This window comes from Planctomycetota bacterium (genome assembly GCA_016125255.1).
Taxonomy (GTDB): Bacteria; Planctomycetota; Phycisphaerae; order Phycisphaerales; family Zrk34; genus RI-421.
In genome coordinates this window covers 1-229,596 of sequence record WGMD01000001.1, presented here as the reverse complement: position 1 = coordinate 229,596, position 229,596 = coordinate 1, and the positions used below count along the sequence as shown (strand labels likewise).

The window sequence follows — 229,596 nt, the reverse complement described above, 5'->3', positions numbered from 1 at the left end:
CCACCGGCGGCCCGACCACATCCCTGATCCATTCCCAACGCTGCTCCCGCGGATCAATCACCCCCGCCCCGCGCATCCCCTCCTCCCGCGCCCCGCGCATCGTCGGCAGCGCCACCGCACGACCCCCGCACAACTTGCAAGCCGCGTTCTCCCCCGCGTACATCCCCGTGTGATTGACGCATTCATCGCACTTGGGCGCCTTGCACAACGTGCAGAACCACGCCGCTGCCCGCTCCCGATGCGCATCGCAATGCGGCAAACCATCGTCATGTCCGCCCTGAACCATCAAACGCTATTATCGTGCAAAACCGAGAGTTATGAAAGAGTGCGGAACGCGGAGTGTGGAGTGCGGAGTTGGGAGTGCGGAGTGAAAGGCCGGCCCACGCCGACGCTGAGCCGGCTCCGCGGCGAAGCGTCTGGTACTGTTCCCCCACTCCCCACTCCGAACTTTTTTGTCTCAATCCCTCCCCCAAAGGATGAGAAGATATGGAGCCCCGAAATGTCCCCTGAGCCGACGCATGATTTCGTCGCACGTTTCGCCGCCTGCGAGCAGGAGGTCTATCGCTACGTCTGCACGCTGCTCGGCTCCGACGCCGACGCCGAGGACGTCATGCAGGAGACCGCCGCCGCGCTCTGGCGCAAGTTCGACGAGTATGACCCGGCTCAGCCGTTCGTCCCCTGGGCGGTGCGCTTCGCCTACATCGAAGTCCTCCGCCACCGCAAGCAGGCCCGCCAGCGGGGCAAGTATTTTTCCGAAACGCTCATCGAAACCCTCGCCGACGAACGTGACAAAGCGCAACCGCTTCTCGAAGCCCAGCGCCGCGCGCTGACCGATTGTTTGGAAAAACTTCCGGGGGCCCAGCGTGATCTACTGAATCATCGCTACGGGCGCGACTCGACGATTCACGACCTCGCCGCCGCATCGCATCAGCCCGTGGCGACGCTCTACAAGACGCTCCATCGCGTGCGCCGCCGCCTGCTCGACTGCGTCACGCTCAAGCTCAAGTCGGAGGGGTTCACGCCATGATGACCCCCGCCGCGAATTTCGATGAACTGCTCGACCTGATCGCCGTTGTTTGCGATGGGTCGATCACGGACGCGGACCTGTCGCGCCTCGAAGCGATGCTCCTGGCCGACCCCGCCGCCCGCCGGCTCTACATGCGCTACCTCGATCTGCACATGGAAGTCGCGAATCGGGGTTTGGGGTTTGGGGATCAGGGATCGGGGGCTGTGGATCGGGGATCAGCGGTCAGGTTTCAGACGTCAGGTTTCAGCTTCAAGGCAGGCGCGGCAATCGCCGCGCTGATCGCAATCGCCGCCGCGCTGTATTTCGTCTTCCTGCCTTCCCAATCCCCCGCCCCCAACCCCCAACCCCTCTCCCCCTCTCCCGCTTCGTTCGCCATCCTCAGCGACGTCTCCGACGATGCGCAATTCGCCGATGCCGAACACGCCCTCGGCGCTGACGTATCCGGTCCGATTCATCTGACCGCCGGCCGCGCTCAAGTCATGTTCAAATCCACCGCCGTGGTCGACCTGACCGGCCCGTGCGAATTTCAAATGACCGGGCCCAACCGCGGCCGCCTCACGTCTGGGAAGCTTGAGGCGAATGTGCCCGGACGCGCGCACGGGTTTACGGTCGACCTGCCCAATGGCGTGCACGTGGTCGATCTGGGCACGTCGTTCAAACTCCGCGTCGAGCCCGGCAAAGACCCCCATATCCGTGTCCTTCGCGGCCACGTGCGCGTCGATGTGGATCGTCTGGCGGATGCCTCCCCGCTCACCTACAACTTGCTTGCCGGTGAATCGATCAGTCTCAACGCGTCGGGACGGATCGTCTCGCGGGCAAGCGTGCTTTGCCTCGATACGTTCGATCGAACCGTCGACGACGAGCATCGCGCGACGCAAACCCATGTCGACCCGCAGTCCGGTTCGCCCGCGCCCATCGTCTGGCGGCAGGGTTATGGCTTGCTCCGGGCGAATCCGGCATTCGGCGGCGACATCGTCGATGCGAACGACCCCACTCAGAAAGTGCGCATCAACGATGCGAAATGGCCCGGCCGACTTCTGTTGATCTCGGGCAGGTCCAACGTATCGATCGTCAGCGCTTCGCCGGATCGCAACTTCAACGTCGATGCCGGCGGCGTCGACAACTACCTGTCCATCCGCTTCATGGTCGATCCCGTCCTCGACGCCGATGGAACCAGCGAAGATTGGGCGGGCATTCAGTTCGGCGCTTCGGATCGGTCGGACTGGGGCGGGACCGGTCAGGGCGCTCGCGGACAAGGGCCGACGATCGACGGCAACTGGGGCGTGCTCTTCCGCGACAACGGATACCTTCAGGCCTGGCGCGGCGCGGACGCGCTTGCGATCGACAAGCTCAACGGCGGCAAAGGACTCATCTACTGCGATAAGCCCGCCATGACGACGGTGCATGCGGTCGAGATCCGCATCTTCGGCTTGGTCGATGGCAACGCCTTCGACGGCCGAAATGATGCGCGCGTCGAAGTGTACGTCGATGACGCGGACCAGCCCGTTGTCCAGGACATTGTGCCCGGCGGATGGACCGACAACTTCATCACGCTCGTCGGATACGGCAACGCCACCGGCGATCGCTATCACACGTTTGCCGATTTCTCCGTTGCGCTCGTTCGTTCGGATGATTCACAAGAGCATGCCGGTGCAAACGCTTCGGCAAGCGCCCGCGCGGCGTTCAATGCACGCTCCAATCAGAAACTCACGCCGAGCGTCGTCGGCGAGATCGAACAACCTGTTCAAGAAAGGGAATGATATGAGAAATCAACGACCGCCTGTGGCTCGCGCGTTTTTACTTCTGACCGTTGCGTGCATGGTTCTGTGCGGGGTTCGCATCACCGAGGCGTCAGTCGTTCTGTTTTCCGACAATTTCAATGTCGCGGACAACGCCAACTTCGACAGCGCCTCGACCGCGGGCCGACTCGGCGGCACGCTCGCGTCCACGGTCGTGGTCCGATCCGAACACGCGCAGCAGTCGATCAGCGGCAATCAGTTGCGAATGATCAAGCCCGCATCGGGCAGCGGTCGTATCCGCTTCGAGAACGCGGGCGGCCCCTTCGGCGTCACCAATCAGTTCAATTGGGCCTCGGGCGCGACGGGCACGGCGATCCTCGCCGCCGGCGGATTCAGCGTTCAGTTCGATTGGACCGCGCCGACTTCGTCCAACACCAACTGGATTTCCTTCAGCGTCGGCCACGATACGTCGGATCCGGGGACCCGTGTGAACAGCTCGGACACCGACTACGGCATCCTGTTGCGCAACAACGGCCAGAGCCAGGCCTTTGACAATGCCGCTGACCTCGGTACGCAGGCGAGTTTCGCCACCACGTTCAACAGCCAGACAACAGTACGCATTGACGTGTCCACCCTTTCCTTCGCCGACGGCGCCGGCGCCAATGCAAAGACCTACGTCGGCAACACGCTCATCGATGACTACACCTTCACATGGAACAACAACTCCGGCGTGATTCGGATGCAGATCGGCGCCTTCGAGACGGGCGAACTGATTGACAACCTGACGGTGACGACATTGATCCCGACGCCGACGGCGCTTCCGGCTGGACTTTCGCTGCTGATGTTGACGGCGCTGTCGCGCCGGCGTTGACGGAACCGCGATGGTGCTGTTGCCGTCGCCTTGGAAGGGTCCGACCGTGCGAATGAAGCGACATGGCTTTACCTTGATCGAACTGCTGGTCGTCGTGGCGATCATCGCGCTTTTGATCGCCATTCTGTTGCCATCGCTGACCCAGGCGCGCGAGCAGGCCCGACGAACCGTCTGCGGGTCGGCCCAGCGACAGATGGGCATCCTGCTGTTGAACTACGCCAACGACGCCAAGCGCCAGTTGCCTCCGGGCAACGCGGCGCTTCCCGGTTTGTGGGGGATTGACTCGACCTATCAGGTCACCACCAACACGCCCCTGGGTCTCGCCTACCTGATGACCGCGGGCTATCTGACCGATGCGCGCCTCTTCTATTGCCCGACCTGGAAGCATCCGCTTTTGGCTTACGATGTGGTCAACACCGTGACGGAAACGGGCGGTTCGGGCTTTCCGCCCGGAACCTACGGCGGGTGGCCCGCGCCCGGCCACGCCGGACCGGCGAAATCCAGAGGCATCAGCTATCACTACCGCGCGACGTTCGGCAACAGCGTGCGGGAGTCGGCGAATTTGCTCATGACGCATCCCGCTGCGACGCCCATCGTCGCCGATCATTGGGTCCGCCGCGAGGCGCTTTACGGGGTCGACTACGGTCATGTCGACGGTTACGAGACGCTCTTTCTCGATGGTCACGTCAGTTGGATCGGAATCCCCGCCGCGGCGATGGAGCAACTCGAACCCGTCGGCTTTCAGACCAACGGCAACTGGGCGTTTCAGGAAATCATCTGGAAGGACTGGCTCAGCGGTCGTTGATTCACGCGACCGCCCCATTGGGTCATTTCACCCACTTCGCGCACAGGCGTTTCGCAATTCGCGCACCGGGATGGCAAATTTGCCTCCGGCGCGCGCACGTGTTTCCATAAGTCCTTATTCGATCGCGCACCGGGCGCGCTGGGGGCTTTGATGCTGTGCGCACCGGGCCGTCCGGTGCGCGCGGGATGCGAAAAATAGGCGAAAATGCATGGCTTTTGAGGTGAAAACGAAGGCGCATGGACAGGGCGAAAAATCGCGGGGTCGGCGCGCCGGTGCGAATGGGGCGTGGGCCCCAAATGAAAAGCCCGCCGCGCTTTCGCGGGGCGGGCTGGGGGATGCGATTGGGATCTTCGCCTTTTATTTGGCGGCGGCGATGACGGCGTCGTAGTCGGGTTCCTGGGCGACTTCCTTGACGAGCTGCTTGTAGGTCACCTTGCCGTTCTTGATGACGAAGATGCAGCGGGCGAGGATGCCCAGCTCTTTGATGCGGACGCCGTAGGCGGTGCCGAAGGCGTGGGTCTTGTAGTCGCTGAGCAGGACCACCTTGTCGACGCCGGCGGCGGCACACCAGCGCTTCATGGCGAAGGGCAGGTCGACGCTGGCGGTCAGGATCACCGTGTTGGGCGAAAGCGACGCGGCCTTCTCGTTGAACTTGCGGGTTTCGACATCGCAAATGCCCGTGTCAACAGAGGGGACGCAGGAGAGAATGACGGTTTTGCCGGCGTAATCGGCGAGTTTCTTCTCCGATAGATCAGTGGCGATCAGGGCGAAGTCGGGGGCCTTGTCGCCGACCTTCAGCTCCGCGCCGAGCAGGGTCATCGGGTTGCCTTTGAACGTAATCGCAGCGGGTTGTTCGGCCATGGGGGAGTCCTTTATGGTTGACTGGTTCAGTGGTGGACTGGTTAACGGGGAAGAGAAGACAGGTTAACCTTTCCATGTGATGAGTCAAACGGCGTGTGGAGTGCGGAGTTGGGAGTATGGAGTGGGTAGAATGTCTTGGCGTCTTTCACTCCCCACTCCCCACTCCTCATTCCGCACTCCGCCCATGCTTGCCGACGATCACGTATGCCTGTGTTTTCATGTTTCCAAGCGGAAGATCGTCAACTTCTGCAAGCGGGAGAAGCCGGTGCATGCGAGTTTGATCAGCGATTGTCTGGGTGCGGGGACGGGGTGCCAGTGGTGCGTGCCGTTCCTCAAGAAGCTGCACAAGCAGTGCATGGACGGCGTGGCGGACCCGGATTTGCCGGTTTCGCCCGAGGAGTATGCTCAGCGTCGGAGCAAGTACCGCAAGACCGGCGTGCGGCCCGGGGAGGGCGAAGAAAGTGTGCCGGACGATTTGCCGGGATGAGAAAGGGCGGCTATTATCTCGTCCTTGGCCAGTTGACAGGGCGGTCATAGCTCTTATACTTGGCGATCTTCGACCCGGATGGGCCCGCAGGCCACGCGAAGTGGAACCACGAGCCGCCGGGTGAATTAGCTTGATGGGGCCGTGGCATAGGGCCAGCGGTCCGGCAGACTTGGATCTTTGACAATCACGACAAAGGGCTTGCGATGGAAGGCAGCAAGATTCGCATTCGGATGGAGTCGTACGATCACCAGGCCTTGGATGCGTCGGCGAAGGAAATCGTCGATCACGCCAAGCGGACGAATGTGAAGGTTTCGGGACCGATCCCGCTGCCGACGCGGATCGAGCGGTACACGGTGCTCCGCTCCCCGCACATCGACAAGAAGAGCCGCGAGCAGTTTGAAATCCGCACGCACAAGCGGATCATCGACATTTTCGATCCGAACGCTCGCACGGTCGAAGCCCTCAATCGCCTGGTCGTCCCGGCCGGCGTGTTCGTGAAGATCAAGGCATAAGAGATAAGGACGCCGCTGAAGGCGTCATAAATCAAAAAGGGGTCGTGTTCCTCTGCCATGGACGGCAAGAACCCCGCCAAGCGGACCCCCGGAGGTTTGACTCATGTTGACGATTCTTGGACGCAAGCTCGGAATGACGCGGTACTACACGCCTGAAGGCGTGAGCGTGCCGGTGACGGTCGTGGCGGCCGGTCCGTGCTACGTGACGCAGATCAAGACGGTCGAAAACGACGGCTACGCGGCGGTTCAGGTGGCGTTCGACGAGATCAAGCCCCGCCGCTCGACGATGCCGCTCATCGGTCATGACGCCAAGGCCGGCGTCGCCCCGCAGCGGTTCCACAAGGAATTCCGCGTCAGCGCCGATGAGTTGGCGAATTACACGCTCGGTCAGGCCGTGACCGTCGAAAACTTCGAGAATATCAAGTACGTCGACGTGACGGCGACCAGCAAGGGCAAGGGTTTTGCCGGCACGATGAAGCGCTGGAACTTCAAGGGCCAGCCCGCCACGCACGGCACCGAACGCAAGCACCGCTCCCCCGGCGCCATCAGCAGCTACGGCAACGAGCGCGGCGGTACCGGCGGCCCCAAGCGCGGCAAGAAGATGTCCGGCCAGATGGGTAACGAAATCGTGACCCAGCGCAGCTTGGACATCGTCGCGATCGACAAGGAAAAGAACGTCATGCTCGTCAAGGGCCCGGTGCCCGGGGCGAACAATGCGATGGTGACGATCCGCGTCGCCACCCGGCTCTACAAGCCCAAGGCCCGCAAAGCTGCGGAAGCCGCCGGCTAAAGCCGCGTTTGACATAAGACTCAACCGCTCCCCGCATGAGGCGGAGAGCGGATCAATGGAAACCGAGTCGCACTAAAAGACGCTTCGTGTGTAATGAGGCGAGCTTCATGCGGCGAAATCGCTCCGATGAGGAGCCAGGTAAGCGATCATGCTCGAAATACCTGTCTATTCCCTGGCCGGCAAGCAGACCGGCACGATCAAGCTCGACGAGCAACTGCTCGGCGGCGAAATCCGTCCGACCCTGCTCAAGCAGGCGTACGTGATGTACCACGCCAACAAGCGTCAGGGCACCAGTGCGACCAAGAACCGCTCGCAGGTCGAGGGTTCGACCCGCAAGCTCTATCGCCAGAAGGGCACCGGCAACGCCCGCCGCGGCGCGGTTCGCACGAACATCATGAAGGGCGGCGGCGTGGCCTTCGGCAAACGCACCAAGGACTGGCGCCAGGACATGCCCGTGAAGATGCGCCGCCTCGCGACCCGCAACGCGATGCTCGCCAAGGCCGTCGACGGCGAGATCAAGGTCGTCGATTCCTTTGACTTCAAGGCCCCCAAAACCAAGCAGTTCGTCTCGGTGCTTTCGGCGCTGGGCATTGACCGCACCTGCCTGCTGGCGATCAATCCGCAAGACGCCAACACGCGCCTCTCGGCCCGCAATGTCGCCGACATCCAGATCATCCACATGGACCAGCTCAACGCCTACGACCTTCTGTCGAGGCGTTTTGTGTTGGTGGACAAGGCGACGCTCGAGGGATGGATCGACTCGCTCAAGTCCAGCGCCAATGTTGAGGAGGCCGCCTGATGCAGCCCACCCAGATCATCATCAAGCCGCTCATTACGGAAAAGAGCACCTGGGAGTCTCAGGCGCGCAATCGCGTGAGCTTCGAGGTGCATCCCGATGCGAACAAACAGCAGATCCGCGACGCGGTTCAGAAGCTCTACAAGGTGCGCGTGCTGAGCGTAGCGACGCAGAACCGCGACGGCAAGACCAAGCGGACGCGCTACGGCGTCGGCGTGAGCCCCAGTTGGAAGCGGGCGACCGTCCAGCTTCACGAAGAAGACCGCATCGACCTGTTCTAATGCAAAGCCGCGACCGTTGGTCGCGCCTACGGAAGACGACTCATGGCGATCAGAGTTTACAAACCCACCAGTGCCGGCCGGCGCAACAGCTCGGTGAACATGTTCACCGATGTCACCAAGAAGACGCCGGAGAAGACGCTGCTCAAGCCGCTCGTCAAGACCGGCGGACGCAACCACAAGGGCGTCATCACCGTCCGTCACCGCGGCGGCGGCCACAAGCGCCGTTACCGCGTCATCGATTTCAAGCGCAATCGCTTCGATGAACCGGCCACCGTCATCGGCATCGAATACGACCCCAATCGCTCCGCCAACATCGCGCTGCTTCAGTACGCCGACGGCACCAAGGCGTACATCCTCGCTCCGGTCGGCCTCACCGACGGGATGACCGTCGTCAGCGGGTCGGGCCCCGTCGAGCCGGATGTCGGCAACGCGATGCGGATCAAGGACATTCCCTCGGGTCTGAGTCTGCACAACATTGAGATGACCCCCGGCAAGGGCGGTCAGCTCTGCCGCTCGGCCGGTTCGTCGGCGCGGCTGATGAACAAGGAAGGCAAGTGGGCGACGCTGGTGTTGCCGTCGGGCGAAATCCGGCAGGTCTCCCTCAACTGCCGCGCGACCATCGGTCAGGTCGGCAATACGGATCATCAGAACGTCCGGCTGGGCAAGGCCGGCCGCAAGCGCTGGCTGGGCATCCGCCCGACGGTGCGCGGCATGGCGATGAGCCACCATGCCCACCCGCATGGCGGTGGTGAAGGGCGCAGCAAGGGCGGTCGTCCGCCGGTGTCGCCGACGGGCGTGTTCGCCAAGGGCGGCCCGACGCGCAACAAGCGCAAGGCGTCCAACAAGCGGATCATCCGCCGCCGCCGCTCCAAGCGCTACGGCATCATCAAGGTCAGCAAGTAATCGGATAAGGAACGCAACGCATGGCACGCAGCGTCAAAAAAGGACCGTTCGTGGACGAGAAGCTCTACCGCAAGGTCGAGATTCTGAACCAGCAGAGCCGCAAGGCGCCCATCCGCACCTGGGCCCGGCGATGCACGATCGTGCCCGAGTTCGTCGGTCACACCTTCGAAGTCCACAACGGCCGCATCTTCAACACCGTGTTCGTGACCGAAGACATGGTCGGGCACAAACTCGGCGAATTCAGCTTCACGCGGACCTTCAAAGGTCACCGCATCAAGGAAAAGGCCACGCCCTGATCGCTGGGCTTTGAGCACCGGAGCATTGAATCATGGCTTACAACGCCTCCCACAAATTCGCCCGCATCAGCCCGCGCAAAGCGCGGCTGGTCGCCGGTCTGATCCGAAACAAGCCGCTTGACAAGGCACTGACGCAGCTTGAGTTCTCCAAGAAGCGCGCCGCCGTCCTGGTCAAGAAGGTGCTCTTGTCGGCCAAGGCCAACGCTGACCAGGCCGAGGCCGATGTCCGCAAGCTGGTCGTCACGATCGCTCGCGTCGACGAAGGCCCGGTCATGAAGCGCCACCAGCCCAAGGACCGCGGCCGGGCGCACCCGATCATGAAGCGCACCAGCCACATTCATGTGAGTGTTGACGAAAGGTAAACATGGGACAGAAGACGCATCCATTTGGTTTCCGAGTCGGCATCACCGAAGCGCACCGCAGCCGCTGGTACGCTCCGAAGGTGCTCTACGGGCAGCTTCTGGTCGAAGACGAGAAGATTCGCAAGTACTGCGACGATGTGCTCAACCGCCGTCCGCCTTTCGCGGCCGTGTCGGACATCCACATCGAGCGCACCCGCGAAGAACTCAAGATCATCATCAAGACCGCTCGCCCCGGCCTGGTCATCGGACCCAAGGGCGCGGGCGTCGAGCAGCTTACCGGCGACCTGATGAAGCTGACCGGCCGCAAGGTCTCGATCGACATCGTCGAGATCAAGAACGCCGACCTCGACGCCAAGCTCGTTGCCGAAGGCGTGGCGGAGCAGCTTAAGAAGCGTGCGGGTTTCCGCCGCGTTCTGAAGATGCGTGCCGACGCGTGCATGGCGGCGGGGGCGCTGGGTGTGAAGATCCAGATCGCCGGTCGCTTGGGCGGCGCGGAAATCGCCCGCACCGAGAAGATTCGTCTGGGCTCGATTCCGCTTCAGACGCTTCAGGCCAACGTGGACTACGGGATTGCCGAGGCGTTCACGACCTACGGCGCGATCGGGTGCAAGGTTTGGATCTACAAGGGCATGTACGGTCAGGCGCTGCCTGAGGAATATGCCAGCCGCGCGGCCGGCGCCCGTCCGCGTGCTCGTGGCCGCCATTAACTGTTCAGCGACGCCGCTTAAGGCGTGTGATACGGAGTTCGAACCATGGCATTGATGCCCAAGAGAGTCAAGTACCGCAAGCAGCAGCGCGGCAAGATGAAGGGCAACGCGACGCGCGGCAACTACGTGGCGTTCGGCGAATTCGGATTGCAGTCGCTGGACACGGCGTGGGTGAGCGGGCGCGTGCTGGAAGCGGGCCGCGTGGCGGCGACGCACTTTTTGCGTCGTCAGGGCAAGATCTACATCCGCGTGTTCCCGGATAAGCCCATCTCCAAGAAGCCCTTGGAAACCCGAATGGGCAAGGGCAAGGCGGACACGGATTACTGGGCGGCGGTGGTCAAGCCCGGCACGGTGCTCTTCGAGATCGCCGGCGTGCCGGAGAACCTGGCCAAGGAAGCGATGGCGCGTATCGCCCACAAGATGCCGGTCAAGACCCGCTTGATCAGCCGCCGTCACACCGTCTGATGACCCAAAGAGTACGACCATGAAAGCTGAAGAAGCACACAAGATGTCGGCCGAGGAATTGCAGATCGAAACGGATCGCCTCCAGCGTCACCTTTTCGATCTCAAGAGTCAGGCCGTGACGGAAAAGCTCGAAGACCCGAGCCAGATTCGCAAAACCCGCCGCGACGTTGCCCGGCTCAAGACCGAGCAGCGGGCGCGCCAGATTCGGCAGTCGGAGGCCGCTAAGTCATGACTTCACCCGCAACCGCAACTCAGGCCCGTAAGCCCCTCAAGGGCGCCCGCGTCGGGCAAGTCGTCTCCGACAAGTGCTCGACGACGCGCAAGGTCGTCACGACCTTCAAGCAGCGCGACGCCAAGTACGGCAAGTACGTCAAGCGCCGCAGCGTGTTCCATGTGCACGACCCGGAGAACCTCTCGCACGCCGGGGATACGGTCGAGATCGTGCCCTGCCGTCCGATTTCCAAGACCAAATGCTGGCGGCTGGTCCGCATCGTGACCAAGGCCCCCGCCGGAGGTGAAGGTCAATGATTCAGGCAGAAGCCAGAGTCGATGTCGCTGACAACAGCGGCGCCAAGACGGCGATGATCATCCGCGTGCTCAAGGGTTCGACCGGCCGCGGACAGTTCACCCGCACGACCGCCGACATCGGCGACCGGTGCATCGTCGCGATCAAAAAGGCGCTGCCCAACGGCGAAGTCAAGGAGCACGAAGTGTGCACGGCCGTCGTCGTCCGCACCTCCTATCCGACCAAGCGCGCCGACGGCAGCTACGTCCGCTTCGATCGCAACGCCGTGGTCATCATCTCCAAGGAAGGCGAGCCGCGCGGCACGCGTATCTTCGGAGCGGTGGCCCGCGAGCTGCGTGAAAAGGGCTACATGAAGATTGTCTCGCTCGCCACGGAGGTGGTCTGATGCCTCAGCATGTCAAACAAGGCGACATCGTCATGATCACCGCGGGCAACGAACGCGGGAAGACCGGCAAGGTCCTCAAGGTCGATGTCAAGAACCAGAAAGTCGTCGTCGAGGGCCGCAATGTGCGTCAGAAGCACGTGCGCCCCAGCCAGGCCAATCCGCAGGGCGGGCGCGTCGACAAGGAGATGCCCATTCACATCTCCAACGTCTCGCCGATCAGCCCCTCGGCCAACAAGCCCACGCGCGTCCGTTTCGAGACGAAAGCCGACGGCTCCAAGGTCCGCCTCGCCGTCAAGGGCGGCGATGTGCTCAGTACCCTTAAGAAGGCCCGCTGAAAGAGGCCGACCGTTTAGCGCCGCCGCTCGCGGCGTGATTCAAAAAGGACACGATCATGCCTCCACGCATGAAGGAAAAGTTCAACAAGGAAGTGGCGCCGAAGGTGGCCGAGAAATTCGGCATCAAGAATCGCCTGGCCCTTCCGCGGCTCACGAAGATCGTGATCAACTGCGGCATGGGCAAGGAGCTCGACGGCACCAAGATCCGCCCGCAGGTCCGTGAGCAGGTGCTCAATGACCTTGCCGCCATCAGCGGTCAGAAGGCCGTGATGATCGCCAGCCGCAAGTCGGTGGCGAACTTCAAGGTCCGCGAGGGCTATGAGACGCACGCGATGGTGACGCTCCGCGGCGCCCGCATGTGGGAGTTCTTCGACCGGCTCTTTTCACTGGCGATCCCGCGCGTCAAGGACTTCCGCGGGCTCTCCGACAAGGGCATGGACAAGAGCGGCAACTGGTCGTTCGGCGTGACCGAACAGGGCATCTTCCCCGAAATCAACATGGCCGACGCCCAGTACAGCCATGGCATGAACTTCAACTTCGTGTTCGAGAACTCCGATGCGCAGAAGAGCAAGTTCCTGCTGGCCGAGATGGGCGTGCCCTTTGTCAAACCGGAAAACAACTGAGCTAACTGGAGCTTGATGCAATGTCCGTAAAGAGCTTGAAAACCCGTATGGATCGCGTGCAGAAGACGGTCGACAAGTACCGCGCTCTTCGCAAGCAGCTCAAGGAAGCGGGCGACTACGCCGGTCTGGCGCGCCTGCCCCGTGATGCGAGCCCGACCCGCCTGCACAACTACTGCGCCCTGACCGGCCGGACGCGCGGCGTGTACCGCAAGCTCAAGATCTCGCGCATCAAACTCCGCGAACTGGCCCTGGAAGGCAAGATCCCCGGCATGCGTAAGGCAAGCTGGTAAGACACGGGATCAGGGATCGGGGATCAGCCCCGATGCCAACCCCGATCCCCGACCCCTGACCCCCGACCCCGCATCTAAGGACGATACGAAATGTCATTGAGCGACCCCATCGCCGACATGCTCACCCGGATTCGCAACGCGGTCCGCAACAAGGCCGACCATGTGATGATCCGCCAGTCCAAGGTCTGCGCCGGCATCGCCAAGGTCCTCACCGAAGAGGGCTACATCGCCGGGTTCGACCCCATCGACGACGGCACCGGACAGGGCCTGCTCCGCGTGAACCTCAAGTACGGCTCGCGCGGCGAACAGGTCATCCACAAGGTCCAGCGCGTTTCGCGCCCCAGCGCCCGGGTCTACCGCGGCGTCGATGACCTGCCCCGCGTGCTCGACGGCCTGGGCATCGCCATCGTCTCGACCTCCTCGGGCATTCTCTCGGACCGCCAGGCACGCGAAAAACGCGTCGGCGGCGAACTGCTGGCCACCGTCGAATAACACACGGAAAGTCGAATCATGAGTCGCATCGGAAACAAACCCATCGATCTGCCCAGCGGCGCGACCGTCACGCTTGCCGGACGCATGATCACCGTCAAAGGTAAGGACGCGACGCTCACCTATGAGCATCGCCCCGAAGTCAAGGTGATCGTCGACGCCGACAAGAAGCAGGTCCGCGTCGAACGCGCCAATGACCTGAAGCAGACCAAGGCGTACCACGGCCTGACCCGCGCCCTGATCAATAACATGATCACCGGCGTCACCAAGGGCTTCAAGAAGGAGCTGGAGGTCAACGGCGTGGGCTGGACCGCCAAGCTTCAGGGCGGCAAGCTGGCCCTCGTCGTCGGCTATGCGGACACGCGCTACGTGGCCGTGCCCGCCGGCGTCAAGGTCGCCGTCGATGGCAACAAGATCACCGTCACCGGCGCTGATCGTCAGGCCGTCGGCCAGTTCGCCGCCGCCGCCCGCGCCCAGCGCAAGCCCGAACCCTACAACGGCAAGGGCATCAAGTACGTCGACGAAGTCATCGTCCGCAAGGAAGGCAAGGCGTTCGCCGGCGGCGGCGGTTAATCGGCCCCCTGTTAGAGCACGACAAAGGTTACGACCATGGACAAACACGCTCAGAAAACAATCCGTCGCACCCGCCGTCGTTACGGCATCCGCAAGCGCCTCTTCGGCACGACCGAGCGCCCGCGCCTGTGCGTCTTCCGCTCCAACCAGCACATCTACGCTCAGATCATCGACGACGTGCAGGGCAAGACCCTCGCCGCCGCCTCGAGCAAGGCGCTGGAGAAGGGCTCCAACACCGCCGCGGCGACCGAGGTCGGCAAGGCGCTGGCCGAGCGGGCCAAAGAGGCGGGCGTCCAAACCGTCGCCTTCGACCGCGGCGGCTACCGGTTCCACGGCCGCGTCAAGGCCCTGGCTGAAGCAGCCCGCGAAGGCGGCCTGAAGTTCTGATCGATCACGCTCTGATTCACTCGAACCTGGAAACGGCAACACCATGGCAGAGTTCTTAGAAGAATCCGGTGGACTAGAGTCCACAACCATCGGCATCTACCGCACCTCCTCGACCGTCAAGGGCGGCCGCCGATTCAGCTTCGGCGCCCTCGTCGTCGTCGGCGATCGCAACGGACGCGTCGGCCTCGGCTACGCCAAGGCCCCCGGCGTTCCCGCCGCCATCGAGAAGGCCCAGAAGGACGCCAAGAAAAATCTCCACCGCGTCATCCTCCAGGAAGGCACCGTGCCGCACGCCGTCACCGGACGCTTCCTGGCTTCGACCGTCAAGATCGTCCCCGCCTCCGCCGGTACGGGCGTCATCGCCGGCGGCACCGTCCGCGCGGTGCTCGAGATGGCCGGTCTGCATGACGTTCTGACCAAGGCGACGGGTTCGACGAACCAGCGCAACCTGGCCAAGGCCGTCATGGAAGGCCTGCTCCAGCTTCGCACCAAGGCGACGATCGAAGAGTTGCGCGGCGTCAAGCTCGGCACCTCGCGCGTCGAGGAAGTCATCGAAGCCGGTCGCCGCTACGTGACGGCCGTCAAGACCGACCCCAACAAGCCGCGCGGCCCGCAGGGCAAGAAGGCCGAGAAGGGCAAGGGTCGCGGCGGCAAGCAGGGCGGCGGTCGCGGCCGAGGCCGTGGTCGTGACGAAGCGCCCGCCGATGGCGCCGGCGCCGGCGAAGCACCGGCCGCCGAGTAACTGTTTAGCGGCGGGGCATCGCCCCGCGTGTCTCTGATCGAATTGCAAAAGAATCGACTGACTGAAAGACCACCGCCATGATGATTCACGACATCACCAAGCTCGTCGGCAAGCACAAGCGTCGCAAGCGCGTCGGCCGCGGCATCGGGTCCGGCCACGGCAAGACCTCCGGCCGCGGCGTCAAGGGCGCCGGGTCCCGCTCCGGTTTCTCCGGCTCCATCCGCGCGACCCGTGAAGGCGGCCAGATGGCCTACTTCCGCCGCATCCCCAAGCGCGGTTTCAACAACGCCAACTTCACCGTCCGCTTCAACGTCATCAACGTCTCGGACCTGGAGCAGTTCTTTGACGCCGGCGCCACCGTCGATCCCGCCGCCCTCATCAAGGCCGGCCTCGTCCCCGACAACGGCATGCCCCTGAAGGTCCTGGCCAACGGCGAGATCACCAAGAAACTGTCCGTGTCCGCCAACCAGTTCTCCGAAGCCGCCCGCGTCAAGATCGAAGCGGCCGGCGGTTCGGCGAACGTCGTGAGCATGAAGGCCAAAGCCCAACCCAGCGCATAAGTGAGCGGCGATGTTTCAGGCTTTTCTCAACATCTTCAAGATCCCCGACCTGCGGAACAAACTCCTGTTCACGCTCGGAATGCTCGTCATCTATCGCATCGGCTTCTGGATTCCCCTGCCCGCCGTCGATCAGAACGAGCTTAAGGCCCTCTTCGCCAAACAGCAGGGCACCGCGCTGGGCGATCTGGCCAACTTCATCAGCATCTTCACCGGTGGTGCGCTCGGTCAGTCGACGCTCTTCGGTCTGGGCATCCTGCCGTACATCTCCGCCGCCATTATCTTCCAGCTTCTGGCCACCGTGTATGAGCCGCTCAAGCAGATGCAGAAGGAAGGCCCCGCGGGCCGGCAGAAGATTCAGGAATACACGCGCTACGCCACCTTCGCCCTCTGCCTGATTCAGTCCATCTTCTATATGCAGTTTTTCCTCCGCTCGCACCTGGTTTACCCCGGGTTCGAGTACTCGTTCACCTTCTGGGGCTGCGGCATCCTGGGCATGACCACCGGGACGATGTTCCTGATGTGGCTCGGCGAGCAGATCGACAAGTACGGCATCGGCAACGGCGCCTCGCTGATCATCACAGCCGGCATCATCTCCAAAATGCCCGGCGCCCTGCACTGGGTCGCCGCCAACTTTGAGCTGGCCGCCACCGGCGACGCCACCAAGACCATGGACCCGATGAAGGTGATCTTCCTCATCGCCGCCTTCCTCTTCGTCGTCGCCGGCACCGTGCTCATCACGCAGGGCCAGCGCCGCATTCCGGTGCAGCAGGCCAAGCACACCCGCGGGCGGCGCGTCTACGGCGGACAGCGCAGCTATCTGCCCCTTCGCGTCAACCACGGCGGCGTGATGCCGATCATCTTCGCCAGTTCCCTGATGATGATCCCCGCCATGCTTCTGCCCTGGCTCACCAACGTCGGCAAGGCGCAGGAGTGGCACTGGTGGGAGAGCTTCTTCGGGTTCTTCGCCAACGAACTGTCCATGGGCCGGTACAACTATCTGTACGTGCTCCTGTATGTCGGGCTGATCTATTTCTTCTCGTACTTCTGGACGAGCGTGCAGTTCCAGCCGCATGAAATGGCCGAGCAGCTCCGTGATCACGGCAGCTTCATCCCCGGCCTGCGTCCGGGCCCGCGCACGGCCGACTATCTCGAAAAAGTCATGGAGCGGATCACCTACGTCGGCGGCGGGTTCCTGGCCGTCATCGCCGTGGTCCCGACGATCATCAGCGGGGCGTTCGGCATCCCGTTCTTCGTTTCGAGCTTCCTGGGCGGCACGGGCCTGCTGATCACGGTCAGCGTGGCGCTGGACTTCGTGCAGCGGATCGAGGCGAACCTGTTGATGCGCAATTACCGTGGTTTCCTCGGCGGCGAGACCGCCGGGAGCCGCATCCGCGGAGCACGCGGATCGTAAGAAGTCTCACGGAAAGGGACGCGCGTTCGGTGGAAGACGCCGCTGAACGTGGTTAAAATAGATGCTTCGCGCCGATCGGTGGGTCCGGTGGTGCGTGGTCGACGCGAGGACCAATGGCGTGGTTATGGCAATCAGCTTGAAATCGTCCCAAGAGATCGAGCAGATGCGCCGGGCCGGCCAATTGGTGCGACAGACGCTCGAGCGTTGCAGAGCGGCATGCGTGCCGGGTGTGACGACGGGCGAGCTGGACGCCATCGCGGGCAAGACAATCGCCGAGCACCCCGGCGCCGTGGGCCTCTTCAAGTGGTACCCCACGTATAACGAAGGCGAGGGCTTCCCGGCGTACACGTGCATCAGCGTCAATGACGAAGTGGTGCACGGGATACCCGGACCGCGCGTGATCAAGGAAGGCGATGTGGTGAGCATCGACTTCGGCGTGCGGGTCAATGGATGGTGCGGCGACTCTGCGACGACGATCATGGTCGGGCAGGTTTCGCCGGAGGCCAAGAAGCTATGTGCCGCGACGGAGCATGTGCTTCGGATCGCGGTCGAGAATATCAAGCCCGGGGCCAAGTGGTCTCACGTGGCGCGCAAGATGCAGCGTCACGCCGAGTCGCTGGGCCTGGGGGTGATCAAGGACTTCGTGGGTCACGGCATCGGCCGGGTGATGCACGAGGAGCCGAAGGTGCCGAACTTTGTCAGCCGCGAGCTGATCCGGCACGACATTGATCTGGTGCCGGGCATGGTGCTGGCGGTGGAGCCGATGTGCACACTGGGCAGCGAGCAGGTCCGGACGCTGGATGACGGTTGGACAGTGGTGACGGTCGACGGCAAGCCGGCGGCGCACTACGAGCACACGATCGCCGTGACGGAAGACGGCTGCGACGTGCTGACGCTTTAAGAAACTTGTACGGAACAGCATGGCCAAAGAAGACAAAATCCAGATTGAAGCCGAAGTGCTCGATGCACTGCCGAATGCGATGTTCAAGGTGAAACTTGAGAACGGGCACGAGGTGCTGGCTCATCTGGCGGGCAAAATGCGGATGCACTACATCAAGATCGTGCCCGGCGACAAGGTCACGGTGGAGATCAGCCCGTACGACCTGACCAAAGGCCGAATCACGTATCGGCATTGAATCGACATCGTTTAGCGGCGGGGCCACGCCCCGCGTTTGGAAGGTAAGTCATGAAAGTCCGATCCAGCGTCAAACGGATCTGTGAGCACTGCAAAGTCATCCGCCGCAAGGGCGTCGTGCGGGTCATCTGCACCAACCCCAAGCACAAGCAGCGGCAGGGCTGATTGTTTAGCGACGCCGCTTGCGGCGTGATTGCCCAAGGAGCAACAAATGCCTCGTATCTCAGGTGTCGACATCCCCGATAACAAGCCCGTCCGCATCTCCCTGCGGTACATCTATGGCATCGGGCCCAAGTTCGCTGATGACATCCTCAAGGAAGTCGGCATCGACGGACAGCTCCGCGCCAACAAGCTGACCGAAGACGAAATCGCCAAGCTCAACCACGTGCTTGAAAACAACTACGTGGTCGAAGGCGCTCTTCGCCGCCAGATCAGCCAGAACATCGCCCGCATGCGCGACATCCGCTGCTACCGCGGCGATCGTCACCGCCGCGGCCTGCCCGTCCGCGGTCAGCGCACCCAGACCAACGCCCGCACCCGCAAGGGCAAGAAGAAGACCGTCGCCGGCAAGAAGGGCGTCACGAAATAACATTTAGCGGCGGGGCTTGCCCCGCGCGTTCAAACGTACGAAACGAAACACCGAAGTGAGCTACCCCGGTGGTAGCGCCAGCAGCTTCGAGGGACCTCATGAGCAAGAAAGCCAAAATCCGTCGCAACGTCTCCCGCGGCATCGCCTACATCAAGGCGACCTTCAACAACACCCAGATCACCATCACCGACACCGCCGGCGAGGTGCTCGCCTGGGACTCGGCCGGCTCCGTCGGCTTCAAGGGCGCCCGCAAGTCGACCCCCTTCGCCGCCACGCGCGCCGCGGAAAACGTCGCCGCCAAAGTCAAGAAGATGGGCATGCAGGAGATCGAGGCGAAGATCAAGGGCCCCGGTCCCGGACGCGAATCCGCCGTCACCGCCCTTCAGGCCAACGGCCTGAAGGTCACGGCCATCGAAGACTGCACCCCGATCCCCCACAACGGCTGCCGCCCCCGCAAAAAGCGCCGCGTGTAAATAAACGTGGAATGTGGAGCGCGGAATGCGGAGTGAAAAGCACTCCACACGCCCAACTCCCCACTCCGCACAACGAATACATCGCCCGGACAGCAGGGACCTTGATCGTTGCAGCCGATCCTGCGTCACCGATACCCGGAGCGACACCGCCCCAAGGCATTGCTGCACTGAAGGAATACGACCATGCGAGTTCGCTGGAGAGGTCTCGAGCTTCCCACCCGTGTCATCCCCGACGCCAACAATTCCGGCACGTTCGGCAAGTTCACCATTGAACCGTTCGAACGCGGCCTGGGCACCACCGTCGGCAACAGTCTCCGCCGCATCCTCCTGTCCACCATCGAAGGCGCCGCCGTCACCAAGGTGAAAATCTCCGGTGCCGCGCACGAGTTCACCTCGATCACCGGCGTGCAGGAAGACGTCACCGACATCATCCTCAACATCAAGAACCTCGTCGTGTCCCTCGAAGGCGATGAGCCCAAGACCATGACCCTCGGCGCGACCGGCCCCGGCGAAGTCACCGCCGACCTCATCGAAGCCGACACGTCCATCACCGTCCTCAACAAGAGTCTGATCATCGCGACCCTGACGCAGGAAATCGATTTCGACATCGACTTCACCGTCGAGAAGGGCCGCGGCTACGTCCCCGCTTCCGAACTCGCCGAACGCGAGGAGGAGCGCCAGGTCGGAACCATTCACGTCGACGCCATCTTCTCCCCCGTCGTCCGCGTCCGCTACAAGGTCGAGGACACCCGCGTCGGCCAGAAGACCAACTACGACAAGCTGACCCTCGAAATCTGGACCAACGGCGCGATCACGCCCGAACTGGCCCTCGTCGAAGCGGCCAAGGTCATGCGCAAGCACCTCAATCCGTTCGTGCAGTACTTCGAGCTGGGCGAGCAGACCGTCAGCGAGTCCGCCGTCAGCGCCGTCGAAGCCGAGCAGGAGCAGGAGAGCAGGCTGAGCATGAGCGTCGCCGACCTGGACCTGTCCGTCCGCGCCAACAACTGCCTCGACTCCGCCGGCGTCAAGACCGTCGGCGAACTGACCCGACTCAGCGAGAGCGATCTGCTCAAGATCCGCTCCTTCGGCAAGACCAGTCTGCGCGAGATCAAGCGCAAGCTCGCCGACCTGGGCCTCGCCCTCGTCGACTCGACCGACGATTCGGAAATGGACTTCGACGAAGAGGTCGGCGTCGAGTAATTTACGCACTCATCGCGAAGCGACGCTTCGCACTGGAAGGGTAACGTCATGCGACACGCCATCGGTGGAATCAAACTCGGACGCGATTCGGAGCATCGCCTCGCCACGCTCCGCAATCTCGCCGCCGCGCTTATTCAGCACGGCCAGATCACCACGACCTATCCCCGAGCCAAGGCCGTCCGTCCGATGGTCGACAAGCTCATCACCCTCGCCCGCAAGGGCGACCTCGCCTCCCGCCGCCGCGCGATCTCGATCGTCGGCGACCGCGAGCTGATCTACGTCATCAAGGGCGGCCAGGAAGAGCGCATCGATGAGAAAACCCTCATCCAGAAGCTCTTTGACGAGCTCGGCCCCCGCTTCAAGGAACGACCCGGCGGATACACCCGCGTCATCAAGCTCGCCCGTCACCGCATCGGCGACGGCTCCGATCTGGTCGTCCTCCAGCTCGTCGGCGACGAGGAGCGTCACAACCACACCTCCAAGTCCAACCGCCGCGCCAAGCAGGACAACCGCACCGCCTTCGCCGCCAAGCTCCGCAAAGGCGCCGGCAAGTCCGAACCCGCCCCGGAAACCGCCCAAGCCCCGGCTGACGCGGACAAGCCCGCCGAGTAATCCGCGGCCCATTACTCCCAAAATCATCGGCCCGCCCCGTTTCAACGGGGCGGGCTTTCTTTTGGGGCCTATTCCCCATTCGCACCGGCGCACCCGCCCCCGATTTTTCACCTCGTTCATGCGCCTTCGTTTCTCTCTCAAAATCAAGCATTTTCCGCTCACATCCCTCATCCCGCGCGCACCGGACAGACCGGTGCGCACCGCCGCGGAAGCGCCTGCGCGCCCCGTGCGCGATCAATCAAGGACTTACGGAAACTCGTGCGCATCCACGGGGCGAATTTGCCTTCCCCGTGCGCGAATTGCGAAACACGGGTGCGCCAAGTGGGAAATATGACCCACCGCGCCGGCGCACCCGACTGCGGTGCCCCGCTCGACGCGCCGCCCGACGCGCCCTTCAACCTTCCGCCTTCGGTTGCACGCCCGCATCTGATCCGCGACAATCCCTACCGCACTTCCCTTTCCGGGTTCCCGCCATGCCCACATCCTCCGACGCGACCTTCCTGAAAATCCACCTCGCGTTTCTCCACTTTCTGTTTCTCTCGTGGGGCATCCACCTGGCCGCCGGCGACGCATCGGCGCCCATCGACCTGCTCTTTCGCTTGAGCATCTCGATCATCATCGTCCTCGCCTGCGCCGCCGATGCGCGCCGCCTGCACCTGCCCCTCCGCCGAATCGTCCGCATCATCATGCTCTTCACCTGGCCCCTGACCGTTCCGATCTACCTGATCTGGTCCCGCCGCTGGCGCGGCCTCCTCTGGCTCGCCCTCTGGTCCCTCTCCCTCACCGCCGCCGCCCTCGCCCCCTACCTCCTGCTCCTGCTCACCCGTCCCGACGCCTTCTGAATGCCGCGCGTTTTTCAGCATGCCAACGCATGAAGCGGCGGTCATGAACACCCGCCGCATGCAACAAGAAGCCCATGGCGTGAGGCCATGGGCTTCGGGGTGCGTCAGGTTGTGCGTCCGGCTCAGGCGAAGGGATTGTGCTGGCCGGGGACGGGGTAGGGGTATTTGCCGTCCTTGTCGGGGCGGGCGGTGGGGGGTGGGGCGGAGTCGAGGGTCCACGTGTCGATGCCCGGGCACAGGTCGGTGCCCTTGGCGAGCAGTTCGTCCCACTTGAGGACCTTGCCGGAGTAGCAGGCCTCGCGGCCGAGGATGGCGGTGAAGGTGGACTTGGCTCCGTATTCGCCTTCGTTGTAGATTTCGCCGCGCATCAGGGCGTCGATCAGGTCAAGCTGTTCCTGCTGGTGGCCGCCGGGGCTGTCGCCCTTGAAGGTCCAGTTGTTTTCGCCCTTGATCCAACCGCTGGGGTCGGAAGTGCCCTTGGAGCCGTGGGCGAATTCGCTCACATTCTGCCATCCGCCCTGAAGGTGGCGTCCCTGGCTGAACATCTTGGTGCCGTCGGGGAAGGTGTATTCGCAGAAGGTGTGGTCGAAGATCTGGCTCTTGGTGCGGTCGCCGCCCATGCGTTGTTCGCCGCCGCCCATGCCGTTGCACTCGACGGGGTAAGCGCCCTTGACCCAGCAGCCGACGTCGAGGTTGTGGATGTGCTGTTCGCAGATCTGGTCGCCGCAGGCCCAGTTGAAGTGGTACCAGTTGTTGCACTGGAAGGCCATCTCGGACTGTCCGGGCATCTTGTTGCGGTACCAGATGCCGTTGCCGTCCCAGTAGACGCGCAGGGCGATGATATCGCCGATCGCGCCGTCGTGAAGGCGCTTGACGGTTTCGATGTAGCGCGGTTCATGGTGGCGCTGAAGGCCGATGCCGACCATGAGGTTTTTCTTTTTGGATTCTTCGACGGCCGCCATGAACCGCCGCACGCCCGGGGCGTCGGTGGCGATGGGCTTTTCGCAGAAGATGTGCTTGCCCTGCTTGACCGCGTACTCGAACTGCGGGGTCTTGAAGCCGGGGGGCGTGGCGATCACGACCAGGTCCACGCCCGCATCGATCGCCTTCTTGTAGGCGTCGAGGCCGACGAACACGCGATCGTTCGGCACGTCGATCTTGTCCTTGTGCTTGCGCGAGAGATTCTTGATGGCGTCCTGGGCCTTGTTCTCGAAGGCGTCGGCGACGGCCATGAGCTTGACGTTGCCCTTGGAGTTCATGATCTGATCGGCGGCGCCGCTGCCGCGTCCGCCGCAGCCCACCAGGGCGAACTTGATCGTGTCGTTGCCGGCGGCGTAGGACGCGCGGCTGATGGAGGAAGCGATCGCGGCGCCTGCGACGAGCACGCCCGATTGCTTGATGAATGTCCGGCGGGAAGATGCATCTGACATGATCAGCTCCTGGTTATGGAATTGGCGGGTGAAAAGACCTCAAGCACGACCCATCAGTCTAAATCCATCCCCGCCTTCACGCCACCACCCCCGCCGGTTCCCGTTGCGCCGCCCCGTCCGCCCCATTGGCGGGCACGCCTGAATGTTCGTAAAATTGCTCACAATTCAAAGGACAAAGCGCGTCCCATGGGAGCTTCGCACATGACACGAATCGGAAAATGGATGCAACGGGCTATGTTCGCGGCGGTGCTGGCGGCGATGCCCGCCATGGCGCGGGCCCAGGTCGCCGTCGACGAGAATCTGCCGCACTACAAGCCGACGTCCGGCGTGGCGGGGCAGATCAAGAGCGTCGGCTCCGACACGATGAACAATCTCATGACCCTCTGGGCTGAGAAGTTCAAGCAGGTCTACCCCAACGTCTCCGTCGAGATCGAAGGCAAGGGCAGTTCGACCGCGCCGCCGGCGCTGATCGCGGGGGCGTCGAACTTCGGCCCGATGAGCCGGGCGATGAAGGACAGCGAGATCGACGCCTTCGAGCAGCGCTTCGGATACAAGCCCACCATGGTCCGCACCGCCATCGACATGCTCGCCGTCTACGTCAACAAGGACAACCCGATCGCGCAAAAGGGTCTGACCCTTCAGCAGATCGACGCCATCTTCTCCAAGACGCGCAAGGGCGGCATGGAAAAAGACCTCGTCACGTGGGGCGACGTCGGACTCACCGGCGAATGGGCGAGCAAGCCCATCAGTCTTTACGGCCGCAACAGCGCCTCGGGAACCTACGGGTTCTTCAAGGAGCATGCGCTGTTCAAGGGCGACTACAAGGACTCGGTCAAGGAGCAGCCCGGCTCATCGTCGGTCGTGCAGGCCGTCGCGTCCGACAAGTTCGGCATCGGCTACAGCGGCATCGGGTACCGGACCGCCGACGTGGCCGTCGTTCCGCTGGCGCTGGACGCATCGAGCGACGCGGTGCCGGCGGATCCGGCGAACGTGTCGGATTATCCGTTGGCGCGGTTCCTGTATCTGTATGTGAACGTCGCGCCCGCTCAGGCGCCGGACCCGCTCCGCCGCGAGTTCCTCAAGCTTGTCTTCTCGCAGGAAGGTCAGCAGGTCGTCATCAAGGACGGCTACCTGCCCGTCAGCTATGAACTGGCGGGACAGGACCTGACGAAAGTCGGCGTGAACATCAAAACCGATTACTGAACGGGGCGGAGAGGCGCATTGGGTTCACGCACCGGATGCGTTAGAGTCTTGCCATGAGTGAACCCACGCCCGCCGCCGCTCGCCGTCGCCGCCGCGCCACCCGGCCGGGCGTGCTTTTGGCCGACGGACTGGCGCGGTTGCTCATCTGCGCCGGCGGGGCGGGCACGATCATCGCCGTCATGGGCGTCTGCTTCTATCTGCTCTACGTCGTCGCGCCGCTCTTTCAATTCTCCACGATCGACGAGCCCCGCGACCTGCCGCACGACCAGCCCGCGGGGCTGATCCTGTCGGGCATGGACGATTATCACACGCTGGCGTGGAGCTTGAGCACGGGCGGGGAGCTGCGCGTCGTTCGCCTTGACGACGGAGCCGAGCGCTTCAAGCAGCAGGTCGCCGACGGCAAGACCATCACCGCCGCGACGCGTCTCATCGGCTCGCCGCGCGTCGCCCTCGGGTTCGCCGACGGGTCCGCCCAGCTTGTCGAGATCAAGTTCGTGAGCAAGTTCATCGAGGAGGACAAGCTCGATCCCGCGGTGCGCCAGACGCTCCGGCAGACGCCGGATGCGATCGTCGATTATGACCAGGGTGTGTTGCAGCGGGCGGGGGAGGGCCAGTTCCGCGTGCAGAGCGTCTCGTATCACGCCCTGACGACGGCGAAGATCGCCGATGCGCCGGTGCATCACATCGCGCTGGCGGACACGCCGACCGGCCTGCTCATCGGCGCGCTGAGCGGCGAAGGCGAGACGTTGTCGCTTCACGCCGTGCGCGGGCGGCAATCGCAGAACATGCTCACCGGCGAGAAGACGCTCAAATTCGCCAAGCCGCTCGCGATTCCGCTGCCGCCGGGCAAACATGATGCGGCGATGTTCCTCGGTGTCGCCGGCTCGGGCAGCGAGATGAGCGTCGCCTACCGCGATGGCACGCTCGCCCGCATCAATCTCGCCGACCCCGCTTCGCCGTACGTCGCCGAGACCGGCCGGCTGTTCGACGGCGACGCCGCGCTGACGTCGATCGGCTACATCCTCGGGTCCACGACGCTGCTGTGGGGCGATTCCACCGGCGCCGTCGCCGCCGGTTTCCCCATCCGTCTCGCCGACGCTGATGACGACGCCAAAGCGACCGGCCTCATCGGCGCGGAGCGCGATCCCCGCTCGCTGTCCATGTTCGCCATCACCAAACACCTGCGCCTCAGCGGCCCGGCCATGACGAGCTTCGCCCCTTCGCCGCGCCGCCGACTCGCCCTCGCCGGTTTCGCCGACGGGTCGATCCGCATGTTCAACATCACCACCGCCTCGACCCTCGCCGCCGCTCAGTTGCCGGTCAGTGAAGCGGTGACGTCGCTGACGATGAACGAGCGAGAGAACGAGCTTTTGGCGGCGACGCCGAACGGCGTGTACCGCGCCGCATTCGATCCGCGCTACGCCGAGGCGACCTTCGGCGCCCTGTTCACGCGCGTCTGGTACGAGGGCTACCCCGCGCCCGTGCATGCATGGCAATCGTCCTCCGGCACGAGCGATTTTGAACCCAAGCTCGGACTGATCCCGCTCGTCTTCGGCACGATCAAGGCGACGTTCTACGCCATGCTGTTCGGCGCGCCCATCGCGCTGCTCGCCGCGGTGTTCACCAGCGAGTTCCTGCACCCGCGCGCCAAGGCGATCATCAAGCCGTCGATCGAGCTGATGGCTTCGTTGCCGAGCGTCGTGCTCGGATTTCTGGCGGCGCTGGTGTTCGCGCCGTTCGTCGAGCACATCGTGCCGACGGCGATGACGCTCTTTGTCGCCATGCCGCTGTCGTTCCTTTTCTGTGCATACGTGTGGCAGATGCTGCCGGAGCATTGGACGCTGCGCCTGGCGTCGTGGCGTTTGCTGTTCATGCTCGTACCGGTCGCGATCGGGTCGCTGCTCGCGGTCGAGGCCGGGCCGACGGTGGAGCGCGTGCTTTTCGGCGGGGATTTGAAGGCGTGGTCCGCGTGGGGGCCGGAAGTGACGGACCCGGCTCAGGCGCGCTACGCCTCCGCGGTCGGCGGTTGGGCGATTCTGCTCTTGCCGGTGTGCGCTGTGGTTGTCGCGCTGGTCGTCAATCGCACGCTCAGCGCGGCCCTGCGGCGATCGCACTGGTCACGCCGCACGCTGGCGAGTCTGGACATGCTCAAGTTCCTCGGCTCCGTCGCCGCCGCCGGGGCGATGACGTGGGCGCTGGCGGCGGGGCTTGACGGCATGGGCCTGGACCCGCGCGGGCCGCTGATGATCTGGGGCATCAACCTTTCGCCCATCGACACGTACGTTCAGCGCAACGCCCTGATCGTCGGCTTCGTCATGGGCTTCGCCATCATTCCGCTCATCTACACCATCGCCGACGATGCGCTCAGCGCCGTGCCGGACCATCTCCGCTCCGCCTCGCTCGGCGCCGGCGCGACGCCCTGGCAGACCGCCATGCGCGTCATCGTGCCGACGGCGATGAGCGGGCTGTTCTCCGCATTGATGATCGGTCTCGGCCGCGCGGTCGGCGAGACCATGATCGTGCTCATGGCCGCCGGAAACACCGCGATTCTCGACATGAACATCTTCGCCGGCTTCCGCACGCTCACCGCCAACATCGCCGTCGAACTCCCCGAAGCGCCCAAGGACGGCACGCACTATCGCACGCTCTTCCTCGCCGCGCTTGTGCTCTTCGCCATGACCTTCCTCGTCAACACCGTCGCCGAAACCGTCCGTCAGCGGTTCCGCAAGAGGGCGTATCAGCTATGACCGTGCTGGATACATCCTCCCCCCCGCCGCCTTCGCCGCCGACGCGCTCGCCGCGCGCCCGCTCGCGCCGGCATCGATCGAGCTTCTTCGCCGCCGGAGAACCGATGATCTGGCTCACCGGCGGAGCGCTGATCGTCTGCGTGCTCATGGTGGTCGGCCTGCTCGGCCTGGTCGTCTATTTCGGGGCCTCCACCTTCTGGCCCATGCCCGTCGTCAAACTCACCACCGCCGGCGGCAAAGTCTACATGGGCGAGATCACCCGCCGCGAGACGTTCACGCCCGACGGCTCGTCAGCGCCCGCGCATCGCCGCCTTGTCCGAACGGGCAACTTCCGCATCACGCAAAGCCATTTTCAATGGGTCGACGACGCGGACGTGACCGAGCGGGAGGAGCCGGAGTGGGCGATCATCGCCGAGCGGCTCGAGTGGGGGCGCTACTACGGATTCCCGCAGGCGTTCGTGCACATGCAAATGTCACTTAAGGACACGCCCGCCGAGCAGGTCGCCGCGCGCGCCGCCGAGCTGCTCGCCGCGTTCAAACCGGAGTACGGCGGGCGCGGGCGATTGCTCGTCGAACAATTCGTGGACGGCCGCACGCAGTCGGCGCTGATCGAACCGTCGCAATTCGCGCCGCCGATGACGGCGGTCGGGTTTGTCGAGGCGTGCGAGGAGCCCGCGGCGGCATGGGCGGCGTTCGAGCGGAACCACGAAGCGGTCCGCGCCCGATGGCGCACCCGCCGGGCCATGGAAAAGGACGACATCGGCCAGGTCAATCACGCACAGGAAGAAGCCCGGCTCGCCAAACATGAAGCGGAGCTGGAACTGCACGATGTCCGCGCGGCCTCGGGGCCCGGCGGCGATGCGTATCGCCAGGCCGCGGCGCGACTCGAAAAAGCCGGCGAAAATTACGAGAAAACACGCGCATGGGCCGAAGCACGGTTCGCGCAGATCAGCCGGAAGATCAAGGCGATCAACGACGAGAACGATCGGTTCATGCTTTTGATGAAGACGGCGGGCGAAGGCGACAAGCCGGCGGTGTCCACGCTCGAACCGCTCGCCGACATCGTCCGCGCGTATCCGGCGAATCAGCTTTCATGGATGGGCAAATTTCAGGTCAATGCCGCGCGCTGGTGGGAGTTCCTGACCGACGAGCCGCGCGAGGCCAACAGCGAAGGCGGCGTGTTCCCGGCGATCTTCGGCACCGTGGTGATGACGCTGATCATGACGCTCGTCGTCCTGCCGCTGGGCGTGCTCGCGGCCTTGTACCTGCGCGAGTATGCGAAGGCGGGATGGGTCGTATCGACCGTGCGCATCGCCGTCAACAATCTCGCCGGCGTGCCGAGCATCGTGTTCGGCGTGTTCGGCCTCGGGTTCTTCTGCTACAGCGTCGGCGGGACCATCGACCAATGGTTCTTCCGCGCCGCCTTGCCCAACCCGACCTTCGGCGCCGGCGGCATTCTGTGGGCCTCGCTGACCTTGGCGCTGATGACGCTGCCGGTCGTGATCGTCGCCACCGAAGAGGCGCTCGCCGCCGTGCCCGGTTCGATGCGGCAGGGGTCCTACGCCTGCGGGGCGAGCAAGTGGCAGACGATTCGGCGCATCGTCCTGCCGCGCGCCGTGCCGGGCGTGATGACGGGCGCGATTCTGGCGATGGCGCGCGGGGCCGGCGAGGTCGCGCCGCTGATGCTCGTCGGGGCCGTCAAACTCGCGCCCGAACTGCCCATCGACGGAACTTTCCCCTTCATTCACGCCCAGCGCAGCTTCATGCATCTGGGATTCCACATTTACGATGTGGGCTTCCAAAGCCAGAACTCCGAGGCGGCCAAACCGATGGTGTTCACCACGACGCTCCTGCTCATCGCCATTATCGCGGCGCTGAATCTGGCGGCCGTGTGGCTTCGCGCCCGACTTCGGCGTAAATTTGTCGTCAGCCGTTTCTAGAGGATCGATCCGCATGCCCACGCCTTCGTCCGCCAACTCGACCAACCCCGCCGGACCCCCGGGATCCCCCGGATCTCCCGGATCCGCCAAGCCCGCGGCGCGACCGGCCCCGATCGATCCGCTCCTGGCCCGCAAGACCGAAACGCACGAGGCCGTCCGCGATGAGAAAGCCGCCGTCGATGTGCGCCATTTCAATCTCTGGTACGGACCCAAGCAGGCGCTGTTCGACATCAACATGGTCATCCCCCACGGCAAGGTCACGGCGCTGATCGGCCCGTCCGGCTGCGGCAAGAGCACGCTGCTCCGTTCCGTCAACCGCATCAACGACCTGATCGACAATCTGCGCATCGACGGCGACATGCTCCTTGCCGACGAATCCATCTACGCGCGGAGCGTCGATGTGATTCAACTCCGCAAGCGCATGGGCATGGTGTTTCAGAAGCCCAATCCGTTCCCGATGACCACGTTCGAAAACGTCGTCTATCCGCTGCGGATCGACGGCGAGCGCAACAAGAAGGTGCTCGCGGAAGTGTGCGAACGCTCGCTCAAAAGCGCCGCCTTGTGGAACGAAGTGAAGGATCGGCTTCACGAAAGCGCGCTGGCGATGTCCGGCGGGCAGCAGCAGCGGCTTTGCATCGCCCGGGCGATCGCCGCCGAGCCGGAGGTGCTGCTCATGGACGAGCCGTGCAGCGCCCTGGACCCCATCGCCACCGGCAAGATCGAGGACCTGATCGCCGAGCTGCGCGGCGAGTACACCGTGCTGATCGTGACGCACAACATGCAGCAGGCCGCGCGCGTCAGCGACTACTGCGCCTTCATGTACATGGGCCGACTCATCGAGTTCGGCCCGACGGTCGATCTGTTCGAGCGGCCGCACCTCAAGGAAACCGAAGACTACATCACCGGCCGCTTCGGCTGACACGAACGGCGCGCATCCTCTCTGAGCGCCGTTCGATTCGACAAGTGCCGATAATCACCATGATTTTACGCGGGGTTCAACGGTGAAAAAACCCGGTGGATTGTGTCGTTTCCGGGGGTATCCTTCGATTGATCGGCGCGCACTGTTGCACTGGTGGGTTCGTTCAATTGCAACGCCGGATCGGAGCTGTCATGGAAGACGTCGGATCACTGGTGGTCGCTGCGCGGGACGGAGCGCGGGACGCGTACGGGAAACTGGTCGAGCGCTTCGCGGACATGGCCTACGCGGCGGCGGTGGCGCGCGTGGGGGATGTCCATCTGGCGCACGACGTGACGCAGGAGGCGTTCATCGAGGCGCACCGGTGTCTGGACAAGCTCGAGCACCCGGAGGCGTTCGCCGGATGGTTCCGCGTCATCGTGTTCCGACAGGCGGCGCGATTGATGCAGCAGCGCGGGCGGGCGAGTTGGCAGCCGCTCGGTATCGATCAGCCGTCGCGCCAGCCCGGTCCGGCGGCGGCGCTGGCGAGCGATGAATTGCATCAGCAGTTGCACGCGGCGCTGTCGCAGCTCACCGAGCCGCAGCGCGTGGTGACGACGCTCTATTATCTTGATGCGTATACGACGACGGAGATCGCGTCGTTTTTGAACATCAGCGCCGCGGCGGTCAAGAAGCGGCTCCACGATGCGCGGCGGTCGCTGCACACCAAGCTTCACCCCGCCATGCAGGACGGCCTGCAGCGCCATCGCCCGTCCAACAAGCCGCAGTTCACCGGCGAAGTGCAGCGGCGTCTGGGCGATGCGGCGGAAAAGCCGGCGGGCGACGCACCGCCGCTGGAGCCCACGGTCGACCGCGCCTCGGAATTATGGCGAACCTACCGCCGAACGCCCGGCGATGCGTCGCGCAACGCGCTGCTGGAGCATTATCTGCCGGTCGTCCGCAAGCACGCTCAGCGGGTCGCTTCGCGGCTGCCGCGGCGGATCGAGTCGGACGACCTCATCACGGCCGGCTGCTTCGGGCTCGTCGATGCCATCGACGCGTTTGATCCGCAGCGCGGCGTGAAGTTCGAGACGTACTGCGCGACGCGCGTGCGCGGGGCGATCATGGACGAGCTGCGCGCGATGGACTGGGCCCCGCGCCTCGTGCGCCAGCGCACCGCCCGCTACCAGCAGGCGGCGACCAGTCTGCACGCCCGGCTGGGCGAACCGCCGACGGACGCACAGATCGCGGCGGAATTGGGCGTGGACGACAACGAATTCCGCAAGATTCGCCACGACGCCCGCCGCGTCAACGTCACGAGTCTGGAGCGTCTGCTCACCAGCGATCAGTCCGACGGCCGGGAGCTGCGCGAAATGGACTTTCTGGCGGACCCGTCGCAGGCGGACCCGCTCAACAATCTCAAGCGGTTGAGTCTGCGTCAGATGCTCACGCGCGGCATGTCGCGCAGCGAGCGGCTGATTCTGGTGCTCTACTACTACGAGCAGATGAACATGGCGGAGATCGGCCGCACGCTCGGGTTCAGCGAGTCGCGCGTCAGTCAGTTGCACAAGCATCTGCTCAATCGCCTCCGCGCCCAACTAAGTCTTCAGCGCGATGCGGACGAATTCGAAGTGGCATGATGCTTCGCCGCCTTCACCTGACCATTGACAAATGCCTGATGCCTGGAGCGATTTCAATAACTGTGTAGCCGCGCGTTTCCAACGAGCCGCGCGCGTCAGCAAGCGGTCGAGCCCGCATCCAATCACGCTCCTTGACCGCTCCCTGACGGTCGCGGCTCGTTGAGAACGCGATTTGATCGGTGAAACCGCCTAAAGACAAATGCATTGGTCATTAGGCATTAGGCATTTGTCAATGGTCATATCGGACTTGCAGGCGAGGATCTGTTGCAACTTTGTCGGCGCGCCGATGTAGGTTTTATCGCCTATGATGACAGGCGACATCGCCCCCCCGCCCGCCGGAGAATCCCCATTGCTGGAGCGCTGGTATTATCACCAAGGCGGCCATCGCCACGGCCCGGTCAGTACAAGACGGCTGCGTCAGCTCATCGAGAGCGGCGAGCTGTCGCCGATGGACCGTATCTGGGATGAGCCGACGCAGTCGTGGGTCCCGGTCATCAAATTCGAGCAGATGCGCGATCTGAAGCCGCGCAAGCAGCCCGCCGCGCCGGCGGAAGCGGAGCAGGCGAAGCCGGGTCATCGTGGGCGGCGGATGTCGCTGATGGCGCCGATGCTGGCGGTGATGGTGCTGGTGTGGGGGGTGTTGATCGTGGCGCTGTGGCCCAAGCATCGGGCGGGCGCGCCGGGGGCGGGCATGATCGAGCCGGTCAGCGCGGCCGCGGCGCCGGTGACGCCGACGGTGACGTTCGAGAAGGACGTTCAGCCGGTGCTCGAGAAGTTCTGCTACCAGTGCCACAACGATCAGAAGCACAAGGGCGATCTGAACCTCAAGCAGTTCATGGATGAAAAGAGCGTTCTGCGGAAGCGCAAGGACTGGCATCGTGTTTTCGAGCAGCTTTCATCGGGCGAGATGCCGCCGGACGACAAGCCCCAGCCGACGCTCGAAGAGCGCGGCCGCATCACCGACTGGATCGCCTCCGTCATCGACAAGTACGACTGCACCGGCCCGCAGGACCCCGGCCGGGTCACGATCCGCCGGCTCAACCGGGCTGAGTACAACAACACGATCCGCGATCTGATCGGCCTCGACCTCAAGCCCGCCGACAAATTCCCGACCGACGACGTCGGCGACGGATTCGACAACATCGGCGACGTGCTGTCGCTGTCGCCGATCCTGCTCGAAAAATACATGGGGGCGGCGGAGTCGGTACTCGATGAGGCGATCGTGACGAAGGTCGTCTCCGCCGAGGTGACGCAGCATCTGGAGGCGGAGCGCATGTCCTCCACGATCGGTGATCCGGACGGGCGGTTCGTCAATCTGTTTTCCAACGGCGAAGTCTTCGCCACCGTGGACATTCCCGCCGACGGGCGGTACCGCTTCGCCGCGCGTGCATGGGCGACGCAGGCGGGCGATGAGCTGGCGCGGATGGAGCTTCGCATCGACAACAAGACGGTCAAGGCGTCGGACATCAAGGGCACCGAAGACAAGATGCAGACGATCGCGGTCGAAACGACGATCGCCAAGGGGTCGCACAAGGTTTCGGCCGCGTTCGTCAATGATTTTTACGACCCGAAGAATCGCGATCCGAATCGGCGGGACCGGAATCTGATCATCGACTGGGTCGAGCTCAAGGGTCCGCTCGATGCGCCGCCGCCGACGATGCCCGCTTCGCATCAGCGCATCTTCATCGCGGCGCCGATGAAGGACCACCCGCCGCGCGACGCCGCCAAAACGATCATCGAACACTTCGCCACCCGCGCCTTCCGCCGCCCCGTCAAAGCGGACGAAGTCGAGCGTTACCTGAGTTTGTTCGACGTGGCGCAGCAGGGCGGGGAGAATTTCGAGGCGTCGGTGAAGCTGGCGCTTCAGGGCGTGCTGGTCTCGCCGCACTTTTTGTTCCGTGTCGAGACGGACAAGCCCACGCAAGACCCGATGGGCGCCTACGCGCTCAATGACTACGAATTGGCGTCGCGGCTCTCGTACTTTCTGTGGTCCTCGATGCCCGATGACGAGCTGTTCGATCTGGCCGGCAAGGGCGAACTGCACAAGCCCGAGGTGCTCGAAGCGCAGGCGATGCGCATGATTCACGATCCCAGGAGCCGGGCGATGATCGACAACTTCGCGGCCCAGTGGCTGGAGCTGCGGAACTTGGAGATCATGTCGCCCGACGCCAAGAAGTTCCCCGCGTTCACCCCCGAGCTTCGCAAATCCATGTACGAGGAAACCGAATGGTTCCTCGCGTCGGTCATGCTCGAAGATCGCCCGATCCTCGACCTGCTCGACGCCGACTACACGTTCGTCGATCAGCGCCTCGCCAAGTTCTACGGCATCGACGGCGTCGAAGGCGACAAGATGCGGCGCGTTTCGCTGACCGGCGATCGTCGCGGGGGCGTTCTGGCGATGGCGGCGGTGCTGACGATCACGTCCAATCCGACGCGGACGAGCCCGGTGCTGCGCGGCAAGTGGGTGCTCACGGAACTGCTCGGCTCCCCGCCGCCGCCGCCGCCGGCCAACGTCGCGCCGCTCGACGAGGTCGCGTCGCACAATCCAAACATGAGTCTGCGGGCGCAGATGGAGCTGCATCGCGAGAACCCCATGTGCGCATCGTGCCACAAGCGCATGGACCCGATCGGCTTCGCGCTGGAGAATTACGACGCCATCGGCCGCTGGCGCGATCAGGAACATGACCAGCCGATCGACACCCGCGGCGTCCTGCCGGACGGGACGAAATTCGACGGGCCGAACGGGCTCAAGACGATTCTGATGGCCCGAAAGGACGATTTCGCCCGTTGTCTGACGGAAAAAATGCTCACTTACGCCCTGGGCCGATCGCTGGAATATTATGATGCGTGTGCGACCAGGAAGATCGTCACGCGTCTAAAGGACAATGACTACCGCTTCTCCGCTTTGGTGAAGGGGATCGTCGAAAGCTATCCGTTCCGATATCGCCGCAACCTTCATGATGATGAGGTGACCGATGAGCAGTAAGCGCTGGCTGATTTCGCGACGCACCGTTTTGCGCGGGCTGGGGACGACGATGGCGATTCCGCTGCTCGACGCCATGACGCCCTCGAGCGCGCTGGCCGCGCCCGCCGCCGCCGCGCCGATCCGCACGGCGTTCGTGTACGTGCCCAACGGCATCATCATGAAGGATTGGACGCCCAGCGGCATGGGCACGAACTTCGAACTGCCTTCGATCCTCGCGCCGCTCAATCCCGTCAAGGACGAACTGCTTGTGCTCTCGGGTCTGGCCCATGTGCATGCCCGCGCCAACGGCGACGGCGGCGGGGACCACGCCCGATGCGCCGGCACGTTCCTGACCGGCGTGCAGGTCCGCAAGACGAGCGGCAAGGACATCCACGCCGGCGTGAGCGTGGACCAGATCATCGCGGACCACGTCGGCAAAAACACCTCGCTGCCGTCGCTGGAGATCGGCTGCGAGCCCGGCCGGCAGAACGGCAACTGCGACTCGGGATATAGCTGCGCGTATTCGTCGAATATTTCGTGGCGCACGCCGAGCATGCCCATGGCCAAGGAGATCGATCCGCGTCAGGCGTTTAATCGGCTCTTCGGCGACGCGTCCGCACAGGCGTCCAAGCGCGAGGCCGCCAAACAGGCCATGTACCGCCGCAGCGTGCTCGACCTCGTGCTCGGCGACGCCAAGAGTCTGTCCGGCCAGCTCGGCCGCAACGATCAGCACAAGCTCGATGAATATCTCGAATCCGTGCGAGCCGTCGAGAAGCGCGTGCAGGGCGCCGAGTCGGAGTCGAAGGACCGTCTGCCCGCCGATGCGCAGATTCCCGAGGGGATTCCCGCCGAATTCGCCGAGCACATCCGTCTCATGTACGACCTGATGCTCCTGTCGTTCCAGACCGACACGACGCGCATCGTCACTTTCATGCACGCCAACGCCGGCTCCAACCGCAGCTATCGCGAGATCGGCGTCAGCGATGGGCATCACTCGCTCAGCCATCATCAGGGCAACCCCGAGTGGATCGAGAAGCTTCGCAAGATCGACCTGTTCCACATGACCGAGCACGCCCGGTTCATTCAGAAAATGCGCGACACGCGCGACGGCGACCGCTCGCTGCTCGACAATTCCATGATCCTCTACGGCTGCGGCATCAGCGATGGCAATCACCACAGCCATGACAATCTCCCCGTCGTCCTCGCCGGCAAGGCGGGCGGCACCATCACGACCGGCCGCCACGTCAAGTACAAGTTCGAAACCCCGCTCAGCAACCTGTTCCTGTCCATGATGGACCGGGCCGGCGGAGCGGGCGAACGTGTCGCGTCCTTCGGCGACAGCACCGGCCGACTCGATCAGCTCACGGCGTAAAACAAGCGATAATGCGGTGATAACGTTAAGCGGCGATGTCTCTGACTTCGTCATATCGCCGTTTTCGCGCCTTGTTACAAATCTTTTACAAACGCGCTCCCCGCTCGCACGTCTAATCAGACGGAGCCCACACAAGGAGCCGCGTCATGACCCATCGACTCACCGCCGCGTTCTGCCTGTTCGTCTTCACGCTTGCCGCTTCCGCGCAGGTGTCCGTCGATGTGCGGGTGCGCCCGCTGGCGCCGATCGTGATCGTTCCGCAGCAGCGGGTGTTCGTCGTCAACGCGCCCGCCGCCGTGCAGATCACATCCGTCGACGCCGAGGTGAACATCCTCGAGCAGGTCGCCACGACCTCGATCGACATCCATCTTTTCAATCCCTCGCGCCAGCTTCTCGAAGCCGAGCTGGTCATGCCCGTCCCCGACGGCGCCGCGATCCGCACCTTCGGCATCGACGGCACGGGCGCCGAGCCCACCGCGCAGATTCTTCCCCGCGACGAAGCCCGCCGCATCTATGACGACATCGTCCGCCGCACGCGCGATCCGGGACTGCTCGAGTTCATCGGGTGCAACCTCGTGCGCTCCAGCGTCTTTCCCGTCCAGCCCGGCGGGCGGCAGACGATTCATCTGACCTACGAGCATGTGCTCCCCGCCGACGGCGATCGCGTCGATTATGTCCTGCCCCGCACCGAGTCGATCGATTATCACGTCCCCTGGCACATCCGCGTCAAGATCAGCGCCAAGCGTCCGATCACCGCCGTCTACTCGCCCAGCCACGCCATCGACACCATCCGCACCGATGCGAAGAACGTCGTCGCCACAGTCGCGCGCGACGGGTCCACCGAGCCCGGACCCTTCCGCCTGTCCTACCTCCTGGAACGCAACGGCGTGACCGCCTCGCTCTACGCCTATCCCGATCCGACGTTCGGCGGCGGATACTTCCTCCTGCTCGCCGGTCTTCCCCCCGCGCCGCCCCCGCAGAAAATCATCAAGCGCGAGATCACGCTCGTCCTCGACCGCTCCGGGTCCATGCAGGGCGAAAAGCTCGATCAGGTGCGCGAAGCGGCGCTTCAGATTCTCGCCGGTCTCGAAGACGGCGAAGCGTTCAACATCATCCTCTACAACGAAGCCGTCGACCTGTTCGCCGATCAACCCGTCGTCAAAACCAGCGAAACGCTCGCCGCCGCCCGCGCCTACCTGAAAACCGTCAAAGCCCGCGGCGGGACCAATATCCATGACGCCCTCCTCGAAGCCCTCCGCGCCAAACCCGTCGAGGGCACGCTTCCGCTTGTTCTCTTCCTCACCGACGGCCTGCCCACCATCGGTCAGACTTCCGAGAAGTCGATTCGCGCCCTGGCGGCTGAAGGCAATCCGTTCCACCGCCGCGTGTTCACCTTCGGCGTCGGCACGGATGTGAACTCGGCGCTTCTGGAGAACATCGCCTATCAGACCCGGGCCGTCACCACCTTCGTCCTCCCCGGAGAAGACGTCGAAGTGAAAGTCTCCGGCGTGTTCAAGCGCCTCGGCGCGCCCATCCTCGCCGACCCCGCGCTGCGCATCGTCGATGCCAATCATCAGCCCAACCCCGCGCGCGTCCGCGATGTGCTGCCCGCCAACATGCCCGACCTCTTCGAAGGCGATCAGCTTGTCGTGCTCGGTCAGTACGTCGGCGAAAAACCCGTGACGTTCGAATTGAGCGGCAACTACCTCGGCGCGGTGCGCACCTTCGACTTCACCTTCAACCTCGATTCCGCCACGACGCGCCATGCCTTCGTGCCCCGGCTTTGGGCCATGCGCAAGATCGGCGTCCTCATCGACGCCATCCGCTCCAGCGGGGCCGACCCGAACGTCATCGCCCGCGGCGGCGATCCGAAGATGAAGGAGCTTGTCGATGAGATCGTCCGACTCTCCACCGAGTTCGGCATCCTCACCGAATACACCGCGTTCCTGGCGCGCGACGGCGTGGACCTGACCCGGCGCGACGCGGTGCTCAACGAAGCGGCCGGCAACTTCCAGCAGCGCGCCCTCTCGCGCTCGCCCGGCCTGTCGTCGATCAATCAGGACGCCAATCAGCAGGAGCAGAAGGCCGCGGCTTCGCTCAAGTATTCCAACACCTATTACAACGACAAGATGGAAAAGGTCGCCGTGTCCAACGTGCAGCAGGTCAATGACAAGGCGTTCTACCTCAAGGGCAATCGCTGGATCGATGCGCAGCTTGTCAACGCCCCCGAGCAGGTCGACGAGGTCGTCGAGTTCGGGTCGGCCCGCTTCATGGAACTGGCTCAGAAACTCGCCGAGGAACACCGGGCCGGTTCAATCGCGCTCAAGGGCGACATCCTGATGCGCGTCGACGGCCGGACCGTGCTGATTCACACCCAACCCTGATTCGCGAAAGGACAGACTCATGGATCGCAAACTCGTGTCGCTGATCGTTGCGTGCGTGCTGCTGGTCGGATCGCTTGTGCATGCGGACGTGAAACCCGCCCCCGTGCAGCCGCGGATTCAGATCGCCATTCTGCTCGACACGTCCGGCTCGATGGACGGGCTCATCAACCAGGCCCGGTCGGAACTGTGGCGCATCGTCAACGAGTTCGTCACCACGAAACGCGACGGCGTCCGCCCGCTCTTTGAGGTCGCGCTTTACGAATACGGCAACGACGGGCTCAGTCAGGAGAGCAACTACATTCGGCAGATCGTGCCGCTGTCGGATGATCTGGACAAGGTGTCAAAGGAGCTGTTCGCGCTGACGACGAACGGCGGGTCGGAATACTGCGGCGCGGTGATCACCGATGCGGTCAATCATCTGAACTGGAGCGCGAGCGGCGATGACCTGAAGCTGATTTTCATTGCGGGCAACGAGCCGTTCACGCAGGGGCCGATCGATTACGCCGGGGCCTGCAAGGCGGCGATCGCGCGGGGCGTGATCGTCAATACGATCCACTGCGGGCCCGAGTCGCAGGGCGTCGAAGGCATGTGGAAACAGGGGGCGCTCCTGGCGGACGGGTCTTTCAGCAACATCGACCAGAATCAGGCGGTGGTGCATGTCGAGGCGCCGCAGGACAAGGAGATCGCCGAGTTGGGCGTGCAGCTCAACACGACGTACATCAACTACGGCGCGGCGGCGCCCGCGGCGGCGGCGAATCAGGCCGCGCAGGACGCCAACGCCGCCAAGCTTTCGGAGTCCAGCAGCGTGCAGCGCGCGGTGACGAAGGCCAACGCGTATTACGTCAACAGCAACTGGGACCTCGTCGATGCGCTGCGCGAGAAGAAGATCAAGCTCGAAGAGGTCAAGGACGCGGATTTGCCGGAGGCGATGAAGAAGATGTCCCTCGAAGAGCGCCGCGCCTATGTGACGGAGCAGCAGACCAAGCGGCAGCAGATTCAGGAAAAGATCAACACGCTTAATGACCAGCGCAAGGACTACGTCGCGGCCGAACTGAAGAAGCGCAGCGAAGCGGGCGGCGAAAAGACGCTCGATCAGGCGCTCATTGAATCGGTGCGGGCCCAGGCGACGAAAAAGCACTACACGTTCGACGAATAAGACGGGTATCATCAGGCGGGGCCACGTATGGGTTCATCACCGCGGATTCTGGTCATCGAGGACGACAGCGCGATTCGACGAGGCATCGTCGACGCGCTGTCGTTTGATGGCTACGCGGTGCTCGAATCGGGCGACGGCGAATCGGGTCTGCGCATGGCGATCGAGTCGGAGTGCGATCTGCTCTTGCTCGATCTGATCTTGCCGGGCAAGCGGGGGCTGGAGGTGCTGGGCGAGGTGCGGCGTGTGCGGCCGACGCTGCCGGTGATCATCATCACGGCGCTGGGGGAGGAGGCGGACCGGATTCGCGGGCTCAAGCTTGGGGCGGACGATTACGTGGTTAAGCCGTTCAGCGTGAAGGAGCTTTTGGCGCGGGTCGGCGCGGTGCTGCGCCGCTCGCCGGGGCGCTCGGCCGCGCTGACGCGCATCGGGCTGCGCGACGGGCACGTGAACCTGTCGCGCATGGAGATCTGCTTCGACGACGGGGGGAGATGCGAACTTTCGGAGCGCGAGATGGAGCTGTTACGCTATCTGGCTCAGAACGCGGGACGGGCGATCGCGCGGGAGGAAATTCTGGCGCATGTGTGGCGGATGGACCCCAAGGGCGTGACCACGCGGACGATCGATATGCACATTACGCGCCTGCGCGAGAAGCTGCGGGACGACTCGGCGGACCCGCATGTGATCCGCACGGTGCGCGGGCGGGGGTACATGTTCGGGGCGGAGAAGGTGGAGTCATGAGGCGGCCCTGGATCATCTGGTTGATCTTCGCGACGTGCGCGGCGGCGGTGTTCGCGGCGACGGGTTGGATCAGCATGCTCGTGATCGACCTGGACCGGCGCGACACGACGGCGCAGCGGCAGGCGGACCGCGAGGAGCAGATTCGGCTGGCGCTGTGGCGGGCGGATGCGGCGCTGATGCCGCTCATTGCACGTGAGAATGCGAGGCCGTATTTTCAGTACTCGGCGTTTTACCCGGCGCAGCAGGCGTATTCGAACAAGCAGACGACGCTCAATTATGGCGACGTGCTGATGCCATCGCCGCTATTGGCGGCGAAGACGCCTTATGTGAAGCTGTATTTTCAGATCGACGAGGACGGTCGCGTGACGAGCCCGCAGACGCCGACGGGCGAGTGGTTGAAGCTTGCGGCGTCGCGGTACGACATGACGGCGCAGCTCAACGAGGCGGCGAATACGCTTTCGAACTGGCGGGCGGACAATGATGTGAAGTCGCTTCGATCCGCAGCGGAGAAAAACGCGGAGGCGCCTGCGCCCGAAGCGCAGGCGACGGTGCAGGCGAACGAAGCGCCCGCCGCCAACGAGCCGTTGCAACAGGCGGCGGTGGCGCAGCTTGATGAACAGTCGCAGCAGTCATTCGCGCAGCAGAAGCAGACGTTGCTTAATGCGGCTGAGTACGCCAAGCGGCGCGATCTGGAGGCGCAGTCGCGCGGTCTCAGCAAGGCGGGCAATAGCGTGTACGAGTCGCTGCCGGGGTCGATTTCGCAGGGAGAGCAGAAGAGTTCGGCGCCCAATGCGTCGGCGGCGGATGCGGTGCAGATTGCCAAGCCGCAGGCGGCGGCGACGAGCGCGGTGGATGAAGGAGAGATGCGGGCGGCGTGGTTGAATGGCGAGTTGGTGCTGCTGCGGCAGGTGCGCGTCGATGGGCGGGAATTGGTGCAGGGATGCTGGCTGGACTGGCCGGCGATTCGGACGTGGCTTGTTTCGGAGATGAAGGATGTGCTGCCGGGCGTGACGCTGGAGGCGGTGACGGATGCGGGGGCGAGCGCGGGGGGGGATACGCGGATGCTGGCGGCGGCGCCGATTCGGATCGTGCCGGGGCCGATGGAATATGCGGCGCTGGGTTTGTCGGACCCGGTGCGTCGGGCGCTGATGCTGGCGTGGATCGGTGTGGTGACGGCGGTGGCGGCGGCGGGACTCCTGTTGCGCGGGGCGGTGGCGCTGAGCGAACGGCGGGGGGCGTTCGTGTCGGCGGTGACGCACGAGCTTCGCACACCTTTGACGACGTTCCGCATGTACACGCAGATGCTCGCGGACGGCATGGTGCGCGATGAGGAGAAGCGCGGGCAGTATCTGCGCACGCTGCGCACGGAATCGGATCGGCTCGGGCATCTGGTCGAGAACGTGCTGGCGTACGCACGCCTTGAGCGCGTCAAGCTCGACCGCCGGGCGGAGGACGTCACGCTCGGCGCGCTCATCGAGCGCGTGCACGACCGACTCGACCAGCGGGCGTTGCAGGCGGGCATGACGCTCGGTGTGGACATCGATGACGCGATGCGGGCGACGCTGCTGCGGACGGACATCGGGGCGGTGGATCAGATCCTGTTCAACCTCGTCGACAACGCGTGTAAGTATGCGCGGCAGGGGCGCATCGAGCTGACGGCGAAGCGCGGCGGGGCGATGATGGAACTGCGCGTGCGGGATCAGGGGCCGGGCGTCGGGGCGGATGTGAAGCGCCGGCTGTTTCGGCCGTTCAGCAAATCGGCGACGGCGGCGGCGGGGTCGGCGCCGGGCGTGGGGCTCGGATTGGCGCTGAGTCGGCGGTTGGCCCGGTCGCTGGGCGGCGCGCTGATGCTCGAGAGCAGCGGGGGGGCGGGGGCGTGTTTTGTGTTGGTGCTGCCTGTACGTGATGCGGGGGGACGGGGGGATTGAAGTCCCTCGCGCCTCAGGCGTGCGGCAGGTCGGGGAAGACTTGGGCGACGGCGGGGTTGGCGAGTTTGCCGCAGTGCATGTTCAGCGCGGCGGCGTGGCCCTCGCTTTTGGCGACGAACTTGTCGACGCCGAGCTTGGCGAGGTCGCGGACGTAGGGAAGCGTCGCATTGCAGAGGGCTTGCGTGCTGGTGCGGCCGACGGCTCCGGGCATGTTGGTCACGCAGTAGTGGACGACGCCCTGCTCGATGTAGGTCGGGTCATGGTGCGTGGTGGGGCGCGAGGTTTCGATGCAGCCGCCCTGGTCGATGCAGACGTCGACGATGACGGAGCCGGTGTGCATGTGCTGAAGTTGATCGGCCCGGATGAGCATGGGGGCGCGTCCGCCGGGGATGAGCACGGCTCCGATGACGAGGTCGGCGCGGCGGATGTACTGGTCGATGGCGTGCGGGTCGGAGTAGATCGTCGTGACGTTGGCGGGCATGAACGTGTCGAGCCAGCGGAGGCGATCGAGACTGATGTCCATGATGACGACGTTCGCCCCGAGCCCCGCCGCGACGCGGGCGGCGTTCGTGCCGACGATGCCCCCGCCGAGCACGAGCACATCGGCGGGCTCCACCCCCGGCACGCCGGCGAGCAGAATCCCGCGCCCCATCATCGGACGCTCCAGATACTTGGCCCCCTGCTGAATCGACATGCGCCCGGCGACTTCGCTCATGGGCGTCAGCAAGGGAAGCTGCCCGCTGCGGTCGCGCAGCGTTTCGTACGCCACCGCCGAGATGCCGCTCTTGAGGCATGCTTCCGTCAACTCGTGCGACGCGGCGAAGTGGAAGTAGGTGAACACCACCTGACCCGCCCGCAGCTTGGTGATCTCCTGGGGCTGGGGCTCTTTCACTTTGACGATCAGATCGGCTTTCGCCCAGACTTCGTCGGCGGTGGGCACGATTGTCGCGCCGGCGGCGGCGTATTCGTCATCGGTGAACCCGCTGCCGACGCCGGCGCCGGATTCGATCAGTACAGTGTGCCCATCATCGGTCAGAAGCTGCGCGCCGACGGGACGCAGGGCGACGCGGTATTCGTCGGCTTTGACTTCTTTGGGGATGCCGATGTGCATGATGGACTCGATGATTGGTTAACCCGTCAACGGACGACGCCCAGTTGCCGGGCCGCGGCTTCGGCGGTCTGGTCGATGAGCGTGGCGATGGTCATCGGGCCGACGCCGCCGGGGACGGGGGTGATGAGCGAAGCGCGGGGCAGGGCGGCTTCGAAGTCGACGTCGCCGATGTTGCCGGGGTTGTAGCCGGCGTCGATGACGATCGCGCCTTGCTTGATCCAGTCGCCTTTGACGAAGTTCGGCTTGCCGACCGCCGCCACAACCAGATCCGCCCGCCGCACGACCTCGGCGAGATCCTTCGTGCGCGAGTGGCAGATTGTCACGGTGGCGTTGGCGTTGCAGAGCATGGCGGCCATGGGCTTACCGAGAATCGGACTGCGGCCGATCACGACGGCTTCGACGCCGGCGAGGTTGACGTCATACGCCTTGAGCAGCGTCATGATCCCCGCGGGCGTGCACGAACCGAAGCCCGGCAGGTCGAGCCACATGTTGCCCAGCCCCGTCGCCGTCACGCCGTCGACATCCTTGATCGGCGGGATCGCCTCGAAGGCGGCGCGCTCGTCGATCTGCGGCGGAACGGGATGCTGAAGCAGGATGCCGTTGACCGCCGCATCGAGCGCGAGTTTGTTCATCGTTTCAAGAAGCTGTTCGGTCGTGGTGTCCGCCCCGAGCGTGACGCGCAGCGATTTCATGCCGACCGCTTCGCAGCGCTTGCCCTTCATCTTGACATATGTCGCCGACGCCGGGTCGTCGCCCACGAGCACGGTGGCGAGGCAGGGCGTGATGTTCGTGCGGGCGACGATCTGCTTGACCTTCGCCGCGCACGCCTGAAGCACGCGATCGGCGACGGCCTTGCCGTCCATGAGCTTGTTGGCGTCGGTGGTCATCGAAACAGTGTCGTCGGTTCGCTGCGAACTTTCAAGCGGGCGTCACGGGGCGGGGCGCGCCGGCGTCCAATCGCGCCAAGTCACCACGTAAAACAGCGTCACGTCGCCGTAGAACATGCCCGTCACCGCTTGCGGATCGTAGGGCAAGCCGCCGGGCAGCGTCGCCCGCCCGTTGTTCGGATCGACCGTGACGGACAGGGCGGTGAGCTTGGGCGTGTCGTGAGCCATGACCATCAATCGCATCGCCCGCGCATCGTCGTGCATGCTTCGCGCCGCCGCGATGCCCAGCGCCGACGCCGAGGCGCCGATGCCCATGACGATCGGCCCGCTGTCGACGTCCATGTCCCCCTTGCCCTCCGGCCACTCCGCGAAACCCGCGATCATCGGACGTTCGAGCCAGAAATGCCGCACATACAGATCGTAGAGTCGCCGGGCCTCGTCCGCATCGAGCGCCGCCAGCAGCGCCAACCGCCACGACAGATCACAACCGCGCGGCGCTCGCTTCGCATCGTCGTGCACCGTCCGAATCCGGCTGACCGGCAACCCCGTCGCGGCGTCCGTACCCTCCGCCTTGAGCCATGCGAGGTGTTGGCGAATCAACGCCTCCGCCTGATGCGCCCCGGCGATCTGATCGTGCAGCTTGATCGACAGCAAAGTCGGCGCGGTGTCGAAGGGCCAGGACTGATCGGGATACGAGTCGATGGGCTTGCCCTTTAGCGGCGTCATCGTGTCGACGAGCAATTTTGTCAGATGGTCATTGAGCGCCTCGTATCGACCGTCGCCCCCGGCGCATCGCCAGATCGATAGCGCCAGATTGAGCTGCCCGATCCATGTTCCCTGCTGGCGCATGTCGCGGAGCTGCATCAGATCATGGCGCGGCGCTTTGAGCTGCGCGGCGGTGTTGACGACGGCGAGATCGAGAAGCGACGCGGCATGCTCAAGATGCGCCGCCCGCCGATCCGGTTCGTCGGCGGCGAGGGCGCCATAGGCGATGGCGGGAAGCGTATAGGGAAACAGCCGGCCTTCTGGGAAAACGCGACAGTGTTTGTCGACATAGGTTGGATAGCCGGCGCCCGGTGCGGTCAGCGCATCGAAACGGGCGACGAGCTGACGCACGAGATTCGCCCGGACCACGCGGGCCGCATCGACAGTGAACTGCGCATCGTCATCAGCATGGGCGCGCGGACCCGCCGCGATCCACAACGTGATCAGCAGGGCGGCGACGCCGGCAGTTGGGGCGATTCGCATGCGGAATCCCGGGAGGTGATGCATTATAGAACCGCCGGACGCACTGCGCTTGAAACTTGCCCGCGGAACGGGGACACTATTTCGCATGTCCCCGATCGAACTCATTCGCAGCCGCACTTACAACGACATCGTCGCCACGGCCTTCAACACGCCGATGGTGCGGCTCAATCGCATCATTCCGCCCAGCGCAGCGGAGGTGTTCGTCAAGTGCGAGTTCTTCAATCCGCTCTCATCGGTGAAGGATCGCATCGGCATCGCGATGATCGAAGCGGGGGAGCGCGACGGGCACATCAAGCCGGGCACGCACATCGTCGAACCCACGAGCGGGAATACCGGCATCGCGCTGGCGTTCGTCTGCGCGGTGCGGGGCTACAAGCTGACGCTGACGATGCCGGAGACGATGAGCATGGAGCGGCGGGCGTTGCTTCGGGCGCTGGGCGCGAATCTGATTCTGACGCCGGACGATCAGGGCATGGGCGCCGCCATCGCCAAGGCCATCGAGATCACGCAGACGGACAAGAACGCATGGATGCCCATGCAGTTCGAGAACCCGGCTAACCCGGCGATTCACGAAAAGACGACCGGCCCGGAAATCTGGGCCGACTCGGGCCACGACATCGACGCCGTCGTCACGGGCGTCGGCACCGGCGGGACGATCACCGGCGTGACCCGCTTCATCCGCAAGCACAATCCCGATTTCATGTCGATCGCCGTCGAGCCCGTCGACTCGGCCGTGATCAGCGGGGGCCGGGCGGGATGGCACGACATTCAGGGCATCGGCGCGGGGTTCATCCCCAAGACCTGCGACACATCGCTGCTCGACGGCGTCGTGACGGTGAGCAATGACGAAGCGATGGAGTACGCCCGCCGTCTGCCGCGCGAAGAGGGCATCCTCGGCGGCATCTCGACCGGCGCGAACGTCTGTGCCGTCGCCAAGGCCATCGAGAAGTTCGACCTCAAAGGCAAACGCATCGTGACCTTCGCATGCAGTTGCGGCGAGCGATATCTGTCGACGGCGATGTTCGACGGACTTCGCGACTGAATAAATTACAACGTATGGACCGCCAGCGCCGGGACGCCGACGCCGGTGGTGATGCAATCGGCGAGTCGTCGGGCGTCGGGTGCGTCGGCGGCGATGACGAACATGGCGGCGCCGGAGCCGGTGACATGGACGGGCTGATGGATCAGCCCTTCGACGCGCTGTCGGAGGTGCGCGAGCTTGGGTTCGACGCGGCAGGCCGCCTCGGCCAGATCGTTGAACGGCACGCCGCCGATGACGACGTCGCGCAGCGCGGCGTCGGGGGAGATCATGTCGAATGTGCGATACACCGCGCCGGTGTTGCAGTGCAGCGGCGGAAGGATGAGCGTCAGGTGCATGGGCTTTTTGAGCGGCGCGGGCTGCACCTGCTGCCCGATGTCGCGCACGATGGCGGACCCGTCATGGAAGAAGAACGCCACGTCCGACCCGAGATGCGAGGCGATTTCGCACAGCGTATCGCGGCCGAGGCCGAGGTTGAACTCTTCGTTGAGCGCCCGCAGCATCGTCGCCCCGTCGCTCGATCCGCCGGCGAGGCCCGCCCCGACGGGGATGCGCTTACGGAGCTTGACCGCCACGGGCAGCGGCCGCTCGACATACTGCTGCATCAGGCAATGGGCCTTGGCGATCAGGTCCGATTCGACGGGCCAGTCGATCGCGCTGGGCTGAAGCGCATCGTTCGCCCAGTCGATGTCGAACTCGACGCCCCCGGCCGTCGGCGTGATGGTCAGATCGTCATGCAGCGAGACGGTGACCATCCACGAGCAGATCGGGTGCATCCCGTCTTCGCGCGGCCGACCGACGGACAGGGCCAGATTCACTTTTGCCGGGCAGCGGTACATCATGCCGTTATTCATACACGATTCGACTCATCAACGCACCGTCCGTGTCGCACTGCCAGATCAGTCGAACGGTGAGCTTGAGCCCTTTGACGACCGCACCGGGCGGCAGATTCGGCGCCGCGGGCTTTTCGAGTTCGAGCGTCGCGGCGCGCTGCTTCATGCCCGGCCGCGCCAGCGGATTGGGGTCCGGCTCCGGCGCCTCGAAGTTCTCCGCATCCGTCGCCGACTGCACGACGGTCATGCCATGACCCAGCGGCTCGACAATCCGGAACTTCGCGGCTTGAAGCGTCGACTTGATCTGGTCGAGCGACTCGATCGGCCGCCCCGCCTCCTGCATCGCGCGGATCCCGTACGCTAAAAACTCCAGCCGCTGCGCCGCTGTCTTCTCCGGGTTCGGCTCCAGCGCGACGATGAACTTCCTCCACGCCGCCTCGAAGTTCGTGTAGTCCTCCGTGCCGAACGCCTTGGACAGCGCTTCACGCGAGCTGGCGCCGTTGGCGACGAGCGTCAGGTATCGGTTGAACGCCGCCCGGTAGCGCGGATCGCCATGCACGAGGAAGTGCACGATCGACCACGACTCATCGTACTGGAACGACCCCTCGCCGTTCACCACATTGTTGTTCCATGCCGCCTGCGACATATTCAGTAATTCGCTGAAGGCGATATGGCGATTGGCCTTGATGAACTGGCGGATGCGGGCGAGCCGGTCGGGCGGCACCTGTCCGCTCATCAGATGATGATTGACCATGATCGCTTCGCCGAAGTACTCGGCGATGCCCTCATTGGTCCAGGCCGGCATCGACGCGCCGATGCGGGCGTAGGCGAACTGGTGAAAGCCCTCGTGTTGGAGCGTGTGGTACATGCGTTCAAAGCTCTGGCCCTCGACGAAGGTGCACAATCCCGAGCCGTCGGGCGCGACGAAGAACATCCCGCCGCTGCCGGTGGCGTCGATGCCGTGCGAAGCGAGAAAGCCCATGTACTGCTGCTGCGTCTGGAAGACGTACAGGTCATGCTTCTGCGCCGCCTTGGGGCTGAACTGCGAGAAGCGCCGGTCATACTCGGCGTACACCGCATCCATGTGCTCGCCGATTTCCTTGGACAGCGCGCGGTCGACATTGGTGATGATGTGATACGCCCGGCTGTCGAAGTTGTACTGCGGCCCGGCGCCGAGCGCCGCGCCGCTCAGCGCCGCCAGCATGCCGACGAAGAACATGAGACGATTAGCTTTCATCCGTATCGTCCTTGTGCAGCCCCGCCGGAATCGATCGCAAATCACGAGGCACCTCGATGATCGGTTCAAGCCCTTCGGGCAGTTTCTTGGATGAGTCGGCTTCCAACTCCTCAAACTTTCGAGCACAAGGCAGAACGTTCCTATCAATCGACCCAACAAAGTCATTGTAGGTCTCCACCGTTTTTTCGAGGCGCTTACCTAAGGTGGCAAGATGTTCGAGAGCGACCGCGAGCCGTTTGTGCAGCTCGCGGCCCAGATCCGCGATCTTTTTGGCGTTTTCCTCCAGCGACTTCTCCCGCCAGCCCATCGCCACCGTCTTGAGCAGCGGGACCATGATCGTCGGCGTGGCGAGCACGACGTTCTTGGCCATCGCCCATTCGATCAGCGTCGCGTCCTTCTGCACCGCCGCGTACAGCATCGCCTCGCCCGGCACGAACATCACCACAAACTCCGGCGAACCGTCGCACGCATCCCAGTACGACTTGCTCGCCAGCCGCTCCGCCTGCGCCTTCACCTGCCGCGCATGATCGATCATGCTCGTCTCGCGCAGTTCGTCGCTCCCGGCTTCGGTGGCGTTGAGATAGGCATCGATCGGCGTCTTGACGTCGATGACGATGATGCGCTCGTTGGGCAGGCGGATCGTGAAGTCCGGCCGCAGCTTCCCGCCTTCCGCCGCCTCCACCGATGCCTGCGCATCGTAGTCGACATGCTCCGTCATCCCCGCCAGTTCGAACAGGCGGTGCATCTGAAGCTCGCCCCATCGCCCGCGGACCTCCGGCCGGCGCAGCGCCTTGACGAGATTCGCCGTCTCCTCCCGGAGCCGCTGCTGATCTTCGGTCATCTTCGCCGCCTGTGCCGTGATCGACCCGTACGCCTTGGCGCGTTCGTGCTCCGCTTCCGCCAGCTTCTTCTGATATTCCGCCAGCGATTCGCGCACGGGTTTGAGCATCGACTCCATCGCCGTGCCGCTCTTTTTCTGCTCGTTTTCGAAGAGCTTCGACGCCTGCTTGTGAAAGTCCTCGACGGTCTGGCGCAGCGTATCGGAAGCGAGGGATTTGAACGTGTCGCGGGCCTGTTTCTGCGCCTCATCGAACTGCTGACGCGCCGCGGCCAGACGTTCGCGCTCCAACTGAATCTGCGTGTCGAGCTCGCCGATGCGCTTCTGTCGCACGTCCAGCTCGGCGAGGTGACGTTCGTTGGCCGCTTCGAGATTCGCCCGGTCCGACGCCAGTGCATCACGCTCGCGCATCAGGGCCTTGTTGGTCATCACCAGCGCGATGCACGCGCTGCACGCCGCCGCCGCCACAATCGCCGCAATGATCAGCCCCGTCAGCATGCGCGCTCCCGTTTACTTGCCGTCGCCCATGAGCTTCCTGACCGTCGGCTCGATCGCCTCCGCCCACAGCTTGTAGCCCTTTTCCCTCGGATGCAGCAGGTCGGGCATCATCTCCTTCGTCAGCGTCCCGTCGTCGGTCACAAACACATGGTTGATGTCCATGTAGTAAACATGCTCGTTATCCGCAAAACCCGCGATGATTTCGTTGACGCCCGCGTTGATCTTGCGAAGCTTGTCATCCGGCGTCGCGCCGCGCGGAAACACCGCCAGCAGAAGAATCTTCATGTTCGGCAGCTTCTGACGCAGATCGTCGACGATCGCCTTGATGCCCGCGGCCGTCTCGGCGGGCGGGTCCTGACGATGGCCGGTGTTGTTCGTGCCGATCATGATGACCGCCAGCTTCGGATGCACGCCGTCGATCTCGCCGTGCTCGAGTCGCCAGAGCACCTGTTCCGTCCGGTCGCCGGAGAATCCGAGGTTGATCGCGCCGCGTTTGGCGTAGTATTCGTCCCAGACTTTCTTGCCGCTGTTCTCCCATCCGTGCGTGATCGAGTCGCCGATCATCAGCAGCTTGATCTCGTCGCCGCGCTGCTTGATCTCCGCCAGCTTCTGCTCATGGCGCGGCATCCACCACTTGACCGCCCACTCGGCCGTCTGCACCTCCGGCGTCAGCGCCTTGGGCTTCTCGTCCGCGCGGACCAGCGTCGCGCACAGCACGAGCATCAGGAACATCCATTGACGCATCGAAGTTGGCAACATCATGGTGACCTCATGGAAAGGGGTGGCGGGAGCCCGGTGCGAACATGATAGCACAATCCGGCGCGCGCCCGGCGATATCCGGGGGCGATCCGGAGGCGATCCGCATACTCGCACTGTCGGCATGTGGTCAGTTCAACTCGCCCAGAAGCCGTTTGATCGTCGGCTCCATCGCCCCGGCCCAGATGGCGTAACCCTCCGGCGATGGATGCAGCAGGTCCGGCATGATCCGTTCCGTCAGCGTGCCGTCGTCGTGCAGAAACGACTTGTTGATGTTCAGAAAATACACGCTCCGATGATCCGCATACTTTTCGATCAGCGCATTGACCTGCTCGTTGACGCGGCGCTTGGGGTCGTCGCTCGTCGCCCCGCGCGGGAAGATCGCCAAGAGCAGAATCTTCATCTGCGGCAGTCGTGTGCGCAGCTCCTTGATGATCGCCTCGACGCCCATCGCCGTGTCCTTCGCCGGATCATCGTGGATGCCCGTGTTGTTCGTGCCGATCAGCAGCACCGCCAGATCCGGGTGAAGTCCGTCGACTTCCCCGTGCTGGAGCCGCCAAAGGACTTGCTCCGTGCAGTCGCCGCCGAACCCGAGGTTGAACGCCCCGCGGTCGGCGTAGTAGCTTTCCCAGAGGTGCTTGCCGCCGTTCTCCCAGCCGTGCGTGATCGAGTCGCCGATCATCAGCAGCTTGATCTTGTCGCCGCGCTCCTTCGCTTCCTCGACCTTCTTCTCATGCCGCGGTTTCCACCACGCCGCCGCCCACTCCGCCGTCTGAATCGCCGGCGTCACCGATCGGGGCATCTCCTCCGCGAGCGCCGCCGCCGCGCACAACGACACGATCAACAACAGGCGGCGCATCGAAGGATGGTTCCTCATCTTCATGACTCTGCGGCGTGGTGCGGTCAGCCCCGACATGATAGCGCGCTTCCGCCCGACCGCGCCCGCCGATCACCAGCCCAGCACGTAGGCGAACATCAGCGGCGCGACGATCGTCGCGTCCGACTCGATGACGAAACGCGGTGTGTCCACATCGAGCTTGCCCCATGTGATCTTCTCCGTCGGAATCGCGCCCGAGTACGAACCGTAGCTCGTCGTCGAATCGGAAATCTGGCAGAAATAGCCCCAGTACGGGCACGGGCAGCGCAGGTCCTGATGAATCATCGGGACGACGCAGATGGGGAAATCGCCCGCGATGCCGCCGGCGATCTGGAAGAAGCCGACCGTGGTCTTGGCCTCCTCCGGACGGACGGTGCACGTCTCGACGTCGCTGTCGTCTTCGGGCGAAAGGTCAGCGATGGTCTTGCCCATCGTGGTCTTGACATACCACTGCGCCAGTTCCTTCATGTACTCCGTGCCGGACTTGACGACATGGCAGCCGGAGATGTCGCCGGTGATGACGTGCGAGACGAAGATGTTGCCCAGCGTCGAGTCCTCCCAGCCGGGCACGAAGATCGGCAGATTCTTCTCCGACGCCGCCATGAGCCACGAATCCTTCGGGTCGATCTGGTACGACTCCTTGATCCATCCTTCGCGCAGCATCTGGTACATGAACTCGTGCGGGAAGAAGCGCTGATTGCTCTTATCCGCCCGCTGCCACAGCGCGAGGATCTGATGCTCGATCGCGCGGAACGCCTTCTCCTCCGGGATGCACGTATCGGTCACCCGGTTGAGCCCGCGATGCTCGAGCTCCTTCTCGAACTCCGGCGTGAGATTGCGCCAGTCGGGGATGCGGTGATAATGATTATGGGCCACGAGATTGAAGATGTCCTCTTCAAGATTCGCGCCGGTGCAGCAGATGGCGTGCACCTTGTCCTGCCGGATCATCTCCGCCAGCGACAGGCCCAGCTCGGCCGTGCTCATCGCCCCGGCGAGCGTCACCAGGAACTTGCCCCCGTTGTCCAGGTGGGCGCGATACGCCTTGGCGGCGTCGATGAGCGTCGCGGCGTTGAAGTGACGGTAATGATGCTCGATGTATTGGCTGATCTTCATAGGCGCAGAGCGTAGAACACACGCGGGCAATCCGCAAGCGGGTGGACAAGCGGTGGGTCCGCCGCAAGAATCAGAGTGCCACATCATCCGCCTGATGGAGGACGCGATCATGCCAGTCCGCATCGACATCGACGCACCGCCGGCCGGTTCGACGCCGGTGATTCGCACGGCTCACAATCCCGACTTCGGTGAATGGGCCCGGCGCATGGAGCGCGACATGGCCCGGTTCATGCAGCGGCACAGGTCGCCGCTGGGGCCTTCCGAAACTTGGGTCCCGGCGATCAATGCGTATCGGCTCCCCGACTGCATTGAAGTCTGCGTGGATCTGGCCGGGGTGGACAAGGCGAAGATTCAGATTCACGTCGAGCCGGGGCGATTGATGATCCGCGGCGAGCGCATCGCTCCCCAGCCGCACACCTGCACGCAGGGCGGCGTACAGATTCTGGCGATGGAAATCGATCACGGCCCCTTCGAGCGATCCCTTGTCCTGCCCGCCAACGTCAACACCGAGCACGTCACCGCCGAGCAGACCAACGGGCTGCTCTGGATCACGCTTCCGATCGGCAAGCGATAAGTGAATTGGATGTCCCATGACTGAGAATGATGCTGCGAATGCGACGCTCGAATCCGTGCGCCCGCCGATTCCCGACGAGCTGCCGATTCTGCCGTTGCGCGACCTGGTGATGTTTCCGGGGACGGCGGCGCCGCTGGCGGTCGGTCGGGCGTCGTCGATGAAGATGCTCGACGAGTCGCTGCCGCAGAACAAGATCATCGGTCTGGCGGCCCAACTCGATCCGCAGACCGAAGAGCCGCATTTCGAGCAGCTTCATCCGGTGGGCGTCGCCGCGGTGGTGCTCAAGCTCGTGCGCTCGCCCAACGATCAGGCGACGGTATTGGTGCATGCCTTGGGTCGCATCAAGCTTGTGTCGCCGGTGCAGAAGACGCCGTACCTGCGGGCGAAGGTGTCGGTGCTGGACGACGTGACGACGCAGGGCCGGGGCGCGGAGGCGGCGTTCAAGGCGCTGCGCACCACGGCCAACGAACTGATCGCCCTCTCGCCCGATCTGCCCGAGCAGGTGTCGATGGTCATCGCGAACCTCGAAACGCCCGGGCAGCTCGCCGACTTTCTGGCGGCGAACCTCGATGTCAACACTGAGCAGAAGCAGGACCTGTTGGAGGAACTCGATGTCGCCAAGCGCGTGCGGGCGGTGCAGGTGCTGCTCTCGCGCCAGGTCGAAATCGCGCGGCTACAGGCGAAGATCCATCAGGATGTCGCCTCCACCATCACCGACACCCAGCGCAAGGCCTACCTGCGCGAACAGATGAAAGCCATCCGCAAGGAACTGGGCGAGGACGAAGACGGCTCGGCGCAGCAGCTCACCGAACTGCGCGAGAAAATCGAAAGGGCCAAGCCGCCCGAAATCGTCATGAAGGAAGTCGATCGCGATCTGCATCGGCTCGAAGCGATGCACCCGGCGAACCCGGAGCATTCGATGCTCGTGACGTATCTGGAAACGATCGCCGACTTGCCGTGGAGCAAGCTCAGCGAGGATCAACTGGACCTGGACCGGGCGCGGAAGATTCTCGACCGCGATCATTATGATCTGGACAAGGTGAAGCGCCGGCTGATTGAGTACCTGGCGGTGCGGAAGCTCAATCCGACGGGGCGGGGGCCGATTCTTTGCCTGGTGGGTCCGCCGGGCGTGGGCAAGACGAGTCTGGGCGAGTCGATTGCGCATGCGCTGGGGCGTCAGTTCGTTCGGATGAGTCTGGGCGGGGTGCGCGATGAGGCGGAGATGCGCGGACACCGACGGACGTACATCGGCGCGATGCCGGGTCGGATCATTCAGGAAATGCGCCGGGCTGGGACGCGCAATCCCGTGCTCATGCTCGACGAGATCGACAAGCTGGGCGCCGACTTCCGCGGCGACCCGGCGAGTGCGCTACTGGAAATCCTCGACCCCCGTCAGAATCACACGTTCACCGATCACTACCTCGATCTGCCGTTCGATCTTTCGCAGGTGATCTTCATCGCGACGGCCAACTACATGGACCCCGTTCCGCCGGCGCTGCGCGATCGGATGGAAGTCATCGAAGTGCCCGGCTACACGGACAAGGAAAAGCTTCAGATCGCCCGGCGGTACCTCGTGCCGCGCCAGATGAAGGAGAACGGACTCAAGAAATCGCAATGCTCGATCGCGCTGCCGGCGCTGCGACGGATCATCGATGCGTACACGCGCGAAGCGGGGGTGCGGACGCTGGAGCGTCAGATCGGCGCGGTGTGCCGAGGCGTGGCGGCGAAAGTGGCGGGGGGAAAGGCGAAGGGGCGCCTCAGTGTCGGCGTTGAGGACGTGACTGAACTGCTTGGGCCGGCGATGTTCGAGCGCGAGATCGCGCAGCGTGTGGCGAGTCCGGGCGTGGTGACGGGGCTGGCGTGGACGCCGACGGGCGGCGATGTGCTGTTCATCGAAGCGACGCGCTTTGCGGGCAAGGGTCACTTCCAACTGACGGGTCAACTTGGCGACGTGATGAAGGAATCGGCGCACACGGCATTGAGTCTTCTCAAGAGCCGGGCGGACAAGCTGGGCATCGATGCGAAGGCGATGACGGAGACCGATGTGCATGTGCATGTGCCGGCGGGGGCGGTGCCCAAGGACGGACCGTCGGCGGGCGTGGCGATGTACACGGCGATGGCGTCGCTGATGACGGGTCGGACTTGCCGGGCGAACGTGGCGATGACGGGGGAGATCACGCTGCGCGGATTGGTGCTGCCGATCGGAGGGGTGAAGGAAAAGACGCTGGCGGCGATGCGCGCGGGGATTCGAACGGTGATCCTGCCGGAGCGCAATCGCAAGGACCTGCCGGACGTGACGGACGAAGCGAAAAAGAAACTGAAATTCATTTTCGCCAAAACCGTCGACGACGTGCTGGAGGCGGCCCTGTTGCCCGGAAAAATGCGAAAATGACGGAGGCGGATCAGGGAAATTCGTATTCACTTCCCGCCAGGCCCGCCTTATAATTTTTGGTTGTCAGGTGGGTCTGGTTCCGCGGGAATTGGTGCTGGGGATGTACGCACATGAAAGATTTCGTTGCCGACAATGTCGAATCGGGATCGCTTGATCGTTCCGTCAAGGGGCGCATGGAGCGATGGTTGATCCGGCGGCTGCTCAAGGCGGCGGGCAATCCGCCGATCGCGATTGTCCTGCCCAACGGCGCGGCGATTGGGCCGGAGGACACGACGCCGGTCGCGCGGATCATGCTGCGCGATCGCGGGGCGATGTTGAAGCTTCTGTACGATCCGACGTATCAGTTCTGCGAGCTTTATTCGCACGGGCGCCTCGACGTTGACGGCGATCTGACGGAGTTGCTTTGCGCGATTTCGCGCGCGATCGGGTCGACGGACTGGAGCCGGCTCGGCAAGAAGCGCATCGCGGCGATTCGCCACTGGCTTTCGCGCAACAGTCTGGCCGGCTCGCGCCGCCACATTCATCATCACTACGACATCGGCAACGACTTCTACAAGCTCTGGCTCGATGAGCGGATGCTTTACACCTGCGCCTACTACGCCCACCCGGGCATGTCGGTCGAAGCGGCGCAGATCGCGAAGATGGACCATGTCTGCCGCAAGCTGCAACTGCATCCGGGCGACGAAGTGATCGAAGCGGGGTGCGGTTGGGGCGGATTGGCGATGCACATGGCCGAGCACTACGGCGTGAAGGTTCGGGCGTTGAACATCTCGCGCGAACAGGTGCGCTTCGCCCGCGAAAAAGCCGAGAAGCGCGGGCTTTCGGATCGTGTGACCTTCGTCGAAGACGACTGGCGGAACATCGAGGGTCGATGCGACGCCTTCGTCTCCGTGGGCATGCTCGAACACGTCGGCATCGACAACTACCGCCAGCTCGGCGAGGTGATTGACGGGTGCCTCAAGCCCAACGGTCGCGGGCTGATTCATACGATCGGCCGCAACTACGCCGCCCCGCTGGATGCATGGATCACCAAGCGGATATTTCCGGGGGCGTGTCCGCCGTCGCTCAAGCAGATGATGTCGATTTTCGAGCCGCGGGATTTTTCGGTGCTGGACGTCGAGAATCTGCGGCTGCATTACGCGCGGACGCTGCGGCACTGGCACGAGCGGTATGAACAGCATGTCGAGACGGTGCGGGGGATGTATGACGAGACGTTCGTGCGGATGTGGCGGCTGTATCTATGCGGGTCGATTGCGGCTTTCGCCGTGGGCGACTTGCAGCTATTTCAGGTGGTGTTCGCCCGCGGGCGGGACAATCACGTGCCGATGACGCGCGAGCATCTATACAAGCCGAGCGGGAAGTGATCCATGACCGATTGCGATGTATTGATCGTGGGCGGCGGGCCGGCGGGTTCGAGCTGCGCGAGGCATCTGGTGAAGGCGGGGCTGCGTGTCATCGTGATGGACAAGAAGACTTTTCCGCGCGACAAGGTTTGCGCGGGGTGGGTTACGCCGCAGGTGATGCGCACGCTGGACATGGACCTGGCGGACTACACCTCGGGCGGCGCTCGCGTGCTTGAGCCCATCACCGCTTTCCGCACCGGCCTCATCGGCGGCAAACTCGTGCACACCACGTACGACGAACCCGTCAGCTACGGCATCCGCCGCTGCGAGTTCGACACGTATCTGTTGACGCGTTGCGGAGCGAATCTGCACTTGGGCGAGTCGGTGACGAGCATCGAGCGCGACGGCGACACATGGGCCGTCAACGGCGAAGTGCGGGCGAAGCTGCTCATCGGGGCCGGCGGACACGGCTGCCCGGTGGCGCGCAGACTCGGCGCGCGATCGAATCCGGCGAGCACGGTCATCGCGGCGCAGGAAATCGAATTCCCGATGACGGCGGAGCATCATGCGGCGTGCGAGATCGAAGCGAGCACGCCGGAGCTGTATTTCTGCGAGGATCTGGCGGGATACGGCTGGTGCTTCCGCAAGGGCGATTACCTGAACATCGGCCTCGGCCGCGCGGACGCCAAGTCGATGCCGACGCACATGGAAGCTTTCGTCCGATTCCTCCGCGACACCGGGCGCATCGGCTTCGACATGCCCGGCCGATTTCACGGGCACGCCTATCAGCTCTACGAGCGACACGTGCCCAAGCTCGTCGACACCGGCGTCATGCTCATCGGCGACGCCGTCGGCCTGGCGTATCCGCAGAGCGGCGAGGGCATCCGTCCCGCCGTCGAGTCGGGCATCATCGCCGCACAGTGCGTCGCACAATTCGGCGTCGACGCGCCTGAAGCCCTCGATCAATACAGCAATCGCATGCTCGCCCGCTTCGGCAAGCCGCGCCGCGGCGACGCCTCGGCCTGGCTCCCTGCCAGCACGCTGCGCAGTCTCGCCCAGACGCTCATGGGCACGCGCTGGTTCAACAAGCGCATCGTCATCGAACGCTGGTTCCTGCATCAGCAGCAACCGGCGCTCGTGGCTTCCGCTTGATCATGTCCGAACGCGCGACCATTTGAGTCGCGGTGGTTGAAATCGAATCAGGCAAGCGGCACGGGTTTGACGTGCTTGCAGACCGCGGGATGGTTGGCGAGTTCGGCGACGGCGATGTGGTTGAGGTCCGCCTCGTGTGATTCGATGCGGCCGGACAGGCCGTTGGTCCAGGTCTGCCGGAGCACGCCCAGCAGGCGCGGCGGGGCGAAGAGCGTCAATTGTTCGATGTGATGCATATGCACCTGCTGCCGCAGCCAATCCGTCAACGTCCGCGCATAACGCCGCATCATCTCTTCGGTCTCGTGTCCGCGCGAAGCGTACGAATGTCCGTCCTTGCCCGCCAGCGGCGAGGGGCGATTGTGCTGGTGTGGCTCTTCGTGATTCTCGATGGCGTTTCGCTCGTCCATATGCCGCCGCCCGCCGTGCACCAACGAATACTCAAGCAGTCGGGCTCCGTTCGCATCGGCGGCGACAACCCAGCGATGACCGTTCTTCGTCATGGCGTCTTGCTCCTTGGATGCAATGAGAGAGGTGATTCACAACGTCTCATTTTACCAGCCGCATCGGGCGACGGTGCAAAAAATCCCGGATTCGCAGTGCTGATCAATCCGCCGGCGCATCCTCCGCTTCGAGCGGGCGGAAAACGGCCATCGAGGCCGTGTAACCATGCAGGAAATTCGTCTGTCCGATCGGCCCGATCTCGCCGGCGGCGAAGAAACCGGCCATCGGCACCTCGCCCATCGCCTCACGGATGATTTTCGATTCGGTGTTCGGCTGATCAAACAGATGCGAGCCGCGCCCGTTGCATGTGCACAGCAGGACGCCCGCCGCCGGTCCGTGCAAGAGCTGCGTCTGAAGCAGCAGGCGCAGATCCTCCTCAGCCGTGCGCCGGTCGCGCACATGGAACTGAATCGTCTGTCCGACGCGGACGAAGTCGCTGACGGCGATGAAGCCCGCATCGCGGTCGGCGCCGATGATGTTGCGGATCAGAAAATCGCCGCGCCCGAAGCGGTCCTTGTACTCGTTGATGACGCGGCCGACGAAGACGCCGTGCCGCAACAGGTCGCGGTCCGAATCGTCGGCGGTGTCGGCGGTGGACTGGATCACTTGAAGCGTCGGCCGGCGACCGATCTCCTGAATCAGATTCTTGTGCGCCTTGGTGATGATCCACGGCTCGCCGATCGGGCGGCAGCCCTGACTGACGATCGTGTCGACATGCACCGGCCCGGTGATCGCCACGCCGACGGCGCCTTCCGTGAACACCTGCTCGTTGAGGATCAGCCGGTTCTCGCCCGCCGCGTTGCCACCGCTGGCGATCCCGCCGATCATCGGCACGCCCGGCATCGCGCCGTTGACCGCCGGCATGAATCGCACCAGCGGCGTCGAGAACGGATCGGCGAACAGCAGCAGCGCCCGCACCGGCTCCGACTCGTCATGCTCCACGCCGACGAGCGCCTCCCGCAACGCCTGCGGGTCCGATTTCACATCCGGCCAATCGAAATTCTGATGCGAGAAGGCGTGCAGCTTCGCCCCGCCCAGCCGCCCGGCGAGAATCGACAAGCCCGATCGCGTCTCCAGTTCGTAGCCCGACCCGATGACGCCCGCCGCCGTCGCCCCCAGCGTCACGCGCGGCTTGAGTCGCCTGGCGATCTGCTGAGCGACATAGGGCATCGCCTTGCGATGATGCGGCGTGGCGAACACGATGACCATATCCGCCGTGCCCCCGCCGAGTGCTTCAACAACCGCGCTCAGCGCTTCGTCAACCGCCTCGATCGTCTCCTCCTCATCGCTGATTGCGGAGGCGAACATGAACTGTGGGTCGAAGTTGACCATCGCTCATCATGATATCCGATGGGCGATGATGAGACGTTCGATGTTGATCACGCATTCCCCGGCCAGCCGTCGAAGACGAATCGTCCGTCACGGCCGATCGTTTCGCCGTCGACTTTGATTTCGCCGCCCTGGCGCAGGTCGACGACCATGTCCCAGTGCAGGCCCGACTCGTTGGTGTTGCCCGATTCGGGGTAGCCGGCTCCGACGGCCATGTGGAACGTTCCGCCGATTTTTTCGTCGAAGAGCGTGTTCTTCGTGTAACGCGTGATCTGATAATTGGTGCCGATCGCGACTTCGCCCAGGTAGCGCGCCCCGGCGTCCTGATCGAGCATCTCGTGGAGGAACTTCTCGTTCTTGGACGCGCGGGCGTCGACGACTTTGCCCTTCTCGAAGATGAACTCGATATCGTGCACTTCGCGCCCCATGTGCACGGCCGGGAAGCTGTACTTGACGCGACCATTGACCCCGCCGTCCGCCGCCTTGAGATTCGGCCCGGTGAAGACTTCGCCGTCCGGGAAGTTCTCCTTGCCCGCGCAGTTGATCCACGTCATGCCTTCGACATCGACGTGAATGTCCGTCCCATTGGCGGCGGTGAAGTGCAGATGCTTCTTGCCGGTCAGATAATCGACGACGCGCTGCTGCCGCTCCTCGACTTCGCGCCACGCCGCCACCGGGTCCGGCAGATGCAAAAGCCCCGCCTTGAACACGAAGTCTTCATATTCGCGCAGACTCATCTCGGCGTCCTGCGCGCTGGCATCGGTCGGATACTGCGTGCCGACCCATCGCAGCTCGCCCTTGGCCGCGCGGTCCATGAAGATAGACCATAGCCCCTTGCGGGCGCTGGACGCCATGCCTTGCTTGCGCGGGTCCGCATTGGTCATCGCTTTCGTGTTGGACTCCGCCCACAGTCCGATGCTCACATCGATCGTCTTGACCTCTTCGATATGCAGCGGCGAGACATACTTGAGCTGCGCCTCGCCGGCGTGCTCATAGAAGTATTCGCTGAACACATGCGGATTGATGCGCGGCAACACATGCGCCCCCGCCTTGATGAGCCGCTCGTAGATCGCCTCCAGCAGCGGCATCGCCACGGGATCACCCGTCAGCCGCACCACATCGCCGGCCTTGACCCGCGTGGAATACTCGATCAAAACCGCCGCAAGCTTGTCTACGCGCGCATCACGCATGAATGGCACTCCGTATAAAGGAATTCAGAACCTCATGCTAACGCCATACTGGCGGATTCGCCACGGCTTCGCCGCCCCTTGCCGGATTCGCCAATGGGTCTGCGATTATGATGATTCGATTCCCGGAGGCCTCACATGATCAAGCTCGAACACATCACGCAACACTATGGCGTCCGCCCCGTCCTGCGCGATCTGAGTTTAACCGTCGAGCGCGGCGAACTTGTCGCGCTGATGGGACCCAACGGCATGGGCAAGAGCACGACGCTCGCCGTCATGGCCGGCGTCCTCTGGCCGCAGAAGGGGCGCGTGGTCATCGACGGTCGCGTCCGCCGCGCCTGCGTCGATGACGAGCTGGCGATCCGTCGCAGCGTCGTCTATCTGCCCGATCATCCCTGGCTTCCCGCTAACCGCACCGGCCGGGAGTTTCTCGTCAGCGTCGGCAAGCTCTATGGGATCGAAGACGAAGCGCTGATGGATCACGTCGACCGCCTGCTCAAGCTCTTTCACCTCGACGGTAACGGCGACGCGCCCATCCGTAGCTACTCCAACGGGCAAAAGAAGAAGCTCGCCATCGCCGGGGCGCTCGTCACCGAAGCGCCGGTTCTGCTGCTCGACGAACCGTTCACTGGTGGGCTCGATCCATCAGGCATCCTCGCCCTCCGCCGCGTACTTCAACAGCTTGCACAGAATGGTCACGTCACCATCGTCATGGCGACCCAACTCCCGGAGATCGCCGAAGCGCTGGCGAGCCGCGTCGCGGTGCTGCGCGACGGACACCTGCTCGCATATGACACGATTGACCGGCTGCGGCAGTCGCCGGGTGAAACGCTGGCGAATGTGCTGGAGCGGCTCATCCATCCGCAGACGCTTCAGAACATTGATGCCTACTTTCGGAGGCCCATGTCATGAAGCGTCTCTTGTCATCATTTCGCTTGGTCCTTCCGCCCACGAACTGGATTGTGCTGGCGGCGATCATCTACATACTCATTCCCTGGGGGCTGCGCGTTTTTGCTCTGATCGTTCAGCACGCGGTTGACATTCCGAGGCCGGACACGATGGACCTTGATTCGCTCGATGCCGTCAGGAAAGCTCAAATATGCTTTCTTCTGGCGTGTTGCGCGATCTATGGTCTTTATCGTGCTGTCAATCCGCATCCGCTATTTCAATCGAGTTACAACGCATATCTTGCGCTCACGCCTTGGCGCTTCGGCGCGCCGCTGCCTTCCGGGCCGGTCACGCTCGCATGGCCGGACACGATATTTCTCGCCGCACTGACAGCGCTCGTTGTGATGTGCCATCCGGAACTGCCGCCCGCTTGGATTATGCTCGTTTTCACATTTCCGTTTTTGGCGACGATGGCCATCTCATTCTTCATTCTAGGGCACAAAGTCTGGGGTTACCTGGTGCTTGCGTCGCTGACGCTTTACCCGCTGCTCTGGGAACGGTCCGTCATGTTGCTGGCGGCGATGGCGCTGGTGCATGTCGGCGCGTGGATGGGTATCCGCCGCACGATGTGGGACTACCCATGGGATTTGCAGGAACTCCGCGAGTTGGGCCGTCAATTTCGCAAGGTGACTGAAATCTCTGCACGGCGAGCCGACTACCTTGGTTGGCCGCTTCAATTTCTCTCGTTGCGCGACCCATCGCCCGTGATCTCCTATTTCGATGGCGTGTGTATCAGTCTGCTCGTGGGGCTGTGGACCTATGCGGCGATGACGCTGGTGCGGAATCCGACGTGGTTCGATCCGCAGCCATGGCTGTTTTGTCTGTTTCTGAGCGGTGTCCCGCCGCTCATTCGAATCTTCGGATATTGCAGCCGGCTGCGCCCGCCGATCAGTCTGATGGGACGGCTTCTGACCGGTCGGTGGCTCATACCGAAATATGACATCGCCGTGCTGGTGCCGATGGCGATCGGGGGAGCGACACTGGCGCTGGCGACGATTGCCTCGATACGGCAGTGGCCTGTCGCGTGGACCTTGCCGCTACTGGTGACTTTTATGCTGCTTTTGATCATCAACGTCGGCCCAACGTTCGCGCGATGGCAACTGACAGGCGCAGTTCGAATCGTGCCCAAGGGACTGGAAAGAAGCGAATTTGTGGAGTTGTAGTGTGTCAAGCGCGCCTGGCGTTTCCCGGCGGCTTTGCAGAAGACGTCCTCACGCGATTGCATCGCTCATCGCTTCGGGGAAGGTCACGATGAGCCAGGTTGTTGGCTCGGTGAAGTGGACGTGCGGGTGGTCCATTTCGGCGGGGAGGAGGAGCGTCTGGCCGCGGTCGAAGGGGACGGACTCGGCGGCGGCGCTGGCGCCCGTGATGCGGCCGGAGCCGGTGAGGATCATCCAGATTGCGGGCTGATGATTCATCACGAGCGGGTGATCGGTGCGCGCGGGGATGTGGGCTTTTTCGATGCGGAAATGTTCGCAGCGGACGAGGGTTTCGAGCGTCGTCGTGCCGCGCTGGATGAGCGTATCGGGCTCGAAGCGCGCGGTGTGCGCCGGGCCGAAGGTGATGCACTGAAGCGCCGGTTCGGTGTGCAGTTCACGTCCGGTGCGGCCCCAGTCGTAAACGCGGAAGGTCGTGTCGCTGGGCGTCTGCACTTCGGCGACGACGATGCCGGCGCCGAGGGCGTGACACGTTCCGGTCGGCAGATAATGACAATCGCCGATGCGCGCGGGCACATGGATCAGCAGCTTCTCGACGGAGCCGTCGGCGATGGCGCGGCGGAACTGGTCGGCACTGACGCCGTCGCGCACGCCCTTGTAGATGACGGCGCCGGGCTTGGCGTCGAGGATGTACCACGCTTCGCACTTCAGATGCGCCTCGGGGTGACACGCCGCGTAGGCCTCGCTGGGATGGACCTGCACGGAAAGATTCTGCCGGGCGTCGAGATATTTGACGAGCAGGGGGAAGTCGCCGTCGTCGGTCGGACGGACGGACCCGAGCAGGCGGGGGCCGAATTGCTGGATGAGGTCATGCAGCGATCGCCCGGCGAGGGGGCCGTGGGCGACGCGGGATCGCATGGCCCCGCCGCCGGCCCCGCTGGTGCTCGTCCCAGGCAGGTCGGCGATTTCCCATGATTCACCAATGCCCTCGGCCGCGCTCCCCGGCAGCGACCGCCCCAGGGCCGTCAACGACCGCCCGCCCCAGACCTTGGGCAGATAAATCGGTTCGAACTTCAGCGGATACAACGTCATGCCGATCATCTACCTTACCCGCCCGGCCCCCCGAGGCAAGCCGCCGCGCTCGCTTGCCTTGAGCGACCGGCTGCGTAAAATACTCCCCTCAGCCACGCGGGTGTAGCTCAGTGGTAGAGCGTCACGTTGCCAACGTGAATGTCGTGGGTTCAAATCCCATCACCCGCTTTTTCCCTTCCGATGGCCAGCAGCGGACAGCCGCGGCCAAGCGTGGACAACACTCCCCCAACCAACGCCCAACACGCACGTTGCGGCGAAACGCCAAGCGGATTCGTCGTGGTTATGTTTGCCCTGTGGCGGACAGCCGTGGCCTACACCGGACTGAGTTCCGGCACCAAGACGGTCACCGAGCGTGAATGAGAGCACCGAGAAGGTCACCGGCACCGACGATGCAGAAGCTGGCCGTCCACACGTTGCGGCCTGCTTGTCGGGTCAATAAACTGCGCCCTCGATGGCCGGTTCCGAGTTACAATTTACGAAGAAAGACCTGCGGCAGATCACGGATGGCCGCTCATGGGAGCGCGGCGTCGGCTATTTTGATGATGAACGGGTGGAGATTCTGCTGGTCGATGACGGCGTGATACACGCCCGAGTGGCCGGCACGGATGATTACCGAGTTCAACTCTGGATCGAAGACGGCGAGATCGATGGCGAGTGTTCCTGTCCGATGGGTGACGATGGCGTGTTCTGCAAACACTGTGTAGCGACGGGGCTGGCGTTTCTGGCCGGGGAGACTGAACATGTGGAATCGACCGGCTCGACGAAGGCTCGGAAACGCTCGCGCCGCAGGGCGAAGACGCAGGACAAATCCATCACGCCGGATGATGTTCGCGCCTTTTTGACGCGGCAGGACAAGAGTCATCTCGTCGAGATCATCATGGAACGCCTTCCATGGGACGACGAATTGCGGCAGAAGCTGTTTCTCCGCGCAGCCCGCGGTGGGAAAAGCGGGCTGAACATTTCCGCTTATCGCAAGGCGATCACCGACGCCACGCACATCGGGGGTCGAGGGTTTGTGGAATATCGCGCGGCGTGGGACTTTGTGCGCCGCATTGACGCCGCCGTCGATTCGATCCAGGAACTGCTGGATGAGGGGCACGCTTCGGAAGTGATCGAACTGACCGAGCATGCAATCGCCCGCTGCGAGAATGCACTGAATAGCATGGACGACTCCAGCGGCAACATGGGCGGCGTCCTGGAGCGGTTGTGTGAGATTCATCACGCTGCATGTCTGTCTGCCAAGCCCGATCCGAAGGAGTTGGCCCGGCGCTTGTTTCGTTGGGAGATTCAAACGTCGTACGACACGTTCTATGGCGCCGCCGAGACGTATGCCGATGTGCTGGGCAAGAAGGGGCTGACCGAATATCGCCGACTGTCCCAATCCGAGTGGGACAAGTTGCCGCCGCTGGCGCCTGGTCAGGATCGACACAGTTACGACCACAACCGTTATCGGCTGACCTCCATCATGGAGTCGTTGGCAAGAGCATCGGGCGATGTGGAGCAACTCGTGGCGGTCATGAGCAAAGATCTGTCTTCGGCCTACCGATACCTTCAGATTGCGAAGGTGTATCAACAGGACGGTCAGCGGGATGCGGCTTTGAAGTGGGCCGAGCGCGGGCTCAAAGAATCCATCGGGCGATCGGATGAGCGGCTGGAGGATTTCGTCGCCGATGAATATCACCGGCGGCGGCGTCACGACGAAGCGATGGCGCTGATATGGGGTCAGTTTGAGCGTTCGCCAAGCTTGCACACATACATGCATCTCAAGAAGCACGCCGACCAGGCCAGGCAGTGGTCAAATCGGCGGCAAAAGGCGCTGGAACTCGTCCATCAGCGCATCGGCGAAGCCCAGCACCGTCCGCGCTCGCAAGACCGGTGGGCGTATCACCGTCCGATGGACCATTCGCTGCTCGTGGAGATTTATCTCTGGGAGAAGGACGCGGAGTCCGCGTGGCAGGAGGCGCAGGTCGGCGGGTGCTTAAATGCGCTGTGGATGACGCTGGCAAAACATCGCGAGAAGGACCATCCGGCCGATGCGCTGGCGATCTATCAAAAGCAGATCGACCCCCTGGTCAATCAGATGGGCAACGACGCCTACCGCGAAGCAACCCGCCTGATACGCGCGATCGGTCAACTCATGATCCGACTCGATCAGCAGGATCAGTTCGCCGCCTATCTGGCCGAGGTTCGCGTCGCTCACAAACGCAAACGCAACTTCATGAAGATGCTGGACCGGCTGGATTGATGTGTTTGGCGTAAGGTCATTCCCACGGGATGGCGTTGACCTCGCACCAGTCGACGGCGAACCGGCGGTATTGTTCATCGCGATATGCAAACCAATTTGTTTCCACGCCCAGCCGACATGCCGCATCCTTGAATCGACGAAACGCCCCGCCGCCGCGACAGGCGTTGGACAGTTGATGCCGGATCGCCTCGTCGTCGAGGGTTTGTGCGAAGTCGGCCATCATCTGCCATTCATGCACGTCAAATTGATTCGGCAGAGGCAGAAAGCGCTCGCCGTCTTCATCAGCCTCGATGAGTCGGGCCATCTCGACAATGGGGCGCTGCCAGTCGGGCAGGTCCGCCAAGTCTTCGTCATGATTCAAGGCCCACTGCGTATCGTCGTCGATGTATTCGACACGGCCGGTGCGCAGATCAAGATAAGCCTGACACTCGTCATGGCTCATCTCGATGCCTTCGATAATGTTTTCGAGTTTGACTTGCGGTCGTTCCATGTCGCGTCCCATCGATATCGACTGGTTCATTCCATGGCGTAGATCGCGCGTAATCCATCGATGACTTGTTCGAGCGAACGGGACTTCAGCCCCAGGGCCTTGAGGTTCACTGCTTCAGCCGCTATTCGATCAAGGAAGGTTCGCATATCTTCGGCGATTGGCGACGGCGGGTTGGGCCTCGCATCAGGATCAATGACTTGGAACAGGCGGAAGACATCATTCTTGTGTTTCTTGATGGCTTTGCTGTCGATGTTGTCCCCTGTCGCGGCGCGGGCGCTCAGATCGAGCCATGCCTTGGCCTTCAGCGGCACGAGATATTCGGGGCCAACGATCGGCACTCCCTCCACCTCTCGCTTGCCTGCATGAATCCAGCCGTAGTAAGCCTTGTCCAGCAGAATGGCTGACAAACTGGACACCTCGTCGTCTATCGGAATTGGCGTCAGATGACTGTCGTCGGCGATCGACAGCGCTTCGGGCACACGCGAGAACAACTCGAGCATGGCGGGATATTCGTGATTGGCTGGCTTCTGGAATCGGTAGAACCGTTTCTCGCCCGTGGCGGTTTCCTGAAGCTGGTATTTCCCTGCCCGGACAAACGCCCAGAATGCCTCGGCAAATGCCGTGTCGAGCGCCTCGATGCAAAGGACGATGTCCAGATCTTTGGTGGCGCGGAACTGAAGGCCGACATCACCCATGATCAGGTCGCACGCCGTGCCGCCGATCAGCACATATCGATCGGCGAAATCGCGGAAGTGGTCGCGGAACAGATCGAGGCCCTTCACCATGGCATATCCCCCACCATTGCTTCGAGTGCAGCCTCGACACGTTCATCGTCGGTTTGTCGTAGTGACAGGTAAAGAGATAGCCGATCCACCAGACCGTTCGCTGCGAAAAGCGTCGGCGGGTAGATCCAGACCTCCACATGTAGCGCACCGGGCTCGTCGGCGCCGGCTTCAGCCAGCGCATCGCGCTGCTGGAGCGACCGCCAGTCATCGCGGCTCAGAGCAATCACCATGTTCTTGGGTTCCGCAAGTATCGAGTAGTGGGCTAGTGCCGTCAGGCCGGCACGGGGACCGGGCAGTTCCCGCTGTTGCTTGGGCCTTACCCACTGACGGCTTTGGACAGGATCGCGCAGATGCGGCTGCGCGTTCTGCCATACAGTGGGTTTGGGATCAGTAAAGTGCAACCGCCGTTCACGCCCCTCTGGATAAGATTCGGCCAATTCAGCCGCTTCCAATTCGTCCAGGGCACGGCTGACTGTCATGGCCGAATATCCGAGTCGGGGCGCCAACTCTGTAGGACCAAAGTCCTTATTGTCGTTCAGCAGCATATGAATCAGGACCGCTTGGGTTGAAGGCCGGAGTCGGGGCCGATCGGCTTGAAGCTTACGGTAGTATTCGCGAAGGTCGATCCCCAGCGTGGGCAGGTACATCTGGTTGCCGGGCACAATGAATGGCACCTTCTGCTCGATCAGCCGCTTACGGTTGTAGGCGGTGATACGTGGCCGCACGTAGATCACGGCTGCCCCCCAACGGCTGTGGACCTGATCGACGTGTTTTCGCACCGTCGCCGGAGGCTCCTCGCGGTCGTGCCGGTCGATCATGAGAAGACACGGCGCGTCAAGAAGTTGCGCCTCGTAGAAATCGTACCGATCCTGTAGAAACGGGGGCAGGCGACCGCCGACAGTCCACGGGGCGGGTGCGATGACGAGCCCGAGGGTCTCGTCCAGATATCGTGCCAGTTGATTCAGTGGGTCTGCCATGACAATAACTCTTTTTCTGCACTATAACATCGACAATGTTACTGTGCAATATTTAGGTTATTGTGGTGGACTGACCGATTGCGAATGCTTGGGAGCCACAAGAGGTTTGGTGCGAAATGATCGGGCGGATTCGCCGTGGCTGACCTGCCGACTGGCTGCCGCCCCGAATGCGGGCAGGGCGTTGACCGCCCCGGCGACATCGAGGAGGGTCGGATCGGTATAGTGGACCATGGTCAGTTCCAAGCGGCTGTGGCGCATGGCGGCCATGGCGGTGCGCGGGTGGACCCCGGAGGCGGAGAGGTGGGTGCCGAAGGTGTGACGCAGGGCGTGGATGTCGACGACTCGACCGCGATCGTCGGTCTTCGGAATGCCCGCGGCCTGGCAGTCGGCGTCGAAGATGCGGATGGCGGGCGGGTTGATGAAGAGTTTTTCGTCGTAGCGTGCGCCGGGGCGGTCGGCCAGATACCACCGCACTGCATCGACCACATCAGCCCGCAGCGGAATGTTCGCGCCATGTCCGCTCTTGGCGTCCGCGGCATCGAGGTCGAGATACGGCGCGGGCACGGCGTTCAACTGCAACTGGCCGACGGTCAGACTGGCCAGTTCGCCGCGGCGCAGGCCGGTGGACACGGCCATCAGGTAGAACAATGCTCGCTCGCGACCCAACGCTTCGAGCTTGGTGCGGCGACGCCACTGATCGGCGAGGCGACCAAGCCCCTCGGCGTAGCACCGATCGAAGTTGGCTGCCGTCAATGGTTCCCTCGTCCATGAACTGCGGCCACATTTTGCCTCGTCAGACAAAGGGACGGGTTTGCGTCCGACCTCGGCGATCGGTCGGCGACGCGCCGCATCCAGCAGCCGGGCGACCTCGTCCGCGGTCAGCGCCCGACGTACGTGTCGGCGATCCGACGATCGATCCGCCTTGCCGATGCCGGCGACGGGGTTACGGGCCAGGCGTTCGGTCTTGAACGCCCAGTTGCACAACGCCGACAGGGAGATCAGGTATTCGTTGCGTGTGGACGCCGCCAGGTTGTTCGCCTCAGCCTCGTCGAGCCAGCGTTCCGTGCGTTCACGTGTGATGTCGCGCAGACGATTCCACCGACAGTCGGCGACGAGCCGTTCGAGCCGGCCCCGGAGGTTGGCGCGGTACATCGCCGAGACCTTGCGACCACGGATACGTTTGCGGGACAGATGCTGGAGGTAGTCGTCGACGTGTTTGCTCAGTGAACGCTCGGCGTGCGTGGCGATCTGCTTTTCCTGCGACGTGATGATGCCGGTCTGAACTTTTTCCACATCGGCCAGCACATCGGCGAGTTTCTTCTGCGCGGCCTGTTTGTCCCGGCAGCCCGTCGAGCCGCGACGCATGATGCCCTCGGCGTCGCGGTAGCGCATGTACCAGCAATCGGACACGAACTCGATGCGCCCATCGTCGAGCACCTCGGCGGTGCGGACCTGGTTCTTCGCGTTCGTCCACCGGGCGAAACGGCGGCCATTGCGAACCGCCACCTCGGCGCCCGGCGGCATCGGGATCGGGTACTTCTTTTTGTAGATCGTGGCCATGGATGGTTCCTCTTCCGGGGCCTGTCTGGGCCATCCGGTCCCACACAGTCAGGGGCATTTTCGAACATAAATCAAGGGCTTTTTCGACGGATTCAGCCCCGCGACCGGGATGGACAACCTTCGGTAAGCCACCATTCAATCTGGGGCCGGTGCCAGCGCAACATGCCGCCGAGGCGAAGCGGTCGCGGGATCGCGCCGCGATCGACCATTCGATAGACAGTTTTTGTTGAACAGGCGAGCATGGCCGCCACGTCAGCGGCGGTGAGCATCACAGCGGGACCGGATGGAATGTGAGACTTGCGTGAGAAATCGGGACGTTCACAAATCGGGATCATGGGTGCGAATCCTTTCGCAAAAGGGATGCGGGGCAGGCGGAGGGTTTTCGACGGTTTGGCCACGTTGGGCTGTGTCGCTGACGGCGTAAAACGTGAGGCGTGGGGCGTCCACATCCGGGGGCGGGGGTGACAGGGGCCAACGTCGGGCCACGGGGCGGTACTCACGAGACATCGTTGTCTTCGGCGCCCGACGCGGTATCCGACGGCCACTCGATCGGCAGGAACACGAGGGCGTCCAAGTCCAATGGCGGATCGGACTCATCGGCGGGTTCCGCGTCGGCCATCCAATCTTCCGCGACCCGGCGCCCCGCTGGCGTGAGGCGCAGGTGTGTGGTGCGCCGCCTACCCCGGCTGCCGTGGAGATTGCAGCGTTCGATCAGACCCATGTCCTCGAGGCGGATATATTCGCGGTGGAACAGAACGCGCTCGCTGTTGGTCGGTTCGCGCCCCAGCCAGCCGAGCAGGTCGATGGGCACCAGCCCGGCTCGCGCCGCCGCAAGTCTCAGTCGGCAGCGCCCGCGCTGCTGGCGGGGCAGGTCGTCGAACTGGCCGACATCCAGGTTGGCGATGCGCTGCTCGTCATCGAACACGCCGATCAGAACAACGCGCTGCCGGTTATTAACAATCATGGTGTTTTTCCCTGTTAATAAAGAAACTCTCATGTGGGTCGCGATGGTTCCCGCCGCCATCTTGGCAGTTCATGGCCCGGAAGGAACCATGCCTTGTGCCAACGCAGACCCACGTAGTCCATCGTTGTCCACCGCTGTCCATCGGTGTCCTTTCAAGTCCCGGTGGCAGTCGCACGCACCGCATCTGCCGATACAGCGGTTGCAATGGCGCGGTTGATTCATGTGCCGAACTCACCGCTGTCGATGTGCGACGACACCGAGTCGTTGTCAGCGCGATCGCCCGGTTGTGGCGGCGCGAGTCGGTCTGGTTCACACGGCGTGTATTCACCACACCAGTCGCAGGCCAGCACCTTGGGCCATTCACCGAAGTGGCGGAACTCGTCACCGTGTCGATCGGTGATCATCGGGCCCAGGGCCGGACACTGGCGACGGCATTCGCCCTCGGCGTAGGGATCGAGGGGCGCATCGGGATCGATGCGCCCATACGGCTCGAAGTGTCGGCAATCGACGCAAATCATCCGCTTCATACGGCATCATCCTTTCAGAAAGAGGAATGGACTGTTTTCGGGGTTTCTGGGATTTCCGGGGCTTCCGGGGAGGGTGTCACGCAGTGGCACGCGTGCCATCCCATTGTGCGCTACCTGCGTTCTCCTTATTTCTCTCTATGTTTTTTGATAGTGCATTTCATTTATGCTTTTCTGTACTCCCGCGCGTTAAAAGTGCCGATCATCGCGTGCCACTGCGTGACACCTCCGGAAGCTGCTGTGAATCAAACACCTACAAGGTTGCCATCGCGTGACACATCGCGTGACGGTCGCGTGCCACTGCGTGACACCCCCGCCCCCGGAATCGTCGGCTCCGAAGCCAAGGCGATGCCTTCGATGAGACGGATGCGGTTGCCATATTCGCGGGCCTGCCGCGTCGTGATGCCCGGCACGGCGGCGCGCAGATCACGACCGAAAGTCTGCGCGGTGCCCGGATGGTCGCGGCCGAGCTCGATGCAGAATTGCTTCCACGCCTCGTACAACCGCCCGGCTTCCACGCACTGTCCCGGCGCCACGATGCAGTATTCCCGCACGAACACACCCACCGGCGAGGCGAGGTCTTCGAGTTCTCGAACCGCCTCGCGCACACTTTCCGGCTGCACAAAGTGCCCACGATCGCGCAGACGCAACCATCCCTGCATCGCCCACAGCAGAATGCCGGGCAGTTCAGTCAGCAGTTTGTCCGCCAATTGCATGTCCTCGCGGCCGTAGAAACTGCGCGTCAGACGCAAAGTCAGGAAGCGTCCGGCCAGAGCCGCCGAGGCGTCGGTCAGGCGCGGCAGCTCGTTGGTGAAGAAGACAAAGCGTGTGGGCAATGTCATCGTCACCGAGGGCATGTGCTTGCGATCGATGGTCAGTGAATCTTCACCGCTGATGCACAGCAGACGCTCGAGGACGATGAGGATGCTTTCGCCGTGGAATCGGGCGTCGGAGACGATGGCCAAGGACTTACCGATCAGTGGCTGAAGGCCGAACGTGCCGGCCAGCGAGGTGGTGGTGGGTCCGCAGACGTTGGCCGGTCCCACCAGTTGGCTGAGCACACGACCGATCGTGCCCTTGCCCGAGCGGCGCGGGCCGACGATCAACAGCATCTTCTGCTGGCGCGTGTCCAGCGTCAGGCAATACCCAAACCACTCCTGCAGCAGGTCGATGCTCTGCGAATCATCCGGCCACAGTTGATCGAGAAAGCTCAGCCAGCGCGCAGGCGCTGGGGCGTGAGCGTCGTAGTCGAAGTCCAGCGCGTTGGTGGTGAACAGCGCCGGCGTGGCGGGCACGATGCGTCGGCTCGGAATGTGCAGACTCATGGTTCGGCACGGCAGCAATTCACGCGGATCAGGTTGTTCGTCGTGCCCGATCAACCACACCGGCGGCGTAAGCGTTGAGTCGAGGTGCGTGTAATGACGAATCGATTCGAGTGCCTGGTGGGTCGTGGTCGGATTCGATTCGAAGGGCACCAATTCCATCTGCCGCGTCGATTTGTTGTAGATGTAGCGCAGGGCATCATGAAGCCAGGGCTGAAGTCGATGCTTGAGCGCGGCGTCCTCGATGGCGACATAGCGATTGCCTTGCCACGCCATGACGAGGCCCGCGTAGGTGCGCAGCGTGGCGGCGTCGGGATGGTCATGGAATTCGCGGAGATAGGCCCGAGCCGTGGGCAAAGTGCGGCGAGGTGAAAGTACCAGCTTGCCCGTGATCGGGTCGCGCTGGCCCAGGCGAATCAGTCCATCCTCGTCGCACTCGAAGGCGGCGCCGCGTTGCACGCGATGTTCCGCGTCACGCAAGCGTTTGAGGATGTCCGTGTCCGACCAGGGCCGTGGGAACGGGCGCTGTTGCGAGTAGACCCGGATGCAGTGGAGAGCATCGTTGTCGGATAGATCGTGTTCAACGCATCTGCACGCGGCGGCGAAGAGGCGGGCTGAGCCGTCGTGGTGGTCGATGATCCCCATCGTCAGCATCGCGCCGAGTGCGGCGTCGAAACGATGTTCGTCTGGCGGCCGCAATGGCTCAACCGGCGTATCGACGCGACCGACTGAATCCACCGCCGCCACTCTCTTCCGGGGGTTCCGGGGGCGGGGGGGAGCGGGTTTTTCACCGAGTTCGATCTTTACCATATCAGCCAAGCGCTGTACGGCGTCGAGCAACTCATCGGGATCGACCACGGCGGGCTCGGCGATTGGCCCTTCGCTGCGGTCCCACTCGATGGACTCACCCGATTCATGCACGCTGGGCGGAAATACGGTTTGCAACCCCGTGGAGCGCAGCTCGACGATCATGCCTGCAGACTTGCTGCGGTGCTTTTTCGTGGCGACCGGTGACGTGACGACGTACAGCCGATGCGAACGCGGCTTGTTCGCGCGGCCGAACACGGCGCCGGTCGGCGGCAGATAGTCATCGGCCAGTTCCACCGCGCGCCGATGATCCAGGTCGATGTCGATCAACCAGCCCGACGGCTCGCCCATCAGCACGCCGACGTTGCATCGACCGCTGAAGTGCTCGGGCAGGTCGGCCTCGTCCAGTCGCCATTGTTGCCAGCCCCTGGCCGTGATCTTCTTCGAACGGTATGGAATCGGCACCACGCGCCAATCGCGCCGTGTGTAGCCGATCGCGGCGTCCAAGGTCGCGCCATGGTTGATCGAGTGGTTTGCCGACGTATGCGGCTTCTCGGCGGTCGCTGCAGGCATCAGGCACTCCGTTTGGTTTTGGGACAACCGGCGTCGACCCAATGTTCAATCACCGTTGTGGGCCAGCGGACCAGCGCTCCCAGCCGCACCGGGGGCGGCATGTGGCCGGACTCGTGTAGGCGATAGATCGTTTTCGTTGAGCAGTTCAGAAACCGTGCCATGTCGCGCACCGTCAGCAACGCGGATTCTGCGCAGGTGTCGCGCGAGCCACGCTCACGGAGCATAGTGGTGGCATGATCATCAGGCGGGTCGGTGGTGGTAATCGCTTCCATGCGCAGAGCTCCCTGTGGACAGTGTCAACCTCGTGAGCACGTCGATCAGACAGCGTGGAAAAACATGCTGTCCCTCCCTTAGCTATATTTGCCGCGAACGGTTTTTTCGTCCCGCTCGAAATAGCAGCAGAAGTCCGAGATGAACGCGCAAGGACAGCACGCCTGGCATCAAGGTGCTTCTATGTGGAGAAATCGCCGCCGGGCAGTGTCGTCACGCCTGCGAAAATATTTTGTCGAAGGGAGGGTGAACCGTTACGAACTACGCGAACAGTTTGTCGAGTTGGTCGCGCGTGAGGGTCTGAGGGTCGGCGGGGAACTGGCCCAGTTTGTGGTATTTGCGATACCACGCGAGCATGGCATTGAGCTCGTGGACCGAGATGCCCTGCTTACGGGCGAACAACCTTTTCGACTCGCGCTGGCGCTGCGGCTTGCCCTTATTCTGCCGCTGGACCTCCGCCCAGGCCTGCACCGTGCTCAGATATCGCCAGGCGTGATGGGGATGCATGCGCTGAGGGCCGCGCGTGCCGCGCTCGGCGCTCGGGGTGTCAGCGGTATCGGCGGAAGACTGCTTCGCCGCGTCCAGTTTAGTGAACAACTGCTCCATCATCGCGGCCATCTGGGCCAGCGGGCCGCTCACCTCACTCATGTTGATCACTTCGACCTGAGCGGGCGGTTGCGGCTGCTGGCTCAGTTCGATCCGTTCGGCTCGGCCATAGCCGCGCACCATCAACCCATAGAACACCACCGTGCGCTTCTGCACGAAATCGAGCACTCGCTTGGCGTGCCCCTCAGTAAGGTCTTGCTGAGCCTGTACGCCTTCAGATGTCAGTCGCCACTGGTGCGGTTGGGTCTGCTCGCAGAAGAAACGTGGCTTATCCCCGGGCCCCGTCGTGGAGTTCTCTTTGTAGAAATCCGCCCACAGTTCGCATGCTTGCCGCAACACCGGCTCCATCGCCTCGACCAGGCCGTACTCCCCAGTGGCCGTGGCAGTCACATCCAGCCGAATCGGATGGCCGATCAACGACAGGCGAACCGTAAATCGCCGTTCGACCAACGCCGCACCCGTCAGCCGTTGCAACGTCCTCTCTTCCACAGCCGTCAGTGTATTCACCTCCAGGGGCGTCCAACACGACGGTGCTTCGGATAGCAACTTCAGGATCGCATCATCTTCGGGGCCAATGGTCGTCTGTACTTGCATGCGATTGTCATGGCATGGGAGTGATTGAATAGAGGTCAGTGCAATGCGGTGATCACACAATAGCAGGGAGCCTGCGAGCGGTGGCGGTCAGGGACAAGTATCCCGGCGACATGTGTGCCGCCTACGTACCGAAAAATCTGACGATCTTCCACATAGCTTAATCTCCTTCCGCCACGTGGTTGCGGTCGCGCTCGAACTGCTGCAGGGCCCAGCTCCACGCCGCGACCGTACGCGGGAAACCCACCGTGTTCATACCGAGCATAATCGCCTGCTCGATCTCTTCGGGTGTCGCACCCGCCTGCGTAGCGCGGCGCACGTGCGACCGCATCGCCGACTCCAACCCGCCGCCGACGCAGATGCCGATCTTGATCAGAAATCGCGTCTTGGTGTCCAGTGGGCCCAGGTCGTCGACCGTCTTGCCGATCCGTTCATGGGCCGCGCCCAGTTCTGGAAATCGCAGTACGAACTGCTTGAATGTCTTGGGCAGCTTCCCGCCGTCTTCAGTCTGCGACATGTCAACCTCCGATCGTAGTCATCGTGACATAGCCCGTGCTCGGATGCTCGGAGCGCTTTTGAGCCAGCGATTCGATCAGCAGCCGATTCAGCCGATCGCTGTCGAACCGCGGACGCATCGCTGACATCAGCGACCCGGCCGGCCGGTCCATCAGGCACGGGTAGATTGATCCGTCGGCGGTGATGCGGATTCGACTGCAGGCGGCGCAGAAGTTGCAACTCATCGGCGTGATGAAACCAACCACGCCGATGACGCCGTTGTCCAGCGTGACTCCGAAGCGCCGCGCCGAATCCGAGCCCTGCTCCAGTGGCTCCCAGTGCTGAATGTGCGGCGACAGAACACACTTCATCTCCGACTCCGCGATGTAGCGATCGGTCCACTGATCGGCCAGTGGGCCCATCGGCATCAGCTCGATGAAGCGGATCTCCATGCCGCGCCCCACCGCGAATCTCATCAGCAGCTCGAGTTGGTCTTCGTTGGAGTGTTTCATCACAACGGTGTTCAGCTTGATCGGTCCCAGCCCTGCCGCTTGCGCCGCGTCCAACCCGTCAAGTACGCGCTGCAGCCCATCGACGCCGGTGATCTGACAGAACGTGTCGCGCTGCATTGCATCGAGACTAATGTTGACGCGCCCGAGCCCCGCGGCCGCATACGCATGGGCGCGCGCCGCCAACGAAAGTCCGTTGGTTGTCATCGCCAGGTCGTCGACGCCGTCGATGGACGCGATCCGCTCAATGATCTGCACCAGGTCACTGCGCGTCGTCGGATCACCGCCTGTCAACCGCACTTTTCTGATGCCGTGATGCGTCACCACGTGACGAACGAGCCGCTCGATTTCATCGACGGTCAGTTCGCCGCGTTGTCCGCAATGGCCGAGCCAACTTGGTCGACAGTACGCGCATCGCATCTGGCAGGCCTGAGTCAGCGACAGACGCAGATAACGAATTGAGCGGCCCTGTCGATCGTTCAGTTGCACGATGGGGCGTGTCCGGCGGTGGGTTGCGAAATCATCTTTAGAACTTGATGTTCAGGTCGACGCGGAAGCGTTTGCCGTCTTCGACATCGCTGGTGATCGTTTCGACGAAATATACCCTTGCGAGGATGTTGATGTTGTCGGTGATCATGTAGCCAGCACGAAGTTCGTGGCCCCGGAAGTCGCTGGAACGCGTCTGCGTGGCCGACCCGAATCGAGACCAGTCGTCTTGGGCCATGAAGCGGGGGACGGCCCATTTCTCGATTTCCGCCCAGTAGTAGCCGAGCAACCAGTCGCCGCGTGATTTAAGCCCGCCGAGCTGGGCCGAGAGCACATACCCGAAGTTTTCGTTGGGGTGATCGCCGTCGGGGCCGTCGTGGAAGTTGACCATGAGGTCGGCGCCGAGGCTCAGCGGCAAGCCGTCGGCGAGGTCGAAGGTAAACTGCACGTTGGTGTAGTTGATGGCGAAGTCGAGGTTGTCTGTGGTGGTGTTCAGCGCATCGTTGTCGTCGGCGATGTACAGCAGTGCCTCGGCGACGGTGAGGCGGCCGGGCTGGATGGTTCGGCCGTAGACGAATTGGCCGGCGAGAATCTGGGCGCGATTGGCGTGGCTGATGCTGTCGGGTCCGTCGGGCAGGAAAGCCCATGTGGCGTTGAAGGCGTAGGTCGCCTCATCGACCTGGCGTTTGTAGGCCCAGGCGACGCCATCGACGTACACATCGTCGTCCCAAAGCAGCTCATTGGGGATCCAGATGGCCAGTCCGTCGCGCCCGACCGTCACGGAGGAATGTTCGGTCGGTTTGAATTTGGCGTAGAGTCGGTCGATGTTGAAATCGCCTTGGTCGCCCTCATCGCCGCGATCCTGCCAGAGGGTGATGTGCGGCGACTGCTGGGAATTGTTGTCGCCGGTGCGAACGCGGACGTTCAGAAGCAGAGCGTTGGCGGGCTGCCACTTGAGCCCGGCGCGGGCGCGGATGCGGAACCGGTCGCGGTCCCGGCGGTCGGCGCCCGCGGGGTCGGTCGAGTCCCAGTCCTGCTCCCAGCGCAGGCGCAGGTCGCCGTAGACGGTGAGGGACTTGTCCGGAGTCAGGGGCCAATCGGCATGGGCCGGGAGGCACGCAAGCAGCCCCGCGAACAGCGTGAGGGCAAGCGTAAGGCGCGACATCAAACTGGTATGACATGGGCGAATGGTCGTGTGTATCCGTCAGATGATGGGTCGGGGCTTGAGGGACATGCTGGTGAATGAATGTTTGAACGGCGAGGGGCCGACCTTCTGCAGCACGCCGCGCCCGAGTTTGTAGCGGTAGTTGTTGGTCATCGGATCGGGCACGGCATGGGCGACGGAGTTGGCCGGGGCGCCGGGGAAGTTGAAGTTGGCCATGGCCACACCCTGTCGCATCTCGTCGCTGACGATGGCGACGGCGGTGAACTGGCCCTCGGTGACCTGGATGTGGCCGCGGCGCATGAGCGTGGTGAACGTCAGGTCGTCGTCGAGCACACCCTGGGGCTGAGAGGTCTGGATGTAGACCGTGTCGTTGTAGGCCGAGACGAAGTCGCCGCTTTCGATGCCCTTGGGCGCGGCGTCGTCGGGGTGGATGAAGATGAATGGATAGGGCCAGCGCTGCATCAGGTAAGGCTTCCGCAGGTCGTCGAAGGCGGACTGCCAGGTCTCGTTGACGCGGCCGGTGGTGATCCAGACCTCGCCCTTGTCGCGGCGGGGCTTAACCGCCTCGTAGAAGTCGATCCAGCCGCTAAAGTCCCAGGGCGACTTCAGCAGCACGGCCTTGCCGCTGTGGGTGTTGAAGGCGGTGAGCCACTTCCGCTGGACGGTGGCGCCTTCGATCTCGCCGTGCTGATTGTTTGGGTCGTGCAATCGGGGCGTGCCGACGAGCTTGCCGTCGCGGACGCGGATGGGCGTCTGGAGGCCCTCGGTGCCGTAGGCACGCAGCAGTTCGTGAGCGCGAACGCCGCGCTGCTGCGCCTCGACGACGAGCGGGTGGTAGTTCAACACGCCTCCGCGTCCGAATCGGGCGGCCTCCTCAAACACATCGTTGCTGGTGTTCCACTGGTAGCTGCCGTCGGCGTCGAAGCCCATGCGGCGGGCGAATTCCTTGACGGCCCACCAGTCGGGTTTGGCGTCGCCGGGCGCGTCGTAGATCTTGCTGTAGAGGCGGAGGCGCCGCTCGGCATTGCAGCGCGTGTAGTCGTCCTCGCCCCACGGCGCCGCCGGTAGAACGATGTCGGCAAGCTGCGTGTTCAGCGGCTCCACGGGATAGATGTCCGAGTCGACCATCACCATGCCGCCGGTGAGGATGCGCTTCTTGAATGTCTCGACGATCGCCTGGCGATCAAGGCGGCTGACCTGGTGCGGGTTGTCGCGCGTGAAGGCGCGCAGCACGTCGCCGAGCTGCTGCGAAGCGAGCATGGCGGGGATCCACGTTGTGCCGATGACCCAGCAGAACTTGACCTGGCCGTCGATGACCCAGCGGTCGAAGTTCAGCGATTTCTTACGCCGGCCGGGGTACTTCTCGGGGCTCAGGAACCCGGAGGCGCCGTCGGCCTTCATCATGCCGCGCTGGTGTCCGCCGCCGCGGCTGATGACCTGCCCGGGCCGATTGCCCGCCCCGCAGACCAGCGCCAGCGAGGCCAGCGAGGCGCTGTTCATATAGTTGTTGGACCAGTAGTTGCCCTTTTCGAGCATGAACGAGGTCTTGGGCCGCGTCCCGTCGGGGCGCGGCTTGGCGATCAGCTCGGCGCAGCGCTGGATGTCCCGCATGTCCAGCCCCGTGATGCGCGCCGCGGTGTCCAGCTCGGCGTACTTGTGCGAGCGGATGAACTTGCGGTAGTCGTCCCAGTCGCTCTGCCACGTGCCCCAGGTGGTGCGCCACTGCCAGCCGGTGTTGCGCGTGCCGCGGCCGTAGCCGGCCTCGACCTCCCAGGCCTTGGCGATCCACTGGTCGATGAAGCCCTGATCCTGCCAGCCATTGTCGATGATGATCCGCGCCAGCGCCAGGTGCAGGACGGTGTCGGTGCCGGGGATGATCGGCAGCCAGAGTCCGCCCTTGCGCAGGCCGTACTCCACGCCCATGGTGCGGTGGGGCGTGACGAAGATCATTTTCTTGTTCGGGTTCGCCCCGCCCATGAGCCAGGTGGTGAACAGGACGGTCTTGGTCTCGTAGGGGTCGACGCCGGACATGAACGCCACGTCGCACAGGCCCCAGTCTTCATAGCTGGCTGAGAAGGAGTTGATGCCCGCGTCGTCGAGGCCGACCGCGTCGTTGCTGTCGCTGGGCTTGTCGTGGGGCGCGAAGGCGGGGGTGCCGATGGACTGGTTGGCCAGCTTGGTGATCGCGTAGGTGTTTTCGAAGAACTCATAGGAGTAGGTCTTCATGCCCCAGGCGTGCTCGCCGTACTTGTCGATGACGAATCGGGACACGTCGGCCATCACGTTCAGGGCCAGGTCCCAGGACACGGGCATGAGCGTGCCGCGCACGCGGATCTGCGGGTACATCAGGCGGTCGCGCGTGGGGGTCTGGGGGTTGAAGCATTTCTGAGCGAGCGTGCCGCCGCGGATCGAATGATTGCCGCCGACGTTGACCGAGCGGGCGTCGTGGTCGGGCAGGATCACCACATGGTGCGGCTTGCCCTGGTGGCGGACGATGTTGTGCTGGGCGGGGCTGACCCAGGGCCGCATGACCGCTCCGGTAGGGAAGTCTGTGTGCAGGGCGTTCTGGTCGGCGCGCTCGCCGCCGACTTTGCCGACGGGCCAGCGATAGGCCTTGTATCCGCAGGCAACGGCGCAGTAGGAGCAGGCGGTCGTCAACACGTCGGCGTCGGCCGGCGGAAGCGGCACGTGATCCTTGGCGAAGACGCCCGAGGTGTCCTTGGGACTTTCAATCTGAAGATCGTGGTTGGCCATGGCTTAGCTTTCCCTTGCGTGGGCGGACAGATCGAGGTTCGCGCTGTGGCCGTAAATCAGGCCCATGACACCGACGGCGTAAAGGTCGTCGCCATCGGTTTCGAGCACGATCTGCGGCAGCGACTCGGTGGCGTGGCCGGAGACAACCATGCCGTGGCGCGTCAGGTCGAAGGTGGTCAGGTGCATCGGGCAGGCGCCCAGAACCTGGTGCTCGGGCTTGTATGTGCCTTCGAGTGGGCCACCCATGTGCGTGCAGATGGTGGTGAAGCAGACGATGTCGTTCTCAGGCCCGACCCCACCGCCGGCGGCGACGCCGAGCTTGACCAACATGCAGCGCGTGTCGTCGTAGGGATAGGCCAGCGCCACCGGCTGGCCGACGCCCAGCCCCGAGATCGTGCCGATCTTCCGACGCGGATAGCTGGCCAGCTTGACGATCTGGTCGCCGAGACCGGCCAGCGTCCCGCCGGGCAGCGCCCCCAGGACCACCACCGCCACGGCACTGCCGCCGCCCAGCAGCATCTGCCGCCGACTGATCGCCCGCGGACAAAAGCCCGCACCCTGGGCTGCGGATGTATGGCGTTGCTCGTTCATCGGGTCGACTCCTGTTCCAGGGGCTGATACGGCGGGGTGGGGGGAATCGGCATCGTCAGCGGCTGCTCCATACTCAGCGCTTCCAGAAAAACGATCAGGTCTTGCTTGTCCTGCGCGCTGAGCCCCAGCGGGCGCAGCAACGGCGACTTGTTCGCCGCCTCGCCGCCGCCGGCATCGTAGAAATCAATCACCTGCTCCAGCGTCGTGAACATACCGTTGTGCATATACGGCCCGGTGTAGCGTAGCTCGCGCAGCGACGGCGTACGGAACTTGCCCTTGTCGCGCGGGTGTTTGGTCACGTAGTACAAGCCGTGGTCACGGTCGGCGGCAGCGTACACGTCGTGGGCCATGCCCTTGATGTACTGTTCGTAGCGGTGGGTGATCTGCGCCAGCGGGTCGCTTTGCACCTGCGGATTCTCCGGCACGCCCAGGACGTAGAGCTTCTGGTCCGAGGCCAGCGGGCCGTTGTGGCACGCAACGCAACCGGCCTTGCCGTGAAACAGCTTCATGCCGCGCTGCGCCGAGTCGCTCAGCGCCGCCTGATCGCCGGCGATATAGCGGTCGTACGGCACCTGCTTCGGGTCCGACACCAGCGTGCGCTCGAAGGCGGCAATCGCCATCCATGTCTGCTTCATGCGCGGCTGATCGGTCCCGAAGACGGCGCGGAAGGCCTCGACGTATTCGGGGATGAACCGCAGGCGCATCTCGAGCATGGACTCGTCGCCGTTGCCGCCGACGCCGCCGGTCGCCGCAGATTTGGCCTGGGTCTCCAGGCTCATCGAACTGCTGTCCCAGAACAGCTTGTTGTAATGCGCCGAGTTCAGCAGCGTCTGGGAGTTGCGCCAGTGCAGCGATCCGGGATAGCCGCGCGATATCCCGCCGCCGTCGCCCCAGCCCAACTGCGGATTGTGACATACGAAGCAACTGCTGCGTCCGTCGCCGCTGAGCCGGCCGTCGAAAAACAGCAGCCGGCCGAGCGCGACCTTCGGCTCGGTCATCGGGTTGTCCGCCGGCACAGGCGGTGGTGGCAGATGCGTGATCGGCGCCAGACCCTCGACGCGAATCAGGTGCTTGTACTCGACCGCCTCGGCCGGCGCCGTTGGCAGCGCGATCGCTGGACCCTGTGCGGGCACCGCCTCGGTCGGCGGCTGCTGACCCGAGAGAATCCACTGCACGATCTGGCGAAGCTGCTCGTCGGTCAGCGTCGGATGCGGCGCCATCGGGATCGGTCCCCAATTGCCTGCCCCGCCTTCGCGGATCTTCTTGACCAGCTTCTGCGGCGCCGCGGGATCCTCACGGTAGCGCTCGGCCACGTCTTTGAACGCCGGACCGACCAGCCTCGAATCGTATCGGTGGCAGCCGAAACAGTCGCTGTTGCCGATGTGCTGATATCCCAGGGGAATTGTCGCCTCCTCGACGGCGCTGGCGCTTACGCCGAACCCCATGATCACGACCCACAGGCCGATTCCAATCTTCATGTGTCTTATATGTTCCATGGCGGTGCTCATCCGGGTTTCTTTAGTTCTGTCCGAACACGCGAGTTTGGTAATCGGGTAGCGCCGGTTTCTCAATGACGACAGGATCGCTGCTGAGCGCTTCCAGCATCGCCACCAGATCGCGCTTGTCCTGCTCGCTCAGTCCCAGCGGGCGCAGCAGCGGGGACTTGCTGGCCGCCTCACCCCCGCCGGCGTCGTAGAAGTTGATCACCTGCTCCAGCGTCGCGAACACGCCATTGTGCATGTACGGCCCGGTGTGCCGCAGCTCGCGCAGCGTCGGCGTGCGGAACTTGCCCAGATCGGCGTCGGACTTGCTCACCGCGTAGTGGCCCACATCCACACGCCGATTCATGTAGTTCGGCACGCCCGAAGAGGCGTAATAGCGCAGGATCGTGATGCTCCTCAGCGGATCGCGCCACACCTCCGGGTGCTCCGGCACACCCGTCGCGTGCAGCCCCCCGTCGCTCAGCAGCGGACCGTCATGACAGCGGATGCACCCGGCCCGTCCCTTGAACAGCGCCAGGCCCCGCTGCGCCGAGTCGCTCAGCGCCGATTTGTCGCCCCGCAGATACCGGTCCAGGGTCACATCCTGCGATCGGATCGTCTTGACGAACTCGCCGACCACCTTGTAGACCCTCGGCCCGTAAGGATCGCTGCCGGTTCCGAAAATCTCCCGCCACATCGACACGTACTGCGGCACTTGCTTCAGTCGCTCCTGCATCAGGCGGCTGTCCATGTTCATCGTGTGCGCCTCAGTGATCATGTCTCGCACCAGCGTGTCTACGTCGCCACCGTTGAGTCGGCCGTCCCACATGAACCGCGCCCCTAGCGTGGTGTTCAACAGCGTCGGCACATTGCGGAAATACAGCGCCCCGGGATACCCGTCGCCCAGCGCCTGCCCGTCTCCATAGCCCTTGAGCGGATCGTGACACGAGGCGCACGACAGCGTCGTGTCCCCCGACAGGCGCGTGTCGAAAAAAAGATGCCGGCCCAACTCGGCCATCTTGGCGTCGATCGGCCCCGCTTCCGGCAGCGGCGCCAGCGGCTGTGTCCGTTCCGCCGCCGACTCATGCGCCGGGACGCGCGAAGCCTCGGCGTAAGCGATCGGACCCATCAGAGGCATGGCCACCGATTTGAGGATCGTGTCACCATTGGCTGCCGGCGAAGCCGCCGGGGTCTGATCGAGAATCCACGAGACCATCACGCGAATCTGATCCTCCGACAGGGTCGGGTGCGGGGCCATCGGGATCGGTCCCCAACTGCCTGCCCCGCCAGCCTTGACCTTCTGAACCAGTTGTTCCAGTGCGCCTGGCTGGTTCTTGTACTTCGCCGCGATTTGCGCGAAGCTCGGGCCGACCAGTTTGATGTCCGGCTTGTGGCAGGCCAGACAGTCACTGCCCTGCATCAGGATGTCCCCCGAAACGCCGGCCGTTTCCGGGGGCGCCGACGTGGTCGCCACAGGGATCGGCTCGATAGTGGCCGGGGCGGACGTCGGGGCGGCGGTGAGGGCCACCGGCACCTGTAGTCCCTTCGGGACCGGTTCGACGTAGGCGGGGATGAACACGACCGCCACCATCATCCCAAGCGTGAGGACAACGACGGTGAGGAAGACGAAGAAGTTTGCGGTATTGGATGACATGGCCGGTTCCCATGAGTTCATCGCGACGCGACCCGTTGCCGCATACACACGGCCTTCTACAATCTGCGTGCCATTATCGCCGATGCTCGAAAAATTTCTGCAACTTATTATCGTTGACAGCCTTATGAACTCTGATGTGCCGAATGAATATGTCGGCGGCGCGGCCCCGACTGTGCAAACTTCGATGGCCGGGCCATCTGAATTGATATATGTCGATCTTTTAGTCTTGTTTTCTGCCCATCTCGCCCGATGGGCAGAAATTGAGCGGTGTCAGAAATTGAGCAGCGCCGCCGACACGGACCCAGTCAGGATTCACGCAGTTTGGCGCGGAGGGTGTTGCGGGCGATGCCGAGGATGCGGGCAGCCTCGGAGACGTTGCCGCCTACCCTGTGGACCACATGCGCGATGTAGTGCCGCTCGACTTCCTGCAAGGTAGGCAGAGCGCCCGGCTGACTGACAAACGGCCGAACTGTCGCGGCCACATGTAGTTCCGACGGCAGATGCTCCGGACCCACCTCGGCGGTTTCGCACAGGATCGCCGCGTGTTCCATTACGTTGCTCAACTCACGCACATTGCCCGGCCAGTGGTAGCTCAGCAGCAACTTTTCCGCCTCGTCGGACAACGTCAGCGGGCCTTTGCGCAGCGCGGAGGCCGAGTGCCCCAGCAGATGGCGACCGAGCAACGCGATATCGTGGCCGCGCTGCCGTAGCGGCGGTACGGCGATCTGGAAAGCGTTGAGACGGTAGTACAGGTCTTCGCGGAACTGCTTCTGGCGGATCAGGTCCGGCACGGTCCGATTCGTCGCCGCCACCACGCGCACATCGACACGGATCTCCCGCCGTCCGCCGACCCGTCGGAACGGGTGCCCCTCAATGACGCGCAGAAACTTCGCCTGAAGATCGAGCTTCATCTCGGAGATTTCGTCGAGAAAAAGCGTTCCACCATCGGCCATCTCGAACAGCCCTTCGCGAGGCTCACGGGCATCGGTAAACGCGCCTTTTTCGTGCCCGAACAGCTCGCTTTCCAAGAGATGCTCCGATACGGCGCTGCAGTTGACCTTCACCAGCGGCCCCGCGACACGCCGCGAGCGGCGATGGATCGTATTGACGACCAGTTCCTTGCCCGTGCCGGTTTCCCCCACGACCAGTACTGGACTTTGCGCCACGGCGACCTTGTCGATCTGGTCGCGCAACTGACGCATGACCGGGCTCTGGCCAAGCAGCTCCTGAACCGGCTCGCCGCTGATCCGCTCGCGTTCAAAACGCCGCACCTGCCGCCGCAGGTGGCGGGCTTCGACAGCGCGCTCCACGATCAGGTGCAATTCGTCAAGCTCAAACGGTTTGACGACGAAATCGTGGGCGCCGCCCTGCATGGCACGCACCGCCGTCTGAATATCGGCGTAAGCGGTCATCACGATCGTCAGGATCCGCGGATCAAGTTCGCACGTTTCCGCGAGCACGCTGAGTCCGGAGCGGTCGGGCAGGTGGATGTCCAGCAGCATCAGATCGATTAGGTTTTCATGCAGCAGGCGCATGGCCTGATCGGCCCGCTCTGCGACCACGACCGTATAGCCGTCCTGACGGAAGAATTTTTCCAATGAGCGGCGTAGTCCCGCATCGTCCTCGACTATCAGCATGGTGATGCTCATGCGTCTGACCCGTCGCGGGCTTGGTCATCGGTCTGCTCCACGGCACCCGGCAGGTGAACGACGAAGATCGTGCCCTGGCCCGGCGTGCTGTGGACCTGGATGGTGCCCCTGTGATCCTCGACGATCCGTCGGCAGGTTGCAAGCCCCAGACCCGTGCCATCGGGTTTGGTGGTGAAAAACGGGTCCCAGATCTGCTCGACGACCTGCGGGTCGATGCCCGGGCCATGGTCGACGACCTCGATCACGATGCCCGGCGCCGTGTCGGTGGGTGTTCGGGCCCGTCTCATGCGAACCAGCACCGACCCGCCGCCGGACATCGCGTCAGCCGCGTTGAGCACCAGATTAATCACCACCTGGCGTAACTGGTTGGCGTCGCAATGCAGCCAGACAGCCTGCGGCGGCTGTTCCACGTGGATGTCGATCCCTCGGCATCGAAGTTCCGGCTCCACCAGCGTGATCACGCCTTGGACGACCTCGGCTAGTCCCACCGACGCCATGCGTGGCTCGCTCAGACGCCCGAGTCGCGAGAACGAACGCAGAAACAACGTCAGGCGATTGACTTCCTCCAACACTTCGTGGACCAGTTCGCGTTGGGCCTCGGGCAGCTCGCCAGCCCACTCGGCGACCTGAATCTTCGTCTTGATCGCCGCCAGCGGATTGCCGATCTCGTGCATGATCCCGGCGGTCATCTGCCCGATCGACGCCAGTTTGTCCGACTGCGCCAAGCCGCTTTGCAGACGTCGCAGGTGTTCGGTTTGCCGTGTAACTTCCTGCGCCAATTTGTCATTCCAGGCCGCCAGATGATCGCGTGATTCGCACAGGTGTTTAGCCATGCGGTTGAAGTCGTCGGCGAGCGATTCGATTTCATCGCCAGTCTCGATGTGGACGCGCCTGCTCAGGTCGCCTTCGGCGATCTGGCGCGTCGTCCGGCGTAGCGCCGTGATTGGCCGCACCACGTACCAGCCCACGAACAGGCCCACGACGCTCGCCGTCACCGTGACCAGGCCAATGACGACCCCCAGCGTGACCGTCAGGAACCGGATCGGCGCCTCCAGAAGATGGCGCGGCCGCAGCATCAGCAGAATCCAGCGTTGCTGAGGTTCGCGGGGATCGACCGTCAGGCTGGCCGCCGTGACAATCGACAGTTGCGTGCGGATCGTCTGGGCCTGGTGCTGAGCACCGAGAATCAACGCAACTTCCGGTGGGGCGTAATCGGCGCTGAGGGAGCGGCGTGTTTCCAGGGACAATCGCGGATCGTCGGTCTTGACCCCACCCAGATAAGCCCCTTCTTCGTCGAGCAACCACGCCTCGATGCTCCCCGGCAAGGGACCGATCAGTGACAGGATGTAATCCGCGAAGACATTCACCACGAGCATGCCCCGCCATTGTCCATCGGTCCCGGCGACCCGGATGCCAAGGCGCACGACGCCGCGGTGCGGCACCTCCACCTGACCGTGTTCGATATTCAGGTCCATCGGCGAAACGTAAATCTCGCCCGGCTCCGTTGCCAGCAGTTGCTGCACGTAATATCGCGGTCCTTTGTTCTGAAGGTTCGGCTCGGCGACCACTCGGGGCGCCCCACCGTCCACATCCAGGCGCACGACCTCGCGCCCCGCGTCGGTCAGGTAACGGACCTGGTAATACGCCCGCTTACCCTGGGAGAATATGACCAGTTGCCGCTCGACGTTCGCGCGCAACGCCGCGGGAGCCGCACCGGTGTTCGCCGCGGCATCGGCCAACTCACGCACGATGTCCAGTTGACTCAGAAACCGCAGATCCTGCCGGATCGACTGAAGATAGGCTTGAAGCTGCTGGGCCTTGGATTCGGTGTCGAAGACCACCCGCTGGACGACCAACTCTTGAAGCACCCCGCGCATCCGCGTGATCGAGAATCCCCCGACGATCATCACCGGAACAATCGCCAACGCCACCATCGGCACGATGATCTTGGTATGAAGGCTGACATGCTGCAATCGCTTCTTGATCGACGAGGTTTCAGGACTCATACGCCGAATGGTAACGCGGACGATTCATGCAAACCACAGTCATGGGGTATACTGGCCACGGCATTCCGACCTTGGAGGCTTCCTGATGACCCGTGATCCGACCAATCGACCTTCATCGACATCGAGCGTCGGCGCCGAACATTGGGTCGAGGCCTATGCAGATGTGCTCTACCGCTATGCGATGGGGCGGGTCGGTCAGAATCATCTGGCCGAGGATCTGGTGCAGGAGACGCTGCTGGCGGCGCTGCAGGCCCGACAATCCTTTCGGGGGGATTCGCAGCAGCGGACGTGGCTGATCGGAATTCTCCGGCACAAGATTGTGGATCACTTCCGATCCACCGTCACACGCCACGAGGTGCAGGCCGAGGATGACTCAGGGGGCGATGTGATGGATTCGTGGTTTGATGAAAAGGGTCGGTGGCGCCGGCCGCCGACCCCGTGGAAGGCCGAAGGCGAACAGCTTCTGGAAAAGGGTGAATTCTGGGAGGTGTTCCGGCAATGCATGGAGAACCTGCCGGAACGTCCACGCCAGGTGTTCGCCCTGCGTGTGATGGATGAGCGGGAGACCGATGAGATCTGTAAGGAATTGAAGATCACCGCGACCAATCTGTGGGTGATCCTGCACCGCGCCCGGGCGCTGCTACGGGCCTGCCTGGAGAAGCACTGGTTTTCCGAGGGCAACGCGGACAGTGACGTCAACAGGTAACGACTCATGCTCAACTGCAAGCAAACCGCTCGATTGATCTCCGAGGGGCTCGACCGCAAGCTGTCGCTGCGGCAGCGGATGAACCTGTGGATGCATCTGGCGATGTGTGGGGCATGCTCGGCCTATCGCCGACAGATTCAGTTGATCAACCGACTGGTTCGACGCCGCTTCACCGAGCAGGCGGCAGACCGTCCAGAAGATGGTCCAGCCTGCCCGTCCGAGGCTAAACAACGGATCACGCAGACGCTCAAGGACAGAGAATCGATGTAACCCCCGGAAGGCATCTGGCAGCCAGGCAGGGGCAGTCCACGTTAGGACGCGACCGCATCACGCCATTGAAAGGAAGCCCCCATGTTCCTGAACGTCCTCCATACCGACAACGCACTGCAAGGCGCTGGCGAACTGCTGGGCAAGGCTCAGAAAGAGTACGGTTTTGTCCCCAATCTGCTGGGCGTCATGGCCCATGCGCCGAAACTGCTCGAAGGCTACATGACACTGAGCAGGCTGTTCGACCAGTCGTCGCTGGACGCCACAGAGCGGCAGGTGGTTTTGCTGGCGGTCAGCGCGGTCAACCGGTGCCATTACTGCGTGCCGGCCTACACCGTGATCGCGAAGATGCAGGGCGTCGAGTCGAACGTAATCGAAGCGATTCGCGATGACCGGCCGATCGACGATCCAAAACTTCAGGCGCTGCGCCAGTTCGCGGCGGAGATGGCGACGACGCGCGGCTGGCCGAGCGATGAAGCCAAACAGACCTTCCACGAAGTCGGCTACACCGAGGCGCAGGCTCTGGAAGTGGTGCTCGGGGTTGGCCTCAAGACGCTGTCGAACTACACCAACCACCTGGCCGACACGCCGCTGGATGACGCGTTTGCCGACGCTGCGTGGAGTCCCGGCGCCGCACGCGCCTAAAGCGGCGTCAGAACTGCAATCGCACCCTGGCGCCGGCAATGTGGGAACCGCCATGAAGACACGTGAGAGCGGCATGCCGGATGAGTCGATGTGGGCGGGCTTTTTTTCGCCGGAGCAAACGCTGGTGAGGTTGGAGTTGGCCGGCACGTGTCGCGATGTGGTGGACTTCGGCTGCGGCTACGGCACATTCAGCATCCCAGCCGCGCGGATCGTCCGTGGCGCCGTTCACGCTTTGGACATCGAAACCGAAATGATCGAAGCAACCGTCCGCAAAGCCAAGCAAGCAGGTCTGGACAACGTCCGTGTCGAGCGGCGGGATTTCGTCACCGACGGGACGGGGCTGCCCGCTGAAAGCGTCGATTACGTCATGCTGTTTAACATCCTGCACTGCGAGCGGCCGGAGCTGCTGTTGGGAGAGGCGTACCGTGTGCTTTCAACCGGCGGGCGACTGGGCATCATGCATTGGAACTATGATCCGGCCACGCCGCGCGGCCCCACGATGGGCATCCGCCCGCGCCCCGAGCAGTGCCGCACATGGGCTGAAACAGTGGGATTCGGCTGCATCTGCTCGCTCCCCATTGACCTGCCTCCGCATCACTACGGCTGGATCATGGAGAAACGGTGAGGGAACCGGGTTCACCCTTGCGCACAGTTTTGAAGCAGTAGTCGAGCATGCGACCTACGGCGGAGTCATCGTTTGGCTGCTGCGGCTGGCGCTTGCGGGATGGATATCGCCTTGAAGCCGGCGGTTTGGACGGTATTCACCACGGCGGCCGGATCGAACCAACCGGGATCGGCGCGGACCACGGCTTCGGAGACGTCAAAGGACACCTCGGCGGAGGCGATGCCCGGGAGTCGGCCCAGGCGGGCCTCGAGCCCGGCGGCGCATCCAGTGCACGTCATGCCCTCGACCCGGAAGCGATACGTGGCCAGGACGGTCGCTTGCGGTGTGGCGGCGTCCGGGGGCGCGGCCGAGTCGCCGCCGTTGAATGTGCGAATCAGCATCGGGCTGTAGTAGGGAAACAGGGCGAAGGCGATCACAAACACGGTTGCCACCCACAGCATGGAACGGTTGAAGCGCTGAAGCTTGGGGTTCGGTGTCGCGCAGGCTTCGCCCGGCTTGCAGACCGATCTGCGGAAGTACGTGAAGTAGAACCCCGCACCCAGAAAGATCGCGGCGGCCAAGAGGAAAAACGATCTGACCGACTCGAAGAACCCCGCCACGCCTCCGAGGGTCACACCGAACGCCAGCAACACCAGTGGCAACCAGCAGCAGGCCGAGGACAGAACCGCCGTCGCGGCCGCGCCTAGGCAGTAAAGCGTGGAGCGGTCCCTTGCGGCGACCGGCGATCGTCCGGCGCCGCCGCCTAACGCTTCACGGATCGCCTGCTCGATCAGCGTATCATCCGGCATGCCGATCCCGGCGAAGGTGCGGCAACCGAAACCGTAGCTGGCGCCCTCGCGGCACGCCGGGTCAATGTCGCGGCCGTCGATCAGCACTGTCGGCGAGCCCAGAAACTTCAGCGCCGCAGGGTCATCGCTCGGCGTGACCTCCACTTCGTGGACCGGAGCCTCGATGCCCAATCGGCGGGCTATCCGACGCACACACTGGACGGTCGGCTCGTGATTCGGACAGCCCTCAAAGTACAGGATATCGATGCGCATTGGTTGGCCTCTCAGTTGCCGCGGCAAGGCGGCCGCATCGTGGGGGTCAAGTCGCCATCATTCGTGCCCAGCGGGCAACGGTCCTCACAAACCAGTTTGCCGGACAGCGGGCACTGAATCTGCCCCGGGCAGTTCGGTCGCGTCGGATCGGTCGTCTGCTGTGTCGCCCAGCCGGCACCAGCGCTGAGCAGCCCCGCAATCGTCGCGATCATCAGGTAGCGTGTCATGACGTGTTCCCTTCGTGAAAGAGGTGGGGTTGGTCCGCTGTTCCTACGTGCCGTACCCCAGTACGGGGTTCACGGTCTTCGGGATTTTTTACGCGTCGGTGTCATCGAGGCATGATCCGTCATCCAGGGCGTCAAGGATCGGGCAATCCGCCGCCGATCGCCGCCGGCGGCACGCGGCGGCAAGTTGTGACAGTGTCCGCTTCATCCGCTCCAACTCGGCGATGCGCTGCTCGATGTCCGCGAGTTTGGTGGAGGTCAGTTCAAGCATCTGCCGGCAGCGGCCCCGGCATTCGGGATCGACATGCAGTTCCAGCAACTCCCGGATCTCGCGCAGCGTGAAACCCAGACGCTTGGCATGGCGGATGAATCGAAGTCGCCGCACGGTCTGCCGGTCATAGTGCCGAAAACCTGTTCCCCGCCGCGCCGGCTGATCGATGAGCCCTTGGCGCTGGTAGTACCGGATCGTCTCGACACCGACGCCGGCTTCCCGAGCGGCCTGTCCGATCGTCATGCTCGACATGGCATGGACTCCTTATTGCATGATAAAGGCCGTACCATGCTACGGAGTCAAATCACTTGGCCGGCAACAGGCCGAGCATCTTCGCGGTGACTTTGATGCGTTGGACCAGGCTTTGGCGGCGCGGCTGCTGGCCGTTCGGACTCAGCAGGAGCAGCGTCGTGTCGTCGTGCGGCGGCTGGTGGCCCGCGAAGTCGACGACGCGGGCGCGAAGCTCGCTCATGAACTGGTCGGGCTGCCGTGTGTCCAGTTGCCGGATGAGCCGCAGTAGGCCGCTTTCATTCAGCATTCGCCCACGGGCGTCTTGAGTCTCAGTCAGACCGTCGGTGTACACCAGCACCAGATCGTTACGCTCCAGGCGCACCGCGAACTGGACGTAATCCGAGTCGGTGAAGATGCCCAGGGGCAGGTTGCGGCTTTCGGGATTGATTTTCTGCCACGTGTGATCCAGTGTGACCCAGCGTCGCTCCCGCGCCTGATACCACAGCGGGGCGGGATGTCCGGCGTTGCAGAGGATCAGGTGGCGGGAAGGCGGGAAAAAGGTCGCCAGCACGGCGGTGGCGAACTTGCCATGGCGCTGCATGCCGTCGAAGTCGTGGTTCAGCGAACAGGCCAGACGGGTCTGGTCCGGCTTGTTGATGTGTCGCCGCATGAGTTTGCGCAGGCGGGTCGCCACGTCGGCCGCCTCCGTGTCGTGACCGGTCACGTCGGCGATGAGAAAGCGTGACACCTCGGCGCAGGCGCACATCGACACCAGGTAGATATCGCCGCCGCCGCCGGCCTCGGCGGGGCGAGACCAAACCCACACGTCCAGACCCGTGACGCTCACGGCACTGTCGATTTCGTTGCTGCCGCCCCAGACTTCCAGACAGTCCAGTGGATGTAGTTCACACGCTCTCGGTGTGGTTCCAGAGGATTCCGGCACGGCATCGGGAATAATCGCGTCGTCTTGGGGCATCTACTACATAGGTCGAACATACGGCATGGCGCCTTACATCTGAAAAAACATCGGCCGAATGGCTGTCAGGCCCCGCCGGTTCTCGACGACCTACATGCAACATCGCGTTGAGGAACTCGTTCATGTCAACATCCGCCATTTCCGCACGCCGACCGCGAAAACCACAACCCCGCCGCGAGATCGAGGCGAGGTTGATTGCCATAGGCGCCATGCTGTTGATCGCTATGGTGTTCATGCTCAACCCTCCGGTGCTGCGGGCCCAGTCCGGCACACGGAGCTCGGGCAGCGCGAGCCGAGCCGAGCCCCTGACGCAGTTCAACACGCAGGGACTGACCGTGCCGCGCGATCAGATTCTTTCCGGCGGTCCGCCCAAGGACGGCATCCCCGCGCTGACGAACCCCAAAACGATTGCCGTAACGGACGCGCCATACCGCAATGACGATCGGATGGTGGTCGTCGAGATCGCCGGCCAGGTTCGGGCATACCCGATCAATGTGCTCAACTGGCACGAGGCGATCAACGACACCCTCGGCGACACCCCCGGAACCCCGGAAACCTTGGAAACTCCGATCACCGTCATCTACTGCCCGCTGTGCGACTCGGTCAGCGTCGTCGACCGCCGCATGGGCGGGCAGACGCTCGAGTTCGGGATCAGCGGCCTGTTGCAAAACTCCAATGTGCTGCTTTACGACCGCACGCACAAGGCGTTGTGGTCGCAGGTCGGACTTGCGGCCATCAGCGGCCCCAACGCTGGTAAGTCGCTTAAATACCTGCCCTGGCAGTTGACCAGTTTCGTCGAACTGAAAAAGACGCATCCCAAGGCCACGGTCGTCACCACGGAAACCGGCCACCGCCGCGACTACTCCCGTAATCCGTACGCATCGTATTTCGCCACGGATCGGCTGATGTTCCCCGTCGCCCACAAGGACCCGCGCCTCAAGCCCAAAGAGCCCATCGTCGGTGTGCGGCTCGGCCAGCAGGTTCACGCCTATCCGCTGAACGCCATCGGGCGCGCGCCGCAGCGCACGATTGACGAGCGGATTGACGGACAGCGACTGGTCCTGAAAATGGACGAAGCCGGCGGCGTATCCGTCGTCGAGGCGCCAGCCGAGGCTCAGGTCGTGCACACGTTCTGGTTCGCATGGTCGGCGTTTCATCCGCAAACCACGGTGTACGGCCAGAAGCAACCCGGCAGTGATCGCCGCTGAGGCATCGGCCAAAGGGGACAGTCCATGGGGCGTCGTCTGATCCGACCCGATGAAGATTCCAGAAGCAGGCTCTGGTTCATGTACCACGTGGTCTTCGTGATGCTGCTGGCGCATTTCGCGCTGGTTTATCTGAAACCCGGCTACTTTTACGACCCGCAGACGCGTGCGCGGCGATCGTTCGGTGGATTCGCCGCCGAGGCGCCGGCACGACTGATCGAGCGCGACGGCCGGCGGTGGCTGCGCGGCGGTGAGCGCGAGTCCGATCACTTCGACGTCACGCGGTTCCGACTCGACCCGAAGAGCCTGCACTACGGCATCGGCCGCGAACGATTCCCGGCGCTGATCGAGCCGAAGTTCGTCTCCTCCGCCGAGGCCGACGGCTGGCTGGCCCCGGAGGCGCTCGTTCTGGCGGTGCGCCTCGGCGATGAAGTCAAGGTCTATCCCATTGATCTGCTGGTCCGGCATGAGGTGGTCAACGATGTCGTCGGCGGGGTGCCGATCTTCACGGCCTACTGCATCCTGGCGGATCTGGGCGCGGTGTACGATCGCCGCTTGGATGATCATGTGCTGACCTTCGCTCTCAGCGGATACACCTACGCCGACGCCGAGGTCTGGGACGGCCGCGACGCCTTCGTGCTCTGGGATCGCGAAACCGAGAGCCTGTGGTGGCCGCCGATCGGCAAGGCGGTGTCGGGGCCGTTGATCGATGCTCCGCTGAAGCTGCTGGATCAAGACGCCTGGACACAGACCACATGGGACCATGTCAAGCAACAGCATTCCGAAGCGCTGGTCCTGGAGCAGGGACAGGATTTCAAACGCCCGACCGCATGGAGGCGGCTGGACGTTTCCGAAGGTTCCGGGGGTTCCGGGGGTTTGCAAGGATCAACCTCGCGGAACACCCCCTCGCCGGCGATCGCCCCGCAGTGGGGCGGCAACGAACCCTGGTGACACAATGACCTCCGCCAAGGAGTAACCCGATGTCCAAAAAGAATTCTTCCCCCGCACCTGTCAGCCAACACGACATTGAAGCCCGCGCCTATGCGATCTACCTGGGCGAAGACTGCCCGGAGGGCCGCTGCGAACAGCACTGGCTTCAGGCTGAACAGCAACTGCTGGCCGCCGCCAACAATGGCCACGCCAAGGCGAAGGCCGCCCCAAAGGCGCACAAAACACGGAACCGCTCGTGAGTGCCCGCGAGGTCTGCCAACAGTGGTGTCGCCTGGCGACCTCGCCGTCGGTGATCCGGCGGGGGCTGGCCTATGCGGTGATCGTCGGAGTCATCCTCATTGCGATCAATCACGGCGACGCGATCCTTCGCGGCGACATCACCTGGCCGCGCCTTTGGCGCATGGGCCTGACCGTGATCGTGCCGTATATGGTCTCTACCCTATCCAGCGTCGGGGCGATGCGTCGCGCCCGGAAAATTGAATCACAGACGATGTAAGGGTTCAGGCTCCGACAGCGACTTATTGCCATGGCTGACGTTGGCGCCATGGCCGGTGCATTCTCATTGATGGAGTTGATCCTAATGAACACTGATACGTTGGAAGTCCGCAAGCCGAACACAAAGTCGTCGGATGGAGGCACGGCCGCGTCGTTGGAAGATGCGATTCGGGAGCGTTACGCCCAAGGGGCGGCCGAGGTGGAGCCGGGCCTGTGTTGCCCGACGGCCTCGTATGACCCGCGGTACCTGAAACTGCTGCCGCGGGAGATCATCGATAAGGACTACGGCTGCGGCGATCCATCGACCCATGCCCGCGAAGGCGACGTGGTCGTCGATCTCGGCTCTGGCGCGGGCAAGGTGTGCTATATCCTCGCTCAGAAGGTCGGTCCGGCCGGGCGTGTGATCGGGCTGGACTTCAACGACGCCATGCTCAGCCTGGCGCGCAAGTACCAGAACGAGATGGCGGACAAGATCGGCTACGCCAATGTCGAGTTCCGCAAGGCGCGCATTCAGGACATGGCGCTCGATCTCGATCTTGCCTCCGACTATCTGGCGGAGCAACCGATCACCAGCGTCGAGCAACTCGATGCGTATCGCGCCTGTTGCGATCAGTTACGCCGCGAGAATCCACTGGTGGCCGACGAAAGTGTCGACCTGATCGTGTCCAACTGCGTGTTGAACCTTGTGACCGAATCCGAGAAAGCCCAGCTTTTCCAGGAGATGCATCGCGTGCTCAAGCCCGGCGGGCGCACCGTCATCTCCGATATCGTCTGCGATGAAGACCCGCCCCCGGAAGTGGTCAACGACGCTGATCTGTGGTCCGGCTGCATCGCCGGGGCGTTCCGCGAGGACCGCTTCCTGCAAATGTTCGAGGAGGCGGGCTTTTTCGGTGTGGAGATCCTCAAGCGGCAGGACGAGCCGTGGCAGACGATCGACGGCATCGAGTTCCGATCGATGACGGTTCGGGCGTTCAAGGGCAAAGAAGGGCCATGCTTCGAACGCAATCAGGCAGTGGTCTATGCGGGTCCGTGGAAACAGGTTCACGACGATGATGACCATGTCTACTTCCGGGGGCAGCGTATGGCGGTTTGCGACAAGACCTACAAGCTGATGACCAATCCCAAGGGGCCTTATGCAGATCAGATGATCGGCATCGAGCCGAATGAACCGGTGCCTGCCGATCAGGCGTTGCCCTTCGACTGCGCCGCCGCGGCGGTCCGTGATCCGCGGCAGACCAAGGGGCGGGACTACCACGTCACCAAGACGAATCCGAGCGCCTGTTGCACGGGCGACAATGGCTCGTGCTGCTGATTACACACAGGAAATATCCATGACGATCGGCATCTTTCTGACTGTTGCGATTGTGTTCCTGGCGTACACCAACGGCGCCAATGACAACTTCAAAGGCGTGGCCACGCTCTACGGCAGCGCGACGACCCGCTATCGCGGAGCGCTCGTCTGGGCGACGGTGACGACCCTGGCCGGCAGCCTGGTTTCCGTGGCGCTGGCGCACGGGTTGGTCAAGGCCTTCAGCGGCAAGGGGCTCATCGACGGCGTGGTGTTTGATCCGGCGATGTTGACATCGATCGGTGTCGCCGCCGCATCGACAATCTTTCTGGCTACGGTGCTGGGCATGCCGACCTCGACCACGCACGCGCTGACCGGGGCGCTGGTCGGCGTGGGACTGGTCGCCAGCCCCGGAAACCCCGGCGGCATTCACTGGAACACGCTAGCGACCAAGTTTGCCCAGCCGCTGCTGTTGAGCCCGATCCTGGCGATCGCCGCGGCGGCGATTCTGTATCCGATTTTCAGCCGCTTGCGTCGACGCCTCGACGTCGGCTCGCAGACCTGCGTGTGCATCGGCAGGCAGGCGCCGCAGCCGGCGACGATTCTGGCCGACGGGACCGCGATTTTGAAAGGGCGTGGATGCGGTTCCGGGGGGGGCGAGTTGACGGTTCGGATGGATGATGTGGATCAGTGCGTCGAGCGGTACGACGGGCATTGCCTGGGTGTGCGGGCGCAATCGATCGTCGATTCGGTGCACTGGCTCAGCGGCGGCGCGGTGTGCTTTGCCCGCGCGGTCAACGACACGCCGAAGATCGCCGCGCTGCTGCTGGCATCCGGGGCGTCGGGCGCCGCCTGGGCGCACGACAACACCCACGGCGTCCTGCTGCTGATCACCGCGGCTGTGGTCGTCGGCGGTCTCATCCAGTCGCGCAAAGTCGCCGAAACCATGAGCCGCAATATCACGCAGCTCAACACCGGCCAGGGGCTGACCGCCAATCTCGTGACCGCGGCGCTCGTGCTGGGCGCTTCGCGCCTCGGCGTGCCGGTGTCGACCACCCATGTCAGTTGTGGTTCAATCTTCGGCATCAGCGCCGTCAACGGCCGGCGCAACTGGTCGACCATCACCGGCATTCTCATCACATGGATCACCACGCTGCCGCTGGGGTTAGCGCTCGGGGCGGTGATTTATTGGTTGCTACGGACCTGATGCCGCCTGACCCGCACATCTCGCACCTGATTGTCTTACCCCCGCTCGGACCCACGGTCAATTCGTTGGCCGTGGGTTCTTCTACAATGTCTTGCCGATGCGAAGCGATCCGCATGCAAGGCGGCACAGTTCGACTGGACAGGTGATCGTCCCATGCCGATAGATCCGACCAACGGATTGTCGATAACTCGCCCCGCCGTCGCGGCGGTTGTGCTGGCGCTGCTGTGGATCATCGAGGCCGTGGCGCCGCAGTATGTCGGACGTGAGCATCGGGGGCGGCACGGCATAACTCATCTCGCAATGGCCCTGATCAATAGCGTTGTGATCGCCGTGCCGTTCGCTACGTTGGTTTACGCCGTATGCTCGTGGGCCCAGCGCGAGCACTTTGGTCTGGTACACGTGGTGACGATGCCCCAATGGGCTCAATGGCTCATGGTACTGGTGCTGTTCGATATGTGGATGTACGGGTGGCACCGGTTGAATCACCGCGTTCCGCTGCTGTGGCGGTTCCATTCGGTTCATCACACGGACCGCGCCATGGAGGCCACCTCGGCGCTGCGTTTTCATACGGGCGAGGTGGCCCTGTCCTCGACGGCCCGACTGGCGGTGCTGCCACTGCTGGGCATGACGGTCCAGCAACTGCTCGTGTACGAGACGATCCTGTTGCCGGTGATTCTGTTTCATCACAGCAACATCCGTGTGCCGCGCCGGCTGGACGATCTGCTGCGGTGGCTGATCGTCACGCCTTGGATGCATTGGGTGCATCATTCACGCTGTCGGGTCGAAACCGACTCGAACTACTCCAGCGTGCTGTCGATCTGGGACCGATGCTTCGGTACCTACCGCCTGCGAGAGGACCCGGAGCGAATTCAGCAGGGCCTCGATGACGCCGACGGCGGTGCGCACTGGCGCAAACTGGGAGAACTGCTGATCCACCCTTTCCGCCACGGCGCCGGCCTCCGCCCCCGGAAGCACCGCCCCTCGAAAACACGAGACCACAACAACTCATGTAAGGTTTTCACTTCCGGGGACGACTCATCATCATGACGACGATTCCACTGACCATTTCAGGACGCACCGCTTTCGACGAGCACGTCGAGAGTGCCTCAGGCAAACGCCTGCGTGGCCTGACCCTTGATACGGTGCAGGTGAACATCGGCCTGCGATGCAACCTGGCGTGTCGGCATTGTCATGTCGAATCTTCACCCAAGCGTGAGGAGCAGATGGACTGGACCACGATGCTCGACGTGTTGAATGCGGCGCGCCATGCCGGGGCCGCGACGCTGGACATCACTGGTGGAGCGCCTGAGATGAATCCGGACTTCCGCCGTCTCGTCGATGCCGCCCTGGCGCAGAGGCTGCACGTGATGGTGCGCACGAACCTGACGATCATGCTTCAGCCGGGTTATGAAGACCTGCCCGAATGGTACGCCGAACGCGGCATTCACCTAATCGCCTCGCTACCGTGCTACCTGCCGACGAATGTCGATCGTCAGCGCGGCCGCCATGTGTATGAAGACAGCGTCGAAGTGATCCGTCGACTGAACCGGACCGGTTATGGCCGCGATGCCGACAAGCCTTTGGACCTCGTGTACAACCCGCTGGGCCCGGCGCTCCCTCCGCCTCAGCCGCCGCTTGAGCAGGCCTACCGCGAGGCGCTGCGTCGCGAGCGTGGCTTGGAATTCAACAAGCTCTACACGATCACCAACATCCCGATCGGACGCTTCCTGCACGACCTGGCCCGCCAGGACAAGGCCGAGGCGTACAGGCAACTGCTGCGCGAGGCCTTTAATCCCGGGACACTCGACGGCCTGATGTGCCGCCATCAACTGCATGTGGGATACGACGGCATGATGTATGACTGCGATTTTAACTACGCCATGGGAATCACGGCGAGAAATCGGGCACAGCATATCCGGGACTTCGACCCGGGAGCGTTTGTCCGCCGCGTGATCGCCACGGGCGACCACTGCTTCGCATGTACCGCCGGCTGCGGCTCGTCCTGCGGCGGCGCCCTAATCGACGGGAGCAAATCATGAACTTCGTGGAGCTGACCTCAACGAGGGATACCGCCGGTTCCTCTTCGCCGGGTTTCAACCTGACGCGCTTGGTGCGCCTGGGGAGCATCGTGGTGGTGTTGATCTGTGTGCTGGCGGTGGTGCGGCTGCTGCCGGTGGGACGGCTCACAGACTGGCTCGGCGCCTCGGTTTCCAACATGGGCGTGTGGGGTCCGCTGGTGTTCGCGGCCGTGTACGTCGTCGCGACGATACTGATGATTCCAGGGTCGGCGCTGACGCTGGGGGCCGGGGCGATCTTCGGTCTGTGGTGGGGCACGGCGGCGGTGTCGGTGGGTTCGACCGCCGGCGCGGCGATGGCGTTTCTGGTCGCCCGTTACCTGGCGCGTCGTGCTGTGGAGCGCAAGCTGTCGCATTTTCCGAAGTTCCGGGCCGTCGACCGGGCGGTCAGCGAAGGCGGGTGGAAGATCGTGGCGCTATTGCGTCTTTCCCCGGCGATACCGTTCAACATACAGAACTACCTGTACGGTCTGACGGCGATCGGCTTCTGGCCGTGCGTGCTGACCAGTTGGATCGCCATGCTGCCGGGCACGTTCATGTACGTGTACCTGGGCTACGCGGGGCGCGCCGGCGTCGCCGCGGCGGCCGGTCAGGCTCAGGGCCGCTCGCCCGCTCAATGGACGATGCTGGCGGTGGGGCTGCTGGCCACCATCATTGTCACTGTTTATGTGACCAAACTCGCCCGCCGCGCGATGGCGCGACAGGCCGACGACATCGAACCCGCCTCCCAGGGCACAACCGAAAGTCAACCCATGAACAACACCACGCCGAGCCATCTCGCAACCATCGGATACATCACCGTGGCCCTGCTTGCTGTGGCGCTCACTGGCTGCGCCTACGCCAATCAGCATCGGCTGCTGGGCCTGTTCGGTCCGCCCCCGGTCGACATGGCCGAGACCTACGCCGCCCAATCCGGCGGCCCCTCCTTCGACCACAGCGCCTTCGACGCCCTGCTCCGCAAGTACGTCAATGACAAAGGCGGCGTCGACTACGCCGGCCTGATGCGCGACCGCGATCGTCTGAGTGCCTACGTCAAGAGCCTGGACTCCGCGCCGTTCGAGCAGATGGGACGCGATCAGAAGCTCGCCCTGCTCATCAACGCCTATAACGCCTTCACACTCACGCTGATCCTCGATCACTACGATGGCGGCAAGCTCAAGTCGATCCGGGACATCCCCGACGCCCGGCGATGGGATGCGGTCCGATGGAAATTCGCCGGGCAGATCTGGTCGCTGAACCAGATCGAGCACGAACAGATTCGTCCCCACTTCGCCGAGCCACGAATTCACTTCGCGCTGGTCTGCGCCGCGGTGGGCTGCCCGCCGCTTCGAAGCCAGGCGTACGTCGCCGACCGCTTGGAGCAGCAGTTGGCCGATCAGGCCCGGTACGTGCACACGCATGACCGTTGGTATCGCCTGGACGCCGAACACAACGCCGTGCACCTGACGCAGCTTTACAACTGGTATGGTGGCGACTTCAAACAGGCTGCCGAATCAGTCCTCGCCTTCGCCGCACGTTATGCCCCGGCGCTCAAACAGCGCCTTAACGCGGGGCAGACGCCGACGATCCAGTGGCTGGATTACGACTGGTCCTTAAACTCGCGGGAGAACCTGCCATGACCCAAATGATGAATCCGACACGCGCGATCCACGAACCCCATGCCGAGATTCCGGCCTTGCAACCGCAGGATGAACACAACCTCGAACTCGCCTCGCATGTGCACCCGCCGAACTGGGTTAACCCGACGCCGAGCGGACGATACAACCTCGTGGTGATCGGCGGTGGTACGGCGGGGTTGGTCACCGCGGCCGGGGCGGCAGGACTCGGCGCCAAGGTCGCCCTGATCGAACGTGACCTGATGGGCGGCGACTGCCTGAACGTGGGATGTGTGCCGAGCAAGGCGCTGATCCGTTGCGCCAAGGCTTATGCGGAGGTACGCGATGCCGGCGCCTACGGCGTCGAAGTCGAGGGCGAAACACACGTCGATTTCACTGCCGTGATGCAACGCATGCGCCGGCTCCGCGCCGGCATCGCGCCGCACGACTCGGCGGCCCGCTTCCGGGGACTCGGCATCGACGTGTTTATCGGTCAGGCTCGCTTCGAGCGCAACGGCCAAATCCGCGTCGGGGATCAGACGCTGTCATATGCCCGCGCGGTGATCGCCACCGGCGCCAGGGCCACGACCCTGCCGATCCCCGGCCTCGCCGAAACCGGTTACCTGACCAACGAAACGGTGTTCTCGCTGACGGAACTGCCGCGGCGGTTGGTGGTCATCGGCGCCGGACCGATCGGCTGCGAACTGGCCCAGAGCTTCGCGCGGTTCGGCTCACAGGTGACACTGGCCGAGGCCGAGTCGCAGATCCTCACCCGCGAGGATCCCGACGCCGCTCGGCGCATCGAGGCAGCGCTGAAGCGCGACGGCGTGAAAATCGTCTGCGGCGGCAAGGCGGCCAAGGTGCGCTGCGAAAATGGCGAAAAGTTCATCACGCTCGACTGTCACGGTCAAATCCACGACATCCCCTGTGACGCGATTCTCGTCGGCGTCGGCCGCGCGCCCAATGTCGAGGGGTTGAACCTCGAAGCCGTCGGTGTCGAGTACGACAAGCGAAGCGGCGTGAAAGTCGATGACCGGCTGCGGACGACGAACCGCAACATCTACGCCGCCGGCGACATCTGCTCGGCGTACAAGTTCACGCACACCGCTGACGCGATGGCGCGCATCGTCATTCAGAACGCCCTGTTCTTCGGCCGGGCGAAAGTCTCGGCGCTGACGATTCCCTGGTGCACCTACACCGATCCGGAAATCTCGCACGTCGGCCTCTACGAACACGAAGCCCGACAGCGCGGCATCCAGACACAGACGTTCACGATCGAGCTGGCCGATGTGGATCGAGCGATCCTCGACGGCGAAGACGAGGGCTTTCTGAAAGTTCACGTCAAGCAAGGCACCGACCGCATCCTCGGCGCGACGCTGGTGGCCCGTCACGCCGGTGAGATGATCTCCGAGATCACGCTGGCGATGACCGCGGGGCTGGGCCTGGGCGCCATCGCCAGGACGATTCATCCTTACCCCACGCAGGCCGAGGCGATCAAGAAAGCCGGCGACGCCTACAGCCGCACGCGACTGACCCCGACCGTCAAAAAGCTCTTCGAGAAACTGATGGCCTGGCGACGATAACTCTCACCCCTTTTTCAAAGGAACGACTCATGTACAAGGTTCTGACCGCAGCAATGGTTCTGATGGTGACTCTGATGCTGGTTCTGTCCGGCTGCTCCAACGACAACGGCTCGAACGATTCCGGCTCGGGCGCCAAGCAACCGGATCAGCAGCCCAGCGGCTCGAGTTCACGCTGATCGTGCCGCATCACGCCCAATCAATTTAACTCACCGTTCACCCCTCATTGAAAGGCATCCAGATGTATTCGCGTCAACACATGTTTGGATTCGGCGTCGTTGTTCTCGCCGCATGTCTGTCGGTCGGTGTCGTGACGATGACGCTGGCCGAAGGCAGCGGCTCCAAAAGCGGCAGCGGCTCCAAGGCCGAGAGCCAGAAGACTCACGTTACGGCCGAGTTGAATGCCCAGGCCCTGAAGGCGCTGATGGGCGCCAGAGTCCCGATGGTCGTGCTCGACGCCCGCGGTCCATCCGATCAGTGGATCCCGGGCGCGATCCCCCTGGCGTATGACGCCAAGGAGCCGGCCATTCGGCGCCTCCTGACAGACCCCAACCAACTGGTCGTCACCTACTGCGGCGGGCCGGAATGCCCCATGAGTCTGATGCTCGCCGATCATCTGGCCGAACTGGGCCATCCCAACGTGATTCGATTCACCGGCGGCATCAACGCGTGGACCCAGGCGGGCCTGCCGCTGCAGAATAAGAACTCGGGCTCGGCCTCGAAGTCGCGCCCGTCGGGTTCCGGCACGCGCTGAGCCCGTGAAATGCACGGCACGCGAGGGTCACCGCCATCGCGGCCGCTTCTGGAATCAATGAGCATGCCACAGATCACGCCATCTCGACTGCTGTTGTACGCAGCGCTGGCCGGACTCCTGGCGTGGTCTGTGGCGCTGACGTTTCTCAGTGGCGCCTTCGCTTACGAACGCGATGTGCTCGACAAGCCGGTCCTGGTGTTCGTGCTGACCCAGAGCGGGGCGGGCGCGATCTACCTGTTGGCCCTATGGCAGTTGAAACAGGTTGAATCCTCGCGCGGGCTGATCGCGGTCCTCTTGGCCGTCGGGCTGGTCATGCGGCTGAGTCAGTTCGCCGCCACGCCGATTCTCGAAGACGACTATTCCCGTTACCTCTGGGACGGCGCCGTCAGCGCCCATGCGATCAATCCGTACGCCCATGCCCCCGAGGCGGTGCGTCGGCACGATTCGGCCATACCTGACTCCGTGCTGCGTTTGGGCGAGGAGGCTGACGCCGTTCTGGAACGTGTCAATCATCCGTCCCTGCGCACCATTTATCCGCCAACCGCCCAGGCGATGTTCGCGATCGGCTACTGGATCAAGCCATTCGACATCCAGGGTCTACGGTGGACCTGGCTTGGATTGGACCTGGTGATCGCAGGCATGCTGTTGGTACTGCTGCGCGGTAGTACACATGCGGCGTGGAATTTCGCAGTCTACTGGCTGAATCCCCTGCTGATCAAGGAAGTCTTCAACAGTGGCCACATGGAATTGGTCGTCATCGCAACATTGCTGGCCACGCTTCTCGCTGTGGTGTTCCGCCGCTGGCTCATCGTTGGATTCACGCTGGGTCTGGCGGTCGGCGCGAAAATCTGGCCGATGCTCTGGGCGCCGCTGCTGCTGCGCCATGTCGATGGTTCGTGGAAACGTCGTTTGGGTGTTGTCGTTGTCGTGGTTATCACCGCGGCGGTTCTCCTGGCGCCGATGCTCACGAGTCGACTCGATCACGCCAGTGGTTTGACGGCTTACGCCGAGCGCTGGCAGATGAATGACTCGGCGTTCATGGTGATTCACGAAACCGCCAAATTGCTCGTCCCTTCCCACGCTCAGATCGTCGCGCGATCGATCGTCGGCCTGATCCTCCTCGGCGTGATGATCGCCGTCATGCGACGGCGCCGCGCCGCGTCGGACGGGCTGATCCCCGGCGCCCTGGCGGTGACCGCCGCGTTGTTCCTGCTGAGTCCGACGCAGTTTTCCTGGTATTACCTGTGGATCCTGCCGCTACTGGCGCTGCGGCCGAGGCCGTCGCTGCTGGCCCTGACGGTCACGCTGCCGATGTATTATCTGCGATTCCCGCTGAGCGCCATGGGGCACGCGGCGTGGTTCGACTACGGTCTGATCTGGATCGAGTTCGCGCCCGTCTGGTTGATGCTGGGCCTCGAAGGATGCTGGAGCAGGCGGCCTGGTCCGACCCTTGTGGAACAATCGGAGACACTGACGTGCTCGACGGCCAATGCATAGCGATCATCCTCCCCGCGCTGAACGAGGCGCAGGTGATCGGGCAGGTGCTCGACGACCTGCCCGACTGGCTCGACACGAAAGTCGTCGTGGACAACGGATCGACCGATCCGACCGCCGCGATCGCGCAACGCCATGGCGCCCTCGTCGTCACCGAGTCGCGACGCGGATACGGGGCCGCGTGCCTGGCGGGATTGACCGCGCTGACCCGCCCGCCGGCGCCGGATATCATCGTCTTCATGGACGCCGATCGCAGCGATGATCCCGCCGACATGACGAACCTGCTGGCGCCCATCCTCCGTGATGAGGCCGACCTGGTCATCGGCTCACGCGTCCTCGGCGATCATGAGCCCGGCGCGCTGACCTGGCCGCAGCACGCCGGCAACGCCCTGGCCAGCGGCCTGCTGCGTCATCTATGGAACGTGCCCTGCACCGATCTGGGCCCGTTCCGCGCGATTCGGTATTCGGTGCTTCAGCGTCTGGCGATGGACGATCTGGATTACGGCTGGACGGTCCAGATGCAGATACGCGCCGCACGCCTGGGATATCGAATCCGTGAAATCCCGGTCCGTTACCGCCGGCGCGTCGGCCGATCCAAGATCTCCGGGACAGTCCGCGGCGTGTTCGCCGCCGGCTACAAAATTCTCACGACGATCGGCCGTGAATACCTGACGGATCGCGTCGCGCATCATCCGGCGAGTCAGTTGATCATCTTCTCCCGCCTGCCGCAGCCCGGTTCGACCAAGACACGCATGATCCTGTTGCTCGGTCCTCAAGGCGCCGCCGATCTGCAGCGTCAGATGACCCGGCACACGCTCGACGTGGCGGAGAATTTTTCTGACGCGTCCGGTTGCAGGATTCAGGTACGTCATACCGGCGGTGAACGCCATGCCATGGCGGCGACCTTCGGATACGGCCGTGACTACCAGGACCAGGGGCCTGGCGATCTGGGTCGTCGCCTGCAACGCGCTTTTGATGATGCATTCGCCAGCAGGCATCAACACGCGCTCTGCATCGGCAGCGACTGTCCGTCGATCACCGTCGAGATATTGAGCCAGGCGAGTCGAGCACTGAGTAATCATGACGTGGTCATCGGGCCGGCCGTCGATGGCGGTTATTACCTGATCGGTCTGCGTGCCCCGATGCCCGGCCTGTTCGAAAACATCCCCTGGGGAACGGAGCGAGTGTACGAGCAGACCCGCCGGCGCATCGCCGCACGGGGACTGAGCTGCCACGTGCTGGCGACGTTGTCCGACGTGGATGAACCGGCCGATCTGCCCGTCTGGCGATCGGTTCTCGACGCGAAGGAAACTCAGGCTTCGCGCCCGTTGATCAGCGTAATCATTCCGACGCTCAACGAGGCCGATCGACTTCCGCAAGCCATCTCCTCGGTCACGCAATCTCCGGGGGTCGAAGTCATCGTCGCCGACGGCGGCAGCGACGACGCGACGCGGGAAGTGGCGACGCAACTCGGCGCGGCGGTGGTCCAGTCTGAACGAGGTCGCGGCAGCCAGATGAACGCCGGCGCCGCGGCGGCTCACGGTCGATACCTGCTGTTCCTTCACGCCGACACGCGACTGCCCTTCGGTTACGACCGGCAGGTCCACCGCATCCTCAACACGCCCGGCTGCGTCGCCGGCGCCTTCCGCATGGCGTTTGATCGCTCGACCCCATCACTGCGATGGATCGAATGGGCGACCGATCTGCGATCACGCCATCTGCAACTGCCCTACGGCGACCAGGCCCTTTTCCTTGCACGTCACACCTTCGATGCCATCGGCGGCTTCAAGCCGATTCCGGTCATGGAAGATTTCGACCTGGTGCATCGACTGCGCGAACACGGATACATCGCCATCGCCCGCCAGACCACGATTACCTCCGCTCGGAAATATCAGCGGCATGGGATCTGGCTCACCGTCGCTCGACACCAGTGGATGATCCTCCGCTGGCAGGCGGCTCGCGCCGCCTGTGAACAAGGCGTGATTGGCGCGCCGGTTTCGCTCAGAACGTGAGGATGGTGAACCCGCGCGCCGCAAGACTGCGGAGGCTGATGTGCCCCCGATGCTCATCGGCCAGCGGCAGGTCGAGGTTTTCAAGATAATGCTTCATCCCGTAGGCCTCGGCGCATGAGGCGCACACGCCCATGATGCGATCCCGCAGAAAGTTGAACAACTCGTGGCGTCCGTGCATCGGCATGGACAGTTCGATCGGCCATTTGGTGCCGGCGCCGTCGAACATGATCTCCACCTCGTCGCCGGCCTCGATGAATTCCTCGGCGGCGGTCAGGGCGCTGACCATGCGGCCGATGTCCGCGGTGCTCACGGTGTCGGCCAGCAGCACAATCGCGATCTTTCGCATCAAACGGCTCCTGAACGTGGGAAAAACGCGCCCACGACGCGAACTATTCAGCGGTCCAACGGTACATCGCCTCAAATACGGTGATCGAGCGAGGTCCGGTCAGACGACGCGCGATCCGACCCTCCGCGTCGAACCAGACGCTCACGGGCACACCCTCGGCCCGATAAGCGGCGCTGGCGACACCGGTGTCGTCGATCAGCACCGGGTAGTTGATCCCATATTGCTTGACGATACGGCGCACCTGTTGCACATGGCGCTCCCGCTCGGCGGCCTCGTCGTGCGCGTCGCCCGGCCGGTGCGCATGATCATGCGGGACCGCATCGACGGCCACGCCCAGCACCACCAGATCGTCACCGCGCCGCTGATTCAGTTCGATCAGATCGGGCACTTCGGCGATGCACGGGCCGCACCAGGTGGCCCAGAAGTTGACCAGGACGACGCGGCCGCGAAAGTCCGAAAGCCGCACCGGATGTCCGTCCAGGTCTCGCAGGTCGAAGTCGATCGCGCCAAGCGTCCATCGGGTCGGCGGGCCGCAGTTGGCCGCGGGCGACAACTCTTCCCGGTGAGCGGCGACCCATTGGCGGGCCGTCTGGACCGGATCGGCGGATTCGAACCAGGCTCCGGTGCATTGTCGCAACGCGGCCAGCGCCAGGGCACTCACATACGGGTCCTTATCCTCGATGGAATCCGCGGCCAGCGCGGCGTCGCCATACTGACCCACCGCCGCCAGATAACGCAGCCACAGGGCGCGCCGCTCGGGATCGGCGTCGCTTTGATAGGCGCTGACCCAGCACACGGCGCGGCGGTCGGCCCGTGCCACCAGCATCGCCAGCGATGCTTCGACCACATCCAGATCCGGCGAATGCGGCGCCTGGCGAAGGATCGGATCAACCGTCCGCCATGTGGCCGCGTCCATGCCGCCGACGTTGCCGCGCAAAGCGTCCACAACGGCTCGTTGATGAGCCAACCTGCCTTGGGACCAGAGGCGCACCGCCATCGCGCCAGGCTCTGTCGATTCGGCCAGCATGTGCTCGATGGCCTGCGGCGAGGGCGCCGTCGCCGCCAGCACCTGCCGCAAGGCGATCTGCTGCGTGATCCTGCCTCGCCCCAGCAGGAGCCCCACGAACACCACAGCGACGCAGACTCTCAGCGTGCGACGCAAGGTGCGATGTTGGACCACAGGTTGATGGGGGGCAGTCATCGGCATCGTGCTGATAGGATGTGCCCGATTCGGGCGTGAGTATTCACTGATTCGTGGTTGCCCCCGGAATAAATGACGGTCGCGTGGACACTGCCTTTCTGAGGACGCACCGACGTTTCGAGACAGCCCGATCATGACGATCGAGCTTTCATGACATCTCATGCGATGCCCGCAGGCGGTCATCGCACGATTTCTTCAGGGAGTTCCGACATGACCTGTGTTTATCGTCGAATCATGTTTCTGTGCCACGTCCTGGTGATTCTGCTGGCGGCGGGCGTATTGCATGCCCAGGCTCAAGCGACGACACCGGCCGAGCATGAGGAGCCGGTGGGATTGATCGCCGCGTTCAACAAGATGGTCGCCGACAGCGTCGGCCCGGAAGCGGCGCAGCCGCAGCGAGAGCCGTTCACGCGCGGCTCCTGGGCGGTGGACGTGTTCGGCATCGCAACCAGTAACATCAACAACGAGCCGGGCGCCAACCTCTATGGCGGTGGCTTGGGCTTGAGTTATTACGTCGAGGACAACCTGGCGATTCGCGCCGAAGCGATCGGGCTGGGTTTGGATCAGAACGGCGACGATGCGGCCGCGGGCGGTCTGACGCTGCTGGCGCGGTGGCACTTCTATCGCCAGCCGCGCTGGAGCCTGTTCGTCGAGGGCGGGGCGGGCTTTCTGATCAGCGACGTGAGCATCCCCGACGGGTCGCGCTCCAGGGATGAGGACGGCACCAACTTCAACTTCACGCCGCAGGCCGGCGTCGGCGCCACGTATCAACTCGCGGACAACATGCACCTGGTCGGCGGCTTCCGCTACATCCATATCTCCAACGCGAGCATCGAAGGCGGCAGCCGCAATCCAGGCAACGATACGATTGGCGGATACCTGGGCGTGATGTTCACGTTCTGACGCCGTTTTGCCTGCCATCTCTGTAGGAGGCCTCACCATGATCTGCGTCGGTCTCGAAGAAGTGGTGTTGGTCGTGCAGCACCTGCAGGCGGACGCGGTCTACGCGAACATCCCGCCGGCGGGCTTGAGGCGCATGACACGAGTCGGGTTCGGTCGATGGGAGTGCCGAGTTCCCTTTGTCGGCGAACCCTTGCAGGTCATCTACTACGTGGAATATGGCAAAGTCCGCGTGCGGCTGGGTATGGAATCCGCCGGGGTTCTGGCACGCACCAACTGGGACGTCGGCAGTTTCTGAGAGGTCGTCGTCACGTCAGTCGGCACGCCGCGCGGAGGCTGCATCATGATCCGTGAGGCTTGGCGTCGCCGGTGCGGACTCGTGAGAAGTCCTCATCAGGCGCATCGCCGCCGAGGCGATGGATCGCGTGACCTTGTCCGCAGAGAGCGTCCGGCTCAGGTGGGCCAGTACCTTTCGACCGGGTTCGCCCTGAGCGACCAGCACAGCCGCGATGGCCACTCGATCGTTCTCGCTCAGCGTCTCGGCGTCAACCAGAAGCCGGCGCATCACCTCGGGTGTGCGGGGGTCGGATCGCTCGGCGAGTTGGCGCAGCGCCCAACGGTCCAGCGGCTGCCCCTGGGCGAGTTGCGTTTGGACCCGTTCGATCAGCGCGGGCACGCGATCAGCCTGATCCATCATCTGAATCTTTTCGAGGGCGATCCCGGCGGCATGCCGCTCGCGATCATTACGAGGGTGGTCAAACACCTGCTGAAGGAACTCGGCAGCCGACGGATGAGCGATGTTGCCCAGGCCGGTCAGGGCGGTCGTCGGCGTGATGTTGTCACGGTAGGCGTCGATCAGCGCTGTCACGGCCCGCGGCGAGGCCAACTCTCCCAGCGCCATCGTGGCGCAGACGCGCAGGTCGGTATTGCTGGGTTGACGCACCGCCTCAGCGAGCGTGTCCACCCAGCGTTCATCGCCGAGTTGTCCCAGCGAATGCGCCAATTGGCAGGGGCGCAGCGTGCCGGCGTCCCGCATCGACGCCGCGATCGCATCGCTCGCGCCGCGGACCCCGTGGGCCGCCAGCCAGCGCGCCGCCTGAACCCGCGCCTCGGGGATGTTGCTTTCGAGAAAGGCGATCCGGCGGTCCACTTCATCCGGATCGACCACCGACTCCAATCCATCAACAAACAGGCCCCACGCCACCAATTGGGCGCGTATCCGCTGAGCCGTGTCCAGTCTGGCATCCCAGCGACTGACGGCCTGCAACCCGGCGATGGCCACCATCGCGAGGATGAAGACCCATGCGAAGACGGCCTGTTCTGAGCGTCGTGGCTTCATCGTCTAACCTTAGCATCGGTCACACGGCCGGACCAACACAGCAAGCCATCCAGGCCAAGCCAAAATTTGTTGCTCTTTCCGCGATATTTCTTCCGGGGGCGGGATGAATCGAGGACATTTCGGCGTTTCATACAATGAAAAGGATCTCATTCGAATGAGTCAGCGTCAAAAAGCAGAGCGATTCGCGCAGGCATTTCGTCCGCATTGGGACGTGCTGTATGCCATGGCGTGTCAGTACATGCGGCAGGAGGCCGATGCGCGCGATCTGCTTCAGGAAACAGCCCTGCGGGCCTGGCGATTCTACCGGTCGCATCCTCAGAAAACCTACCGCCGGGCGTGGTGGGTGACGATCATGCGGCGGATCGTGCTGGACTGGCGGCGCCAGGCCTCGCGGCGTATCCGGATGGTTCCGACGACCCATGTGGAACTCACAGAGCGATATGCCGCGGACGCCGGCGACCCGCTGGCCGACTTGGGGCCGATGGATGAGCGACAGTTTCGAGAGATGCTCGACGCCTCGATCGTCACGGCGCTGGATCGCCTGGAGCCGCAGTATCGCGAGGTGCTGCTGCTGCATGTGAGCGGCGGAATGCGTTACCGCGAGATCGCCGAGCTGCTGGACTGTCCCATCGGCACGGTGATGTCGCGTATGGCCCGGGCCCGGCGCATGCTGCGTGAGCGATTACACGAATGCCCCGGTCTGGCGTTGCCGCGACAAGCCAAAGGAACCCACGCGTCGGACATCACGTCCGACCCAGGGCACAACCCATGAACTGTTATGAAACACGAACCTGCCTGATCGCCTTCCTAGACAGCGAGCTGGACCGGGCGCGGAGCCTGGAAGTCCAGCGGCATCTGGACAAATGCTGCCGCTGCGCCCGCGAAGCGGAGATCGAGCGGGAGATCCGCCGAGCACTGGTCCACGCCACCCCTGGAAGTGCCCCCTCGCTTCAAGCGTGCGTGCAACAGGCGCTGCGATCCGCGACGGTGGAACCTGGCGCGCCTCGGGGTTGGTTAACATGGCGACCGGCGCGCCGGACCGTGGTCGGATCGCTGGCGACCCTGATGCTGCTGGGCCTGCTCGCGGGACTGTACTCGGTCATCAGGGTCAGCGCGAATAAGCCGTTGGCGGATGTGCTGGTCGAGGATCTTCAGGCGGTGTGGTCCGGCCGCAATCCATTGACGATTTCGACGGACGATCCCGACGAAGTGGGTCGGTGGATTCGGCAGACCGCCGGTTGGGATGTGGCGGTCACGAGCCCCGCCGAATCGGCGCGCCTGCTGGGGGCGCGGTCCTGTGAGCTGAACGGGCGCCGGGCGATCTTCGTGCTCTACGACGTGCAGAAGCAGCCGGTATCGCTGGTCGTCCTGTCCGACGCTCTGACCGAGCTGGCCGGTATGAAGCCGATGCACGCGCGATCGGACTGCTATGTCGACCGGTGCAAAGGCTACACCGTCGTGGCGGTGCGGCGCGGCGGGCTGGCGCATGTCGCCGTGGGCCGTCTGCCGGAAGAACAACTGATGCGCCTGCTGGATGTCCCGGTCGACACGAAGCTCTGACCCCCGGAATCACCCCGGAATCGTCGCAATCTTCGAGGAACCCATGAAAGAGTCGTTCAACAAAAGACAGTGGATTCTGTGCGGGCTCGTGGCGGCGATCGCCGTGGCAGCGGTCTGGCAGTGGGGCGCCGCCTGGTGGCGACAGAGCCAGCCGCCGGTGCGGACGCTGATGTCGACGGCCGTGGCCGACGATCGGGAACACAAGCACACCAATCACCTGATCCACGAGACCAGTCCGTACCTGCTCCAGCACGCGCACAATCCGGTCAACTGGTACGCGTGGGGCCCGGAGGCGCTGGCCAAGGCCAAGCGGGAGAACAAACCGATCTTCCTGTCGGTGGGGTATTCGACGTGCTACTGGTGCCACGTGATGGAGCAGCAGTCGTTCGAGGACGAAGAGGTCGCAAAGATCCTCAACGAGCATTTCATCTGCATCAAGGTCGACCGCGAGGAGCGGCCTGACATCGACGAACAGTACATGCTGGCCACGCAGATCATGACCGGTCGCGGCGGCTGGCCGAACTCGGTCTGGCTGACGCCGGACGGGCGCCCGTGGATGGCCGGCACGTACTTTCCCAAGCAGCAGTTCATCCAGGTGCTCAACACGCTGCAAGGCTACTGGACGAATCGACACCCGGAGATCGAGCAGCAGGCCGATCGCCTGGCCGAGGCGATTCGTCAGGTCGGCGCCGGACGGGGAGTCCAGGCCGATCGCCTGATCGATCGTGAACTGGTCCAGCAGGCCGTGGCGCAGCTCGTCGGATCGTTCGACGATACCTGGGGCGGGTTCGGCTCGGCGCCGAAGTTTCCGCCGCACGGCGCGCTGCGCCTGCTGATCCACGAGTATCGCCGCACGCAGGACCCGAAGCTGCTGCCGGTGATCACCAAGACGCTGGACGCGATGTGGCTGGGTGGGATGCACGACCACATCGGCGGCGGGTTTCACCGTTACTCGACGGACCACCGCTGGCTGCTGCCACACTTTGAGAAAATGCTCTACGACAACGCTCAGCTCATGCGCGCCTACACCGACGGCTACCTGATCACCAAGACGCCGCGCTACCGCCGGGCTGTCGAAGACATCTTCCGATGGATCGGGCGCGAGATGACTTCACCGGACGGCGCGTTCTACTCGGCGATCGACTCCGGCGAGGTCGGCGCCGAGGGCGAGAGCTACGTCTGGCACCACAAGGAGGTGCTCGACGTGCTGGGCAACGCCGACGGGGCGTTGTTCGCGGAGGTCTACAACCTCCAGCCGCGCGGCAATTTCCGGGAGGAATCGACCGGTGAATCGACGGGCGCCAACATCGTGCACCTGACCCGGCCGCTGACCGAGATCGCCGCCGATCGCGGCACGGACGCCGGGCAGTTTCTACGGCAGATGCAGCGGATGCGCGACCAGTTGCTCAAGCGCCGCCTGACGTGGGCCCAGCCGCACAAGGACGACAAGGTGCTGACAAGCTGGAACGGTCTGATGATCGCGTCGCTGGCTTACGCTGGCCGCCAGCTCGATGAGTCGCGCTATACCGAGGCCGCGGGGCGCGCCGCCGCGTTCGTCCTCGACACGATGACCGACGACACCGGCGGACTCCTGCGCTCCTACCGTGCTGAGTTGGCCAAGCTGCCCGGTTACCTCGACGACTACGCCTACTTCATCGGCGGGCTCATCGAGCTGCATCGAGCCACACAAGATCCGCGATGGCTCGATGAGGCGAAGCGGCTTTCCGACGTGATGCTCGCGTCTTTCGAGGACAAACAGGCCGGCGGCTTTTTCTTCACCGCCGACGCCCACGAGGATCTGCTGGTGCGCTCCAAGAGTCTGACCGGCGGCGGTAACGTGCCGTCGTCCAACGGCGTGGCGGTCGAAGTGCTGATCGACCTGTCTCAACTCACCGGCGAGCGGCGCTACACCGAGGCCGCTGAACGTACCCTCAAGGCGCTGTCCGGCGCCATGTGGGCCAACCCCCGCGCGATGGAGGCCGAGGTCCTCGCCGCGGCGCAATGGCTGGATCGCCCCCGGAACCCCCGGAAGCTGCCGGCCGTCGCTTCACAGCCGGCGTCGAGTTCCGGGAGCGGAGGCGGGGGCGATCCGAGCGATTCTCCGGATGTTCATCAAGAACAGGCCCTCATCACGCTCAAACTGTACGCTTCGCACCTGACTGTGCGCCCCGGCCAGACGCTGAATCTGGCGCTGGCGATCGACATCGCCGAGGGCTGGCACCTGTACGGTCCGAATCCCGATGTGGAGTTCGTGATTCCGACGACGGTCAGCGTTTCCGAGTCGAAACTGATCACCGCGGGCCAGGTCGCGGCGCCCCAGCCCGTGGTCAAGATGGACGATGTGATCAAGCAGAAGCTGGCCACCTATGAAGGTCGCATCTGGTATCGCGTCGGCGTGACGGTCAATCCCGATGCGGCTTCGGGGGCGGGCACGGTTCCGGGGGTGATCGAGGTGGTGGTCAAGTCGCAGGCCTGCGATGCGACGCGCTGCCTCCAGCCGCGCACCGACACGCTGCGCCTGCCGATCGTGATCGATCCGGACGCTTCTCCGACCGCTCCGCCGCGCCATCCCAAGCTTTTCGTGTCATCTGCCGCACCGTAAGGAGGTTCATCATGCACATGCAACTTATCCATCGAGGTTCACTCGTGAAAGTACTGGTCGTGGGGATACTGATCCAAGCCGCCGAGTTCACATGGGCGCAGGCTGATCAGCCTCCCGCAGAGCCTCCAACCGGCCCCATACGCGTCGCCCTGCTGACGTATGCGCGCGGCAAGACCACGCGATGCTTCACCGCCTCGTTCTTGGCCGAGGTCGATCGGCGCACGACCATGACCGTCGATCATGAAGTTCAACGCGTCGAGTTGTCCAACGCGAAGCTGTACGAATACCCGTTCGCCATCCTCGCCGGCAAGGACATGTTCACCCTGACGTCCGATCAGCGGCGAAACCTGCGGCACTTCATCCAGCGCGGTGGGTTCCTGATGGCTTCGCCCAACTGCGCCTCGCATCCGTGGCAGAGCAGCTTCCGGCGTGAACTGAAAGAGGTCCTGCCCGAAGCCGGTCTGACGAAACTCGACTACAACCACCCGATCTTTCACGTGGTCGACGACATCGAGGCGCTGGCCGCCGTCTCCGGCAAGCCCGACCCGCCGATTTACGCCATCGAATACCAGGGGCGCGTGGTCGGCGTGTTCAGCCCGAACGGCCTGAACGAGACCGACGAAGCCGGCGAGGTCTGCGAATGCTGCTGCGGCCACGAGATCGCGCACGCCGGCCTGTTGAAAGTTAACCTGCTGGCCTATGCGCTGACGCATTGACCGGCCACACTCTTATCACGAAAGGTTCATCCCATGCCCGCTCGCACACGCCGTGTTCTCCTGGCTTTGACCGGGGTCGTGATATTCGCCCTCGGGCTGACTGTCGTATGGCTGTCGGCACAATCTTCCCGGGCTTCGGATCAGACCGCTGAGCCGCGACAGTTCGGCGACTTGGTGGTTTCCGACCTGTCAGCGTCGAAGTCCGACGCCGACGAAGTCGAGGACGGTGAAATCCAGTGGATGACGGACCTGCCGCAGGCGCTGGCGAAGGCGAAATCCGAGGGCAAACTCGTGATGATCGACTTTTACGCCACGTGGTGCGGGCCCTGCCAGTTGATGGAGCGCACCACGTTCCAGGATCCGAAGGTCATCGGGCGAATGCACCAGTTCATCGCCGTGAAGATCGACACGGACCGCCAGCCGGCGGTCGCCGGCGGCTACGGCGTGACCGGCCTGCCCACCTCGCTGATCGTCGCTGCCGACGGCCAACCCGTGCAGAGCGCCATAGGATACCTCGACGCTGAGAAGTACCTGCGATTGATCGACGCAGGCAGCAACGACCGGTGACTGGTGCGTTACTGAGATCACCTCGTGCCATGTATATCCGACGTAATCAAAAAGTGGTTCGTGTTCTGTTGGCCGCGTTGGCGCTGGTGGCGCTGGTTCAATGGGTCGTGCTGAGTCGGCAGATGCTTGGCGGGTTGAGGATGGATTATCAGCTTACACGAGCGGAAGTCGTCGCCGCTTCAGCCACCGAAGCTTCGCCGCCACTCGGCGATCAAGCGCTGTCGAACTGGCCGCAGTGGCGCGGCCCGCTGGCCACGGGGGTGGCGCCGCAGGCTGATCCGCCGGTGCGATGGAGCGAGCAGGAGAACATCCGCTGGAAGCTCTCGCCGCCGGGCAAGGGGCACTCCACGCCGATCGTCTGGGATAACCACATCTTTTTGACTGCGGCGGCGCCGGTCGGCGAGGCGCAGGAGCCGCGCTACAGCGGCGCGCCCGGCGCGCACGACAACGCCCCGATCACGCATCGCCAACAGTTCCTGGTCATGGCCGTCGATCGACGCGACGGGCGGATGCTCTGGCAGCGGATGGTCCATGAGGCCCTGCCGCACGAGGGGTCGCATGTGTCGGCGTCGCTGGCGTCCAACTCCCCGGTGACCGACGGCGAGCGCGTGTACGCCTTTTTCGGATCGTACGGCCTGTACTGCCTGGGTTTCGACGGCGAACTCGTCTGGCGGGCCGACCTCGGCGTCATGCACACCAAACACGGGCACGGCGAGGGCGCTTCGCCGGCGCTCTATGGCGACACGCTCATCGTCAACTGGGACCACGAAGGCCAGTCATATCTCTACGCCTTCGACAAGCGCACCGGCGCGATCCGCTGGAAGGCGCCGCGGGACGAGCCGACCTCGTGGGCCACGCCGATCGTGGTCGAACATGACGGTCGCGTGCAGGTCATCGTCGCCGGCACGAATCGGATGCGCGGCTACGACCTGGCGACGGGGGATGAGATCTGGGCGTGTGGCGGGCTTTCGTCCAACATCGTCGCCTCCCCCGTAGTGGGCGACGGCCTGGTCTTCGCCGGATGCAGCTACAACAAGCGGGCGGTGCTGGCGGTGCGCCTCGACGGCGCCGCGGGCGACGTGACCGGCACTCAGCAGGTGGCCTGGTCCACGAACCGCGGCACGCCGTATGTCCCCTCGCTGCTGTCGTACGACCAGGCGCTGTACTACCTGTCACACTACCAGGGGGTGCTGACCCGTGTGGACGCGGCCACGGGGCGGGGCCGGCCGGGTGCCTTTCGCCTGTCGGGCATCCGCAACGTCTACGCCTCGCCGGTCGGGGCCGCCGGTCGCGTGTACATCACCTCGCGCGACGGCGTGACGCTGGTGATCAGCCACGACGACCAGCCGCAGGTGCTGGCTCTCAATCAGCTTGAAGACACATTCAGCGCCTCAGCCGTGCCGGTCGGCGGCGACCTGCTGCTGCGCGGCGAACAGTACCTGTATTGCATCAACGAACGGAAGTAGCGGCCAGTCTCCGGGCGGCGGCGAGCAACGCGTCGCCTGAAAGTCGTGTCTTGTAGTCCGGGTTCCAGTACGCGAAGTGGATCGTGCCCGTCTTGTCGAGCAGGTACACCGCGGGCACCGGCAGCACGTGATGATCACGGCCGGACGCCCGCTCCAGGTCCATGCCCATCCCCTTGAGCCGGGTGTACATCGGATCGTCAATATGGAAGGCCAACCCCATCGCCTTCGCCAGGGCGATGTCACTGTCGGAAAGCAACGTGTACGTGAGCTTTTCATTGACGATGCTCTTGGCCAGTTCCTCCGGCCGATCCGGGCTGACCGCGACGATCTGGTAGCCGGATTCACGCAGTTGCGATTCGATTTCCGCCAGATCCCGCAAATGTCGCGTGCAGTACGGACACCAGCCACCACGATAGATCACCAGAACCGTCGGCTTGAGCGCGACCACATCATGAGTCTGTACGGATATGCCGTCGGGCTGTCGCAACTTCACGTTCGGGATGGTCTGGCCGAGTTCCAGTGGCTGAATCTCTGCCGCGCTGTCAGCGACGACCTGCCTGATCGGGCAGGTCGACTCCGTGGACCTGGCGCCGGACTCCGTCCCGGCGCATCCTGCCACGGTCAACCACCCAGTCGCCAAGATGAGTTTCCATACCTGCATGGCGTAACCTCGCGGTTTGAGATGAATCTACAGATAGATCACATGTTGTGCCCGACCCATGCGGAATTATTCCCGACCTCGGGCAGTCTATCGCCCAAAATATGAATGAGCCGAGGCGGAATAACTCCGTGTGGGATGGGCACTATGGATACAGAGACTGAAGCGGGTGGAACTGGTATGCGACGTACCGACTGGAATCGGCAGCGACACGAGCAATGGGTGGACCGCTGGGCGCGGGATCTGTATCGCTTCGCCTGCCGGTTGTGTGGTTGCAGCGACTTGGCGGATGACCTGGTGCAGGAGACGTTTTATCATGCCTGGCGATCGATCGAAACGCTCAAGGATGACAGCCGGGCCCGGGCGTGGCTGTTTCGGGTTCTGCGGCATCGCTGGTCGCACACGGTACGGATGCACCAACGCCGGCCGAATCTTCGGACCCCACTGGATGCGGTGGCCGATCCGGTGGACGATGATGCGACTGAGCCACTGGAGTCCATGGCACGTGAGGAACTCGTGCGACGGGCGCTGGAGCAGCTCAGCGAGCCGCACCGGATGGTCCTGTTGATGGTCTTCGTCGAAGGGATGACCTGCCAGCAGGCCGCCGACGAACTCCATGTGCCGCTGGGCACGATTCTCAGCCGCATTCACCGCGCACGCCAGACGATGCGCAAATATCTGATCGACCCCGAGACCCGGGGACAAATGTCCAGCCCGCAGCATAAGAATTCCGCTTCGCCGACGCTGCGGCTGGGAGGTGCCGAATGACCGACCGACCCGACAGAAACATCATGCCCCCCGCCGCCGTCGAAGATCTGCGGCGTCGTATGGCCGAATGTGCCGTGCTGCCGCCGGACCATCCCATGCGTCTGGAAGTTGTCTCGGAGGTGCTGGCGGCTGGCCGATGGGCGGAGAATGAATGGGTCGGCCTCGTCGCCGGCGACGAACGTCTTCGTTTGGACTTGATGCGGGTCCAGCCGCCCGTCGCGCTGGAACAGCGTTTGAAGAACTTGTTGGAATCTCCAGAAGCGTTTGATCGTGGTCGCTGGTCCATCGGTCGGGGAACACAGCGTGCCCTGATCGTGCTGGCCGCGATGGTTCTGCTCGCCGCCACGCTATGGCTTGGCTTTGGGTGGTTAACACCCGCCGGGGCCGAGGATCGCTTCGAAGACTTCTCCATCGCCGCCGTGGAACACCAACTGATGCACCGACCCATGATTGTCGAGACCTCGAATCCCATGGAGCTTCAGCGTCTGCTCATGGGGACGGTGGCCTTCCCGTTTCATGTGCCGGACCTGCGCCCGCAGGGCTACACGCTCATCGGCGCCCGGCCGTGTCATATTAACGGCCGGGATGTGATCCAGAGTCACTGGATGCGCGACGGCAAAGTCTATTCGCTCTACATATTCTGTCCACCTGATTTTCAACTGCCGGATCGCTTTGATCGGCGAACCCTGACGGCGCCGATCGGCCGGTCAAGTCAGTCACTCCAGATCGTGTTGTGGTCCGACGATCACTGCGGCTTCGCACTGATGCCGAAGGTCCCGCCCGCTTCGGTCTGAACGTTATATCGTCATGCGAAATGGACTCCGCATCACGGGGTATCTCCTGCTTTTTATCGCCGCGGCGGCATTGGTGGCGTTGCTGGTGATCGTTCCCATGGTGGGCACGCCGGGTGGAACGCACACGCTTTATGTCATGCGGCGTCCCGTGGCCGTCACCGCGGGTGAGTTCCAGTTGGTGATGACGCTTCTGGCGATGGTGGGCGTTGGCTCACTCGGCGGCATGTTATGCCTGATGTTCGCACCGCGGCGTTAGACTCCGGGCCGCCCGATACATCTGTATTCACGATGCGGTCTGAATCCGTAAGAAAAACTGAGCAGCGGTCCACTGATCGAACCAGCGGTGCAAATCGGTCGCGAATTGTTCATCGTCGCCGGGGTAGATCTCGCCGGCGGCCTCCAACGCATGCCCGACGGTCTGCCCGTCACACAAACAGGTCAGCAGGCGATACTGCGGCGCGGTCAGCACGAATCGACGTACGATGTAGTCCTGACGGGTGATCGCGGCGAACTCGACGCCCGGTTCCGCCGGCACGCCGACATGCTCCTCTTGGACGGCGCGCCGCACCGCCGTGTAATAGGCATTCACCGGGTAACTAAATCGCATCAATCGCAGACACGCCGCCGGCACGAGGCGACATGCCGCAAAGCGTTCCCTGGAGATGACTGCCAGATCGTGGGCGGTGAGCGTTCGCAGGTGTTCGATGCCCGGGCCATCGAACACCTGCTCGATCGTCCATTCCAGTCGCGTCAGGTCGATCAGCAGGTCCGCAAAACCCGGCTCGGCCGACTCACTTTCCGGGGTGCCTTCAGCCTCACAACGCGATTCATGCAGGAAGTCCGCGAAGTGATCGCCGAGTTTGTTCAGCGTGTAGCTGCGCGAGGGATAGTGTTGCAGATAATCGAACGCGAAGTCGTTGAAAGCCTCCTCGCCGACGGTTCGTTTGAGCACGGGGAACGATTCGCCCAGGCATTCCAGCAGCCGGGCATAGTAGGCGTTGGCGTAGATGGTGATGCGCCGCTCGGCGGTCAGGTTCTTCGATCGGCCGATGACCGATTCCATCTCACCGCGGTTCATGCGGATCAGCCGCTGAGCCGGATCGCCGAGGATCGCTTCGTCCGGCCCCATCGGATGCGTGATCACGTACTCAAACCATTGCTGGACCACGTCCAGATCGCGCGGCTCATGCTTGGTCGGTTGTTGATCGCCCATGTCACTCGACCTCCGGCGTCACATGGTGCAACGGATGCGGCACCCAACCGGCATCGTTGCGGCGCTGCTCGGCGGCGTCACGCACCTCGGACTCACCCCCGACCGCGGGTTCAAGCTGCTCGTCCATGTGATGCCTCGCCTTGAGCACTTCCGCGTGAAGCTCCTCAAACGGCGGGATGTTCGCGTCCCACTCCAGCAGTGTGCTCACACCGCCGGTCAGCTTGTGCGCCAGCTTGTACAGGGCCCAGACCGGGTCGATCACGGGGTGATCGTGCGTGTCGATCAGGTGGGTTTCGTAGTTGGTGTGACCAGCCAGGTGAAACTGCACGATTCGCTCGTGCGGCAACGACTCGATGAATTGCTCGGGATTCATGTCGTGATTGAAGCTCGACACGTAGACGTTGTTGACATCGAGCAGCAGGCCGCAGTCGGTCTCCTCAGCCAGTTGTGTCAGAAACTCCCATTCGTCCATCGTCGAGTCGCGGAAGGTCACGTAGCTCGACGGATTCTCCAGCACCAGCGGCCGCTCCAGCACGTCCTGCACGATGCGAACGCGCTGGATGCAGTGGCGCAGCGTCTTGTCGTTGTACGGCAGCGGCAGCAGGTCGTGCGTGTTCTTCGTCGCCACGCCCGTCCAGCACAGATGATCGCTGATCCACTTCGCCTTGACGGTGCGGCCGAGGTCGCGGAGCTTTCTCAGGTAGTCCATGTCCAGCGGGTCGGTCGAGCCGATGCTCATCGACACGCCGTGGCAGACGATCGGATAGCGCTCGGCGATCTGTTCCAGCACATTGCGCGGCCGGCCCTGCGAGTCCATGAAGTTCTCGCTGATGATCTCGAACCAGTCGACGCGGGGTTGGTGCTGGAGGATGTGTCCGAAGTGGACCGTCCGCAGCCCGACGCCGAGGCCGAGGTTGTCGTGACCGAGTCGTGGCGGGGTCATCACGAATCACTCCATGGGAAATACTCGACCTCGACAAGAAGCCGAGGTCGAGTCCGGGGGGAGAAAGATGAAGGCCCGAGCGGCCGGGTCGCGCAGCGGGGGACTTGCACGGGATCGGCCGTCGGGCGCGCCGTTGCCGGCGGAATCAGGCCGCCGCGGGAGCCGGGGCGGGCTTCTTGCCGTAGGCCGCCTCGTAGGCCTTCTCGAAGTTGGTCCGCGCCTTGGGCCATGCCTTCTTGCTCAGCGGCACGGCACACGTGCCTTGGCCCTTGCACGAGGCGTTTTCACCGGGGTGCTCCCCGCAGCCGCCTTGGCCCTTGCAGGCGTTCTCGCCCTTGCAGGAGTGATGCTCGGCCGTCGCGCAGGCGCCCTGGCCGGCGCACTCATTGTGGCCTTTGCAGTCATTCTTGGCCGTCTTGCACGCCCCTTTGCCCTTGCACGCGTTCAGCCCGCGGCAGACATGCGGCTCCTGCAGCAGTATGTGGTCCTTGGCGTCCTGGGCGAACACCGGGCGGCTCAGCACCCCGCTGGCCATCCCGCCGAACGCGGCCGCGGTCAACATGCCGAAATTCCGACGTGTCAGTTTCGACTTATCCATGGTGATCCTTTCAAAAAATACACCCTTGGTGCAACGGCGGTGACCATCACCGACCCTCAACGGTAGCTGCGAGAGACCAACATCAGTTGTGTTTGGGTAAACACCAGTCGTGTGCCCACCTATTAAGAGAGTCCCGCCGGCTGCGTTTTATTCCCACAACCGGTTAAGATTATTGGAGAAGAACTATGGGATGTGGCTGTCTGAGGTGGACAAGCGGAGCCAAACATCCCCCACGTTCCCGCACCGAGTCGGTCACCGAGCGTCTTGGGAGGCACATAACCATCGGCGAGTCAAAGCGATGTGCGTCCACCGCCGGCTGTTGCCAACGTGAATGTCGTGGGTTCAAATCCCATCACCCGCTTTTTTCCTTCCAATGGCCAGCGGCGGACAGCCGCGGCCACTCGTGGACAACACTCCCCCAACCCACGCCCAACACGCACGTTGCGGCGATCCGTCATTGTGGTCTTGCACGGCGGTGCTTGCCCTGCGATGGACAGCGGTGGCCTAACCCGGATTGAGTTACGGCACCAAGACGGTCACTGGGCGTGAAAGTGAGCACCGAGAAGGTCACCGGCATCGACGATGCAGAAGCCGGCCGTCCACACGTTGCGGCCAGCTTGTCGGGTCAATAAACTGCGCCCTCGATGGCCGGTTCCGATTTACAATTTACGAAGAAAGACCTGCGACAGATCACGGATGACCGCTCGTGGGAGCGCGGCGTCGGCTATTTTGATGATGAACGGGTGGAGATTCTGCTGGTCGATGACGGCGTGATCCACGCCCGTGTGGCCGGCACGGATGATTACCGAGTTCAACTCTGGGTCAAGGACGGCGAGATCGAGGGCGAGTGTTCCTGCCCGATGGGCGACGACGGCGTGTTCTGCAAACACTGCGTGGCGACGGGGCTGGCTTTTCTGGCCGGGGAGGCCGAAGTTGTCGAAGCGACCGGCTCGACGAAGGCCCGGCAACGCTCGCGCCGCAGGGCGAAGAAGCAGGACAAATCCATCACGCCGGATGACGTTCGTACCTTTCTGACGCGACAAGATAAAAGTCGGCTTGTCGAGATCATCATGGACCGGCTTCCGTGGGACGACGACCTGCGGCAGAAGCTGTTTCTTCGCGCCGCTCGTAGTGGGAAAGGCGGCCCGAATATTTCCGCCTACCGCAAGACGATCACCGACGCCACGCATATTGGCGGTCGAGGGTTTGTGGAATATCGTGCGGCGTGGGACTTTGTGCGCCGGATCGATGCCGCAGTCGACTCGATTCAGGAACTGCTGGATGAGGGCTGCGCCTCGGAAGTGATCGAGTTATCTGAGCACGCGATCGCCCGTTGCGAGCAGGCGCTGGGTAGCATGGACGACTCCAGCGGCAACATGGGCGGGATCCTGGAGCGGCTGTGTGAGATTCATCACGCCGCATGTCTGTCTGCCAAGCCCGATCCGGAGGAGTTGGCCCGGCGCTTGTTTCGTTGGGAGATTGAAACGTCGTACGACACGTTCTATGGCGCCGCCGAGACGTATGCCGATGTGCTGGGCAAGAAGGGGCTGACCGAATATCGCCGACTGGCCCAATCCGAGTGGGACAAGTTGCCGCCGCTGGCGCCCGGTCAGGATCGACACAGTTACGACCACAATCGTTATCGGCTAACCTCCATCATGGAGTCGTTGGCAAGAGCATCGGGCGATGTGGAGAAACTCGTGGCGGTCATGAGCAAAGATCTGTCTTCGGCCTACCGATACCTTCAGATTGCGAAGGTGTATCAACAGGACGGTCAACCGGACGCGGCGTTGAAGTGGGCTGAGTGTGGCTTGAAGGAACCCGCCGGGCGACCGGATGAGCGGCTGGAGGATTTCGTCGCCGATGAATATCACCGGCGGCGGCGTCACGACGAAGCGATGGCGCTGATATGGGGTCAGCTTGAGCGTTCGCCAAGCTTGCACACATATACGCATCTCAAGAAGCACGCCGACCAGGCCAAGGAGTGGTCAAATTGGCGGCAAAAGGCGCTGGAACTCGTCCATCGGCGCATCGGCGAAGCCCAGCGCCGTCCGCACTCGCAAGACCGGTGGGCGTATCACCGTCCGATGGACCATTCGTTGCTGGTGGAGATGTATCTCTGGGAGAAAGACGCGGAATCCGCGTGGCAGGAGGCGCAGGTCGGCGGCTGCTCGAATACGCTGTGGATGACGCTGGCGAAACATCGTGAGAAGGACCACCCGGCTGACGCACTGGCCATTTACCGCAAGCAGATCGATCCCATGGTCAACCAGACGGGCAACGATGCCTACCGTGAAGCGACCGGACTGGTGCGTACGATCGGTCAGCTCATGATCCAACTGGGCGAGCGGAAGCAGTTCGCCGCATATCTGGCCGAGGTCCGCGCGACGCACAAACGCAAACGCAACTTTATGAAGATGCTGGACCGACTGGACTGACGCGTCGGGCTTTCGGTCATTCCCACGGGATGTTGTTGACCTCGCACCAGTCGACGGCGAACCGACGGTATTGTTCTTCGCGACATGCAAACCATTTCGCTTCCACGCCGAGACGATGGGCCATATCCTTGAAACATCGGAATGCCCCGCCGCCGCGGCAGGCGTTGGACAGTTGATGCCGGATCGCCTCGTCGTCGAGGGTTTGGACGAAGTCGGCCATCATCTGCCATTCATGCACGTCAAATTGATTCGGCAGAGGCAGAAAACGCTCGCCTTCCTCATCGGCGTCGATGAGTCGGGTGATCTCGACAATGGGGCTCTGCCAGTCGGGCAGGTCCGCCGGGTCATCTTCGTGATCCAGGGCCCATTGTGTATCGTCGTCGATGTATTCGACGCGACCGGTGCGCAGATCGAGGTAAGCCTGGCACTCGTCGTGACTCATTTCGATGCCTTCGAGGATGTCTTCGAGTTTGACCATCGGCCGTTCCATACCGACATCGGTTGATTGCAGGGGCATTGTTCATTACAGCGCTACCCGCTGATTTTGGCTGGTTCGTCGAGAATGGCCATGAGTTGCCTGGCGCAGTACACCCGGCCACGTTGGGCATCGTCGGTTTGCTCGAGCACGCCCTGGGACTGTAACTTTTCGATTGCACGTTGAGCGGTCGTGTAAGCGACATCCAGACGTTCAGCGGCACGGTTGATGGTCCAGAACGGGTTCTCGGCCAGCAGGTCCACGAGCACGGCCACTGTTTTGGACGCGCTGCCGGCGACTTGCTTTCGCCAATCAGCCAGCAACGCATTGATGCGTTCGGATCGGGTCAGAGCATCGGCGGACATGCGGGCGACGCCGTTGAGAAAATACTCCAGCCAGTCGCCCCAGGCGGCTTCATGTGAGACGGCTGAGAGGCGATCATAGTAATCAGGTCGCGTGGCTTCGAAGAAAGCACTGAGGTATAGCAGCGGCGTGGGGAGGATGCCGCGCTCGATCAAGAACAGCGTGATCAACAGGCGGCCGACGCGACCGTTGCCATCGAGGAACGGGTGTATCGCCTCGAACTGATAATGCAGCATGCCGATTTGGATCAGCGGCGGCAGACTGCGGTCGTGCAGGAAGTTCTCCCATTCACCGAGACAGTCCATCAACAAATCCACGGGCGGCGGGACGAAGCTGGCGTTGTTCAGCGTACAGCCGGGTGGGCCAATCCAGTTCTGACTGCGCCGGAACTCACCGGGCGTGGCGTGGTCGCCACGTACACCCTGCATGAGTTTGGCATGCAACTCGCGGATCAATCGAAGTGACAGTGGCAGTGAGTCCAGGCGCTGCATCCCATGCTCGAGGGCGACGACGTAATTGCCCACCTCGCGAAGCTCATCGGGACTGCGCTGCACGACCGCTCCAGCGTCGGCGGCGAGCAACTCGCCCAGCGTCGCCTGCGTACCTTCAATACGGCTGGACAGCACGGCTTCGCGCGTGACGAACGGTCGCATGAGCAGGTGCGGGTTCGGCAGGCTTCGCCCCTCACCAGCCAACTGACCGATTAGGCGGTCCGCATCCGACATCGTCCGAATCAGGCGAGGTGACAACTCGACCTCCAGCGGCAGCGGATTCGGGACGAACGCCTCGTACCCGCCGGGACACTTGATCAACCTGCCGGAGCCGTGGGGTTTGCCGTACATACTGCCAAGCTACCTGCGGCGGCGAAAATAAGCAAGTTTGTTGTTTTTGAGATTAGCCAATATCGAAAATAACGCCTTGGATTATTCGCGGGGTAAACACAAACCCCAGCGATGGTGCAATGCCCGATCTGGTAGTCATACAAGCCGACGGGTGGCATTGGGACTGGCAAACGCCGGCAGGGAATTGACCGCGCCGGCGACGTCGAGCAGGGTCGGATCGGTATAGTGGACCATCGTCAGTTCCATGCGGCTGTGTCGCATGGCGGCCATGGCGGTGCGCGGATGAACACCCGCTACGGCCAGGTGGGTACAAAAGGTCGATCGCAAAGCATGAATATCGACAACGCGGCCGCGCTCATTGGTTTTCGGGATGCCGGCGGCCTGGCAGTCGGCGTCGAAGATGCGGATGACGGGCGGATTGACAAACAGTTTGTCCTCGTAATGGGCGCCGGGTCGATCCGCCAGATGGCGGCTCAACGCGTCGACGACTTCGACACGCAAGGGGATGTTCGCGCCATGACCGCTCTTGGCATCTTCGGCGTTGAGTTCGAGATACGGCGTGGGCTCGGCATTCAGGTGCAACTGGCCGAGTGTCAAACTGGCCAGCTCGCCGTGGCGCAGGCCGGTGGATACGGCCAGCAGATAGAACAGCGCACGCTCGCGGCCGATGGTTTCAAGATTGATGCGGCGATGGTGCTGTTTTGCGAGGTGCTGAAGTCCGTCGGCGTAGCAACGCTCGAAGTTGTCAGCGGACAGCTGTTCTTTCGTCCACGAACGGTGGCCACGTTTATTCTCGTCAGACAAGGTAACCGGTTTACGCCCCAACTCGGCGATGGGTCGGCGTCGCGATGCATCCAGCAAGCGCACGACTTCATCGGCGGTCAGCGCTCGGCGCACGTGCCGGCGATCCGAGGATCGATCCGCCTTGCCGATGCCGGCCACGGGATTGCGGGACAGGCGTTCGGTCTTGACCGCCCAGTTGCATAGCGCCGACAGGGAGATCAGGTATTCGTTGCGAGTCGAGGCGGCCAGTTCAGCAGCTTCGGCCTCGTCGAGCCAGCGTTCCATACGTTCGCGCGTGATGTCGCGCAGCCGACGCCAGCCGCAGTCTGTGACGAGCCGATCCAGACGCCCGCGGAGATTCGTTCGATACATCGACGAGACCTTGCGACCTCGGATGCGTTTACGGGATAGATGCAGGAGGTAGTCGTCGAGGTGGGCGTTCAGCGAACGCTCACCGTGTGCGGCGATCTGCTTCTCTTGCGACGTGATGATGCCGGCGTGGACCTTTTCCACATCGGCGAGCACATCGGCGAGTTTCTTCTGCGCCGCCTGCTTGTCCCGGCAGCCGGTCGAGCCGCGTCGCATGACGCCCTCGGCGTCGCGGTAACGCATGTACCAACAGTCGGACACGAACTCGATGCGCCCATCATCAAGCACGTCGGCGGTGCGCGTCTGGTTCTTGGCATTGGTCCAGCGGGCGAATCGGCGACCGTTGCGAACCACCACCTCGGCGCCCTGCGGCATCGGGATCGGGTACTTCTTTTTGTAGATCGTCGCCATGGATGGTTCCTCTACCGGGGCCTGTCTGGGCTATCCGGTCCCACACAGTCAGGGGCATTATCGAACATAAATCAAGGGCTTTTTTGATGGATTCAGCCCCGCGACCGTGATGGACAACCTTCGGCAATCCACCGATCGAGTTGGGCCCGATGCCAGCGCAACATGCCGCCGAGGCGGACGGGGCGCGGGATCGCGCCGCGATCGACCATTCGGTAGACAGTTTTTGTTGAACAGGCGAGCATGGCCGCCACATCGGCGGCGGTGAGCATCACAACGGGGCCGGATGTGATGCGAGGTTGGGGCACGGACTTGGGGTGATCACAGATCGAGGTCATGGGTGCGAATCCTTTCGCAAAAGAGATGCGGGGCGGGTGGAGGGTTTTCGACGGTTTGGCCTCGTTGGGCCGTGTCGCCGCTGACGGCGTAAAACGTGAGGCGTGGTCCGACCACTTCCGGGGGCGACAGGGACGAACGTCGGGCCACGGGGCGGTACTCACGAGACATCGTTGTCTTCGGCGCCCGACGCGGTATCCGGCGGCCACTCGATCGGCAGGAATTCCACGGCGTCCAGATCGAACGCAGGGTCGGACTCGTCGTCAGGTTCCGCCTCGGCCAACAGGTCCTCCGCGAGGCGGCGCCCCGCGGGTGTGAGGCACAGATGCGTTGTGCGCCGACCGCCCCGCCCGCCATGCAGATTGCAGCGTTCGATCAGACCCATGTCTTCGAGGCGAATGTACTCACGGTGGAACAGGACGCGGTCGCTGTTGGTCGGTTCGCGTCCAAGCCAGCCGGGCAGGTCGATGGGCACAAGCCCTGCCTGCGCCTCGGCGATACGCAGACGAAAGCGCCCGCGCTGCTGGCGGGGCAGGTTGTCGAACTGCCCGACATCCAGATTGGCAATGCGCTGCTTGTCATCGAGCACGCCGATCAGAATGACGCGCTGCCGGTTATTAACAATCATGGTGTTTTTCCCTGTTAATAAAGAAACTCTCATGTGGGACGCGACGGTTCCCGCCGCCATCGGAAAAATTCTTCGTTTCCAAGTACCTACGCGAGTCCTGGCGGCGCCCGATGGCTCTGGGATACATTTTGATGTCCGAATCAACTCGCTCTCTGGCGAGCTTCGGCGGCCATTGCGGGCAAAGTTGTTTTTGCCAGACACCATGGCCGATGCGAATCATGATCGGCGGTAACAAACGTGTCGCGGTGTCTGCCCGACCCGGCCGTCGGTCATGACAGCCGGATCGGGCACGCAGGCCGGTATCAAGCGAGATGTTCATACACCTCGCGCTGGCGGAACGTGAGTGCCGCCCGCTGTTCGTTGCGGTGGCGCAGCGACTGATGCGACGACAGGGCCTGCTCCCATCGATCCACTTGCTCGCGGAGCGCCACGACCGTCTGGTCGTCTTCGGCCTGTTGAGCGATATAGGCCGGACCGTGAACGGGTTCGGCCTTGAGGTACTGGCGATGCTTGCGCTGGAGTGACCCGCGTGCATCGTGCAGCGCCTCCTCCAGTTGCTCAGCCAACCCGTGGGCTTTGTCGGCCATGTGAGCTTCGATTTGGTTCAGCAGGTCGGCTCGATCATCGAGCAGCCTCCGCAGCGCCACCAGCACGTCCCACGCTTCAGCGCTGACGCGGCGACGCGCGGACACCACGGCCTCGGCGTCGTGTGCGGACCAGTTGTCAGCGTCTGACAGCGCCTGGCGGTCGCCAGCCAGCTTGTTGAACCTGGTGGTGAGCGCGGTGATCGCTCGGTTGTGCGAGTCGATGGACTCGACCAGTTGCTGATTGCCCTCAACCTGCGACGCGTCGAGCGGCGACTGGTCGATGCGATCGAGCATCCGGGTGTCGGCGTTGTTCTGTTGGGTCCAGTTCATAGCGGTAACCTCGTGCAGGCCAGATTGAATGATGCCGCGCCAGAAGGCCCGCATTCCGGTGCGGCGGTTGAAATCACATAGACAGGTATTGTTGGGTGTCAGATGGCAGCGCTGCCGCGAAGCTCGTTCTCGATCTTCGCCTCAATCACTTCGGACAGCGTGTCGAGCTTGCCGGCGCAGGATTCGCACAGCGAGTAGATGACCATCCGGCGTTTGCCCGGCGGTGGCGCAGCCGGTGATTGCTTGCCGGGGATGTAGATGTTGGTGAACACCGTGGGGCCACCGCACAGCAGACAGTGGGGCTTGCGTCGCGAGGCAAGCCATGCGGGCGCAACGGGGGCGTGAGCGAGATCGATCATGATGTCAATCCTTTTGATGAGGGGGCTGGAGTGCGGATCGTCAATGCTTGCCGATCCGACGGTGAAGGCGACAACCTGCGCGTACATGCGCGTACATGCGCGATGGTTCGCGCGCACGCTACCTATTTACCCACTTGTTTATTCATCTTTTTGAACATGTGCATCGCACCTTTGTTGATGATTGAAACATTTCTCTCGAAAACCTCCGAACATCGCGTTGTGCGCGCATGTAACGTCGTAAACCCTTGCCAGTGATTGTCTGGTTACATGCGCGCACTTTCCCAGGATCGCGCATGTTGCGCGCATGTGCGCGCATGTAGTTCAGACGGCGCATGCCACCTCTGCCAGCATGATGCACTCGTAAAATCGCCGATTGCCCGATCCCATGCGCGAACACACCGACGGCACCACGGCCGCCAGGTCGCGGCCGAAGCTCTGCTTGGTGGTTACGACACTGCGGCCATCGCGGTGACACCAGTCCTGCCACGCGCCGTACAGATCGTCGATCCATATCCGTTGACCTGTTCCGACCATGCAGCACTCCCGCACGAACGCGCCAACGGGCGAAGCCAAGTCCTCGAGTTCACGGATCGCGTCGGACACGCTGTCGGGTTGGACGAAGTGGCCCCGCTCCCGGAGTCGGAGCCAGCCCTGAAGCGCCCACAAGAGGATGCCGGGCAATTCCGTGAGCAGTGTGTCGGTGAGTTGAAGGTCTTCCTGGCCGTAGAAGCTGCGTGTCAACCGCAGCGTGAGGAAGCGCCCGGCCAGCGCCCCGGAAGCGTCGGTCAGGCGCGGCAGTTCGTTGGTGAAGAAGACGAAGCGCGTGGGCAGCTTCATGGTCACAGACGGCAGATGCTTGCGGTCGATCGTGAGCGTATCCTCGCCGGAGATGCACAGCAGTCGCTCGACCACGGTGAGAATGTTTTCGCCGTGAAATCGAGCGTCGGAGACGATGGCCAGCGACTTGCCGATCAGCGGCTGCAGCCCAAACGTGCCGGCCAGCGATGTTGTGGTGGGCCCGCAGACGTTGGCGGCGCCGACCAGTCGGGCGAGTACGCGGCCGATCGTGCCCTTGCCCGAGCGGCGCGGACCGACGATCAAAAGCATTTTCTGCTGATGGGTGTCCAAAGTCAGGCAATACCCAAACCACTCCTGCAGCAGGTCAATGCTCTGAGGATCATCCGGCCATAGATCCCGGAGAAAGTTCAGCCAGCGCGCGGGCGGCGACGCATCGGCGTCATAATTGAAGTCCAAGGCATTCGTAGTGAACAGCGCCGGCGTGGCGGGAACGATCCGCTCGGTGGGTATGTGCAGGTTCAGCGTGCGGCACGGCAGCAATTCACGCGGATCAGGTTGTTCGTTGTGCCCGATCAGCCATGCCGGCGGCGTTGTCGTGGCGTCGAGATGCGTGTAATGACGAATCGTTTCGAGCGCCTGGTGGGTCGTGGACGGATTCGATTCAAAGGGCACGAGTTCCATCTGCCGCGTGGATTTGTTGTAGACATAGCGCAGGGCATCATGAAGCCAGGGCTGAAGTCGATGCTTGAGTGCGGCATCTTCGATCGCGACGTAGCGATTGTCCTGCCACGCCATGACCAAACCGGCATAGGTGCGCAGCGTGGCGGCATCGGGATGATCATGGAATTCACGGAGATAGGCGCGGGCGGTGGGCAGTGTCCGGCGTGGCGAGAGGACCAATTTGCCCGTGTCGGGATCGCGCTGGCCGAGACGAATCAGCCCATCGTCATCGCGGTCGAATGCAGCGCCGCGCGTGACGCGATGTTCGGCATCACGCAGGCGTTTGAGGATGTCCGCATCGGACCACGGTCTGGGAAAGGGACACTGCCGTGCGTAGATTTGGATACAGCGGAGCGAGGTATCGTCCGACAGATCATGCTCGACGCAACGACACGTGGCGGCGAAGAGACGTCCCGAGCCGTCGTGGTGGTCAACAATCCCCATCGCCAGCATGGCACGTAGCGCGGCATCAAAGCGCTGGTCATCCGGCAGCGATAGGCGCGACGTATCGGCAGCCGTGCCGACCGGGCCGGCCATATCACTCGCCACCACAGCCAACTTCCGGGGGCGGGGGGCGGGTTTTTCGCCGAGTTCGATTTTCACGGCGTCGGCCAGTTGTTGCATGGCGTCGAGCAAATCGTCGGGATCAACCGCAGCGGGCTCAGCGACGCGATCGTCGTTGCGATCCCATTCGATCGGCTCGCCCGACTCATGCACGCTCGGCGGGAACACGGTCTGTGTTCCTGTCGAACGCAGTTCGACGATCATGCCCGCGGACTTGCTGCGGTGCTTCTTCGTGGCGACCGGTGAAGTCACGACGTACAGCCGATGCGAGCGGGGCTTGCTGACGCGGCCGAACATGACCCCGGTCGGCGGCAGATAATCATCAGCCAGTTCCACCGCGCGTTGATGGTCCAAGTCAATGTCGATCAGCCAGCCGGAAGGCTCGCCCAGCAGCACACCCACGTTGCATCGACCGCCGAAGTGGTCGAGCAGGTCGGCCTCGTCCAGCCGCCACTGCTGCCAACCCGTGGCGGTGGGTCGCTTGGAGCGGTGCGGAATCGGCACCACGCGCCAACCGCGCCGTGTATAGCCGATCGCGGCGTTCAGCGAGGCGGGTGGGTCGGTTGCGGTGATCGCTTCCATGCGCAGGGCTCCTTTGGGGTGGCGGCTGACTGTGATTCCCTCGATGAAACAACGCGGATGAAAAAACACGTTGTCCCTCCCTTTTCTATATTTGCCGCGAACAGTTTTTTCGTCCCGCTTGAAATGGCGGCAGGAGTCCGAGATGAACGTGCCCCCAGTAGAAAATGTCCATCTATATAGAAAGAGATGGCTGCTGCGCGAGGCGCAGTTGTGGCGGAATATTTTTTCATGATGGATGCGGAACCGTCTCGAACTATGCGAACAGTTCGTCGAGTTGGTCGCGCGTCAGCGTCTGGGGATCGTCGGGGAAGCAGTCCTGCTTCTGGTATTTGCGATACCACGCCAGCATGGCGTCAAGGTCACGGACCGAGATGCCCTGTTTGCGAGCGAAGGATTGTTTGGACTCTCGCTGGCGCTGCGGCTTGCCCTTATTCTGTCGCTGGACCTCCGTCCAGGCCTGCACCATACTCAGATATCGCCAGGCGTGATTCGGGTTCATGCGCTGAGGACCACGCGTGCCGCGCTTTTCGCCCATGTCGTCGGCGGGCTGTTTCGCAGTGTCCAGCTTTTCGAAGAACTGCTCCATCATAGTGGCCATCTGGGATAGCGGACCGCTCACTTCGCCCATGTTGGTCACTTCGACTTGGGTGGGCGACTGCTGCTGTTGGTTTTGCTCGATTCGCTCGGCGCGACCGTAGCCGCGCACCGTCAATCCGTAAAACACCGCCGTGCGCTTTTGCACAAAATCGAGTACTCGTTTGGTTTGACCATCCGCCGCATCCTGCTGGGCCTGCACGCCTTCGGGCGTCAGTTGCCACTGCTGCGGCTCAGTCTGCTCGCAAAAGAAACGCAATTTGCCCTCGGGCGCCGTCGCGGAATGCTCATGGTAGAAATCCTTCCACAGTTCCCACGCCCGTCGCAACACTGGCTCCATCGCCTCGCCCAGACCATACTCGCCCGTGGCCGTGGTCATCACATCTAGCCGAACCGGATGGCCGATCAGCGACAAACGAACCGAAAATCGTCGCTCGACCAACGCCGCGCCAGTTAGCTGTTGCAGCGCCCGTTCTTCCACAGATGTCATCGCATCGGCCTCCAAGGACGTCCAACGCTGCGGCGCACCGGACAGCAAATTCAGGATCGCGGAGTCTTCGGGGTCGATGGTTGTCTGTACGTGCATGCGAGGGCCTTGGCATTAGGAGCGATATCATTGCCGTCAGAACAACGCAGCGGTCACACGACAATGGGAATCCGGTGAGTATACCCACACGATACCGGTGAACTGAACTTCGTTGCGACCCGCCGGTCTTGGCCGCTGGCAGCGCCGAATGCACCAAGATGGCGATGTGGGGCCGTCGGATTCGTGAATGTCGGAATTGTAGATGCCTTGGGCGTTCCACTGCGGGAGAAGGCAGGAAAACAAAAGATTTTGTCACGCGTAAAGTTCTTCAATATAATACTTTATGGCTATTTTTTTCTCACGGTCCTGTATTTGGCGACTCTCGATGTAATATTCGCGTCGGTTGCGCAATCTTGGTGTAGGCGGAAGGTCCCGCCTCCGGATGGAACGTATAGACATGCAACCGCCATTTCCGCCAGATCAGGATCGAGCCGAATTCATGGCCCAGCATTGGACGGAGGCCATGCCTTCGGTTCGCGCGTTTCTGTTTGCGACGGTTCATGATCCGGCGGCGGTGGATGATTTACTGCAAGACGTGGCGCTGACAGCCCTTCAGAAGCTTGCTGAGTTTACGCGTGGGACCGATTTTCTTGCCTGGACCATCGCAATCGCCCGCTTCAAGGTCATGGGCTACCAGAGGCGTCTGGGCGATAATCGGCGACAGGTCGGGGACGCCGTGCTGGCGAGTCTGGCCGATGCCGCGATCGGCGTTGCCCATGAGGGGGGACGTCGGCATGAAGCGCTTCGCCATTGCATTGAGGGGCTGCCCGAGCGCCAGCGTCGAGTCCTTACGATGCGATACGAGCAGGAGCGGCCGATCGAAGAAATCGCCACGCATGAGTCGGCGACCCCCAACAGCATCACCGTGTTTTTGCATCGGATTCGCATCGGGCTTCGCCTGTGCATCGAGCAGCGGCTTTCGGAGGTTCGGGCGTGAGCATGCGCGATGACATTGCGTTGATCGATCGCGTGCTGAGCGACTCCGCTTCGCCTCAGGAGGCCGATGCGTTTGCGGCCCGCGTCGCATCGGATCCGGCGTTCGCCCGGGAAGTGATGCGCCAGTCGATGCTTCTGAGCGACCTTCAGAGCCTGGATAAGAGTCGAATGGTTGGAAAGTGGGAAGATCAGCCGGCGACTCATTCAAAGGCCGCGCGCGTCAGCGGCGGACGTCTGCGATGGATGGGGCTGGGTCTGGGTCTGGCCGCGGCGGTTGTTCTGGCGGCTGCGGTGTTGCTCCTGTACCGACCCTCGCCCTCTGCCGACCTGCATCCATCGAATCCGGATCGCTCGCCTTCATTCGCCACCCTGATTGAATCCACCGGCGACCTGTTCGTTGATGACCAGCCGGCCGTGGAGGGCGGCTTTTACCGCCCGGGAACCTATTCCATCAAGTCCGGCTCAGCGGAACTGCTGCTGACGAATCGGGTCTCGGTCAAGCTCAGCGGCAATACCACGCTGGCGATGCACTCGAATCAGTCTGCGACGCTGACCCATGGCTCGGCGACTTTCGATGTGCCGCATGATGTTCAGGGTTTCGCCGTCGGGTTGCCGGATGGCATCCGCATTATCGACCTGGGCACCAAGTTCGGCGCGTCTGTCGCCCCCGACGCCTCGACCGATGTCGATGTGTTTCAAGGCCGCGTGCGTGTTGAATTCGCGGGCGAATCGCACGAGCTCATCGCTGGTCAAGCGATCCGCTTCGTCCGCGGACAGGTTGAAAGCATCGACCCGATGCGCGGGGCGTTTGCCGATGAACACGCCTACGAACGATGGAAGCAGTTCGCGGAGTCGCTACGCAGCGACAGCGACACGCTGTTGTACGAGTCGTTCGCGGACGAGCACCCGGTTGGTGTGCTGGGCGGCGATCCGAAACGCGCCGATGGCCGTTTCGCGGGCAAACCTGCCCTGGCGTTCGATGGCCGCGACGATTACATGGCGGTCGACATCCCCGGCCAGTTCATGCAGTTGACCTTCGCCGCCTGGGTCAATGTCCAGTCGTTCGACCACGACCTCAACGACCTGTTCGCCACGGACGGCGTAGCCCAAGGCATGCACCTTCATCTGACGCGTGACGGCCGCTTCGCCTGCGCCTTCATCGGCGCTAACGATATCAAGACGCCCGTGCTCATCGGACCTGAGGATTTCAATCGGTGGGTGCACCTTACCGTGGTCATCGATCACGTCGCGGGCTTCGTGGACCTCTACCGCGACGGCCAGCTCGTCCACCACGAAATCGTCCCGCCCGACCAGCGGGGCGAGATTTCCATCGGCCCGGCGCGCATCGGCAACTGGAACCCGACGGGCGTCCCGGCGGACTTCGACACCTTACTTCGCGGTCTGCACGCTCGCTTTGACGAGGTGCTGCTCAGCCGCGACGCCATGACCGCTCAGCAGATTAACGCCATGTATCTTGCCGGCAAACCGGCTCAACCGCACACCATTTCCGACCCATCTCGCCCATCGGCGGAAAACAATATCAATCCGGGCGATAGGAGATTGCCATGAAATTCGTCGTCGCTATGACCGTCGTGCTGACCCTTTCTTTTGCCGCCGTCCCGGTGTTTGCGGCAAATCAGTTTTTCACTGATGCCGGAGGGCCCAACCCATGGGACAATGCCACCATGAACTGGAGCAACGCGAGCGGCGGCCCCTACAACGTAACATGGGGTGCTTTTAACGACGCGGTGTTCGAGGGAACCGGCGGAGTGGTTAATGTCAATGCCGGTCCAGAGAACGCAAACTCCCTGACGTTCAACGCTAATGGCTACAACCTGACCGGTGGTGTCATCCAGATCGGCAACCCGACCACGCCGGCGTTCTATGTTGTCGACGGCGCGATGGCCACGATCGGAAGCGGTTTGACCAAAGCCGGGACCAACACCATCCATTTCGGCAAATCCGGCTACGCCGGGAAGCTCATCCTGTCTGGCGCCGGAAACTTCCAGGCGAATCAATTTGTAATCGACGCGGGCACGGTGCAACTGGATGGCAGGACGATCACCGCCACCGTGAACAATACAAATCGAGCCGTGAACGTGAACGCTGGAACCCTCACGCTCAATACCGGCGGCATCGCCTTCACCGGCGGCAACGCAGGCATGATGGTGGGCGACGCCGGCGCTGGCGTGTTCAATCAGACCGGCGGGACCGTAAACGTCAGCGGCACATTTGGGCTCTGGATCGCTGATGGCACCGGCAGCAGCGGCACGCTCAACCTCAGCGGCGGCACGTTCACCTCCACCGCCGGCACTACCGTCCTGGCCACCCGCGGCACCGGTATCCTCAATGTCAGCGGCACGGCCGCCGTGACCCTGAGCACTCTCCAGTTCGGCCACACCGCAGGTTCCAACCAGACGTCGACCGTCAATCTCAACGGCGGGTCGCTGACGCTCGACAGCATGAACAAGGCCAACGCCTCCGATACCGCCACCTTCAACTTCAACGGCGGCACGCTCAAGGCCCGCAGCACCAACGCCGCTTTCATGTCGGGTCTGAGCGCTGCCAATGTTCAGAGCGGCGGGGCGATCATCGACACCAACGGCTTCAACATCACCATCGCCCAGGCCCTGCTCAACGGCGGCGGTGGAGGCGGTCTGACCAAGCTCGGTGCCGGAACCCTCACGCTGACCAGCTCCAACACCTATACCGGTGATACCACCATCAGCGCCGGCACGCTGAGCATCAATCAGACGTATCTGGCGGACTTGGCCAATGTGCTCGTGGCGTCCGGGGCTACGTTCAATCTCAACTTTGGCGGCATCGACACCATCGGCGCCCTGTTCCTCAACGGCGTCCAGCAGGCCGCTGGAACGTGGGGCGCCAGCGGGTCCGGCGCCACGCATATCAATGACACCTTTTTCAGCGGCACCGGCCGGTTGCTCGTGACGGTGGCGGCCGTCCCCACTCCCGCAGCCCTTCCGGGCGGGCTGGCCCTGCTGATGATCGCCGCGATGCGCCGTCGAAAAGGTATGAATCGTCCGTCGTCATCCGGTCGCGCTGACAAAGCGCACGACCGTATTGCGTACTGAGATGACACCGCTCGCGCCTTCTAATCCTGGCGGATAGAGGCCTGAATGTTTCAGGCAAACGGCAGGGCGATGACAAGACGTTTGATCCGCGAAAGTGGATCAAACGTATTTTGAACGCGTTCAAATGTTCTGTGCTGACATACACCCCATTATCGTGATGACGGCGACATCCTCCAGGTCACAGTCTCATCGGCGCGACGCGACGCAACGCATCACGCATCCTCGGTTGCGGATTGACCGCCAAGAAGGGATCCCCATGCGGAAAAACGCCTTCACACTGATTGAACTACTTGTTGTCGTCAGCATCATCGCCCTGCTGATCGCGATACTGATGCCGAGCCTGAGCGCCGCCCGCCAGGCGGCTCGCATCACCGTGTGTATGTCCAATCAGCGTCAGCTCACGCAGGCGCAGATCGGTTTCACTTCCGATCATTTCATGCGTCTGCCTGGCGCTGAGACGGCGGGCTGGTCGGACGTGCCTGCTGAGACCTGCTGGGTGCTCAATGACACGATCCCCGAAACGATCAAGACGATGAGCGATGGAAGTTTGTGGACCTACATCGGCAAACAGGCGGCCATCTATCGCTGCCCCAATGAAAACCGAGTTGACTACATCCGCAGCTATTCCATCGGGACCTATCTTAATGGCCATGTCCCGCTCGACTTGAGTGGTTATCTCAATCCCGCCCGCTCGGTGAGCGCGATCGTCAATCCGTCAAAACGTCTGGATTTTCTCGACGATTCCGATCCGCGCGGATACAACGACGGCTCTTTCTGGCTGGGCGATCCGCACAGCGGACCCCTCTCGTATGTTTGGATCGACTGGCCCGCTGACCGCCACGGCGGCGGCAACCCCCACAGCTTTGCCGATGGGCATGTCGTCTTCTACCGCTTCGGCGATCCGCAGACCAACTCCCTCGGCTGGTTCGGTACGCCCGCCCCCAACAGCCCCGACTACGCCTACTTCGCCGCCATCTGGGCGCCTTGAGCCGCCCATAGCATAAACCACGCGGGCGCAGCGATCCGGTTCGACGCTCTCCGCATCCTCGGCGAGACCCGATGTCACCCTCGAATCGACGATGGAATCCTCATGGGCAGCGAGTCTTGGAAAATGTCCGTTCAAACGGTATGAGGGATTTTCAAGCAGATGGGTCATCCCGGTCTTTTTACATATCACCAATTGAAAGGTTGTTCGGTGAAATGTCATGCGTGGGTCCGTCAACATAGCGCAATCGTAACGGTCGCGTTTCTTGCGCTCTTTGTCTTCGTCACTCCAAGCGTGCTGTGGGCGACGTACCCGCTCGGCGCGATCGGCGGTCATGGAACCGTCGCATACGACACCGCCGAGTTTAAGGTCACGCAACTTGACGCCAACGCGCCTGGTGCCAAGGGGGGACTAAAGGTCGGCGACCTGATCATCGCGGCGAATGGCGTTAAATTTCCCAAAGCCAACAGCGATCCGAATACCGGCGGCGACGGTCCGCAGCGCGTTCTCGGCGATCAGATCGAAATCAGCGAGTCGCGCTCCGAGGGCGAAGCGGGCCTCGTGCTCACTGTGCTGCGTGACGGGTCGGAGACGAAGATCACCATTGACATCCCGCGTCAGCCCCCACTGAGCAAGACCTGGCCCTACGACTGCGCCAAGTCCGAGGCGTATCTCGACGGCATCTGTCGTTTTCTGGCGGCGACCCAGCGTGACGGGTATTGGTGGACCGGCTACAGTGCTGGAGCGGACTATACCACCATGGCGTGGGCGGGACTTACATTGCTCGGCTCCGGCGACTCGAAGTACGACGAGAACGTCAAGCAGATCGTCGAACGCATCCGTAGAAATGGCATCAACGTCACCGACTGGAACTGGGCCCATTTCTATTCGGGCATCTTCCTCTGCGAATATTATCTGGCGACGCAGGATGAGTCGGTGCTCCCGCTGATCCAGGAACGCGTTGACAGACTCGTCGAGAACCAGGACAAACAGACCGGCCGGTTCGGCCACGGGGGCCTGCCGGTGACCTACAATGGCGGCGGCCTGAACATCGTGACCAGCGGCGTGATGTGGTTCTGGGCGATGGCGCGCGAGTGCGGCGCGAAGGTTCCTGACGAGGCGTGGAACCGCTCATTGAAGTGGCTCAAGGACTGCACCGGGGGTGGGGGTGGAGTCGGATACGCTTGGGCTTCCGACGATCACCAGGGCCATGGTCGAACCGGCCAGACCATCCTCGCGGCCTATGTCGCCAATATCGAACCCGACTATCGCAAACGATGGGCGAGCTGGCTCAAGAACAATCCCAAATCCGTGCGTGAGAATCATGCTTTCACTGTACCGGCTATGGCACCCGCTTTCGCCTCGCTTGCCGCGACGGACCCCGACGGCTTCCGCGCCTACATGGACGAGTGGCGATGGTACTTTACGCTCTGCCGCCAACCCGACTTCTCCGCAGACTATGCCCCCGGCAAGGAAAACAACGGCGGCGACTCCTACCTCAATACCCGCATCATCTCCAACGCCTGCCTTGGCTACATCCTCTGCTCATCACGCCGATATCTGTACGTCTACGGCGGCTACCCGCGCATCGCCGGCGTCCGCTTCGGCGAGTTATCTCCGAAACTACGCTCGATCTACACTATGATCCGCGACAAGAAGATTCGCGCCGCGCTCATCGACGCCGCTCCGATCATCGGGGGCTCCGGGACCGACGCCGACAAAGCCAAACTGCTCTACGAGTTCGTCGTCGGCCCGGCGCGCACGCGCTTCAGCGAAATCCTCGCTGAATTCGACCGCGGAGAGCTTTACGAGGGCAATCTTGAGCTGCGCAATTTCTTCGGCCTCTACGGCGACCTGCCCGAGTTCCGCCCCCAAACCGATCAACTCAACACCGTCTTCAACGATCCGACCAACAAGCAGCGGGTCGAAGCTGGCCGCGTGTATCACGCACGACTCAAATACATCGAACGCGCCCCGGGTGTGAAGACCAAGGTCTTCAACGAGTTCCTTGAGCAGTTCGCCGGCATCGAGCCGTACATCGACTGGATTAAGGCCCGCAAGGATGGCCGGACGCCCGAGGACAGTGTCACCCGCCTCGCCTCGCTCGCGGCCCCCGAAGGCGACGGCGCCAAGGACGTGGCGCGGCTCAACCGAAGCGAAGCCAATAGCGAAGCGGTCAAAGCGCTCGCCGAGGCGCTTCGCCCGCAGGTCGCGCCGCTTCATCTGCCCGACAACTCCGCCAAGTTGTCTCGTGACGACGTGCGCTCCGCGCTCGCCTTGCGCCAGCTCGAATCCGCCGACCGCTTCCGCACCCAGGGCAAAGACTACGACGCCTACGTCGCCTACACCGCGATCGTCAAGAACTACGACAACACGCCCGCCGCCCAGATCGCCCAGCAATGGATCGACGGTTACGAGAGCAACAGGCAGACCATGAAGAACTTCGAGGCCATCCGCGAAGTCGATCGAAAGGTCGAACGCGAGAAGGACGCCAAGCGCCTCTACGATCTGGCCGCGTCCCTCAAGCAGACCGGCCACCCCGACATCGCCCGCCGCCAATTCGAAATGATCATCAAACTCTACCCCGACACCGAGGCCGGCAAACAGGCCCAACTCGAAATTCCCGGTCCGTGATGGAGAAGATCGGTACGACCCGTGTATCGGCTCCAAATTTCAAAATGTCTCGCAAAATCTGCACAAGGAATGCGCCGTGACGCTCGACCGCAACTCATCGTTCATGTGCCCAACCGATCGCGGTCCATCATTGGGATCGAAAAGGATCATCTCGCGCCGCAGGGCGATTCAATATTTGGGCTGGTGCTTGGCGCCGGCGTGTGGGGTGGTCACGCCGTCCATCGCCAGAGCCGACGAAGTCTCGTTCAATTGCGAGACGCCCGGCAAAGGCTGGTTACGCGTTGCCTACGCCATCAGTGAAGTCAACGACTATCACGAGTTCACACTCAGCGTGTGGTCCCGGTATCGCGCTTACGGCGAGGATGCGGAACGAAACGTCCTGAACCTCGGGCCAATCAGACGCGGCACGCGCGGCGCGACGAATCCCATGAAAATCGCACCGACGACCCTGCGCATCGGCATTGCCGGCGTGGGCTTTCAATACCGCGTTCAGGTTCAGTTCAAACCCGAAGACGGCAATGACTACAAGGTGATCGGCGAACAAACCGGGACATTTTGAATCGCGGTGATGGAATCGCATGCTCAATGGTCGCCAAAGTCGAGAAACACAATCAACATTGCGAATGGCCAAATGAAAATGAGGCACATCCTTATCGTTCTGACCGTTTCGCTGATCGCTACCCAAGCCGGCGCGGCCGAACCGCCCAAACCGTATGGCGCGACGCCGACGCCCCGGCAACTGGCGCATCAGGAAATGGAGATGTATGCGTTCTGCCATTTCACGGTGGACACGTTCACCGGCCGCCAATGGGGCACCGGCGGCGAGAGCGAAACTGCATTCAATCCCACGGCGTTCGACGCGAATCAGATCGTCGGCGCGCTGAAAGCCGGCGGACTGACGGGCGTGGTCCTCACCTGCAAGCACCACGATGGTTTTTGTCTCTGGCCGTCGAAATTCACCGAGCACAGTGTGAAAAATGCGCCCTGGAAGAACGGCCAAGGCGATGTGGTGGCGGAGTTCGCGCAGGCGTGCAAGAACGCGGACATGAAATTCGGCGTCTATCTCTCGCCGTGGGATCGCAATTATCCGGAGTATGGCCGGCCTGGTTACATCACCTATTACCGCAATCAACTCCGGGAACTGCTTACAGGCTACGGCCCGATTTTCGAGGTTTGGTTCGACGGTGCGAACGGCGGCACCGGTTACTACAAGGGCACAGTCGGCCCGGTCGAATCCCAAGACGTGAACGAGCGCCGCAACATTGATGCCGCGACGTATTACCAATGGCCAGCCACGTGGCAGTTGATTCGGAAGCTCCAACCCAACGCGAACATCTTTTCCGATGCCGGCCCGGATTGCCGGTGGGTGGGCAATGAAGACGGTTGGTCGCCCGACCCGTGCCGCGCGACAATTGACTACGTGCCGAACGAAGCGCCCGGCCATATTATCGACGGTAATAACAAGCTCGGTCCCGGCATCCTTGGCGGCAAGACATGGTGCCCCGCGGAAGTGGATGTCTCCATCCGTCCCGGCTGGTTCTGGGATGCGTCCGAAAATGGCAAGGTGCGTTCGCCGGAAAATCTTATGCAGATCTATCTGAACTCTGTCGGCCACAGCGCGACGCTCATTCTCAACGTTCCGCCCGACCGTCGAGGCATCCTGTATGAAAATGACGTCGAAAGCCTCCGTCAGTTCGGTGAACATCTTCGCGCGACATTTGCAACGAACCTCGCTGACGGTGCGAAGCCCTATGCCAGCAACATCCGCGGCGGCGACACCCGGGAATACGACACGCAAAAATTGCTCGATGACGACCGTTGGAGTGCCTGGGTAACCGATGATTCCGTGACAACGCCCGAAGTGACATTCGAGCTTTCCGGCCAGAAAACGTTCAATCTGATTCGCCTCCGCGAGGACATCCGCCTCGGTTTACGCATCCAAGGTGTGGCGGTGGACGTTTGGCAGGACGGTGCGTGGAAGGAAATCGCCAAGGCGGAATCCATCGGAGCATGTCATCTGTGGCGCGTTCCTAAAACAACCACCGGCAAAGTTCGTATTCGCGTCACCAAATCGCCGGTGTGCCCGGCATTGTCGGATTTCGGCTTGTTCCTCGAACCCGAATTCGACATGTGGGTCCCGCCGGTTGGTGGCGATCCAAAAATGGCGATGAAAGCCAAGTGGAAAGTAGTCTCTGTTTCCTACGAAGCGGGCGCAGCGAGGAATGCGATTGACGGCAACCCCGGTACGCTGTGGCACACCCACGGCTCGGACGGCGAACACCCCGCCCCGCATGAGATCGTCGTTGACCTCGGCAAGATCGAGACCTTTGCCGGATTTACCTATCTGCCCCGGCAAGACGGCAGCACCCGCGGCATCGTGGATCAATATGCGTTCTATCTCAGCGCCGACGGCAAAGACTGGGGCAGGCCGGTGGCGGAAGGCGAGTTCGGTAACATCAAGGCCCACCCGGTCGAGCAAACCGTCACGTTTGACAAGCCGGTGTCCGCGCGCTTTTTCAAGTTCGTCGCCAAACACAGCGCCGACGGTAATCACATCACCGTTGCCGAAATCGGATTGCTTACCAAATGAAACATCACCAAATGAAAATCCTTAATCGCGTACGGCCTGCCGTCGCGGGGTATTCCACTCGCCAGGGACGCCGAAGGCAAGGTGATCATTCACATGGTCAAGGGTTCACGTCCCGCCGCCGAGTATTCCGAGGAGAGGTCGGCGAATGAAATCCGCGAGGATGTGAAAAAGGTTTTGGAAGCCGAAGGTGTCAGGTTGAGCACGAACCATGTCGTCGTCTTCACGCGGCTGGGTAACCATGAAGGCTCGAACACTTGGCACAACAGCCCGTATTGCGGGATGGGTGATTGTCACAGCGGCTTCTGCTGGCAATTTGATTCGGATATTCTCGACCCGCGTTTTTTTATGGACACGAATCAATGGGTGAATGACCGGCAATACGGCCGCATCAGTTATGGCCGCTACCAGAGTTTTTTCATCGGCGGTACGACTCACGAGCTGGGCCATTGCTTCGGTCTGCCGCACAACGCCGAGACGCCGGCGGACCGGCCCGTTCGCGGCCATGCGCTCATGGGTGACGGCAACCAGCATTTGCGCGAGGAACTTCGTCACGAGGGAAATGGTTCTTTCATTACGCTGGCGCACGCGCTGTGGCTGGCCTCCAACCCGCTGTTTTCCGGCGTGGATAAGGGATTGACGAAACAATGGAATGCCATCGTGACGAACTGCGTGGTCAACTCGCCCGCCGCCGGGCAGTTGAACATCACCGGCAAGTTCACGTCCAACCAGCCCGTCTATGGCGTAGTGGCTTATGTTGACCCCGATGGCCATGATGATTATGACGCGGTGAGTTATGCCGGCACACTCGGCGCGGACGACACGTTTTCTTTTGAAATCAATTCGCTGCCCAAATCCCGAAAACCCGGCGAAATCCGCCTCATTCTCCTATGCGTCACCGGTCAGCACCTCGCCGTGGGCGACACGTGCCAGTTCCGTCAGCGATACACCATCGACGCGGACGGACGCATTCGCACCGGCGAGAACTGAAATGACAGGCCGCATTTCCCATCAATATGCCTTCCGCGGATTATGTTCCGAAAGAGGGGAACTCGGTACCCTGCTCGGCGGCCAGCCGGCGATGATCCACTTGTACGTGGATCTGTTGGAGACGCGAGATTATCCTGGTCGCCGGCCTGATTTTTCCGATCATCAATCTCAGTTCTCACCGCAAGCAAGCAAAATACACCGTCATCGAGAGCACCCCAATGCATAGATCAACGAAAATGACAATTCAATGTTCACGGTGCGGACAAAGATATCAATCGGACGGAAGGGTCGATTCCACTGCCGTGCGATGCGTGAAATGTGATGCGAGATTTCGTGTATTCCACAACGTCCGCGACTCCAAAGCCACGCAGCCGCTATTGCCTGCGGAGCCGGCACGTCATACCGACGGCCACGCGTTTTCTGATCGTTCGCCTAACCGGGGGCTAAAGGTTGCCGCAATTTTCGGCAACATCATTGTTATGGTCGTGCTGTTGACGGCATTCATCGGAGCCGTCTGGTTCTCCCACAATCCTGACGCCGGCGATACCGCTTCCACGACGGCTCCTGATCGACCACCGATAGCGCCAATTGCCGGCGTCGAATCGCCGCCAGCTATGCCGACGATTGTTGTCGCGTCATCGTCGACTTCGCCGGTGGTCACGCCCCTACTGCGGGCGACTGAGCCGGCGGCTATCGCAAAGTCGCCGTCTGTTGCGGTCGCGAATGCACCCGGCACACTCGAACACATCAAGAGGTCCCTGGCGGAACGCGCGGACAACTATGAGGCCGCGCTGGCACGCGCCAAGGCAACCGGCAAGGACATCGTTGTTATTCAGCGCGGCAGCGATTGGAATCGACTGGGTGAGACGCTGTATCACAACGTGTGGCTCGCCGACGACTTCGCCGAGGCGCTGGGCGACAAGTTCATTCTCGTTGCCGTGGATCACGCTGAAGTCCTCGGCGGACGCGCCGTCCGTGGTGAATGCTCCGCGGTGCGATGCGGTGTGACGGGATTTTCGGAAGTTCAGATCGGCAGCTCGCCGCCACGCCATCTGGCGGACATTTGCGAAGACGATGCGCCGATCCCGCCCAGCGAAATCATCAGTGTCGTTTCGCAGAACAATCTCGTCTACTCCCGGCGCGACGACGGCGCATGGATCGCCACCGGCGGCAACACGCCGGGCGAGGACACGCTGACGTTGAAGATGAGAGCCCGTACGGGCGGCAGCGTGCTGCGTCTTGATTTTCCAACGGACCCGAAACTGCCCGGCGACGGCCCCGGCCTGGCGCACAACGGCAACTTCACCCTCAGCGAAGTTGAAGTGGTCGTTGCCGGTACACCCGTGAAGTTCGTCGCCGACTGGGCGAGCGCCACCGAGGGCGACTGGGGCGCATGGCTGGCGATCGACGGCGTCAACGATCGGTCGGACAACTTCTGGAATCCGTTGGCGCATCAGCATCAGCGTCGCACATTGCTGCTGGTGCTGGCATCGCCCGTGCCGGCGGGCGCGTCGCTGGAGGTTCGGCTCATCTGCAAATCGCCATGGGGCCAGCATATCCCCGGCAGCGTGCGCGCCGCCGTCCTGGCGGATAAGGCGGTGGATGGCGATGTTCGTCTTGTCTCACAGGCGCAGGTGCTCCAAAGCAGGAACCGTCAATTCTCCTGGTGGGACAAGACGTACTGCCCGCGCATCGCATTGATGGACAGTGAAGGTCGAGCGGTGGCCTGCGAGAACAAGCCGCGGCTGGAGCTGACTTCCAGGACCATGGCGGCCCGCATCATGGAAATGCGAGCGGTACGGGAGAAGCGTGATGCATTATGGGCGGAAGCTGAGCAGGCGCGAGGCCCGGCGAAGGCCGAACTGCTGCGGCGGAGCCTGAGCGTGATGGGTTTCGCCAACTGGGATGGCAACGACCATTGTTACAAGTTCGTCCACGATGAAATCCGGGCCGCCGACCCGGCGGATGAAAGCGGTGCGATCCGCTGGCTTGGCTTTGGTTCCGACCCGAGGAGCGGCGTGCCGTGGGCCAAACCCAGTTGGAATGACATTCTGAACAAGAAGGATCTCACCGATGCCGATTATGAGGCGGCGGTGGTCAGCGTGAACAAGGAGTTGCACGATCCACGCAACCGGGTGCTCGATCATGAACAAATCCAGCGCATCATGATCGCGAAGTTTCTCATTGATAAGCGCTGGCCTGGTCACGAGGATCAGCGATTTGAGGTGCAGCGGGAAATCGCTGCTTTGGATTCGACCACATTCTGGGGCATCGGCGCCACCGGTTACCTGGGCATGTTTCATCGCACAGAGGCGCCGATGTTGACCTATGGCTGGGCGGCCAGTCAGGTCCAATCCGGTTTGAACACATGGGACATGACCGACACCGCGTATTTCTTCGACCATGCCGGGCCGTACAAAGTCCGCATGAACACAACCGGCGGCAGTGATGCGCTTATGGTCAAACGCATCGCGCTGCTGGATGGTGCGACGGTGTTGGCGGAAGCCGCGCCCGATGCGGTTCTCGGGCCGGACCATCGCACTGTTGAAGTCACGCTCGATCTCAAAGATTGGCGGGAGGATCGCAAAGTCGTTCTTCGCGTCGAAGCCCAAGCCACGGAGGGGCGGACCGACAGCGCCGGCAACTTCGACATTCAGCCGGAACTTTTGCCCATCACTCCCGTTGCCGGGTCTCGTTCTGTTGCAGCGGCGACTACGTCGATAATGACGTTCGACGACATCACCTCGATGCAGCAGAAGCTCAGCGACACGCTTGCGGCCAAAGCCGCAGCCGGCGCTGCCGACCTCGAACGCGTGATGGCGTCGCCTCAGTTGCGTGCGGACCTGGCGCGATACGAAGTGATTCATGTCTGTGGCGAGAACAAGGTCGCCGACATCGCCGCTCGCGAAGGCGGCAGCACATTCCTGCAAGCATTCTTTGGTGATACGAACTGGATGGAATCGTTCCTCGCCTCCGATCCCGCCGACTCTCCGCAGGCGTTGGAAAATCTCTGGCTCTTGAGCCGGTATGAACCCCTCAGCCAGCCGCTGGTCCACCAGCGCATTGCGACGGCGCTGGCGCTGGAGTGGGGAGACGGCAACCGGTATCGGCTGGTGGAGCGCTACCGGCAGGTGCTCGGAACGCTGCAGCAGGGGTTTCCTCACCGCCGCCCGACTCGTCTGGCTGGCACAATTGCAAGTCGAGCGTGACAAGCCCCGCGCTCAATTCCTGCCGGGGTGGCGGTACAGCGTTTATCAGCATGGCGTCGGCGCAGGCTTGCCCGACTTTTCCAAGCTCACGCCGGACAAGACCGGCTCATGTTCCGGTATCGACCTTGCTACTGTTGAGCCGTCATCGCCGCAGAACTTCGGCGTCGTTTGGGAGGGCCAGATTCAAGTGAACAAGTCGGGGTTGTTCCGGATCAGCACGAAATCCGACGACAGCAGCCGTGTGTCGATCGACGGCAACGCCATCGTCGGGGCCAATTGCAGCCGCCAGGAAAAGGAAATCGCCCTCACGCCAGGCCGACACGACATGCGGGTGGAGTTCAGTCAGGGCGGCGGCGACTTGTATCTGACGGTCGGTTTGGACGGCGTGCCGCCGAGTCCCGCCACCGATTGGATGAAAACCTACGAACAAGCCATCAAAGCACAGCCGACCAACTACGGCACGTGGCTCGCCTGCATCAAGACCTTGGAATCCGTCAAGGACGTGCCGGCCGGAACGTGGCTCGATCTGGGTCGGCGGGCCGCACATACATTCCCCGCTTATCACGAAGCCGGCTGGGCGCTGACGCGACGATGCCTGGACAAGGTGCTGCCGGGCATGACGCCGCTGGAGCGGGTCGGCGTGCTGCTGGCTTGCAACCGAGAACTGCGGCAGGAAAACGGTCAAAAGCTCGTCACATTCTCGTATGACGACCTGTTGCAATGGCAAACCAACCAGATCGGCGATCCGGCCGTGGCGGCGATGTATTTCGGCAAGTTGCTCGCCATCCATCATAACGACAATCCGAAGGACAATTGGGTGTTCGAGCAGGTGCTCAACTGGAGCAAGAACCACTTTGCCGCCTACTCCGCCACCGCGTATGCCGAATTCTTCCGATCGCAAGGCGACAAGGTGGACAAGAATCTGCTCCGCGCCACCCTCTCGACCTGCATCCGCAAAGCCGGGGAAGCCGGCGACATGGCCAGCTACCGGCTTTGGAACCGGATGGCTGCACAGATGCTCCCGCCGCTCAAACCAGGCGACGTGTTTCTCAACGACGCACAAGCCGCCGCGGCGCCGAAGTACGCGCCGTTTCCCGGCGACGTGTTGAGCAGCTCCGGCTTGTTGCGCACCAGTAGCGCCTGCGAGCATGATCGGCCGCTCTCTTACGCACAACTGCTTAGCGGCGGCTTCGGCGGATGGTTCGACACCAACCCCGAGGAGAAGCCGTGGGCGGAGGTTCAGGTGGCCGGCGAGAGTCTGCTGACAGGCATTGTACTTGTGAACCGATACGAATTCGCATCGACACAGGACGAGTTTCAGTGGGCCGCGCCGCTTCGAGTCTCCGTTTCCGCAGACGGCAAGACATGGACGGAAGTGGCGTCATTCGACGCAGCTCAGGACGTCTACCGCGTGGACCTGCAACAACGCGGCGTCCGCGCCCAATATGTTCGCATCGAACGCATACCCGACGCCGACAAAACCAAACCGCCCGGCCGTTTCCACTTCCGCAACTTCCTTGTCTTCGGCAGACGGCTTCGCTGACGGGCGGATTCAAGTCCGAACACTTCACCGGGTAAATACAAGAAGGATCACGGGGCGTGCGGTGAATTGAGGATGTCCAACGACCTTGATCTCACCCGGCCCGTGATGCCTCACGCCGCTTCGACGACCCATCTCAGCCGAACGCCCAATGCCGTGGCGATCCTCGTCAGCGTGTCCACCGTGGCGTTGGGATATCGCGCGTTTTCCAACTTCGACAGGTTTGATTTGTCGATGCCGGTCCGTTTGGCCAGATCGGTCAGGCTCAGGCCGGCCCGTTCACGATGGGTCTTGAGTTGGGCCATCACCTCGCGGATGGGTTCGAGTTCAGCCATCTTCCGCCGCGCCTGTTCGGCCAGTTCATCGCGCCGCCCCTCCACGTGCTGGATGATTTTCGCGTGCCGCCGCCGGATTGCGTCGGTCGCCTGTTCCTTAACGGGTTTGCTCTTGCGATGGGTCATGTCAGTGGCTCGGGGGTTGGGGCTCGTAGGCCGTGACCGGTCGGATCGTGTCCTGATCGACTTTTTCGTACACCACGATGAGCCAGCGGCCGTGCCGGGTTTCGCCCTGCACCACGCAGTAGGCGGGGTTCGACTGGCTGGGGACTTCGTCGATGATCGGGTCGTCCAGCACATCATGTACCTCGGCCTTGCTGACCTGATGATCCGCGATCTTGGTTTCGTTGATCGAGTTCCACAGAACGAACGGGTACATCGGCCAGACTCTCCGATTGTTGGTAAATATTACCACAGCCCGGCGCGAATGTCAACACCCCGCGACACGAACGCCATCAACTTCAGGCGATGGCCATTTCCAATTCATTGCCATCACATGCGTTATGATTTTTGGGCGTAATGTTGGGCTTTTTGACACTATTGCCCTTTGATGGACACACGTGCCCCGTGTTCCAGCACCGAGTCGGTCACCGAGTGTTTTTCGAACGTCATAACCGGCGCTTGGATCGAACAATACGCCACTTCCGGGGGCTGTTGCCAACGTGAATGTCGTGGGTTCAAATCCCATCACCCGCTTTGAAGACCCGGCGCCCATTGGTGCCGGGTTTTTCGTTTTGGCGGGGAATGGGGCGGGGGCGGCGGTGTTATCATGCGGGGATGAGGATACAACAAACGGTCACACGGCGGGTTGGGTTTCTCGGGCTGGTGCTGCTGGCGGCGCTGTCGATGAGGGCGTCGACGCGCGGGGAGGTTCGGCTCGAAGCCCCGATCGAGTATCAGGTGTTTGAGCGCGTGAGCCGGTCGCAGGGGGCGGTGAGCGTACGCGGGACGGCGGACGAGGGGGCGGATGCGATCCTCATCACGCTCAGCGGCAAGGGCGTCGACGGCGAGGCGAATGTGCAGTTCCGTGCGCCGGTGAATGCGACGACCCATCAATTCGACTCGGCGTTCATCACGCCCGCCGGCGGATGGTTCCGCGTGAGCGTGCAGCCGGTCAAAGGCAAGGAAGCAATCGGCAGCGCGGCGACGGTCGAACACGTCGGCGTGGGCGAAGTCTTCGTCATCGCCGGTCAGTCCAACTCCACCAACTACGGACAGACGCCGCTCAAACCGGCGAGCGGCATGGTCGCGACGTTCGACGGCAAGTCATGGCGCCTTGCTGACGATCCGCAGCCGGGTACGGGCGACGGATCGAAAGGCGGGAGCTGCTGGCCGGCGTTCGGCGATGCGATGGCGGAGAAGTTCGGCGTGCCGATCGGCATTGCGTCGACGGGCTTCGGCGGGACGAGCGTCAATCAATGGCTCCCCGCCGGCGAGCGATACGCCGTCAAACCCACCGCCGGCGGAAACTTCACGCAGGTCGGCGACGCCTACGAATCGCAAGGTAAGTTGTACGATCATGCGATCGAGCGTATTCGCCAGCTCGGCCCGCACGGGTTCCGCGCGGTGCTCTGGCATCAGGGCGAATCGGATTCCAATCAGCCGAGCCCCACGCCGCGGCGTCTGACCGGCGACGAGTACGCCGCGGCGATGACGACGATCATCACGCACATGCGCCGCGATGCCGCATGGCCCATGCCCTGGATCACCGCGCAGGCGTCGTACAACAAGGCAATCGTCGATGGGTCGCACGTGAGCGAAGCGATCCGCGCCGGGCAGGCGAAGCTGTGGAGCGACGGCGTGACGACCGAAGGGCCGGACACGGATACGCTCGACGCGAAGATGCGGACCGGCGTGCATTTCAGCGAGGCGGGCCAGCGGGCGCACGGTCAGATGTGGGCGGAAAAAGTCAGCCCGTGGCTCGCCGCGCAGCTCCAGGCCCAACCCGCTGACAATTCAGCGATCGTGCCCGTGACGCAGGACCGCGACTATCGCATCTATGACTGGCAGACGCGGCATCATCAGGTATTGGATTTCATCAAGGCCCGTCCGCCGCGACTGATCGTGATCGGCGATTCGATCATGCACTACTTCGCCGGCGAACCCAAGGCCCCGATCGCGCGCGGGACCGACGCATGGAGCAAGCATCTCGCGCCGCGCGATGCGGCGAACCTCGGGTTCGGATGGGACCGCACCGAAAACGTCCTCTGGCGCCTCGATCACGGCGAACTCGAAGGCATCGCGCCGAAGGCGGCGCTCGTTCTCATCGGGACGAACAACCTCGACTACAACACCGCTGACCAGATCGCCGCCGGCGTCGCCGCCGTGTGCGATCGCATTCACGACCATTGCCCGACGACGCGGATTCTCCTGCTGGGCGTACTTCCGCGGCAAAACAAACACAAGACCGAACCCGCCCAGGTCAACGCGCTGCTCGCGCCGCTCGTTGACAAACCGTACATCACCTATATCGACGCCCGCGACGTTTTCGTCACCGCCGACGGCGTCGCCGACAAAGCGAAGTTCAACGACGAAGTCCACCCCAGCGCCGCCGGTTACGCCGCGTTGTTCGACAAGCTTGAGCCGACGCTGGCGAAGCTCATGGGCGAGTGATCGGCTTCACGCCGCCTTGTCCGCGACACGCTCCAGTTCACGCACGACACGCTCCAGTTCGCTCGACAGCGGGTGCGGCCCGGTCTGTGCGAAGATGTCCGCGAGACTGCGGTAGTACCAGAGCGTGCCGTCGCGACCGCCCTTGAACCGTTCGAACACGCGCGGCCCCAGCGTCAGATAGTCGCTGAGAATCGCCCGCGCGTTGTGAAGCTTGTCGCAGGCGCTGATGAGGCGAATCGACGCATCCGCCTCGCGCAGGTGCGCTAGGTACGTTTCCTTCCGCGCTCGCCAAGGCGGCTTGGGCTGAGCGTACGAATCCGTGCACCCGGCCACGAGATTCGCCACGCGCTCGCCAAACGTTTCGCGGATCGCCTCCAGCGTCGGCAACCCGCCCTGATCCTCGACCGCATCGTGCAGTAGCGCCGCGATCGCCTCGTCTTCGTCCGCCCCGTGCTCCATCGCCAGCGCCGCCACGCTCAACAGGTGCGCCACGTACGGAATCCGCGAACCCTTGCGGGCCTGCTCGCGGTGCAGACGCAGGGCGAACCCGACCGCCTCCTCAAACCGCTCGGAAATCGGCAGCATGACGATCCTTTCCATAAATTTGCTTTGCCGGCGATCGAACCCTCGGTCCCGACCCGCCGTGCAAGTCTAGCGCGGCATCGATGCGGAGTGCATTGCGTTTTGAAGTTCTCGGCGGCACGCCTGACATGAGGATGTCAGGCGAGTTGATACATTGGATTTGTTCTTGTGACAGCGCGTCAGAGGTGTGGTCATGTGGATCCCTTCGGACTGGTCTACGGTGGATTTGTATTTCTCCTTGGCGGATGAATGCTTTTTTTGCGAGGGCAGCACGCTGATGTGGTGGGGCAAGCGCACGTGGGATCAGCTTGATGACTCGCAATGGTTTGAATCGATCAGCGCAGATGACGGGATGGCAGCTGCGCGGCTGATGGTCGCAGTGATGGCGATCGTTTGGATATACAAGGATTTCGGCACACTTGTGGAGGATATTGAAAGCGATGATCCGGATTGGCAGGCGTGGTATGAACTGTTTCGCGACTTTGAAGAAACAAGCATGGACAGTCTGACGATGGCGCGCACGTCGGAAGACTGGCGGGAGATCGAATCGGCGATTGTTGAAAACGAGACGGACGGACTGGACGACATTTTGGATCTGATCCGAGAAGACCTGGACGAGACGTTGCGTTGTCAGGCGATGGCATTTTTAGTCAGCCGCATGCGGGCGGCGCTCATCGGGGCGTTGACACGGACCTGGGGCGGGGCGCCGCGACTGGCGGCGAGCTTGTGGGCGAGCACGTGGAGAGGATGGGCCACGGCGGATGAGCCGGAGGCGGAAACCGTCCCGCCGCGGCGCGACCCTGAACTGCTTCTGACGACCGTTGAGGCGGAGATGGTCAACGAACGGGCTGAGTCGTTCTACGAAGATGCACTGGTGATCGGGGAGGAATACTCGGCGCTACGGATGGCAGCTCTGGAATGGGTGATGGAAGGCTGCCCGATCCGAAATCCCGGCACGCCGCAGTTTGAAGGATGAGCGATCAGAGTCGATCGAGGATCGTTTGCCATCCGCTTTGCACCATGACATGAATCTGTAGGTCATCGGCGTCGGGCCGCGTGCGGCGACAATGGCGCTCCAGCACGCGGCGGAGATTCGGCGGGGAGAGCGGACGGGCATGACGGCACGAGCGCATCCACTCGCGGAGCGTCAGGTCGATGCAGCGATGGAGCGGGTCGGAGTTCATCGCTTTGACTTGCGGCGGGACGGTTTGGATCGGGGTGCGTACGCATCGACCATCCCCTGTGCCAGATCACGCACACGGTCCGCCAGCTCGACCGGCTCGATCACCACGCAGTGCGGCCCCATACTCAGAATCCACCACACGATCTCGTCCAGCCCGTCCACGCAGCACCGAAAGGTGATCGATTGATCCGCGTGCCATTCGATCTCCTGCGTGTGGTGCCAGTGCGTGTCGGCGATCGTCTCGGCGAACGCGGCGTCAAATCGCAGCTCGACGCCGTAACTCTCGGACCCGCGGATCATGCGCCAGGCATCGCCCAGATGTCGATCGACGCTGAATGTGCGGGGAATCTTGAAGGAACGCGCCGTGGGCTGCACGGCCGAGAAGCGATTGAGCTTGAGGCAGCGCACCGCCCGCCGGCCGGCGTGATGACCCAGCACGTACCACGCCCGCTGCGAAAAGAACAGCGTGTAGGGCGAGAAGTCGAACGATGTCTCGCCGCGCCGGCCGCGACGCGTTCCATCGATCGAATCATACTGGCAGCGCAGGATGCGCCCGCCGGCGATGGCGGCGCGCATCTGTTCGTACACATCGGCGATGCCTTCATGCGGACCGGCGCGGGCGAGGCGGATGTCGATGTGGCCGTCAAGCCGCTCCAGTTCATCGCGCATGGCGGCGGGGAGCTGGCTGCGGATTTTGGTGATGGCGCGGCCGGCGGCGCGGGTGAGGGGAATCTGCTCCTTGTCGCCGACGTGCTCGCCCAGCGCGATGAGGGCGAGCGATTCATCGAGCGTGAGCGAAACCGGCGGCATGAAAAAGTCGCGGCGCACACGGTACCCGTTCGTCCGCGTGTCGAAGAAGTAGGGGATGCCGGCCCCTTCGAGCATCTTCATGTCACGATAGATCGTCCGCACGGTGACGCTGCATGTCTGAGCCAGACGCTGCGCGGTCCAGTCGCCGTCGGATTGAATGAGCGTGAGGATCCGCAGAAGACGATGAATGCGACTGTAATCGGCCGGCACGGCAAAAGCCCCCGCAACAGAGGATGAGAACGCCAGTCTAGTCATCGCGGGATCGCCTCACAAGCCTATTGCCGTCGGGGGCGATATGAAAAGCCGGGGACGGAACCAAAGGTCCGACCCCGGGGTTGAGCCCCCCGGAATCCGCGGCGATCGCCTCCGGAGCCGACCGCCGGGATGGGCCGTTCGATGTGTCGCATGCGTCCGTGCATCACGAGTCTAGGGGCAGTCTACCGACGCCACTGACAAGGGCGCGTCAGGGCGCAACGGACCGAAGTGGAATTTCACTGGACCGGCGGCGAACCGCGGCTAGAGTGATGCCGTTCGACAATTGAATCGTGCATCGCGAGCGGCGTGAGGGCCTCAGCCCGAAGATCGCCCGGCAACCTGCCTTCGCCGGCAAGGTGCCACTGCTGACCTGGACACAGGAACGATGCGGCCCGCAAACGCGGGCAACCAACGGCGGGCCCCCTCCGTCACTAGGGGTTTTTTGTTGGGGCATCCCAGTGTTCATCTCCGCGTCCGCCACCCGCTTCATGCGACCAAGGACGCCCCATGCCCCGAGCTCCGCCGCACATTTTCAGATGATTGATGATCGAACGTGAATCCAAATTTCATAGACACGCGCACTTTGTACGTGCTTTGCGAAGGGAATCCCCATCATGGATAAGCGACTCGAAGAATATCTGCAATCACGCGGCGTCGAGCCCTTGCCGCCGGATCATCCGATCCTGCGCTCGGGGCTGTTCATTGTGTTTCGCAACAGCGCCCCGCCGGTGAAGAAGCCGGAGGCGACGCCCGACGAGGCGAAGAAGCCCGATTTGGCGGAGGGCAACGGCGCGAAGTAGCGCGCCGACAACACACAGCGGCGGCGGGTCGACCCACCGGCCCGCCGCCGATTTTCCCGGCGGTTCGGTCGCGTCGATGGTAGAATTCGGCCATGTCGAAACTCGAGCCGAATTTTGGGGATGTGCAGGCGCATTACGATCTGTCGGATGACTTTTTCACGCTGTTTCTCGATCCGTCGATGACCTATAGCTGCGCGTACTTTGAGCGCGAGGACATGACGCTGGCGGAGGCGCAGCGGGCGAAGATCGAGTTGTCATTGGGCAAGTGCGACCTGAAGCCGGGCATGCGGCTTCTGGACATCGGCTGCGGCTGGGGCGCGACGGCGCGCCGGGCGGTGGAGATGTACGATGTCAACGCCATCGGCCTGACGCTCAGCCGCAATCAGCAGCGCACCGCGACCGAGCGCGCCAAGGCGGCGGGGCTCGCGAACGTCGAGTACCGGTTGATGGGATGGGAGGAGTTCCATGAGCCGGTGGACCGGATTGTGAGCATCGGGGCGTTTGAGCATTTTCGGCTGGCGCGCTTCGGGGCGTTTTTCGCCAAGTGTCGCGATCTGTTGAACGGAGCTGCGTCGCCGCCGGGAAGGATGATGCTGCACACGATCGTCTACGGTACGGAGCAGACGCTCGAGCCCGGGCAGACGCTCATGACGCACGAACACGTGCTCTTCGCCAAATTCATTCAGAAGGAAATCTTCCCCGGCGGGCAGCTGACGCGCGCTTCCGTCATCGAGCAGTACGCCCGTGAAGCCGGCTTCGAGGTGCAGCGCGTTCACTCCCTGCGTCTACACTACGCGCGCACGTTGACCTGCTGGGCGGAGAATCTCGCCGCGCGGAAAGCGGACGCCATCGCCCTGACGAGCGAGGAAGTCTACGAGCGCTACATGAAATACCTGACCGGCTGCGCGCATTACTTCCGCACGGGTCATCTGGATGTTTGCCAGTTCACGCTGATCGCCCCCGTCCCCGGAAGTTGACGTCCGGAAGTCGCGCGTCAGGGCAGGGTGGCGCCGATGGCGTACTGGGTGCTGTAGAAGGCGTTGGTGAGGATGACGCGCGACTTGGAGGGCCAGTACATGGCCGGATCGCGCGAGTCCTTTTCTTCGATATTGGCGGCGTGGCCGTCGAAGTACACGCCGTTAATCGAGCTGTTGACGTGGCGATAGGCGAAACGCTCGGCGGTGTCGGTGAGCGGGCCGGTGTCGGTGACGCGCTTGTAGGGGTCGCCGTCGCTGTTGAGTTTGGGGACGGCGGGGGAGAAGTTCATGAAGTTTCCGCCGTCGTTCTGCCAGACGAAAGTGTTGTAGCTGATGACGCCGTTGCCGTACTGGACATATCGGGCGCCGTCCATGGCGTAGACCTTGTTTGCGGCCCGTCCGACGGCGCCGAGTTTGGGCACATAGGCGGCGGGGACGCGCGGCAGGTAGTTGGCGTAGCCGGCGTCAAAGGCGGTCGGCTTGGAGTCCTTGGTGATGTGGAACCCGTTCATGGCCGAGTAGCTGGCGACGCGCAGGCCGGTGATGGGGGTGTACGAGCCGTTGTAGCTGGCGTCCCAGTCTTCCTTGTTGGAGGCGCAGGTGAAGGCGTTGTTGAAGATGGCCTTGATGCGTTCATCGCGATTTTCGGGCAGGCCCAGCGCGTCGCCCATGGTGGGCGAGACCCAGTCCATGTTGTACGTCGGGGACTTTTTGCCGTCGTACTGCGTGGGGTAGGTCGAGGTGCCGCTGGTGATGAACGCGCCGGAGGTGTTGGGGCCGGCGAGCCAGTCCTTGTGTTCGATGGTATAGGTGACCATGCACTGACCGGCCCCGCGCAGGGTGGCGAGGCAGGCGACCTGCTGCGCGACGGCACGGGCGCGCGAGAGCGAGGGGAGCAGGATGCTGATGAGCAGGGCGATGATCGCCACGACCACGAGCAGTTCGACGAGGGTGAATCCGTTCCGGTTCTTCATGGGTTTCCATTCAAAAAGGAAAGCTGAGGGACGTTCATCCCCCAGCTTTCGACGGGTGCGTGGACGATTACCGCTTGCGGCGGCGGATCAGGGTCATGGCGCCGATGGTCAGCAGGCCGAACGTCGAGGGTTCGGGCACGGCGATGGGGGCGGTGGACAGGGCGAACGGGCTACCGAAATCGGGTCCGAGCATGTTCGGATCACCGCTGTAGAATCCGCTGCCGTCCATGCGCGTGGCGTTGGACTCGTAGCCGATCGTGCCGGTTTCAGGGTCGGTGCCGTTGGTGTTGATCACGTTGCCGGTCTTGGTGCCGTAGTTGGTGTGCGCGAAGTCGGTGTCGGCGAGATAGACGGAGAACCCGTCGGCGATGCCGCCGTTGTAGGCCAGTCGCCAGACGACGTCGCCGTTGGCGTCGACGAGCACGAGTTCGTCATTGCCATTGGCCAGTTCCAGACTCGACAGATCGATGACGTGGTCATTGGCGACGCCGGCGAGCCAGGCCGCCTCGAACGCCGTCTTGTTGCGGGCAAGGATGAGGAATTCACCCGGAGCCAGGTCGAACGACGGCAGGAGGGAGTTGTTGGTGTCATCGTCCTTGAGGCGCCATCCGTCGAGGTTGATGCTCGTCGAGTCGTAGTTGTAGAGTTCGACCCATTCCAGGTCCGAGTCGCCGCCGGCATGGGGGTTGGCCATGAACTCGGTGATGGCGATGTCGCCGGTGCCCGAGGGGGTCACGACGCCCGCGGTGAAGTCGAGGAAGATGTCGCCGCCGGCGTCCAGATGCGTCGAGAACCCGGTGGGCGAGCCGACGAGCGTCGAGAAGTTGACCTGCTTGCCGCTGGTGGCGCCGTTGGTGGCGGCGTCGGCGATGAGCCAGCTATGGTTGGAACTCCAGAAAGAGTCGGCCATGGTCGGATCGATATCAAGGGAGATGTCCAGCGAAAAGGCGGACGTGCCCGCGCCGCTGGCGCCGTCGTAGAGGTCGCCGTTGACCTTGATCAGGTCCCAGTCCGCCCCGGCGATGCCGGTGGCGTCGTCCTTGAGGGCGGTCAGGTTCCACTTGTAGGTCGTGGAGAAGAGCTTCATGTTGGCGACGGCGGTGATCTGGCCGGAGGTGTCGCCGGCGGCGTAGCCGGGGGTGATGGTGCCGCTGATGATGGCGTCACCGAGGGTGATGCCGCCGCCCAGGTCAGTGCCGATGGTGGCGTTGCCTTCGATGGTGCCGTTGAAGATGTTGATGCCGCCGCCGTAGGTGCCGTCGCCGGAGTAGACGGCGTTGGATCCGCTGGTGGAGTTGACGGCCGCGAAGCCGGTGTTGCCGCCGGCGGCGACTTCGAAGGTGACGGGGTTGGTGAGCGTGATCACGCCGGAGAACCCGGTGCTGGAGCTGTCGCCGGTGACGACGACGCGTCCGGCGCCCTGGACTTTGAACGCGCCGGAGCCGCCGCTGTCTTCCATGAACTTGCCGCCGAGCGTCAGGACCTGACCCGAAGCGACGTCGACGATGTTCGATCCGCCGAACTTGATATCGCTGTTGATGGCGGCGGTCTTGTTGTCATCGATGTTGCCGGTCAGGTTCACCTGCGAACCGGTGATCGTGTAATTGTCGGTCGAGGCGGCGTCGAAGGTGACGTCCTTGACGGTCACGGGGCTGGAGACGGTGACGGTCGCACCGGCTCCGCCGTTGCCGCCCAGACCGGAGCCGAAGATCGCGCTGTCGGGGGTGGCGTTGGACCAGGTCTGCTGCGCCCCTGCGGCCTGCCAGTGATTGTCGCCGTTGGCCCATACGCCGTCGCCGTCCTGCGCCCCGGCGGTGCCGGTGTCGGCGTCAAAGGTGAAGACAGTGGGGGCGGCGGCGAGCGCGGTGCCGTTGATCTGCACGTTGTCGATGCGGTTGTTGCCGCTGGTGCTGGTCGCGCCGCTGAGGGTGTATCGGAGCGTCAGGGATGCCGCGTTGTTCACGCCGGAAATGGCCGAGAAATCCGCGGTTTTGAGACTGAAGCTCGAGCCGGTGGTGGCGGTGTTGGTGCCGACGAGTGTGGTGAACGTCGAGCCGTCCGTCGACCAAGACCATGTGCCGGTGCTGAACCCCGTGCTGGTGCCGCGGCCGGCGAGGGTCAGGATGATGTTCTCGTATCCGGTCGTCGAGAGACTGACGTCGATCCACGAGTTGTTGCCCGCGCTGCTTTCGAGGGACAGGGTCGCGCCGGCGGCATCGCCGAAGAGCGCGTTGGTCGTGTCGCCATTGAAAGCGTCGGTCGTGCCGGTCCAACTCGCGAGACTGATGCTGCCGGAGCCCGAACCGGCGTTGGCGGCAATGGGTGTGGCCAGCGCCCAGGCATTGTTCGCCGTGTTGACGTTGGCGGAATTGAACCCGGTGTTGAAGTTCCAGTACGCCAAAAGATCCGCGCGGGCGGCGGAGGCGGTGGCGGCGAGCGACAGGCCGGCGAAGGTCAGCGCGGCCAAGGGGCTCTTGCGGTTAATACGATTTCTCCACGACATCACCTTGGACAATCTCATCGCGTGCTCCTCATTCTCATAAGCACATGTCACAAAACTTCCGACGAAAACGCTTTCGTCGGTCTCCAAGAGACAACCCCGGAGCGGGTCATCCCGATTGGTCTTTGCGGTCAAAGACCAAGTGTGACAGGTTGGGCGGTGGGTCTCATTCCCCGTCCACTGTCGGTAGACAATTTAGAATCAGAATGTTTGCATTACGCGAGGCATCGAATAAACCGGTGTCAATAAAACGCGGTCCGCCCGGAGAAGGTCGGCATTGGAAGCGTTCCGGCACAGTTGCTCACGCACGATCATCGCGACGAGGCGCACTGCCCAGTAAATCACTTCCACTGGCCGCATCCGGTTCGGTAATGCAAGCGCTGTGCCAATGCCAAAATCCGCGGATTATGACGATTTTGCTGCGTGAAATCTGCGCATTGGAGGAGTTCGGGCGGGGGAAGTGCATAATTTGTGGTCAATGAAAAAAGCCCACGCCGTCAAGGCGTGGGCTTCGATGTTGCGATCGTGCGGCGATCAGTACGACTGCGTGGAGCCGGGCATCGGCACGGGGTAGAACCCGTCGGCGTCGGGCTGAACCGGCGCGGCGGTGTCCCATGTGTAGTCGTCGATGCCGGGGGCCAGCGACAGCTTGGAGTTGAACGCATCGTCCCATCGGATGAGCTTGCCCGAGTACGAGGCCATGCGGCCGTAGATGGCGGTCATGGTGCTCATCGCGCCGTATTCGCCCTCGTTGTAATCGAGGTTGTTGCGGATGGCGTTCTGCAGGTCATCGTGTTCGACCTGGTAGGGATTGGGGTTGGACCCGCGGAAGCGCCACTTCTCGCCTTCCTTGGGCTCGATCACGGCGCCGGAGATGTTGCAGTAACCCTTGGACCCGTGCGCATGTTCGGACACGCTGTTGTAGCAGTCCTTGATGTGCCGGCACTGGCTGATCATCGTCGACCCGTCGGCGTAGGTGAATTCGATCGAGTGGTGATCGAAGATCTGGCCATATTCCTTGGCGGTGCGGACCTGGCGGCCGCCCTGACCCTGCGCGGCGATGGGGTGGGTGCCCTTGAGCCAGTTGCAGACGTCGATGTTGTGAATGTGCTGCTCGACGATATGGTCGCCGCACATCCAGGTGAAGTAGTACCAGTTGAGGACCTGGTACTGCATTTCGGTCATGCCCGGCTGGCGCGGGCGGACCCAGACGCCGCCGCCGTCCCAGTAAGCGCGCATGAAGTTGATGTCGCCGATCGCGCCGTCCTGAAGGCGCTTGATCGTTTCGATGTAGCTGGCCTGGTGATGGCGCTGAAGGCCGATGCCGACCTTGAGGTTCTTTTTCTTGGCTTCCTGCACGGCCGCGAGGAAGCGGCGAATGCCGGGCGCGTCGGTGGCGACGGGCTTTTCGGAGAAGATGTTCTTGCCCTGCTTGACCGCGTATTCGAACTGAAGGGGGCGGAAGCCGGGGGGGGTGGTCAGGATGACCATGTCGACGCCGCAGTCAATGGCTTTCTTGTAGGCGTCAAGGCCGACGAATCGGCGTTCCTCGGGGACGTCGACCTTGGAGGTTTCGGGATAGCCCTTGGCGCCGCGCTGGATGTTGTTGAGACTGTCCTCAAGGCGATCCTTGTAGGCGTCAGCCATGGCGTAGAGGCGGATCGGGCCATTGGTCGTGGACAGGAACTGCGTGACGGCGCCGGTGCCGCGACCGCCGCAGCCGATCAGGGCGCACTTGATCTCGTCGGTCGAGGCGGCGTGGGCCCGCGAGGCGATCGACGCGGCGAGGGATGCGCCGGCGACCGTCGCGGTCGATTGCTTGATGAACGACCGGCGAGAGCTTTGGCGGGGGGGGCTCTTGTCACTCATGGAAGAAGTCTCCATTAAATTGAAGGAACGGAAGCATCGGTGCTGAAAAAGTCCGAACGACCAGTATACCCCTTTTTATGCTCGCCGGGGCAAATGGGTTCATTTTTCAATCAGCACGCGGATTTCCTTGTCGCCTTTGCGGAGCATGAGCTGTTTGAGGTCCTCCGTATCGGGCTCCCAATACTTCTGCTGCTCCTCGGGGCTGGGCACGGTCAGCGGGCGCACGAGGCGGAAGCCGACCCAGAAGGCGTCGGTATGGTGCCAGATGCTCTTGGGCCGCTGCGGGTCCTGCACCTTCCAGTCCTTTTCCGAGTGGGTGCGGGCGGCGGAGCGCAGCTTGTCAGGGTCCTGATACCACGATCCGCCGCGCACCACGCGCGGATACTCCTCGGTGGGCCAGGCGATCAGATCCTTCTCAGCGACCGCCCCTTTGCCGGCGAACTTGGCGTAGTGATCGGGCACATACTGATCGAGGCACCACTCCGCCACGTTGCCGTGCATGTCATACAGGCCCCACGGATTGGGCTTGAGCTGCCCGACCTTGTGATACTTTTCGCCGGAGTTGTCCCAGTCCCACCCGTAGTCCTTGAGCTGGGCGGGGTCGTCGCCGAAGCTGTACGCGGTTGTCGTGCCGGCGCGGCAGGCGTATTCCCACTCCGCTTCGGTCGGCAGGCGGTAGAAGCGGCCGGTCTTTTTGGAAAGCCACTTGGTGTACTGCTTGGCGGCGAGCTGGGTCATGTCCGCCGCGGGATACCCGCCCTTGCGGCCCATCTCCTGCAGGATCGAAATCGCCAGCTCATACGGCGGCGTCGGCAGACTTACCGCATCCACCTGACGTTCGGGCGGAATCGGCTGCGCCCCCGCATCCTTCGCCGGGCTGTACTGCTCAAGGAACTGATCGTACTCGTCCCAGGTCACTTCGCACACGCCCATCCAGAACGGCTCGATCTTCACTTCGATCTGCGGCCCTTCGTCGTCGCCGCGCTTCTCCTCCGCCTCCGGGGAGCCCATCGTGTACGAGCCGCCCGGAATCGGCGTCATCCTGAAACTCACCGACGCGTCGGGCATCTTCTGTTCATACGGCTTCATCTGCTCGGGCGCGCTCGCATCACCGCCGTCCGCCCACGTCATCGCGGCGCAGCCCACCCACATCGCCATCGCGACGATCCAGCTTGTCTTCATCACCAGCATCCTTCAATTATCGAGAAGATCCATCAATTCAGCGGCGGGATTTTTGGGGATCAGGGATCAGGGTTTGGGGATCAGGGGGAGGGGATAAGAGATCAGCACACCGATCCCTGATCCCTGATTCCCGATCCCGGCGCGATCACTTCATGATCGCGCGAATCTGCTTGTCGCCCTGTTTGAGCATCAGGCCCTTGACGTAGTCGTCGGCGGGCTCCCAATACTTGTTCTGCTCTTCGGGCGAGGGTTCGACCGCCGGGCGCACGACGCGGAAGCCCACCCAGAAGCCCTCCGTGTGCCACCACACGCTCATGGGCACCTGCGGGTCGCGCGCGTTCAGATCGACGGTGGAATGGAACCGCGTGGCCGAGCGGCACAGATCGGGAAAATCGTTCCACGACCCGCCGCGGATCACGCAGGGGTATTCGGTTTTGGGCCAGTTGATGAAATCCGCCGCCTTGACCGGACCCTTGCCGGCGAACTGGGCGTAGTGCTTGGGGTCATACTGATCGAGGCACCACTCGGCCACGTTGCCGTGCATGTCGTAGAGGCCCCACGCATTGGGCTTCTTCGTCCCGACCTTGCGGTAGGCGCCGTTGCCGTCTTCCTTTTCGGAGTTGTCGATGTAGACCGCGTTCTCCTTGAGCTTTTCCTCATCGGGGTCGCCGAAGTTGTACGCCGTCGTCGTGCCGGCGCGGCAGGCGTATTCCCATTCCGCCTCCGTCGGCAGTCGGTAAAAATGACCCGTCTTCTTGGTGAGCCATTTGCAGAACATCCGCGCCCCCAGGTGCGACATGTCCACCGCCGGATACCCGCCGCTGCGGCCCATCCGCACCACGATGTCGATGCCTTCCTCATACTGCGGCGTGGGGATGCTCACCGCGTCGACAAGCTCCTGGCCTTCGAGCTTGTGGAACGGCTTTTCCTTTTCGACGTTGTACTGCTTGAGGTATTCGTCGTACGTGTCCCAGGTAATCTCGTGCGTGGCCATCCAGAACGGCTCGACCTGAATCTCGACCTGCGGACCTTCGTCCTCCTTGCGGTCCTTCTCATCGTCCGGCGAGCCGATCTTGAACGTCCCGCCGGGGATGGGGGTCATCGGAAACTCGGCCGTGGTGCCCGGGACTTTTTCAACGTAGGGCTTGGCATCGTCCGCCTGCGCGGCGGCGGCGAGGGCGAGGGCGAACAGGCAGAGCGTCATCGACTTCGTCAGGCGGGATTGGGGCATGCACGATCCTTTCATGGCGTCATGGCATGGACAACTTGACTATTATTACCCGTGTTGCACCGGACGGGTTCATTTTCGGCGGTCTTTTTGAAGGTACGGGTATGAGCAGGTTGGGCGTGATCTTCGTTGGGGCATGGATGCTCGCATCACTGGGGGCCTGCTCGGCCGACCTGCAGCGGTACGAGTATACCCATCCGCAGATGGGCACGCTTTTCCGGGTCGTATTCTATGACTCGAACGTGACGCACGCCAACAAGGCCGCCGCCGCCGCCTTCGACCGCATCGACGACCTCAACAACATCCTCAGCGACTACGCCCCCGGCAGCGAACTGTCCCGCCTCTCCGCCACCGCCGGTTCGGATCATTGGGTCCCCGTCTCGCAGGATTTGTGGAATGTGCTGAGCGTCTCGCAGCAGGTCGCCTACCGCTCCGGCGGGGCGTTCGACGTCTCCGTCGGACCCGTGATTCGACTCTGGCGTCAGGCCCGCATCGCCGGTCGCCTGCCTGATCCGCCGCGGCTGGAAGCAGCGATGGCCGCCGTCGGTTGGCAAAAGGTCAAGCTCGATCCGCAACGCCGATCCGTCCAGCTCGCCGTCCCGCACATGCGACTCGACCTCGGCGGCATCGCCAAGGGCTACGCCCTCGCTCAATCCATGAAAGTCCTCTCAGACAGGGGCATCACCCGCGCCATGATCGTCGGCGGCGGAAGCGTCTACGTCACCGATCCGCCCCCGCATCGCAACGGCTGGCGCATCGCCCTCATGCCCATCCCCCAACTCACCAAACCCGTCGAAGACACGGGTGCCGACGCCAAACCCGAATCGCATGACGACATCCCCTACCTCCTCGCCGCAAACACCTCCGTCGCAACCTCCGGCGACGCCTTCCAGCACATCGACATCGACGGCGTCCGATACTCCCACATCGTCGATCCCCACACCGGCCTCGGCCTGACCACCCAGACCGGCGTCACCGTCATCTGCCCCGACCCCACCCTCGCCGACGCCATGTCCACCGCGCTCTCCGTCCTCCCCCTCGACCGCGCCCTCCAGCTCGCCGACGACACCCCCGCCCTCGCCGCCCTCATCATCACCCACACCGACCAGGGCGACACAACCCACACCTCCACCCGCTACCTCAACCTCCCCCTCGACACCCTCCCCACCCCCTGACCCCTCCGGTTCCCCTCCCCGGTTTCCCCCCGATCCCCAACCCCCAACCCCCAACCCCCAACCCCCAACCCCCGATCCCCGCATCACACCCGCGCGCCCGCTTTTTCCACCCGCCGCGCTCCCCGCCCTCGCGTCATATCTCCTGAATAATCCCGCCCTTTTCTCCGCTCCCAGCGCGCACGGGCGCGTCCATGCGCGCGCCCGAGGCAATTTCCTCGCCCTTCGTGCCCCCTCAATCAAGCACTTACAAACGCTCGTGCGCGCGCCCGCGACAAATTTGCCTTCCCCATGCGCGTTTCGCGACGCGCTTATGCGAAACTCGACCCATTTTCCGCCCCCATGCTCCCGGTCCCCCCAATGGAAAATGACCAATGGAAAATCGAATCCATTTTTCATCCGCCTCCGCCCAAAGCCCCCGGCTCCGCCGGGGGACAACCCCGGATCAATTCCCGAGCCGACGATATTCCATCGCCTTTCCGGGACTCTCTCGTGATCGCCGCCCAAGCATCCCGCGCCCCGGCGCCTCGCTCCGACCTCGGCCGCCATCATCGCGGTAGGGTGGGTCAAGCGAAGCGGACCCGCCACGCGAGGCGTAGAATGATTCGATGCCCGAATATCGTCGTTGGCGACAAGTCGGCGGAACTTACTTTTTCACCGTCAATCTCAAAGATCGACGCAAGCGATGGCTCGTCGAACATATCAAACATCTCCGCCGCGCGTTCGGGACGGTGCGGGAAGCGCGGCCTTTTAAGATCGACGCGGCCGTCGTGCTGCCGGAGCACTTGCACATGATCTGGACCCTGCCCGCCGGCGATGACGACTTTTCAACGCGCTGGCGTCTCGTCAAGTCGCGCTTCGCTCGGCGCATCGGCCGCGCATCGCATCGCCGGCCGAGCCAGATCGCCAAACATGAAAGCGGCGTGTGGCAGCGCCGGTTTTATGAACATCTCATCCGCGATGAGGACGATTTCGCCGCCCATGTTGACTACATTCATTACAACCCGGTCAAGCACGGGCACGTGAACCGCCCGATCGATTGGCCGTATTCGTCGCTGCATCTGTTCGTCCGCAGCGGGATCTTCGATGCGGATTGGGGCACGAGTGGGATTGAAACAAAATTGGAGGTTGAATGATTCAAAGACCGCCGCGCGAATGTCGACGTTCAAAATATGGACATGGGTCCGTCATGCGTGGCGGGTCCGCTGCGCTTGACCCACCCTACCTCGCTGGGGATATTCAGGCATATGTTTTCAAACATCTTCTTGAAAAGTAAGGCTGAAGCATGAAGTATCTCATATTGTTCCTACTGCTGATGTTTGTGGCGGCCTTAGGCGCTTGGTATTTCCGATCACCCCATCAAAGCAGCAGAGAAGCAATGACTGTGATCGACTTTGTCAATGTGAAGAATGGCACAACGGATCTTTTTACTGACGTATTTCTACGCTCAGGAGATATGGAGGATGAAATTGGTCATCTCGGTCCGGGTGCTATTGCAACACTTCACGAACATTTGATATTTCCATCCAGACATTTGCGTGTTGAATGGCGTAGCCCAGATGGGCGACAGCATTCGTCAGACGTGTTGATGAGTGAGCAAAATGGTGGGGAGATATCAATTCTAATTTTACAGAATGATGCGTTCATCGTTCCGAATTCGCGTCCAGCATTCAACGGAGATCAACACACCGATCAAACGAATTAATATTCGGGAACCACGCCTTGACCCATTTATTCCAGTGACGTAGGTCCGGCTCCGGGGTAGGTCCGGGCCTGCCCGGACACGATAGCCATGAAGATTCACGATGCGAATGAAATGTCCGTCGCCAATCGACGGCACGACCTATCTTGTATACGGGTTCGTCAATTGTGTCCGGGCTGGCCCGGACCTACGGAACTGAAAAACTGAACCACTAAGACACCAAGGTCGCCAAGGAATGCTTTATTGAGTTCAAAGCCCTGATTTCATTTTGGTGTTCCTGGCGCGTGTTGCTCCGACACTTTGAAGAACACGTGGTCGAGCAACAGCGACCGCAAGTGCGTGCGGGCCGGACCGACATTCATCAATACAGATTATCCCAATTGCCCTGCCAGCGGACTTTGATTTCGGGTTGGAAGTGGAGGGCGACGTGGCCGTCGATGTAGAGGAGGGAGGTGGATTCGACTTGCTTGTTCCAGGCGTGGCCGTTGGACCAGGCGTTGGGGTCGTTGGCGCCGGCGGCGAGGGTGGCGTTGAGGAGGTCGCTGACGAGGGGGCGGTCGGGGGGTTTGCCGTCGGTGATTTTGGTGAAGAAGCCCTGCGGGTCGGTCATGGTGCTCGGGTACCAGAAGTTGCTCGTGTCCTTGCGGGGGACCCACCAGTTGTGCGGGATGATCGTGAACGTCCCGCCGGTCCATTGCATCGACAAGAGCGCCGCGTTCTGATCGGCGGCGTTCTGCGAAGCGGCGCTCCGCAGCGGGCAGTACCACGCGCCATGGCCCTTGTCCCAGGTCAGGCCGTACGGGATGAGCGCGGGCAGCAGGCCGTTGCCCACGTCCCACGTGTTATGCCCCGTGCTCTGGCCCGGGCCGAACTGCGGGAGCCAGCTCAGATTGTCCGTCGCATATCCGATGCACGCCACGCCCCATTGCCGGTAGTTCGCCTGGCACCGCACCACCTTGGCCAGATACCGCCCCCGCGCCAGCGACGGCATCAAAATCGCCATCAGCGCCGTGAGGATCGCCAGCACGACGAGCAGTTCGATGAGGGTGAAACCATGTCGGCGTCGGGTGCGCCATTTAGCGGCGGGGCGTTCCCCGCACCGCGTGTGCAACGAGCCCCCCGGGGCACGCCCCGCCGCTAAATGCACGTCACGATGTGGGGATGTGTTGTTCATTTGCGATGACGCATGGTCAGCAGTCCGATCAGCGCCAATCCCGCCGGCAGGGCGGCGGGCGTGGGGATCGCCACGGCGAACTGGCTGTTGTGATCGAGCACCGCCCAGACGACGTGGTTGGTCGTATCGACGCCGTGCGCGCCGAGCAGATTGTGCGATGCGTCGTCGACGTACGCGCCGAGGAAGAACCCGCCGGTGTTGGACCCGTGGTTGCCGTTGATGGCGTTGACCCAGACGTCGGACCCGTCCAGGTACTTGATGCGGAGCAGGTCGGCGGCGGCGGTCGCCGCTTCCGTGCTGAACGTGCTGTAGCTCATCTGCAATACGAACGTCGACCCGTCGATGCCCGTCAGGTTCAATACATCGCTCCACAGATCGTTCGCGCCCGTTTCGCCGGCGGCGCTGGCGAGCGTGCGCCACTGCATCGAAAGCGTCTGCGTCGAGCCGGTGCCGTTGGTTCCCTTTTTCAGATCCGCCTTGGTGAGTTTGGACGAGGTGATCGCCGAGCCGAGGCCCGCGTACGAACCGGCGGCGGCGACGGCCCGGCTGATCTTCGTGTCCGGTCCCGTCGAGAAATCGCCGTCGCTGTCGGCGCCGACGAGGACGCTGGCGGAGGAGTTGGCGGCGATGGAGCCGGTCACGTTCAGGACGCCGCCGCTGACGGTGGTTTTGCCGGTGTAGGTGTTGTCAGAGGCGAGCGTCAGGGCGCCGCCGGTGAGGGTGAGGTTGACTTTTTTCGTGCCGCCGGAGACGGCGTCGACGATCTTCGCGCCCGCGTCGCCGAACGTGGTGGTTCCGCCGGTGACGGTCAGGGTCGAGTCGGAGGTCGTGCTGGAATTACCGATGAGCCGCGTGCCGGGGTTGGCGGGGTCGCCGCCGTTGAGCGAGGTCAGCCCGCCGACGGTCTGATTGAACCCGGCCATGTCGAACGTCGCGGGGTTGGGCGCGAAGCTGCCTTGTCCGAGCGTCAGCACGGCGCTGGTGGCCAGGGCGTTGTTGATGCCGAGCTTGAGCGTGCCGCGCGCCAGGTTCGTCGCGCTCCATGTGTTGCCGGTGGTGTTGACGGTCGTCAGCCCGCCGTCGGTCTTGCCGAACGAACCGGAGATGTTGACGTTGCCGTTGAAGATTTCCGTACCCTGATTGCGGAAGAAGAAGCTGCCGGCGCCGGTGATGTTGCCGTTGAACGTGATGGTTCGGCCGGCCACGGCGGTGATCTGGTGGGTGGCGTTGCTGAGCGTGATCGCGGTGTTGAAGACCTGGTTGCCGGTGGCGGTGGTGGAGTTGTTGGAGATGGCACCGGTGAGTGTGAAGGAATTGCCGCTGATGGTGAAACCGCCGACGCCGGTGGCGGTCCATGTGATGTTGGCGATCTGCGTGCCGGCGGGGAGGTTGTTGGTTTGTGCGAAGTTGGCGTTGGAGACGCTGGCGTCGAACTGGAGGGAGTCGCCATCGGTGGGGACGCCGTCGGGGGACCAGTTGGCGGCGGTGCCCCAGTTGCCCGTCGAAGCGCCGTGGTCCCAGGTGTAGGTCGTGGCGGCGCGGGTCAGCGGCGCAGCCAGCGTACAGGCGGCGAGCGCGGCGGCGAAGGTCATTTTCCGTTGTTGGCGATTGCGCATGTTTCTCATTTCCTTTCAGCAGGGCCCCGGCATTCGGGGCGGCTTCATTTTTCCCGCACCACATTCGCACGGGTCTGGTCGATCGGTTGATTCGATTTTTCATGGGGGACGACGCGCAGGAACTGCTCGGGCGAAAGCGCCGTCGCCGTGTAGCGCACTTCGTCGAGCCGGCCCGGCAACCGGCTGGCGCCCAGCAGCATCGGCGCGTCCGTCCGCGTCAGCTTCCGTACCTCGCCGCGCAGCGTGCGCGTCGCCATGTTGGCGTAGTCCACGTAAATCCGCGCCACGTTCCCCGACAGCACGACCGCCACGTGATGCCATTTCCCGTCCGCGATCGTCTGCGCCGCCGTCATGCCCACATACTGATTGCGCAGGTCCGGCTGCGGGCCCGCGTCGAAGCGCACGCGCATGAAACGCTCGGGCGAAAGGTCCATCGACCAGCCGCTGTCATCCGTGTGAAGGTGCGTCACGATCGTCGGAAAGCGCGACACCGGCCCCATCTTGACGAAGGCCTCGATCGTGAAGTCCGACGCCTCGATCGCCGCGTCGTCGGGCACTTTGAACGGCCCGGTGCTCAGGTCCATCGAGGCGCGATCGGACCACGTCCGCCCGCTGAGCGGATCGAAGATTTCCCGGCCGGGCACGTCGCTGCTGAGCAGGACGGATTCGTCGCTCAATCCGTCGAGCCGGCCGGGGGCGGCGTCGTTGGTCGCGACGGTGGTCGCATCGCCATCGTCGGGTTCGAAGCGCCACAGGCCGATGATCGACGACGGCAGGGCGGTGTCGAAAGTCACATCATGGGCGTCGATGCGGGCGATCTGCCCGGCGAGCAGTTCGCGCATTGTCGAGCCGCGCTCCAGTCGGACGCGGCCTTCGAGCACGCTCAATTCCTCGCGCCCGCCGGGGCCGACAAAGACGCGGAAGCGCGTGCCCAGGTCGATGATCCGTGCGCCGGCGGGGGTGGTGACGGTGAATCCGTGGGCCCGGTGCGAGACGAAGGCCTGCATCAGCCCGGCGTGGAGAATCCCGGCGTTTTCGCCGGTCATTTCGAATCGGCAGGGCCCGGTCAGATCGACGACGGCGCCGGAGCGGAACATGAGCTGGGCCGTGCCGCGCTCAAGCTGCACATCGCCGGCGCTGAGCTCGGACCCGAGCGAGCGGGAGGCGCCGGCGGCGAAGAGGGCATCGTCGGACACGTCCGAGAGCAGGCCCAGCGCCGGCGTCACGGCGGGGGGCGAAGTCTTTTGATGCGCGTTCCGGAACGTCGCCCACATCCCCGCCGTCAGCGCCATGACGCACACCGCCGCGACAGCCAGCGCGAGGGCGAACCGGTGGGGAGACAGGCGCCGGTCGGCCGGCTCGACATGGGCGAACGTCTGCGCGGGGCCGGCGATGTGGCGCTCCGTCAGGTGGCGCTCCATGAGGGAGCGCTCGGCGAAGGCGTCGGCGTGGGCGGCATCGGCGCGGAGCCAGTCCGCCAGCGCGGATAGTTGCGCCGCGTCCAGCGTGTTGTCGAAATAAGCTTCGAGCAGCGCGGCGGGTTGGCTCATCGCATTTCTCCGGCACCGAGGCGCTGACGGATGCACTGCGCCAGGGCGTGACGGATGCGATGCAGGGCGACTTCCACGGCGTTGGGGCGCATTTTCAATTGCTGCGCCATCGTCCGCGGGTTCATCGCCTCGTCGTAGCGCATCTGGATCATCCGCTTCTGATGCGGCGGGAGGTTGTCGATGCAGCCGGCCAGCGCTTCGCGCCGATCGCTTTGCTGATCGTCAAGGCGTTCGTGCGCGGCGGCGAGGAGCTGAAGCGTCTGATCGTCGAAGACGTGCCGATCGCGCCGGCGGGTGCGCAGATGATGCAGCACGCGATGGCGCGCGATGCCCAGAAGCCAACCGGTGAACGAGCGGGTCGCGTCGTACTGGTCAAACGCCTCGACCGCGGCCTCGGCGACTTTGCCCAGCACGTCCTCCGCCTCGTGCGGATCGCGCACGGCGGCATGCACGTAGGCGGCGACGGTCGTCTGAGCGCTGACCCAAAGCTGAGCGAAGCGCTTCATGGCCGCCTGCGTGGCTGCATCGTTGGGTTGTGACGTCATAGGGGTCGCCTCGACCTGATTTCTCACCCATAACTGTGCCGAATGCGGGGGAAACTTACAAGGAAAATCCGGCGGGGCGGAAAATTTTTCTGTTGCTAAAGGGCTGATGGGATTATGGTTGTAATCATCGGCGCGGCGCTTGGTGGTTTTCGCATGTCCAGTCCGGGCCGGGGGCGGGAACCTGATAGGTGCAGGAGGTTTTGTGGCGCTCAACGAGGACACGATTGTCAAAGCGCTTTTGCGCGACCGGGCGACGCTGTTCGCGTACATCTGGTCGATCGTGCGCGATGCGCATGTGGCGGAGGATGTGTTTCAGGAGGTGTCGCTGCTGGCGCTGCACAAGCGGGGCGAGCTGCGCGAGGCGGAGGCGCTGCCGACCTGGCTTCGGCGGTCGGCGCGGAACTTGTCGCTCAAGGCGCTTCGCCGGCTCGGTCGCGCGCCGGCGCTACTGGATGAGAAATTGCTGGACCTGCTCGAAGGGCAATGGGAGCGGCAGGAGGCGACGCCGGCGGCGGAGACGCTCGAGGCGCTCAAGCATTGTCTGGCGGAGCTTTCGCCGTATGCCCGGCAGGTCATCACGCTCCGTTACGCGCAGGGACTTTCGGGCGAGGGTGTGGCGGCGAAGCTGGGGCGGAAGGCGGAGGCGATTTACAAGGTATTGACGCGGGCGCACGGGGCGCTGGCGGAGTGCGTCCGCCGCCGGACGGGCCGGGGGGAGGCGCCGCATGTCTGAGCTGACGCGCGAAGAGATCATCGATCATGTGACGCGCTACCTGGACGATCGGCTTGATGCGCCGGGCGGGGCGGCGCTGGCGGAAGCGCTGGCGGCAAGCGCGGCGACGCGGGCGCAGTTCGTCGAGCTGTGCACGCAGGCGCGACTCTTGCACGAAGCGCTGGCGGGGGCGCGGATCGTTGACGAGCCGGCGGCGTCGAAGTGGCGCATCGGGCGATGGGCTGTTGCGGCGGCGGCGCTGCTCGCGCTGACGGCGGGACTGTCGGCGGTGTGGATGAACCTGCCCGTGTCGCATGCGCGCCATGCGGCCGCGTCGAATCGCATCGCGCTCGTCACGGACATGCACGATGTCGTGTTCGCCGGCGGCGCCGACGAATCGCCGCAGCTCGGCTCGCCGATGCAGCCGGGCTTGATCCAACTGGCCTCGGGGCAGGTGCAGTTCATGTTCGACAGCGGCGCGGTCGTGACGATCGACGGCCCGTGCGCGTTCAATTTGCACGACAAAACCAGCGGATATCTCGCGTACGGCCGGCTACAGGCATATGTCCCGCATGAAGCGGTCGGGTTCCGCATCGACACCGCCAGCGGCGTGTCCGTCGTCGACCTGGGCACGGAGTTCGGCATCGACGCACAGCAGGACGGCCGCACCAGCGTCGAGGTCTATCGCGGGCGCGTGCAGCTTCAGCGCGGCGGCGAAGCGGGGCGCGTGCTGCGCGAGCTGGCAGCCGGGTCCAGCGCGCAGTTCGACACGCGCGGCGTCGTGACGATCGCATCGCTGCCGCTGACCATCGCATCGATCGACTTTCACCGCGGGGGGTCGGCGGTTTCGCCCAACGAAGCGGACGTCGATGCGTACCCCGGTCGCGCGGCGGAGGGATGGGCATCGGCGTGGGGCGTCACGACGACGCCGGCGGCGATGGTGGAGACCGGGCCGGTGGTGCGGAGCGATCGCCCGCTGAATGCGACGAGCGGTTCGTACCTGACGATGGGGCTGCGTGCGGAGCGCGTCGGCGAGCCGGCGCAGGGGACGGTGTCGCGGTGTTACATGGCGGGGCTGCATGCGATGGACGCCGCCCGGCCGCATCGGATTTCGTTCCTGTTCCGCGCGGAGGCGTGGTCCGATCCGATGGTGCGCTACTTCATCTACGATCGGCCGAGCCCGTCGCACGGCACCGATGGCGAGGACACATGGATTCTCAACGCCACGCCCGACGCCGGTTGGACGCTGATGACGCGAACGTCGCCGGACAGCGCGGAAATCGTCGGCGTTCCGACGGGCATTCCGCTCGTCACCGGCCGCACGGTGGCGGTCGAGATTCAAGTCGATCCGGCGCATCGCGCCTGGACGGCGACGCTCGACGACGGCGTCAATCCGGTCTATCGCTCGCCGCGCGTTTACTTCCGCTCGCAGGCCCCCGCCGTCGGCCGATTCGTTCACTTCGGCGGGCGCGACGATCGAACCAAGGGTACGGATGTCGTCAAACAGTGGGCGTTTTCGGTGGATGAACTGCGCGTGACGGCGTCGAGCGACGCCGACGCTTTGGAGTCGCAGAAATGAGTACGGGTGAACTTCAAGCTTTGAACAGGAGATGACTGAGCATGTTGACGCAAACGAACCAACGCATTGTCGCCGTCCTTCTCGCACTCGCCGCCGCGCCCGCATGGGCCGCGACGAATCTTCAGATCCTCGTCAACACCGGCCCGACCGCCGTCAATGAGCCGGGCGTGACATGGAACAACATCACCTCCGCCTCGGCCAACGTCCCGCTCAAATACTCCGACGGCTCGCTGAGCGGATTGACCTACGCCAATCTGACCGGCGTCGCCGTCGTCAATGACACGCGCTACACGCCCGCCGCAGACCTTGCTTCGCATCCGCTTCCGTGGATCAGCTCGCTCTCGGCGGCGAATCGCGACGCCTTCGCCACCAACTTCGCGCAGAACGCCTTCAATCCCCCCTCGCCGACGAACCTGAACATGACCGGGTTCAGCGGGCTCACCGGCCGCAACATCAGCGTCGACGTCGTCGCCACCTACTCCGGTACGACCGTCGCCGAAAACCGCCTCGGCGACTACCTCGTCAATAACGAATTCACCACCTTCAACTCCGGCCCCGCCAAACCGTCCGATGATTTCTCCGACGGCAGCGCCAACCTCAACTACATGCACTGGGACAACCTGCCCTGGGGCGCCGGCTCGTTCGCCGGCGACGCCATGACCGTCTCGTTCCTCCGATCCAACAACACCACCGTCCTCAACGGTTACGCCATCAGCTACGCCCTGCCCGGCATCGTCGCCGACTTCGCCGGCGGCGCCGGCGCGACTTCCGCCGACCAGTTCGGCGGCAAGGCCGGCGACGGTTGGCTCGGCGGATGGAACAAGTCCGGAACCACCGTGACCGCCACCGTCGAAACATCCAACCCGCTCAACGGCGGCGGCAACTACCTCGCCGTGACCGATGTCGACGCCACCGGCGGCGGATACACCCGGCAATTCAGCGATTTCGCCGACATCTCGACCACCCTCGGCAAGTACACCGTCGAAGCCGACTTCCGAATCGACAGCGCCAGCCACAACGACTTCCAACTGGGCATTCGTCAAAGCAACGGCGTGAACACCGGCCCGGACGTGCTCGCCAACATCAAAGCCGTCAGCGATTTCTGGCGCACCACCAACGGCAACGGCCTGGGCGGATCCAACGATCAGAACACCGGCATCGCCGTCGTCACCGGCCACGTCTATCACGTCGAGTTTCAGATCGACCCGACGACGCTGACCTACATTCTGACGCTCGACGACCTGGACGATGCGGCCGCGCCCTATGTCTCGGGCGTCTTCAATACGCGTAACACCAGCGTCGTCGCCAACCCCTACCTGTTCGTCGGCCGGCAGTTCAGCAACGTCAGCGGCGGCGCGTTCAGCATCGACTCCGTGCTCATCAGCGTGCCGACCCCCGCTGCGCTTCCGGCGGGCCTCGCGCTGTGGAGCGCCCTTGCATGGCGGCGTCGCAAATGAAAATGAACATGCGTCCTCACGAGTTTCGTATCGCGATGAGGCGGGGTGACTTCAGTCACCCCGTCGCGCGATGCGCGCGATATGGTTTCACCTTGATCGAACTTCTCGTCGTCGTCGCCATCATCGCGCTGCTGATTTCGATTCTGCTCCCGTCGATGTCGCGCGCCCGTGAAGTGGCGCGCATCACGCGCTGCGCGTCGAACCTCCGTCAGCAGGGGCTCGCCGCCAACATGTACGCGCAGACCTACAAGGGCTGGCTCCCGCCGTATTCCTCCGGGGCCGGCGGGCTCGACACCGGCCTCGTCGTGACGCATTGGACCCGATGGTTCCGCACCGGCAATACATGGCAGAACCTCGGCAAGCTCTACGCCACCAAGTACATCACCGACGGCCCGAACTTCTACTGCCCGTCGCAGAAAAACCCGACGTTCAAGCTCGAAACCTACGAACCCTGGCCGACCGATTACTGGCCCGGCGGCACCGCGGCCGTCGGCGTCCGCGTGGCGTACAACTTCAACCCCGTCGTCAAAGATCCGGCCTCGGGCAAGAGCTATCGCAAGTTCGACATGGCGCAGGATCTCAAGCCACAGCGCGTCTTCGGCACCGATCTGCTCGAATCCGCCGTCACCATCGCTCACGACGACAACCCCGACAGCCCCGGCTGGAACGTCATGTTCGGCGACACCTCCGTCTCGTTCAAACTCACGCGCGAGCCGCTGACGCTCATGCAGACCGACCCCGGCAACTTCCCCGGCGACAACTTCCCCCTCTACGACCAGGCCCTGCAGGCGCTGGAACGAACGCAGTAAACGGGTTTCCATCGCCGCGACTTTGCATCGGTCGGTCAAAATCCATCGCAAAATTCGCAAAAAGTGCTTGGCGCAGTCCGGCCTCAGCCGTATTCTTCACCTTGAGATCCCGCCAGGGAAGCCGCACCGACGTCGCGATCGGCTGTTCGAGCCCGCCGACGTCGCGTGAGGTGAATGAGAACCCGTTAGAACGATTCGCAGGAGAATGACATCATGTACAGGCGTGCTGCTATTGCGTTGGCGGTTTGCGTTTTCACATGCGCCGCCGGGGCGCGAGCCGACAGCGTCGTGCTTTCGTATCACAATGGAACGACGAGTCAGGCGCCGATCACCGCGGCGTCGGGCGTGTCGGCGGGAAACACCGACCTGAACGGGTCCGAGTCCTGGCGCACGAGCTTCGGATCGGCCGGGGCGACGCAGCCCGGTCCGCTCGCTGGTTCCGCCGCCGGATCGAACTGGCGCTTCTGGCGCGCCATCAACCTCAACGATGTCGCGTCGAGCACTTCCGACTACGCCGGCTTCGCCTTCGACTTCACTTCCGCCGATCTGCTGAGCCCCACGACGCTCTCCTTCGACCTCGCCGCCGCCTCCGACAACGCCGGCACCATCAACGGTGAGTACAACGTTTTCGTGAGCAAGAACGGCGGAGCGTTCACCTCGCTCGCCGCGGGCACGGGCGTGAGTCTGACGACGAGCGGCGGATGGGCCGTCAACACCGTCGTCGCCAATGTCGCGTCGGTCGGAACCATTCGCAACGGCGATCACCTGGAATTCCGCATCGGCCTCGGCGACAACTCCACGTCCAACTCCAAGGGCGTCTTCCTTCAGGGCATCGCCCTCGCCGCCGATCGGGACGTCGCCGCGTCCGTGCTTCGCGTCGACTTCGGCCCAAGCGCGCAGCAGGTCGAAACCGGCTACGCCCCCTTCAGCTTCAACAACGGCGCCGCCAGCCCGCAGTCGCGCACCTACACCTTCGCCACCACCGGCTACGACAACGTCAACGCCGACACCGGCTCGGGCATCACCGTCACACTCGCCGCCAAGGAAACCGCCCTGCGCATGATCGACCGCGGCACGAGTGACAAATCCGACCGCGACTGGGCCACCGTCGAACCCGTCCCCGGCCCCGGAAACGTCCCTGACAACTACATGGACCTGACCCTCGCGGGCCTCAAGTCCGGCTACTACACCCTCATCTCCGATCACATCGACACCTCCAATCAGGTCGGCGTCATGGACGTGCAGGTCAGCACCGACGGCGGCGCGACGTTCACCAACAAACTCGACAACGTCGTCTACAACAATACCCTCCACCAGTATCTCATCTCCTTCTTCGCCGACGCCGGTCAGAACGTCGTCGTCCGCTACCTCGCCGGCGGCGGACTCTTCGGCGCTAACGGGCAGGCCACCGACACCGTTGCGTCCAATCGTCTCCTGCCCCTCAACGCCTTCGAGTTGACGACGGTCCCCGAGCCCTCGACCGGGCTCCTCGCGATCGTCAGCGCCCTGCTGCTCGTCCGCCGCCGCGCGTGCCGCACCGTTTAGCGACGCCGCTTGCGCCGTGCTGTAAAATCGTCGCCATGATATACCCCATGATCCTTCGCGCGATCCTTTTGCTTTCGCTCATCACCGCCCCCCTTGCCCGCGCGGCCGATGACTTCGTCAATCATCTGATCGTGTACAACAAGGGCATCGGCGGGCAGAACTCGCGCGAGGGGCTGGCGCGATTCAACAAGGATGTCCTCGCGCACAAGCCCGACTTCGTCTTCATCTACTTCGGCCTCAACGATGCGCTCAACGAATCCAAGTTCGTCGACGTCGACGACTACATCGCCAATCTGTCGAAGATGATCGCCGCCGCGCGGGCGGCGCACATCACGCCGATCTTCGCCGACATCCATCACGTCGACGTCGAAGCGCTCCTCAAGCGTCACAAGAAGGACGCCTACGGCGAGGAAGGCCCGCAGAAAAAGATCGACCGTTACAACGCCGCGCTGCATCAGCTCGCCCAGCGCGAAAAGGTGACGCTGGTGGAGTGGAACCGCATCGCCGATCAGGCCATGACCGACCACCCCGACCGCGCGATCCGCCAGCCCGACGGCGTGCACCTCACGCCCGCCGGCAACACGCTTCTCGCCGAAAGCTTCCGCCGCGCCGTCCCCGACCTGCGCGACGGGCAAACCATCGTCTGCCTCGGCGACTCCGTCACCTACGGCGCCCACAACACCGGCGCCGGCACCGCCGCCGGCGACACCTACCCCGCCGCCCTTCGCCGCATTTCGCTCAATCCCTGATCGATTCAGATTGCCGATGCGCCCGGCATGTGCGGATTTTGATTTACTTGCCGCGCGACCTCTGGGATAATCGCGGCGTCTGTGGAATGTCGCGGTCCGGATCCTTGGGTCACAATTCATGAGGGCCAGGCCATGAGGCGTTGCGCTGCGATGTGGGCGACGATCGTCATTGTCATGTGCGGTTGGATCGGCACGGCGGCGGCGCAGCCGGCGGGGGAGGTCACGTCGGCGTTGCAGCTTTTTGAGGGGATGCCGGCGGAATTGAGGCCGGATGCGAAGACAGGGTGGACGCCCGAGCAGGCGGAGCAGGCGTCGCAGTGGCTGATGCGCACGAGCATGCGGCGGCCCTGTCGATTGCTGTTGCCGATTTCGGGAACGGATGTGGCGCACGCGCCGTCGCCGATGGCGCCGGGGAAGGATTGGCGGGTCAGCGTGTATGTCAATCCGCCGCCGCTCGATGTGTTCGGGCAGCGCGTGGCGCAGAAGTTCATGGTGGCGCCGGTCGGCATTGCCGGGCCGCTGATGTTTCAGATGACGGAGGAGGCGAGCAAGGCGGCCAAGTCGCTCAAGACGGGCGATGTGGTGGCGGTGTCGGGCGTGATCAGCAAGGCGCGGTTTTTCAGCGTGCGCGGCGTGTCGTCGGTGGATGTGAGCATCATGAACGCCCAGGTCGATCTTCATCCCGGTCACGCCCCCGCGCCGCCCGCGGCGGACAAACCCGCGGAGCCGAACAAGCCCGCCAAACCCGCCGACGCGCCGGCCCATGAGGACAAGCCCGCCGCGTCGCCGGTCGGCGGCGTGATCACCGATCTGAATCAGCTTTTCGTAAACATGCCCGCCGGGTTCGCGCCTGATGCGACAAAAGGATGGGACCGCAATTCCATCGCCAAGGCCGGCGCGTGGGTCGCGCAGCAGGCCAAGGACCGCCCGGTGTCGCTGCATGTCGACATCAGCATCCTCAATGTGCGGCCGGAGGAGACGCCGGACAAGAAACCGAACAGCCCGTGGATCGCCGACTTCGTCGCCAAGGGGGCGACGCTGATGGTGGGCAAGACGGCGGTGAACGCGGCCTTGGTCGGCTCTGACGCCAAGGCGTTCCGCATCCACGGCTCCGAAGCCCAGCTCAGCAAGTACAAACCTTTCAACGCCCGCCAGAAATCCGTCACGCTCACCGGCGTCATTCATGAAGCGCAGCTCTACGCCATCGGCCCCAACCTCGTCGCGCTGAAAATCACGATCGACAAGTTCGACGCGCCCGAGCTTCTCAAGTAACCGCCGCGGCGCTGCGGGCGGGGATTTTTTACGAACCCTGCGATTTGTGTTTACAGCGTTCATCGCTCGCGGCATACTGATGGGCGAGGTTCGTTGTCGCATTCGCATCCGGTTTCAATTCATTGAGGAGTTCATTGATGCATCGATCTGTCGCGGCGCTGGTCATGGGATGGGGCGTCATGTTGTTCGTGCTTGTCGCCCGTGTGCCCGCCGGTCCGCCGATTTCGTCCAAGAGCGTCGTGACGGATGTGGCGGATATTTTTGACGGGCTGCCCGCCGACGCGCAGCCGGCGAACGGGAAGTGGTCCGACGCGGCGGTGCAGAAGGCCGGTCAGTGGCTGCGGACGTCGGGGGCGAATCGGCGGTGCCAGCTTCTGATCCCCATTCGCTTCGCCCGCGCGTTCAAGGCCCCTTCGCCGACGGAGCCCGGCCGGGACTGGCGCGTCATGCTCACACTCGACCCGAAACTCTTCGACTTTCACGGGCTCAAAGTCAGCTATGACGCAGCCCTGCCGCCGACCGTCGCGCCCAACGAAGCGATGTATCAGGTGACCGAAGCGGTCGGCAAGAACGTCGAGAAAATCGCGCCCGGCGATCTGATTCAGGTTCGCGGGATCATCACCAATATCAAACTCGGCTCGAACGACGATCACGCCTGGCTCTCGTTCGCCATCCTCAATCCCGACATCGATCTGCACCCCAAAGTCGCGGCTGCGAAATCCGACAAGCCCGCCGCCGCGAAGAACGACAAGCCGGACAACGCGCCCGCCAAGTCCACGCTCACCGATCGCCCGTTCGCGAATGTCGCCCAGCTCTTCGCCCCCATGCCCGCCGACGTCGGCCCCGCGCCCGGCAAACCGCTCGACCGCGACACGACCGGCGATGTCAACAACTGGCTCGGACAACATTGTCCCGAGAAGCCCGTCCGCATGATGGTCAAGATCGATCATGTCCGCCTCACGCAGGACAAAAACCCCGGCGGCGACCCGGCGCTGAAGTGGACCGTCGCCATCTCGCTCGCCAACGAAGATGTCAAATTCCGCGCCATCGACGTCAACGTCAACTTCAAGTCGACGAGCATCTACGGATTTCAGATGCAGGGCGACGACGCCTTCGCCAAGCGCATGGAGCAAATCCCCAAGGGCCGCCCGACGCTTCTCGAAGGCACGATCCGGAATGTTCTGTTCACCGCCTACGTCCCGACGAAAGCCAACCTCGCGGTGACGATCACGGATTTTAAGTTTCCGAACATCAAGTGAGGCGTGCGTCGATCACGGCGTTCGCATCGCGTCGAGCGTTTCTCGGATCGCCGGTCCGTCGAAGTCGCGGCAGAAGATGACAAGGACGCTGCCGAAAATGTGCATGCCATTGTCGGACCCGCCGTGATAGCGCCAGCGATCCGGCACGACGCGGTTCTGAAGTTCATCGGCGATGTCGCGCCGGGCATTGATCAGGTCGAGGTCCGAGACGCGATGGGTTTTCAGTTCCACGCGACGATGTGCGATCGAATCGATGTCGGCGATGATGAACTGGCCCAATGAATGAAGGTCACCGGAGCCGAGGTCGACGATTTGGGTCGATGACTTTTCCGATTTCGCCCGCAGGATCGCATTGAGCACGTTCTCGAAATTCTCGTGCTCATCGGTGAACATTTTGATGATCAGTTTCCCATCGGCATAATCCCACGTTCGATCCCGGCCGGGGCCTCCGCCGAAACAGCAGTCTACGTCGACGAATTCAAAGAGGATTTGTTTGAGCTGGCGGAGGCGGTCGTCGGCTGTATCGGTCACGGCGCTTGTCGCGTCGCGCAGCAAGGGACGCGCATCATATTCTCGTTGGACCAACGATTGGTACCACTTGCTCTCCTCCTCGGTGGTGATGAGGATGACCTGTCCGACGTAGACGACGCGCAGCGGGACAAGCTGCGTGCTCATCTTGTCGGCGAAGGCGCGCATGGCGTCCTCGGGTGATTGGTCGTCCAGATTGAGCGAGTAGCGCGCATTGCTATCGAAAGCGGCCCCCTCAAAAGCGTCGGCGTCGAGCTTGACGCGGCGATGCAGGATGCTCGATAGCTCCAGCGCGATCTCCCATGCTGGTTTATCAGCGGCGTGGATCGTGACGCGCTCGTCGGGCAAGTTCGCCGCGGCGTCACTGCGGGTCACGGTGATGTGGTCGGGGAGTGTGGCGCGATCGGGTTGTGAGGTGGCGCAGGCGGCGAGGGTCAGCGCGAGGAGGGTCCATGTCGCGTGGTGAAGACGCATGCATGTTCCGACGCTTGGTGGGGGGATTTGTTTCCGTGCCGGCGTATTTGCAGTGGGAGAAACACGCCGCAAACGGCGTCGCTAAACGGACTGGTGGAGGACTTTGCCGACGAAGAACGGGCCGAGGTTTTCGAGGTAGAGGGCGGTTTGGGTGGTTTTGCGCATGTTCTGGACGATGGCGGAGAGGGGGTGGAGCGATTTGCCGACGAGGCCGATGACGAAGTCGTTGTCGTCGGCGTCGAGTCCGGGGCAGGCGAGACGGATGTCGTGGGCGTAGTCGGCGTCGACGAAGCTCATGCCGATGAGGGCGTGCTCCATGAGAATCTGCCGCTGCTCGGCGGGGTCGAGCTTGGCGAAGGAACCCCGCCGACGCAGCGGATACCAAACAGCCCAGGGCCAGTCGCCGTTCGTCGCCGTGGCGATCGGCTTGTCGAAAAGCCACTCGCGCAGATTCGCTTCATGACCCAGCGCGTACGTGCGGCCGAACATCGTGAAGCGCGGCTTGTGCTCGAGCGAAACAAACGGCTCGGCATTGAGCAGCGGGCGCACCGCATCGACGAAATGCGACGGGTCCTCCGCCCATGTCAGAATCGCCACGCCCTGCGGATCGTTCACGTCCGCATAAAGCACCGCCGGAATCTTCGCCGCCTTGATCGCGTCGATGAGCGGCTGCGCATCACGACAGTTGCCGTACGCCTGAAGCTGCATGAACAGGCGCGTCGAAAGAATCTGCGGTTCGCCGTTGAGGGGCGCGCCCTTCTCATCAATCATCGGCGGCTCGGTGTTGCGAATGCGATGAGAGAAAGGCGGGGCGCCGGCGGGCTTGGTGCTTTCAGCTTGGGTCATGATCAGGAACCTCGTTCAGTGTTGCGTGAAAGCAACATTGTACGCACGGATGGCTGCGCTTCAGAAAATGCTCATTCGCAATTCACATGCGCCGATTCCCCGCTGAATATGCGATTGGCATCATGTTTGCATTAATACCTCCAGCCCTGCCAATTTTGCCCATGGTGCAGGCAAGTGCTGGCCAAAGTCCCGCCCCGGCAGCACGGACTGCACCGTAACTGGGCACTGAAAGGACCGACGATGACGCTTGCCAACCGTGGCCATTCTATCAGTATGCTCGTGGCGATCGCCCTTTTGTGTTTCGTCGTGCTGCTTCAGGCGGCGACGACGAACAAGAGCCGTTCCTCGGAATCCGTGCAACTGTTCGGACCATTGACCGGACGCGACATGGTCGACTACATGCACGTGCATGAATCGACGCTGCGCGCGGTCATGAGCAATTTCGACGAGCTGATGACGATCTCGCAGAAGACGGGCGACAAGCCGCTGTTCCCGGTGCTTCAGCAGCATTGCTATCAGGAAACAGAGGGGACGGAAGTTGATGCGCCGCCCGCGCCGTGACACGCGGGCGGCGGGTTGACCGGGCGGCGGGGGGCTGCCCGGTCAACCATATTTTTCGACGGCCGTCTTGGCGCTGATGAGCGGCGCGCGGATCAGACCGCCCGCCAGTTTCTCGCCGTCGGGATCGATATACACGCGACCTGTTTGCTTGCCGCTGCCGGTGGCGATGAGCACGTGAATGTTGAGGATGTACGCCTTGTCACTCAATGCCTCAAACCAATGCACGTTGTCCTTGTCGTCGGAAATCGTCGAGAATTCGGCTTGTCCGAACGTCCGATCGATCGTCGGCTTGATGACCATGTGCGTCTTGGAATCCTCGAGCCGATCGTAATGACGACCGTGAAACGAACCATCGAGAATCAGAAAAGCCGTGGACATGTTGTTGTGTCCGTGCGGTACGATCGAATGACCTTTCTGCAATGCGAACACCTGCTTGCCGAACGCCAGTTCGCCGACGCCTTCGACTTTGGGGAAGTTGAAGGGAATCGAGCGCTCGCCCTTGGGGCGGAACAGGCCGTCGGCGGTCAGCTTGTCGTAGTCGATGAGCTTGCATATTTCGGGCAGATCGACGCGGGCGAAAAGCGCTTCGAGCTTGCCCTGCCAGTCGACCTGTTTGATCTGCTTGCTCTTGACGTCCTGGCAAAGCGCGTTGACGTCACGGAGCCATTGTTCGGTGATCGGCTTGACCGCCTCGGCGAACGCGTCGCGCTCGAAAAGCATTTGGAGCAGCGAGGTGGTGAGCAGGGCGCCGATGGAAAGTTGCCCGAACGACCGACGCGTCAGGTCCGACATGATTTTGCTCCAGGGGCGAAGGGGAGATGGTCGGCACATTCTACCATGGGATGTGCCTCGGGTGCGGCAGGGGAGTCCCATGGCGCCACGACTGCGCCGCCCGCACGCACCCTGGCAAGCCCGCCGGCGATCCGGGGTACGTATCAATCGCATGCATACGGAGGCCCGATTTCCGCGTGAAAAACAACGATTCACCGGGAATTCACGAAAAGAGGATTGACATTCCAATGGACGCTTTCTAGCGTATGCGTACAAGTTCACGGACGGATCGGCCGATGCAATATCCAAGCCCCCGCCGCGTTGAACGGTAGAACCCCCACCTGGGGCCCGCACACGGGTTTTCGAGCCGCCCGGTTCGAAGCGAAAAGCCCGCCTCGCTGCGACGCCCCGACATAAAGGACTGACAGATGGTCACCAATGCCAAGCCCGCTCATGGTTTGTTCATGCTCGCTCTGTGTGTGACGCTCGTTTTGGGCGTGATGTTCTACGCCTGGACCACGCGTCTGGGTCTGCTCAGCACCCACGCCGCCGGCGTCGCCTACCAGTCCGGTCCCGTGACCGGCAACGAGTTCGCCAACTACTTCGCCAACGATGCGGACCACTACCGCTCCGTGCTCAAGAACTACGACAAGGTCATCGCGCTGGCCCGCGAAGTCGGCGATCAGCCCTTCTTCCCCGTCCTTCAGAAGTTCGTCGAGCAGAGCGACGCCGCGCAGGCCGCCGTCCAAACCCCCGCTCAGAACTGAGCGATCCCGCACAAGCTATTTGTGATAGCCGCCTCTTTTTGCGAGGGGCGGTTATTTATTGGAGGAAGAAATTGGTCATTAGGCATTAGCTATTTGTCATTGGTCATATCAAGCCCGTTGCGCCGGACGACATTCGAGTCTTTTGTACTTACTTGACCAATGACAAATGCCTAATGCCTAATGACCAATTTCCGTTGTCTTTCTCTTTCGCATCACTCGCCTAATTTCTGTGCCGCCTGCCGCATCGCGTGATCCGCCAGCACGATCGCCGCCATCGCCTCCGCCATCGGCACAAAACGCGGCAACAAACACGGGTCGTGCCTGCCTTTTGTGCGGATCGTCGTCGGCGAGCCGTCGCGCATCACCGTCTTCTGCTCCTGCGGCAGCGAACTCGTCGGCTTGACCGCGCATCTCAAAACGATCGGCATCCCCGAACTGATGCCGCCGAGCATGCCCCCGTGACGATTCGTTTCCGTCACGATGCGTCCGTCGCGGGTGGTGAACACATCATTGTTCTGTGAGCCGCGCATCGTCGCCGCGCCGAATCCGATGCCGTATTCGACGCCGAGCACGGCGGGGAGCGTGAACATCGCCTTGCCCAAATCGGCCTTGAGCTTGTCGAACACCGGCTCGCCCCAGCCCGCCGGCACGCCCGTCGCCGTAATCTCCGCCACGCCGCCGATTGAATCCATCTCGCCGCGCAGCTTCTCGATGAGTTCGATCATCTGCTTCGCGATCGCCGGGTCCGGGCAACGTGTCGGCGTCGCCTCGACCTGCTCGAGCGTCACGCCCGCCGGGTCGTCGATCTGCGCGATCAGGTGGCCGACCTGCGTGACGTATCCGACGATGTTCACGCCGAACTTTTCACGCAGCAGTTTCTTGGCGATCGCCCCGGCGGCGACGCGCACGCATGTCTCGCGCGCCGAGCTTCGCCCGCCGCCCCGGTAATCCCGCCGGCCGAACTTGGCGTCGAATGTATAGTCCGCATGCCCGGGGCGGTACTTGTCCTTGATGTCGCCGTAGTCTTTGCTCCGCTGGTCCTTATTGCGGATGAGCACAGCGATAGGCGTGCCGGTCGTCACGCCTTCGAACACGCCCGAAAGGATCTCGGCCGTGTCCGATTCATCGCGCTGCGTGACGATGCTGCTCTGACCGGGCCGGCGACGGTCCAGGTCCGGCTGAATGTCCGCTTCGCTGAGCGTCAAGCCCGCCGGCACGCCGTCGACGATGACCACATAACCGGGGCCGTGGCTTTCCCCGGCGGTGGTGATGCGAAAAATCTGTCCGAAACTGTTGCCTGCCATGCGTCAAATTCCTGTCGCGGCCTTGCGAGCATGGTATCATAACCGCATGAGCGAGTACGATCCCCTTGACGCTCAGGCCGACTGCTTCAAGCCCCCGGCCATCCCCACCGAAGTCTGCTGCCTCCACTGCGGACTCGAATATGAGTCCTACCTCATCGAGTGGCGCATCGAGACCGAACCCGACGGCTCCAAGCACGGCTTCTGGTGCTGCCCCACGCCCGACTGCGACGGCAAGGGCTTCGGCTTCGACATCCTCCCCACCGACCCCGAATACATCTGCGAAGACGGCTCCATGATGTGGTGCGACGACGATGACTCGGACGCTGACGCCGACGAATGGGACGACGACCCTGACCCCGCCGCCGAACTGACCGAAGACGACTTCCTCCCCGAAACCCCGCCGACCAACCGCCTGCGCGATGAGATTCTCGGGGACGATGATATTCCGTGGTGAATCATCGCCATGACGCGCCAGTTTTCGCAGTGATGTTTAGCCGCGACCCGCAGGGGAGCGCGACCGAAAGCGCTCCCCTGCGGGTCGCGGCTAAACGAAAAGCGGTGACGCGCACACGCATGCGGACGATGCTACAATCCGCCGACCCGCCCACATGTTCCCATTCGTTGGAGATCACATATGGACCGTCCGTCCGATGTTCAGCCGTCGCGCCGTTCGATGATGGGTGCGGGTCTGGCCGCGCTGGCCGCTTCTTCTTTGTCCGTGCGTGCGGCCGACGAGACGCCGGCGCCGGCGGCGGCGGCGATGGAGCCCGTCACCAAGGCGTTCATCGACGGCACCGGCGAGGGTTGGCGGGCGATGGGCAAGGACGACTTCACCAAGGTCAACTCCGCCGACGACACATGGACCTTCACCGATGAGGGCATTCACTGCACGGGCCATCCGATCAGCGTCATGCGCACCGTCAAGAAGTACACCAACTTCGAACTCGTCGTGCAGTGGTGTCATCGTCAATTCGGCGGCAACTCGGGCATCTTCGTCTGGGCCACCGATGAATCGATCGACCGGTTGACGCAAAGCGGCAAGGGCGGCCTGCCGCACGGTATCGAGGTGCAGGTCCTCGATCTGGGCTACACCGAGGTCTACACCAAGCAGTACAAGAAGCCCGCCGACTGGTTCACATGCCACGGCGACGTGTTCCCGGTCGGCACGAAGATGAAGCCGTTCCCGCCGGTCGCGCCCAATGGGACGCGCAGCTTTCCGTCCAAGAACCTGACCCGCCCGATGAATGAGTGGAATCACTACTACGTCCGCGCGATCAATGGGGAAGTGCGCCTCTGGGTCAACGGCGAGGAAGTGAGCGGCGGGACGAACATCGAGCCGCGCTCCGGATACCTGTGCCTCGAATCCGAAGGCGCGCCCATCGACTTCCGCAATCTGCGCATTCGTGAATTGCCCTGATATTGAGAGGCGGGGGGACTTCAGTCCCCCCGCTTTGTTTTATTCAAACGACGCGGGGACGGGGGGCATGTCCTTCGTGAGCGTCACGGGCGTCGTCCGACCGGCCTGCGCGGAGTCGAAGGGCTCGAAGCCGATCTTCGTCGCCGGCGAGTCGGGCTTGAGGTGAAAGTCGCCCGCGGCGGCATCGACGAAAAGCGGGTCGGCGACGATCGAATGCGTGTCGTGCCCGCGCTGTTGCCATTCCTCGAAGCTCAGCGTGCCGTCGGTCGATTTCGTCACATCGCGCGGGGCGAATCCCTTGATGTCGAAGCGCACCGGGCCGACGGTGTTGAAGTAGAGATTGGCGTCGATGTCGTAATGATCGTTGGCCCAGTTGCCGCTCACAGCGGTCGACCCGTTGGTCCAGTAGATGATGTTGTGCGTAATCGTGAAGCTGCGGTGATCTTCGCTGCGCGAGCGGCGGAGCTGCCAGTCGCGCGAGTTGACCAGGATGTTGTTGGCGATGACGTTGTCCTTGCCGTAGTGCTGATGGAACGAGCCGCTGGAGGTGTTGTACACGAGGTTGTGATCCATCACGACGCCGGTCGATCCCTCGTCGGTGTAGAGCCCCCATCCGCCGTACCCGCCGGCTTCGCAGTAGATGTCGCGGAAGATGTTGTGATGGATGCGCGTGTTGGGGGAGACGCCCAGCGTGTAGATGCCGCCCATGTCATTGAGCACGCCCTGTCCGAGCGTGTGCACATCGTTGAACGCGACTTCGTTATCGTGCGTCCTGCTCGGCTCGGCGTAGCCCCAGGTCCATCCCACGCTCAGCCCGCTGTAGTAGAAATCGAAAATGTCGTTGTGCTCGATCGTGTTGTGCGAAGCGAACCCGATCCAGACGCCGATCGCCGCCGGGTCGATCCGCCCGCCGTGCGCGATCGTGCATTCGCTCACGCGAATCTTCTCGACGCGCGATTCATCATCGTTCGGGTCATACCCGCCGATCGGCCACGTGTGGGCCCCGCCGGCGTTTCCGATCTTCACGCCGCCCGCGCCCAAATCGACCATCTCGCAGCGCTCGACCGTGTTCTCCCGGCAGCCGGCTCCGAAACCGATGGCGTACCCGCCGGTGTGTACGATCGCGCCGTCGCTGATCGTCACATGCCGCGCTCCCGTCGCCGCGATCGCTTCGCCCATGTTGATCGCCGCCTGCGGAAAGCTTTCGCCGCCGTCGTTGAGCGTCCAGTTCGAGTGCGCGAAGATCAGCCCGCGCAGACCGATGTGCTCGACCCATTTTCGCTGCTTCACATCGCCCTTGAACACGACAAGCTGTTCGAGCCGCGGGGCGATCACGCTTGTGTTGGCGGGCGTCTGACCTTCGCGCGGGATGTAGATCAGATCGCGCTTGGCCCGGTCGAAGTACCACTGGCCGGGCTGGCCCAGCGCTTCGCGCACGTTTTCGACGAGGTAGCGGTGGTTCTTTTCGTAGATGCACCAGTCGGCCGTGCTGCGCGTCGGGCCGGTGAAGGTGACGATGTGCTGGTCGGCATCGACCGAAGCGATCCGCATGCGCGACGCGGTCCAGCGATGAAAACTGATGACCTCCACATCGGACAGCGCCGCCCAGTCGCCGCGGATCTCCTCGTTGGAGAAACCGAACCGGTCCGCCCCGCGCTTGCGATTGGCTTCCGTCGGTTCGAGCGTCTGTGCAATACGGTAGTACCCCTTCGCCGGCATGCGCGGCCGCGGGGCGCGCTGATCATTGACGAACAGTTCGCCGAAGTAGACGCCTTCGGGCATCGCCGCGTGCCACCAGCCGCGCTCGTCGGCGGTCCAGCTCGTGACGGCGATCCCGCCGCTGATCACGACGCGCTCGCCCGCCGCCTGATAAATCACCGGCGACTTTTCCGTCCCACTGTCGGCGGGTTCGAACGTCAGCGGTTCATCGAGAAAGTACGTTCCCCCGCGGATCGTCACGATGATCGGATCGTCGCGCTCCTTCATTTCGCGCACCGCCCGCTGGGCCCGCGCGATTGTGGCGAACGGTTGATCGGCCGTGCCGGCTTGGGTGTCATCGCCATTGGTCGCCACGAAAAATTCCGCGCCGCTCGCCGCGCGCACCAGCAGCAGGCACACCATCAACGCACAAATTCGCATGACTGACTCCTATTGCCGCCGCGTGATGAGGCACACGACTTTGCGATCATAGCGCAGGACAAAGAGCGTGAACACTTCGGGTCCGTCGCCGCGCATCTGCCGCGCGACGACATCGGGGTCGACCGCCTTGTCGCGCGTTTTGACCTCGACGACGCCGGCGTCATGAGCGACGAGCCACGCCTTGATCTTCCGCGGGCGCCACGGCTGCGTTTCGATCAGCTCGAACCGCCGCAGCCACGGACTTTCGAGGACGCGATCGCTTGTGAGCAGCCCCAGCGCCGGATGAATCGCCGCGAGGTTCAGTTGTCCGCACAACACAGGCATGAGCGCCGCCCGTTCGATGGCCGGGTCGACGGTGTAGAGAAATCTCGCCGGCTCCGTCAGCGGCGGCTCGCCGGGGGAGCCGTGCAAGGTGATGCTTCTGAAGCCCTCCCCCTTCGAGGGGGAGGGTTGGGTGGGGGTGAAGCTGATCCGTTCGAGTGAGTCACGATGTTTCAACTCCGATTCGGAACACGACTGGGACGGATGCGATTCACCCTCCCCCAGCCCCTCCCTCGGAGGGAGGGGGGGCAGAATGAGCGTCGCGGTGCGATCGTGTCGCGCCAGGCGTCCGGTCCAGACGACGGTCTGCACGAGCGTGCCGGCGCGGCTGATGATTTCGATTTCGCCGCGCGGAAGCTGCGCCAGGTCCGCGCCGGGCGAGAGCTTCATCGCGCCGTCGCCGCTCAGCGTGTTCAAAAACCCCGGCCCCGGTGCGCAGTCTTCGTAGCGCCATGCCCGCCGCCCGCCCAGTCGGCGATCGGGGTCGATGTGAAACGCCAGTCCGTCGAGTTTGAGCGTCGTCACATCCGCCACCGCGGCGGGCTGTCGCGTGTTGTGCCGCGCCATCCATGCACGCGCCGGATCACGATCGATCAGCAGCACGCGCATCGACTCGGCGAAGGCCAGCGCATCGCCGCCGATCCCGCAGCACAGATCGACGACCGTGTCGATGCCCGCCTCGGTGAAGCGCCGGGCCTTGTGGCGCGCGACGTCGATGCTCGTCGCCTGCTCGACGCCGACGGGGTCGGCGACGAGGCGGTCGGCATGGTCGAACTTCGCGGCGGCTTTGTGGCGGGCGATCGTCAGCGCGATCGCCGCCTGCACCAGTTCCGCCGGCCACGATTTGCGCAGCGACGCCACGGCCGCGGGCGCGGTCAGATCATCGCACGAACCGGCCGCCGCGATCAGCGCCGGTTCGTCCAGCAGCCGGGGCCACGGGTCGAACATGCGGCCCATTGTACGCGGCGTCAGAAATGCCAGAAGATCGACACGATCGACTGCACGTTGAATTCGCGGTCGCTCGTGAGCGGCAGCCGCACGCCGAGGCCGACCTGCACGTTCTGATGATCGAAGGGGCGGACCTTGAGGCCGGGCGTGATGTTGATGATCTCATGATCGCCTTCGTCGCCGTTGAAGCTGTATTCGCCGTCGAATTCGAGCACGGCGGTGAACTGCTCGTTAAGTTCGCGCAGCACGGCGAGATTCCAGCCAATTTCGAAGTCGGCCTCGTCGTCGCCGTTGCGATTGGCGGGGATGCCCAGCGAGGCGAATCCGACGATCTGCCACGGCCCGTTGCGGTAGCCGAGGTCGATGTAGGGTTCGATGTCGAGTTGGTGATCGGACCCGATGTCGCGGCCGGCGTCGCCGGTGGGCAGGCCGAACTCGATCCCGCCGCCGACGAGCAGGCCGCGGTCGGCGAAGGCGAAGTTGGCGTACTTGAGGGCGATCTCAGCGCTGTCGAAGTGGCTGGTCGTTCCGCCGGCATCGGGGTTGAGCCAGGTGTAGGGCGCATTGACTTCGATGCTGAAGGAGGGATTGAAGGCGTATTCGCCTTCGACGTTGAGCGTGTGTCGATCGCCTTCGCCGTTGGCGGAGTTTTCGAAGATGTAGTCGAGGCGGATCTTCGTGTCGGGCGAGGGCGACTCGGCGACGAGCGGATGATCGAAGTGGAGCGGCCCGCCTTCTTCATCGCCGTGAGCGAATGCGAAGGCGGAGAGAGTGCAGAGGGATAGAACGGTGAGGATGCGGATGCGCAACATGATTGAACCTCGAATGCGGGTTGAATGAAAAGCGGAGAATGATGTTGGATGGATCGGCGTATGATCAGGCCGACGTCGGCGGGCCGCGCTCAAAGTAATGGACGAAGTGAGCGGCACGGGGCGATGCCTCCGGCGCGGGCGGGGTCAGGCGCAGCGCCAGACCGGCGGGGGGAAGCGAAAGATCGGGCGGGGGCGTGGCGTCGAGTCGGGCCACCAGATCGCAGACGGCGCAGTGGCGCATCGGCTGATCTTTGGGCGTCGGCGGCGCGTCGGCGGGGGCGGCGCAGCACGACTTGCCATGAGCGGCGCAGGCGTCGTCGCTGATGCCCCCGCGTGTGTGCACGGGGACGATGACGCCGAGCCAGAGACTCAGCCAGAGGAGCGTCGCGATGGGCGTGATCCGTCGTTGCACAGGCCAAGAGCGTAAGCGGCGGCGAGAGCGACGGCAAGGCGTCGAGGCATGGGCAATATGTGCACGTTTCAGGCGGTCGGGAAGGTCGGCGTATAATCGGGAGCCCGATTTTTCAAGGTGAGAATGCCCATGACGCTCGCCCGCAAACTCGCCCTTCACATCGTCGCGCTCGTGGCGGCGCTGCTGCTCATCGGCGGGGCGTCGGTGTGGGGGCTCATGGGCATGAGCAAGCATTTTGATGTGGCGGAGGATCGGTACGATCAGCTTCGGGCGGTGTACGAAGTGGGCCATCACGCCGCATCGGCCCGGCTGCTCATCAACGCACAGATCAAGGACGCCGACGCCGTCAGCGCGGAGATCGGCACGGCGTTGCGATTGGCGGAGGAGCTTCAGAAACGCGAGCCCTCGCCGGCGATCGCTTCGATCATCGATCGGCTCAATCGGGTGATCGATCAGAGCCATCGGGCTGAGCCGCGCGTCGATCAGATCAACACCGCCCTGGGCGAGGTCGCCACGCTCGCCGCCGACATGCGCACGCGCATCATCGACAACCGCCGCGCCGCATCCGATCGCCTCACCGCGACGATCTGGGCGCTCGCCGGTCTGCTCGCCGCCACGCTCATCGCGGCGATCGTCATCGGCGTGCGTCAGTATCGCAGCGTGATGTCGCCGCTGCGCCGGCTCGATGCGGCGGTCCGCCGCGCCGCCGCCGCCGACTTCGATCATCATGTGCCCACGGAAGGCGACCGCGAATTCGCCCAGCTCGCCGTGCAGTTCAATCGCATGGCGGACCACCTCGACACGCTCTACCGCGATCTGGAGGAGCAGGTCAACGCGCGGAGTCAGCAACTTGTCCGTTCCGAGCGGCTCGCGAGCGTCGGGTATCTGGCGGCGGGACTCGCCCATGAAATCAACAACCCGCTGGGCATCATCTGCGGCTACGCCGAGTCGGCGCTCGCCATGCTCAACCGCGATGCGACCAGTCCGGCCGCGATGGAGCGATCGGCCAAGGCGCTGAAGATCGTCTGCGAAGAGGCCTTCCGCTGCCGCGACATCACGGCGCAGCTACTGACCCTGTCGCGCCCTGAAAATGAACAGACGCGCCGGCCCACGCCGATCGGGCCCATCGTTCAGCGCGTCGGCGAACTGCTCGGCGGACTGCCCCAGTTCGCCGACCGGAGCGTGAACGTCGAGCTGGACGAAACCGCGCCGCTGATCGCCGAGGCCAACGAAGCGCAGATCACGCAGGTGCTCATCAACGTCGTGTCCAACGCGCTGGAGGCGGTGGAGCCGCGGACGGGGCGGGTCGATGTGCAGGTGCGCCGGCAGGCGGGTTGGATCACGATCCAAGTCACCGACAACGGTCGCGGCCTCAGCGCCGAGGCGCTGCCGCGCGTGTTCGAGCCGTTTTTTACGGATAAACCGCAGCGTGATCAGCGCGGCACGGGATTGGGCCTTTCGGTGGCGCACGCCATCGCGATGCAGCACCGGGGCCGGCTGCACGCCCGCAGCGCCGGCGTCGGTGCGGGCAGCGTGTTCACGTTCGAGCTTCCCGCGGCGGGCGCGCCGCTGGAGTCCGCGGCTTCGTCGGTCGGCACGGTGACGGCGTCATGATGGAAGGTCCGATGAGTTCGATGGCGGCCCAACGCCGGCGCGTGCTGATCATTGAAGATGAAAGTCGGCTGCGCGAATTGCTCGTCGATGTGCTGCCGGAGATGGGTTACGATCCCGTCGCGGCGCGGACGGCCGAGCAGGCGTTTTCGCTTCTGGCCGAGCGGCCGGCGGATATCGTCATGCTCGATCTGAATCTGCCGGTGATGGACGGGCTTTCGTTTCTCGACCGTTTCCGCGAGCGCTACGCCGACACGCCGGTCATCATCATGACGGGCTTCGGCGACGTGCCCGCCGCGCAGCGCGCGATCCGTCACAACGTCGTCGACTTTCTGGCCAAGCCGTGCCATCTGGGCGAGATCGAAGCGGCGTTGGACCGGGCGCGGCGTCGGCTTTCGCCGGTGATGCCGAGTCTGCCCGATGCAAACGATGCGCCGGAGGCACCCGCGGGCGAGGCGGAAGCGCCGAAGCCGCAGACGATCGCGGAAGTGGAGCGGCAGATGATCTTCGCGGCGATCAAGACGCATGCCGGCAACCGCACCGCCGCCGCCGAAGCGCTGGGCATCTCCCGCCGCACGCTCTACAACAAACTCGCCGAATATGAACAGCAGGGGTTGAGGCCGGAATAGCAGGAAGCGGTCAGCTTTCAGGCGTCAGCGATCAGCAAAGAAGAAAGGCCCCACCGTTGCGGCGGGGCCTTATCATTTGCGGCTGATTGCTGAAAGCTGAAACCTGACGGCTTTCGTTACGCCAATTTCAGCGCCCTTGCCATCGCTTCGCCCATGTCCGCGGGGCTTTGCGCGACGGCGATGCCGGCGTCGGTCAGCGCGGCGATCTTCGTCTCGGCCGTGCCCTGACCGCCGGAGATGATCGCGCCGGCGTGGCCCATGCGTTTGCCGGGCGGGGCGGTGCGGCCGGCGATGAAGGCGGCGACGGGCTTCTTGATCTTCGCCTTGATATGCGCCGCGGCCTTCTCCTCGTCGGACCCGCCGATTTCGCCGATCATCATGATGCCGTCGGTTTCGGGATCATCGTTGAACATGTCCATCAGGTCGATGAAGTTGAGTCCCTTGACCGGGTCGCCGCCGATGCCGATGCAGGTCGTCTGCCCGATCCCGCAGGCCGAGCACTGCCAGACGGCTTCGTACGTCAGCGTGCCCGAACGGCTGATGATGCCGACGGCCTTGCCGGTCTTGGCCTTGCTCTTGGGCATATGAATGTAGCCGGGCATGATGCCGATTTTGCACGGGTTTTTCTCGGCGGGGCTGATCACGCCGGGGCAGTTGGGGCCGATCAGGTACGAGTTGGGATAGCGCTTCAGCGCTTCCTTGACGCGGATCATGTCGGCGACGGGGATGCCTTCGGTGATGGCGATGATGACGCGGACGCCGGCGTCGGCGGCTTCGAGAATGGCGTCGCCGGCGAAGGGCGGGGGCACGAAGATCATCGTGGCGTCGGCGCCGGTGGATTTGACCGCGTCTTCGACGGTGTTGAAGATCGGCAGGCCGTTGGCGTCTTTCTGTCCGCCCTTGCCGGGCGTGATGCCGCCGACCATTTTCGTGCCGTAGTCGAGGCAGCCCTTGGTATGGAAAGCGCCGGCGGAGCCGGTGATGCCCTGGCAGATGACCTTGGTGTTCGAATTGATGAGAATGCTCATGGTATGTTCCTGCAAATTCGTGGGATCAGCGAGCCGCCCAGTCTAGCGGAAGTCGCGGGGGACGCCAAGAAGGGTTCAGGGGTCGGGGTTGAAGGTTCAGCAGGGAAGTCCTTCCGCCTTTATCTGATCCCCGACCCCTCACTCATGTGCCGAGATATCTGATGATCGCATCAAACGCATCCGCCACGCCCTTGTACTTCCGCTGCTCGGGCGTCATCGATCGCAGGGCGGCGGCGAGCCCCACACGCTGGGCGGCCCTGAGCGTGCTGACCTCATGCAGCGACAGACGGATGATGAACAACGCCGCCCGGACGGAGGGGAAGCCCACGATGATCTGCCGTTCGTGTCGCACGAACAGGCGCGGTCGATCGGGGTCGAACACCGCATGACGCGCACGCTGCGGATGCTTGTCGAACTGATCATCGAACTGCACGCCCCATACGTACCGCTCCATCGGCTTCTTCTCGATCATCATGTTCACCACCGACGGCCCCGCCCGGTTGATCGCCGCCATGCCCGGCACCGGCGCGTGAATCTCCGCGAAGCTCCGCCCGATCTTCTCCGCCGGGTTCCATCCGCTCGGCAAACGCACATCGATCATGCCCGCCCATTCGCGCCCGCCTTCCGCGCAGACGATCGCCATGTCCTCCGCGATCCTTCCGCCCAGCGCCTCGAACGCGCCCTCGTGATACGCCCCCGGAAGTGCCCCCGGAAGGTCGAAGCCGTAGGCCTTGTTGACGCGATTGCTGACAAACGCCCACGCCACGCGGCGGACCTCATGCGGGCAATCGTGAAACAAGGTTGTCGCCCCGCTGGCCGACTTGGCCGCCTGATAGCGCGATAGATCGTCGTCGCATACAAAATAAGGCCCGCTGATCGGCCGCACGCCGACCGCGACGTCATACCGCCCTGATTCAAATGGAAATGTGAGAGTCATGCGGCGATTTTAGGAAGTTGTCACCACAGAGACACGAAGATGCGGGGAGGTGAGCCACGAAGGCGCGAAGACGCGAAGGAAGGCGAGGGAAAATTTCAAGCACTTCGTCGCTTTTGTCTTTCTTCGCGCCTTCGCGTCTTCGTGGCCCACCCACGCCGTGTTATCAGCAGGTCGGCCCGTGTTTGCACGGCGAAAAATATCTACACTACATGATCAAGGAGCCAATCATGATGCGGTTTGCAATGATGGTATGTGCGGCGGCGACGCTCGGCGGCTGCGGGCCGATTTCGTTTACGCTCGGGTCCTCGCCGGCGGATCGGAAGATCGAATCGAGCGTCGTGCAGGATGCCGGCGGTTTCGTGAGCGATCGCGTGGCGATCATTGACGTCACGGGGCTCATCACCAATTCTTCGAGCAAGGGCTTTTTGAGCGAGTCGGACAATCCGGTGGGGCTCCTGCACGAGAAACTCGAAGAAGCACGCACGGACAGTCGCGTCAAGGCGATCATCCTCCGGCTCAACACGCCCGGCGGAACGGTGACGGCCTCGGATGCGATGTACCGCGAAGTGAAGCGGTTCAGGGAAATGAGCGGCAAGCCGGTCGTGGCCATGATGATGGACGTCACGGCCAGCGGGGGCTATTACCTGTCGTGCGCGGCGGACGAGATCGTGGCGTACCCGACGACGATCACCGGCAGCATCGGCGTCATCATGCAGACCGTCAGCTTCAAACCCGTCATGGACAAAATCGGCATCAGCGCCGACGCCATCACCAGCGGGCCCAACAAGGCGGCGGGCTCGCCGCTCGAATCGCTCAAGCCCGAGCAGCGCGCGCTCTTTCAGCAAATCGTCGATGACTTTTACGGACGCTTCAAAGGCATCGTGAAGGACAGCCGCCCGAAGATTCCGGCGGATCAGTGGGCGATCGTGACGGACGGACGGGTGTTCACCGGAACCGAAGCGGCGAAACTCGGCCTCGTCGACGACGTCGGCGATCTGTACGACGCGTTCGCCGTCGCCAAGAAGCGCGCCGGTATTGAGCGAGCGAATCTCGTGCTCTATCACCGCGAAGGCGACATGCACGGGTCGGCTTATGCGGAGGCGCCGAACATTCCGACGGGGACAACGCAGATCAACCTCGCGCAGATCAACGTGCAGGCGATGGGCGAGACGAGTTCGGGGGCGTTCTGGTACTTATGGCAGGCGGGCGGTCCGTGAGGACAAGGCGGCGGCCGAGGCGCTGGGGGCGGACGTGTCGATGGGCGAGGGCGTGATGCTGTTGCCCGTCGGCGAGACGGGGGCGGGCGTGATGTGTTCGGGCTCCGCGCCGAACGGATTGAACGCCCGGCCGTCCTTGAGCGTCAGCACGCCCCAGACGACGAAAAGCGTAATGCCCAGGTACAGCATGACGGTCAGCAGCACCGACCGGTGGCCCGACGAGCCGCGCGATTGCGGGCGGTGCGGGACGACCACCGACGCGGCCGGCGTCGCGCCGCGGCGGGGCGGTTCGTACACGAGCAGACTGTTGATCGTGCGATCTTCATCGTCGTCATCGAGCTTCGGTGCGGCGCTCGGCCGGCGGCGCTGGCGCTCCATGTCGGCCATCAACTCGCGCAGCGTGTCCGCCTGACGCTGTTGCTCCTGCTCCAGCGAGCGCAGCAGGCCGAACATGTCGCTGACGACACGCTCGGGATTGGGCACGGTCGACAGACTGGCCATCCGTCCTAGCAATTGTTCGAGCAACGTCTCCACGCGATTCGTATTGAACGCCCCCGGCATCGGCGCGGCGGCGTGCGATTTGGCCTGCACCGCTTCGAGAATCCGCTCGAGCATCGGTGCGTGATCCGGCATCTGCGGCAGCGTCAGCGGTGCGGTTTCACCGGCGACCGGCCGCGTCGCCTTGAGGGCCGTCAGCTCGGCGAGCACGGTGTCGATGCGATGATCGGGCTCGCTCGCCGGTGCGGCCGGCGCCTCGGTCGGCAGCGCTCGCACGGCTGCGAGAATGTCATCGATCCGCGCATCGGGCTCGACGCTCGGCGCGACCGGCGCGGAGGCGGCGGCGAGGGCGCTAAGCTTGTCGATGATCTGATCCAGCCGCGGATCGGGCGCGATGGTCGGCGCTTCGGCGGGCAGGGCGCGCAGGTGTTCGAGCACCTGATCGATCCGCGGGTCGGGTTCGCTCTGCACCGGCTGCGGCGCGGCGGGGGGACGCGTGGCGACTTCCTCGTAAAGCTGCTCGACGAGCGCATGGAGCTTGTCGAGCCGCGGGTCGGGCTCGCCGGGAGCCGGGGCGACGGGGGCGTTGGCGTGCACGGCCGCGAGGATTTCATCGAGCTTGGGCGTCACATCCGGCGCGGCGGGTGCGGGGGCCGGGGCCGAGTCGCGCAGCGTGTCGAGCCGGGCGATGATCTGGGCGAGGGCTTCGTGCGTGGCGGCGTGATCGGTATTGGCGAGGAAGGCCTCGACGAGGCCGGCGAACTGCGCGTCGCGGGCGGATTGCTGCTGACGCTGATCATCGACGGCGACCACGATGGCGTCGAGCTTCTCAGCGAAGTCGGCATCGATCTCGCGGCCGGTCTGCACGGCGTCGATGAGCACATCGAGTTTAGCGCCCGTGTCGCCGGCGTCGTGGGACGCGGGGCGCGGTTCGTAGAGCCGGGCGACGATGGCGTCGAGCTTTTCGGTGATCGTCGGGTCGACGGCAGGCGCGGCAGGGGGCTGCGGGGCGGTCAGGGCGTCGGTGATGGCGTCAAGCCGATCGTGCAGCGCCTTGCTGGAACGGGACTGGAACGTCTCGAACACCGCTTCGAGCTTCGCCGCGATCGCGCCGGTGCGGTCGAGTTCAACGGCGGCCTTGAGGTCGGCGACCTGCTGAGCCAGCGCCTCGGCGGCGGATGTGTCCGGCTCCGCCTTGACCGCTTCAAGAATCGCATCGAGTTTGTCGCTGGAGTCCGCCTTCGGAGCATTCGCCAGCGCGTCAAGTTTGTCATGCAACTCGCCATCGCGCGCGGCGTTGATCGCTTCGAGCATCGTGGCAAGCTGCGGCTTGAGATCGTCTTTCGGCTCCGCCAGGAGCGCATCAAGCTTGTCATGCAACTCGCCATCGCGCATCGCATGAACCGCTTCGAGAATCGCCTCGAGCTTCGGGCCCGGGTCGGCCTTCGGCTCGGCGATCAGCGCATCGATCTTGGCGTGCAGCGACGCATCGCTGTGCTGCGCGACCGACTGCGCCAGCGATTCGAGCAGCGGCCTGAGGTCCTCCTTCGGCGCGGCGGCGAGGGCGTCGAGTTTCGCATGCAGGTCCGCATCACGCATCGCGCGCACGGCTTCGATGACCGCATCGAGCTTCGGCGAAAGCGCCGCGGCGGGATCGACGGGCTTGGGGGCCTTGAGCAGTTCATCAAGCTTGCGGTTCACATCGGCGGCAGTCGGCCACTGGACCGCCTTGAGAATGGCGTCGAGCTTTTCACGCTGCGCATCGGCGGAACTGGTCTGCACCGCTTCGAGAATCGACTGAAGCTTCGGCGCGATGTAGGCGGCATTGTCGACCTGCGTGGTGAGCAGCAGCTTGTCGAGCTTCGTCTCGACCGCGCGCGTCGGCAGCTTGGACAACGCTTCGAGGACCGGCGTCAGATCGACGGCGGCGGGGGCTTGGGGGATATGAATCGCGCGCACCGCCGCCAGAAGCTCATCGAGCCGCGGGTCCGGCTCGGCGGCCGCGCGGGCTTCGATGGCTTGGCGCAGGGCGTCGAGTTTGGGCGTGATCGTGTCGGGCGATTCTTTGGTGACGGCATCGAGAATGTGCTGAACGCGAGGATCGTCGGCGGGCTTCGCGGCGGCGACGGGCGCGGGCAGGGTCTGCGGCAGCTTGTCGATGCGGGCGAGCAGTTCGTCGAGCTTGCCCAGCAGCTGGTCATCCGCCGCGTCGGCGGGGGCCGGCATTGCGGCGCGAAGCTGATCGAGTTTGCGGGAAAGGTCCGCGTCATCGCGCTGGCTGACGAGTTCGATGATGGCGTCGAGCTTGGGCGTCAGGTCGGGGGCGGTTTCGTGATGAACCGCCGGTTCGTCCCGCCGGGTCTGCACGGCCGCGAGCACCTTTTGAAGCAGATCGACGGTGGTGTCATCGTCATGATGATCCGCCGCCAGCGCCATCGGCTCGTTGGCCTGCGCGCGGAGCAGATCGAGAATCTCGGTCAAGAGCTTCTGATTATTTTCCTCGACCGCCATCGCCGACCGGACAGCGGAGGAGCCGGCGCTGGTGTCCCCGGCGGCGTCGGCTTCGACGACGTTGAAGACGACCATGGTGCGCCCGAACTGAATGCGGTCGCCGTCGCTGAGCGGGGCGGGCTCGCCTTTGACCGGTTGCTTGTTGACCCATGTCCCGTTGGACGAGTCCAGATCGGTGACCATCCACAGGCCGTTGTGCTGGGCGATCTCGGCGTGGCTGCTTGAGACGGAGCGATCGTCGAGCGGGATCGATCCGCGATGGCGACCGATCCGGTGCGTGCGCGCATCGTCGAGACGAAACACCCGGCCCTTCTCGGGACCGGACACGATGGTGATGATCAGCACGGGCAGGCCCTCTCGACGCCGACGCACCCCGGAAGCGTTCCATTCCGGATGCGGGACTCTGACCCCAACGGAGTCCCGGCGCGGCCGACATCGCAAAACATTGCGCGGCACTTCCCTTTGCCGCTGGTCATGATGGAACGATTGCCACCAGGCCCGATCCCGCCCGCACGGTCAAAGCGTCCTCAAGCTGCGTGCGCACGGATCGAGAATCCATGTACCTTTGCCAGTATTCATCATACATTCCGATCCCCGAACCGACAAGTGTTTTTGCCAGCGGTTTTTAGATGGGGTGAAGGGGTGATTGGGCGAAGGGGCGATGTGGGAGCGACAAACGCGGAGGCCGTTCATATCACCCCATCACGATATCACCACATCACCACTTGTTTCCGCCACGGTATTGATGCGGCATTTACCCGTCCCCCGGCAGGCGGGGCATTCCTCGGCTTCGCCGGCGACGCGGGAGAGGCAGTGGGCGATGGCGTCAGACATGACCATCGGCAGTTTCTCGTTCAAACCCAATGGGGCGGTGACCATCCAGCGGATGCCCGGATGGCGCTTCGCGGCGGCGGCGGTCAGGTTTGGAATGTCCTGATTCCAGTGCCGGCCCGGCAATAGAAAATACGGGTGACACACCACGACTTTCGCCCCGCGCTCCACGCACCGGTCGAACGCCTGCTCGATGGTCGGCTCGGCGAGCTCCATGTGGGCCGGCTCGATGATGCGGTAGTCGGTCTGCTCGGCGAAGAGCTTGACGACGGACAGGAGCATGTCGTTGGACTCGGGGCGGCGGGAGCCGTGGTCCACGACGATGATGCCGATGTCTTGGTGACGGATGGGTTCGCTCATGTTCAGTCCGGGCAGGGGGGTGCAAAAATCGCGGGCCAGATACCGGATTACCCCGGAATTACCCCATGATAGGGTCGCCGAATCGCATTTGCGAGACGGTCGCGGCAGGTCTACACTTGTGCCTTCCCGCCACTGGATGAAAAAGACATGAATGCTCCCTCCCTGGCGTCGCCTCCTGCCATGACTGATGACCTTTTGAAGCCGTCGGATACGTTTGTTCGCCGCCATCTGGGGCCGCGCGAGCACGAGCTTGCCGAGATGCTCGAGCGCATCGGTTACGCCTCGCTCGACGCGCTGGCGGATGCGGTCGTGCCGGCGGCGATCCGTCTGAAAAAGCCGATGAAGCTGACCGGCCTTGACAAGGTGCGCGGGGAGTTCGAGTTGGTCGCGTCGCTTCGCAAAATGGCGGAGCAGAATCAGGTGATGCGCTCCATGATCGGCATGGGGTACTACGACACGATCGTCCCGCCGGTCATTGGGCGCAACATCCTCGAAAACCCCGGCTGGTACACGCAGTACACGCCCTATCAGGCCGAGATTTCGCAGGGCCGCCTCGAAGCGCTCCTCAACTTTCAGACAATGGTCAGCGATCTGACCGCGCTGCCGCTCGCCGGCGCATCGCTGCTCGACGAGGGCACGGCCGCGGCGGAGGCGATGGCGATGTGTTTCGCCGTCGCGAACCACGACAAGCCGGCGTTCTTCATCGCCGACGATTGTCATCCGCAGACGATCAACGTCGTCCGCACGCGGGCGATTTCGATGGGCATCGAGCTGCGCGTCGGGCCGGTTGGGTCGATCGACCTTTCGTCGCAGGATATCTGCGGCGTCCTCGTGCAGTATCCGAACACGACCGGGCAGATCCATGACTACGCCGATCTGGCGGCGCAGGTGCATGGCGCGGACGCATTGCTCGTCGTGGCGACGGACCTGCTCGCGCTGACGCTGCTCAAAGCCCCGGGCGAATTCGGGGCGGACATCGCCGTCGGTTCGTCGCAGCGCTTCGGCGTGCCGATGGGCTACGGCGGACCGCACGCGGCGTTCCTGTCCACGCATGAAAAATACGCCCGCAAGATGCCTGGCCGACTCGTCGGCGTCTCGCGCGACTCGGCGGGCAATCCGGCGTACCGCCTCTCCATCCAGACCCGCGAGCAGCACATCAAGCGCGACCGCGCGACGAGCAACATCTGCACCGCGCAGGTGCTGCTGGCCATCATGGCGGGCATGTACGCCGTGTACCACGGTCCCGAAGGCCTGACGCGCATCGCCCGGCGCGTGCATGGTTATGCTTCGCTCCTCGCCCGGGGCGTTCAGCGACTGGGTCATGCGCTTTTGACCACGACTTACTTCGACACGCTCGCCGTCGAACCGGCAACGCCCGCCGGTCCGATCGTCGCCGGCGCCCTGAAGCGCGGCCTCAATCTGCGCCGCTTCGCCGACGGTTCCATCGGCATCGCGCTTGATGAAACGACAACCCGCGCGGACATCGCCGATGTCCTCGCGGCATTCAACGAAGGGGTCGTTCCCGAATGGTTCGCCGACGAAGCGGCGAGCGCGGATGATCTGACGGTCGATCAGCGCCTCGTGCGTCGCTCGTCGTTCCTGACGCATCCGGTCTTCAACGCGTATCACGCGGAGCACGAGATGCTCCGCTACATTCGCCGGCTCGAGTCGCGCGATCTGTCGCTGTGCCATTCGATGATCCCGCTCGGGTCGTGCACGATGAAGCTCAATGCGACCAGCGAGATGATTCCCGTCACCTGGCCGCAGTTCGGCAAGCTGCATCCCTTCGCCCCGGCCGATCAGGCCAAGGGGTATGCGAAGCTGTTTGAAGATTTGGAAACGTGGCTGGCGCAAGTGACGGGTTTCGCCGCCGTGTCGCTTCAGCCCAACGCCGGCTCGCAGGGCGAGTACGCGGGTCTGCTCGCCATCCGCGGGTATCACGAAGCCCGCAACGACACGCATCGCACCGTCTGTCTGATTCCCACAAGCGCGCACGGGACCAACCCCGCCTCCGCCGTCATCGCCGGGTTCTCCGTCGTGACCGTCGCCTGCGATGCGAACGGCAACATCGACCTCGACGACCTTGCCGCCAAAGCCACCGAGCACGCTGACAATCTCGCGGCGCTGATGATCACGTACCCTTCGACGCACGGCGTCTTCGAAGCCGGGGTGCGCGATGCGTGCAGGATCGTTCACGAGCGCGGCGGGCTCGTCTACATGGACGGCGCCAACATGAACGCGCAGGTCGGCCTGACCAGCCCCGGCGAAATCGGGGCCGACGTCTGCCATCTCAACCTGCACAAAACCTTCTGCATCCCACACGGCGGCGGCGGTCCGGGCATGGGCCCCATCGCCGTCAACGACAAGCTCAAGGACTTTTTGCCGTCGCATCCGCTCGTCGAGGACGCCGCCGTCGGTCCGGTCAGCGCCGCGCCGTGGGGCTCGGCCAGCATCCTGCCGATCTCGTGGGTTTACATCGCACTGATGGGCGCCGAAGGACTGACGCGCGCGACGCAGGTGGCGATCCTCAACGCCAACTACATCGCCCGCCGCCTCGCCGGTCATTACGATGTCGTCTACACCGGGCAGCACGGCCTCGTCGCGCACGAGTGCATCATGGACTGCCGCGAATTCCTGCACTCCGCCCATGTGAGCGTCGAAGACATCGCCAAGCGGCTCATGGACTACGGGTTCCACGCCCCGACGATGAGCTGGCCCGTCGGCGGCACGCTCATGATCGAGCCCACCGAGTCCGAATCCAAGGCGGAGCTCGACCGCTTCTGCGATGCGATGATCAGCATCCGCGAGGAAATCCGCGCCATCGAGCGCGGCGACATGGACGGCGAAGACAATCCGCTGCACCACGCCCCGCACACCGCAGCCGTGGTCACCGCCGACGAATGGACCCGCAAGTATTCGCGCCAGCAGGCGGCGTATCCCGCGCCGTGGCTCAAGCAGTACAAGTTCTGGCCCAGCGTCGGCCGCATCGACAACCCCTACGGCGACCGCAACCTCATCTGCACCTGCCCGCCGCTCAGCGCGTACGGCAAGTGAAAAAGCATCGTTGGCGAACTATAATCCAGGCATGGTGACAAACAGTAAAATTGAGTCTATTTTAGACCCCAAGTCGCTGGAATTGCCAAATCGTCCTGTAGTCAAGCGAATTCAAGTTCAACAGGATGTTGATTCTCTGGGTGACCGGGCATTTCGCGTTTGGGTCATTCTGGATGATCAGACGAGCGATGATGAGCGTCGTTGGGTGATGTTGGCGCCGATTGAAGAGCGGATCAAGCAAAAACTCTCCGAGACAGGATTTGAGGAATGGCCCTATCTGACATTTCGCACTGAAGCGGAGATGCAGGAGATTAATTCCGGGAGTTGATGCTTGGCATATCACCATGAATTACTGAAACAAGCCAATCATTTGGCGAAGAGGGAACCGCGCAAACCAAAACAAGCAAACCTGCGCCGGGCGATCTCAGATGCATATTACGCATTATTCCATTTCTTGATCGATCAGTCTGCGCGACAGCATATTGGAACGAGTCAACAAAAAGCCGCGCAAAGGCACTTTCTGGCACGCGCATTCAACCATGAAGCGATGGCTCTTGCTTCAAAATCGTTTGCTGGGGGGACTCTCCCAGATATTCATCCGACCATTGTAGTTACGAAAGAACTTCGTGCCGCCGCAGACACTTTTGTGACGTTGCAGGAGGCACGCCATCGTGCGGATTACAATTTGGCGGCTCAGTTTTTACGAACTGATGTGCTTGCGCTGATTGAACGGGTTGAGCAGGTCTTTGCGCAATGGCCAACGATCAAGGAAACACCGGGCGTCGAACTTTATCTCACAGATTTGCTGGTTCGCAAGATGATTGGGAACAGAAAATAGTAATCATGCTCGACGATTTCAAAAATCTTTGTTGGGATTGATGATGTAATTCTCGACGCGGTTGTCGGGGTAGCCGTCGATGTGGCGGGTGAAGGCGACGTGTCCGTCGATGAAGGAGAAGTTGGAGCCGCCCGACGCCGGTCGCGGGCCCCAGGCCGTGGCGGTGAAGTCGGTCCACAGATGCGCCACCGGCAGGTCGAACCAGTCGCGCAGGTTCCATGCCCAGATCGTGTTGTACGTCCACGCCGACCAGTCCTCCGTGTACACCAGCGTCCGCCCGGGGAACTTGAACGAGCTGAGCGTCGGTTCGTCCTTGTTCGTGTTCGTCGCCTTGTCCCATCCGCCGACGGTCAGGTTCATGCGATACGTGCGCACCGTCGCCGAGTCGTTTTTCTGCCAGTAGGCCCGGACGGTCGGGCATGAAAAGAGCTTGGGGTTGTAGGTTTTCGTGCCGGTGTACTGAACGAGCCGGGCGTCCCAGTAGGGCGGACTGGGATAAGGCCCGTTGCCGCTGATCATGATGTACGGGTCCGAGCCGTGCAGCGGGGCGTGATCCTTGTTGTCCTGCGCGTACAGCGCCGTCGCCTGAAGCATCGTGCGCAGGTTCGTCGCACACACGAGGATCTTCGCCTGCTCGCGCGCCGCCGCGAGACTCGGCAGCAGAATCGAAACGAGCAGTCCGATGATCGCCACGACGACGAGCAGTTCGATGAGCGTGAACGCGCCGAGTTCGCGCCGATTCGCCGTACAATGCGCTTCGCGATGTTGCATCATGTGTTTCATTTGCGTCGCCGCATCATCATCATACCCATCATCGCGAGCCCCGCCGGCAGCGCCGCGGGCGTCGGCACCGTGAGGTTGAACGTCGAAAGCACCGCGTTGGAATAGCGCACCTCGTCGATGTTCCCGCCGAAGCTGCGCGTCGGGTTGCTCTCGAACCCGCCCAGATTCAGCGACCCGCCCAGATCGAGCGGCTTGATGTCCGGCTGATTCGTGAGCTGACCCACCATCAAAAGCGGCGCATCCGGATCGCCGAACGCGTTGCGGTAGTACGTGATGATGCTGTCGTTGGCGGCGGCGGTGTTGGCGTCGTACGTCACGACGACGTGATACCACACGTCCGTCTCCCACGTCAGCGCGCTGGACGCCGCCGAGCCATAGAAACTTCCGTCGCTCGCCTTGTTGTAGTCGAGGCGCAGCCGCCCGGCGCTGGCCCCGCTGGACGGGCCCAGCACGGTGAACTGGAAACGCCCGGTCGCGCCGCGGTAGGCCAGAACGCCGTTGTGGTCGCCGGTCGTGACCAGGTCCGGATTGCGGACCCATGCTTCGATCGTGAAGTGCGTCGTGTCGAAAAGCGAAAGCTCCGGCGTGGTGAGCGTGCGCGTCAGTTGATACCCGCCGTTCGTTTTCGGGAACGTCCCCGCCGTGCCCAATCCCGTCGGCCCGCTCACGCCGGCGAACGGCGAGAACGAGGCGTTGGACGTCAGCGTCAGTCCATTTCCCGACGCATCCGCCGTGGTGTTCGTCCCCGTGCCCGAGTCAAGGTGATACAGCACGACCGTGTTCGCGTTCGTCACATACGGATCGACCTGCGCCGCCTGCGCCGCCGCCCCGAACATCATCACGCATCCCATCACGCTCAAAAATTGCTTGCTCACGCTCATCACAGGTCTCCTTTAAGGTCGTGCCCCGAGTGGTTGGGGCGAGGTGGTGTCGAACGCCGGTCCGGTTTTGATCTGAGCGGCGATCTCGCGCTCGCTCAGACAATGATTGATGTAACCCACGCCGCTAAGACTGCCCCCGAAGCTGCGCGTCGGATTGTTCTCGAACCCGCCCACGGTCAGCACGCCCCCCGCCGTCAGCGGGCGAATGTCCGGCTGGCCAAACAGCTCAGCCACGCATTGCGTCGCGCTCGCGCCGTCCAGCGCCGTGCGGAAAATGCGGATGATGCTGTCGCCCGGCGCGGACGTGTTGGCGTCATACGACACGACGACGTGGTACCACACGCCGCGCGTCCACGTCAGCGCGTCCGAACCCGCCGCGGCGTAGAACGCCCCGGTGTCATCGCGGATGTAGTCGAGCCGGATCGCGCCAAGCTTCGCCGCCCCCGCCGGGCCGAGGATCGTGAACTGAAACCGATTGTCATCCTGATTGCGATACGCCATCACGCCGTCGTGATCGCCGCTCGTCAAAAGGTCCGGATCGCGGACCCATGCTTCGATCGAGAACCGCGTCGTCGAAAAATTCGCAAGCTCCTCCGCGCTGACCTTGCGCGTAAGCTGCATCCGCCCGTCCGTCTTGGCGAAGGTCGCGGCGGTCATCCCGCTCATCGGCCCGGCTTCGCCGACGAACGGCGATGCGCCCGCCGTCAGGTCCAGCCCGTTGCCCGAGCGGTCCCGCCCGTCGCCGTCGAGCGCGTACCACGCCGCCACGCGCGGCCCCGTCTCGAACGCGACGCTTTCGATCTCCCCTTCGCCCGCGATCGCATACGCCTCCTGCGCCCCGACAATCATCGAACGCCCCCCGGATGTGAGCTGCACGTGCCCGCGCAGCACGGACAACTCGACCCGTCCGCTCGGCCGAACGCGCATGCCGAACTCCGTGCCCAGGTCGACCACCTTCGCATGCGGCGCCGTGACCGCAAACCCGTGCGCCCGGGCGGGGACCCACGCCGACATTGCCCCCGCCATCAGCGTCATCGCGTTCGATCCCGTCAGCGCCATCTTCGCCGGCCCGACCAGGTCCACGACCGCGCCGCCATTGAGCATCAACTGCATCGACCCGCTGACCAGCTCGATCGGTTCGTCGCCGACGCCCGCCCCCAGCGCGGGACCATCCTCCCGATCGGCCAGCTTCGCGCGATCCATGTCCGTCACGATCGCCCATCGCCTTGCCGCTCGCTCCGCCGGCATCCCGCCGCGCGGTGACCCCATCATCACCACCGCGATCACCGCGCCGAGGAGCACCATCGCCGCCGCCGCCATCGGCCCGAGGCGCCAGCGCCGCGCCGGCGCGTTCCGCGCTTGCGGCGCGATCGTCGCCGCGCGCCCGCCGAATTCGCGCTCGAGCATGGCGTGCAGCGTCATCTGATCCAGATACGCATCGCACGCCGCATCATCAACCGCCAATGTCTCGTCCAGCTCGCGCCACGCCGCCGCATCGATCGGCGACTCCATCGCCGAGGCAAGCATCCGGTCCACCGCCGCCTTGTCGAAGTTGCGTTCGTTCATGACGCCCGCTCCTCCGCCAATCGGCGGCGGATGCATTCGAGCAGCGCCTGCCGGAGCCGGTAAAGCGTCTGCGACACCGAACCGACCGGCCGCGCGATCTCGTCCGCCAATCGCTGCACCGATCCGTCCGGCTCGTAGCGCTTGCGCAATAGATCGCGCTGATCGTCGCTGAGCTTGTCGAGACAGCGCCGCAGGGCATCGCGTCGATCGTTCAGTTGGGCGACCCCCGCGTCGAGCCGGGCCGCGAGCCGTTCGAGCGTCGCTTCGCAGAACACATGACGATCGCGCATCGACGAGCGCCGATGGCCCAGCACCTTGTAATGCGCGATCTGACACGCCCACGCGGTAAAATTCGTCCCCGCCTCAAACTGATCGGCCTTGCGCCAGAGCGTCAGATTCGTCTCCTGAAGCACATCCTCCGCCGCCCCGCGATCGGGCAACAGCGTCAGAATGTAGGCGTAAATCGCCGTTTGGGCGGCGGTTAACTGCGTGACGAATTGCTCAGCATTCTGCGTCATGCGGCGACCGGGCGTCAGCGCGAATTGCGTTGCCTCCACCCTTGTAATCGCCGATGCCGCTGCGATCTCACCGCGAATCGAAAAAAAATTTCACGGCGTGCCCGTGCGGAAGTAGGGCAGGCCCCCGCCCGCGGCGCCGGGGATGAGCGTGTAGACGTAGTCGTCGGGCTCGAACGTGCCGTGACCGTCGATCCAGAGCAGGTCCGCCTTGCCGTCATGTCGCCGGCCGTTCAAGGCGTTCCACCAATACCCCAGCACATACCCGCCGGCCGCGCTTTCGGAGTCGCCGAAGTAGATGAACCGGTCGGGATGCTTCACATCAATGTCGCGCGCATTGGCGTGCGTGTTGTAGAACACATCGCCCGGCCCCCAGTTCCAGACGACCAGTCCCTTGTACGCCCCGCCCGGCCCGTCGGTCGGCATGCACAGATTCTGATTGATGCCGATGCACTTCTGATTGTTGGGGTCGATCCAGTTGGGCACTTCAGGACAGCGGAAAATCTCGCTGGGCCAGGGCAGGTTGTACTTGTCGAGCTTCTTGTAGAACGTGGCGGGGACGAGCCACTGCTTGTTGTCGAAGCTCCACATCGTCGACGCGGTGTAAACCTGCCGCTGTTTGGACAGGCACACGAGCATCTTCGCGCTGGCGCGCGCCTTGGTGAGCGACGGGAGCAGAATCGCGATCAAGAGCGCGATGATGCTCACGACGACAAGCAGTTCGATGAGCGTGAAGCCCCCGCGCGTCCATTTAGCGGCGGGGCTTGCCCCGCGCGGTTGGGTGCGCATCGAGCCGCGCGGGGCAAGCCCCGCCGCTAAATGAACACACGCCGCGCCATGTATTTCATCAATGTTCATTGGCGTCTGCGGATCACGAGCGCCATCAGCGCCAGTCCCCCCGGCAGCGCGGCGGGAGCGGGGATGACCACCAGGTAGTTGTCGATGAGCAGGTCCCCGCCCTGGCTCGGGCCGGTGTTGAACACGAAGCGCGCCAGCGTGATGTTCGATACGTCCGCGCGGAAATCGAGATTCGTATACAGGTTGTCCGCGACGATGCTCGTGCCGTCGTGACGCTGAATCCGCAGGTCCCATGCGTCGACGCCGTTCGTGAGATTGTGAATCCGCATCGTCATGCGGTACCACTGATTCTGCACGGTCGATTCGAGCACGATGCGCTGGGAGGTGGGGGTGGACCCATCGTTGTAGAAAATCTGTCCCTGACCGGCGGCGATGGGATAGGCGAAGCCGAATTGAATGGCGACCGTGTTGGTCGAATCGTAAAGCAGGAACGAGGGGTTTTCCGAGAGCGTGACGCACTTGATGTCGAACTGGATGGAGAAGTCGGCGTTGGTCGGCAGGGCGGTCGTGTTCTCGAGCTTCTGACTGAAGAGCCCGGCGGTGTTGTCCTGATCCTTGAGTTCGACGGACTTGCTGTCGCCGGCTTGCCCGAACGGCGACTGTTGCGCGCCATTGACGAGCACGGTCTGCGTCGCCGTGGTGCTGCTCACCACCCAGTTATGCCCGGTGGGGACCGCGCCGGCGGTCTGTCCTTCGAAATTGTCGGCGACGACGATCGTGTTCGCCTTGAGCGGCCCGGCGGCGGCGAGCACCATCACGAAAATCCATCCGAACCGTTGTTGCCTCTTCATGCGTGTCTCCTTCATTGCTTCCCATCCAGGGAGGCGTTCGCCGCGTCGAGCGGCTGGGTGATGTCCACGTTGTCCAAAAGCAGTCGCCCGCCCCGAGCCGGCGGCATGTTGAATAGCCAGGTGATCCGCTCCAAAGGCGCCGTCGCGCTGATCGTCGTCCGCGTCGTCATCTTCGCGCCCGCATCCATCGCCGGGGCGATCGTGATCGTGCATGTCCGCTGTCCGAGCTGCACGGGGTCGATGACGATGTCCACGTGATGCCACGCGCCCGTCTCGATGAGCCCGATCTTCGCGGACGTGCTGTTGGCCTGACGCAGGGCGGCGTACGGCTGAACCGCATCGGGGTACGCCAGCAGCACGCCCAGCACGACCGGATCGCCGCTCCCGCGCGAGCCCAGCAGCACGGACGGATTCTCCGTGAACGTGCCCGCCACCAGATAGTCGAATCCGATCTTGAGCGGGCGCGACGCATCGATGTCCAGATCATGCTCAAGCCGCGGCGAATACAGATCCTTCGTCCCGTCCATGTCCGAAAGCTCCACGACGTTCGTCCCGCCGCCGCTCTGGCTGCGCGTCGGCTCGACGATGCGGATCGTCTGCTGCTCGGTGAGCTGACGGAAGGTCCAACCGCGCCTGGCAAGCTCCGCCGTATCCGCCACCGTCTCGAAGTCCTCGTGCAGCAGGGCGCGGCGCATCATGACGGCCGCATCGCCGGTCCCCGTCGCGCCGGGCGCTTCGACGTACGCGCCGTCACCGGCCGTGAGAATCCGTGCGGGGCGCCCCGGCAGATCGAGCCGCACCTGACCGACGCGGACCATGACGTCCATCGCGCCGGCGCGTGTGACCGACAGGTCGAACGCCGTGCCGAGGTCGACGACGCTTCCGCCGGCCGTGCGGACGGTGAACCCGTGCGCCTGTTCGGGGACCCAGGCCGCGACCCGGCCCTCATGCACGGACATCTGATTGGCGTCGATGAGATTCAACCGGACCGGCGCGATCAGATCGACGACCGCGCCGCGATCGAGCATGATCTGGGCCGACCCGCTTGTCAGCTCCACTTCGCCCGCCCGCAGCGGCGTCCCGACCGCCGGCGCATCCGCTTCACCGGCCCATGTCGCGCCGCGCAGGTCCGTGATCATCGCGACAGGCGCCGCTTCGCCGTTCGCCCCGGGTTTTAAAGTGTTCTGTGACCACCGCCAAAGCCCCGCCGTCACGCCCAGCAGGATCATCGCCGCCGCCGCCCATGTCGCCACGCCGCCCCATCGCGCCCGGACCGACGGGACGAGCGTCCCCGTCAGCGCCTCGATGGATCCCTTGCGGCTCAGCGCTTCGCGCATCGCCCGGCGCTCCAGGCAGAACCCGACGAAGCGCCGCTGCGCCGCCGCGTCGCCGCGCAGGGTCGACTGAAGCCGCGACCATTCCCCGGCGGAGCAAAGCCCGTCCAGGTAGCGCAGCGTCAGACTTTCCAGCGCATCATTCATGTTTCATCTGCTGGCGAATGCACTGACCGAGCCCTCGATGAATCCGCGTCAGCGCGACGTACACCGCGTTGACCTGCCGGCCGACCGCCGCCGCCAGCGCCTGCCCGCTGATGCCCTGCGCATACCGGAGATTCACGAGCTTGCGGGCATAGGGGCTGAGCTTGGCGAGGCAGTGTTTGAGCGCGGCGGTGACCGCATCGGCGTGCGCGCTTTCGTGCTCGTCCCAGAGGCCGTCCATCTCATCGAGCAGCGCCCCGTCAAAGAGCATCGGCTGGGCGAAGCGCTGACGCATGGCATGCGAAGCGCGGAAGCGGGCCGTCTTGCGAAGCCAGCGCATCAGGTGGACCTCGTTCTCGATCTCCTCGCGCTTGGCGACCGCCAGGGCGCAGACATCCTGAAAGACGTCCTCAGCCATGTGATCGTCGCGCACGATCGAATCGATGTACGCCAGCAGCGACACGCGCTCGCGCACGAGCGCTCGGACAACGATGTCTTGCTCAATGGTCATGTCGTCTCTTGCACTGCGCCTTGGGGTCCGGGGGTTATCTTCACGCAAAACGGGGCGTTCTGTACATGGGGAGGAAAAAAACGTGGGATCGGGGGTCGGGGAAGGGGGTTCGGGGTGAGGGGAAAGCGGGTATGGGCGGGGCGGGATTTTGTCGGTTTTCGCATAGTGGTTGCGCGAATGGCGCATCGGTATGACACAAGTGCGCGCCCGGTGCGCGCGCGGTGATGTAAGTCGTGGAAAAGCGTCGCATGGAGGTGACGCGGGAGGTTTGGCGGTGCGCACGGGCGCGCCGATGCGCGCGGGATTGGGGAAAAAGGGCGGGATTTTCAAGGGGATACGGCGATGCGGGCGGGCGGCGGGAGGGCGGCGCGGGCGGGCGCGCCGGTGCGCGGGGGTCAGCGTTTGAGGGCTTGTTGGCCGAGGCGTTTGCCGACTTCCCAGACGGGGCCGGGGAATTTGTGGCAGCTTGCGACGACTTTGTCCATGGCGTCGATGAGGTGGTCGGCGTCGGCTTCGGTCATGACGAGGGGGGGCGTGAACTTGACGACGTCCATGTGATGACCGGCGACCTGGGCGAGGATGCGGTGATCGGTCAGGAGGGGGATGAGAATCGCCTGGGGGAAGAGGCCCTGATCGAGTTTGTGCAGGAGGGTCCAGCCGGCTTTGAGGGTCAGGCCCTTGGGGGGGCCGAATTCGACGGCGATCATCAGTCCCTTGCCGCGGACTTCCTTGACCATGTCGTAGCGGTCGATCATGGAGCGGAAGCCGGCCATGATGCGCTGGCCCATGGCGGCGGCGTTCTCGACGATGCGTTCGGATTGGAGGACGTGCAGCGTCGCCAGCCCCGCGGCCATCGCCATGTCGTTCTGCCCGAAGGTCGTCGAATGCACGAGCACGCGATCGAGGGAGCTGAACACCTTGTTGTGGATCCATCGCTTGCTGAGCGTCGCGCCGACGGGGACGTATCCGCCGGACAGGGCTTTGGCGGTGCACATGATGTCCGGCTCGATGCCCCAGTGCTCGCAGGCGAACATCCTGCCGGTGCGCCCGAAGCCCGTCTGCACTTCGTCGGCGATGAACAGGGCGCCGTATTTGTGACACAGTTCAAGGGCTGCCCGCAGGTAGTGGTCATCGGGTACGAACACGCCCTTGCCCTGCACGGGTTCGACGATGAAGGCGGCGACGTTGTTGTGCCGCAGCTTTTCTTCGAGGGCGTCAAGGTCGTTGAACGCGACTTCGGTGCAGTTGTCGAGCAGTTGTCCGAACCCGGCGCGGAAGTCTTTGGAGCCGTTGAGGGACAGGGCGCCGAAGGTCAGGCCGTGGTAGGCCTTGCTGGCGTAGAGAATGCGATCGCGTCCGGTGGCGGCGCGGGCGTACTTCATGGCGGTCTCGACGCTCTCGGCTCCGCTGTTGCAGAAGAAGACGGTGTCGAGTTCGCCGGGGGCGAGGTCGATGAGCTTTTTGGCGAGCAGCCCGCTGAGCACGGGCGGGCCGAACTTGGGGAGGTTCGGGAGATCGAGGTCCATCGCCTGCTTGAGTGCGTCACGAATGACGGGGTGATTGCGTCCGCAGGCGAAGGTGCCGAACCCGCCGAGTCCGTCGAGGTAGGCGTTGCCCTGTTCGTCGAAGAGATGGGCGCCGCGGCCATGGGTGTAGTGAATGTCAAAACCGAGGACCTTGAGGACCTTGGCGAAGGTCGGATTGACATGCTCGGCGATGAGGCCCAGCGGTTCGGCCGCCTCGGCGTCCATCATCGCTTTCAGATCGAACAACGCTGGTGTTTGCACGTTGGACATATGCCCCTGATGGTAGGCGGGATCGGTGCGTTCCTGCAAACCCGCGGGTCCATCGCAACTTTGTATGGCGACGGGGGTAGCATGGGGGGGGCGGAAATTGGTGAATAGGCATTGGGCATTTGTCATTGGTCAAGTCGGATTGAAGACAGGAGCTTGGTCATGCGGATCAAATGGCGGTTGTGGGCGTTGATCATCGGTGTGGCGTTGCCGGCGTCGGTTCGGGCGGCGGACGGGTACGATCCGCTGGCGGTCGATGCGGAGGCGAAGATCGCCACGGTTGATTTGACCGTTCATGATGCCGACCGCGATCGTGATGTCCCGATTCGCGTGTACCTGCCCGTGTCCAAAGCCCCCGCCCCGGTGATTGTCTTTTCGCCGGGTCTCGGCGGGTCGCGCGAGCATTACGTGTATTGCAACGAGCACTGGGCGAAACGCGGGTACGTCGCGGTCGTGCTCCAGCATCCGGGGTCGGACAGCGCGGTGTGGCAGGATGCGGCCCCGGCGGAGCGATTCAAGGCGCTGAGCGCCGCGGCTGACCTCAAGAACTTCGTGCTCCGGGCCAAGGATGTGCCGGCGGTGCTGGACCAGTTGGCGAAATGGAACAAGGAAACGGGGCACGCGCTGATGGGCCGACTCGACATGGAGCACATCGGCATGTCGGGCCATTCGTTCGGCGCGGTGACGACGCAGGCGGTCAGCGGCGAAGTGTTCGGGCGCACGGGACGACTGACGCTCACCGATGGCCGCATCAAGGCGGCGATCGCCATGAGCCCCAGCACGCCGCGCGGCGGGGATGCGTCGCACGCGTTCGGGTCGGTGAAGATTCCGTGGATGTGCATGACCGGCACGCAGGACATCGCGCCGATCGGCGGGGCGGACATGGCGTCGCGTCTCGGCGTGTACCCGGCCCTGCCGACCGGCGACAAGTACGAACTCGTGCTCGACGGCGCGGAGCACTCGGCCTTCAGCGACCGCGCCCTGCCCGGCGACAAGCACGGCCGAAATGTTAACCATCACAAAGTCATCATCGCCCTGTCGACCGCGTTCTGGGATGCGTATCTCAAACACGACGACGCGGCGAAAACATGGCTGAGCAGCCCCGTTCCGCGATCGATCATGGAACCGAACGACCGTTGGCAAATGAAGTGATACGTATTGTCACCGAGCAAACAATCGGCCTTGTCGAGCGTATGATACGTTGAGGTTTTCGACCCCGTATTCGTCCGACAAGGAGCACATCGAATGCAGATTCTGATCAACGACAGCGATGGGCAAAACAGCCCGGCCATCGAAAAGCATGTCACGGAGAAAGTCACGGCGGCGCTGAAGCGGTGGGCCGATCAGGTCACGCGCGTCGAGGTGCATCTGCACGATGAAAACGCCCACAAGGCGGGCAACGACAAGCATGTCAAAATGGAAGTGCGGCTCACGCATCATCAGCCGATGATCGTCGAAGACGTCGCCGACGATCTGTACAACGCCATCACGCACGCGGCGAAGAAGCTCTCGACGCTCGTGCAGCGCAAACTCGAAAAGCTCGATCGCACATGAATGAGGCGGGGGCACTTCAGTGCCCCCGCTTTTTTTGTCGCGCACAAAAAAACGGGCGGAGCCACGAGCTCCGTCCGTTTTGTCCCGCTGCGCTTCGCAGCGTGTGAGTTTCAGTTACCTGCACCGATCATCGTGCCGGTCGAAGCGGTCGTGATGATCCCATCCGCGGTGATCATCGTGATCGAAGCGGCGATGATCGTACCGGTCGTGATCGAAGCGGCCGTCATGACGGTCGATGATCACCGGGGCGGGCGGGGGGCAGACGGGCACCGTCGTGTAGACCGGCGTGCCATAGGTGCTGCCGATCACGATGGCGGTGTTGGGCGTGCCGAAGATGATCTGAGCGCCGACGGTCAGCGTGCGAACCGGCTCGACGATGACGGGTTGGGTCACCACGACTGGGGCCGGGCGCGCGACCACCGGACGTGCCGGCGCGACGACCGTCACCGGTCCGCCGCGTCGCATCTCCGGCCCGCGTCCGTCGGCCTTCGCCGCCGTCGCGCCCATGCCCAACATTCCCACCAGCGCCATCGCCGGCAACGCCACCTTGAACCACTTGCTCTTGTTGATCCGTTTCATGGCCAACTCCTTGAAAAAGTCGTCTCAATACCCGCCCCGGGCACACGCCCGCGGCGCACCTTTTGGTGTAGCCACGAGTTCATACGAATGAATGAAACAAGTGTTCGTTTTGGTTTGGATAAAATGGGATTGATTTTATAAGTTGTTATATTTTTGTGGTTTGCGAAACGAAAACAAGAACGCTGGGTGTTGCCCCGCCGCTAAACCCCGATCCCCAAACCCCGCCCCCCGCTCCCTCCTAACTCCACACTTCATAATACTCCAGCGCCCATTCCTGCATGTAGCGGACGCGGGTGGGTTCGATGCGGTAGACGATCAGCGCGGGGTTGTCGGGGGAGCCGAGGTATTGGCGGAGCAGCGGGTTGGTTTGCCAGATGTCTTCGAGCAGGGCGCGGTCGGTTTCGACATGGGCGACGCCCGTGAGCCGCACCTGATCATGGCGATCATCGACGTAGCACAACTCGCAGCGCGGGTTCGCCGCCAGCTCGACGGTCTTGTGATACATCCGCAAATTCGCCACATGCACGACGAACCGCTCGACATCCGTCCGCACCGGCGACACCGGACGAAGGCGCGGCTGATCATCATCAATCGTCGCCAGATGCGGAAAGCGATCCGCCTCCATCACCGCACGCGCCCGCTGGAGCGCTTCATCGTCCGTCAACTTCGGCGGCATCGGTCGCGGCATGACAAGAGTGTAACATAGATGGCACCGCGTCCCATTGAACACACAGCCCCACCGCCTTATCTTACGGAGTGGAGGCGTCGCCGGGTCATGTTCGCCCGTCCGCCGTTAAGTGACTTCCGTGGAGTTCATCTCATGAACCGATCGCCTGGCGGTTTGAGCATCGGCGTCAAAATCGGATTGCTCGTGGGCCTGCTGCTGGTCATCAGCGGCGGCGTCATCGGCGTCTGGACCACCCAGCGCTTTGACAGCGAACTCATCGACCGCGAAATCGACGAGCTGACCTTCGGCGTCCACCGCGCCGGCACGGAGTTGGACACACGCATCGCCGAAGTCCGACGCATGACCCTCGCCATCGCCGACACGCCCCCCGTTCCCGGCATCTTCCGCGCCCGGCATCATGGGGGCATCGATCCCGTCGACACCTCCACCGAAGCCGCCTGGCGCATGCGACTGGGCCGTATCTTCACCGCCGTCCTCCGTGCCGAACCGTCCTATGTCCAGATCCGCCTCATCAGCGCCGACGGCGAGGGCCGGGAGATTGTGCGCGTCGATCGACAGGTCGCCGGCGACGAGCCGCGCGTCACGCCCGATGACGAACTTCAGGCCAAGGGCTCGCGCCCCTATTTCAAGGAAACCGTCGCGCTCAAGCCCGGGGCGCTCTACATCTCGCCCATCGAACTCAACCGCGAGCGCGGCCGGATCGTCGATCCCCCGATGCCCGTCCTCCGCACCGCCACGCCCGTCACCGACGAAACCGGTGCGATCGCCGGGATCATCGTCATCAATCTGGACATGCGCCCCGTCTTCGCCGCCATGCTCCGCACCATCCCCGCCGGTCGAACCCTTTATGTCACCAACGATCAGGGCGATTACCTGCTGCACCCCGATTCGGCCATGACCTTCGGTTTCGATCGCGGGCAGCGCCATCTGGCCAGCGAAGACTTTCCCTCCTACACCCATATCTTTCAGTCCGCACACCTTGATGAGGAGCCGATTACGCTGGTGCAGACCGCCGCGGATGGACACAAGGTCGCCTCCAGCTTCGACACCGTGCACTTCGATCCGGATCATCCCCAACGATACATCGCCCTCATCAAATCGGCGGACTACGGCGAGATCACCAGCGGTTCCACCCAGGCCAAGCGGTCGGCCGTCATCGTCTGGGTCGCGCTGCTGGCAGGGTCGCTGATCATCGGCGGCCTGTTCGCCCGGTCCTTGACGCGCCCGCTGGCGCAGATGACGCGGGCGGTCAAGGCCCACGCCGAGGGCCGCACCGACCTGCAACTGCCCGTCGGCTCGCACGACGAGGTGGGCGAGCTGGCGCGGGCGTTCGAGACGATGTCGGCGGAAGTGAGGCAGCATCACGAAGAGCTTGAAACGCTCGTGGCCCAGCGCACCGAACGGCTCCAGAAAACCGCCGTCGAACTGGAGCAGTCCCGCCGACTCGCCGAGGCGGCCACGCTCGCCAAGAGCGAATTCCTGGCCAACATGAGCCACGAAATCCGCACGCCGATGAACGGCATCGTCGGCATGACCGAACTGCTGCTCAACACCCCGCTGTCCGAACAGCAGCGCGAATATCTTCGCGTCGTCGATCAGTCGGCCGACGCGCTGATGCGCCTGCTCAACGACATTCTGGATTTCTCCAAGATCGAGGCGGGCAAGCTCGAGCTCGAGCATATCCGTTTCCTGCTGCGCGACGTCGTGGGCGACACGCTTCAGGCGATGGCGGTGCGGGCCAGCACCAAGGGCATCGAGCTGGCGCACCGCATCGCGCCCGGGGCGCCTGAGGCGCTGGTGGGCGATCCCGGCCGGCTGCGGCAGATCATCGTCAACCTCGTGGGCAACGCCATCAAGTTCACCCATCGCGGCGAAGTCGTCGTGGACGTGCTCACCGACGAGATTCAGGCCAAGCGGGTCGTGCTGCATCTGAGCGTGCGCGACACGGGCATCGGCATCGCCGCCGACAAGCTCGCGGCGATCTTCGACGCCTTCAGCCAGGGCGACAACTCGACGACGCGGCAGTACGGCGGGACGGGGCTGGGGCTGAGCATTTCGGCGCAGCTTGTGCGGCTCATGGGCGGGCGCATCTGGGTCGAGTCGGAGCTGGGGCACGGCAGCACGTTTCACTTCACCGCGGCCTTCGAGATCGCCGACGCCCAGCCGGCGCGGCATCTGTCGGAGCAGTCGCTGGCGAACATGCCCGTGCTGATCGTCGACGACAATCAGACGAACCGGAACATTCTTCAGGAGATCGTGTTCGGATGGAAGATGAGCCCGCGCGTGGTGGCCGGGGCGGGCGAGGCGCTGACGGCGCTGCGTCTGGCCAGCGAGCGCGGCACGCCGTATCGCCTCGTACTGGCGGACGCGATGATGCCGGGGATGAGCGGGCTGGAGATGGCGGCGGAGATTCGTCGGGACGCGACGCTGACGCAGCCGCAGATCGTGATGCTTTCCTCCGCCGGTCACGCCGCGAGCCCGGACCGGATGCGCGAGCTGGGGATCGCGCGCTGTCTGGTCAAGCCGGTCAAGCAGTCGGATCTGCTCGACGCGGTGGTGCAGATTTTCTCGCACGCCGCGGAGGCGGAGGCCATGGTCAAAAGCGCGGTGGTGATGACGAGCGATCCCCTGAAGGTGCTGCTCGTGGAGGACGGGATCACGAACCAGCGCGTGGCGGTGAGCATGCTCGAAACGCGCGGGCACAAGGTGGCGGTGGCGGCCAACGGGCTCGAGGCGCTGCAGTTGCTCGACAAGGAGCCGTTCGATCTGGTGCTCATGGACGTGCAGATGCCGGTGATGGACGGGTACGAGGCGACGCGTCGCATCCGTGAGAACGAACAGGGGACCGGCGCCCATGTGCCGATCATCGCCATGACGGGCAACGCCATGATCGGCGACCGGGACCGCTGCATCGACGCGGGGATGGACGACTACATCGCCAAGCCGTTCCGCGGCAGCGCGCTGATGGAAGTGATCGCCCGGCACCGGGGCGACCGTGCGGTGAGCCGCATGACCGAAGCGCCGGCGGACGAAGCGGTCGACGAAACGAAGGTCAACTTCGAGCTGGCGCTGGAACACCTTGACGGATGCCACGATATTTTCCTTCAGGTGATCGATGTGTTTTTACAGGAGGCGCCGCAGCTTCTTGACACGGTGCGACGGTCGTACGAATCGGGGGACATCCCGTCGCTGGTCCGCGCCGCCCACTCGATCAAAGGCACGAGCCGCCTGTTCGTCGCCAGCCGGGCTTCCCGGGCGGCGCTGCGCGTCGAACAACTCGGGCGCGAGGCGAACGGGGCGCAGATCAGCGAAGCGATCGACGAACTCGAACAGGCGGTGCGCGACATGATGGAGCAGTTGCGCACGTATCAATCCACCGGCTCGCCCGGTGATTGATTGCCGCGCTTCATGCCTTTTTCTTGAACTTCACGGCGGCGACGGCGTAGATGCGGCTGCCCTGGTCCCAGAGCCAGGGACACATGAGCTGCGCCAGTTCGATATGCGGGCTGAGCACGGGGTCGCGGTCGAAAAGCGACGCCACGGCGGGCGGACTGGACCCGTGGAAATAATTGCCCTGGGCGATGAAGGCGGCGGCGGCCTTGGTGAGGTCTTCTTCGGTGAATCGGCCGAGGTTCGGCACGGTGTCGGACGCCACGAAGTCGAAGACGAGCAGCCCGTATCCGCCGGGCTTGGTGAGTTCGACGAGCTGGCGAAGATGTTGATGACGCAGGGCGGCGACGAGCTGACTGAAGCGCGTGTGCTGCGGGGTGAGCGTCACGACGGCGGCTTCGATGATCTGGCTCATCGTGCACACGGAGGCGACGAGGTCGAAGGGCCCGCCCACTTCGGGCGCCGGCGAGGAGCGGAGCCGCTCGATCAAAGCGTTGATCTGATCGTCGGTCGGGCGATGCGTGCGGGTCCACGTCGCGAGCGTGTCCAGCGCGCCGGTGAGGTCGATGTCGGGATGAAGCTTGATGCGTTCGGGATGGGCGGTGTGCTGGGCGGCGACGCCGGCGGACATGGCTTCGCCGTCGATGTCGACGAGGTGAATTTCGGCGAAGGTTTCCTCAAGCTGCGCCAGCGCCAGGTCGCGGCAGTTGCCGGCCCCGAGAACGCAGGCGCGCAGCGAGCCGGGCTCGAACCCGCGGGTCATCTCGGCGGTGACGCGGCGGCGATGAGCGGACCCGCTGTCGGGACCGCGGCGCATCTCGGCGTTGCGCTTGGATTGCAGTTGGATCAGTGGATTCATGGACCCATAGCGTAGGCAATCACGGCGACGGTTTCGAGTCGGCGTGAATCTCGTCGGCCATCCGCCGCACTTCCCACGGCAGATACAGCAGGATCGTGTAATGGTCGCCGGTCAAGATGCGCCGATGCTCCCCGCTCAGATGCGCCGCGGCGGCCAGTGCATCGGAATTGGCGCGCGGAATGACCTGATCGGCGGAAGCGCTGATGAGATACGTCGATTTGGCCGGCAGACGATCGGCGAGGTTGAGCGGATCGAGCAGATCGCACTCGCGCTTGAGCGTGTCATCGTCGATGCCCGCGCGGAGCATGGCCTGGCGGATCCATTGCGCTTCGCGCTGCCCGTTGTGGAACAGGTCGTAAAGATGCCCGCCGCTGAGTACGAGGAAGGCATTGTCGAAACCGGCGTCGAGCGCGGCGGCGACGGTGGCGATGAAGGCGCCCAGACTGGTGCCCTGAATGCTGATGCGGGCCGGGTCGATGGGCGGCAGGGCGGCGATGGCGTCGCGGGCGCGGCGGGCGTCGGCGATCGACTGCTTCCATCTTTGAAAGATGGTCGACGCGTCATTCCACGGCTTGTCGCCCTCCCGCCGGCCGTAACCGGGCATCTGCATCACGAACGCGTCGATGCCCCGCTGGGCGAGCCCGCGGGCCACGCCGCGCGCCAGGATCATGTCGCCGTTGAGAATGGGCAGGATCACCACCGCCGGATGACGCGCCGGCTCGTGCGTTCGTGCAGGAAATTGAGCGGCGAACCACTCCATGTACACCGTGTTGTACGGCAGCGCCGGATCGCCCGACGGTCGCGGCGAAGCGAACGTCACCAGCGCCTTGGCATCCAGATCATCCTCATCGACCGGGCCGACGCAAACATCGAATTTCCGCGGCGCCCAAGTGAGCTGCGCCAACGCCGCACGGGCGGCGTCGGTTTCGACCTTGCCGACGTTGAGTGTGTCGGCGGCGTGGTAGACCTGCGTGTCATCGGCGAGGGCGACACGAACAACCAGCACGCTCAGAAGCGCGGCGAGACATAAGCGAGGATGCATGCGATGACGCATCGGGGCCATACCCGATGGTAGGCGCGGGCGCGCGTGGACTGAAGTCCACGCGCCTGAGGGTTACTGAGGCGGGCAGTAGCGCAGACTACGGGAGGGGCACTTTTCCTGAAGGCGTTCGACGATCTTCAGACCGTCGGGCGACTCGGCTTCGACCCAGTGTTGGGCGTCGGCGGAGTAGAGCCGGCCGTTGAACGCCTCTTCGTAGAATTCGAAGGTTTCAGGCGCGTTTTCGAGGCGGCGTTTGACCTCGGGCGTGTACTTTTCGTAATAGCCCAGGAAGCGCTCCGCATCGTCCTCGCACGAACCGCAGGTGAAAAAATGGGCGCGGACGGCGGGATTGCCGGCGGGGGAAACGATGGGCGGGACACGTGTGGCCAGTTCGGTGAAGTACACGCCGGTCGTCGTGTCGTAGAACCACGCCTGCCCCGGCGAGGGGCGGGTGGCGTCGTCCATGCGATTGTTCTTGCTCGGATTGAGGGCGACCATCAGCGCCAGCCCCGCCACTGCGATCATCACCGCCGCCCCCGTCAGCGAGGCCGCCTTGCGATGCATCCATTCCCGCACGCGCATCCGGACGGACCGGCGCGGCGGCGTGAAAGGCGAGCGGGATTCATCGCTGGGGTCCACCAGAGGTCTCTCCGTCCCATTCATCCAAAAAAGCAGCCCCGGGAAAACCGGGGCTGCGGTCACCAATTTCATTATACACGCGCTTTGTCACTTGGGCGGACAATAACGCAATTGTTTTGCCGGGCATTTCTGCTGGAGTTCCTCCACCAGCTTGAACCCCGTCGGCGATTCGGCGGCGGTCCAGCGGACGCCATCGGGCGAGTACAACCGGCCCTGGAACGCCTCCTCGTAAAACTCGAACTGCTGAGCGTTCTTTTCGAGCTTTTCCTTTACATCGGGCGTGTATTTTTCATAGTACCCGATGAAGCGCTCCCCGCCCTCGTCCTTGGTTTTGTCGGTGCACTCGCCGCAGGTGAAGAAGTGCGCCCGCACCGCTTCGTTGCCCGCGGGGCTGGTGATCGGGGGAATCTTCGTCGCCGAGTCGATGAAGTATTCCTTGGTCACGGTGTCGTAGAAGTAGGCGTTGCCGGGCGCGGGAGCGGCGTGTCCGCGGCCCTGGTTGATGATGATCGCCAGCGAGAGCACGAGCACCACCACGCTCGCCACCGTCACCACCGCCGAGTTCTGATTGATCCAATCCCGGCTGCCGCCGACCTTCATCTTCTCCGCCATGTCGCTCAGTTTCACCTTCAGGTCTTCGAGCATAGCCAGCCAGTCCTTTCGTCGTGGGCCCAGGGCCTGTCGCGCCATCCGTATGTGTCATGTCGCCTTGGCAAACCGAAAAAGCTTTGCGGGCGATCGACCTGTCGGCGCGAATATGGATGTGATTCGCCGCCGCCGGGGCTGGAAATTCGCATGCCTACTTCGACCAGCCTCGTATGAAACAGTCTATCGCCCTTTTCGGGGCTTTGCAAGGTGTAAATCCCTGTCGGAACGTCGCTCATCGCCCGCGCCATCACGGTTGAAACAGGTACATCACCCGCGGCACCGACAACTCCGTCATCCACTTCCGCGCCCCGTCCGCATCCAGCACCGTCTCAAGCAGTTCCAGCGACGAGCGCCGCGGCGACGGACCCGACACGCCGAGCATCTGAAGCAAGGTCGCCCGCGGCTGATAAAACACGACCGGCGGATCCTTCTCCGCGAATCCGCCCAGCGCCGTCGCCTTGTCCAAAGCCGCGTCCAGATACCCGATCTCGTCCACCAGCTTCGCCGCCAGCGCCTCCTTGGCCGTGTAAATCCGACCCGTCGCCAGTTCCGACACCTTGTCCGGCCCCATCACCTTCTTGCGACCCTCCGCCACGACGCTCACAAACTGCTCGTAAATCGAATTCACCAGATCGCGCATCACCTTCCGGTCCGCATCGTTCCAGTCGCGGAACATGTTGTTGGCCACTTCCTTCTGCGGGGCGCCGTCGGCCGTGATCGTCTCGAACTTCACGCCCAGCTTGTTTTGCAGCAAATCCTGCATCGTCGGCACCTGCGCGATCACGCCGATCGACCCGGTGATCGTCGTCGGCTCGGCGAAGATGTAGTCGCTCTGGCACGACACGTAATAGCCACCGCTGGCGGCGTAGTCGCCGTAGCTGGCGACGATCGGCAGATTGCGCTCCTTGCGCAGATGGTTGAGTTCATGGAGAATCTGATCCGACGCCGACGCCCCGCCGCCGGGGCTCTGCACGCGCAGCACGACCGCCTTGACGTTCTTGTCCTTCATGATGGCGTCGACGGCTTCGTGCACGTAGCTGACGGTGTCGGAGCCGATCGTGCCGCGAATCGGGATGACGGCGATCGTGTCGGTGCCCGTGCCTTCGCGATACGTCGAGGACTGAAGACCGCTGCCGCGGTTGAGCTGGAACAGGGCGGCATAGAAGCCCAGCAGGAACACGAACACGCCCAGCGACAACACCGCCCCCACCTTGCTCAGCCCGCCGAACAGCCCCCGGCGCGGGGGCGGCGGCGGCGGCGGATAACCGTAATACCCCCCGCCCCCCGGCGGCGGCGGCGGAGCCATCACCCCGCGCGGATCAATCGGCCCCCGACCGCTCGAACCCCCCGTCTGCCCGCCGCCCGTCGATCCGCCTTGACCGCTGCCGTTCATTTCGTCGTTCATGTCCTGACCTTTCATCGGTGTGCCAAAACCCATTCTACGTCCGAATACACACCATCGACCAAATCCCCAAACCCCCCGCACCCACGCCCCGCCCACCCCCGATAACCCGCCTCGCGCCCCCCGGCACGCCCCGCTTCATCGGGGCGTGTCCCCCCCGCGCACCGGCGCGCCCGCCCGCGCCGCCCTCCCGCCGCCCGCCCGCATCGCCGTATCCCCTT

General features: G+C 63.4%; 215 protein-coding genes, 1 tRNA gene and 1 riboswitch (1 of these 217 only partly in view). Of the genes, 120 read left to right on the top strand and 96 right to left on the bottom strand.

All coding sequences use genetic code 11. The annotated features are described in order from the left end of the window. A protein-coding gene (locus tag GC162_01080) for a hypothetical protein (protein ID MBI1367225.1) crosses the window boundary here: on the bottom strand, window positions 1–286 show its beginning. 467 nt of this gene lie to the left of the window's left edge; 286 of the gene's 753 nt are visible here — the first part of the coding sequence; it begins with the start codon at window positions 284–286; its stop codon lies off the left edge, out of view. Between GC162_01080 and GC162_01075 the strand changes: the two genes are divergently transcribed. Genes GC162_01075 through GC162_01060 form a run of 4 tightly spaced genes read left to right on the top strand, consistent with a single transcriptional unit; the run spans window position 239 to window position 4,442 of the window. Then, the gene (locus tag GC162_01075) at window positions 239–1,027 is read left to right on the top strand and encodes a sigma-70 family RNA polymerase sigma factor (GenBank protein ID MBI1367224.1); all 789 of its coding nucleotides are present in this window, start codon (window positions 239–241) and stop codon (window positions 1,025–1,027) included. The two genes, GC162_01080 and GC162_01075, sit on opposite strands and share 48 nt — an antisense overlap. Next, the gene (locus tag GC162_01070) at window positions 1,024–2,787 is read left to right on the top strand and encodes a hypothetical protein (protein MBI1367223.1); all 1,764 of its coding nucleotides are present in this window, start codon (window positions 1,024–1,026) and stop codon (window positions 2,785–2,787) included. Before GC162_01075 ends, GC162_01070 begins: the two co-directional genes overlap by 4 nt. A gap of 58 nt (window positions 2,788–2,845) precedes the next feature. Continuing rightward, window positions 2,846–3,637 carry a hypothetical protein gene (locus GC162_01065; protein ID MBI1367222.1) on the top strand — a complete coding sequence of 264 codons (792 nt, stop codon included), beginning with the start codon at window positions 2,846–2,848 and terminating at the stop codon, window positions 3,635–3,637. Window positions 3,638–3,689: 52 nt separating this feature from the next. Beyond that, window positions 3,690–4,442: a prepilin-type N-terminal cleavage/methylation domain-containing protein gene (locus GC162_01060; protein MBI1367221.1), complete on the top strand. Its 753-nt coding sequence runs from the start codon at window positions 3,690–3,692 to the stop codon at window positions 4,440–4,442. A gap of 357 nt (window positions 4,443–4,799) precedes the next feature. Here GC162_01060 and GC162_01055 read toward each other — a convergent pair whose 3' ends face one another. Then, entirely contained in the window at window positions 4,800–5,303 is a 504-nt protein-coding gene (locus tag GC162_01055; GenBank protein ID MBI1367220.1) for a thiol peroxidase, read from the bottom strand. 184 nt (window positions 5,304–5,487) lie between these two features. On the opposite strand from GC162_01055, the gene GC162_01050 reads away from it, so the two are divergent. The 30 genes from GC162_01050 to GC162_00905 all read left to right on the top strand — a co-directional run bounded on the left by GC162_01050 (window position 5,488) and on the right by GC162_00905 (window position 22,074). Next, window positions 5,488–5,790 carry a (2Fe-2S)-binding protein gene (locus tag GC162_01050; protein MBI1367219.1) on the top strand — a complete coding sequence of 101 codons (303 nt, stop codon included), beginning with the start codon at window positions 5,488–5,490 and terminating at the stop codon, window positions 5,788–5,790. Window positions 5,791–5,993: 203 nt separating this feature from the next. After that, complete coding sequence (gene rpsJ, locus GC162_01045; protein ID MBI1367218.1) at window positions 5,994–6,302, top strand: 30S ribosomal protein S10; 309 nt, start codon at window positions 5,994–5,996, stop codon at window positions 6,300–6,302. A 103-nt stretch (window positions 6,303–6,405) separates the two neighbouring features. Continuing rightward, a complete protein-coding gene (locus GC162_01040) occupies window positions 6,406–7,092 on the top strand; it encodes a 50S ribosomal protein L3 (protein ID MBI1367217.1) in 687 nt (228 codons plus the stop codon). 148 nt (window positions 7,093–7,240) lie between these two features. Next, window positions 7,241–7,891 (top strand): 50S ribosomal protein L4, encoded by a 651-nt coding sequence (gene rplD, locus GC162_01035; protein MBI1367216.1) that lies wholly within the window; start codon window positions 7,241–7,243, stop codon window positions 7,889–7,891. Further along, window positions 7,891–8,169: a 50S ribosomal protein L23 gene (locus tag GC162_01030; protein MBI1367215.1), complete on the top strand. Its 279-nt coding sequence runs from the start codon at window positions 7,891–7,893 to the stop codon at window positions 8,167–8,169. The genes rplD and GC162_01030 overlap by 1 nt, the downstream gene beginning before the upstream one ends. 42 nt (window positions 8,170–8,211) lie before the next feature. Further along, the gene (gene rplB, locus GC162_01025) at window positions 8,212–9,072 is read left to right on the top strand and encodes a 50S ribosomal protein L2 (protein ID MBI1367214.1); all 861 of its coding nucleotides are present in this window, start codon (window positions 8,212–8,214) and stop codon (window positions 9,070–9,072) included. 20 nt (window positions 9,073–9,092) lie between these two features. Then, window positions 9,093–9,368, top strand: coding sequence for a 30S ribosomal protein S19 (rpsS, locus tag GC162_01020; GenBank protein ID MBI1367213.1), 276 nt, complete (start codon window positions 9,093–9,095; stop codon window positions 9,366–9,368). Between the two features lie 32 nt (window positions 9,369–9,400). Further along, window positions 9,401–9,730, top strand: a complete 330-nt coding sequence (locus tag GC162_01015) for a 50S ribosomal protein L22 (GenBank protein MBI1367212.1) — start codon at window positions 9,401–9,403, stop codon at window positions 9,728–9,730. A gap of 2 nt (window positions 9,731–9,732) precedes the next feature. Then, complete coding sequence (gene rpsC, locus GC162_01010) at window positions 9,733–10,437, top strand: 30S ribosomal protein S3 (GenBank protein MBI1367211.1); 705 nt, start codon at window positions 9,733–9,735, stop codon at window positions 10,435–10,437. Window positions 10,438–10,482: 45 nt separating this feature from the next. Next, window positions 10,483–10,902, top strand: coding sequence for a 50S ribosomal protein L16 (gene rplP, locus GC162_01005; protein MBI1367210.1), 420 nt, complete (start codon window positions 10,483–10,485; stop codon window positions 10,900–10,902). Between the two features lie 19 nt (window positions 10,903–10,921). After that, the gene (locus GC162_01000) at window positions 10,922–11,134 is read left to right on the top strand and encodes a 50S ribosomal protein L29 (protein ID MBI1367209.1); all 213 of its coding nucleotides are present in this window, start codon (window positions 10,922–10,924) and stop codon (window positions 11,132–11,134) included. After that, entirely contained in the window at window positions 11,131–11,430 is a 300-nt protein-coding gene (gene rpsQ / locus GC162_00995; GenBank protein MBI1367208.1) for a 30S ribosomal protein S17, read from the top strand. Before GC162_01000 ends, rpsQ begins: the two co-directional genes overlap by 4 nt. Beyond that, entirely contained in the window at window positions 11,427–11,813 is a 387-nt protein-coding gene (rplN, locus tag GC162_00990; GenBank protein ID MBI1367207.1) for a 50S ribosomal protein L14, read from the top strand. Before rpsQ ends, rplN begins: the two co-directional genes overlap by 4 nt. After that, window positions 11,813–12,148 carry a 50S ribosomal protein L24 gene (locus GC162_00985; protein ID MBI1367206.1) on the top strand — a complete coding sequence of 112 codons (336 nt, stop codon included), beginning with the start codon at window positions 11,813–11,815 and terminating at the stop codon, window positions 12,146–12,148. Before rplN ends, GC162_00985 begins: the two co-directional genes overlap by 1 nt. Before the next feature lie 56 nt (window positions 12,149–12,204). After that, complete coding sequence (rplE, locus tag GC162_00980) at window positions 12,205–12,771, top strand: 50S ribosomal protein L5 (protein ID MBI1367205.1); 567 nt, start codon at window positions 12,205–12,207, stop codon at window positions 12,769–12,771. 20 nt (window positions 12,772–12,791) lie between these two features. After that, window positions 12,792–13,061, top strand: a complete 270-nt coding sequence (gene rpsN, locus GC162_00975) for a 30S ribosomal protein S14 (protein MBI1367204.1) — start codon at window positions 12,792–12,794, stop codon at window positions 13,059–13,061. A gap of 90 nt (window positions 13,062–13,151) precedes the next feature. Beyond that, window positions 13,152–13,553 carry a 30S ribosomal protein S8 gene (gene rpsH / locus GC162_00970; protein MBI1367203.1) on the top strand — a complete coding sequence of 134 codons (402 nt, stop codon included), beginning with the start codon at window positions 13,152–13,154 and terminating at the stop codon, window positions 13,551–13,553. 18 nt (window positions 13,554–13,571) lie between these two features. Then, window positions 13,572–14,123 carry a 50S ribosomal protein L6 gene (locus GC162_00965; GenBank protein ID MBI1367202.1) on the top strand — a complete coding sequence of 184 codons (552 nt, stop codon included), beginning with the start codon at window positions 13,572–13,574 and terminating at the stop codon, window positions 14,121–14,123. Window positions 14,124–14,159: 36 nt separating this feature from the next. After that, window positions 14,160–14,510 (top strand): 50S ribosomal protein L18, encoded by a 351-nt coding sequence (locus GC162_00960; GenBank protein ID MBI1367201.1) that lies wholly within the window; start codon window positions 14,160–14,162, stop codon window positions 14,508–14,510. Window positions 14,511–14,553: 43 nt separating this feature from the next. Beyond that, window positions 14,554–15,252, top strand: coding sequence for a 30S ribosomal protein S5 (locus GC162_00955; GenBank protein MBI1367200.1), 699 nt, complete (start codon window positions 14,554–14,556; stop codon window positions 15,250–15,252). A 77-nt stretch (window positions 15,253–15,329) separates the two neighbouring features. Next, window positions 15,330–15,812 (top strand): 50S ribosomal protein L15, encoded by a 483-nt coding sequence (locus tag GC162_00950; protein ID MBI1367199.1) that lies wholly within the window; start codon window positions 15,330–15,332, stop codon window positions 15,810–15,812. A 10-nt stretch (window positions 15,813–15,822) separates the two neighbouring features. Further along, the gene (secY, locus tag GC162_00945; GenBank protein MBI1367198.1) at window positions 15,823–17,223 is read left to right on the top strand and encodes a preprotein translocase subunit SecY; all 1,401 of its coding nucleotides are present in this window, start codon (window positions 15,823–15,825) and stop codon (window positions 17,221–17,223) included. A 124-nt stretch (window positions 17,224–17,347) separates the two neighbouring features. Continuing rightward, on the top strand, window positions 17,348–18,124 hold the full coding sequence (gene map, locus GC162_00940; GenBank protein MBI1367197.1) for a type I methionyl aminopeptidase: 777 nt from the start codon (window positions 17,348–17,350) through the stop codon (window positions 18,122–18,124). A gap of 19 nt (window positions 18,125–18,143) precedes the next feature. Then, the gene (gene infA / locus GC162_00935) at window positions 18,144–18,359 is read left to right on the top strand and encodes a translation initiation factor IF-1 (GenBank protein ID MBI1367196.1); all 216 of its coding nucleotides are present in this window, start codon (window positions 18,144–18,146) and stop codon (window positions 18,357–18,359) included. 50 nt (window positions 18,360–18,409) lie between these two features. After that, the gene (gene rpmJ, locus GC162_00930; protein MBI1367195.1) at window positions 18,410–18,523 is read left to right on the top strand and encodes a 50S ribosomal protein L36; all 114 of its coding nucleotides are present in this window, start codon (window positions 18,410–18,412) and stop codon (window positions 18,521–18,523) included. A gap of 46 nt (window positions 18,524–18,569) precedes the next feature. Then, complete coding sequence (gene rpsM / locus GC162_00925; protein MBI1367194.1) at window positions 18,570–18,947, top strand: 30S ribosomal protein S13; 378 nt, start codon at window positions 18,570–18,572, stop codon at window positions 18,945–18,947. 98 nt (window positions 18,948–19,045) lie between these two features. Next, window positions 19,046–19,420, top strand: coding sequence for a 30S ribosomal protein S11 (gene rpsK, locus GC162_00920; protein ID MBI1367193.1), 375 nt, complete (start codon window positions 19,046–19,048; stop codon window positions 19,418–19,420). Window positions 19,421–19,603: 183 nt separating this feature from the next. After that, window positions 19,604–20,620 (top strand): DNA-directed RNA polymerase subunit alpha, encoded by a 1,017-nt coding sequence (locus GC162_00915; GenBank protein ID MBI1367192.1) that lies wholly within the window; start codon window positions 19,604–19,606, stop codon window positions 20,618–20,620. Window positions 20,621–20,668: 48 nt separating this feature from the next. Next, window positions 20,669–21,232 (top strand): 50S ribosomal protein L17, encoded by a 564-nt coding sequence (locus tag GC162_00910; GenBank protein ID MBI1367191.1) that lies wholly within the window; start codon window positions 20,669–20,671, stop codon window positions 21,230–21,232. 473 nt (window positions 21,233–21,705) lie between these two features. After that, on the top strand, window positions 21,706–22,074 hold the full coding sequence (locus GC162_00905; GenBank protein MBI1367190.1) for a hypothetical protein: 369 nt from the start codon (window positions 21,706–21,708) through the stop codon (window positions 22,072–22,074). Window positions 22,075–22,196: 122 nt separating this feature from the next. Here the strand turns inward: GC162_00905 and GC162_00900 are convergent, their stop codons facing one another. Further along, window positions 22,197–23,504: a twin-arginine translocation signal domain-containing protein gene (locus GC162_00900; GenBank protein MBI1367189.1), complete on the bottom strand. Its 1,308-nt coding sequence runs from the start codon at window positions 23,502–23,504 to the stop codon at window positions 22,197–22,199. 222 nt (window positions 23,505–23,726) lie between these two features. Between GC162_00900 and pstS the strand changes: the two genes are divergently transcribed. The 11 genes from pstS (at window position 23,727) to GC162_00845 (ending at window position 42,472) form a co-directional block, all read left to right on the top strand. Further along, window positions 23,727–24,707, top strand: coding sequence for a phosphate ABC transporter substrate-binding protein PstS family protein (pstS, locus tag GC162_00895; protein MBI1367188.1), 981 nt, complete (start codon window positions 23,727–23,729; stop codon window positions 24,705–24,707). Between the two features lie 53 nt (window positions 24,708–24,760). Beyond that, on the top strand, window positions 24,761–27,454 hold the full coding sequence (locus GC162_00890) for an ABC transporter permease subunit (protein ID MBI1367187.1): 2,694 nt from the start codon (window positions 24,761–24,763) through the stop codon (window positions 27,452–27,454). A gap of 245 nt (window positions 27,455–27,699) precedes the next feature. Next, window positions 27,700–29,394, top strand: coding sequence for a phosphate ABC transporter permease PstA (gene pstA / locus GC162_00885; GenBank protein MBI1367186.1), 1,695 nt, complete (start codon window positions 27,700–27,702; stop codon window positions 29,392–29,394). Window positions 29,395–29,407: 13 nt separating this feature from the next. Beyond that, complete coding sequence (gene pstB, locus GC162_00880; protein MBI1367185.1) at window positions 29,408–30,313, top strand: phosphate ABC transporter ATP-binding protein; 906 nt, start codon at window positions 29,408–29,410, stop codon at window positions 30,311–30,313. 191 nt (window positions 30,314–30,504) lie between these two features. Further along, on the top strand, window positions 30,505–31,929 hold the full coding sequence (locus GC162_00875; protein ID MBI1367184.1) for a FliA/WhiG family RNA polymerase sigma factor: 1,425 nt from the start codon (window positions 30,505–30,507) through the stop codon (window positions 31,927–31,929). Between the two features lie 304 nt (window positions 31,930–32,233). Then, the gene (locus GC162_00870) at window positions 32,234–34,915 is read left to right on the top strand and encodes a DUF1592 domain-containing protein (protein MBI1367183.1); all 2,682 of its coding nucleotides are present in this window, start codon (window positions 32,234–32,236) and stop codon (window positions 34,913–34,915) included. Beyond that, window positions 34,905–36,266 (top strand): DUF1552 domain-containing protein, encoded by a 1,362-nt coding sequence (locus GC162_00865; protein ID MBI1367182.1) that lies wholly within the window; start codon window positions 34,905–34,907, stop codon window positions 36,264–36,266. Before GC162_00870 ends, GC162_00865 begins: the two co-directional genes overlap by 11 nt. Window positions 36,267–36,412: 146 nt before the next feature. Beyond that, a complete protein-coding gene (locus GC162_00860) occupies window positions 36,413–38,650 on the top strand; it encodes a VWA domain-containing protein (protein ID MBI1367181.1) in 2,238 nt (745 codons plus the stop codon). A gap of 19 nt (window positions 38,651–38,669) precedes the next feature. Next, on the top strand, window positions 38,670–39,806 hold the full coding sequence (locus GC162_00855) for a VWA domain-containing protein (protein ID MBI1367180.1): 1,137 nt from the start codon (window positions 38,670–38,672) through the stop codon (window positions 39,804–39,806). Window positions 39,807–39,833: 27 nt separating this feature from the next. Further along, complete coding sequence (locus tag GC162_00850) at window positions 39,834–40,544, top strand: response regulator (GenBank protein ID MBI1367179.1); 711 nt, start codon at window positions 39,834–39,836, stop codon at window positions 40,542–40,544. Further along, window positions 40,541–42,472 (top strand): sensor histidine kinase, encoded by a 1,932-nt coding sequence (locus tag GC162_00845; GenBank protein ID MBI1367178.1) that lies wholly within the window; start codon window positions 40,541–40,543, stop codon window positions 42,470–42,472. Before GC162_00850 ends, GC162_00845 begins: the two co-directional genes overlap by 4 nt. A gap of 13 nt (window positions 42,473–42,485) precedes the next feature. On the opposite strand, the gene ald is transcribed toward GC162_00845, so the two are convergent. The 3 genes from ald to GC162_00830 are packed head-to-tail and all read right to left on the bottom strand — an operon-like array spanning window position 42,486 to window position 45,718. Next, window positions 42,486–43,583 (bottom strand): alanine dehydrogenase, encoded by a 1,098-nt coding sequence (ald, locus tag GC162_00840; GenBank protein MBI1367177.1) that lies wholly within the window; start codon window positions 43,581–43,583, stop codon window positions 42,486–42,488. Window positions 43,584–43,609: 26 nt separating this feature from the next. Then, entirely contained in the window at window positions 43,610–44,470 is an 861-nt protein-coding gene (locus GC162_00835) for a bifunctional 5,10-methylene-tetrahydrofolate dehydrogenase/5,10-methylene-tetrahydrofolate cyclohydrolase (GenBank protein ID MBI1367176.1), read from the bottom strand. 42 nt (window positions 44,471–44,512) lie between these two features. Beyond that, window positions 44,513–45,718 (bottom strand): hypothetical protein, encoded by a 1,206-nt coding sequence (locus GC162_00830; GenBank protein ID MBI1367175.1) that lies wholly within the window; start codon window positions 45,716–45,718, stop codon window positions 44,513–44,515. An 85-nt stretch (window positions 45,719–45,803) separates the two neighbouring features. Between GC162_00830 and cysK the strand changes: the two genes are divergently transcribed. Further along, on the top strand, window positions 45,804–46,760 hold the full coding sequence (gene cysK, locus GC162_00825) for a cysteine synthase A (GenBank protein MBI1367174.1): 957 nt from the start codon (window positions 45,804–45,806) through the stop codon (window positions 46,758–46,760). A 5-nt stretch (window positions 46,761–46,765) separates the two neighbouring features. Here the strand turns inward: cysK and GC162_00820 are convergent, their stop codons facing one another. The 6 genes from GC162_00820 to GC162_00795 all read right to left on the bottom strand — a co-directional run bounded on the left by GC162_00820 (window position 46,766) and on the right by GC162_00795 (window position 52,909). Beyond that, window positions 46,766–47,611 (bottom strand): hypothetical protein, encoded by an 846-nt coding sequence (locus tag GC162_00820; protein ID MBI1367173.1) that lies wholly within the window; start codon window positions 47,609–47,611, stop codon window positions 46,766–46,768. Further along, entirely contained in the window at window positions 47,604–48,992 is a 1,389-nt protein-coding gene (locus tag GC162_00815; protein MBI1367172.1) for a DUF1570 domain-containing protein, read from the bottom strand. The genes GC162_00820 and GC162_00815 overlap by 8 nt, the downstream gene beginning before the upstream one ends. Next, window positions 48,817–50,163, bottom strand: a complete 1,347-nt coding sequence (rmuC, locus tag GC162_00810) for a DNA recombination protein RmuC (protein ID MBI1367171.1) — start codon at window positions 50,161–50,163, stop codon at window positions 48,817–48,819. The genes GC162_00815 and rmuC overlap by 176 nt, the downstream gene beginning before the upstream one ends. 12 nt (window positions 50,164–50,175) lie before the next feature. Further along, a complete protein-coding gene (locus GC162_00805; protein MBI1367170.1) occupies window positions 50,176–51,045 on the bottom strand; it encodes an acetylglucosamine-6-sulfatase in 870 nt (289 codons plus the stop codon). A 4-nt stretch (window positions 51,046–51,049) separates the two neighbouring features. Beyond that, window positions 51,050–51,802 (bottom strand): acetylglucosamine-6-sulfatase, encoded by a 753-nt coding sequence (locus GC162_00800; GenBank protein MBI1367169.1) that lies wholly within the window; start codon window positions 51,800–51,802, stop codon window positions 51,050–51,052. Between the two features lie 66 nt (window positions 51,803–51,868). Then, window positions 51,869–52,909: a deoxyhypusine synthase gene (locus tag GC162_00795; protein ID MBI1367168.1), complete on the bottom strand. Its 1,041-nt coding sequence runs from the start codon at window positions 52,907–52,909 to the stop codon at window positions 51,869–51,871. Here GC162_00795 and GC162_00790 point away from each other — a divergent pair. The 4 genes from GC162_00790 to GC162_00775 all read left to right on the top strand — a co-directional run bounded on the left by GC162_00790 (window position 52,890) and on the right by GC162_00775 (window position 58,370). Then, on the top strand, window positions 52,890–53,483 hold the full coding sequence (locus tag GC162_00790) for an Hsp20 family protein (GenBank protein MBI1367167.1): 594 nt from the start codon (window positions 52,890–52,892) through the stop codon (window positions 53,481–53,483). The two genes, GC162_00795 and GC162_00790, sit on opposite strands and share 20 nt — an antisense overlap. Before the next feature lie 16 nt (window positions 53,484–53,499). Continuing rightward, a complete protein-coding gene (gene lon / locus GC162_00785; GenBank protein MBI1367166.1) occupies window positions 53,500–55,875 on the top strand; it encodes an endopeptidase La in 2,376 nt (791 codons plus the stop codon). Between the two features lie 110 nt (window positions 55,876–55,985). Further along, window positions 55,986–57,239, top strand: a complete 1,254-nt coding sequence (locus GC162_00780; GenBank protein ID MBI1367165.1) for a methyltransferase domain-containing protein — start codon at window positions 55,986–55,988, stop codon at window positions 57,237–57,239. 3 nt (window positions 57,240–57,242) lie between these two features. Next, window positions 57,243–58,370 carry a geranylgeranyl reductase family protein gene (locus GC162_00775; protein ID MBI1367164.1) on the top strand — a complete coding sequence of 376 codons (1,128 nt, stop codon included), beginning with the start codon at window positions 57,243–57,245 and terminating at the stop codon, window positions 58,368–58,370. 47 nt (window positions 58,371–58,417) lie between these two features. Here GC162_00775 and GC162_00770 read toward each other — a convergent pair whose 3' ends face one another. The 3 genes from GC162_00770 to GC162_00760 all read right to left on the bottom strand — a co-directional run bounded on the left by GC162_00770 (window position 58,418) and on the right by GC162_00760 (window position 61,390). Beyond that, window positions 58,418–58,870, bottom strand: a complete 453-nt coding sequence (locus GC162_00770; protein ID MBI1367163.1) for a hypothetical protein — start codon at window positions 58,868–58,870, stop codon at window positions 58,418–58,420. 103 nt (window positions 58,871–58,973) lie between these two features. Further along, window positions 58,974–60,203 carry a hypothetical protein gene (locus GC162_00765; GenBank protein ID MBI1367162.1) on the bottom strand — a complete coding sequence of 410 codons (1,230 nt, stop codon included), beginning with the start codon at window positions 60,201–60,203 and terminating at the stop codon, window positions 58,974–58,976. Between the two features lie 47 nt (window positions 60,204–60,250). Next, a complete protein-coding gene (locus GC162_00760; protein MBI1367161.1) occupies window positions 60,251–61,390 on the bottom strand; it encodes an aminopeptidase in 1,140 nt (379 codons plus the stop codon). A 135-nt stretch (window positions 61,391–61,525) separates the two neighbouring features. Between GC162_00760 and GC162_00755 the strand changes: the two genes are divergently transcribed. Both GC162_00755 and GC162_00750 read left to right on the top strand, forming a co-directional pair. Then, window positions 61,526–62,299 carry an ATP-binding cassette domain-containing protein gene (locus GC162_00755; protein MBI1367160.1) on the top strand — a complete coding sequence of 258 codons (774 nt, stop codon included), beginning with the start codon at window positions 61,526–61,528 and terminating at the stop codon, window positions 62,297–62,299. Next, window positions 62,296–63,498: a hypothetical protein gene (locus tag GC162_00750; GenBank protein ID MBI1367159.1), complete on the top strand. Its 1,203-nt coding sequence runs from the start codon at window positions 62,296–62,298 to the stop codon at window positions 63,496–63,498. Before GC162_00755 ends, GC162_00750 begins: the two co-directional genes overlap by 4 nt. 48 nt (window positions 63,499–63,546) lie before the next feature. Here GC162_00750 and GC162_00745 read toward each other — a convergent pair whose 3' ends face one another. After that, the gene (locus tag GC162_00745; protein MBI1367158.1) at window positions 63,547–64,593 is read right to left on the bottom strand and encodes a class I mannose-6-phosphate isomerase; all 1,047 of its coding nucleotides are present in this window, start codon (window positions 64,591–64,593) and stop codon (window positions 63,547–63,549) included. 87 nt (window positions 64,594–64,680) lie between these two features. On the opposite strand from GC162_00745, the gene GC162_00740 reads away from it, so the two are divergent. After that, window positions 64,681–64,752 (top strand) — tRNA-Gly (locus GC162_00740). Between the two features lie 283 nt (window positions 64,753–65,035). Next, window positions 65,036–66,829 carry a hypothetical protein gene (locus tag GC162_00735; GenBank protein MBI1367157.1) on the top strand — a complete coding sequence of 598 codons (1,794 nt, stop codon included), beginning with the start codon at window positions 65,036–65,038 and terminating at the stop codon, window positions 66,827–66,829. 16 nt (window positions 66,830–66,845) lie between these two features. Here the strand turns inward: GC162_00735 and GC162_00730 are convergent, their stop codons facing one another. From GC162_00730 to GC162_00640, 19 genes are all read right to left on the bottom strand, one after another. Next, the gene (locus tag GC162_00730) at window positions 66,846–67,349 is read right to left on the bottom strand and encodes a hypothetical protein (protein ID MBI1367156.1); all 504 of its coding nucleotides are present in this window, start codon (window positions 67,347–67,349) and stop codon (window positions 66,846–66,848) included. Continuing rightward, window positions 67,346–68,104, bottom strand: coding sequence for a hypothetical protein (locus GC162_00725; protein ID MBI1367155.1), 759 nt, complete (start codon window positions 68,102–68,104; stop codon window positions 67,346–67,348). The genes GC162_00730 and GC162_00725 overlap by 4 nt, the downstream gene beginning before the upstream one ends. Continuing rightward, window positions 68,098–69,081: a hypothetical protein gene (locus GC162_00720; protein ID MBI1367154.1), complete on the bottom strand. Its 984-nt coding sequence runs from the start codon at window positions 69,079–69,081 to the stop codon at window positions 68,098–68,100. The genes GC162_00725 and GC162_00720 overlap by 7 nt, the downstream gene beginning before the upstream one ends. Before the next feature lie 57 nt (window positions 69,082–69,138). After that, complete coding sequence (locus tag GC162_00715; GenBank protein ID MBI1367153.1) at window positions 69,139–70,641, bottom strand: tyrosine-type recombinase/integrase; 1,503 nt, start codon at window positions 70,639–70,641, stop codon at window positions 69,139–69,141. A gap of 92 nt (window positions 70,642–70,733) precedes the next feature. Then, entirely contained in the window at window positions 70,734–71,090 is a 357-nt protein-coding gene (locus GC162_00710; protein MBI1367152.1) for a helix-turn-helix domain-containing protein, read from the bottom strand. Window positions 71,091–71,137: 47 nt separating this feature from the next. Continuing rightward, window positions 71,138–71,665: a hypothetical protein gene (locus tag GC162_00705; GenBank protein MBI1367151.1), complete on the bottom strand. Its 528-nt coding sequence runs from the start codon at window positions 71,663–71,665 to the stop codon at window positions 71,138–71,140. A gap of 158 nt (window positions 71,666–71,823) precedes the next feature. Next, window positions 71,824–72,132, bottom strand: a complete 309-nt coding sequence (locus GC162_00700) for a hypothetical protein (protein ID MBI1367150.1) — start codon at window positions 72,130–72,132, stop codon at window positions 71,824–71,826. A 242-nt stretch (window positions 72,133–72,374) separates the two neighbouring features. After that, window positions 72,375–74,831, bottom strand: a complete 2,457-nt coding sequence (locus tag GC162_00695) for a hypothetical protein (protein ID MBI1367149.1) — start codon at window positions 74,829–74,831, stop codon at window positions 72,375–72,377. Further along, window positions 74,831–75,103, bottom strand: coding sequence for a helix-turn-helix domain-containing protein (locus GC162_00690; GenBank protein MBI1367148.1), 273 nt, complete (start codon window positions 75,101–75,103; stop codon window positions 74,831–74,833). The genes GC162_00695 and GC162_00690 overlap by 1 nt, the downstream gene beginning before the upstream one ends. A gap of 259 nt (window positions 75,104–75,362) precedes the next feature. Next, on the bottom strand, window positions 75,363–76,301 hold the full coding sequence (locus GC162_00685; protein ID MBI1367147.1) for a hypothetical protein: 939 nt from the start codon (window positions 76,299–76,301) through the stop codon (window positions 75,363–75,365). A 157-nt stretch (window positions 76,302–76,458) separates the two neighbouring features. Further along, window positions 76,459–76,815, bottom strand: coding sequence for a carboxymuconolactone decarboxylase family protein (locus GC162_00680; GenBank protein MBI1367146.1), 357 nt, complete (start codon window positions 76,813–76,815; stop codon window positions 76,459–76,461). 1 nt (window position 76,816) lies between these two features. Beyond that, a complete protein-coding gene (gene moaA, locus GC162_00675; protein MBI1367145.1) occupies window positions 76,817–77,794 on the bottom strand; it encodes a GTP 3',8-cyclase MoaA in 978 nt (325 codons plus the stop codon). A gap of 34 nt (window positions 77,795–77,828) precedes the next feature. Further along, window positions 77,829–78,953, bottom strand: coding sequence for a hypothetical protein (locus tag GC162_00670; GenBank protein ID MBI1367144.1), 1,125 nt, complete (start codon window positions 78,951–78,953; stop codon window positions 77,829–77,831). Window positions 78,954–78,992: 39 nt separating this feature from the next. After that, the gene (locus GC162_00665; protein MBI1367143.1) at window positions 78,993–81,707 is read right to left on the bottom strand and encodes an arsenate reductase (azurin) large subunit; all 2,715 of its coding nucleotides are present in this window, start codon (window positions 81,705–81,707) and stop codon (window positions 78,993–78,995) included. Between the two features lie 3 nt (window positions 81,708–81,710). Next, the gene (locus tag GC162_00660) at window positions 81,711–82,298 is read right to left on the bottom strand and encodes an arsenate reductase (azurin) small subunit (protein MBI1367142.1); all 588 of its coding nucleotides are present in this window, start codon (window positions 82,296–82,298) and stop codon (window positions 81,711–81,713) included. Further along, a complete protein-coding gene (locus GC162_00655; protein ID MBI1367141.1) occupies window positions 82,295–83,806 on the bottom strand; it encodes a c-type cytochrome in 1,512 nt (503 codons plus the stop codon). The genes GC162_00660 and GC162_00655 overlap by 4 nt, the downstream gene beginning before the upstream one ends. A 10-nt stretch (window positions 83,807–83,816) precedes the next feature. Continuing rightward, window positions 83,817–85,454, bottom strand: a complete 1,638-nt coding sequence (locus GC162_00650) for a hypothetical protein (GenBank protein ID MBI1367140.1) — start codon at window positions 85,452–85,454, stop codon at window positions 83,817–83,819. Window positions 85,455–85,738: 284 nt separating this feature from the next. Next, window positions 85,739–87,082: a response regulator gene (locus GC162_00645; GenBank protein ID MBI1367139.1), complete on the bottom strand. Its 1,344-nt coding sequence runs from the start codon at window positions 87,080–87,082 to the stop codon at window positions 85,739–85,741. Further along, complete coding sequence (locus GC162_00640) at window positions 87,079–89,088, bottom strand: HAMP domain-containing protein (GenBank protein ID MBI1367138.1); 2,010 nt, start codon at window positions 89,086–89,088, stop codon at window positions 87,079–87,081. The genes GC162_00645 and GC162_00640 overlap by 4 nt, the downstream gene beginning before the upstream one ends. Here GC162_00640 and GC162_00635 point away from each other — a divergent pair. The 4 genes from GC162_00635 to GC162_00620 all read left to right on the top strand — a co-directional run bounded on the left by GC162_00635 (window position 89,063) and on the right by GC162_00620 (window position 91,331). After that, entirely contained in the window at window positions 89,063–89,794 is a 732-nt protein-coding gene (locus GC162_00635; protein ID MBI1367137.1) for a sigma-70 family RNA polymerase sigma factor, read from the top strand. The genes GC162_00640 and GC162_00635 overlap by 26 nt on opposite strands. Window positions 89,795–89,800: 6 nt before the next feature. Then, the gene (locus tag GC162_00630) at window positions 89,801–90,064 is read left to right on the top strand and encodes a zf-HC2 domain-containing protein (protein ID MBI1367136.1); all 264 of its coding nucleotides are present in this window, start codon (window positions 89,801–89,803) and stop codon (window positions 90,062–90,064) included. An 81-nt stretch (window positions 90,065–90,145) separates the two neighbouring features. Next, a complete protein-coding gene (locus GC162_00625; protein ID MBI1367135.1) occupies window positions 90,146–90,706 on the top strand; it encodes a carboxymuconolactone decarboxylase family protein in 561 nt (186 codons plus the stop codon). A 52-nt stretch (window positions 90,707–90,758) separates the two neighbouring features. Then, the gene (locus tag GC162_00620) at window positions 90,759–91,331 is read left to right on the top strand and encodes a methyltransferase domain-containing protein (protein ID MBI1367134.1); all 573 of its coding nucleotides are present in this window, start codon (window positions 90,759–90,761) and stop codon (window positions 91,329–91,331) included. Between the two features lie 65 nt (window positions 91,332–91,396). On the opposite strand, the gene GC162_00615 is transcribed toward GC162_00620, so the two are convergent. The 4 genes from GC162_00615 to GC162_00600 all read right to left on the bottom strand — a co-directional run bounded on the left by GC162_00615 (window position 91,397) and on the right by GC162_00600 (window position 94,073). After that, window positions 91,397–92,371: a hypothetical protein gene (locus GC162_00615; GenBank protein ID MBI1367133.1), complete on the bottom strand. Its 975-nt coding sequence runs from the start codon at window positions 92,369–92,371 to the stop codon at window positions 91,397–91,399. A gap of 11 nt (window positions 92,372–92,382) precedes the next feature. After that, the gene (locus tag GC162_00610; GenBank protein MBI1367132.1) at window positions 92,383–92,598 is read right to left on the bottom strand and encodes a hypothetical protein; all 216 of its coding nucleotides are present in this window, start codon (window positions 92,596–92,598) and stop codon (window positions 92,383–92,385) included. A gap of 88 nt (window positions 92,599–92,686) precedes the next feature. Next, entirely contained in the window at window positions 92,687–93,118 is a 432-nt protein-coding gene (locus GC162_00605; GenBank protein ID MBI1367131.1) for a MerR family transcriptional regulator, read from the bottom strand. Window positions 93,119–93,170: 52 nt separating this feature from the next. Continuing rightward, window positions 93,171–94,073: a SpoIIE family protein phosphatase gene (locus GC162_00600; GenBank protein ID MBI1367130.1), complete on the bottom strand. Its 903-nt coding sequence runs from the start codon at window positions 94,071–94,073 to the stop codon at window positions 93,171–93,173. 122 nt (window positions 94,074–94,195) lie between these two features. On the opposite strand from GC162_00600, the gene GC162_00595 reads away from it, so the two are divergent. The 13 genes from GC162_00595 (at window position 94,196) to GC162_00535 (ending at window position 108,729) form a co-directional block, all read left to right on the top strand. Continuing rightward, entirely contained in the window at window positions 94,196–95,281 is a 1,086-nt protein-coding gene (locus tag GC162_00595) for a DUF3179 domain-containing protein (GenBank protein ID MBI1367129.1), read from the top strand. Window positions 95,282–95,305: 24 nt separating this feature from the next. Next, window positions 95,306–96,229 (top strand): DUF3179 domain-containing protein, encoded by a 924-nt coding sequence (locus GC162_00590; protein ID MBI1367128.1) that lies wholly within the window; start codon window positions 95,306–95,308, stop codon window positions 96,227–96,229. Between the two features lie 29 nt (window positions 96,230–96,258). Further along, window positions 96,259–96,468: a DUF2934 domain-containing protein gene (locus GC162_00585; GenBank protein ID MBI1367127.1), complete on the top strand. Its 210-nt coding sequence runs from the start codon at window positions 96,259–96,261 to the stop codon at window positions 96,466–96,468. Window positions 96,469–96,500: 32 nt separating this feature from the next. Continuing rightward, on the top strand, window positions 96,501–96,725 hold the full coding sequence (locus tag GC162_00580) for a phosphoenolpyruvate protein kinase (GenBank protein ID MBI1367126.1): 225 nt from the start codon (window positions 96,501–96,503) through the stop codon (window positions 96,723–96,725). 84 nt (window positions 96,726–96,809) lie between these two features. Continuing rightward, entirely contained in the window at window positions 96,810–98,036 is a 1,227-nt protein-coding gene (locus tag GC162_00575) for a methyltransferase domain-containing protein (protein ID MBI1367125.1), read from the top strand. Then, window positions 98,020–99,219: an inorganic phosphate transporter gene (locus GC162_00570; protein MBI1367124.1), complete on the top strand. Its 1,200-nt coding sequence runs from the start codon at window positions 98,020–98,022 to the stop codon at window positions 99,217–99,219. The genes GC162_00575 and GC162_00570 overlap by 17 nt, the downstream gene beginning before the upstream one ends. Before the next feature lie 153 nt (window positions 99,220–99,372). Continuing rightward, window positions 99,373–100,266, top strand: coding sequence for a sterol desaturase family protein (locus tag GC162_00565; protein MBI1367123.1), 894 nt, complete (start codon window positions 99,373–99,375; stop codon window positions 100,264–100,266). After that, the gene (locus GC162_00560; protein MBI1367122.1) at window positions 100,263–101,258 is read left to right on the top strand and encodes a radical SAM/Cys-rich domain protein; all 996 of its coding nucleotides are present in this window, start codon (window positions 100,263–100,265) and stop codon (window positions 101,256–101,258) included. The genes GC162_00565 and GC162_00560 overlap by 4 nt, the downstream gene beginning before the upstream one ends. Then, window positions 101,255–102,913 (top strand): DUF547 domain-containing protein, encoded by a 1,659-nt coding sequence (locus tag GC162_00555; protein ID MBI1367121.1) that lies wholly within the window; start codon window positions 101,255–101,257, stop codon window positions 102,911–102,913. Before GC162_00560 ends, GC162_00555 begins: the two co-directional genes overlap by 4 nt. Before the next feature lie 8 nt (window positions 102,914–102,921). Then, a complete protein-coding gene (locus GC162_00550) occupies window positions 102,922–104,472 on the top strand; it encodes an FAD-containing oxidoreductase (GenBank protein ID MBI1367120.1) in 1,551 nt (516 codons plus the stop codon). 238 nt (window positions 104,473–104,710) lie between these two features. After that, window positions 104,711–105,223, top strand: coding sequence for a hypothetical protein (locus GC162_00545; protein MBI1367119.1), 513 nt, complete (start codon window positions 104,711–104,713; stop codon window positions 105,221–105,223). A 9-nt stretch (window positions 105,224–105,232) separates the two neighbouring features. After that, a complete protein-coding gene (locus GC162_00540) occupies window positions 105,233–106,720 on the top strand; it encodes a DUF2029 domain-containing protein (GenBank protein ID MBI1367118.1) in 1,488 nt (495 codons plus the stop codon). Then, entirely contained in the window at window positions 106,579–108,729 is a 2,151-nt protein-coding gene (locus GC162_00535) for a DUF2064 domain-containing protein (GenBank protein ID MBI1367117.1), read from the top strand. The genes GC162_00540 and GC162_00535 overlap by 142 nt, the downstream gene beginning before the upstream one ends. Here GC162_00535 and GC162_00530 read toward each other — a convergent pair. Together GC162_00530 and GC162_00525 are read right to left on the bottom strand one after the other, a co-directional pair. Further along, window positions 108,719–109,075, bottom strand: a complete 357-nt coding sequence (locus tag GC162_00530; GenBank protein MBI1367116.1) for a hypothetical protein — start codon at window positions 109,073–109,075, stop codon at window positions 108,719–108,721. The genes GC162_00535 and GC162_00530 overlap by 11 nt on opposite strands. Before the next feature lie 43 nt (window positions 109,076–109,118). After that, window positions 109,119–110,237 (bottom strand): redoxin domain-containing protein, encoded by a 1,119-nt coding sequence (locus GC162_00525; protein MBI1367115.1) that lies wholly within the window; start codon window positions 110,235–110,237, stop codon window positions 109,119–109,121. 189 nt (window positions 110,238–110,426) lie between these two features. On the opposite strand from GC162_00525, the gene GC162_00520 reads away from it, so the two are divergent. Together GC162_00520 and GC162_00515 are read left to right on the top strand one after the other, a co-directional pair. Further along, the gene (locus tag GC162_00520; protein MBI1367114.1) at window positions 110,427–111,179 is read left to right on the top strand and encodes an outer membrane beta-barrel protein; all 753 of its coding nucleotides are present in this window, start codon (window positions 110,427–110,429) and stop codon (window positions 111,177–111,179) included. Between the two features lie 37 nt (window positions 111,180–111,216). Then, window positions 111,217–111,474, top strand: coding sequence for a hypothetical protein (locus GC162_00515; protein MBI1367113.1), 258 nt, complete (start codon window positions 111,217–111,219; stop codon window positions 111,472–111,474). Window positions 111,475–111,489: 15 nt separating this feature from the next. On the opposite strand, the gene GC162_00510 is transcribed toward GC162_00515, so the two are convergent. Next, on the bottom strand, window positions 111,490–112,515 hold the full coding sequence (locus tag GC162_00510; protein ID MBI1367112.1) for a hypothetical protein: 1,026 nt from the start codon (window positions 112,513–112,515) through the stop codon (window positions 111,490–111,492). Window positions 112,516–112,618: 103 nt separating this feature from the next. Here GC162_00510 and GC162_00505 point away from each other — a divergent pair, with 103 nt between their 5' ends. The 6 genes from GC162_00505 to GC162_00480 all read left to right on the top strand — a co-directional run bounded on the left by GC162_00505 (window position 112,619) and on the right by GC162_00480 (window position 119,426). Further along, window positions 112,619–113,287, top strand: coding sequence for a sigma-70 family RNA polymerase sigma factor (locus GC162_00505; protein ID MBI1367111.1), 669 nt, complete (start codon window positions 112,619–112,621; stop codon window positions 113,285–113,287). Between the two features lie 269 nt (window positions 113,288–113,556). Next, complete coding sequence (locus GC162_00500) at window positions 113,557–114,075, top strand: hypothetical protein (protein MBI1367110.1); 519 nt, start codon at window positions 113,557–113,559, stop codon at window positions 114,073–114,075. Beyond that, a complete protein-coding gene (locus tag GC162_00495; protein ID MBI1367109.1) occupies window positions 114,050–116,677 on the top strand; it encodes a DUF255 domain-containing protein in 2,628 nt (875 codons plus the stop codon). The genes GC162_00500 and GC162_00495 overlap by 26 nt, the downstream gene beginning before the upstream one ends. Before the next feature lie 11 nt (window positions 116,678–116,688). After that, window positions 116,689–117,393, top strand: a complete 705-nt coding sequence (locus GC162_00490) for a DUF4159 domain-containing protein (GenBank protein ID MBI1367108.1) — start codon at window positions 116,689–116,691, stop codon at window positions 117,391–117,393. Window positions 117,394–117,426: 33 nt separating this feature from the next. Continuing rightward, window positions 117,427–117,960 (top strand): thioredoxin fold domain-containing protein, encoded by a 534-nt coding sequence (locus GC162_00485; GenBank protein ID MBI1367107.1) that lies wholly within the window; start codon window positions 117,427–117,429, stop codon window positions 117,958–117,960. Between the two features lie 29 nt (window positions 117,961–117,989). Continuing rightward, window positions 117,990–119,426 (top strand): PQQ-binding-like beta-propeller repeat protein, encoded by a 1,437-nt coding sequence (locus GC162_00480; protein ID MBI1367106.1) that lies wholly within the window; start codon window positions 117,990–117,992, stop codon window positions 119,424–119,426. Here GC162_00480 and GC162_00475 read toward each other — a convergent pair. Next, window positions 119,410–120,087: a redoxin domain-containing protein gene (locus GC162_00475; protein ID MBI1367105.1), complete on the bottom strand. Its 678-nt coding sequence runs from the start codon at window positions 120,085–120,087 to the stop codon at window positions 119,410–119,412. The genes GC162_00480 and GC162_00475 overlap by 17 nt on opposite strands. Window positions 120,088–120,192: 105 nt before the next feature. On the opposite strand from GC162_00475, the gene GC162_00470 reads away from it, so the two are divergent. From GC162_00470 to GC162_00460, 3 genes are read left to right on the top strand one after another with little or no spacing between them, the layout of a single operon-like run. Continuing rightward, window positions 120,193–120,852 (top strand): sigma-70 family RNA polymerase sigma factor, encoded by a 660-nt coding sequence (locus GC162_00470; GenBank protein ID MBI1367104.1) that lies wholly within the window; start codon window positions 120,193–120,195, stop codon window positions 120,850–120,852. After that, the gene (locus GC162_00465; protein ID MBI1367103.1) at window positions 120,849–121,646 is read left to right on the top strand and encodes a hypothetical protein; all 798 of its coding nucleotides are present in this window, start codon (window positions 120,849–120,851) and stop codon (window positions 121,644–121,646) included. Before GC162_00470 ends, GC162_00465 begins: the two co-directional genes overlap by 4 nt. A 13-nt stretch (window positions 121,647–121,659) precedes the next feature. Further along, complete coding sequence (locus tag GC162_00460; GenBank protein MBI1367102.1) at window positions 121,660–121,902, top strand: hypothetical protein; 243 nt, start codon at window positions 121,660–121,662, stop codon at window positions 121,900–121,902. 27 nt (window positions 121,903–121,929) lie between these two features. Here GC162_00460 and GC162_00455 read toward each other — a convergent pair whose 3' ends face one another. The 3 genes from GC162_00455 to GC162_00445 form a co-directional block, all read right to left on the bottom strand. After that, the gene (locus GC162_00455; protein ID MBI1367101.1) at window positions 121,930–122,859 is read right to left on the bottom strand and encodes a hypothetical protein; all 930 of its coding nucleotides are present in this window, start codon (window positions 122,857–122,859) and stop codon (window positions 121,930–121,932) included. A 1-nt stretch (window position 122,860) separates the two neighbouring features. Further along, on the bottom strand, window positions 122,861–123,802 hold the full coding sequence (locus tag GC162_00450; protein ID MBI1367100.1) for a DUF692 family protein: 942 nt from the start codon (window positions 123,800–123,802) through the stop codon (window positions 122,861–122,863). A 145-nt stretch (window positions 123,803–123,947) separates the two neighbouring features. Further along, entirely contained in the window at window positions 123,948–124,400 is a 453-nt protein-coding gene (locus tag GC162_00445; GenBank protein MBI1367099.1) for a hypothetical protein, read from the bottom strand. A gap of 644 nt (window positions 124,401–125,044) precedes the next feature. Here GC162_00445 and GC162_00440 point away from each other — a divergent pair. Then, window positions 125,045–126,838 carry a hypothetical protein gene (locus GC162_00440; GenBank protein ID MBI1367098.1) on the top strand — a complete coding sequence of 598 codons (1,794 nt, stop codon included), beginning with the start codon at window positions 125,045–125,047 and terminating at the stop codon, window positions 126,836–126,838. Between the two features lie 16 nt (window positions 126,839–126,854). On the opposite strand, the gene GC162_00435 is transcribed toward GC162_00440, so the two are convergent. The 9 genes from GC162_00435 to GC162_00395 all read right to left on the bottom strand — a co-directional run bounded on the left by GC162_00435 (window position 126,855) and on the right by GC162_00395 (window position 136,162). Further along, window positions 126,855–127,355 carry a hypothetical protein gene (locus GC162_00435; protein MBI1367097.1) on the bottom strand — a complete coding sequence of 167 codons (501 nt, stop codon included), beginning with the start codon at window positions 127,353–127,355 and terminating at the stop codon, window positions 126,855–126,857. Between the two features lie 14 nt (window positions 127,356–127,369). After that, window positions 127,370–128,518 carry a Fic family protein gene (locus GC162_00430; GenBank protein MBI1367096.1) on the bottom strand — a complete coding sequence of 383 codons (1,149 nt, stop codon included), beginning with the start codon at window positions 128,516–128,518 and terminating at the stop codon, window positions 127,370–127,372. A gap of 135 nt (window positions 128,519–128,653) precedes the next feature. Next, window positions 128,654–130,081, bottom strand: coding sequence for a tyrosine-type recombinase/integrase (locus GC162_00425; protein MBI1367095.1), 1,428 nt, complete (start codon window positions 130,079–130,081; stop codon window positions 128,654–128,656). A gap of 92 nt (window positions 130,082–130,173) precedes the next feature. Further along, window positions 130,174–130,350: a helix-turn-helix domain-containing protein gene (locus GC162_00420; GenBank protein MBI1367094.1), complete on the bottom strand. Its 177-nt coding sequence runs from the start codon at window positions 130,348–130,350 to the stop codon at window positions 130,174–130,176. 224 nt (window positions 130,351–130,574) lie between these two features. Beyond that, entirely contained in the window at window positions 130,575–131,102 is a 528-nt protein-coding gene (locus GC162_00415; protein ID MBI1367093.1) for a hypothetical protein, read from the bottom strand. A gap of 242 nt (window positions 131,103–131,344) precedes the next feature. Continuing rightward, on the bottom strand, window positions 131,345–131,959 hold the full coding sequence (locus GC162_00410) for a hypothetical protein (protein MBI1367092.1): 615 nt from the start codon (window positions 131,957–131,959) through the stop codon (window positions 131,345–131,347). Window positions 131,960–132,057: 98 nt separating this feature from the next. Beyond that, the gene (locus tag GC162_00405) at window positions 132,058–132,318 is read right to left on the bottom strand and encodes a hypothetical protein (GenBank protein ID MBI1367091.1); all 261 of its coding nucleotides are present in this window, start codon (window positions 132,316–132,318) and stop codon (window positions 132,058–132,060) included. Between the two features lie 321 nt (window positions 132,319–132,639). Beyond that, window positions 132,640–134,982, bottom strand: a complete 2,343-nt coding sequence (locus tag GC162_00400; protein ID MBI1367090.1) for a hypothetical protein — start codon at window positions 134,980–134,982, stop codon at window positions 132,640–132,642. Window positions 134,983–135,235: 253 nt separating this feature from the next. After that, on the bottom strand, window positions 135,236–136,162 hold the full coding sequence (locus tag GC162_00395) for a hypothetical protein (protein ID MBI1367089.1): 927 nt from the start codon (window positions 136,160–136,162) through the stop codon (window positions 135,236–135,238). Window positions 136,163–136,544: 382 nt separating this feature from the next. Here GC162_00395 and GC162_00390 point away from each other — a divergent pair, with 382 nt between their 5' ends. From GC162_00390 to GC162_00350, 9 genes are all read left to right on the top strand, one after another. Next, on the top strand, window positions 136,545–137,099 hold the full coding sequence (locus GC162_00390; protein ID MBI1367088.1) for a sigma-70 family RNA polymerase sigma factor: 555 nt from the start codon (window positions 136,545–136,547) through the stop codon (window positions 137,097–137,099). Beyond that, a complete protein-coding gene (locus tag GC162_00385; protein MBI1367087.1) occupies window positions 137,096–138,667 on the top strand; it encodes a hypothetical protein in 1,572 nt (523 codons plus the stop codon). Before GC162_00390 ends, GC162_00385 begins: the two co-directional genes overlap by 4 nt. Then, a complete protein-coding gene (locus GC162_00380) occupies window positions 138,664–140,190 on the top strand; it encodes a hypothetical protein (GenBank protein MBI1367086.1) in 1,527 nt (508 codons plus the stop codon). The genes GC162_00385 and GC162_00380 overlap by 4 nt, the downstream gene beginning before the upstream one ends. Before the next feature lie 94 nt (window positions 140,191–140,284). Next, entirely contained in the window at window positions 140,285–141,178 is an 894-nt protein-coding gene (locus GC162_00375; protein ID MBI1367085.1) for a prepilin-type N-terminal cleavage/methylation domain-containing protein, read from the top strand. A gap of 291 nt (window positions 141,179–141,469) precedes the next feature. Beyond that, window positions 141,470–143,809, top strand: a complete 2,340-nt coding sequence (locus GC162_00370; protein ID MBI1367084.1) for a hypothetical protein — start codon at window positions 141,470–141,472, stop codon at window positions 143,807–143,809. A 76-nt stretch (window positions 143,810–143,885) separates the two neighbouring features. Next, the gene (locus GC162_00365; GenBank protein ID MBI1367083.1) at window positions 143,886–144,368 is read left to right on the top strand and encodes a hypothetical protein; all 483 of its coding nucleotides are present in this window, start codon (window positions 143,886–143,888) and stop codon (window positions 144,366–144,368) included. Window positions 144,369–144,377: 9 nt separating this feature from the next. Next, entirely contained in the window at window positions 144,378–146,399 is a 2,022-nt protein-coding gene (locus GC162_00360; protein ID MBI1367082.1) for a hypothetical protein, read from the top strand. Window positions 146,400–146,492: 93 nt separating this feature from the next. Continuing rightward, window positions 146,493–147,386, top strand: a complete 894-nt coding sequence (locus GC162_00355) for a hypothetical protein (GenBank protein MBI1367081.1) — start codon at window positions 146,493–146,495, stop codon at window positions 147,384–147,386. A 3,027-nt stretch (window positions 147,387–150,413) separates the two neighbouring features. Further along, window positions 150,414–152,138, top strand: coding sequence for a hypothetical protein (locus GC162_00350; GenBank protein MBI1367080.1), 1,725 nt, complete (start codon window positions 150,414–150,416; stop codon window positions 152,136–152,138). A gap of 110 nt (window positions 152,139–152,248) precedes the next feature. On the opposite strand, the gene GC162_00345 is transcribed toward GC162_00350, so the two are convergent. Next, complete coding sequence (locus GC162_00345) at window positions 152,249–152,596, bottom strand: helix-turn-helix domain-containing protein (GenBank protein ID MBI1367079.1); 348 nt, start codon at window positions 152,594–152,596, stop codon at window positions 152,249–152,251. 1 nt (window position 152,597) lies between these two features. Next, window positions 152,598–152,849, bottom strand: coding sequence for a hypothetical protein (locus tag GC162_00340; GenBank protein ID MBI1367078.1), 252 nt, complete (start codon window positions 152,847–152,849; stop codon window positions 152,598–152,600). Between the two features lie 287 nt (window positions 152,850–153,136). On the opposite strand from GC162_00340, the gene GC162_00335 reads away from it, so the two are divergent. Further along, on the top strand, window positions 153,137–155,083 hold the full coding sequence (locus tag GC162_00335; GenBank protein MBI1367077.1) for a hypothetical protein: 1,947 nt from the start codon (window positions 153,137–153,139) through the stop codon (window positions 155,081–155,083). Window positions 155,084–155,089: 6 nt separating this feature from the next. Here the strand turns inward: GC162_00335 and GC162_00330 are convergent, their stop codons facing one another. Further along, window positions 155,090–155,683, bottom strand: coding sequence for an HD domain-containing protein (locus GC162_00330; GenBank protein ID MBI1367076.1), 594 nt, complete (start codon window positions 155,681–155,683; stop codon window positions 155,090–155,092). Between the two features lie 175 nt (window positions 155,684–155,858). On the opposite strand from GC162_00330, the gene GC162_00325 reads away from it, so the two are divergent. Then, window positions 155,859–156,641: a hypothetical protein gene (locus GC162_00325; GenBank protein ID MBI1367075.1), complete on the top strand. Its 783-nt coding sequence runs from the start codon at window positions 155,859–155,861 to the stop codon at window positions 156,639–156,641. Window positions 156,642–156,645: 4 nt separating this feature from the next. On the opposite strand, the gene GC162_00320 is transcribed toward GC162_00325, so the two are convergent. Next, window positions 156,646–156,849 carry a hypothetical protein gene (locus GC162_00320; GenBank protein ID MBI1367074.1) on the bottom strand — a complete coding sequence of 68 codons (204 nt, stop codon included), beginning with the start codon at window positions 156,847–156,849 and terminating at the stop codon, window positions 156,646–156,648. Continuing rightward, complete coding sequence (locus GC162_00315; GenBank protein MBI1367073.1) at window positions 156,846–157,913, bottom strand: WYL domain-containing protein; 1,068 nt, start codon at window positions 157,911–157,913, stop codon at window positions 156,846–156,848. Before GC162_00315 ends, GC162_00320 begins: the two co-directional genes overlap by 4 nt. Window positions 157,914–158,202: 289 nt before the next feature. Next, a riboswitch (SAM riboswitch) is annotated at window positions 158,203–158,305 on the top strand. Window positions 158,306–158,527: 222 nt separating this feature from the next. Between GC162_00315 and GC162_00310 the strand changes: the two genes are divergently transcribed. Next, complete coding sequence (locus GC162_00310) at window positions 158,528–158,713, top strand: hypothetical protein (GenBank protein MBI1367072.1); 186 nt, start codon at window positions 158,528–158,530, stop codon at window positions 158,711–158,713. Window positions 158,714–158,805: 92 nt separating this feature from the next. Further along, entirely contained in the window at window positions 158,806–159,690 is an 885-nt protein-coding gene (locus GC162_00305; protein MBI1367071.1) for a methyltransferase domain-containing protein, read from the top strand. Between the two features lie 17 nt (window positions 159,691–159,707). Here GC162_00305 and GC162_00300 read toward each other — a convergent pair whose 3' ends face one another. From GC162_00300 to GC162_00280, 5 genes are all read right to left on the bottom strand, one after another. Next, window positions 159,708–160,664, bottom strand: coding sequence for a prepilin-type N-terminal cleavage/methylation domain-containing protein (locus tag GC162_00300; protein MBI1367070.1), 957 nt, complete (start codon window positions 160,662–160,664; stop codon window positions 159,708–159,710). A 67-nt stretch (window positions 160,665–160,731) separates the two neighbouring features. Then, the gene (locus GC162_00295) at window positions 160,732–163,185 is read right to left on the bottom strand and encodes a PEP-CTERM sorting domain-containing protein (protein ID MBI1367069.1); all 2,454 of its coding nucleotides are present in this window, start codon (window positions 163,183–163,185) and stop codon (window positions 160,732–160,734) included. Between the two features lie 513 nt (window positions 163,186–163,698). Continuing rightward, window positions 163,699–165,033, bottom strand: coding sequence for a twin-arginine translocation signal domain-containing protein (locus GC162_00290; GenBank protein MBI1367068.1), 1,335 nt, complete (start codon window positions 165,031–165,033; stop codon window positions 163,699–163,701). A 99-nt stretch (window positions 165,034–165,132) separates the two neighbouring features. Continuing rightward, window positions 165,133–166,224: an SUMF1/EgtB/PvdO family nonheme iron enzyme gene (locus GC162_00285; GenBank protein MBI1367067.1), complete on the bottom strand. Its 1,092-nt coding sequence runs from the start codon at window positions 166,222–166,224 to the stop codon at window positions 165,133–165,135. Between the two features lie 136 nt (window positions 166,225–166,360). Beyond that, entirely contained in the window at window positions 166,361–167,461 is a 1,101-nt protein-coding gene (locus GC162_00280; GenBank protein MBI1367066.1) for an SUMF1/EgtB/PvdO family nonheme iron enzyme, read from the bottom strand. Between the two features lie 11 nt (window positions 167,462–167,472). Between GC162_00280 and GC162_00275 the strand changes: the two genes are divergently transcribed. The 3 genes from GC162_00275 to GC162_00265 all read left to right on the top strand — a co-directional run bounded on the left by GC162_00275 (window position 167,473) and on the right by GC162_00265 (window position 170,320). Then, window positions 167,473–168,618: an FAD:protein FMN transferase gene (locus GC162_00275; GenBank protein MBI1367065.1), complete on the top strand. Its 1,146-nt coding sequence runs from the start codon at window positions 167,473–167,475 to the stop codon at window positions 168,616–168,618. Between the two features lie 605 nt (window positions 168,619–169,223). Beyond that, window positions 169,224–169,751, top strand: coding sequence for a transposase (locus GC162_00270; GenBank protein ID MBI1367064.1), 528 nt, complete (start codon window positions 169,224–169,226; stop codon window positions 169,749–169,751). 149 nt (window positions 169,752–169,900) lie between these two features. Beyond that, the gene (locus GC162_00265) at window positions 169,901–170,320 is read left to right on the top strand and encodes a hypothetical protein (protein ID MBI1367063.1); all 420 of its coding nucleotides are present in this window, start codon (window positions 169,901–169,903) and stop codon (window positions 170,318–170,320) included. A gap of 358 nt (window positions 170,321–170,678) precedes the next feature. Here GC162_00265 and GC162_00260 read toward each other — a convergent pair whose 3' ends face one another. From GC162_00260 to GC162_00245, 4 genes are read right to left on the bottom strand one after another with little or no spacing between them, the layout of a single operon-like run. Further along, on the bottom strand, window positions 170,679–171,491 hold the full coding sequence (locus tag GC162_00260; GenBank protein ID MBI1367062.1) for a prepilin-type N-terminal cleavage/methylation domain-containing protein: 813 nt from the start codon (window positions 171,489–171,491) through the stop codon (window positions 170,679–170,681). Then, window positions 171,488–173,107 carry a hypothetical protein gene (locus GC162_00255; GenBank protein ID MBI1367061.1) on the bottom strand — a complete coding sequence of 540 codons (1,620 nt, stop codon included), beginning with the start codon at window positions 173,105–173,107 and terminating at the stop codon, window positions 171,488–171,490. Before GC162_00255 ends, GC162_00260 begins: the two co-directional genes overlap by 4 nt. 44 nt (window positions 173,108–173,151) lie before the next feature. Beyond that, a complete protein-coding gene (locus tag GC162_00250; protein ID MBI1367060.1) occupies window positions 173,152–174,657 on the bottom strand; it encodes a hypothetical protein in 1,506 nt (501 codons plus the stop codon). Then, the gene (locus GC162_00245; GenBank protein MBI1367059.1) at window positions 174,654–175,472 is read right to left on the bottom strand and encodes a sigma-70 family RNA polymerase sigma factor; all 819 of its coding nucleotides are present in this window, start codon (window positions 175,470–175,472) and stop codon (window positions 174,654–174,656) included. The genes GC162_00250 and GC162_00245 overlap by 4 nt, the downstream gene beginning before the upstream one ends. Here GC162_00245 and GC162_00240 point away from each other — a divergent pair. The 8 genes from GC162_00240 to GC162_00205 all read left to right on the top strand — a co-directional run bounded on the left by GC162_00240 (window position 175,342) and on the right by GC162_00205 (window position 184,584). Continuing rightward, a complete protein-coding gene (locus GC162_00240; protein MBI1367058.1) occupies window positions 175,342–175,935 on the top strand; it encodes a sigma-70 family RNA polymerase sigma factor in 594 nt (197 codons plus the stop codon). The two genes, GC162_00245 and GC162_00240, sit on opposite strands and share 131 nt — an antisense overlap. Beyond that, on the top strand, window positions 175,928–177,493 hold the full coding sequence (locus GC162_00235) for a hypothetical protein (GenBank protein ID MBI1367057.1): 1,566 nt from the start codon (window positions 175,928–175,930) through the stop codon (window positions 177,491–177,493). The genes GC162_00240 and GC162_00235 overlap by 8 nt, the downstream gene beginning before the upstream one ends. A gap of 41 nt (window positions 177,494–177,534) precedes the next feature. Further along, a complete protein-coding gene (locus GC162_00230) occupies window positions 177,535–178,950 on the top strand; it encodes a hypothetical protein (protein MBI1367056.1) in 1,416 nt (471 codons plus the stop codon). A 35-nt stretch (window positions 178,951–178,985) separates the two neighbouring features. Further along, the gene (locus GC162_00225) at window positions 178,986–179,759 is read left to right on the top strand and encodes a prepilin-type N-terminal cleavage/methylation domain-containing protein (protein ID MBI1367055.1); all 774 of its coding nucleotides are present in this window, start codon (window positions 178,986–178,988) and stop codon (window positions 179,757–179,759) included. Between the two features lie 213 nt (window positions 179,760–179,972). Beyond that, window positions 179,973–181,304 carry a hypothetical protein gene (locus GC162_00220; protein ID MBI1367054.1) on the top strand — a complete coding sequence of 444 codons (1,332 nt, stop codon included), beginning with the start codon at window positions 179,973–179,975 and terminating at the stop codon, window positions 181,302–181,304. Between the two features lie 35 nt (window positions 181,305–181,339). Next, a complete protein-coding gene (locus tag GC162_00215; GenBank protein MBI1367053.1) occupies window positions 181,340–182,053 on the top strand; it encodes a hypothetical protein in 714 nt (237 codons plus the stop codon). A gap of 132 nt (window positions 182,054–182,185) precedes the next feature. Then, window positions 182,186–183,325 carry a hypothetical protein gene (locus GC162_00210; GenBank protein MBI1367052.1) on the top strand — a complete coding sequence of 380 codons (1,140 nt, stop codon included), beginning with the start codon at window positions 182,186–182,188 and terminating at the stop codon, window positions 183,323–183,325. Window positions 183,326–183,462: 137 nt separating this feature from the next. Then, window positions 183,463–184,584, top strand: coding sequence for a hypothetical protein (locus tag GC162_00205; protein ID MBI1367051.1), 1,122 nt, complete (start codon window positions 183,463–183,465; stop codon window positions 184,582–184,584). A gap of 12 nt (window positions 184,585–184,596) precedes the next feature. Here GC162_00205 and GC162_00200 read toward each other — a convergent pair whose 3' ends face one another. Both GC162_00200 and GC162_00195 read right to left on the bottom strand, forming a co-directional pair. Then, complete coding sequence (locus tag GC162_00200) at window positions 184,597–185,586, bottom strand: hypothetical protein (GenBank protein ID MBI1367050.1); 990 nt, start codon at window positions 185,584–185,586, stop codon at window positions 184,597–184,599. An 81-nt stretch (window positions 185,587–185,667) separates the two neighbouring features. Beyond that, on the bottom strand, window positions 185,668–186,432 hold the full coding sequence (locus tag GC162_00195; protein MBI1367049.1) for a hypothetical protein: 765 nt from the start codon (window positions 186,430–186,432) through the stop codon (window positions 185,668–185,670). Between the two features lie 279 nt (window positions 186,433–186,711). Between GC162_00195 and GC162_00190 the strand changes: the two genes are divergently transcribed. Next, complete coding sequence (locus GC162_00190) at window positions 186,712–186,993, top strand: hypothetical protein (protein MBI1367048.1); 282 nt, start codon at window positions 186,712–186,714, stop codon at window positions 186,991–186,993. Between the two features lie 42 nt (window positions 186,994–187,035). Here GC162_00190 and GC162_00185 read toward each other — a convergent pair whose 3' ends face one another. Further along, window positions 187,036–187,785: a hypothetical protein gene (locus tag GC162_00185; protein ID MBI1367047.1), complete on the bottom strand. Its 750-nt coding sequence runs from the start codon at window positions 187,783–187,785 to the stop codon at window positions 187,036–187,038. A gap of 407 nt (window positions 187,786–188,192) precedes the next feature. Between GC162_00185 and GC162_00180 the strand changes: the two genes are divergently transcribed. Next, complete coding sequence (locus GC162_00180; GenBank protein MBI1367046.1) at window positions 188,193–188,531, top strand: hypothetical protein; 339 nt, start codon at window positions 188,193–188,195, stop codon at window positions 188,529–188,531. Window positions 188,532–188,743: 212 nt separating this feature from the next. Here the strand turns inward: GC162_00180 and aroC are convergent, their stop codons facing one another. Continuing rightward, window positions 188,744–189,835: a chorismate synthase gene (aroC, locus tag GC162_00175; GenBank protein ID MBI1367045.1), complete on the bottom strand. Its 1,092-nt coding sequence runs from the start codon at window positions 189,833–189,835 to the stop codon at window positions 188,744–188,746. 46 nt (window positions 189,836–189,881) lie between these two features. Here aroC and GC162_00170 point away from each other — a divergent pair, with 46 nt between their 5' ends. Next, complete coding sequence (locus GC162_00170; GenBank protein ID MBI1367044.1) at window positions 189,882–190,289, top strand: hypothetical protein; 408 nt, start codon at window positions 189,882–189,884, stop codon at window positions 190,287–190,289. Window positions 190,290–190,469: 180 nt separating this feature from the next. After that, window positions 190,470–191,252, top strand: a complete 783-nt coding sequence (locus GC162_00165; GenBank protein MBI1367043.1) for a DUF1080 domain-containing protein — start codon at window positions 190,470–190,472, stop codon at window positions 191,250–191,252. A 39-nt stretch (window positions 191,253–191,291) separates the two neighbouring features. Here the strand turns inward: GC162_00165 and GC162_00160 are convergent, their stop codons facing one another. The 4 genes from GC162_00160 to GC162_00145 all read right to left on the bottom strand — a co-directional run bounded on the left by GC162_00160 (window position 191,292) and on the right by GC162_00145 (window position 195,884). Continuing rightward, window positions 191,292–193,391, bottom strand: a complete 2,100-nt coding sequence (locus GC162_00160; GenBank protein MBI1367042.1) for a hypothetical protein — start codon at window positions 193,389–193,391, stop codon at window positions 191,292–191,294. Between the two features lie 9 nt (window positions 193,392–193,400). After that, window positions 193,401–194,660: a hypothetical protein gene (locus GC162_00155; protein MBI1367041.1), complete on the bottom strand. Its 1,260-nt coding sequence runs from the start codon at window positions 194,658–194,660 to the stop codon at window positions 193,401–193,403. Window positions 194,661–194,680: 20 nt separating this feature from the next. Beyond that, complete coding sequence (locus GC162_00150; GenBank protein ID MBI1367040.1) at window positions 194,681–195,472, bottom strand: hypothetical protein; 792 nt, start codon at window positions 195,470–195,472, stop codon at window positions 194,681–194,683. Window positions 195,473–195,536: 64 nt separating this feature from the next. After that, entirely contained in the window at window positions 195,537–195,884 is a 348-nt protein-coding gene (locus GC162_00145) for a hypothetical protein (protein ID MBI1367039.1), read from the bottom strand. Window positions 195,885–196,007: 123 nt separating this feature from the next. On the opposite strand from GC162_00145, the gene GC162_00140 reads away from it, so the two are divergent. Further along, complete coding sequence (locus GC162_00140) at window positions 196,008–197,498, top strand: HAMP domain-containing protein (protein MBI1367038.1); 1,491 nt, start codon at window positions 196,008–196,010, stop codon at window positions 197,496–197,498. Beyond that, window positions 197,495–198,124: a response regulator gene (locus GC162_00135; protein MBI1367037.1), complete on the top strand. Its 630-nt coding sequence runs from the start codon at window positions 197,495–197,497 to the stop codon at window positions 198,122–198,124. The genes GC162_00140 and GC162_00135 overlap by 4 nt, the downstream gene beginning before the upstream one ends. Before the next feature lie 116 nt (window positions 198,125–198,240). Here the strand turns inward: GC162_00135 and sucD are convergent, their stop codons facing one another. Together sucD and GC162_00125 are read right to left on the bottom strand one after the other, a co-directional pair. Continuing rightward, a complete protein-coding gene (gene sucD, locus GC162_00130; protein ID MBI1367036.1) occupies window positions 198,241–199,152 on the bottom strand; it encodes a succinate--CoA ligase subunit alpha in 912 nt (303 codons plus the stop codon). A 142-nt stretch (window positions 199,153–199,294) separates the two neighbouring features. After that, on the bottom strand, window positions 199,295–200,089 hold the full coding sequence (locus tag GC162_00125; protein ID MBI1367035.1) for a DUF3445 domain-containing protein: 795 nt from the start codon (window positions 200,087–200,089) through the stop codon (window positions 199,295–199,297). A 209-nt stretch (window positions 200,090–200,298) separates the two neighbouring features. On the opposite strand from GC162_00125, the gene sppA (GC162_00120) reads away from it, so the two are divergent. Continuing rightward, window positions 200,299–201,306, top strand: a complete 1,008-nt coding sequence (gene sppA / locus GC162_00120) for a signal peptide peptidase SppA (GenBank protein MBI1367034.1) — start codon at window positions 200,299–200,301, stop codon at window positions 201,304–201,306. Here sppA (GC162_00120) and GC162_00115 read toward each other — a convergent pair. Both GC162_00115 and GC162_00110 read right to left on the bottom strand, forming a co-directional pair. Next, window positions 201,283–204,771, bottom strand: a complete 3,489-nt coding sequence (locus GC162_00115; protein ID MBI1367033.1) for an FHA domain-containing protein — start codon at window positions 204,769–204,771, stop codon at window positions 201,283–201,285. The two genes, sppA (GC162_00120) and GC162_00115, sit on opposite strands and share 24 nt — an antisense overlap. 246 nt (window positions 204,772–205,017) lie before the next feature. Then, window positions 205,018–205,734 (bottom strand): hypothetical protein, encoded by a 717-nt coding sequence (locus GC162_00110; protein ID MBI1367032.1) that lies wholly within the window; start codon window positions 205,732–205,734, stop codon window positions 205,018–205,020. Between GC162_00110 and gcvP the strand changes: the two genes are divergently transcribed. From gcvP to GC162_00095, 3 genes are read left to right on the top strand one after another with little or no spacing between them, the layout of a single operon-like run. Continuing rightward, a complete protein-coding gene (gcvP, locus tag GC162_00105) occupies window positions 205,687–208,560 on the top strand; it encodes an aminomethyl-transferring glycine dehydrogenase (protein ID MBI1367031.1) in 2,874 nt (957 codons plus the stop codon). The two genes, GC162_00110 and gcvP, sit on opposite strands and share 48 nt — an antisense overlap. Before the next feature lie 31 nt (window positions 208,561–208,591). Next, window positions 208,592–208,888, top strand: coding sequence for a hypothetical protein (locus tag GC162_00100; GenBank protein MBI1367030.1), 297 nt, complete (start codon window positions 208,592–208,594; stop codon window positions 208,886–208,888). Between the two features lie 3 nt (window positions 208,889–208,891). Beyond that, on the top strand, window positions 208,892–209,398 hold the full coding sequence (locus GC162_00095) for a hypothetical protein (protein MBI1367029.1): 507 nt from the start codon (window positions 208,892–208,894) through the stop codon (window positions 209,396–209,398). Window positions 209,399–209,416: 18 nt separating this feature from the next. Here GC162_00095 and GC162_00090 read toward each other — a convergent pair whose 3' ends face one another. The 8 genes from GC162_00090 to GC162_00055 form a co-directional block, all read right to left on the bottom strand. Then, window positions 209,417–210,181: a prepilin-type N-terminal cleavage/methylation domain-containing protein gene (locus GC162_00090; protein MBI1367028.1), complete on the bottom strand. Its 765-nt coding sequence runs from the start codon at window positions 210,179–210,181 to the stop codon at window positions 209,417–209,419. Then, complete coding sequence (locus GC162_00085; GenBank protein MBI1367027.1) at window positions 210,178–211,062, bottom strand: hypothetical protein; 885 nt, start codon at window positions 211,060–211,062, stop codon at window positions 210,178–210,180. The genes GC162_00090 and GC162_00085 overlap by 4 nt, the downstream gene beginning before the upstream one ends. 12 nt (window positions 211,063–211,074) lie before the next feature. Continuing rightward, the gene (locus GC162_00080; protein ID MBI1367026.1) at window positions 211,075–212,664 is read right to left on the bottom strand and encodes a hypothetical protein; all 1,590 of its coding nucleotides are present in this window, start codon (window positions 212,662–212,664) and stop codon (window positions 211,075–211,077) included. Continuing rightward, window positions 212,625–213,146 carry a sigma-70 family RNA polymerase sigma factor gene (locus tag GC162_00075; GenBank protein ID MBI1367025.1) on the bottom strand — a complete coding sequence of 174 codons (522 nt, stop codon included), beginning with the start codon at window positions 213,144–213,146 and terminating at the stop codon, window positions 212,625–212,627. Before GC162_00075 ends, GC162_00080 begins: the two co-directional genes overlap by 40 nt. A gap of 90 nt (window positions 213,147–213,236) precedes the next feature. After that, window positions 213,237–214,235, bottom strand: a complete 999-nt coding sequence (locus GC162_00070) for a prepilin-type N-terminal cleavage/methylation domain-containing protein (protein ID MBI1367024.1) — start codon at window positions 214,233–214,235, stop codon at window positions 213,237–213,239. Between the two features lie 568 nt (window positions 214,236–214,803). Beyond that, on the bottom strand, window positions 214,804–216,273 hold the full coding sequence (locus tag GC162_00065) for a hypothetical protein (GenBank protein MBI1367023.1): 1,470 nt from the start codon (window positions 216,271–216,273) through the stop codon (window positions 214,804–214,806). Next, window positions 216,266–216,781, bottom strand: coding sequence for a sigma-70 family RNA polymerase sigma factor (locus tag GC162_00060; protein MBI1367022.1), 516 nt, complete (start codon window positions 216,779–216,781; stop codon window positions 216,266–216,268). The genes GC162_00065 and GC162_00060 overlap by 8 nt, the downstream gene beginning before the upstream one ends. 395 nt (window positions 216,782–217,176) lie before the next feature. Beyond that, a complete protein-coding gene (locus tag GC162_00055) occupies window positions 217,177–218,577 on the bottom strand; it encodes an aminotransferase class III-fold pyridoxal phosphate-dependent enzyme (protein ID MBI1367021.1) in 1,401 nt (466 codons plus the stop codon). A gap of 159 nt (window positions 218,578–218,736) precedes the next feature. Here GC162_00055 and GC162_00050 point away from each other — a divergent pair, with 159 nt between their 5' ends. Continuing rightward, window positions 218,737–219,726, top strand: a complete 990-nt coding sequence (locus GC162_00050; GenBank protein ID MBI1367020.1) for a dienelactone hydrolase — start codon at window positions 218,737–218,739, stop codon at window positions 219,724–219,726. 93 nt (window positions 219,727–219,819) lie between these two features. Continuing rightward, entirely contained in the window at window positions 219,820–220,128 is a 309-nt protein-coding gene (raiA, locus tag GC162_00045; GenBank protein ID MBI1367019.1) for a ribosome-associated translation inhibitor RaiA, read from the top strand. Between the two features lie 114 nt (window positions 220,129–220,242). Here raiA and GC162_00040 read toward each other — a convergent pair whose 3' ends face one another. Beyond that, window positions 220,243–220,707 carry a hypothetical protein gene (locus tag GC162_00040; protein ID MBI1367018.1) on the bottom strand — a complete coding sequence of 155 codons (465 nt, stop codon included), beginning with the start codon at window positions 220,705–220,707 and terminating at the stop codon, window positions 220,243–220,245. 238 nt (window positions 220,708–220,945) lie between these two features. Continuing rightward, window positions 220,946–221,395, bottom strand: coding sequence for a pyridoxamine 5-phosphate oxidase (locus GC162_00035; protein MBI1367017.1), 450 nt, complete (start codon window positions 221,393–221,395; stop codon window positions 220,946–220,948). An 18-nt stretch (window positions 221,396–221,413) separates the two neighbouring features. On the opposite strand from GC162_00035, the gene GC162_00030 reads away from it, so the two are divergent. Further along, the gene (locus tag GC162_00030) at window positions 221,414–224,791 is read left to right on the top strand and encodes a response regulator (protein MBI1367016.1); all 3,378 of its coding nucleotides are present in this window, start codon (window positions 221,414–221,416) and stop codon (window positions 224,789–224,791) included. 10 nt (window positions 224,792–224,801) lie between these two features. Here the strand turns inward: GC162_00030 and GC162_00025 are convergent, their stop codons facing one another. The 5 genes from GC162_00025 to sppA (GC162_00005) form a co-directional block, all read right to left on the bottom strand. After that, window positions 224,802–225,644 (bottom strand): hypothetical protein, encoded by an 843-nt coding sequence (locus GC162_00025; protein MBI1367015.1) that lies wholly within the window; start codon window positions 225,642–225,644, stop codon window positions 224,802–224,804. A gap of 19 nt (window positions 225,645–225,663) precedes the next feature. Further along, on the bottom strand, window positions 225,664–226,686 hold the full coding sequence (locus tag GC162_00020; GenBank protein MBI1367014.1) for a hypothetical protein: 1,023 nt from the start codon (window positions 226,684–226,686) through the stop codon (window positions 225,664–225,666). 72 nt (window positions 226,687–226,758) lie between these two features. Further along, window positions 226,759–227,325: a hypothetical protein gene (locus GC162_00015; GenBank protein MBI1367013.1), complete on the bottom strand. Its 567-nt coding sequence runs from the start codon at window positions 227,323–227,325 to the stop codon at window positions 226,759–226,761. 87 nt (window positions 227,326–227,412) lie between these two features. Next, window positions 227,413–228,015, bottom strand: coding sequence for a hypothetical protein (locus GC162_00010; GenBank protein MBI1367012.1), 603 nt, complete (start codon window positions 228,013–228,015; stop codon window positions 227,413–227,415). Window positions 228,016–228,220: 205 nt separating this feature from the next. Further along, window positions 228,221–229,411, bottom strand: a complete 1,191-nt coding sequence (gene sppA / locus GC162_00005) for a signal peptide peptidase SppA (GenBank protein ID MBI1367011.1) — start codon at window positions 229,409–229,411, stop codon at window positions 228,221–228,223. Window positions 229,412–229,596 lie beyond the last annotated feature (185 nt).

What these genes read in the sequence shown, in the direction of transcription:
- GC162_00780 (MBI1367165.1), top strand. Translation starts at nt 55,986, where the DNA reads ATGAAAGATTTCGTTGCCGACAATGTCGAATCGGGATCGCTTGATCGT.
- pstS (MBI1367188.1), top strand. Translation starts at nt 23,727, where the DNA reads ATGCAACGGGCTATGTTCGCGGCGGTGCTGGCGGCGATGCCCGCCATG.
- GC162_00985 (MBI1367206.1), top strand. Translation starts at nt 11,813, where the DNA reads ATGCCTCAGCATGTCAAACAAGGCGACATCGTCATGATCACCGCGGGC.
- GC162_00420 (MBI1367094.1), bottom strand. Translation starts at nt 130,350, where the DNA reads ATGCTCACCGCCGCCGATGTGGCGGCCATGCTCGCCTGTTCAACAAAA.
- sppA (MBI1367011.1), bottom strand. Translation starts at nt 229,411, where the DNA reads ATGGGTTTTGGCACACCGATGAAAGGTCAGGACATGAACGACGAAATG.
- GC162_00700 (MBI1367150.1), bottom strand. Translation starts at nt 72,132, where the DNA reads ATGAAGCGGATGATTTGCGTCGATTGCCGACACTTCGAGCCGTATGGG.
- GC162_00250 (MBI1367060.1), bottom strand. Translation starts at nt 174,657, where the DNA reads ATGAGCCAACCCGCCGCGCTGCTCGAAGCTTATTTCGACAACACGCTG.
- GC162_00725 (MBI1367155.1), bottom strand. Translation starts at nt 68,104, where the DNA reads ATGGTGAAGGGCCTCGATCTGTTCCGCGACCACTTCCGCGATTTCGCC.
- GC162_00110 (MBI1367032.1), bottom strand. Translation starts at nt 205,734, where the DNA reads ATGGCGGCGAACAAACGTATCCGACGGCTTCAAAAGGTCATCAGTCAT.
- GC162_00160 (MBI1367042.1), bottom strand. Translation starts at nt 193,391, where the DNA reads ATGCGAATTTGTGCGTTGATGGTGTGCCTGCTGCTGGTGCGCGCGGCG.
- lon (MBI1367166.1), top strand. Translation starts at nt 53,500, where the DNA reads ATGACTGAGAATGATGCTGCGAATGCGACGCTCGAATCCGTGCGCCCG.
- GC162_00415 (MBI1367093.1), bottom strand. Translation starts at nt 131,102, where the DNA reads ATGGCGGCGGGAACCGTCGCGTCCCACATGAGAGTTTCTTTATTAACA.
- GC162_00235 (MBI1367057.1), top strand. Translation starts at nt 175,928, where the DNA reads ATGTCTGAGCTGACGCGCGAAGAGATCATCGATCATGTGACGCGCTAC.
- GC162_00270 (MBI1367064.1), top strand. Translation starts at nt 169,224, where the DNA reads ATGCCCGAATATCGTCGTTGGCGACAAGTCGGCGGAACTTACTTTTTC.
- GC162_00065 (MBI1367023.1), bottom strand. Translation starts at nt 216,273, where the DNA reads ATGAATGATGCGCTGGAAAGTCTGACGCTGCGCTACCTGGACGGGCTT.
- GC162_00765 (MBI1367162.1), bottom strand. Translation starts at nt 60,203, where the DNA reads ATGGTCAACTTCGACCCACAGTTCATGTTCGCCTCCGCAATCAGCGAT.
- GC162_00670 (MBI1367144.1), bottom strand. Translation starts at nt 78,953, where the DNA reads ATGTCGCGCCTTACGCTTGCCCTCACGCTGTTCGCGGGGCTGCTTGCG.
- GC162_00070 (MBI1367024.1), bottom strand. Translation starts at nt 214,235, where the DNA reads ATGGGACCTGCGGATTCAGCGTCACGACGGCACGAGCATCGTCGCGGA.
- rpsH (MBI1367203.1), top strand. Translation starts at nt 13,152, where the DNA reads ATGTCATTGAGCGACCCCATCGCCGACATGCTCACCCGGATTCGCAAC.
- GC162_00305 (MBI1367071.1), top strand. Translation starts at nt 158,806, where the DNA reads ATGTCGAAACTCGAGCCGAATTTTGGGGATGTGCAGGCGCATTACGAT.
- GC162_00770 (MBI1367163.1), bottom strand. Translation starts at nt 58,870, where the DNA reads ATGACGAAGAACGGTCATCGCTGGGTTGTCGCCGCCGATGCGAACGGA.
- sppA (MBI1367034.1), top strand. Translation starts at nt 200,299, where the DNA reads ATGATCAAGGAGCCAATCATGATGCGGTTTGCAATGATGGTATGTGCG.
- rpmJ (MBI1367195.1), top strand. Translation starts at nt 18,410, where the DNA reads ATGAAAGTCCGATCCAGCGTCAAACGGATCTGTGAGCACTGCAAAGTC.
- GC162_00125 (MBI1367035.1), bottom strand. Translation starts at nt 200,089, where the DNA reads ATGACTCTCACATTTCCATTTGAATCAGGGCGGTATGACGTCGCGGTC.
- GC162_00350 (MBI1367080.1), top strand. Translation starts at nt 150,414, where the DNA reads ATGAACCCCTCAGCCAGCCGCTGGTCCACCAGCGCATTGCGACGGCGC.
- GC162_00475 (MBI1367105.1), bottom strand. Translation starts at nt 120,087, where the DNA reads ATGCAGGTATGGAAACTCATCTTGGCGACTGGGTGGTTGACCGTGGCA.
- GC162_00220 (MBI1367054.1), top strand. Translation starts at nt 179,973, where the DNA reads ATGTACAGGCGTGCTGCTATTGCGTTGGCGGTTTGCGTTTTCACATGC.
- GC162_00710 (MBI1367152.1), bottom strand. Translation starts at nt 71,090, where the DNA reads ATGTGGACGCCCCACGCCTCACGTTTTACGCCGTCAGCGACACAGCCC.
- GC162_00655 (MBI1367141.1), bottom strand. Translation starts at nt 83,806, where the DNA reads ATGAGCACCGCCATGGAACATATAAGACACATGAAGATTGGAATCGGC.
- rmuC (MBI1367171.1), bottom strand. Translation starts at nt 50,163, where the DNA reads ATGCTGACGGGGCTGATCATTGCGGCGATTGTGGCGGCGGCGGCGTGC.
- GC162_00830 (MBI1367175.1), bottom strand. Translation starts at nt 45,718, where the DNA reads ATGCGAATCGCCCCAACTGCCGGCGTCGCCGCCCTGCTGATCACGTTG.
- GC162_00630 (MBI1367136.1), top strand. Translation starts at nt 89,801, where the DNA reads ATGCTCAACTGCAAGCAAACCGCTCGATTGATCTCCGAGGGGCTCGAC.
- GC162_00480 (MBI1367106.1), top strand. Translation starts at nt 117,990, where the DNA reads ATGTATATCCGACGTAATCAAAAAGTGGTTCGTGTTCTGTTGGCCGCG.
- GC162_00035 (MBI1367017.1), bottom strand. Translation starts at nt 221,395, where the DNA reads ATGCCGCGACCGATGCCGCCGAAGTTGACGGACGATGAAGCGCTCCAG.
- GC162_00660 (MBI1367142.1), bottom strand. Translation starts at nt 82,298, where the DNA reads ATGAACGAGCAACGCCATACATCCGCAGCCCAGGGTGCGGGCTTTTGT.
- GC162_00540 (MBI1367118.1), top strand. Translation starts at nt 105,233, where the DNA reads ATGCACGGCACGCGAGGGTCACCGCCATCGCGGCCGCTTCTGGAATCA.
- GC162_01030 (MBI1367215.1), top strand. Translation starts at nt 7,891, where the DNA reads ATGCAGCCCACCCAGATCATCATCAAGCCGCTCATTACGGAAAAGAGC.
- GC162_00470 (MBI1367104.1), top strand. Translation starts at nt 120,193, where the DNA reads ATGAGCCGAGGCGGAATAACTCCGTGTGGGATGGGCACTATGGATACA.
- rplB (MBI1367214.1), top strand. Translation starts at nt 8,212, where the DNA reads ATGGCGATCAGAGTTTACAAACCCACCAGTGCCGGCCGGCGCAACAGC.
- rplP (MBI1367210.1), top strand. Translation starts at nt 10,483, where the DNA reads ATGGCATTGATGCCCAAGAGAGTCAAGTACCGCAAGCAGCAGCGCGGC.
- GC162_00140 (MBI1367038.1), top strand. Translation starts at nt 196,008, where the DNA reads ATGCCCATGACGCTCGCCCGCAAACTCGCCCTTCACATCGTCGCGCTC.
- GC162_00285 (MBI1367067.1), bottom strand. Translation starts at nt 166,224, where the DNA reads ATGCTGGTGATGAAGACAAGCTGGATCGTCGCGATGGCGATGTGGGTG.
- GC162_01055 (MBI1367220.1), bottom strand. Translation starts at nt 5,303, where the DNA reads ATGGCCGAACAACCCGCTGCGATTACGTTCAAAGGCAACCCGATGACC.
- rplD (MBI1367216.1), top strand. Translation starts at nt 7,241, where the DNA reads ATGCTCGAAATACCTGTCTATTCCCTGGCCGGCAAGCAGACCGGCACG.
- GC162_00315 (MBI1367073.1), bottom strand. Translation starts at nt 157,913, where the DNA reads ATGACTAGACTGGCGTTCTCATCCTCTGTTGCGGGGGCTTTTGCCGTG.
- GC162_00640 (MBI1367138.1), bottom strand. Translation starts at nt 89,088, where the DNA reads ATGAGTCCTGAAACCTCGTCGATCAAGAAGCGATTGCAGCATGTCAGC.
- GC162_00530 (MBI1367116.1), bottom strand. Translation starts at nt 109,075, where the DNA reads ATGCGAAAGATCGCGATTGTGCTGCTGGCCGACACCGTGAGCACCGCG.
- GC162_00510 (MBI1367112.1), bottom strand. Translation starts at nt 112,515, where the DNA reads ATGAAGCCACGACGCTCAGAACAGGCCGTCTTCGCATGGGTCTTCATC.
- GC162_00865 (MBI1367182.1), top strand. Translation starts at nt 34,905, where the DNA reads ATGAGCAGTAAGCGCTGGCTGATTTCGCGACGCACCGTTTTGCGCGGG.
- GC162_00685 (MBI1367147.1), bottom strand. Translation starts at nt 76,301, where the DNA reads ATGCAAGTACAGACGACCATTGGCCCCGAAGATGATGCGATCCTGAAG.
- GC162_00400 (MBI1367090.1), bottom strand. Translation starts at nt 134,982, where the DNA reads ATGGAAGCGATCACCGCAACCGACCCACCCGCCTCGCTGAACGCCGCG.
- GC162_00330 (MBI1367076.1), bottom strand. Translation starts at nt 155,683, where the DNA reads ATGGAAAGGATCGTCATGCTGCCGATTTCCGAGCGGTTTGAGGAGGCG.
- rplE (MBI1367205.1), top strand. Translation starts at nt 12,205, where the DNA reads ATGCCTCCACGCATGAAGGAAAAGTTCAACAAGGAAGTGGCGCCGAAG.
- GC162_00575 (MBI1367125.1), top strand. Translation starts at nt 96,810, where the DNA reads ATGAACACTGATACGTTGGAAGTCCGCAAGCCGAACACAAAGTCGTCG.
- GC162_00090 (MBI1367028.1), bottom strand. Translation starts at nt 210,181, where the DNA reads ATGAAACACATGATGCAACATCGCGAAGCGCATTGTACGGCGAATCGG.
- secY (MBI1367198.1), top strand. Translation starts at nt 15,823, where the DNA reads ATGTTTCAGGCTTTTCTCAACATCTTCAAGATCCCCGACCTGCGGAAC.
- aroC (MBI1367045.1), bottom strand. Translation starts at nt 189,835, where the DNA reads ATGGCAGGCAACAGTTTCGGACAGATTTTTCGCATCACCACCGCCGGG.
- GC162_00485 (MBI1367107.1), top strand. Translation starts at nt 117,427, where the DNA reads ATGCCCGCTCGCACACGCCGTGTTCTCCTGGCTTTGACCGGGGTCGTG.
- GC162_00460 (MBI1367102.1), top strand. Translation starts at nt 121,660, where the DNA reads ATGCGAAATGGACTCCGCATCACGGGGTATCTCCTGCTTTTTATCGCC.
- GC162_00755 (MBI1367160.1), top strand. Translation starts at nt 61,526, where the DNA reads ATGATCAAGCTCGAACACATCACGCAACACTATGGCGTCCGCCCCGTC.
- GC162_00615 (MBI1367133.1), bottom strand. Translation starts at nt 92,371, where the DNA reads ATGCGCATCGATATCCTGTACTTTGAGGGCTGTCCGAATCACGAGCCG.
- GC162_00555 (MBI1367121.1), top strand. Translation starts at nt 101,255, where the DNA reads ATGAACTTCGTGGAGCTGACCTCAACGAGGGATACCGCCGGTTCCTCT.
- GC162_00340 (MBI1367078.1), bottom strand. Translation starts at nt 152,849, where the DNA reads ATGTACCCGTTCGTTCTGTGGAACTCGATCAACGAAACCAAGATCGCG.
- GC162_00590 (MBI1367128.1), top strand. Translation starts at nt 95,306, where the DNA reads ATGGGGCGTCGTCTGATCCGACCCGATGAAGATTCCAGAAGCAGGCTC.
- GC162_00550 (MBI1367120.1), top strand. Translation starts at nt 102,922, where the DNA reads ATGAATCCGACACGCGCGATCCACGAACCCCATGCCGAGATTCCGGCC.
- GC162_00805 (MBI1367170.1), bottom strand. Translation starts at nt 51,045, where the DNA reads ATGCCGACAGTGCGAGTATGCGGATCGCCTCCGGATCGCCCCCGGATA.
- GC162_01060 (MBI1367221.1), top strand. Translation starts at nt 3,690, where the DNA reads ATGAAGCGACATGGCTTTACCTTGATCGAACTGCTGGTCGTCGTGGCG.
- GC162_00560 (MBI1367122.1), top strand. Translation starts at nt 100,263, where the DNA reads ATGACGACGATTCCACTGACCATTTCAGGACGCACCGCTTTCGACGAG.
- GC162_00455 (MBI1367101.1), bottom strand. Translation starts at nt 122,859, where the DNA reads ATGGGCGATCAACAACCGACCAAGCATGAGCCGCGCGATCTGGACGTG.
- GC162_00245 (MBI1367059.1), bottom strand. Translation starts at nt 175,472, where the DNA reads ATGTACGCGAACAGCGTCGCCCGGTCGCGCAAAAGCGCTTTGACAATC.
- GC162_00200 (MBI1367050.1), bottom strand. Translation starts at nt 185,586, where the DNA reads ATGCGTCTTCACCACGCGACATGGACCCTCCTCGCGCTGACCCTCGCC.
- pstA (MBI1367186.1), top strand. Translation starts at nt 27,700, where the DNA reads ATGGGCGAGATCACCCGCCGCGAGACGTTCACGCCCGACGGCTCGTCA.
- rpsK (MBI1367193.1), top strand. Translation starts at nt 19,046, where the DNA reads ATGAGCAAGAAAGCCAAAATCCGTCGCAACGTCTCCCGCGGCATCGCC.
- GC162_00440 (MBI1367098.1), top strand. Translation starts at nt 125,045, where the DNA reads ATGGCCGGTTCCGATTTACAATTTACGAAGAAAGACCTGCGACAGATC.
- GC162_00520 (MBI1367114.1), top strand. Translation starts at nt 110,427, where the DNA reads ATGACATCTCATGCGATGCCCGCAGGCGGTCATCGCACGATTTCTTCA.
- GC162_00835 (MBI1367176.1), bottom strand. Translation starts at nt 44,470, where the DNA reads ATGACCACCGACGCCAACAAGCTCATGGACGGCAAGGCCGTCGCCGAT.
- GC162_00020 (MBI1367014.1), bottom strand. Translation starts at nt 226,686, where the DNA reads ATGCATCCTCGCTTATGTCTCGCCGCGCTTCTGAGCGTGCTGGTTGTT.
- GC162_00325 (MBI1367075.1), top strand. Translation starts at nt 155,859, where the DNA reads ATGTGGATCCCTTCGGACTGGTCTACGGTGGATTTGTATTTCTCCTTG.
- GC162_00100 (MBI1367030.1), top strand. Translation starts at nt 208,592, where the DNA reads ATGGTGACAAACAGTAAAATTGAGTCTATTTTAGACCCCAAGTCGCTG.
- GC162_00320 (MBI1367074.1), bottom strand. Translation starts at nt 156,849, where the DNA reads ATGAACTCCGACCCGCTCCATCGCTGCATCGACCTGACGCTCCGCGAG.
- GC162_00225 (MBI1367055.1), top strand. Translation starts at nt 178,986, where the DNA reads ATGAGGCGGGGTGACTTCAGTCACCCCGTCGCGCGATGCGCGCGATAT.
- map (MBI1367197.1), top strand. Translation starts at nt 17,348, where the DNA reads ATGGCAATCAGCTTGAAATCGTCCCAAGAGATCGAGCAGATGCGCCGG.
- GC162_00075 (MBI1367025.1), bottom strand. Translation starts at nt 213,146, where the DNA reads ATGACGCAGAATGCTGAGCAATTCGTCACGCAGTTAACCGCCGCCCAA.
- GC162_00180 (MBI1367046.1), top strand. Translation starts at nt 188,193, where the DNA reads ATGGTCACCAATGCCAAGCCCGCTCATGGTTTGTTCATGCTCGCTCTG.
- GC162_00395 (MBI1367089.1), bottom strand. Translation starts at nt 136,162, where the DNA reads ATGCACGTACAGACAACCATCGACCCCGAAGACTCCGCGATCCTGAAT.
- rpsJ (MBI1367218.1), top strand. Translation starts at nt 5,994, where the DNA reads ATGGAAGGCAGCAAGATTCGCATTCGGATGGAGTCGTACGATCACCAG.
- GC162_00800 (MBI1367169.1), bottom strand. Translation starts at nt 51,802, where the DNA reads ATGAAGATGAGGAACCATCCTTCGATGCGCCGCCTGTTGTTGATCGTG.
- GC162_00775 (MBI1367164.1), top strand. Translation starts at nt 57,243, where the DNA reads ATGACCGATTGCGATGTATTGATCGTGGGCGGCGGGCCGGCGGGTTCG.
- GC162_00625 (MBI1367135.1), top strand. Translation starts at nt 90,146, where the DNA reads ATGTTCCTGAACGTCCTCCATACCGACAACGCACTGCAAGGCGCTGGC.
- GC162_01015 (MBI1367212.1), top strand. Translation starts at nt 9,401, where the DNA reads ATGGCTTACAACGCCTCCCACAAATTCGCCCGCATCAGCCCGCGCAAA.
- ald (MBI1367177.1), bottom strand. Translation starts at nt 43,583, where the DNA reads ATGCACATCGGCATCCCCAAAGAAGTCAAAGCCGACGAATACCGCGTC.
- GC162_00025 (MBI1367015.1), bottom strand. Translation starts at nt 225,644, where the DNA reads ATGAATCCACTGATCCAACTGCAATCCAAGCGCAACGCCGAGATGCGC.
- GC162_00290 (MBI1367068.1), bottom strand. Translation starts at nt 165,033, where the DNA reads ATGAGTGACAAGAGCCCCCCCCGCCAAAGCTCTCGCCGGTCGTTCATC.
- GC162_00695 (MBI1367149.1), bottom strand. Translation starts at nt 74,831, where the DNA reads ATGCCTGCAGCGACCGCCGAGAAGCCGCATACGTCGGCAAACCACTCG.
- GC162_00720 (MBI1367154.1), bottom strand. Translation starts at nt 69,081, where the DNA reads ATGGCAGACCCACTGAATCAACTGGCACGATATCTGGACGAGACCCTC.
- GC162_00905 (MBI1367190.1), top strand. Translation starts at nt 21,706, where the DNA reads ATGCCCACATCCTCCGACGCGACCTTCCTGAAAATCCACCTCGCGTTT.
- GC162_00820 (MBI1367173.1), bottom strand. Translation starts at nt 47,611, where the DNA reads ATGAATAACGGCATGATGTACCGCTGCCCGGCAAAAGTGAATCTGGCC.
- GC162_00910 (MBI1367191.1), top strand. Translation starts at nt 20,669, where the DNA reads ATGCGACACGCCATCGGTGGAATCAAACTCGGACGCGATTCGGAGCAT.
- GC162_00435 (MBI1367097.1), bottom strand. Translation starts at nt 127,355, where the DNA reads ATGCCCCTGCAATCAACCGATGTCGGTATGGAACGGCCGATGGTCAAA.
- rpsS (MBI1367213.1), top strand. Translation starts at nt 9,093, where the DNA reads ATGGCACGCAGCGTCAAAAAAGGACCGTTCGTGGACGAGAAGCTCTAC.
- GC162_00855 (MBI1367180.1), top strand. Translation starts at nt 38,670, where the DNA reads ATGGATCGCAAACTCGTGTCGCTGATCGTTGCGTGCGTGCTGCTGGTC.
- GC162_00170 (MBI1367044.1), top strand. Translation starts at nt 189,882, where the DNA reads ATGAGCGAGTACGATCCCCTTGACGCTCAGGCCGACTGCTTCAAGCCC.
- raiA (MBI1367019.1), top strand. Translation starts at nt 219,820, where the DNA reads ATGCAGATTCTGATCAACGACAGCGATGGGCAAAACAGCCCGGCCATC.
- GC162_00900 (MBI1367189.1), bottom strand. Translation starts at nt 23,504, where the DNA reads ATGTCAGATGCATCTTCCCGCCGGACATTCATCAAGCAATCGGGCGTG.
- GC162_00705 (MBI1367151.1), bottom strand. Translation starts at nt 71,665, where the DNA reads ATGGCGGCGGGAACCATCGCGACCCACATGAGAGTTTCTTTATTAACA.
- GC162_00355 (MBI1367081.1), top strand. Translation starts at nt 146,493, where the DNA reads ATGGTCAAGGGTTCACGTCCCGCCGCCGAGTATTCCGAGGAGAGGTCG.
- GC162_00730 (MBI1367156.1), bottom strand. Translation starts at nt 67,349, where the DNA reads ATGAACCAGTCGATATCGATGGGACGCGACATGGAACGACCGCAAGTC.
- GC162_00645 (MBI1367139.1), bottom strand. Translation starts at nt 87,082, where the DNA reads ATGAGCATCACCATGCTGATAGTCGAGGACGATGCGGGACTACGCCGC.
- GC162_00595 (MBI1367129.1), top strand. Translation starts at nt 94,196, where the DNA reads ATGTCAACATCCGCCATTTCCGCACGCCGACCGCGAAAACCACAACCC.
- GC162_00050 (MBI1367020.1), top strand. Translation starts at nt 218,737, where the DNA reads ATGCGGATCAAATGGCGGTTGTGGGCGTTGATCATCGGTGTGGCGTTG.
- GC162_00585 (MBI1367127.1), top strand. Translation starts at nt 96,259, where the DNA reads ATGTCCAAAAAGAATTCTTCCCCCGCACCTGTCAGCCAACACGACATT.
- GC162_00185 (MBI1367047.1), bottom strand. Translation starts at nt 187,785, where the DNA reads ATGTCGGACCTGACGCGTCGGTCGTTCGGGCAACTTTCCATCGGCGCC.
- GC162_00165 (MBI1367043.1), top strand. Translation starts at nt 190,470, where the DNA reads ATGGACCGTCCGTCCGATGTTCAGCCGTCGCGCCGTTCGATGATGGGT.
- GC162_00570 (MBI1367124.1), top strand. Translation starts at nt 98,020, where the DNA reads ATGGCTCGTGCTGCTGATTACACACAGGAAATATCCATGACGATCGGC.
- GC162_00335 (MBI1367077.1), top strand. Translation starts at nt 153,137, where the DNA reads ATGTCGTGGGTTCAAATCCCATCACCCGCTTTGAAGACCCGGCGCCCA.
- GC162_00890 (MBI1367187.1), top strand. Translation starts at nt 24,761, where the DNA reads ATGAGTGAACCCACGCCCGCCGCCGCTCGCCGTCGCCGCCGCGCCACC.
- GC162_00565 (MBI1367123.1), top strand. Translation starts at nt 99,373, where the DNA reads ATGCCGATAGATCCGACCAACGGATTGTCGATAACTCGCCCCGCCGTC.
- GC162_00750 (MBI1367159.1), top strand. Translation starts at nt 62,296, where the DNA reads ATGAAGCGTCTCTTGTCATCATTTCGCTTGGTCCTTCCGCCCACGAAC.
- GC162_00605 (MBI1367131.1), bottom strand. Translation starts at nt 93,118, where the DNA reads ATGTCGAGCATGACGATCGGACAGGCCGCTCGGGAAGCCGGCGTCGGT.
- GC162_00215 (MBI1367053.1), top strand. Translation starts at nt 181,340, where the DNA reads ATGATATACCCCATGATCCTTCGCGCGATCCTTTTGCTTTCGCTCATC.
- GC162_00795 (MBI1367168.1), bottom strand. Translation starts at nt 52,909, where the DNA reads ATGAAGATCAGCCAATACATCGAGCATCATTACCGTCACTTCAACGCC.
- GC162_00060 (MBI1367022.1), bottom strand. Translation starts at nt 216,781, where the DNA reads ATGACCATTGAGCAAGACATCGTTGTCCGAGCGCTCGTGCGCGAGCGC.
- GC162_01040 (MBI1367217.1), top strand. Translation starts at nt 6,406, where the DNA reads ATGTTGACGATTCTTGGACGCAAGCTCGGAATGACGCGGTACTACACG.
- GC162_00650 (MBI1367140.1), bottom strand. Translation starts at nt 85,454, where the DNA reads ATGAACTCATGGGAACCGGCCATGTCATCCAATACCGCAAACTTCTTC.
- GC162_00960 (MBI1367201.1), top strand. Translation starts at nt 14,160, where the DNA reads ATGGACAAACACGCTCAGAAAACAATCCGTCGCACCCGCCGTCGTTAC.
- GC162_00410 (MBI1367092.1), bottom strand. Translation starts at nt 131,959, where the DNA reads ATGAACTGGACCCAACAGAACAACGCCGACACCCGGATGCTCGATCGC.
- GC162_00300 (MBI1367070.1), bottom strand. Translation starts at nt 160,664, where the DNA reads ATGAAGAACCGGAACGGATTCACCCTCGTCGAACTGCTCGTGGTCGTG.
- GC162_00390 (MBI1367088.1), top strand. Translation starts at nt 136,545, where the DNA reads ATGGAACGTATAGACATGCAACCGCCATTTCCGCCAGATCAGGATCGA.
- GC162_00870 (MBI1367183.1), top strand. Translation starts at nt 32,234, where the DNA reads ATGATGACAGGCGACATCGCCCCCCCGCCCGCCGGAGAATCCCCATTG.
- GC162_00955 (MBI1367200.1), top strand. Translation starts at nt 14,554, where the DNA reads ATGGCAGAGTTCTTAGAAGAATCCGGTGGACTAGAGTCCACAACCATC.
- GC162_00745 (MBI1367158.1), bottom strand. Translation starts at nt 64,593, where the DNA reads ATGATCGGCATGACGTTGTATCCGCTGAAGTTCGAACCGATTTATCTG.
- GC162_00080 (MBI1367026.1), bottom strand. Translation starts at nt 212,664, where the DNA reads ATGCATCCGCCGCCGATTGGCGGAGGAGCGGGCGTCATGAACGAACGC.
- GC162_00445 (MBI1367099.1), bottom strand. Translation starts at nt 124,400, where the DNA reads ATGGATAAGTCGAAACTGACACGTCGGAATTTCGGCATGTTGACCGCG.
- rpsC (MBI1367211.1), top strand. Translation starts at nt 9,733, where the DNA reads ATGGGACAGAAGACGCATCCATTTGGTTTCCGAGTCGGCATCACCGAA.
- GC162_01065 (MBI1367222.1), top strand. Translation starts at nt 2,846, where the DNA reads ATGGTTCTGTGCGGGGTTCGCATCACCGAGGCGTCAGTCGTTCTGTTT.
- GC162_00055 (MBI1367021.1), bottom strand. Translation starts at nt 218,577, where the DNA reads ATGTCCAACGTGCAAACACCAGCGTTGTTCGATCTGAAAGCGATGATG.
- GC162_00085 (MBI1367027.1), bottom strand. Translation starts at nt 211,062, where the DNA reads ATGAGCGTGAGCAAGCAATTTTTGAGCGTGATGGGATGCGTGATGATG.
- GC162_00450 (MBI1367100.1), bottom strand. Translation starts at nt 123,802, where the DNA reads ATGACCCCGCCACGACTCGGTCACGACAACCTCGGCCTCGGCGTCGGG.
- GC162_00545 (MBI1367119.1), top strand. Translation starts at nt 104,711, where the DNA reads ATGTATTCGCGTCAACACATGTTTGGATTCGGCGTCGTTGTTCTCGCC.
- GC162_00230 (MBI1367056.1), top strand. Translation starts at nt 177,535, where the DNA reads ATGTTGACGCAAACGAACCAACGCATTGTCGCCGTCCTTCTCGCACTC.
- gcvP (MBI1367031.1), top strand. Translation starts at nt 205,687, where the DNA reads ATGACTGATGACCTTTTGAAGCCGTCGGATACGTTTGTTCGCCGCCAT.
- GC162_00490 (MBI1367108.1), top strand. Translation starts at nt 116,689, where the DNA reads ATGCACATGCAACTTATCCATCGAGGTTCACTCGTGAAAGTACTGGTC.
- GC162_00255 (MBI1367061.1), bottom strand. Translation starts at nt 173,107, where the DNA reads ATGCGCAATCGCCAACAACGGAAAATGACCTTCGCCGCCGCGCTCGCC.
- GC162_00280 (MBI1367066.1), bottom strand. Translation starts at nt 167,461, where the DNA reads ATGAAAGGATCGTGCATGCCCCAATCCCGCCTGACGAAGTCGATGACG.
- GC162_00405 (MBI1367091.1), bottom strand. Translation starts at nt 132,318, where the DNA reads ATGATCGATCTCGCTCACGCCCCCGTTGCGCCCGCATGGCTTGCCTCG.
- GC162_01070 (MBI1367223.1), top strand. Translation starts at nt 1,024, where the DNA reads ATGATGACCCCCGCCGCGAATTTCGATGAACTGCTCGACCTGATCGCC.
- GC162_00265 (MBI1367063.1), top strand. Translation starts at nt 169,901, where the DNA reads ATGAAGTATCTCATATTGTTCCTACTGCTGATGTTTGTGGCGGCCTTA.
- GC162_00875 (MBI1367184.1), top strand. Translation starts at nt 30,505, where the DNA reads ATGGAAGACGTCGGATCACTGGTGGTCGCTGCGCGGGACGGAGCGCGG.
- GC162_00155 (MBI1367041.1), bottom strand. Translation starts at nt 194,660, where the DNA reads ATGTTCGACCCGTGGCCCCGGCTGCTGGACGAACCGGCGCTGATCGCG.
- GC162_00690 (MBI1367148.1), bottom strand. Translation starts at nt 75,103, where the DNA reads ATGGAAGCGATTACCACCACCGACCCGCCTGATGATCATGCCACCACT.
- GC162_00040 (MBI1367018.1), bottom strand. Translation starts at nt 220,707, where the DNA reads ATGAAACGGATCAACAAGAGCAAGTGGTTCAAGGTGGCGTTGCCGGCG.
- GC162_00600 (MBI1367130.1), bottom strand. Translation starts at nt 94,073, where the DNA reads ATGCCCCAAGACGACGCGATTATTCCCGATGCCGTGCCGGAATCCTCT.
- GC162_00425 (MBI1367095.1), bottom strand. Translation starts at nt 130,081, where the DNA reads ATGGCGACGATCTACAAAAAGAAGTACCCGATCCCGATGCCGCAGGGC.
- rpsN (MBI1367204.1), top strand. Translation starts at nt 12,792, where the DNA reads ATGTCCGTAAAGAGCTTGAAAACCCGTATGGATCGCGTGCAGAAGACG.
- GC162_00610 (MBI1367132.1), bottom strand. Translation starts at nt 92,598, where the DNA reads ATGACACGCTACCTGATGATCGCGACGATTGCGGGGCTGCTCAGCGCT.
- GC162_00715 (MBI1367153.1), bottom strand. Translation starts at nt 70,641, where the DNA reads ATGGCCACGATCTACAAAAAGAAGTACCCGATCCCGATGCCGCCGGGC.
- GC162_01075 (MBI1367224.1), top strand. Translation starts at nt 239, where the DNA reads ATGCGCATCGCAATGCGGCAAACCATCGTCATGTCCGCCCTGAACCAT.
- GC162_00495 (MBI1367109.1), top strand. Translation starts at nt 114,050, where the DNA reads ATGTCCCGGTCGACACGAAGCTCTGACCCCCGGAATCACCCCGGAATC.
- GC162_00310 (MBI1367072.1), top strand. Translation starts at nt 158,528, where the DNA reads ATGGATAAGCGACTCGAAGAATATCTGCAATCACGCGGCGTCGAGCCC.
- GC162_00915 (MBI1367192.1), top strand. Translation starts at nt 19,604, where the DNA reads ATGCGAGTTCGCTGGAGAGGTCTCGAGCTTCCCACCCGTGTCATCCCC.
- GC162_00950 (MBI1367199.1), top strand. Translation starts at nt 15,330, where the DNA reads ATGATGATTCACGACATCACCAAGCTCGTCGGCAAGCACAAGCGTCGC.
- rplN (MBI1367207.1), top strand. Translation starts at nt 11,427, where the DNA reads ATGATTCAGGCAGAAGCCAGAGTCGATGTCGCTGACAACAGCGGCGCC.
- GC162_00860 (MBI1367181.1), top strand. Translation starts at nt 36,413, where the DNA reads ATGACCCATCGACTCACCGCCGCGTTCTGCCTGTTCGTCTTCACGCTT.
- GC162_00205 (MBI1367051.1), top strand. Translation starts at nt 183,463, where the DNA reads ATGCATCGATCTGTCGCGGCGCTGGTCATGGGATGGGGCGTCATGTTG.
- GC162_00135 (MBI1367037.1), top strand. Translation starts at nt 197,495, where the DNA reads ATGATGGAAGGTCCGATGAGTTCGATGGCGGCCCAACGCCGGCGCGTG.
- GC162_00815 (MBI1367172.1), bottom strand. Translation starts at nt 48,992, where the DNA reads ATGACTTTGTTGGGTCGATTGATAGGAACGTTCTGCCTTGTGCTCGAA.
- infA (MBI1367196.1), top strand. Translation starts at nt 18,144, where the DNA reads ATGGCCAAAGAAGACAAAATCCAGATTGAAGCCGAAGTGCTCGATGCA.
- GC162_00845 (MBI1367178.1), top strand. Translation starts at nt 40,541, where the DNA reads ATGAGGCGGCCCTGGATCATCTGGTTGATCTTCGCGACGTGCGCGGCG.
- GC162_00680 (MBI1367146.1), bottom strand. Translation starts at nt 76,815, where the DNA reads ATGTCGCAGACTGAAGACGGCGGGAAGCTGCCCAAGACATTCAAGCAG.
- GC162_00515 (MBI1367113.1), top strand. Translation starts at nt 111,217, where the DNA reads ATGATCTGCGTCGGTCTCGAAGAAGTGGTGTTGGTCGTGCAGCACCTG.
- GC162_00965 (MBI1367202.1), top strand. Translation starts at nt 13,572, where the DNA reads ATGAGTCGCATCGGAAACAAACCCATCGATCTGCCCAGCGGCGCGACC.
- GC162_00030 (MBI1367016.1), top strand. Translation starts at nt 221,414, where the DNA reads ATGGCACCGCGTCCCATTGAACACACAGCCCCACCGCCTTATCTTACG.
- rpsM (MBI1367194.1), top strand. Translation starts at nt 18,570, where the DNA reads ATGCCTCGTATCTCAGGTGTCGACATCCCCGATAACAAGCCCGTCCGC.
- GC162_00735 (MBI1367157.1), top strand. Translation starts at nt 65,036, where the DNA reads ATGGCCGGTTCCGAGTTACAATTTACGAAGAAAGACCTGCGGCAGATC.
- GC162_00210 (MBI1367052.1), top strand. Translation starts at nt 182,186, where the DNA reads ATGAGGCGTTGCGCTGCGATGTGGGCGACGATCGTCATTGTCATGTGC.
- GC162_00275 (MBI1367065.1), top strand. Translation starts at nt 167,473, where the DNA reads ATGGACAACTTGACTATTATTACCCGTGTTGCACCGGACGGGTTCATT.
- GC162_00380 (MBI1367086.1), top strand. Translation starts at nt 138,664, where the DNA reads ATGAAATTCGTCGTCGCTATGACCGTCGTGCTGACCCTTTCTTTTGCC.
- GC162_00850 (MBI1367179.1), top strand. Translation starts at nt 39,834, where the DNA reads ATGGGTTCATCACCGCGGATTCTGGTCATCGAGGACGACAGCGCGATT.
- cysK (MBI1367174.1), top strand. Translation starts at nt 45,804, where the DNA reads ATGTCCCCGATCGAACTCATTCGCAGCCGCACTTACAACGACATCGTC.
- GC162_00260 (MBI1367062.1), bottom strand. Translation starts at nt 171,491, where the DNA reads ATGAACAACACATCCCCACATCGTGACGTGCATTTAGCGGCGGGGCGT.
- sucD (MBI1367036.1), bottom strand. Translation starts at nt 199,152, where the DNA reads ATGAGCATTCTCATCAATTCGAACACCAAGGTCATCTGCCAGGGCATC.
- GC162_01050 (MBI1367219.1), top strand. Translation starts at nt 5,488, where the DNA reads ATGCTTGCCGACGATCACGTATGCCTGTGTTTTCATGTTTCCAAGCGG.
- GC162_01000 (MBI1367209.1), top strand. Translation starts at nt 10,922, where the DNA reads ATGAAAGCTGAAGAAGCACACAAGATGTCGGCCGAGGAATTGCAGATC.
- rpsQ (MBI1367208.1), top strand. Translation starts at nt 11,131, where the DNA reads ATGACTTCACCCGCAACCGCAACTCAGGCCCGTAAGCCCCTCAAGGGC.
- GC162_00360 (MBI1367082.1), top strand. Translation starts at nt 144,378, where the DNA reads ATGGAATCGCATGCTCAATGGTCGCCAAAGTCGAGAAACACAATCAAC.
- GC162_00345 (MBI1367079.1), bottom strand. Translation starts at nt 152,596, where the DNA reads ATGACCCATCGCAAGAGCAAACCCGTTAAGGAACAGGCGACCGACGCA.
- GC162_00195 (MBI1367049.1), bottom strand. Translation starts at nt 186,432, where the DNA reads ATGACCCAAGCTGAAAGCACCAAGCCCGCCGGCGCCCCGCCTTTCTCT.
- GC162_00295 (MBI1367069.1), bottom strand. Translation starts at nt 163,185, where the DNA reads ATGAGATTGTCCAAGGTGATGTCGTGGAGAAATCGTATTAACCGCAAG.
- GC162_00760 (MBI1367161.1), bottom strand. Translation starts at nt 61,390, where the DNA reads ATGCGTGATGCGCGCGTAGACAAGCTTGCGGCGGTTTTGATCGAGTAT.
- GC162_00790 (MBI1367167.1), top strand. Translation starts at nt 52,890, where the DNA reads ATGTATTGGCTGATCTTCATAGGCGCAGAGCGTAGAACACACGCGGGC.
- GC162_00430 (MBI1367096.1), bottom strand. Translation starts at nt 128,518, where the DNA reads ATGTACGGCAAACCCCACGGCTCCGGCAGGTTGATCAAGTGTCCCGGC.
- GC162_00150 (MBI1367040.1), bottom strand. Translation starts at nt 195,472, where the DNA reads ATGTTGCGCATCCGCATCCTCACCGTTCTATCCCTCTGCACTCTCTCC.
- GC162_00620 (MBI1367134.1), top strand. Translation starts at nt 90,759, where the DNA reads ATGAAGACACGTGAGAGCGGCATGCCGGATGAGTCGATGTGGGCGGGC.
- GC162_00665 (MBI1367143.1), bottom strand. Translation starts at nt 81,707, where the DNA reads ATGGCCAACCACGATCTTCAGATTGAAAGTCCCAAGGACACCTCGGGC.
- GC162_00505 (MBI1367111.1), top strand. Translation starts at nt 112,619, where the DNA reads ATGAATCGAGGACATTTCGGCGTTTCATACAATGAAAAGGATCTCATT.
- pstB (MBI1367185.1), top strand. Translation starts at nt 29,408, where the DNA reads ATGCCCACGCCTTCGTCCGCCAACTCGACCAACCCCGCCGGACCCCCG.
- GC162_00010 (MBI1367012.1), bottom strand. Translation starts at nt 228,015, where the DNA reads ATGGCGCGACAGGCCCTGGGCCCACGACGAAAGGACTGGCTGGCTATG.
- GC162_00465 (MBI1367103.1), top strand. Translation starts at nt 120,849, where the DNA reads ATGACCGACCGACCCGACAGAAACATCATGCCCCCCGCCGCCGTCGAA.